The organism is Chloroflexia bacterium SDU3-3, from assembly GCA_009268125.1.
Taxonomy (GTDB): Bacteria; Chloroflexota; Chloroflexia; order Chloroflexales; family Roseiflexaceae; genus SDU3-3.
Genome location: WBOU01000003.1, coordinates 57,672 through 288,357, shown reverse-complemented (window position 1 = coordinate 288,357; position 230,686 = coordinate 57,672). Strand labels below are relative to the sequence as shown.

General features: G+C 66.3%; 180 protein-coding genes, 3 tRNA genes and 3 pseudogenes (2 of these 186 only partly in view). 91 read left to right on the top strand and 95 right to left on the bottom strand.

The window, feature by feature from the left end; all coding sequences use genetic code 11:
* The 11 genes from F8S13_06400 to F8S13_06350 form a co-directional block, all read left to right on the top strand.
* Positions 1 to 1,029 carry the 3' portion of a sulfotransferase gene (locus tag F8S13_06400; GenBank protein KAB8144497.1) on the top strand. The gene continues 108 nt to the left of window position 1, outside the view, so the window shows 1,029 of its 1,137 coding nt (coding positions 109-1,137); its start codon lies beyond the left edge, outside the window; it ends in the stop codon at positions 1,027 to 1,029.
* Between the two features lie 53 nt (positions 1,030 to 1,082).
* A complete protein-coding gene (locus F8S13_06395) occupies positions 1,083 to 2,300 on the top strand; it encodes an MFS transporter (GenBank protein KAB8144682.1) in 1,218 nt (405 codons plus the stop codon).
* A 9-nt stretch (positions 2,301 to 2,309) separates the two neighbouring features.
* Positions 2,310 to 3,488, top strand: a complete 1,179-nt coding sequence (locus tag F8S13_06390) for a glycosyltransferase family 1 protein (protein ID KAB8144496.1) — start codon at positions 2,310 to 2,312, stop codon at positions 3,486 to 3,488.
* A 139-nt stretch (positions 3,489 to 3,627) separates the two neighbouring features.
* Positions 3,628 to 5,304 (top strand): bifunctional sulfate adenylyltransferase/adenylylsulfate kinase, encoded by a 1,677-nt coding sequence (locus tag F8S13_06385; GenBank protein KAB8144681.1) that lies wholly within the window; start codon positions 3,628 to 3,630, stop codon positions 5,302 to 5,304.
* Positions 5,305 to 5,513: 209 nt separating this feature from the next.
* Positions 5,514 to 6,725 carry a hypothetical protein gene (locus F8S13_06380; protein KAB8144495.1) on the top strand — a complete coding sequence of 404 codons (1,212 nt, stop codon included), beginning with the start codon at positions 5,514 to 5,516 and terminating at the stop codon, positions 6,723 to 6,725.
* 30 nt (positions 6,726 to 6,755) lie between these two features.
* Positions 6,756 to 7,043, top strand: a complete 288-nt coding sequence (locus F8S13_06375; protein ID KAB8144494.1) for a hypothetical protein — start codon at positions 6,756 to 6,758, stop codon at positions 7,041 to 7,043.
* Between the two features lie 80 nt (positions 7,044 to 7,123).
* A complete protein-coding gene (locus tag F8S13_06370; protein KAB8144680.1) occupies positions 7,124 to 8,113 on the top strand; it encodes a bifunctional oligoribonuclease/PAP phosphatase NrnA in 990 nt (329 codons plus the stop codon).
* Between the two features lie 11 nt (positions 8,114 to 8,124).
* Positions 8,125 to 9,696: a methylmalonyl-CoA mutase gene (locus F8S13_06365; protein ID KAB8144493.1), complete on the top strand. Its 1,572-nt coding sequence runs from the start codon at positions 8,125 to 8,127 to the stop codon at positions 9,694 to 9,696.
* Positions 9,697 to 9,726: 30 nt separating this feature from the next.
* Entirely contained in the window at positions 9,727 to 10,128 is a 402-nt protein-coding gene (gene mce / locus F8S13_06360; protein ID KAB8144492.1) for a methylmalonyl-CoA epimerase, read from the top strand.
* Positions 10,129 to 10,497: 369 nt separating this feature from the next.
* Positions 10,498 to 10,926: a cobalamin B12-binding domain-containing protein gene (locus tag F8S13_06355; protein KAB8144491.1), complete on the top strand. Its 429-nt coding sequence runs from the start codon at positions 10,498 to 10,500 to the stop codon at positions 10,924 to 10,926.
* 9 nt (positions 10,927 to 10,935) lie between these two features.
* The gene (locus tag F8S13_06350) at positions 10,936 to 11,676 is read left to right on the top strand and encodes a DUF2071 domain-containing protein (GenBank protein KAB8144490.1); all 741 of its coding nucleotides are present in this window, start codon (positions 10,936 to 10,938) and stop codon (positions 11,674 to 11,676) included.
* 572 nt (positions 11,677 to 12,248) lie between these two features.
* Here F8S13_06350 and F8S13_06345 read toward each other — a convergent pair.
* Positions 12,249 to 13,229, bottom strand: a complete 981-nt coding sequence (locus F8S13_06345) for a hypothetical protein (protein KAB8144489.1) — start codon at positions 13,227 to 13,229, stop codon at positions 12,249 to 12,251.
* Between the two features lie 269 nt (positions 13,230 to 13,498).
* Here F8S13_06345 and F8S13_06340 point away from each other — a divergent pair, with 269 nt between their 5' ends.
* A complete protein-coding gene (locus F8S13_06340; protein ID KAB8144488.1) occupies positions 13,499 to 13,819 on the top strand; it encodes a hypothetical protein in 321 nt (106 codons plus the stop codon).
* An 83-nt stretch (positions 13,820 to 13,902) separates the two neighbouring features.
* On the opposite strand, the gene F8S13_06335 is transcribed toward F8S13_06340, so the two are convergent.
* Positions 13,903 to 14,727: a siderophore-interacting protein gene (locus tag F8S13_06335; protein KAB8144487.1), complete on the bottom strand. Its 825-nt coding sequence runs from the start codon at positions 14,725 to 14,727 to the stop codon at positions 13,903 to 13,905.
* Positions 14,728 to 15,539: 812 nt separating this feature from the next.
* Here F8S13_06335 and F8S13_06330 point away from each other — a divergent pair.
* Positions 15,540 to 17,489, top strand: coding sequence for a PAS domain S-box protein (locus F8S13_06330; protein KAB8144486.1), 1,950 nt, complete (start codon positions 15,540 to 15,542; stop codon positions 17,487 to 17,489).
* A 90-nt stretch (positions 17,490 to 17,579) separates the two neighbouring features.
* On the opposite strand, the gene F8S13_06325 is transcribed toward F8S13_06330, so the two are convergent.
* A complete protein-coding gene (locus F8S13_06325) occupies positions 17,580 to 18,119 on the bottom strand; it encodes an META domain-containing protein (protein ID KAB8144485.1) in 540 nt (179 codons plus the stop codon).
* Here F8S13_06325 and F8S13_06320 point away from each other — a divergent pair.
* A complete protein-coding gene (locus F8S13_06320) occupies positions 18,118 to 18,513 on the top strand; it encodes an ADP-ribosylation/crystallin J1 (GenBank protein ID KAB8144484.1) in 396 nt (131 codons plus the stop codon). The two genes, F8S13_06325 and F8S13_06320, sit on opposite strands and share 2 nt — an antisense overlap.
* A 12-nt stretch (positions 18,514 to 18,525) precedes the next feature.
* Positions 18,526 to 18,936, top strand: a complete 411-nt coding sequence (locus F8S13_06315; protein ID KAB8144483.1) for a GNAT family acetyltransferase — start codon at positions 18,526 to 18,528, stop codon at positions 18,934 to 18,936.
* An 89-nt stretch (positions 18,937 to 19,025) separates the two neighbouring features.
* Here F8S13_06315 and F8S13_06310 read toward each other — a convergent pair whose 3' ends face one another.
* Complete coding sequence (locus F8S13_06310) at positions 19,026 to 21,386, bottom strand: family 43 glycosylhydrolase (GenBank protein KAB8144482.1); 2,361 nt, start codon at positions 21,384 to 21,386, stop codon at positions 19,026 to 19,028.
* Between the two features lie 307 nt (positions 21,387 to 21,693).
* On the bottom strand, positions 21,694 to 22,578 hold the full coding sequence (locus F8S13_06305; GenBank protein ID KAB8144481.1) for an SDR family oxidoreductase: 885 nt from the start codon (positions 22,576 to 22,578) through the stop codon (positions 21,694 to 21,696).
* A gap of 163 nt (positions 22,579 to 22,741) precedes the next feature.
* On the opposite strand from F8S13_06305, the gene F8S13_06300 reads away from it, so the two are divergent.
* Positions 22,742 to 23,605 (top strand): helix-turn-helix domain-containing protein, encoded by an 864-nt coding sequence (locus F8S13_06300; GenBank protein KAB8144480.1) that lies wholly within the window; start codon positions 22,742 to 22,744, stop codon positions 23,603 to 23,605.
* 209 nt (positions 23,606 to 23,814) lie between these two features.
* Positions 23,815 to 24,297 carry a hypothetical protein gene (locus F8S13_06295; GenBank protein KAB8144479.1) on the top strand — a complete coding sequence of 161 codons (483 nt, stop codon included), beginning with the start codon at positions 23,815 to 23,817 and terminating at the stop codon, positions 24,295 to 24,297.
* A 3-nt stretch (positions 24,298 to 24,300) separates the two neighbouring features.
* On the opposite strand, the gene F8S13_06290 is transcribed toward F8S13_06295, so the two are convergent.
* From F8S13_06290 to F8S13_06280, 3 genes are all read right to left on the bottom strand, one after another.
* Positions 24,301 to 25,674, bottom strand: a complete 1,374-nt coding sequence (locus tag F8S13_06290; protein ID KAB8144478.1) for an MATE family efflux transporter — start codon at positions 25,672 to 25,674, stop codon at positions 24,301 to 24,303.
* A gap of 157 nt (positions 25,675 to 25,831) precedes the next feature.
* Positions 25,832 to 26,269 (bottom strand): winged helix DNA-binding protein, encoded by a 438-nt coding sequence (locus tag F8S13_06285; protein ID KAB8144477.1) that lies wholly within the window; start codon positions 26,267 to 26,269, stop codon positions 25,832 to 25,834.
* A 74-nt stretch (positions 26,270 to 26,343) separates the two neighbouring features.
* Positions 26,344 to 26,829 (bottom strand): hypothetical protein, encoded by a 486-nt coding sequence (locus F8S13_06280; GenBank protein ID KAB8144476.1) that lies wholly within the window; start codon positions 26,827 to 26,829, stop codon positions 26,344 to 26,346.
* A 126-nt stretch (positions 26,830 to 26,955) separates the two neighbouring features.
* Here F8S13_06280 and F8S13_06275 point away from each other — a divergent pair, with 126 nt between their 5' ends.
* Together F8S13_06275 and F8S13_06270 are read left to right on the top strand one after the other, a co-directional pair.
* Positions 26,956 to 27,756, top strand: coding sequence for an STAS domain-containing protein (locus tag F8S13_06275; protein ID KAB8144475.1), 801 nt, complete (start codon positions 26,956 to 26,958; stop codon positions 27,754 to 27,756).
* A gap of 140 nt (positions 27,757 to 27,896) precedes the next feature.
* The gene (locus F8S13_06270) at positions 27,897 to 28,715 is read left to right on the top strand and encodes an STAS domain-containing protein (GenBank protein ID KAB8144474.1); all 819 of its coding nucleotides are present in this window, start codon (positions 27,897 to 27,899) and stop codon (positions 28,713 to 28,715) included.
* A gap of 66 nt (positions 28,716 to 28,781) precedes the next feature.
* Here F8S13_06270 and F8S13_06265 read toward each other — a convergent pair whose 3' ends face one another.
* The gene (locus F8S13_06265) at positions 28,782 to 29,717 is read right to left on the bottom strand and encodes a TIGR01777 family protein (GenBank protein ID KAB8144473.1); all 936 of its coding nucleotides are present in this window, start codon (positions 29,715 to 29,717) and stop codon (positions 28,782 to 28,784) included.
* 125 nt (positions 29,718 to 29,842) lie between these two features.
* Here F8S13_06265 and F8S13_06260 point away from each other — a divergent pair, with 125 nt between their 5' ends.
* The 3 genes from F8S13_06260 (at position 29,843) to F8S13_06250 (ending at position 32,269) form a co-directional block, all read left to right on the top strand.
* Positions 29,843 to 30,541, top strand: a complete 699-nt coding sequence (locus F8S13_06260) for an HAD family hydrolase (GenBank protein KAB8144472.1) — start codon at positions 29,843 to 29,845, stop codon at positions 30,539 to 30,541.
* A 139-nt stretch (positions 30,542 to 30,680) separates the two neighbouring features.
* Complete coding sequence (locus F8S13_06255; GenBank protein ID KAB8144471.1) at positions 30,681 to 31,589, top strand: intradiol ring-cleavage dioxygenase; 909 nt, start codon at positions 30,681 to 30,683, stop codon at positions 31,587 to 31,589.
* Positions 31,590 to 31,864: 275 nt separating this feature from the next.
* Positions 31,865 to 32,269, top strand: coding sequence for a hypothetical protein (locus F8S13_06250; protein KAB8144470.1), 405 nt, complete (start codon positions 31,865 to 31,867; stop codon positions 32,267 to 32,269).
* 210 nt (positions 32,270 to 32,479) lie between these two features.
* Here F8S13_06250 and F8S13_06245 read toward each other — a convergent pair.
* The 8 genes and pseudogenes from F8S13_06245 to F8S13_06210 form a co-directional block, all read right to left on the bottom strand.
* Positions 32,480 to 32,554, bottom strand: a tRNA-Lys gene (locus tag F8S13_06245).
* A 176-nt stretch (positions 32,555 to 32,730) separates the two neighbouring features.
* Positions 32,731 to 36,999, bottom strand: coding sequence for a hypothetical protein (locus F8S13_06240; protein KAB8144469.1), 4,269 nt, complete (start codon positions 36,997 to 36,999; stop codon positions 32,731 to 32,733).
* A gap of 531 nt (positions 37,000 to 37,530) precedes the next feature.
* Positions 37,531 to 37,902, bottom strand: a complete 372-nt coding sequence (locus tag F8S13_06235) for a hypothetical protein (protein ID KAB8144468.1) — start codon at positions 37,900 to 37,902, stop codon at positions 37,531 to 37,533.
* Between the two features lie 315 nt (positions 37,903 to 38,217).
* Positions 38,218 to 38,439 (bottom strand): annotated as a pseudogene (locus F8S13_06230) (hypothetical protein).
* Between the two features lie 104 nt (positions 38,440 to 38,543).
* Positions 38,544 to 39,563, bottom strand: a complete 1,020-nt coding sequence (locus F8S13_06225; protein ID KAB8144467.1) for an STAS domain-containing protein — start codon at positions 39,561 to 39,563, stop codon at positions 38,544 to 38,546.
* A 109-nt stretch (positions 39,564 to 39,672) separates the two neighbouring features.
* Positions 39,673 to 40,692 carry an STAS domain-containing protein gene (locus F8S13_06220; GenBank protein KAB8144466.1) on the bottom strand — a complete coding sequence of 340 codons (1,020 nt, stop codon included), beginning with the start codon at positions 40,690 to 40,692 and terminating at the stop codon, positions 39,673 to 39,675.
* A 258-nt stretch (positions 40,693 to 40,950) separates the two neighbouring features.
* The gene (locus F8S13_06215; GenBank protein ID KAB8144465.1) at positions 40,951 to 42,003 is read right to left on the bottom strand and encodes a hypothetical protein; all 1,053 of its coding nucleotides are present in this window, start codon (positions 42,001 to 42,003) and stop codon (positions 40,951 to 40,953) included.
* Between the two features lie 15 nt (positions 42,004 to 42,018).
* On the bottom strand, positions 42,019 to 43,077 hold the full coding sequence (locus F8S13_06210; GenBank protein ID KAB8144464.1) for an STAS domain-containing protein: 1,059 nt from the start codon (positions 43,075 to 43,077) through the stop codon (positions 42,019 to 42,021).
* A gap of 422 nt (positions 43,078 to 43,499) precedes the next feature.
* Between F8S13_06210 and F8S13_06205 the strand changes: the two genes are divergently transcribed.
* The gene (locus tag F8S13_06205; GenBank protein KAB8144463.1) at positions 43,500 to 43,841 is read left to right on the top strand and encodes a hypothetical protein; all 342 of its coding nucleotides are present in this window, start codon (positions 43,500 to 43,502) and stop codon (positions 43,839 to 43,841) included.
* On the opposite strand, the gene F8S13_06200 is transcribed toward F8S13_06205, so the two are convergent.
* Positions 43,838 to 44,401 carry an MgtC/SapB family protein gene (locus F8S13_06200; GenBank protein ID KAB8144462.1) on the bottom strand — a complete coding sequence of 188 codons (564 nt, stop codon included), beginning with the start codon at positions 44,399 to 44,401 and terminating at the stop codon, positions 43,838 to 43,840. The genes F8S13_06205 and F8S13_06200 overlap by 4 nt on opposite strands.
* A gap of 90 nt (positions 44,402 to 44,491) precedes the next feature.
* Here F8S13_06200 and F8S13_06195 point away from each other — a divergent pair, with 90 nt between their 5' ends.
* Positions 44,492 to 44,965: a YbhB/YbcL family Raf kinase inhibitor-like protein gene (locus F8S13_06195; GenBank protein KAB8144461.1), complete on the top strand. Its 474-nt coding sequence runs from the start codon at positions 44,492 to 44,494 to the stop codon at positions 44,963 to 44,965.
* Positions 44,966 to 45,046: 81 nt separating this feature from the next.
* On the opposite strand, the gene F8S13_06190 is transcribed toward F8S13_06195, so the two are convergent.
* On the bottom strand, positions 45,047 to 45,310 hold the full coding sequence (locus tag F8S13_06190) for a hypothetical protein (GenBank protein ID KAB8144460.1): 264 nt from the start codon (positions 45,308 to 45,310) through the stop codon (positions 45,047 to 45,049).
* A gap of 748 nt (positions 45,311 to 46,058) precedes the next feature.
* On the opposite strand from F8S13_06190, the gene aspS reads away from it, so the two are divergent.
* Positions 46,059 to 47,882 (top strand): aspartate--tRNA ligase, encoded by a 1,824-nt coding sequence (aspS, locus tag F8S13_06185; protein ID KAB8144459.1) that lies wholly within the window; start codon positions 46,059 to 46,061, stop codon positions 47,880 to 47,882.
* 74 nt (positions 47,883 to 47,956) lie between these two features.
* Here the strand turns inward: aspS and F8S13_06180 are convergent, their stop codons facing one another.
* A complete protein-coding gene (locus tag F8S13_06180; GenBank protein ID KAB8144458.1) occupies positions 47,957 to 49,234 on the bottom strand; it encodes a hypothetical protein in 1,278 nt (425 codons plus the stop codon).
* Positions 49,235 to 49,517: 283 nt separating this feature from the next.
* The gene (locus F8S13_06175) at positions 49,518 to 50,498 is read right to left on the bottom strand and encodes a pectin esterase (GenBank protein KAB8144457.1); all 981 of its coding nucleotides are present in this window, start codon (positions 50,496 to 50,498) and stop codon (positions 49,518 to 49,520) included.
* A 639-nt stretch (positions 50,499 to 51,137) separates the two neighbouring features.
* Between F8S13_06175 and F8S13_06170 the strand changes: the two genes are divergently transcribed.
* Positions 51,138 to 51,776 carry a LamG domain-containing protein gene (locus F8S13_06170; protein ID KAB8144456.1) on the top strand — a complete coding sequence of 213 codons (639 nt, stop codon included), beginning with the start codon at positions 51,138 to 51,140 and terminating at the stop codon, positions 51,774 to 51,776.
* A gap of 166 nt (positions 51,777 to 51,942) precedes the next feature.
* Here F8S13_06170 and F8S13_06165 read toward each other — a convergent pair whose 3' ends face one another.
* From F8S13_06165 to F8S13_06150, 4 genes are read right to left on the bottom strand one after another with little or no spacing between them, the layout of a single operon-like run.
* Complete coding sequence (locus tag F8S13_06165; protein ID KAB8144455.1) at positions 51,943 to 52,686, bottom strand: DUF4279 domain-containing protein; 744 nt, start codon at positions 52,684 to 52,686, stop codon at positions 51,943 to 51,945.
* 15 nt (positions 52,687 to 52,701) lie between these two features.
* Positions 52,702 to 53,496, bottom strand: coding sequence for a zinc dependent phospholipase C family protein (locus tag F8S13_06160; GenBank protein ID KAB8144454.1), 795 nt, complete (start codon positions 53,494 to 53,496; stop codon positions 52,702 to 52,704).
* A 51-nt stretch (positions 53,497 to 53,547) separates the two neighbouring features.
* Positions 53,548 to 53,946 (bottom strand): GNAT family N-acetyltransferase, encoded by a 399-nt coding sequence (locus tag F8S13_06155; GenBank protein KAB8144453.1) that lies wholly within the window; start codon positions 53,944 to 53,946, stop codon positions 53,548 to 53,550.
* A gap of 10 nt (positions 53,947 to 53,956) precedes the next feature.
* Entirely contained in the window at positions 53,957 to 54,802 is an 846-nt protein-coding gene (locus F8S13_06150; GenBank protein ID KAB8144452.1) for a GNAT family N-acetyltransferase, read from the bottom strand.
* 40 nt (positions 54,803 to 54,842) lie between these two features.
* Between F8S13_06150 and serC the strand changes: the two genes are divergently transcribed.
* Positions 54,843 to 55,928, top strand: coding sequence for a 3-phosphoserine/phosphohydroxythreonine transaminase (gene serC / locus F8S13_06145; GenBank protein ID KAB8144451.1), 1,086 nt, complete (start codon positions 54,843 to 54,845; stop codon positions 55,926 to 55,928).
* A gap of 64 nt (positions 55,929 to 55,992) precedes the next feature.
* Here serC and F8S13_06140 read toward each other — a convergent pair whose 3' ends face one another.
* Together F8S13_06140 and F8S13_06135 are read right to left on the bottom strand one after the other, a co-directional pair.
* Positions 55,993 to 56,643 carry a GNAT family N-acetyltransferase gene (locus F8S13_06140; GenBank protein ID KAB8144450.1) on the bottom strand — a complete coding sequence of 217 codons (651 nt, stop codon included), beginning with the start codon at positions 56,641 to 56,643 and terminating at the stop codon, positions 55,993 to 55,995.
* A 425-nt stretch (positions 56,644 to 57,068) separates the two neighbouring features.
* Positions 57,069 to 57,323 carry a YkgJ family cysteine cluster protein gene (locus F8S13_06135; GenBank protein KAB8144449.1) on the bottom strand — a complete coding sequence of 85 codons (255 nt, stop codon included), beginning with the start codon at positions 57,321 to 57,323 and terminating at the stop codon, positions 57,069 to 57,071.
* Positions 57,324 to 58,077: 754 nt separating this feature from the next.
* On the opposite strand from F8S13_06135, the gene F8S13_06130 reads away from it, so the two are divergent.
* Positions 58,078 to 59,151, top strand: a complete 1,074-nt coding sequence (locus F8S13_06130) for an NADH:flavin oxidoreductase/NADH oxidase (protein KAB8144448.1) — start codon at positions 58,078 to 58,080, stop codon at positions 59,149 to 59,151.
* Between the two features lie 73 nt (positions 59,152 to 59,224).
* Here F8S13_06130 and F8S13_06125 read toward each other — a convergent pair whose 3' ends face one another.
* The 6 genes from F8S13_06125 to F8S13_06100 all read right to left on the bottom strand — a co-directional run bounded on the left by F8S13_06125 (position 59,225) and on the right by F8S13_06100 (position 68,360).
* Positions 59,225 to 60,619: a sodium-dependent transporter gene (locus F8S13_06125; GenBank protein KAB8144447.1), complete on the bottom strand. Its 1,395-nt coding sequence runs from the start codon at positions 60,617 to 60,619 to the stop codon at positions 59,225 to 59,227.
* Between the two features lie 193 nt (positions 60,620 to 60,812).
* Positions 60,813 to 61,814 (bottom strand): dihydroorotase, encoded by a 1,002-nt coding sequence (gene pyrC / locus F8S13_06120; GenBank protein ID KAB8144446.1) that lies wholly within the window; start codon positions 61,812 to 61,814, stop codon positions 60,813 to 60,815.
* A 24-nt stretch (positions 61,815 to 61,838) separates the two neighbouring features.
* Positions 61,839 to 64,763: a GAF domain-containing protein gene (locus F8S13_06115; GenBank protein ID KAB8144445.1), complete on the bottom strand. Its 2,925-nt coding sequence runs from the start codon at positions 64,761 to 64,763 to the stop codon at positions 61,839 to 61,841.
* 45 nt (positions 64,764 to 64,808) lie between these two features.
* On the bottom strand, positions 64,809 to 66,341 hold the full coding sequence (locus F8S13_06110; protein KAB8144444.1) for a hypothetical protein: 1,533 nt from the start codon (positions 66,339 to 66,341) through the stop codon (positions 64,809 to 64,811).
* Positions 66,342 to 66,656: 315 nt separating this feature from the next.
* Positions 66,657 to 67,409 (bottom strand): ABC transporter, encoded by a 753-nt coding sequence (locus F8S13_06105; GenBank protein KAB8144443.1) that lies wholly within the window; start codon positions 67,407 to 67,409, stop codon positions 66,657 to 66,659.
* 15 nt (positions 67,410 to 67,424) lie between these two features.
* On the bottom strand, positions 67,425 to 68,360 hold the full coding sequence (locus tag F8S13_06100) for an ATP-binding cassette domain-containing protein (protein KAB8144442.1): 936 nt from the start codon (positions 68,358 to 68,360) through the stop codon (positions 67,425 to 67,427).
* Between the two features lie 519 nt (positions 68,361 to 68,879).
* On the opposite strand from F8S13_06100, the gene F8S13_06095 reads away from it, so the two are divergent.
* On the top strand, positions 68,880 to 71,939 hold the full coding sequence (locus tag F8S13_06095) for an excinuclease ABC subunit UvrA (GenBank protein ID KAB8144441.1): 3,060 nt from the start codon (positions 68,880 to 68,882) through the stop codon (positions 71,937 to 71,939).
* Positions 71,940 to 72,329: 390 nt separating this feature from the next.
* Here F8S13_06095 and F8S13_06090 read toward each other — a convergent pair whose 3' ends face one another.
* Positions 72,330 to 72,515 carry a hypothetical protein gene (locus tag F8S13_06090; GenBank protein ID KAB8144440.1) on the bottom strand — a complete coding sequence of 62 codons (186 nt, stop codon included), beginning with the start codon at positions 72,513 to 72,515 and terminating at the stop codon, positions 72,330 to 72,332.
* A gap of 65 nt (positions 72,516 to 72,580) precedes the next feature.
* Positions 72,581 to 73,636, bottom strand: a complete 1,056-nt coding sequence (locus F8S13_06085) for a phosphodiester glycosidase family protein (protein KAB8144439.1) — start codon at positions 73,634 to 73,636, stop codon at positions 72,581 to 72,583.
* Positions 73,637 to 74,290: 654 nt separating this feature from the next.
* Here F8S13_06085 and F8S13_06080 point away from each other — a divergent pair.
* On the top strand, positions 74,291 to 75,778 hold the full coding sequence (locus F8S13_06080; GenBank protein KAB8144438.1) for an aldehyde dehydrogenase family protein: 1,488 nt from the start codon (positions 74,291 to 74,293) through the stop codon (positions 75,776 to 75,778).
* Between the two features lie 36 nt (positions 75,779 to 75,814).
* A complete protein-coding gene (locus F8S13_06075) occupies positions 75,815 to 76,516 on the top strand; it encodes a GntR family transcriptional regulator (protein ID KAB8144437.1) in 702 nt (233 codons plus the stop codon).
* Positions 76,517 to 76,616: 100 nt separating this feature from the next.
* Here F8S13_06075 and F8S13_06070 read toward each other — a convergent pair whose 3' ends face one another.
* Complete coding sequence (locus tag F8S13_06070; GenBank protein ID KAB8144436.1) at positions 76,617 to 77,573, bottom strand: YafY family transcriptional regulator; 957 nt, start codon at positions 77,571 to 77,573, stop codon at positions 76,617 to 76,619.
* Between the two features lie 107 nt (positions 77,574 to 77,680).
* On the opposite strand from F8S13_06070, the gene F8S13_06065 reads away from it, so the two are divergent.
* From F8S13_06065 to F8S13_06055, 3 genes and pseudogenes are all read left to right on the top strand, one after another.
* A complete protein-coding gene (locus F8S13_06065) occupies positions 77,681 to 78,142 on the top strand; it encodes a VOC family protein (GenBank protein KAB8144435.1) in 462 nt (153 codons plus the stop codon).
* Positions 78,143 to 78,561: 419 nt separating this feature from the next.
* Positions 78,562 to 80,400: a protein kinase gene (locus F8S13_06060; protein KAB8144434.1), complete on the top strand. Its 1,839-nt coding sequence runs from the start codon at positions 78,562 to 78,564 to the stop codon at positions 80,398 to 80,400.
* Positions 80,401 to 81,553: 1,153 nt separating this feature from the next.
* Positions 81,554 to 81,673: pseudogene (locus F8S13_06055) on the top strand (chemotaxis response regulator protein-glutamate methylesterase).
* 1,040 nt (positions 81,674 to 82,713) lie between these two features.
* Here the strand turns inward: F8S13_06055 and F8S13_06050 are convergent.
* From F8S13_06050 to F8S13_06025, 6 genes are all read right to left on the bottom strand, one after another.
* A complete protein-coding gene (locus F8S13_06050; GenBank protein ID KAB8144433.1) occupies positions 82,714 to 83,115 on the bottom strand; it encodes a FixH family protein in 402 nt (133 codons plus the stop codon).
* Between the two features lie 27 nt (positions 83,116 to 83,142).
* Positions 83,143 to 84,117, bottom strand: coding sequence for a flippase-like domain-containing protein (locus F8S13_06045; protein KAB8144432.1), 975 nt, complete (start codon positions 84,115 to 84,117; stop codon positions 83,143 to 83,145).
* Positions 84,118 to 84,357: 240 nt separating this feature from the next.
* On the bottom strand, positions 84,358 to 85,305 hold the full coding sequence (locus F8S13_06040) for a glycosyltransferase family 2 protein (GenBank protein ID KAB8144431.1): 948 nt from the start codon (positions 85,303 to 85,305) through the stop codon (positions 84,358 to 84,360).
* A gap of 32 nt (positions 85,306 to 85,337) precedes the next feature.
* Positions 85,338 to 85,958, bottom strand: coding sequence for a bifunctional phosphoserine phosphatase/homoserine phosphotransferase ThrH (thrH, locus tag F8S13_06035; protein ID KAB8144430.1), 621 nt, complete (start codon positions 85,956 to 85,958; stop codon positions 85,338 to 85,340).
* Between the two features lie 20 nt (positions 85,959 to 85,978).
* Positions 85,979 to 88,123: a glycosyltransferase family 39 protein gene (locus tag F8S13_06030; protein KAB8144429.1), complete on the bottom strand. Its 2,145-nt coding sequence runs from the start codon at positions 88,121 to 88,123 to the stop codon at positions 85,979 to 85,981.
* On the bottom strand, positions 88,120 to 90,405 hold the full coding sequence (locus tag F8S13_06025) for a hypothetical protein (GenBank protein ID KAB8144428.1): 2,286 nt from the start codon (positions 90,403 to 90,405) through the stop codon (positions 88,120 to 88,122). The genes F8S13_06030 and F8S13_06025 overlap by 4 nt, the downstream gene beginning before the upstream one ends.
* A 706-nt stretch (positions 90,406 to 91,111) precedes the next feature.
* On the opposite strand from F8S13_06025, the gene F8S13_06020 reads away from it, so the two are divergent.
* From F8S13_06020 to F8S13_06000, 5 genes are all read left to right on the top strand, one after another.
* Entirely contained in the window at positions 91,112 to 92,176 is a 1,065-nt protein-coding gene (locus tag F8S13_06020) for a 6-phosphofructokinase (protein ID KAB8144427.1), read from the top strand.
* A 67-nt stretch (positions 92,177 to 92,243) separates the two neighbouring features.
* Positions 92,244 to 92,471: a hypothetical protein gene (locus F8S13_06015; GenBank protein KAB8144426.1), complete on the top strand. Its 228-nt coding sequence runs from the start codon at positions 92,244 to 92,246 to the stop codon at positions 92,469 to 92,471.
* A gap of 160 nt (positions 92,472 to 92,631) precedes the next feature.
* Positions 92,632 to 93,066: an anti-sigma regulatory factor gene (locus F8S13_06010; protein ID KAB8144425.1), complete on the top strand. Its 435-nt coding sequence runs from the start codon at positions 92,632 to 92,634 to the stop codon at positions 93,064 to 93,066.
* Positions 93,063 to 93,644 carry a SpoIIE family protein phosphatase gene (locus tag F8S13_06005; GenBank protein ID KAB8144424.1) on the top strand — a complete coding sequence of 194 codons (582 nt, stop codon included), beginning with the start codon at positions 93,063 to 93,065 and terminating at the stop codon, positions 93,642 to 93,644. The genes F8S13_06010 and F8S13_06005 overlap by 4 nt, the downstream gene beginning before the upstream one ends.
* 143 nt (positions 93,645 to 93,787) lie before the next feature.
* Complete coding sequence (locus F8S13_06000) at positions 93,788 to 96,490, top strand: GAF domain-containing protein (protein KAB8144423.1); 2,703 nt, start codon at positions 93,788 to 93,790, stop codon at positions 96,488 to 96,490.
* A gap of 78 nt (positions 96,491 to 96,568) precedes the next feature.
* Here F8S13_06000 and F8S13_05995 read toward each other — a convergent pair whose 3' ends face one another.
* The gene (locus F8S13_05995) at positions 96,569 to 97,771 is read right to left on the bottom strand and encodes a glycosyltransferase family 4 protein (GenBank protein ID KAB8144422.1); all 1,203 of its coding nucleotides are present in this window, start codon (positions 97,769 to 97,771) and stop codon (positions 96,569 to 96,571) included.
* A 380-nt stretch (positions 97,772 to 98,151) separates the two neighbouring features.
* Between F8S13_05995 and F8S13_05990 the strand changes: the two genes are divergently transcribed.
* Entirely contained in the window at positions 98,152 to 99,042 is an 891-nt protein-coding gene (locus F8S13_05990; GenBank protein ID KAB8144421.1) for a PhzF family phenazine biosynthesis protein, read from the top strand.
* A gap of 48 nt (positions 99,043 to 99,090) precedes the next feature.
* Here the strand turns inward: F8S13_05990 and F8S13_05985 are convergent, their stop codons facing one another.
* The 11 genes and pseudogenes from F8S13_05985 to F8S13_05935 form a co-directional block, all read right to left on the bottom strand.
* Entirely contained in the window at positions 99,091 to 99,828 is a 738-nt protein-coding gene (locus tag F8S13_05985; protein KAB8144420.1) for a polysaccharide deacetylase family protein, read from the bottom strand.
* A gap of 18 nt (positions 99,829 to 99,846) precedes the next feature.
* The gene (locus F8S13_05980) at positions 99,847 to 100,971 is read right to left on the bottom strand and encodes a glycosyltransferase family 4 protein (GenBank protein KAB8144419.1); all 1,125 of its coding nucleotides are present in this window, start codon (positions 100,969 to 100,971) and stop codon (positions 99,847 to 99,849) included.
* 3 nt (positions 100,972 to 100,974) lie between these two features.
* The gene (locus F8S13_05975; protein ID KAB8144418.1) at positions 100,975 to 102,171 is read right to left on the bottom strand and encodes a glycosyltransferase family 4 protein; all 1,197 of its coding nucleotides are present in this window, start codon (positions 102,169 to 102,171) and stop codon (positions 100,975 to 100,977) included.
* A gap of 21 nt (positions 102,172 to 102,192) precedes the next feature.
* Entirely contained in the window at positions 102,193 to 103,353 is a 1,161-nt protein-coding gene (locus F8S13_05970) for a DegT/DnrJ/EryC1/StrS family aminotransferase (protein ID KAB8144417.1), read from the bottom strand.
* Positions 103,350 to 104,336: an NAD-dependent epimerase/dehydratase family protein gene (locus F8S13_05965; GenBank protein ID KAB8144416.1), complete on the bottom strand. Its 987-nt coding sequence runs from the start codon at positions 104,334 to 104,336 to the stop codon at positions 103,350 to 103,352. Before F8S13_05965 ends, F8S13_05970 begins: the two co-directional genes overlap by 4 nt.
* 1 nt (position 104,337) lies before the next feature.
* The gene (locus F8S13_05960) at positions 104,338 to 105,483 is read right to left on the bottom strand and encodes a DegT/DnrJ/EryC1/StrS family aminotransferase (protein ID KAB8144415.1); all 1,146 of its coding nucleotides are present in this window, start codon (positions 105,481 to 105,483) and stop codon (positions 104,338 to 104,340) included.
* 12 nt (positions 105,484 to 105,495) lie between these two features.
* Positions 105,496 to 106,503 (bottom strand): Gfo/Idh/MocA family oxidoreductase, encoded by a 1,008-nt coding sequence (locus F8S13_05955; GenBank protein KAB8144414.1) that lies wholly within the window; start codon positions 106,501 to 106,503, stop codon positions 105,496 to 105,498.
* Between the two features lie 283 nt (positions 106,504 to 106,786).
* Positions 106,787 to 107,341, bottom strand: coding sequence for an N-acetyltransferase (locus tag F8S13_05950; GenBank protein ID KAB8144413.1), 555 nt, complete (start codon positions 107,339 to 107,341; stop codon positions 106,787 to 106,789).
* Between the two features lie 11 nt (positions 107,342 to 107,352).
* Positions 107,353 to 108,246, bottom strand: a pseudogene (locus F8S13_05945) (hypothetical protein).
* Positions 108,247 to 108,338: 92 nt separating this feature from the next.
* A complete protein-coding gene (locus F8S13_05940; protein KAB8144412.1) occupies positions 108,339 to 110,318 on the bottom strand; it encodes a vanomycin resistance protein VanB in 1,980 nt (659 codons plus the stop codon).
* A gap of 226 nt (positions 110,319 to 110,544) precedes the next feature.
* A complete protein-coding gene (locus tag F8S13_05935; protein ID KAB8144411.1) occupies positions 110,545 to 111,876 on the bottom strand; it encodes a glycosyltransferase in 1,332 nt (443 codons plus the stop codon).
* 501 nt (positions 111,877 to 112,377) lie between these two features.
* Between F8S13_05935 and F8S13_05930 the strand changes: the two genes are divergently transcribed.
* A complete protein-coding gene (locus F8S13_05930; protein KAB8144410.1) occupies positions 112,378 to 115,821 on the top strand; it encodes a transcriptional regulator in 3,444 nt (1,147 codons plus the stop codon).
* A gap of 108 nt (positions 115,822 to 115,929) precedes the next feature.
* Here the strand turns inward: F8S13_05930 and F8S13_05925 are convergent, their stop codons facing one another.
* The 5 genes from F8S13_05925 to F8S13_05905 all read right to left on the bottom strand — a co-directional run bounded on the left by F8S13_05925 (position 115,930) and on the right by F8S13_05905 (position 119,809).
* A complete protein-coding gene (locus tag F8S13_05925; protein KAB8144409.1) occupies positions 115,930 to 116,148 on the bottom strand; it encodes a hypothetical protein in 219 nt (72 codons plus the stop codon).
* Between the two features lie 146 nt (positions 116,149 to 116,294).
* Positions 116,295 to 116,924: a DUF4352 domain-containing protein gene (locus F8S13_05920; GenBank protein ID KAB8144408.1), complete on the bottom strand. Its 630-nt coding sequence runs from the start codon at positions 116,922 to 116,924 to the stop codon at positions 116,295 to 116,297.
* Between the two features lie 43 nt (positions 116,925 to 116,967).
* Positions 116,968 to 118,203 (bottom strand): threonine ammonia-lyase, encoded by a 1,236-nt coding sequence (locus F8S13_05915; GenBank protein KAB8144407.1) that lies wholly within the window; start codon positions 118,201 to 118,203, stop codon positions 116,968 to 116,970.
* 81 nt (positions 118,204 to 118,284) lie between these two features.
* Positions 118,285 to 118,506, bottom strand: coding sequence for a hypothetical protein (locus tag F8S13_05910; protein KAB8144406.1), 222 nt, complete (start codon positions 118,504 to 118,506; stop codon positions 118,285 to 118,287).
* 211 nt (positions 118,507 to 118,717) lie between these two features.
* On the bottom strand, positions 118,718 to 119,809 hold the full coding sequence (locus tag F8S13_05905) for a substrate-binding domain-containing protein (GenBank protein ID KAB8144405.1): 1,092 nt from the start codon (positions 119,807 to 119,809) through the stop codon (positions 118,718 to 118,720).
* Positions 119,810 to 119,903: 94 nt separating this feature from the next.
* On the opposite strand from F8S13_05905, the gene F8S13_05900 reads away from it, so the two are divergent.
* Positions 119,904 to 121,094: an MFS transporter gene (locus F8S13_05900; GenBank protein KAB8144404.1), complete on the top strand. Its 1,191-nt coding sequence runs from the start codon at positions 119,904 to 119,906 to the stop codon at positions 121,092 to 121,094.
* Positions 121,095 to 122,429: 1,335 nt separating this feature from the next.
* Here the strand turns inward: F8S13_05900 and F8S13_05895 are convergent.
* Positions 122,430 to 123,497, bottom strand: coding sequence for a SidA/IucD/PvdA family monooxygenase (locus F8S13_05895; GenBank protein KAB8144403.1), 1,068 nt, complete (start codon positions 123,495 to 123,497; stop codon positions 122,430 to 122,432).
* Positions 123,498 to 124,027: 530 nt separating this feature from the next.
* On the opposite strand from F8S13_05895, the gene F8S13_05890 reads away from it, so the two are divergent.
* The 13 genes from F8S13_05890 to F8S13_05830 all read left to right on the top strand — a co-directional run bounded on the left by F8S13_05890 (position 124,028) and on the right by F8S13_05830 (position 137,743).
* On the top strand, positions 124,028 to 124,690 hold the full coding sequence (locus F8S13_05890; protein ID KAB8144402.1) for a uridine kinase: 663 nt from the start codon (positions 124,028 to 124,030) through the stop codon (positions 124,688 to 124,690).
* Between the two features lie 4 nt (positions 124,691 to 124,694).
* Entirely contained in the window at positions 124,695 to 125,852 is a 1,158-nt protein-coding gene (locus F8S13_05885) for a glycosyltransferase family 4 protein (protein KAB8144401.1), read from the top strand.
* A complete protein-coding gene (locus F8S13_05880) occupies positions 125,849 to 126,757 on the top strand; it encodes a glycosyltransferase family 2 protein (protein KAB8144400.1) in 909 nt (302 codons plus the stop codon). The genes F8S13_05885 and F8S13_05880 overlap by 4 nt, the downstream gene beginning before the upstream one ends.
* Entirely contained in the window at positions 126,754 to 127,887 is a 1,134-nt protein-coding gene (locus F8S13_05875) for a glycosyltransferase family 4 protein (GenBank protein KAB8144399.1), read from the top strand. Before F8S13_05880 ends, F8S13_05875 begins: the two co-directional genes overlap by 4 nt.
* Positions 127,888 to 127,962: 75 nt before the next feature.
* Positions 127,963 to 128,808, top strand: a complete 846-nt coding sequence (locus F8S13_05870; GenBank protein KAB8144679.1) for an ABC transporter permease — start codon at positions 127,963 to 127,965, stop codon at positions 128,806 to 128,808.
* A 235-nt stretch (positions 128,809 to 129,043) separates the two neighbouring features.
* The gene (locus tag F8S13_05865; GenBank protein KAB8144398.1) at positions 129,044 to 130,276 is read left to right on the top strand and encodes an ABC transporter ATP-binding protein; all 1,233 of its coding nucleotides are present in this window, start codon (positions 129,044 to 129,046) and stop codon (positions 130,274 to 130,276) included.
* The gene (locus F8S13_05860; GenBank protein ID KAB8144397.1) at positions 130,266 to 131,225 is read left to right on the top strand and encodes a glycosyltransferase family 9 protein; all 960 of its coding nucleotides are present in this window, start codon (positions 130,266 to 130,268) and stop codon (positions 131,223 to 131,225) included. The genes F8S13_05865 and F8S13_05860 overlap by 11 nt, the downstream gene beginning before the upstream one ends.
* Positions 131,226 to 131,245: 20 nt before the next feature.
* Entirely contained in the window at positions 131,246 to 132,511 is a 1,266-nt protein-coding gene (locus F8S13_05855; protein KAB8144396.1) for a glycosyltransferase family 4 protein, read from the top strand.
* 4 nt (positions 132,512 to 132,515) lie between these two features.
* Positions 132,516 to 133,241: a class I SAM-dependent methyltransferase gene (locus tag F8S13_05850; protein ID KAB8144395.1), complete on the top strand. Its 726-nt coding sequence runs from the start codon at positions 132,516 to 132,518 to the stop codon at positions 133,239 to 133,241.
* A gap of 22 nt (positions 133,242 to 133,263) precedes the next feature.
* Positions 133,264 to 133,740: a hypothetical protein gene (locus F8S13_05845; protein ID KAB8144394.1), complete on the top strand. Its 477-nt coding sequence runs from the start codon at positions 133,264 to 133,266 to the stop codon at positions 133,738 to 133,740.
* 16 nt (positions 133,741 to 133,756) lie between these two features.
* Complete coding sequence (locus tag F8S13_05840; protein KAB8144393.1) at positions 133,757 to 134,314, top strand: HAD family hydrolase; 558 nt, start codon at positions 133,757 to 133,759, stop codon at positions 134,312 to 134,314.
* Positions 134,315 to 135,122: 808 nt separating this feature from the next.
* Positions 135,123 to 135,755, top strand: coding sequence for a class I SAM-dependent methyltransferase (locus F8S13_05835; GenBank protein KAB8144678.1), 633 nt, complete (start codon positions 135,123 to 135,125; stop codon positions 135,753 to 135,755).
* Positions 135,752 to 137,743, top strand: a complete 1,992-nt coding sequence (locus F8S13_05830) for a hypothetical protein (protein KAB8144392.1) — start codon at positions 135,752 to 135,754, stop codon at positions 137,741 to 137,743. Before F8S13_05835 ends, F8S13_05830 begins: the two co-directional genes overlap by 4 nt.
* A gap of 92 nt (positions 137,744 to 137,835) precedes the next feature.
* On the opposite strand, the gene F8S13_05825 is transcribed toward F8S13_05830, so the two are convergent.
* Entirely contained in the window at positions 137,836 to 138,906 is a 1,071-nt protein-coding gene (locus tag F8S13_05825; GenBank protein KAB8144391.1) for an acyltransferase, read from the bottom strand.
* A 96-nt stretch (positions 138,907 to 139,002) separates the two neighbouring features.
* On the bottom strand, positions 139,003 to 140,127 hold the full coding sequence (gene tsaD / locus F8S13_05820) for a tRNA (adenosine(37)-N6)-threonylcarbamoyltransferase complex transferase subunit TsaD (protein KAB8144390.1): 1,125 nt from the start codon (positions 140,125 to 140,127) through the stop codon (positions 139,003 to 139,005).
* Positions 140,128 to 140,367: 240 nt separating this feature from the next.
* Here tsaD and F8S13_05815 point away from each other — a divergent pair, with 240 nt between their 5' ends.
* The 10 genes from F8S13_05815 to F8S13_05770 all read left to right on the top strand — a co-directional run bounded on the left by F8S13_05815 (position 140,368) and on the right by F8S13_05770 (position 151,877).
* Complete coding sequence (locus F8S13_05815) at positions 140,368 to 143,325, top strand: N-acetylmuramoyl-L-alanine amidase (GenBank protein ID KAB8144389.1); 2,958 nt, start codon at positions 140,368 to 140,370, stop codon at positions 143,323 to 143,325.
* Between the two features lie 192 nt (positions 143,326 to 143,517).
* Positions 143,518 to 144,531, top strand: a complete 1,014-nt coding sequence (gene rfbB, locus F8S13_05810; protein KAB8144388.1) for a dTDP-glucose 4,6-dehydratase — start codon at positions 143,518 to 143,520, stop codon at positions 144,529 to 144,531.
* Positions 144,532 to 144,641: 110 nt separating this feature from the next.
* Positions 144,642 to 145,214 (top strand): hypothetical protein, encoded by a 573-nt coding sequence (locus F8S13_05805; protein ID KAB8144387.1) that lies wholly within the window; start codon positions 144,642 to 144,644, stop codon positions 145,212 to 145,214.
* 324 nt (positions 145,215 to 145,538) lie between these two features.
* The gene (locus tag F8S13_05800; protein KAB8144386.1) at positions 145,539 to 146,036 is read left to right on the top strand and encodes a HEAT repeat domain-containing protein; all 498 of its coding nucleotides are present in this window, start codon (positions 145,539 to 145,541) and stop codon (positions 146,034 to 146,036) included.
* A gap of 196 nt (positions 146,037 to 146,232) precedes the next feature.
* On the top strand, positions 146,233 to 147,051 hold the full coding sequence (locus F8S13_05795) for an RHS repeat-associated core domain-containing protein (protein ID KAB8144677.1): 819 nt from the start codon (positions 146,233 to 146,235) through the stop codon (positions 147,049 to 147,051).
* 124 nt (positions 147,052 to 147,175) lie between these two features.
* A complete protein-coding gene (locus F8S13_05790; protein KAB8144385.1) occupies positions 147,176 to 147,652 on the top strand; it encodes a hypothetical protein in 477 nt (158 codons plus the stop codon).
* Between the two features lie 335 nt (positions 147,653 to 147,987).
* The gene (locus F8S13_05785; protein KAB8144384.1) at positions 147,988 to 148,971 is read left to right on the top strand and encodes an RHS repeat-associated core domain-containing protein; all 984 of its coding nucleotides are present in this window, start codon (positions 147,988 to 147,990) and stop codon (positions 148,969 to 148,971) included.
* Positions 148,972 to 150,010: 1,039 nt separating this feature from the next.
* Positions 150,011 to 150,931, top strand: a complete 921-nt coding sequence (locus tag F8S13_05780; GenBank protein KAB8144383.1) for an RHS repeat-associated core domain-containing protein — start codon at positions 150,011 to 150,013, stop codon at positions 150,929 to 150,931.
* A 148-nt stretch (positions 150,932 to 151,079) separates the two neighbouring features.
* Positions 151,080 to 151,571 (top strand): hypothetical protein, encoded by a 492-nt coding sequence (locus F8S13_05775; GenBank protein ID KAB8144382.1) that lies wholly within the window; start codon positions 151,080 to 151,082, stop codon positions 151,569 to 151,571.
* Positions 151,572 to 151,673: 102 nt separating this feature from the next.
* Positions 151,674 to 151,877 carry a transposase gene (locus F8S13_05770; protein ID KAB8144381.1) on the top strand — a complete coding sequence of 68 codons (204 nt, stop codon included), beginning with the start codon at positions 151,674 to 151,676 and terminating at the stop codon, positions 151,875 to 151,877.
* 295 nt (positions 151,878 to 152,172) lie between these two features.
* Here F8S13_05770 and F8S13_05765 read toward each other — a convergent pair whose 3' ends face one another.
* From F8S13_05765 to F8S13_05730, 8 genes are all read right to left on the bottom strand, one after another.
* Positions 152,173 to 153,483, bottom strand: coding sequence for a DUF58 domain-containing protein (locus tag F8S13_05765; protein ID KAB8144380.1), 1,311 nt, complete (start codon positions 153,481 to 153,483; stop codon positions 152,173 to 152,175).
* Between the two features lie 28 nt (positions 153,484 to 153,511).
* Positions 153,512 to 154,459 carry a MoxR family ATPase gene (locus F8S13_05760; GenBank protein KAB8144379.1) on the bottom strand — a complete coding sequence of 316 codons (948 nt, stop codon included), beginning with the start codon at positions 154,457 to 154,459 and terminating at the stop codon, positions 153,512 to 153,514.
* Between the two features lie 2 nt (positions 154,460 to 154,461).
* Complete coding sequence (locus tag F8S13_05755) at positions 154,462 to 155,424, bottom strand: hypothetical protein (GenBank protein KAB8144378.1); 963 nt, start codon at positions 155,422 to 155,424, stop codon at positions 154,462 to 154,464.
* 12 nt (positions 155,425 to 155,436) lie between these two features.
* Complete coding sequence (locus F8S13_05750) at positions 155,437 to 156,597, bottom strand: DUF4350 domain-containing protein (GenBank protein KAB8144377.1); 1,161 nt, start codon at positions 156,595 to 156,597, stop codon at positions 155,437 to 155,439.
* A 3-nt stretch (positions 156,598 to 156,600) separates the two neighbouring features.
* Entirely contained in the window at positions 156,601 to 157,560 is a 960-nt protein-coding gene (locus F8S13_05745) for a DUF4129 domain-containing protein (protein ID KAB8144376.1), read from the bottom strand.
* Positions 157,557 to 158,540: a hypothetical protein gene (locus tag F8S13_05740; protein KAB8144375.1), complete on the bottom strand. Its 984-nt coding sequence runs from the start codon at positions 158,538 to 158,540 to the stop codon at positions 157,557 to 157,559. Before F8S13_05740 ends, F8S13_05745 begins: the two co-directional genes overlap by 4 nt.
* Positions 158,541 to 158,735: 195 nt before the next feature.
* Complete coding sequence (locus F8S13_05735) at positions 158,736 to 159,038, bottom strand: cysteine methyltransferase (GenBank protein ID KAB8144374.1); 303 nt, start codon at positions 159,036 to 159,038, stop codon at positions 158,736 to 158,738.
* 6 nt (positions 159,039 to 159,044) lie between these two features.
* Entirely contained in the window at positions 159,045 to 161,030 is a 1,986-nt protein-coding gene (locus F8S13_05730) for a serine/threonine protein kinase (GenBank protein KAB8144373.1), read from the bottom strand.
* A gap of 351 nt (positions 161,031 to 161,381) precedes the next feature.
* Between F8S13_05730 and F8S13_05725 the strand changes: the two genes are divergently transcribed.
* The 4 genes from F8S13_05725 (at position 161,382) to F8S13_05710 (ending at position 168,006) form a co-directional block, all read left to right on the top strand.
* A complete protein-coding gene (locus tag F8S13_05725; GenBank protein KAB8144676.1) occupies positions 161,382 to 164,498 on the top strand; it encodes a glycosyl transferase in 3,117 nt (1,038 codons plus the stop codon).
* Positions 164,499 to 164,575: 77 nt separating this feature from the next.
* The gene (locus F8S13_05720; protein ID KAB8144372.1) at positions 164,576 to 164,872 is read left to right on the top strand and encodes a hypothetical protein; all 297 of its coding nucleotides are present in this window, start codon (positions 164,576 to 164,578) and stop codon (positions 164,870 to 164,872) included.
* A gap of 730 nt (positions 164,873 to 165,602) precedes the next feature.
* Positions 165,603 to 167,486, top strand: coding sequence for an ABC-F family ATP-binding cassette domain-containing protein (locus F8S13_05715; protein ID KAB8144371.1), 1,884 nt, complete (start codon positions 165,603 to 165,605; stop codon positions 167,484 to 167,486).
* Positions 167,487 to 167,562: 76 nt separating this feature from the next.
* Positions 167,563 to 168,006: a hypothetical protein gene (locus F8S13_05710; GenBank protein KAB8144370.1), complete on the top strand. Its 444-nt coding sequence runs from the start codon at positions 167,563 to 167,565 to the stop codon at positions 168,004 to 168,006.
* Here F8S13_05710 and F8S13_05705 read toward each other — a convergent pair whose 3' ends face one another.
* The 3 genes from F8S13_05705 to F8S13_05695 all read right to left on the bottom strand — a co-directional run bounded on the left by F8S13_05705 (position 168,007) and on the right by F8S13_05695 (position 171,500).
* The gene (locus tag F8S13_05705) at positions 168,007 to 169,164 is read right to left on the bottom strand and encodes a glycosyltransferase family 9 protein (GenBank protein ID KAB8144369.1); all 1,158 of its coding nucleotides are present in this window, start codon (positions 169,162 to 169,164) and stop codon (positions 168,007 to 168,009) included.
* Between the two features lie 71 nt (positions 169,165 to 169,235).
* Positions 169,236 to 170,561 (bottom strand): hypothetical protein, encoded by a 1,326-nt coding sequence (locus F8S13_05700; protein ID KAB8144368.1) that lies wholly within the window; start codon positions 170,559 to 170,561, stop codon positions 169,236 to 169,238.
* A 270-nt stretch (positions 170,562 to 170,831) separates the two neighbouring features.
* The gene (locus F8S13_05695; protein KAB8144367.1) at positions 170,832 to 171,500 is read right to left on the bottom strand and encodes a hypothetical protein; all 669 of its coding nucleotides are present in this window, start codon (positions 171,498 to 171,500) and stop codon (positions 170,832 to 170,834) included.
* A gap of 779 nt (positions 171,501 to 172,279) precedes the next feature.
* On the opposite strand from F8S13_05695, the gene F8S13_05690 reads away from it, so the two are divergent.
* The 4 genes from F8S13_05690 (at position 172,280) to F8S13_05675 (ending at position 174,273) form a co-directional block, all read left to right on the top strand.
* A complete protein-coding gene (locus F8S13_05690; GenBank protein KAB8144366.1) occupies positions 172,280 to 173,548 on the top strand; it encodes a glycosyltransferase family 4 protein in 1,269 nt (422 codons plus the stop codon).
* Positions 173,549 to 173,771: 223 nt separating this feature from the next.
* Positions 173,772 to 173,936: a 50S ribosomal protein L33 gene (gene rpmG, locus F8S13_05685; GenBank protein KAB8144365.1), complete on the top strand. Its 165-nt coding sequence runs from the start codon at positions 173,772 to 173,774 to the stop codon at positions 173,934 to 173,936.
* Positions 173,937 to 174,056: 120 nt separating this feature from the next.
* Positions 174,057 to 174,133, top strand: a tRNA-Val gene (locus tag F8S13_05680).
* 63 nt (positions 174,134 to 174,196) lie between these two features.
* A tRNA-Val gene (locus F8S13_05675) sits at positions 174,197 to 174,273 on the top strand.
* 152 nt (positions 174,274 to 174,425) lie between these two features.
* Here the strand turns inward: F8S13_05675 and F8S13_05670 are convergent.
* Both F8S13_05670 and F8S13_05665 read right to left on the bottom strand, forming a co-directional pair.
* Positions 174,426 to 175,061 (bottom strand): response regulator transcription factor, encoded by a 636-nt coding sequence (locus F8S13_05670; GenBank protein KAB8144364.1) that lies wholly within the window; start codon positions 175,059 to 175,061, stop codon positions 174,426 to 174,428.
* Positions 175,062 to 175,121: 60 nt separating this feature from the next.
* Entirely contained in the window at positions 175,122 to 176,969 is a 1,848-nt protein-coding gene (locus F8S13_05665) for a sensor histidine kinase (protein ID KAB8144363.1), read from the bottom strand.
* Between the two features lie 181 nt (positions 176,970 to 177,150).
* Between F8S13_05665 and F8S13_05660 the strand changes: the two genes are divergently transcribed.
* The gene (locus F8S13_05660; protein KAB8144362.1) at positions 177,151 to 179,343 is read left to right on the top strand and encodes a DUF2029 domain-containing protein; all 2,193 of its coding nucleotides are present in this window, start codon (positions 177,151 to 177,153) and stop codon (positions 179,341 to 179,343) included.
* A 69-nt stretch (positions 179,344 to 179,412) separates the two neighbouring features.
* Here F8S13_05660 and F8S13_05655 read toward each other — a convergent pair whose 3' ends face one another.
* The gene (locus F8S13_05655) at positions 179,413 to 180,414 is read right to left on the bottom strand and encodes a glycosyltransferase family 2 protein (GenBank protein KAB8144361.1); all 1,002 of its coding nucleotides are present in this window, start codon (positions 180,412 to 180,414) and stop codon (positions 179,413 to 179,415) included.
* A 660-nt stretch (positions 180,415 to 181,074) separates the two neighbouring features.
* Here F8S13_05655 and F8S13_05650 point away from each other — a divergent pair.
* From F8S13_05650 to F8S13_05625, 6 genes are all read left to right on the top strand, one after another.
* Positions 181,075 to 183,165, top strand: a complete 2,091-nt coding sequence (locus F8S13_05650; protein KAB8144360.1) for a glycosyl transferase — start codon at positions 181,075 to 181,077, stop codon at positions 183,163 to 183,165.
* Positions 183,166 to 185,010: 1,845 nt separating this feature from the next.
* Positions 185,011 to 186,165: a flippase-like domain-containing protein gene (locus tag F8S13_05645; protein KAB8144359.1), complete on the top strand. Its 1,155-nt coding sequence runs from the start codon at positions 185,011 to 185,013 to the stop codon at positions 186,163 to 186,165.
* A gap of 272 nt (positions 186,166 to 186,437) precedes the next feature.
* Positions 186,438 to 187,229, top strand: a complete 792-nt coding sequence (locus F8S13_05640; GenBank protein ID KAB8144358.1) for a hypothetical protein — start codon at positions 186,438 to 186,440, stop codon at positions 187,227 to 187,229.
* A gap of 412 nt (positions 187,230 to 187,641) precedes the next feature.
* Positions 187,642 to 190,788 (top strand): efflux RND transporter permease subunit, encoded by a 3,147-nt coding sequence (locus tag F8S13_05635; GenBank protein KAB8144357.1) that lies wholly within the window; start codon positions 187,642 to 187,644, stop codon positions 190,786 to 190,788.
* A gap of 132 nt (positions 190,789 to 190,920) precedes the next feature.
* On the top strand, positions 190,921 to 192,372 hold the full coding sequence (locus F8S13_05630; GenBank protein KAB8144356.1) for an HlyD family efflux transporter periplasmic adaptor subunit: 1,452 nt from the start codon (positions 190,921 to 190,923) through the stop codon (positions 192,370 to 192,372).
* A 301-nt stretch (positions 192,373 to 192,673) separates the two neighbouring features.
* The gene (locus F8S13_05625) at positions 192,674 to 193,624 is read left to right on the top strand and encodes an NADP-dependent oxidoreductase (protein ID KAB8144675.1); all 951 of its coding nucleotides are present in this window, start codon (positions 192,674 to 192,676) and stop codon (positions 193,622 to 193,624) included.
* A gap of 38 nt (positions 193,625 to 193,662) precedes the next feature.
* Here the strand turns inward: F8S13_05625 and F8S13_05620 are convergent, their stop codons facing one another.
* Both F8S13_05620 and F8S13_05615 read right to left on the bottom strand, forming a co-directional pair.
* Positions 193,663 to 195,045 carry a 3' terminal RNA ribose 2'-O-methyltransferase Hen1 gene (locus F8S13_05620; protein KAB8144355.1) on the bottom strand — a complete coding sequence of 461 codons (1,383 nt, stop codon included), beginning with the start codon at positions 195,043 to 195,045 and terminating at the stop codon, positions 193,663 to 193,665.
* Positions 195,046 to 195,253: 208 nt separating this feature from the next.
* Positions 195,254 to 197,800: a polynucleotide kinase-phosphatase gene (locus F8S13_05615; GenBank protein ID KAB8144354.1), complete on the bottom strand. Its 2,547-nt coding sequence runs from the start codon at positions 197,798 to 197,800 to the stop codon at positions 195,254 to 195,256.
* Positions 197,801 to 197,968: 168 nt separating this feature from the next.
* Here F8S13_05615 and F8S13_05610 point away from each other — a divergent pair, with 168 nt between their 5' ends.
* Complete coding sequence (locus tag F8S13_05610) at positions 197,969 to 201,097, top strand: hypothetical protein (GenBank protein ID KAB8144353.1); 3,129 nt, start codon at positions 197,969 to 197,971, stop codon at positions 201,095 to 201,097.
* Between the two features lie 219 nt (positions 201,098 to 201,316).
* Positions 201,317 to 202,588, top strand: coding sequence for an MFS transporter (locus F8S13_05605; GenBank protein ID KAB8144352.1), 1,272 nt, complete (start codon positions 201,317 to 201,319; stop codon positions 202,586 to 202,588).
* A gap of 60 nt (positions 202,589 to 202,648) precedes the next feature.
* Here F8S13_05605 and F8S13_05600 read toward each other — a convergent pair whose 3' ends face one another.
* The 7 genes from F8S13_05600 to F8S13_05570 all read right to left on the bottom strand — a co-directional run bounded on the left by F8S13_05600 (position 202,649) and on the right by F8S13_05570 (position 211,505).
* On the bottom strand, positions 202,649 to 203,479 hold the full coding sequence (locus tag F8S13_05600; GenBank protein KAB8144351.1) for an ABC transporter permease: 831 nt from the start codon (positions 203,477 to 203,479) through the stop codon (positions 202,649 to 202,651).
* 1 nt (position 203,480) lies between these two features.
* Positions 203,481 to 204,422 carry an ABC transporter permease gene (locus tag F8S13_05595; GenBank protein ID KAB8144350.1) on the bottom strand — a complete coding sequence of 314 codons (942 nt, stop codon included), beginning with the start codon at positions 204,420 to 204,422 and terminating at the stop codon, positions 203,481 to 203,483.
* Positions 204,419 to 206,038, bottom strand: a complete 1,620-nt coding sequence (locus F8S13_05590; protein KAB8144349.1) for an ABC transporter substrate-binding protein — start codon at positions 206,036 to 206,038, stop codon at positions 204,419 to 204,421. Before F8S13_05590 ends, F8S13_05595 begins: the two co-directional genes overlap by 4 nt.
* A gap of 123 nt (positions 206,039 to 206,161) precedes the next feature.
* Complete coding sequence (gene gabT / locus F8S13_05585; protein KAB8144348.1) at positions 206,162 to 207,454, bottom strand: 4-aminobutyrate--2-oxoglutarate transaminase; 1,293 nt, start codon at positions 207,452 to 207,454, stop codon at positions 206,162 to 206,164.
* 283 nt (positions 207,455 to 207,737) lie between these two features.
* Positions 207,738 to 208,013, bottom strand: a complete 276-nt coding sequence (locus tag F8S13_05580; GenBank protein KAB8144347.1) for a hypothetical protein — start codon at positions 208,011 to 208,013, stop codon at positions 207,738 to 207,740.
* Between the two features lie 123 nt (positions 208,014 to 208,136).
* Positions 208,137 to 209,735 (bottom strand): PucR family transcriptional regulator, encoded by a 1,599-nt coding sequence (locus F8S13_05575; GenBank protein ID KAB8144346.1) that lies wholly within the window; start codon positions 209,733 to 209,735, stop codon positions 208,137 to 208,139.
* Between the two features lie 135 nt (positions 209,736 to 209,870).
* Positions 209,871 to 211,505, bottom strand: a complete 1,635-nt coding sequence (locus F8S13_05570; protein ID KAB8144345.1) for a GAF domain-containing sensor histidine kinase — start codon at positions 211,503 to 211,505, stop codon at positions 209,871 to 209,873.
* Between the two features lie 399 nt (positions 211,506 to 211,904).
* On the opposite strand from F8S13_05570, the gene F8S13_05565 reads away from it, so the two are divergent.
* Entirely contained in the window at positions 211,905 to 213,311 is a 1,407-nt protein-coding gene (locus F8S13_05565) for an NAD(P)/FAD-dependent oxidoreductase (protein ID KAB8144674.1), read from the top strand.
* Between the two features lie 361 nt (positions 213,312 to 213,672).
* Positions 213,673 to 214,014 carry an ATP-dependent Clp protease adaptor ClpS gene (locus F8S13_05560; GenBank protein KAB8144344.1) on the top strand — a complete coding sequence of 114 codons (342 nt, stop codon included), beginning with the start codon at positions 213,673 to 213,675 and terminating at the stop codon, positions 214,012 to 214,014.
* Here the strand turns inward: F8S13_05560 and F8S13_05555 are convergent.
* From F8S13_05555 to F8S13_05535, 5 genes are all read right to left on the bottom strand, one after another.
* Positions 214,011 to 215,240 (bottom strand): VWA domain-containing protein, encoded by a 1,230-nt coding sequence (locus F8S13_05555; protein KAB8144343.1) that lies wholly within the window; start codon positions 215,238 to 215,240, stop codon positions 214,011 to 214,013. The genes F8S13_05560 and F8S13_05555 overlap by 4 nt on opposite strands.
* A 34-nt stretch (positions 215,241 to 215,274) precedes the next feature.
* On the bottom strand, positions 215,275 to 215,919 hold the full coding sequence (locus F8S13_05550) for a MerR family transcriptional regulator (GenBank protein KAB8144342.1): 645 nt from the start codon (positions 215,917 to 215,919) through the stop codon (positions 215,275 to 215,277).
* 130 nt (positions 215,920 to 216,049) lie between these two features.
* The gene (gene pepF / locus F8S13_05545) at positions 216,050 to 217,855 is read right to left on the bottom strand and encodes an oligoendopeptidase F (GenBank protein ID KAB8144341.1); all 1,806 of its coding nucleotides are present in this window, start codon (positions 217,853 to 217,855) and stop codon (positions 216,050 to 216,052) included.
* Positions 217,856 to 218,009: 154 nt separating this feature from the next.
* A complete protein-coding gene (locus F8S13_05540; GenBank protein ID KAB8144340.1) occupies positions 218,010 to 218,624 on the bottom strand; it encodes an XTP/dITP diphosphatase in 615 nt (204 codons plus the stop codon).
* A 24-nt stretch (positions 218,625 to 218,648) separates the two neighbouring features.
* Positions 218,649 to 219,329 carry a VTT domain-containing protein gene (locus F8S13_05535; protein KAB8144339.1) on the bottom strand — a complete coding sequence of 227 codons (681 nt, stop codon included), beginning with the start codon at positions 219,327 to 219,329 and terminating at the stop codon, positions 218,649 to 218,651.
* Between the two features lie 63 nt (positions 219,330 to 219,392).
* Here F8S13_05535 and F8S13_05530 point away from each other — a divergent pair, with 63 nt between their 5' ends.
* The gene (locus F8S13_05530; protein KAB8144338.1) at positions 219,393 to 220,391 is read left to right on the top strand and encodes a decaprenyl-phosphate phosphoribosyltransferase; all 999 of its coding nucleotides are present in this window, start codon (positions 219,393 to 219,395) and stop codon (positions 220,389 to 220,391) included.
* Between the two features lie 12 nt (positions 220,392 to 220,403).
* Positions 220,404 to 221,210, top strand: a complete 807-nt coding sequence (locus F8S13_05525) for an isopentenyl phosphate kinase family protein (protein ID KAB8144337.1) — start codon at positions 220,404 to 220,406, stop codon at positions 221,208 to 221,210.
* On the opposite strand, the gene F8S13_05520 is transcribed toward F8S13_05525, so the two are convergent.
* Positions 221,207 to 221,878: a hypothetical protein gene (locus F8S13_05520; GenBank protein ID KAB8144336.1), complete on the bottom strand. Its 672-nt coding sequence runs from the start codon at positions 221,876 to 221,878 to the stop codon at positions 221,207 to 221,209. The genes F8S13_05525 and F8S13_05520 overlap by 4 nt on opposite strands.
* Before the next feature lie 164 nt (positions 221,879 to 222,042).
* Between F8S13_05520 and F8S13_05515 the strand changes: the two genes are divergently transcribed.
* A complete protein-coding gene (locus F8S13_05515) occupies positions 222,043 to 222,285 on the top strand; it encodes a DUF2630 family protein (GenBank protein KAB8144335.1) in 243 nt (80 codons plus the stop codon).
* Between the two features lie 60 nt (positions 222,286 to 222,345).
* Here the strand turns inward: F8S13_05515 and F8S13_05510 are convergent, their stop codons facing one another.
* Positions 222,346 to 223,302: a nuclear transport factor 2 family protein gene (locus F8S13_05510; GenBank protein KAB8144334.1), complete on the bottom strand. Its 957-nt coding sequence runs from the start codon at positions 223,300 to 223,302 to the stop codon at positions 222,346 to 222,348.
* Positions 223,303 to 223,474: 172 nt separating this feature from the next.
* Here F8S13_05510 and F8S13_05505 point away from each other — a divergent pair, with 172 nt between their 5' ends.
* The 4 genes from F8S13_05505 to F8S13_05490 all read left to right on the top strand — a co-directional run bounded on the left by F8S13_05505 (position 223,475) and on the right by F8S13_05490 (position 227,261).
* Entirely contained in the window at positions 223,475 to 224,116 is a 642-nt protein-coding gene (locus F8S13_05505) for a GNAT family N-acetyltransferase (protein KAB8144333.1), read from the top strand.
* Positions 224,117 to 224,239: 123 nt separating this feature from the next.
* Positions 224,240 to 224,827: a peptide deformylase gene (gene def, locus F8S13_05500; GenBank protein ID KAB8144332.1), complete on the top strand. Its 588-nt coding sequence runs from the start codon at positions 224,240 to 224,242 to the stop codon at positions 224,825 to 224,827.
* 152 nt (positions 224,828 to 224,979) lie between these two features.
* Positions 224,980 to 226,056 carry a Gfo/Idh/MocA family oxidoreductase gene (locus F8S13_05495; protein KAB8144331.1) on the top strand — a complete coding sequence of 359 codons (1,077 nt, stop codon included), beginning with the start codon at positions 224,980 to 224,982 and terminating at the stop codon, positions 226,054 to 226,056.
* A 182-nt stretch (positions 226,057 to 226,238) separates the two neighbouring features.
* On the top strand, positions 226,239 to 227,261 hold the full coding sequence (locus F8S13_05490; GenBank protein KAB8144330.1) for a TIGR03617 family F420-dependent LLM class oxidoreductase: 1,023 nt from the start codon (positions 226,239 to 226,241) through the stop codon (positions 227,259 to 227,261).
* Between the two features lie 529 nt (positions 227,262 to 227,790).
* Here F8S13_05490 and F8S13_05485 read toward each other — a convergent pair.
* The 3 genes in view from F8S13_05485 to F8S13_05475 are tightly spaced (at most 39 nt apart) and all read right to left on the bottom strand, a layout consistent with a single transcriptional unit that may run on beyond the window.
* On the bottom strand, positions 227,791 to 228,915 hold the full coding sequence (locus tag F8S13_05485; protein ID KAB8144329.1) for a hypothetical protein: 1,125 nt from the start codon (positions 228,913 to 228,915) through the stop codon (positions 227,791 to 227,793).
* A 39-nt stretch (positions 228,916 to 228,954) separates the two neighbouring features.
* Entirely contained in the window at positions 228,955 to 229,926 is a 972-nt protein-coding gene (locus F8S13_05480) for an NAD(P)H-quinone oxidoreductase (GenBank protein KAB8144328.1), read from the bottom strand.
* A 28-nt stretch (positions 229,927 to 229,954) separates the two neighbouring features.
* On the bottom strand, positions 229,955 to 230,686 hold the 3' portion of the coding sequence (locus F8S13_05475; GenBank protein KAB8144327.1) for an rRNA methyltransferase. The gene runs 261 nt beyond the window's last position; only the last 732 of its 993 coding nucleotides appear in the window; its start codon lies off the right edge, out of view — the gene reads right to left on this strand; the stop codon is at positions 229,955 to 229,957.

Sequence of the window (230,686 nt, the reverse complement as noted above, 5' to 3'; positions counted from 1 at the left end):
GCGGTCGACCTGGCCTACATCCCGCGCATGGGCCTGATGCTGCTGGGCGGCGTGCTCACCTCGCTGTTCGCGCGCTACGAGGCGCTGCGCTACGGGCGGCAGATCGCCCAGACCACGGTGGAGGCCCCGATCTTCATCCTGGGCCACTGGCGCAGCGGCACCACCTTCCTGCACAATCTGATGGTGGTGGACGAGCAGTTTGCCTCGCCCAACCTGTGGCAGGTGCTGAATCCGCACACCTTCCTGACCACCGAGCGCTTTGCGGGGATCGTCAAGCACGTGTCGCCCAAGGACCGCATGATGGACAGCGTGGACCTGAGCGTGGACGCGCCGTTCGAGGATGAGTTTGCCACCTGCGGCACGCTCTGCTCGCCCTTCCTCAGCTGGGTGTTCCCGCGCGACGCCAAGCAGTACGACAAATATCTTACCTTCGCCGAGGCCACGCCCGAGGAGCTGTCGCGCTGGAAAGGCTCGCTGCTGCGCTTCTTCCAGAAGGTGACGTGGAAGTACGACCGCACGCTGCTGCTGAAGTCGCCGCCGCACACCTGCCGGATCAAGATCCTGCTGGATCTGTTCCCCGACGCGCGGTTCATCCATATCTACCGCGACCCGTTCGACGTCTTCCGCTCATCCAAACGCCAGATCGAGGTCAGCTTCCTGACCAACACGCTGCAGCAGGCCCGCCCCGAAGATCTGGACAGCTGGATCATCACGCGCTACCGCATGATGTACGATGCCTATTTCGCCGAGCGCGACCTCATCCCGCCCGGGCAATTTTGCGAGGTGCGCTTCGAAGATCTGGAGATCGACCCGGTGGGCGAGGTGGCCAAGATCTATGCGGGCCTGGGCCTGCCCGACTTCGCGCAGATGCAGCCCGCGCTGGAGGGCTATGTCGCGTCGCTGGGCGAGTATCGCAAGAACGCCCACCGCCCGCTGCCCACACCGCTGCGCAGCACCATCCTGAGCGCCTGGGCGCGCTGCTTTGAGGCGTGGGGCTACGGCCAAAGCCTGACGATGAAGGAACAATAACCATGGATAAGGCGCTCGCCCAAGAGATGCAGTCGCCCAAAAAAGGCTCGCCGATGCGGCGCTTCAAGCACGCGCTGGCCGCCTTCGAGCACCCGAACTACCGACTGTGGTTCTTCGGGCAGCTGATCTCGTTCATCGGCAACGGCATCCAGACCACGGCGCAGGGCTACCTGATGTTCGAGCTGACCCAGTCGTCGGCTGGGCTGGGCATGGTGGGTTTTGCGGCCGGCATCCCGATCTGGCTGTTCACGCTCTACGGCGGCGTGCTGGCCGACAGGCTCTCGCGCCGGAACATCCTGGCGGTGACGCAGAGCATCCGCATGGCGCTGGTGTTTATCCTCGCCGCGCTGGTGTTTACCGGGCTCATCCAGCCCTGGCACGTGATCGCGCTGGCCTTCGCGCAGGGCGTCACCATCGCGTTCAACGGCCCGGCGCGCCAGGCCTTCATCCCCGAGATCGTGGGCGAGAAGGACATCGCCAACGCCATCGCGCTGAACGCCACCCTGAACAACCTGATGACCATGATCGGCCCGGCGATCGCAGGCCTGGTGTACGTGTGGGTCGGGCCGGGCTGGTGCTTTGCGCTGAACGGACTCTCGTTTGTGGTGATGGTGGCGGCGCTGATGCTGATGAAGATCACGCCGCAGCCCGCGCCGCAGAAGCGCTCGTCCACCTGGGATGAGCTGAAAGAGGGCCTAAGCTACATCGCCCACGAGCCAGCGGTGCGCGCGCTGAACATGCTCACCGCCGCCCACGGGATGCTGGGCATGTCGATCATTGTGATCTTCCCAGCCTGGGCGGTGCGCGAGCTGCACGGCGATGTCTCGACCAATGGCCTGATGCTGTCGGCGCGCAGCCTGGGGGCGCTGGTGGGCGTGGTGTTTTTAGCCTTTGTCAGCCGCTCGGGCCAGAAGGGCCAGCTGCTCTCGATCGCAACTTTTGCCTTCCCCATCCTGCTGCTGATCTTTACATTTGTGGGCTGGCTGCCGCTGGCGCTGCTGCTGCTGGTGGGCACGGGCATGATGGCCATGTGGGTGCAGAACCTGACCAACACGCTGGTGCAGCTGCACGTGCCCGAGGATCTGCGCGGGCGGGTGATGAGCGCCTATGTGCTGATCTCGCTGGGCTTCGCGCCGCTGGGCGCGCTGTGGATCGGCCTGGTGGGCGAGCAGTTTGGCGATCCTGTGGTGCTGATGCTGAACAGCGGCATTCTGCTGGCGGTGGCGTTGGGCACGTACCTGTTCGTGCCGCAGGTTCGCGAGCTGAAGTAGGGAGGCCGTATGTCCAAGCCGATCCAGATCTTACACGCGGTCCCCGGCATCGGGCGTGGCGGCGGGGTGAAATCGTGGCTGATGCACGTGCTGCGCCACATCGACCGCGAGCGCTTCCAGTTCACCTTTCTGGTGCACCAGGCCCGCACCAGCGACCCGCACGACTACGAGGATGAGATGCGCGCGCTGGGTGCGCGGGTGCTGCATCTGCAGCTGCCGCTGCCCAACCCTCCCGGCTACATCCGCGCCACCGAGCGGATCATCCGCGAGGGCGGCCCGTTCGACATCGTGCACGCGCATGGCTTCCTGATCCTGGGCGTGCCGCTGCGGGCGGCGGCGCGGGCGGGTGTGCCGCTGCGGGTGGCGCACTCGCACAACGCGCCCGCCGGTGTGGCCTGGGCGGCGCAGGGCGCGCTGCTCAGCAGCATCTCCACGCGCTGGGTGCGCCGCTATATGACCCACGGGCTGGGCTGCTCGCAGGCGGCGTGCGCCGCGCTGTTCGGGCGCGAGTGGCGGCAGCTCAGCCAGGTGCTCCACATCGGTGTGGAGTGGGGCGCGTTCCAGCAGCCTGTCGACAGCGCCGCCGTGCGGGCCGAGCTGGGCATACCGCCGCAGGCCCGTGTGTTCGGCCATGTGGGTCGCTTCGACCCGCAGAAGAACCACGCCTTTTGGGTGGAGGTGGCCAGCCGGATCGCCGAGCAGGATGCGGACGCCCGCTTCCTGCTGGTGGGCGACGGCCCGCTCCGCCCGAAGATTGAGCAGGCTCTGAGGCAGCGTGGCCTCGCGCAGCGCTGCGTGTTCACCGGCGTGCGCCCGGATGTGCCGCGCCTGATGCAGGCCATGGACTGTTTCCTGTTCCCCAGCGCGTACGAGGGCCTGCCCATCACGCTGCTGGAGGCCCAGGCGGTGGGCCTTCCCTGCCTGGCCAGCGACCGGATCACTGCCGAGTCGACGGTGGTGCCCCAGCTGGTGCGCTATATGTCGCTGCGCACGCCGCCCGCCCAGTGGGCGCAGGCCGCGCTGGCCATGGCCAGCCAGCACCCGCGCGCCGCCGAGCACGCCGCCGCCTGGCGGGCGGTGGCCGACAGCACGTTCTCGATCGCCCGCAGCGTCGAGGCGCTCTCGACCTTCTACCGAGATATCGCCGCCCAGGGGGCGCTGGCCCAGCGCAGCCTGGCGGCTGCCTAGCAATCATTACCGCGTTTCATTTTGGAAGGAGAAACCCGTGACCACCACCGAGCGTATTGACACCTACACCGAGTCCACGACGACCGCTGTTGCCGATGTCCAGCTCATCCCGCCCTACGGCGGCCAGCTGGTCGACCTGATGGTGCCCGCCGACCAGCTGGAGGCCTGGAAGGCCTACGCCAGCACGCTGCCCTCCATCCAGCTCTCCGAGCGGGCGCTGTGCGACCTGGAGCTGCTGGCCACCGGCGCGTTCTCGCCGCTCGACCGCTTCATGGGCAAAGAGGACTACCAGCACGTGCTGGACGACATGCGGCTGAGCAACGGCTACATCTTCCCCATCCCGATCACGCTGCCGGTCGAGCCGGGGCCGGACATCGAGGTGGGCAAGAGCATCGCCCTGCGCAATGCGAAAAATAACCTACTAGCCGTGATGACCATTGATGAGGTATACTCGTGGGACCGCGAGGAGGCGGCGCAGAAAGTGTTTGGCTCGACCGACACAGCCCACCCCCTGGTCGCCGAGATGCGTAGCTGGGGCTCGCTCTTCATCTCTGGCCCGCTGCAGGTGGGCGAGCTGCCGCTGCACTACGACTTCGAGGACATCCGCCTAACCCCGGCGCAGACCCGCGAGCGCCTCCAGGGCTACGGCAACCCCAACGTGGTGGCCTTCCAGACTCGCAACCCCCTGCACCGCGCCCACGAGGAGCTGACCAAGCGCGCCGCCGCCGCCGTGGATGGCGTGCTGCTGCTGCACCCCTCGGTGGGCATGACCAAGCCGGGCGATGTGGACCACTACACCCGCGTGCGCGCCTACAAGGCCCTGGCCAACAACTACTACGAGCCTGGCTCCATCCTGCTGTCGCTGCTGCCGCTGGCCATGCGCATGGCCGGCCCGCGCGAGGCGCTCTGGCACGCGATCATCCGCCGCAACCACGGCGCGAACTACTTCATCGTCGGGCGCGACCACGCCGGCCCCGGCAAGGACTCCACCGGCAAGCCCTTCTACGGCCCCTACGACGCGCAGACCCTGGTGCAGCAGCACGCCGAGGAGCTGGGCGTGGGCGTGCTGACCTTCAACGAGATGGTCTACCTGCCCGACGAGGACCGCTACGAGGAGAACACCAAGCTCCCGGCGGGCGCGAAGACCGCCTCGATCTCGGGCACCCAGGTGCGCGAGGACTACCTGAACAAGGGCGTGCTGCTGCCGGGCTGGTTCACCCGCCCAGCCGTGGCACAGATTCTGGCGGATACATACCCACCGCGCCATCGCCAGGGCGCGTGCATCTGGTTCACGGGCCTCAGCGGCGCGGGTAAATCCACCACCGCCGAGATCCTGACCATGCTGCTCTGGGAGTGCGGGCGGCAGATCACCATGCTGGATGGCGACGTGGTGCGCACCCACCTCTCCAAGGGGCTGGGCTTCAGCAAGGCCGACCGCGACGTGAACATCCTGCGCATCGGCTACGTGGCCTCGGAGATCGTGCACCACGGCGGGATCGCGATGTGCGCCGCCGTCAGCCCCTACCGCTCCACCCGCGACGCGGTGCGCGCGATGGTCGGCCCCGATCGCTTCATCGAGGTGTTCGTGGACACGCCGCTGGAGGTGTGCGAGCAGCGCGATGTGAAGGGCATGTACGCCAAGGCGCGGCGCGGCGAGATCAAGGACTTCACCGGCATCGACGACCCCTACGAGGCACCGCTGAACCCCGAGATCACGCTGGACGCCGCAGGCAGCACGCCGGCGGAGAACGCGCACAAGATCCTGGATTACCTTGCCAAGCAGGGCCTGGTGCTGCTGGCGGAGAAGACCGCCTAGCGCTGCAAGGATGCCTCGACAGACAAGGACGTGGGTCGAGCGACACCGCCTGTAGCACCTTGGCGCAGCGGGGGAGAGCGTGTTGCAACCTCTTCCCCGCCGATTCGGTACAAGCATTACCTACATGTGGGGCTTCGGGAGTGGAAATCCGAAGGAAGAGGAATGGGGGGAAGGGCGATGTGCCTGACCCATATGGTGAATTGTGGGTAATGTGCGGCCTACTGGGCAAGGATGCTAGCATACCGCACACAACATGGAAAGGAATGACCATGTCTCAGGAAACACCGGTAACTCCAAAGGCGGAAAGACTCGGGATCGTCCAGCAGGCTCAATCAGGCATCTCACTTCCATCCAGCGCGCCCACCTGGTACAGCCTTGTGCTCAAAGGTCTGCTGAAGGCGCTGATGGCGCTGGCTGGCCTGTTCTTCTTCATCCTGGCGCTGCAGTTCCTGCGCGAGGGCGCGGGGCTCTACAGCAGCCAGATCCAGACCATGCTGATCACCAGCAACACCAGCGCGCTCGGGTTCGGCTGGCTGCTGGCCTACACCTTCCTCAGCGGCTCGCCGGTGGCGGCGATCGCCGTGACGCTGTTCGCCTCGCACAGCATCAACAGCATGCAGACCCTGCTGATGATCACCGGGTCGCGGCTGGGCGCGTCGTTCGTGGTGCTGGGCATCGGCTTCATCTACAGCCTGCGCGGCCACGAGCGCGGCAAGAGCGTCTCGATCGGCATCCTCTCGCTGCTCACCACGGCGGCGATCTACCTGCCCGCCCTGGCCGTGGGTCTGGGCATGATGCAGACCAACCTGCTGGGCGTGTGGCAGCCGGGTGATATCGCCGAGGTGCCATCCTTCATCAAGATCATCTACGGCCCGATCATGGATCGGCTAGACATGCTGCAGATGCCGGGCTGGCTGATCTTCATCGTGGGCGTGGGCACTATGCTCATGGCCTTCAAGCTGCTCGACAGCGTGCTGCCCGAGATGACATCCGACACAGGTGCCTTCGCCAACCTGCAGCGCTACCTGGCCCACCCGCTGGCCATGTTCGCGCTGGGCGCGCTGGTCACATCCATCACTATGTCGGTCTCGGTCTCGCTCTCCATCCTGGTGCCGCTGCACGCCAAGGGCTTTGTGCGCCGCGAGCACGCCGTGCCCTACATCATGGGCGCGAACATCACCACCTTTATCGACACGCTGATCGCCGCGCTGAGCGTGGGCGGCCCCGCCGCCTTCATGATCGTGCTGATCGAGATGGTGAGCGTCACGCTGGTCTCGCTGGTGGTGCTGCTCACCTGCTACGGCCCGTTCAAAAACGGCATCCTGTGGCTGCAGGAGAAGATCGCGGCCAGCAAGCTCTCACTGGCGGCGTTTGTCGGCGTGATCATGGTTATCCCGCTGGGCCTGATGTTTATTCGCTAGGCTCGGCGGCACGCGGAAGGAGAGAAGGAGATGGCCAAGTTTATTCAGATCGACGAGCTGCTGATCAACCTTGATCTGGTGACGTTTGTCCACTGGAACCCCGAGGTGACGCGCCTGGCGCTGCACTTCAGCGATGCCGAGCACGCCCAGCCGCGCGCCTGCACGCTCGATGGCGACGCGGGGCGGTATCTCTTCGACTGGCTTGCCCGCCACGCCCCCGGCATCCTCCACGCGCGCAGGCCGCAGCGCCCAGGTCTGGATGACGGCAGCCGCCAGACCTCGGTGCTGGCCAACCCGCACTCGTTCTACACCGACTAGACCCGCTCAGAAAAGGAGCTGTCGCAATGACCTCTCTCGCCCCCATCTTGGTTCGCGAGCCAGCCCAGGCGGCCCCGCTGATGCTCCAGCGCATCAGCGAGGCCCAGCACATCCTGCTGCTCACCCACGTCAACCCAGATGGCGACGCCATTGGCTCGATGCTGAGCATGTGGCACGCCCTCACGGCCATGGGCAAGCGCGCCACGCCGCTGGCCTCCTCGGTGCTGCCGAAGATGGCCGCCTGGCTGCCCGGCGTGCCCGCCATCCAGGTCTACACCCCCGGCCAGAGCCTGCCCGATGCCGACCTGATCATTATGACCGACACCGCCAGCTTTGCCCGTACCGGCGATGTGTTCGCCGAGCACGAGCTGGCCCTGCGCGACCTGCCGGTGCTGGTGGTGGACCACCACGAGACCAACACCGGCATGGGCGAGGTGAGCCTGGTGCAGCCCGAGGCCGCCTCGGCCTGCGAGATCCTGCTGCGCCTGTTCCAGGCCATGGGCGTGGATGTGACGCCCGAGCTGGCCACCTGCCTGATGTTCGGCGTGCTGACCGACACCCAGTGCTTCCAGACCGACTCGACCACGCCCGAGACCATGCGGATCGGGGCCGAGCTGCTGGCGCTGGGGGCCGACCAGGCCAGCGCGGTGAAGGAGATGTTCTACGCCCGCCCGCTGAGCACCGCCGTGCTGATCGGCATGGCCCTTGCCAACCTTCAGACCGATGGCGTGATCGCGTGGGCCACCGTGACTCAGGCCATGCTGCACGGCAGCGGCGCGGAGGATGGCGCGGTGGATGAGCTGGTGCTTGAGATGCAGCGCATCGAGGGCCTGCCCGCCCTGGTGATGTTCAAAGAGCTGCCCACCGGCGCCACCAAGATCAGCCTGCGCTCGCAGCCGCCGATCAACGTGGCCACGCTGGCCAAGCGCTGGAAGGGCGGCGGACACGCCCAGGCCGCCGGGGCCGTGCTGCCAATGCCGCCCGCCCAGGCCGCCGAGGAGGTGCTGCCCGCCCTCCGTGATCTGGTGGCCGAGCACGGCCAGCGGGTCATTCTCTCGGTCGCGCTCTAAGGAGGTACGCAATGAGCGAGCAGCAGACCGCCGAGCAGGCCATCGAGGTGAAGCCCGTCTACCGCGCCGAGGATGTCGCGGTGGCCCACGCCGATCCCGGCCAGTACCCCTTCACGCGCGGCATCTACCCCACGATGTACAAGGGCCGCCTGTGGACCATGCGCCAGTACGCCGGGTTCGCCTCGGCCCGCGAGAGCAACCAGCGCTACCGCTACCTGCTGACCCAGGGCCAGACCGGCCTCTCGGTGGCCTTCGACCTGCCCACCCAGCTGGGCCTCGACTCGGATGACCCGCGCGCCGAGGGCGAGATCGGCAAGGTCGGCGTGGCGATCGACAGCCTGGAGGACATGAAGATCCTCTTCGACGGTATCCCGCTGGATAAAGTCACCACCTCGATGACGATCAACGCCCCGGCCTCGGTGCTGCTCATGCTCTACGATCTGGTGGCCGAGCAGCAGGGCGTCTCATCCGACAAGCTGGGCGGCACCATCCAGAACGACATTCTGAAGGAGTATGTGGCGCGCGGCACATACATCTTCCCGCCGCGCCCATCCATGCGCCTGATCACCGACACTTTCTCGTACTGCCAGGCCCACATCCCGCGCTGGAACACTATCTCGATCTCGGGCTACCACATCCGCGAGGCGGGCAGCACGGCGGCGCAGGAGATCGCCTTCACGCTGGCCGACGGCATCGCCTATGTCGAGGCCGCCATCCGCGCCGGGCTGGATGTGGATGAGTTCGCGCCGCGCCTGTCGTTCTTCTTCAACGCCCACAACGGCTTTCTGCACGAGGTGGCCAAGTTCCGCGCCGCCCGCCAGCTCTGGGCCACGATCATGAAGGAGCGCTTCGGGGCCAAGAAGCCGCAGTCGCAGATGCTGCGCTTCCACACCCAGACGGCGGGGTCGAGCCTGACGGCCCAGCAGCCGCTGAACAATGTGGTGCGCACCACGCTTCAGGCGCTGTCGGCGGTGCTGGGCGGCACGCAGTCGCTGCACACCAATAGCTTCGACGAGGCCCTGGGCCTGCCCACCACCGAGAGCGCCACCCTGGCGCTGCGCACCCAGCAGATCATTGCCCACGAGAGCGGGGTAGCCGAGACCGCCGACCCCTTCGCCGGGTCGTACGCTGTCGAGTCGCTCACCGCCGCCCTGATGGCCGAGGCCAGCGCCCTGATCGCCCAGATCGACGACATGGGCGGCGCGGTCAGCGTGATCGAGCAGGGCTGGATGCAGGAGCAGATCGCCGATGCGGCCTACGCCTACCAGCAGCGCGTCGAGTCGGTCGAGCAGGTGGTAGTGGGCATGAACCGCTTCACCAGCGCCGAGGAGGTGACGCCGCCGATCTTCACGCCCAACAACGAGGTGGCGCACGAGCAGGCCACATCCCTGGCGCGGCTGCGCGCTGGCCGCGACAACGCCGCCGTGCAGAAGGCCCTGGCCGAGCTTGACCAGGCGGCGCGCGGCAGCGACAATGTGCTCTACCCCATGCGCGAGGCGCTGAAGTGCTACGCGACGGTGGGCGAGGTCTGCGGCGTGCTGCGCACGATCTGGGGCGAGTACCGGCCCGAGGTGCGCCTCTAGGGCGCGGCAAGTGAAAGAAAGAGATAGGCTATGTTCACCGACGTTGATCATATCGGCATCGTGGTGCAGGATCTGGAGGCCGGGGTGGCCTTCTACCAGCGGGCCTTCGGCGTGAAGGAGTGGGAGGTGCTGGAGCTGCCCGAGCGCCACATGCGCGTGGCGGTGGCCGAGGTGGGCGATGTGCTGATCGAGATGATCACGCCCACATCCGAGGAGGCCAGCTTCGCCAAGTTCCTGCGCGAGCGCGGCCAGGGCTTCCACCACATTGCCTACCGCGTGGATGACATCCGCGCCGCCCTCGACCAGCTGCGCGCCGAGGGGGTGCAGCTGATCGATCAGGAGCCGCGCCCCGGCATCCACAGCACCCTGGTGGCCTTCGTGCACCCCAAGGCCGCCATGGGCATGCTTGTCGAGCTGGTCCAGCACGTGTAGGGGCCGATTAACCACGAAGACGCGAAGGCACGAAGGGCGTGAGGGAATAGAGCGCAGGGAATTCGTGGTCTCTATTCCCTATTCCCAATGACGAAGGCAGGTGAGCGCTCGACGAAGGCCAATCTCCGCATGATGAAGGCAGGTGAGCGCTCGACGAAGGTCGATCCCACCACCACACCGTCAGGCTAATGCCTTCTGCCCTCCTGTTCTCATCGTTCGCTTTTGTACGCTTCGCGCCTGCGCATCTTCGTGGTTGATCATTCCCTTTTGTTCCTTGGAGTCTTGGTGGTAAACGAATCCACCGTCCCGCCACCGCACATCCCCGGTAGCCAAACCCCAGCAGATTGCACTATACTGAGGAGGACGCCAGTGCCGCACACAATTCGCGTTCTTGTCGCCAAGCCAGGGCTAGACGGCCACGACCGAGGAGCCAAGATCATCGCCCGCGCCTTGCGCGACGCCGGGATGGAGGTTATCTACACCGGACTTCAGCAGACGCCGAGCATGATCGTTGAGGCCGCCATTCAGGAGGATGTCGACGTGATCGGCCTCTCCATCCTCTCCGGCGCGCACCTCACGCTGCTGCCGCACGTCACGCGGCTGCTGGCCCAGGAGCGCGCCGAGGACATCCTGGTGATTGCTGGCGGCATCATTCCGCCTGCGGATGCCCAGCTCCTCAAGGAGCAGCACGGCATCGCCGAGGTCTTCACGCCCGGCTCGCCCATGAGCGAGATCGTGCGCTACATCGAGGAGCACGTGCGCAGTGCAAAAGATTTGGAGCTGCCCGCCACAGCCTAGGGAGTGCCTATGCCCCTAGGCGATACCGCCCACCGCCCCTGGCCCGCGCCTGCCACCCCCTGGGTGCTGGCTATGCAGTGGCATAGCCTGCTGTTCGCCCACTGGCCCGTGCCCGCCGCGTCGCTGCGCGCCCTGCTGCCGCCCGGGCTAGAGCTAGAGACCTACGGCGGCGAGGCCTGGCTGGGCGTGGTGCCCTTCCAGATGCGCGGGACGCGCCCGCGCTATGGCCCCGCCGTCCCTGGTGTGTCGGCCTTCCCCGAGCTGAACGTGCGCACCTATGTGACGGCGGGCGGCAAGCCGGGGGTGTGGTTCTTCAGCCTGGATGCGGCCAGCCCGCTGGCGGTGGAGGGCGCCAGGGCCGTGTTCCACCTGCCCTACTTCCACGCCCGCATGGCCTGCGACGACCTGGGCGGCACCATCCTCTACCGCAGCAGGCGCGCGCACCCCGGCGCGGCTCCCGCCGAGCTGCACGCCCACTACCGCCCAGCAGGCCCAGTCTACCGCTCTACGCCGGGCAGCCTGGAGCACTGGCTCACCGAGCGCTACTGCCTCTATGCCGCCGACCGGCGCGGCCACCTCTGGCGCGGCGAGATCCACCACGAGCCATGGCCGCTGCAGCCCGCCACCGCCGAGCTTGCGCTCAACCGCATGGCCGACCAGATCGGCGTGACGCTGCCGCCCCAGCCGCCGCTGCTGCACTTCGTGCGCCGCCTTGATGTGGTGGGCTGGGCACCCGAGCGGCTGCGGTGAGCTGCGCAGACCTCAGCAGGAGCCACTTTTGTGGGGAGGGTACTGGGATGCGGGAGATGGGCCAGACTTGCTAAGCTATGCACTGTACATGGTTGCATGCGGGTCATGCTGAACATGAGCACTGCTTTTATGTTGCCTGCGAACGATGATCGCTACTCCACTTTACCCACCCGGCCCATGCGGCGAAGGTGCCGCTCAGGTGTTGATGGTCATATGCATGAACACCAGCCGCCATCATTCGGCATAGGAATGTCTCAAATTGGCGTCCAGGGGCCACTCCCCTGGCGGGGGTTCAGGGGCGCGGAGTCCCTGACGCCGCCCGCGCAGGGCATTCACCCAGCATACAAGAGGAACCGCTATCGTGAATGGTACCTTGGCGTCGGGTCGTCCGGGCAACGCTGCAAGTATTGCCTACGGACGACCCGACGCAGAAACAGCATCAAAAGTGAGACCATGTGAGACCACTACCCTCATCGGGGCCGCAGTCGGTCAGCCCGACCGGGCAACGCTGCAAGCATTGCCTACGGTCGGGCTGACGCAGAACCACTTTTAGGATAAATAGCTTACAGCGCCTACGCCGCGCCGCGCGCCACCGCGATAGCCGCGCGGATGTTGGCCTCGGCCACGGGGATGGGCGTCACACAGCCTGCCGCCAGCACGTAGCCGCGCCCGCCCATCTGCGCGATGCCCTCGCGGGCCTGCTGCGCCACCTGCGCGGGCGAGCCATCCAGCAGCGTGCTCCACTGGGCCAGGCCGCCCGCCACCGCCTTGCCCGCGAAGATCTTCGCGCCCTCGGCCAGCGTGGGGCCAGACCGCTTGTCGTCCCAGTTCACGATCTGGAAGGGGTAGTCGGCCACCACATCCAGCATCAGCTCCTCGCCGTGCACATGCAGCAGGTTCAGCCAGCCCGCCTTGCTCGGCTCGGCCACCGCCAGATCCGAGGTGCGGCCCCAGCGGCGGTACTCCTCCTCGGACATGGTGCGGTAGCTGGCGTCGGCGGTGGAGAAGAAGATGCCCGCCGCGCCGGTCTTCATCACCGCCGCCACAAAGCCGCCCCAGGTCTCGATGATCGCGTCGAAGCCGCGCTTGAACGCGTCGGGGTAGCGCCGCCGCCAGATCGCCGCGTTGGGGCCGGCCAGGCAGTTGGCCACCGTCAGCGGGTTGAAGATCGTCTGCAGGAAGGGCGTGTCGCCCGCCTCGGCGGCGATCAGCTCCAGGCAGCGGATCTGCCGGGCCAGCGCGCCGGTGGTCACAGGCTGCGGCGCGATCGCCTCCCACTGCTCGATGGTGCGGATGGGCCGCTCGCCCTGCACCAGGTCGCCCTCGGGGTTGCCGTCGTAGTGGCCGCGCAGCCCCAGATCCTCGCCCACAAACGTCTGCGAGGGCGTCACCTTGATCAGGTCGAAGTCGAACCGGCGCTGGAAGTCGATGGTGGCCTTGGCCAGCAGATCTGCCGACTGATCCTCCACCGGCCAGTGCCGCCAGAGCGCCACCGGCGTGCGCGGGGTGGGCTTGTGGGCGATCGTGGCCAGCAGCAGGTCGTGTTTATCCATGGTGGTCTCCTTCTTCCCAGGCGCGGAACATGCCTCGGGGCGCGTGTCGCAGCGCCGCCATCCCGCTGTGGTGCGGCATAGGCTCAGTATACGGTCGCGCGGCGGTGGGGAAAGTTAAGGGGTTGTCGTTTCTAGGCGTAGTTGCGCAACAATATCAGCAATCTCTCGAAATCTCCCAAACCGCATCGAAAGCCCGTTCTTAATCGGTATCTGTAGCGTACTATTTCCCACATCGCGGTCAGGACGCAGATCAAGCTTGAGGAGCACGTATGGAGAAACCCGGCTTCTACCGTGGCAGGCACTATAGCGATTATACGGACAATATTCGCATGCTGGTGGGCGAGGGGAAGTTCGATGTACTTGAGCGTCTGCTGCTGCGGCTGGTCAGCACCGCCGAGCAGGAGAATATCGCCACGCGCAGCGGGGTGGCCGCCTGGCCCTACGACCTGCTGGGTGCGCTCTACCACGACGAGCACGCCTATGTGAAGGAGGCCGCGATCTACGAGCGCTTCTCGCGGCAGTCCCACACCCCCGATCGCTTCCTCTTCGTCAATCGGCTCGCGCGGGCTAGAGGCATGCTCTTGGCCTAGCTTTCTTCATCATCGTTGCCTATAGCAAGGCCCCAAGCTATCAAGCTTGGGGCCTTGCTGTGCCATGTTTACGCCGCCAGCGCCTAGCCATCCATCACGGTGTGGCGCTCGTCGTGGTAGGCCTCCTCGGCGGTGCCGCGCTTCCAGTAGGGCACGGCGCGCAGCTGGCTGCGGTCCAGCCCGTGTGCTTGGCGCAGCTCGTCGCGGATCTGGATGACCGCGCTGTTCTCGCCTGCCAGCCAGGTGAAGGTCTGCGCTGCGGTGGGCCAGGCCAGGGCGCGCACCGCCGCCACCAGCGGGCTGGGCTGGCCTGGTGTGGGCTGGTCGAGCCATGCGAGCGTCACGCCGGGCGGCACGGCCAGCTGCTGCCGGTCCTCGGGCGAGGCTAGCTCGACCAGGGCGTGGCCGCGCGCGGTGGCGGGCATGTTCTCCAGCAGCGCGCCGATGGCGGGCAGCGCCGAGAGATCGCCGACCAGCAGGTGCCACTCGGCGGGCGGCAGCACCGGGCCGCCTGCGCCGGGGCCGCCCACGCCCAGTGTGTCGCCGGGCTTGGCGCTGGCCGCCCATGCCGAGGCGGGGCCAGCGTGATCGTGCAGCACAAAGTCGATGTCGATCTCGCCTGCGTCGGCGCGGTAGCTGCGCAGGGTGTAGGTGCGCACGATGGCGCGGGGTGCGTCGGCGGGCCATGTGATGCCGCCCTGGCCGAAGCTGGGCAGGGTGGGCGCGGCCTGCCCAGGCTGGGGCAGGAAGATCTTGATGTTTGCGCCCTCGCGGCCCGTGGGGAAGCCTGCCAGGGCCTCGCCGCCCAGGGTGACGCGCTGCATGTGGGGCGTGATGTGCTGTGAGCGCCGCACCGTGAGCAGCCGTGGCCCAGGGCGGGTGGCTGGGGTTTGTGTTGGTATTGTCATAGTGTTAGATTATGCTAATATAGACTATTTGTCAATGAAAATACTATTTAATTGGAAGGGGATAGAAGCCCTGTGCGCACGGCACCAAGCGCTTCGCACCGTGGATCCTGCAGGGTGCAGCCTTGGGAGACTGTGCTATTGCCCCGTACTGTCTTGGAGCCTTGGTGGAAAGCCTTGTCCGCCGTGCACGAGCGCAAAGGCCCTGACGCGCTATTGCTTGACACCGCATCGCTTGTCCGCTACCATAGCCCCACTCGTACTCCGCGCAGCGACGCACCCGAGGCCGGTGCACCTCTCCGATGTTGGGGGGCCTTTCTTCCTACTATTGTTAATACTATATGGCCTGGCGAGCAGCTGGTCTGCTGCTGGTCGTTCGAGTGCCACGCGGCACCAAGTAGGGCTTGTATGCGGTCGCCCGTCGGCCTTCGGCCTTTTGCCGGGCTGCCGTGCCCCCTGGTCGATCTGCCCGGGCTGTCTAGGCTTGCGTCACTATGCCCTATAATAGGGCCACCGTGGTGAAGCAGCCCTGCCTCTCCGCCGATGCGATAGATCGGGTTGGATCCGGGTGGTGCTGCGGTATGTGGCGCTGGCCAAGAATGAGCCAGCGCCAGATCGATCACCTGTGGCGCAGTCGCTCTGGGATGTGATGCTATCGCGCTACAAGGCGGTGGGCACGCCCGTGAGACTGTGCCCGATTTTGTTCCAGCGCCATAGCGCTGAGCGCCCCCATGGTGGCCCTGACCTGCCGCCACCGGGCACGCATTAGATCGCATGGCATACGGCTTTCGCTCCTACATCAAGATCGTCAACCCATGAAAACATTTTTCAACCCAGCCGTGCTCTTGCTCAGCCGTCTGCGCTACCCGCAGAAGTTTGCTCTGATCAGTATCCTGTTTGCCATACCGCTCGCCTTCGCCCTCGGCAGTTCGATCATCCGCCTTCACCACGATATCGCCTTTACCAAGAAGGAGCAGGCGGGCCTTTCCTACCTACGCTCGCTGAACCTGCTGCTGGAGCACGCGCTGCTGGAGCAGCGCCTGGCCGCGATGTTTGCCAGCGGTCAGAGTGCGGTGAAAAACGATCTGGTGAATAACCAGCAGATGATCCAGCAAGATTTTCGCACGCTGCAAGATCTTGACGCGCGCCATGGCGAGGCGCTTGGCACCACCACCGATCTTGCGGTGCTCTCCTCCAGCTGGGATGCACTGCGCCCGCGTACCTTCGACATGCTCGGTAAGCAGAGCGACGATATCCACGCCAGCTTTGTCGGCGACATCCAGGATCTGATCGCGAAAGTTGGCGATAGCTCGAATCTGATCATCGACCCCGACCTCGATAGCACCTACATGATCGAGAATGTGCTGCGCTATCTGCCCGGCATCCACGAGGAGGTGTCGCAGGTTGCGGCGTTTGGCCAGCGCCTTATCGAGCAGCAGAGCGTCTCGGACACCGATAAGTCGCAGTTCACCATGCTCAGCGGCCAGGTGCGGCTGAGCATCGATTCGACCAAGCATGGCATGGATGCGGTGTTTGCCCGCAATCCCCCGATTAAGATCGCGCTGTCGGGCGACTACCAGAAGTTTGTCGAGCTGACCGATGGCTTTGTGACGGCCACCAATCAAGATCTGATCTACGCCGCGCAGATCCCGATTGACTCGGCCAGCTACAACGCCCAGGCCAAGCAGGCGCTGGAGGCCAATCTGGCGCTCTGGGAAAGCTCGTCGGAGGTGCTGGATGGCCTGCTAGAGGCGCGGCTGGCCGAGCTTGGGGGGCAGTACGCCATGCTGGTCGGCCTGAGCGCGCTGATGCTGCTGGCCGTAACCTACCTGTGGGTCGGCTTCTACTTCTCGGTGATGGATACGGTTGGCGCGCTGGGCGCGGCGGCGCGCCGCATGCTTGAGGGCTCGACTAGCGAGGTGGTGCTCTACGAGAGCCGCGATGAGTTCAGCCAGGTGATCAGCTCATTCAACGACCTGATGCACGCCCTGGCCACTGCCAGCGCCGAGCGCCAGGCGATCGTGGACAATACCTATGCGGGTATCCTAACCGTAAACCACCACGGCTACATCCAGTCGGCCAACCCCGCGATCGCCACCCTGTTCGGCTACAATGTAGTGGATGTGATCGGCAGGCCGGTCGCCGATCTGCTGCCGGTGCCCTACGCCCAGGAGTACCGCCACGTCGGCCCCGCGCGCGAGGTGGTGGGGCAGCACATGGATGGCTCGCCGCTGGCGCTGGAGCTGGCGGTGGGCGAGATGATGCTGGATGAGAAGCGGCTGTTTGTGGCCCTGCTCACCGACCTGAGCGAGCGCAAGCGCACCGAGCTTGAGCGCGCCCAGATGCAGGAGCAGATCATCGCGGGGCAGAAGCTGGCGCTGGCCGAGCTGTCGACCCCGCTCATCCCGATCAGCGACGATGTGCTGGTGATGCCGCTGATCGGCACGATTGACTCGCAGCGCGCCCAGCAGATCATCCAGTCGCTGCTGGAGGGGGTCGAGCACAACCATACCAGGGTGGCTATTCTCGACATAACCGGCGTGCCGGTGGTGGACACCCAGGTGGCCAAGAGCCTGATTGTGGCCGCCGAGGGTGTGGAGCTGCTGGGGGCGCAGGTGGTGCTCACCGGCATCCGCCCCGAGGTGGCGCAGACCCTGGTGGGCCTGGGCATCGATTTGAGCGCGATCACCACCTATAGCTCGCTCCAGATCGGCGTGGCCATGGTCTCGCAGCTGCGGCGCACGCGGGCGCGGCGGCTGGCCTAATGCGGCTGTGCGCCGCCTGCTGATGGAGAGGCAAGCCCCCGCCTGGCTGATGCTGGGCGGGGGCTTGTTGTCTGTATGCGCTGATCGGGGCTATGGCTGCGCCGCGCCCTGCTGGAACACCAGCAGCGTGCCGCCCGCGCCGTCGCGCAGGGTCAGCGTGCCCGATGCCTGCTGGTAGCTGGCGCTCTGCTGCAGCAGCTTCAGAAAGCGCTGCTCTTGATCGTTCAGGCTGTTGTCGGCGCAGGCCATCAGCGTCGATACGATCTCGCCAAACTGAATCTTCTCGCCGCTGGTCTGATATGTCCCCCCATACTGGTTACACCCACCGCTGCCGCCGACATTCCCATCTTTAAACGCGATCCCAACGTTCGACCCGGCCACCGGCGCTGTGCCGCCGATGCTGGCGAGCGTCCATGTGGTGCCATCCAGCGGGCTTCTACCGCCGCAGCTGGCGAGCAGCAGGCCGGCGAGCAGCAAACAGGCAAGGGCGATTCGCATATGGTTAGACCTCCTTTTGGGTGACGCTGTGTCTTGTACAGACGAGCGCGGCCCACCCCTGGTTCCCTTTTGACCACGGTCCAAGTCTATGGCACCATGGCCGCATTTCCGCAACGAGGGGATATTGACCATGCAGCTTTTTCGCCCGGTGGGCCTGCGCGAGCTGGCCCTGATCGCGGCCAGCGGCTACCGCGCCTTCCCGCCTCGCCTGCCCGAGCAGCCGATCTTCTACCCGGTGCTCAACGCCGACTATGCCGGGCAGATCGCCCGCGACTGGAACACCAAAGACCGCGCCTCGGGCTTCGCTGGTTTCGTGATGCGCTTTGAGCTGGCCGAGCCGTACGCGCAGCGCTTCCCGGTGCAGCTGGTTGGCGGCCTTGCCCATCAGGAGCTGTGGGTGCCTGCCGAGGAGCTGGCCGAGTTTAACGCCCACATCGTTGGGCCGATCGCGGTGGCTGCGGCCTTCTATGGCGCGGCCTTCGCGGGCCAGATCGACGCGACGACGAATATGCCGATAGATCTCTAGAAGAGGACAGCAATGCAGTTTCGCACCTTCCAGATGTCCGACTACGATGCAGTGATGGCCCTGTGGCGAGCGGTGGGGATCAGCCTGGGCGTCTCGGATGCGCCCGAGGGCATCCTGCACAAGCAGGAGCGCGACGCCGACCTGTTTGTGGTGTGCGTGGCCGACGATGGTGCGATCATTGGCGCGGTGATGGGCAGCTACGACGGGCGGCGCGGCTGGATCAACCACCTGGCTATCGACCCCCAGCGCCAGAGCCAGGGCCTGGGCGCGGCGCTGCTGGCCCAGCTTGAGCAGCGGCTGCGCGCCGTGGGCTGCGTCAAGGTTAATTTGCTGATCGAGATGCACAACGCCCGCGTCCAGCAGTTCTACGAGCGGCTCGACTACCAGCGCGACGAGCTGATCTTCATGGAGAAATGGCTCTAGCGGCGCGATAGTGCGCCGTGTCTCAGCGCACAAAAGGGCCAGGGTGCGTTCTGCACGCCCTGGCCCTTTGCTCTGCGCCTACGCCGTGGCTACTTGGCCGCCAGGGCCGCGATCTGCTCGGGCGTCAGCACGCTGTCGTACAGCCACAGGTCATCGATCTGGCCTTTGTAGGCCGCATCCCACCAGTTCACGCCCAGCGCGAAGGTCGCGTCGGTGCTGGTGAACACATCGGGGAAGTTCGCGCCGCTGTACTTCTGCACGCCATCCACATAGATGGTGAGCGTACCTTCGTTGACCGTGAAGGCCACGTGGCTCCACGCATTCGTCGGGATCTGCACGCCAGTGTCCGAGTCGTACCACGGCACCGAGCCGGACCATACCATGGTGCGCCCGCCCACGCCGCTGTGCCCCATGGGCAGCAGGCTGACCCAGTGGTTGGCGTCGCGCGCGCCGAAGAACGTGGTGGTGTAGGCCGTCAGCTGCGCGGGCTTCAGCCACAGCGCCACCGAGTAGCTGTTGCCCTGGAACATGCCGCTGGGCAGCTTCACACCCGATGCGCCGTCGAATACCGCCGCCTGGCCCTTCACGCCCGTGTCGTAGCCGATGCTGCCGCCCGCCTGGTCGATTCGCGCGCCCGTCACGCTGCCGTCGCCCTGTAGGCCTGCGCTATCGGCCAGGCTGCCGTCGAAGGCGTAGTGCGCTATCAGCCCGCCCAGCTTCTTGGCCTTCACCACCACCGTGAAGCTCTTGGTGGCGGTCGCCTTGCCCTTTGTGATGGTCGCCGTCAGCGTCACGGTCGCGTCGCCCACATCGGGCGTCGGGCGCGTCACCACGCCCGTGGCCGAGACCACGGCGGGGTTGGAGGACTGCCACGCGATCGTGCTGTGCTGGGTGCCCTCGGTGGGCAGCGACAGGTTGGCGATCACCGCGCTGGTGTCGCCCAGGCTCAGGTCGCTCACCACGGCGGCCACCGCCTGCTTGTCGCTCAGCACCTGGTACTTGCGGCCCCAGATCGCCACGCCCTGCTTCGACAGCGCGGTGAAGACCAGCGCGTACTTGGCCTCGTCGGGGTTCCACTCGCGGGCAAACACGCCGCTGTAGCGCTCGCCGCCGATCTTGATCGATACGCTGTTCGGGCCAGTCTTCAGCCACGTGCCGCTCACCGCGCCGCTGATCCTGCCCGTGGGCAGCAGAGTGATGTCTTGCGCCAGCGTGATGCTGGTGGTGATCGCCTTGTTGTGGTTGATGTACTTGTACGACCCGGCCATCTCGTCCCAGCGCACGGTGTCGGCGGTCTCGCCGGTGTAGCGGTAGGGCGCGACCACCGGCCAGCCGTCCTGGTTCATGAACATCTGGTGCACGCGCACCTGGTGGGTCTCGCCCTGCTGCGGGAAGCGGGCGTGGAAGAACAGGAAGTACTTGCCGCTCTTGGCGTCGTAGTAGGCCGAGTTGTGGCCGGGCGAGACATAGCCCACGCCGATGCCGCTGCCCGGGTCGCCCACCTTGCGGTCAAACAGGAAGTTGCCCATCAGCTTCACGCCGTACGGCTCGATCGAGGCGTCGTCGAACAGCGGCAGGTCGGGGTTGGCCTTGACATTGATCATGTCGGTGCCCTGGGCATCGTAGTAGGGGCCATCGGGGTTGCGCGAGCGAGCCACGCGGATGTTGTAGCCGCCATCTGCCGCCAGCCCGCCGAACGACATGAACAGGTAGTAGTAGCGCGTGTCGGGGCTGTAGAGGATGTAGCTGCCCTCGATCCGGCTGTGGTTGCCGCCCAGCAGCTTCTTGCCGTAGCCCTGCCCGGCCACGGGCTTGCCAGTGTGCTCATCCATCTTCATGATGAAGATGCCGCCCGAGTACGAGCCGTACACCATCCACAGCTGGCCCTTGTGGTCGTAGAACACGTTGGGGTCTACCACATTGGGGTGCACGCGCGCATCGTAGATCGTGCCGTCCTCGCTGGTCTGATCCCACATGCCCGACTTCAGGAAGATGCCCAGGTCTTTGTAGGGGCCTTCCACCTTGTCGGCCACGGCCACGCCCATGGCCGAGCGGGGCGAGTCGCCCTTGCAGGCGTTGTAGTACATGTAGAAGCGGCCATCCTTCAGTCGCACCACATCTGGCGCCCACAGCGTGTCCGACTGCGCCCAGTCGAAGGTCTCCTTCAGCTCGGTCAGCACATCGTCAAACAGCGGGTTGTCGGCGCTCACGCTCGACGAGATCTGCGTCCACTGCATCAGATCCTTGGTCTTGGCCGAGGCGAGGTGCGATCCGAATACGTAGTAGGTGTCGTCAACCTTGATCACCGAGGGGTCGTGGACCGAGACATCCGTAAACGTCGGGGGATTGGCCGGTGGGGGCTGCTTGCCTTTGGCCCCAACAAAGCTGGGGGCCAGCACGCCTACGATCAGCGCTGCGGCCAGCGTGGTGCGAAACATCGCTCTCGCCATGAGATTTTCTCCCTTCCTTGGAAGCAGTGCACGATGTACTAGGGCAACAAAAAAGGTGCGCGCGAGATTCTAGCCGGGTTGTTCTGCGGTATGTTCCGATCCTATCATGTAGATGTTCTTGTGTCAATACATGAACAAATTACTAGAAATATAAGAACAAAAGATAGTATCGCTATTGTTTTGCCTGCTCAATGGTTGGGTGAACCTAAGAGCGATCAGCACAATGCTCTGCTTGCGCCATCATGTCAACCACGCCAAAAAGCGCCCCCTCGGCATCCCGAGGGGGCGCTTGTGGCTTTGGCTGGCGCTAGCGGTCGAAGTAGTGTCCCTGCTCCAGATCCTCGATCAGGCCTAGTCCCTGCGCCTTCCAGCCGAAGCGCTGCTCGGTGATCGTGCTGCTGCCGGGTATATCTATTGCGAAGAACGCCCCGATCCAGCCGAAGTGCTCGGCGGCCCGTTCGGCGGGGATGGAGACCACCGGCACGCCCAGGTGCCGCCCGATGACCTCGGCGATCACGCGGGCGGGCACGCCCTCGTCGCCGATGGCGTGCAGCCGTGTGCCCGCTTCGCCCTTCTCCAGTGCTAGGCGGTAGAGCCGCGCCGCGTCGGGGCGGTGCACCGAGGCCCAGCGGTTCTCGCCCGCGCCCACGTAGGCCGACACGCCGCGCTCGCGGGCCACGCTGATCAGCTGCGGCACAAAGCCGTGGTCGCCCTTGCCGTGCACCGAGGGCGGCAGCCGCATGGCCATGGCCCGCACGCCCCGCTCCACGAACGATAGCCCGACCTTCTCCGAGACGCGCGGGAACGATTCATCTGGCACATCGTCCTCGGTGGCGGCGCGGCCTACGGCCAGCCCGGCCATGCCCGATGTGACGATCAGCGGTCGCCCCGAGCCTTCCAGCGCCGCCCCCAGCGCCTCGATCGCCCTGCGGTCGGCCACGACCGAGGTGGCGAAGTCGTTGAAGTTGTGGATGAAGGCGGTGTGAATCACACCATCCGCTGCAGCGGCGGTGCTGCCCAGGATGTCGAGATCCTCCAGCGTGCCGCGCTGCACCGCTGCGCCCGCGCTGGCCAGGGCCGCCACCCCCGCATCCGATCGCGCCAGCCCTACCACACTATGCCCTGCATCCAGCAGCTCGCGCACCACGGCGCTGCCCACAAAGCCCGTCGCACCAGTGACAAAGATATGCATGGTATCCCTCTCCAATCATCTTGATCAGGATCTGCGCCGGGCAATTTCGGCGCTGTCCTGAATCTCTCACCGGCAAAAGGGTATAATATCGCTGCCGCTTTGACGAGAGAAGCGCTTATCCTAGAACTCACGCTTCCTGTTTGGGTTCTGTGGGAGAACAAGCATGGCTATTCAATCGCTCGATCTTGAGCGCCAGCACGAGCTGGCCACCTTCCTGCGCAGCCGCCGCGCCCGCGTCGCGCCCGAGCAGGCGGGCTTCGCGCGCGGCCTGCGTCGCCGCACCCCTGGCCTTCGCCGCGAGGAGGTGGCCCTGCTGGTGGGCGTCAGCACCGAGTGGTACACCTGGCTTGAGCAGGGCCGCGACATCAATGTCTCGGTGCAGGTGCTGGAGCGGCTGGCCAGCGTGCTGCGCCTCGATGCCAGCGAGCGCGACCACCTGTTCCTGCTGGCGCTACGGCAGCCTGCGCCGGTCGAGACCTTTGCGCCCCCCACCGTCAGCCCGATGGTGCAGCAGTTCCTCGATCATCTGGGCGCGGCCCCTGCGGGTGCGGTGGATGCACGCATGAACGTTGTGGCCTGCAATGATGCCTATCGTCTTACCTTTGTTGTGAGGGATGCTACGAATGAGCGCGAGCGCAACCTGATCTGGCGGCTGTTTAGCGAGCACGGCCAGCGCAACAACCTGGAGTGGGCCGAGCTTGCCCGCGTGTACCTGGCCCAGTTCCGCGTGGGCTACGGGCGCTTTATCGGCGACCCGTGGTGGGCCGAGATGATCGCCGACCTGAGCGAGATCAGCCCGATGTTCCGCGAGCTGTGGCCGCGCCACGAGGTAGGGGATGTCTCCGAGGGCCGCAAGACGATGCGCAACGCCCAGGTGGGCGTGCTGCACTTCGACTTCCTCTGGCTGCAGGCGGTTGGCTCTAGCGACCTGCGGCTGCTCATCCACACGCCGCGCCCCGGCACCGGCACCGCCGAGAAGATCGAGCAGCTGCTGGCTGCCGCGCGGGAGCCAGCGGCTCGGCGTTAGGAGCTACTGACCTCGTTGGGAGCGTGTATGCCCTTTCTTGCACCAGTACGCTGTTTTTTGTTGCCGAAAACGGCGATCTATTCTACAATAGGGCCGACAAAATGATACCCTGATGGTGTGTGATAGCGCCCTGATCGCTATGCTGCCATCAGCGCAGAACCACAGCGTACACGACACCCCGATATCAATACATGCTGCGAGGTATGCCCATGTCTACGCCCGAGATGCTTTCTGAACGTACAGCCATCCAGGCGCAGCTCACCTTCGAGAATCGCCTGCGTGGCGGATCTGCCGGTTTCTTTGCGATCGCTGGCCTCTCCCTCCTGAACTCAATTATCATGCTGTTCGGCGCGAATTTCGATTTTGCCATCGGCCTAGCCATCACCCAGGTGGTCGAGGGTGCCGCGATGGGCTTTTCCGACCATCTGAGCGGCTCTGCTCTGGCGCTGCTGAAGATCGTAGAGGTGCTGCTCAACCTCGGTATCGTGGCCATGTTTGCGGCCTTCGGCTGGCTGGTCCGCCGCGACCACGCCTGGGCCTTTATCGTGGGCATGGGCATCTATGCGGTGGACACCCTGATCTTCGTGCTGGCGGGGTTCTGGCTGGGCGTGGCGCTGCATGTGTTTGTTCTGTTTGTCCTGTTTCAGGGCCTGCAGGCGCTCTACGCCCTACGCGACATCCCCACCGCCTAGCGGCTATGCGCCCGTCGCCAGCGGGGCGCTATCGCTGGCGGCGGGGCGCTGCAGCCCCTTGCGGATGGCCAGGTAGATCGCCAGCCCCAGCACCGCCGTGCCCGCCTCGGAGACCGGCAGCGCGGCGGCCACACCCCACACTCCCAGCCACATGTTGCCCAGCACCACCGCAGGGATGAACAGCGCGCCCTGGGCTGTCGACATAACAAATGTCGGCACTGCCTTCCCAACCGCCTGGAAGATGCTGTTGAACAGATAGATCCCACCGTACGTAATCTGCGCCAGCATCGCGATCTGGAACCACGCCGTGCCCTGCGCCACCGCCGCCGGATCGTGGATGAACAGCCCCAGCACCTGGCCGCTCACCACGAACAGCGCGCTCGACAGCACCACGCCCAGCCCCAGCGAGATCCACCCCGCCAGCCGGATGATCTGATGCATGCGCTGGCCGTTGCCTGCGGCGAAGTTGTAGCCGATCAGCGGCTGCACGCCCTCGCACAGCCCGCTGATCAGGAACTGCGGCAGATTGTTCACCTGGATGGCAATCCCCAATACGGCCACCACAATCTCGCCATGCAGCGCCGCGAAGTTGTTCAGGCTCAGCGACGAGGCCACCATCAGCAGCCCGGTCAGGAACACCGGCACGCCGATCGAGAGCGACTCCTTCAGGATGGTGGCGCTGCAGCGGAAGTCGCCCAGCCGGATCGAGAGCTGCTGGCTTCTCCGCGTCAGATACCACATATAGTACAGCGTCATCAGCGCATTCGAGAGCATGTTGGCCCATGCTGCCCCGGCCACCCCTAGGTGCAGCCCGAAGATGAATAGCGGGTCAAGGATGAGGTTGATCACGATCCCCGCGACCATGCCGATCATCGCCTCGCTGGCGGCCCCCTCGGCCCGCACGATCTGGCCCATCGCGAAGCTGAGCATGATCGGCACGCCGCCAATGAAGAACACGCTCACGAAATTCCGCGTGTCGGCGCGTAGCTGCTCGGTCGCACCCAGCATGTCCACGATCGGGTCGAGGAACAGTAGCCCGAGCACGCTGACTACCACGCCCGCCGCGCAGGTGGCCCAGAACGCGAACGACGAGACCGCGCGCACCTCGCCGGGCTTCTGCTCGCCCAGCAGCCGCGAGATATAGCTGCCGCAGCCCACCCCGAAGATGTTGGCGATGCCCATCAGCAGCGCCAGCACGGGCAGGGCCATCACGGCGGTGGCCACCTTCTCGGCGTCGCCGAGCATGCCGATGAAGATGTTGTCCACTAGGCCAAAGATCACGCCGACAAACATGGAGAGGATGAGCGGGAGCGCCATGTGCAGCATGGCCTTGGGAACGGGCGCTTCTTCAAAATAGTAGGTTGCTGAGTGTGCCATGACTGGCCTCCTAGAAAAATAGTTCGATTGCGGAAGGTTTCAATTCAAGCTAATTGGTCGCAGAAACGCCATGAAGCCTCCCCTTACGTTCCTGGGGTGAGCGGAGCAGTGCTGCCGGGAAGAAAGTTAGAATTCGAGCTATATGCGCAAACGTGGCCTAGCCGATGTTGTTGGCCACGCGCTGCAGCAGGCCCACCAGCATGCGGCGCTCGTCGCCAGTCAGCCCCTTTACCAGCAGATCCTCGACCTGCTGGAAAATGCCGACAAAATCGGCGATCAGCGCGCGGCCCTTGTCGGTGATGAACAGCTCTTTCACCCGCGCGTCGCTGGCGCTGCTGCGCCGCACGATGAACTGCTTGCGCTCCAGCCCCTGCAGCAGGCTAGTGACCGACGAGCTGGTGATGTCGAGCACGTCCTCTATGTCGCGCTGGCACACGGTCTGGCCCTCTTGCTCCTGCTTGTCGAGGAAGCGCAGGATCCAGCCCTGCTGGTTGGTGAGATCGTACTGCTGCAGGTGCTGGTTGACAAAGGTCATGGTGTTCAGCCCGATCAGCCGCAGCAGGTATTGGATCTCGTACTCTTGCTCTCTGCTCATAGCGCTTCTGCCATTTAATTAGTTTGAATTGAAATCATTTTAATTCGAACTGTGGACAATGTCAAGACCCAATACTAGCGAGCTTCCCAGCGCAGCCGCTCTACGCCCTCCAGCTTGCTATCGATCTCGCCCGAGGCCGCGATCGCGTGCGCGTGCTGGCTGCGCAGCCCGATCAGCTCGATCGGCTGGGTGCGGCGCACGCCCCGCAGCGCCCGCTCGATCTGCTGGGCCACGCGGTCGAGCCGGGTCTCCCACTTGGCCAGCACCAGGTGGGTATCGCGGTAGTGGCGGCACAGATGCTCTAGCTTTTCGGCCCCCACTGCGCCGCATTCGCCCCAGAACACTGGCTGGCCCGCCGCATCTAGCTGCACCAGGTCGGGGCGGTAGCGCACGCCCACTGGCACATCGATACGGATGTCGGGGTAGCTCGGCAGGTACATGGCCCACAGCAGCGCCATCATCACACGGTGCTCGGGCTTTTCCTGCTCGCGCTTGTGCAGCACCAGCGCCCTGCCGTGGGCGCGCACGGTGAACTTGCGCTCAAGGTATCGCTCGCTCATCGGCTGGCTCATCCTTGCATAGTGCCATCAACTAATACGGCAGTATATGGGGATGGTTTTAGTTCGGTAATGAAGAACGTGTACACTCATCCCACTGCTCTTATTATATCGTTGGCATAACTCAGTATGATACCTAACTCAACCTATCCAATCGACATCCTTCAGACTGATATTCTCGATACCGCACCGCTTAATATTGTCGTCTATCGGCAAGAGGGCGAGCAGATCTACCGTGTAGTGTGGGCCAACCGGCTGGTGCACGAGCAGACTCAGCTGCCCGAGCTTGCGGGCAAGCTGGTGAATGAGCTGGTGCCGCCGAGCGAGGTTGGGCGCGCGATGCAGCGCCTGCGCGACTGCTGCGCCACTGGCCAGCCTGTGGTGGTCGAGGAGAGCTTCACCCTGCCTATCGGCCAGGTGTGGTTCCGCGCTATCTACAAGCTGCTGCCCCAGCGGTCCGGCCTGCCCAAGCACATCCTGGTGACGACCGAGGACATCACGCTGGTGCGGCAGCGCGAGCAAGAGGAGCGCGAGCAGCAGGAGATCATGATTGCCCAGCAGCAGGCCACGCTGGCCGAGCTTTCTACCCCGCTGCTGGCGATCACTGATGAGACGGTGGTGATGCCAGTGATTGGCACGGTCGACTCGCGCCGCGTCCAGCAGATCATGATCGCGCTGCTGGAGGGCGTGGCCGAGATGCGCGCCCGCACCGTGATTTTGGACATCACCGGCGTGCCGATCGTGGACACCCAGGTGGCCAATGCGCTGCTCCACGCCTCGCAGGCGGTGAAGCTGCTGGGCGCGCAGGTGGTGCTCACCGGCATCCGCCCCGAGGTGGCGCAGACCCTGGTGGGCCTAGGCGTCGATCTGGCTGGCATCATCACGCTCAGCTCCCTGCAGAGCGGCATCGCCTTCGCGCTCAAGCGCTGAGCGCATCCATCCCATCTCATCCCGCTCATACCGCTCCGCCCGATCAATCGAGTCGGCGGGGCGGTATTTTGTTAGGAATGTGTGAGAAGGTAATACGATGGTATGCCCTATCTCGTACAGTTTCTCTATTCGTTTGTGCTATGATTGCTAGAGGAACACCCATGTCGTTGTCACCTGGCTTTATTTCGCTTGAGTTTCTTCAGGACATGATCGATGCCATGCCGATGCTCACCATGGTCTACGAGCAGGTGGCCGAGCGCGATTTCCAGCTTGCCCTGATCTCATCGAACATGCCTGATACTTTTTCCATGCCCAAGCCGGGCACGCTGCTCTCCCAGATCACCCACCCCGAGCAGCACGATGATCTGATCAATCGCTTCTTGTTGGCGATCGCAACTGGCCAGCCCCAGATCTATGAGGATGAGATCCCCAACCCCCATGGCTTTCTCTGGGTGCACTCGACCTACACCCACTTGCCCCAGCGCCCCGGCACGCCGCGCTATGTGATGCAGAGCGTGCTCAATATTACCGAGCAGAAGGAGCGCGAGCTGCGCGACCGCGAGCAGCAGGAGCTGATCATCGCGCAGCAGCAGGCCGCGCTGGCCGAGCTATCCACCCCGCTGCTGGCGATCAGCGACACCATTGTGGTGATGCCGCTGATCGGCACGGTCGACTCGCGCCGCGTGCAGCAGCTCATGGGCTCGCTGTTGGAGGGCGTCTCCGAGAAAGGCGCGCGGATCGTTATCTTGGACATCACCGGCGTGCCGATCGTGGACACCCAGGTGGCGAATGTGTTCATCCACGCCTCGCAGGCGGTGAAGCTGCTGGGCGCGAAGGTGGTGCTCACTGGCATCCGCCCCGAGGTAGCCCAGACCCTGGTGGGGCTGGGGGTTGATCTGGCTGGGATTATCACGCTTAGCTCACTGCAGAGCGGCATCGCCTTCGCGCTGCGGCAGTAGGCCCGCGCCACACGTGCACTTATTGCCCCACATGGTTTTGCCATGTGGGGCTTTGTGTTGCCCGCACTAGCCAAGCGCGGCGCGCGGCGCGGCTGGGGCGAAGATAGCGTCGAGCGCTGGCCGTAGCTCGGGGTAGTCGAAGGTGAAGCTCTCGCGCAGGAGCCTGGCGGGGATGCAGCGACGCCCCTTCAGCACAAGGTCGGCCTCGGTGCGCATGGCCCACGCGCCGATCCGTACCGCCGCCGAAGGGATGGGCGGGCTCCAAGGGCGGTGCAGGCTGCGGCGCAGCGCGGCCATGAACGCCTGGTTGGTGGCGGGGCTGGGTCCGGTAACATTGTAGGTGCCGCTGGCGGTCTGCTGGCTGAGGCACCACATGATGATGCGGTGGAAATCGTGGATGTGCAGCCAGCTGATGTATTGCTGCCCGCTGCCTGCCGCGCCGCCCAGCCCCAGCCGTGCGAGCTTGGCCAGCGGCTCTAGCGCGCCGCCCTCGGCATCCAGCACAAAGCCGATCCGCAGCAGCACCTTGCGCTGATCGTACGAGGCCTGGGCGAATGCCTGCTCCCAGGCGATGCATGTCTCGACGGGGAACCCCTCGCCGTAGGGCGCATCCTCGGCACAGGTTTGGGTGGTGTCGCCGTAGATCGCCAGCGACCCGGCCTGCACCCACAGGGGCGGGGGCTGCTGGCAGCGGCGCATGGCCTGGTCAATAGCCCGCACCGAGCGCACCCGCGACTCGATGATCTCGCGGCGGTTGGCGGGGGTGTAGCGCGTATTGACGCTCTTGCCCGCGAGGTTGATCACGGCTGCCGCGCCATCCAGCGCGTGCGCCCAAGGGCCGACGCTCTGGGCATCCCAGGGGATGTAGGTGGCGTGCGCGCTGGTGCGGGCTGGCCCACGGGTGAGGATGCTGATGCGGTAGCCACGCTGGCTGAGGTGGCGTGCCATGGCCTGGCCGAGAAACCCGCTGCCCCCGGCGATGACCAGCGATGGATTGTCCATAGACGGCCTCGGTTTTATAATGTGATTTATTTCACAATAGAGATTACCATGATCTAGTAGTGAGTGTCAAGCACGGGGATATGCTACGATAGGCGATCATCGATTCTAGACGAGGCTCAGCTATCATGATCTCCCACATCCTGTTCGATTTCTTCGGCACCCTGGTCGGCTATACCCACGGCCACTTCCGCGCCGACTCGCATGCGCGCACCTTCCAGCTGCTGCGCGAGCGCCAGATCCCCATCAGCTACGAGCAGTTCTCGCAGCAGTTCTCGACCCACTTCCAGGACTGCGAGGCCGAGTCGCGGCGCACGCTGGACGAGTTTCATATCGATGTGGTGAGCGGTCGCTTTTTTCAGACGCTGGGCGTCGCGGTCGAGCCGGAGTTCCTGCGGCAGTTCTCGGCCAGCTACATCGCCGACTGGAATCAGGGCACGGTGTATCTGCCCGAGATAGAGCCGTTCATTCGCCGCATGGCCAGCACATACCGCCTCGGCGTGATCTCCAACACGCACGATGCCAACCTGGTGCATGGCAACCTGGCCGCCATGGGTGTGGCCGACTTCTTTGAGATCGTGGTGACATCCGATGTGCATGGGCGGCGCAAGCCTGCCAGCGGCATTTTCCTCGACACGCTGGCGCGGCTGGGCGTGCCGCCCGCGCAGGCGGCGTATGTGGGCGACACCTACGCCGACGACTACGAGGGCGCGCGGGCCTGCGGGGTTCGCGGCATCCTGATCGACGCCGCAGGGGCCTATGTGGGCAAGCTGGAAGATCGCATCGACTCGCTGTTTGATCTGCCCGATCTGCTGGGGATGCGCTAGCCTTTGCTGTTCGATGCTGCTGTTCGATCTATAGAACTTCTTTATCGGATCTGCATATCGAATCTATCTTGCTTCGGTATAGTTGTGCATATAGACGAGCGCTGCGGGCTGATCCGCAGCGTATGCAAGGAGAGAAGAGATGGCAGAGCAGCACGATGAGCGCGACATCTATGATCTAGGGCTTCAGGCCGACCTGAATATGATGACCCGCCCAGACCTTGAGCGCAGGCGCATCCTGAGGATGGGTGCGATCGGCATTGGCATGCTGCTCGCGGGCTGCGGGCCTGCCAGCGCCACCCGTCCGCCAGCTGCGACGGAGGTCGCTGCGATCCCCACGGCGACTAGCGCACCCACACCAACCAGCGTACCCACGGCGACCAGCGCGGCCACGGCCAGCGCCGAGGTGTGCGTGGATGAGATCCCGACTGAGACAGCAGGCCCCTACCCCGCCGATGGCTCGAACGCCTCAAGCCAGACGCTGAACGTGCTGACGCGCTCGGGGATCGTGCGCAGCGATATCCGCACCAGCACCACCAGCGGCACCACTGCGGCGGGCATCCCCCTGCAGGTGGTGCTCACTATCGTGAATGCGGCGGGCGACTGCGCGCCACTGGCGGGCCACGCGGTGTATCTGTGGCACTGCAATCGCGAGGGCAGCTACTCGCTCTACAGCAGCGGGGTGACGGGCGAGGACTACCTGCGCGGCGTGCAGGAGACCGATGGCGCGGGCCAGGTGACGTTCACCTCAATCTACCCCGGCTGCTACGCGGGGCGCTGGCCGCACATCCATTTCGAGATCTACCCCTCGCTGGCCTCGGCCACGTCGTCGAGCAGCGCCATCCACACCTCGCAGCTGGCCTTCCCCGAGGATGTGTGCGCTGCGGTCTACGCCACCGCAGGCTACGAGCAGAGCGTCACCAACCTCTCGCGGATCACGCTGGAGAGCGACAATATCTTTGGCGATGGCTACAGCTTGCAGATGGCCACGCTGAGCGGCGATGTGGCCAGCGGCTACACCGCGCGGCTGACCGTGGGTGTAGCCGCGTAGTGGCGCGCCACGCGAGGACATTACCGTTAGCTACAAGCTGTATGTGGCCGTGATGCAGACAGGTGGCCCAGATCGTGTGGTGGCGATCTGGGCCGAATCTTTTTGCTCAGGGAGCAGCGCTGAGCAAGGCTGCCGCTTGTTCGCAACAAACCTGCACTATCATCTCTATGTAGTCTTTACAAGGGTGGCGATCCGATCTATACTGGATAGGAATCGCATACGACGATGTGATTTGTTCCCCTTATCCACCCATCCTACCATCAAGGAGAACCTGCATGAATCCACCTCGTCTACTCGCACGACTGCTGGTCCTCGTCACGTTGCTCCTCGCCACGTCCATCGTCAGCCCCGCACCAACCGCACGGGCGGCCTGGAATGGCCAGCAGATCTACATCAGCTCGGCGGAGGGCGGTGTTACCGCCACCAGCCTTCAGATCGTGGGGCCAAACCAAAATGGCAGTGTGGTCACCTATGGGGCATATTTTGGCTACCCTGGCCCAAGTAACTACTGGGTAGGCGGGTGGTGGTGGAAGGGGAAGGTTCAGGTCACGATCGGGCTGGCTATTGCAAATCCCGGCCTATCCAAAACCGTTACCTGCTATGGCGATGTCCCATCGATACAATCGGGTAGTGATTGGGTTAGGGTGAGCTTTAACCGCTATGGCTGCTGGAAGTCTTAGCCCTTCCCTGCCACTTTTATATCCCTACAAACGAGCCGCCAGCAACAACATGCTGGCGGCTCGTTTTTTTGTCGTTTGGCTACCTAGGTTTTCACGAAGCGTGTGCAGGGCTAGGATGTGTGCGTGCTAGGGCTTCGTGGCGTTTGCGGTGCGCCCAACAAAAACAGCAGCCCCCTTGTGGGAAGCTGCTATTTTAACATTCGGTCGTGCTGGTGGGCCGGGTGGGGGTCGAACCCACGACCATTGGCTTAAAAGGCCACTGCTCTGCCACTGAGCTACCAGCCCGCACAACGCTGATTATTATATCCAATTTTGCCGTTTGTGCAAATGCCATGCTGGCGGTTTGCGGGAGTATGGCGTGTGTACGCCGTATTTTCGATCTGGCGGCGTCTGTATGATGCCGAGCATGGCCAAGGGCCGCAGGCAACACCTGCGGCCCTTGGCGTCTGGTGTGGAGCTTGCTAGGCAGCCTGCCCGCCCGCATAGGCGGCGCGGGCGTGGTTCACGAAGAAGTACAGGCGGTTCTGCACATTCACCTCGCTGGTGCCCGCGTCGGTGTCGAGGAACAGGATGTTCAAGTCGGGGTAGTGCTGCTTCAGGCTCTTCTCAAGGCCGCGCGCGGCCACCTGGTTGGCGATGCAGCCGAACGGCTGGATGCACACGATGTTCGGCACGCCCGACTGGACATAGGTGCCGATCTCGCCGGGGATGAGCCAGCCCTCGCCAAAGTGGTTGGTCAGGTCGATCACCTTGCTGGCGGCCTGCGCGATCTGGTCGATGTCGTGCGCGGGGCGGTGGAAGCGGAAGCCGCGCATCGCCGCGTCGGCCTCGCGCAGGAAGCCCTCCACGTAGCCGCGCGCCAGCTTGATCGTGCCCCACATGAGGCTGCGGCGCTGCAGGCCGGCCTGCACGTCGATGTCGCTGTTGACGAAGGTGGATGTGAAGTACTCCATCAGCGGCGGCAGCTGCACCTCGATGCCCTGGTCGATCAGCCACTGCACCATGTTGTTGTTGCCGAAGCTGTTGAGCTTGAGGAAGATCTCGCCCACGATCGCGGCGCGCGGCAGCTCGCCCGCGCGCACCGGCACGGCGTTGAACTCGGCCACCGCGTCGCGGATGGCCTGCAGCACCGCGCCGCGCCGCAGCGGCAGCTCGCCGCTGTCCAGCCGGGCCATGTGGCGGTCGGCCACGCGCATGGCGTCGCCGTGCTGCAGCTCGCGCGGTGCGACGGCGTGGTACATGGCCGAGATCGCATCCGAGAGCGAGAGCGAGTACATCAGCTTCTGGGCGTAGACGGCGTAGTTGATCGCCATGCCCGGCTGATCGTTGATCGGGGTGAAGTTGGTGGAGAGCGCGATCACTGGCACCTGCTCCAGCCCGTTGGCCACCAGCGCCCGCTTGAGCATGGTCAGGTAGCAGGTGTCGCGGCACTGCCCGCCGGTCTGGCTCAGGCCCACCGCCACCTCGTCCAGCGCGTAGCGCCCCGACTTCAGCACCTTGATCAGGTCGCCCACCAAGATGATCGCAGGGTAGCAGATCTCGTTGTTGACATATTTCAGCCCCAGGTCGACCGAGCGGCGGTCGGCGGTGGGCAGCAGCTCGATGTTGTAGCCCATGTCGCGCAGCGGGCGCACGATCGGCGCGGTGGCGAAGTGCGAGAACTCGGGCACCAGGATGGTGCGGCGACGATCTTCTTTCATGAACGCCTTGGTGGTGCGCCGGGCCACCGGCTGCAGCGGCTCGCCACGCTGGGCGCGCACCGATTCGATCATGGATCGCAGCCGCAGCCGCGCCGATCCCAGGCTTTCGATCTCGTCGATGCGCAGCACGGTGTGGCCCTTGCCGCCCTCGGCCAGCACGGCGCGCACCTCGTCGATGGCCAGCACGTCGGGGCCGCAGCCGAAGGAGTTGAGCTGGACTACCTCGACATCGGGCTGCTGAGTGGCCCAGCGCGCGGCGTAGATGTAGCGGTTGGTATATTCCCACTGCGTGATGGTGTGGCGTGTGCCCAGCGCGGCCTGCTGCTCCATCGGCACGGCATCCTCGGTGATCACATCGACGCCGAAGTCGGAGAGGATGTTGGGCACGCGGTGGTTGATCAGGCCATCCAGATGGTATGGTCGGCATAGCAGCAGGGCCACCATGCGGCCCTCGGCCCGCGCTTGCTCTAGGATCTGGGCGGCGGCATCGCGCACATCGGCCTTGTAGCGCTCCTGCGCCTCTAGCGCTAGGTCGAAGGCGCGGCTGAAGCTGGCCTTATCCACCCCCAGCGTTTCCATGTAGCGCGCGCAGCTCTTGCGCAGCAGCTCGGGGGTTTTGAACGTGACTGGCGGGCGATCCAGCGGGATGTTGGCCCGCGCCTCGGGGTCGATGGTGCTGCGCAGCACCTCGGGGTAGCCGGTGACGATCGGGCAGTTGTAGCTGTTATCCGAGTCGCGGAACTCGACATGCTCGTAGGTGACCATGGGGTAGACGATGCAGTCCACTCCGGCGTCCAGCAGGTTCAGGATGTGGCCGTGGGCCAGCTTGGCCGGGAAGCAGATGTTCTCGGATGCCACCGTGCCAGCGCCCTGCTCGTAGAGCGCGGTCGACGAGTCGTCCGATAGGCGCACCGCGAAGCCGCACTCGACCAGCAGCGTGGCCCAGAACGGAAACTTTTCGTACATGTTCAGCACGCGCGGGATGCCCAGCGTCATGCGCGGGGTGGTGGTGGGCCGCGTGGGCCGGTTGAACAGCATGTCGGCCTTCTGCTCCAGCAGGTTTGCGCCCTTCACGCGCTTCACCCCGCTGTTGCTGTAGATGCGCTCGCAGCGGTTGCCGGTGAAGAAGGTGTTGCCATTGGGGAACTGCAGTTTGGTCACGGTGCAGCGGTTGGTGCAGCCTCGGCAGTTGATGTGTTTGGTCTTGTAGTCGCTGGTGCTCTCCAGCGCGGTCAGCTCGATAAAGCTGCTATCGGTCGCGTCTTCCTGCCATGCATCGCGGGCGGTCAGCGCCGCGCCGTATGCGCCCATCAGCTCGGCGATGTCGGGGCAGATCACGGGCCGCTCGATCAGCAGCTCAAGCGCGCGCTGCACCGCCGGGTTGCGGAAGGTGCCGCCCTGCACCAAGATGTGCTCGCCCAGCACCGCCGGGTCGGTGATCTTCAGCACTTTGTTCAGCGCATTCTTGATCACCGAGTAGGCCAGGCCCGCCGAGATATCGCCCACCTCTGCGCCCTCGCGCTGGGCCTGCTTCACCTTCGAGTTCATAAACACGGTGCAGCGCGTGCCCAGGTCACACGGCTCTTGCGAGTCGCAGGCCAGCTGCGCGAAGCTGGCCACCGGGTAGCCCAGCGACCCGGCGAAGGTCTCCACGAACGAGCCGCAGCCGGATGAGCAGGCCTCGTTGATCTCGATGCTGCGGATCTGGCCGTTGTTGATGAAGATCGCCTTCATGTCCTGCCCGCCGATGTCGAGGATAAAGCTGACCTGCGGGTCGAAGGCTTTGGCCGCCCGCGCGTGGGCGATGGTCTCCACCAGACCTTCGTCGCAGCTGAATGCGCTGCGGATGAGATCCTCGCCGTAGCCGGTGACGGCGCTGCGGGCCACGATCGGCGGCATTTCCATGCCCTGGGTGGCGGCGTAGAGCTTGCCGAGCGCATCGCGCACGGCCCCGATCGCATTGCCGTTGTTCTTGCCGTAGGATGTGAAGGCCACGCGGCCCTCGGCGTCAGTCAGCACCAGCTTGGTGGTGGTCGAGCCGGAGTCGATGCCGATGAAGCAGGGCTGTCCGGCCAGGCTGGCTAGGTCGGCGCGGGGCACGCGGTGGCTCTCGCGCTGCTGCTCCCAGCTGCGGAAGGCCGGGTGGTCGATAAACAGCGGCTCCAGCCGCCGCTTGGCGTGCTGCAGCTGCACGCCCTGGGTGCCCAGCAGCGCGATCAGGTCATCCAGCGTGGTCTCTAGCCGCTGCGAGCCATCGGCCAGGGCCGCGCCCAGCGCGGGCAACAGCTCGGCGTGCTCCACCGGGCTGATGTCGGCGGGGCCGATGCCCAGCACCTTGGCGAAGGCCCCGCGCAGCGCGGGCAGGAAGGTGAGCGGCCCGCCACAGAATAGCACGGCGGGCTGCGGGTTGGCCCCGCGCGCCAGCGTGACCAGGGTCTGCAGCGCCACAGCGTGGAAGATCGAGGCGGCGATATTCTCGCGCCCGATCTCGCGGCTGATCAGGTTCTGCACATCGGTCTTGGCGAACACGCCGCAGCGCGATGCGATCGGGTAGATGGTGGTGTGCTGCGCCGCCAGCCCATCCAGCTCGCTGGGGGTGACGTTCAGCAGTAGCGCCATCTGATCGATAAACGCGCCGGTGCCGCCGGCGCACGATCCGTTCATTCGGATGTCGGGCATGCCGTTGGCCTGGAACAGGATGAGCTTGGCGTCCTCGCCGCCCACATCCACCAGGGTGCGCACGCCAGGGTAGCGCTGGCGCACCACCTCGGCGGCGGCCACCACCTCTTGGATGAAGGGCAGCGCGTAGCGCTCGGTGATGCCCATGCCCGATGATCCGGTGACGAGCAGCGATATGGGGCGGTTGCCCAGCTGCTCGCGGGCCTGGCCTAGCGCATCGCGCAGCGCCGCCTGGGCTGCGGCGTTGTGGCGGCGGTAGTCGGAGTAGCAGGTGGTTCCTGTGCTGTCGAGCAGGACGATCTTTGCGGTGGTGGAGCCGATGTCGATGCCGAGCCGTAGTGTTTCTGCCATGGATGTCACCCTCACCTCTGAGCTTTTCGCTTGGTTGCCACACCAATTGTCAAGGCACGTGCAGGCAGAGCAGGGGTACCACGGTGAAGGCTGCGGGGTGCGGCTGCCTGGTCGCTTCACGTTGGGGTAGGTGCCTTGTCGTCTGTGGCTCTAGTATAAAACACCCATCCTGCCTAAAAGATAGCTTTAAAAAACCTAGTAGAGATAAAAATTTACCTACCTGCACGGTCCTTATTGGTTCCTGCTGGTTCATTTCATTGTGTAAGGCAACACGAACTACAGAATTTCACCCCTATTATTGGTGAAAAGCGTTACTGTTCGTTGCGAAAGGCTAACCGCTGCAAAGGTATGGGGCGGCTGCTCACATAGTTGGCGCTGGGGAAGCAGCATAGCAGCGCGCCCAGGTGATGACGACCTGGGCGCGCTGCTATGCTGTGGGTGTGTACAGCCTTGCTGTGGATGTTAGGGGATTGTGCCGCCTGGCAGGTTTTGGTTTTGGCTCGGCAGCGTGCTGGGCGCTTGGCAAGATCGCTAGGGGGCGTTGTTGGTCTTGGGCTTGCGGCTGCGCGACTTGTATTCCGATTTTTTCTTCAGCCCCAGCGATTGGATGGCGTCCGAGTCTGGCCCGTACTGGCTCAGGACAGCGGCTTTTACGCTGAGCATGGCCTCGTGCAGATCCCACTGGGCATCCATATGGGCGCTCTGGGCGGCGACCTTGGCATTGTCGGCAAGCACATCCTTATCGGAGGCCTCGCGCAGCTTGGCGTACAGCAGGTTCAGCTTCTCGATGCTGATGCTGGGGTTGTTGGGCGCGTAGTCGTCCAGCGCCCGCAGGGCCACAAGCGCAGCAAGGTCGGCCTCAAGCACATCGCTTGCCAGAAAGCGTGTTGGTCGTTTTGCCATGGGTTGACGCTCCTTTTTGGTAGTGGATGGTTTTGGGGTGCCGCAGACACGTGTCGGTACGATGCCGGTGTCAGTTGCGAGCATCATAAAAGGTTTTATAAGAGGAGTCTAGTAGGCATTTGTCATAATGAATGGCTCGCAAAGGTTGGATTGGAAAATAAGACGCAAGTACTAGTTTGCCGCGTATCTTTTCTCAAAGGCGTTTATGCAGCGTGATTCCTTTGTGCGTGGAATAGGGCTGTGGCGACAATGGCTCTGCTGCCAGCACGGCATAGGTGGCGTGGTGATTTGGCACCAATCGCCACATGCATAGGTTCTTGCAGGGGCGGCACAGGCTCTTGCAGAGGCGGCACAGGCTCTTGCAGGGGCGGCATAGGCTCTTGCAGGGGCGGCATAGGCTCTTGCAGGGGCGGCATAGGCTCTTGCAGGGGCGGCATAGGCTCTTGCAGGGGCGGCACAGGCTCTTGCAGGGGCGGCACAGGCTCTTGCAGGGGCGGCATAGGCTCTTGCAGGGGCGGCATAGGCTCTTGCAGGGGTGCGCCAAGGGGGAGTGCATCCTGCTGTTAATCAGCACATGGATATATAGACCACGATCAAAAATGTGGTGTCATATATCCATGTGCTGAGCATCTGGCGAGCAGCTAGGGTGCCGAGTGCTCGATGACATAGTGGATAGCATCGGCCAGATTGCCCGACGTCCAGATCCCATCAAGCCGGATGTCTTTTTCCACCAGAGCCATCGCCATGGTGCTGCTGATGCCGGTGAGCATCACATGCGCGCCCAGTAGTGCGATGGTGTGGATGATCTTCAGCAGCTGATCGCTCACCTCGGGGGCGATCTCGGTTGCGCCAGTGAGGTCAATGATTACATGGTTTGCGCGCTGCTGATAGACGCTGCCTAGGATGTTGGCCTGGATCTTCTCGGCGCGCGGCATGTCGATGTGGCCAACCAGCGGCACAATCACCGCGCTGTGGCCGATTGGGATGATCGGCATCTCGAGCTGCTGCACCAGGGCCAGTGCGCGCTCTAGCTCGGCATTCTTGAGCTGCATGTCATCATTGTTATGCTGCAGCTCCTGCTCGCGTTCGGCCAGCAGTGCCTGGCGCTGCTGCGCTGCCGCCGACTGTTTGCGAGCTTCGTCGCGCCCGCGCTCTAGGGTGTAGATCAGCAGCCAGATAAATAGCAACGTGGCGACCAGGTAGACCACCGCCAGATTAGTGCCGCGCACCGATGGGACATAACCGCTGGACATCAGCGCCACGGCCAGCACCACCGTGCTGGCGGCAAAGATCGCCGCTGCCCGCGAGTGGATGGTGATGCCTACGATGAGCGTGGGGATGAGCAGCAGCATCGTGCTGGGCTTTTCTAGCACCTCGGTGCGCGGCACGGCGAAGAAGATCACCAGCAGCAGCGGGATGGCCAGCAGCAGTGACCCCGTGTGGATTTTGCCATAGTGCGCCAGTGCGAAGACGATGGGCAGGCAAGCCAGCATCGCGAAGATGCCAGCGTTTATGCTCTGGCGCATCGGCGAGTTTGGGTCGACCATGATGAAAATGGTGATCAGGCCGATGGCGCTGATCAGCACCATGCTCTTGAGCAGGATGCCGCGCACGAAACGATCGGCGTCGGTAGTGCGGATAGTGAAGATAGCTGCAAGCATAGTGTTTGTGACGTGTTGCGGAAAGCCGCATTGACCATATATCTGATTGGCGTAGGCCCCGTTTTATTGTAGCGCAAAATGATCGGGTGCTGGCGGGGCGCTGGGCAAGCTAGACAGTGGCATTTTGCAGCACATAGCGTATTGCACTGGAGAGGTTGCCCGAGGTCCAGATATGGTCAAAGCTGATCTCGTTATCGATCAAGCTGGCAGCGATCTCGGCGCTGATGCCGGTGAGCAGCGCCTCGGCTCCCAGTAGCGAGATGCCCTGCACTAGCCGCTGGAACTGGCGGATGATCTCGCTGTCGAACTGGGCTAGGCCAGTGAGGTCGATCAGCACAAACCGGGCGTTGTGGGTGTGGATGCTGTAGAGCACGTTGCGCTGGATGGCGTCGAGGCGTCGATTATCGAGGTAGCCGACAATTGGAACCACCACCGCGCCAGCGATCAGCGGGATGACCGGCACCTCTAGCTGCTGCACGAGGTTCAGCGCGTGTTCGAGCTGATCATTTTTCTGCTGCATCTGCTGGTTGGTGGCCTGCAGGTCGCGCTCGCTGGCCTGCAGCAGATCTTTGCTCTGCTGGATGGTGGCGGCCTGGGCGCGCGCGCTGTCGCGGCCACGCTCCATGGTGAAGATGATCAGCCAGATGAAGATCATGGTCATCACCAGCAGCACGAGGGCGATGATGCTGAACGAGGTGAAGGGGATATTACCGGCGATCAGCAGCGCGGCGGTGATCAGCAGCGTGATGCCCGAGAAGATCGCGGCGGCTCTGGCGTGCACGGTCAGGCCGATGATCATCATGGGGAAGAACAGCGTCACCATGGTGGGGCGTTCGAGCAGCTGATTGTGCGGCAGGGTGATAAAGATGCTGAGCATCAGTGGGATGGCGAGCGCCATTGCGCCCAAGCTCACGCGCCCCACGTGGGCCAGCACAAACACCGCCACCGAGATCAGCAGCATGGCAATGTCGCCGATTAGGATCTTTTGGGCGATCTGCTGGCCGAGGATGGTGATCGTGAATGAGCTGAGGATGGCTAGCCCAAAGATGATCGTGATACATTTGAGCAGAAGGCCACGGGACCGCTGATCGGGATCGCTGGATCGGATGCCGAAGATGGTGCTGAGCATGGTACCTTCCCTTTGCTATCTTCAAAGCTGGCACTGTGGGGTGCGCCTGTGCGATTCTCTCTTCATTTTAGCGCAAAAGGAGGTGAATTTATAGGGATGTGGGCGCATGCTGCTGGATGTGCCTGCATTGCGCATCCCATCGATAGGGCGGTGTTTCTGCCGTTGCCCAGCCTGTGCTTGCGCAACGCCACCGCCCGCGCAGAAGCTTGCGCGGGCGGTGGCGTTGTGTATGCGATCAGCAGTAGTGCGGTTGTGTCGCTAGACTGTGCGCACGTGCAGCTGCGGGATACGTGCGGCGAAGGTGAGCACGAACTCCTCGATGATCGTGCGCAGCGGCCCCTCGGGCGTGTTCTCGATGCAGATGGCGCAGTCTTCCTCGATGTGGCGGATGGTGGCCGGGATGCCATACTCGTGGAAGCACTCGTAGATATGGTCGCTGGCTTGCTGCTGGGCGGCGATCACGCCGGGCAGCTCGGCGAGGAACTGGGCGCGCGGCAGCTTGGCAATAGCGTGGTAGGGCTGCCAGAACTGTGTGATCGCGCGATCCAGCCCTGGCACCGCCTCGCACGCGGCGATCAGCGGGTAGGTGACAATGCCCAGGTCAAGGTCGCGGTTTTCGCCCTCGTTCTCGCGCGCCTCGATGATGTTGATCACATCGTCCACGTCTTGGAAGATGCGGGCAAATGCATCTACGACGGCGGGCGAAAGCTGGGGGCCATCGGCCATGCTGAGCGCCCCGTTGAGGACATATTCGATCGCAGGCGAGACCTGGGCATAGCGGTTGTCGAGCCACTGGTTGAAAAGCGTGTGATGCGGATAGCGGTTGTGCATCTCCCACAGCTCACGCGATCCTAGCTCGCTTACGAGCTGATGAAGGGCTGGCAGCAGCTGCGGCTCGTGCCGCGATGTCTCGTGGGTTGCTATCGATAGCAACGTGACGCTGAAGGGAGTTGCGCTCTCCTCGCCAAATCGCTGGGTAAAGGTTGGTCTGCTGGATCGCATAGGCGTGCGATCCACGGTATCATCCATGATGGCGCAGAGCTCCATCATCAGCATAATATATGGCAGATAGCGGTGGTGACGCTCATTTATTCCTGTATAGGCATCGGCGATGCCCAGATACATGAGCGGAAGGAGCATAAATGAGGGCTGGGGATTCTCTTTTACCGCATAGGCGTAGAATGGCTCGAACGTGTCGGGGATCGAAATATCATTCAGGGTCGCTCGTGCCATTAGCAGTGGCGGTAGATACTGGCTTTTGGTTCTGTGAAAGAATCCCTGGAACTGCTGGGGGAATGTAAGCGTCGTCATTGGAGACCTCCACCATTAGACAGCTACTTGCCGTAGGACATGGCGTACTCCGTCGGAAAGGTTGGCTGATGTCCAGACGTCAGCGAAGTCGATTCCGAGTGTGGTCATAGTGATTGCGGTATCCGCCCGAATGCCAGTCAGAAGTACCTCCGTTCCGAGCAGATGGATACATTTGATGATATGGTTGAGACGGCTGATGACACCAGTGTCAATGATCGCAATGCCGGTCAGGTCGATCAGCACGAAGCGTGCATGGCTCTGATAGACGGTTGCGAGCACCATCTCGCGTATATGTTCGATCCGCCGCGTATCGAGATGCCCGACCAGCGGGACGATCAGGCTTTCGTCGGTGAGCGGGATGATCGGCGTTTCAAGCTGGTTGACCAGCTCTAGCACATGCTCAAGGTCGGCGTTCTTCTTCTGCATCTGCTGGTTGGTGGCCTGGAGATCGTCTTCGCGGGCGAGGATGACATTCTGCGCTGCTTGAAGATCGTGGGCCTGCTTGCGGGCTTGGTTTCGGCCCCGCTCAAGGGTGAAGAGCACGAGCCATAAAAACGTTGTGGTGATAGTAAGCAGCAAGATAGCAAGCAAGCTCCAAGAATTTTGTGGGATATAGCTCACGAGCAGAAGTATCCCAAGCACAATGACCGTGAGGCTACCAAAAAGCGCTGATGCGGTAGCATCTATCGTCAGTCCAACAATCAGAATGGGAAAGAGGAAGATCAGAATAATCGGGCTATAGATCAGGTTCTCATTTGGCACAACGATACAGGTGATGGCCAAGAAGGTGATAGCGAGGATAATGGCCCCTACGTTGATGCGCCCAAGATGCGCCAGCCCAAAGACAATACATGCCGCGATCGAGCCGACCAGCGTGCCCCAAAAGATTGCGCTTTGCGGGTTCTGGATGGCAACCAAGAGCATATCGAGCAGCGAGCCGAGACCAAGAATCAGCGTGATGCCCTTGAGTAGCATGCCGCGAAAGTACTGATCGGGGTCCGATGTGCGTATAGCGAAGAGTGTGCGTAACACGGCAACATCCTTATATTCTAGCTGCCCATGGGGAACGGGCATGAAAAAAGACACGATGAGCTATGGTGTGTGTGAAACCTATCGTGGTTTGGATGTTGGGTTATGGTTTCATTGCTACCCTTTTATTTCTATGATGTTGAACGTACGGCGATAACGATTTCGGTGATGAAATTATTTGGGCACGTGAATCTGCATACGTGAATAAACCGCCATGGTTTACTTCGCATGTCTATTAGTTCGTGGCACATAGAATTGGTAAGGGAGAGTATAACATATTCTGCCCAGACTGAAAATGAGAAATTGTGATGATAGAGCATAATCTTCTTGGCTGATATCCGCAGATTCTTCTGTAATTTGAAGATAATTGTGAATAGAATAACGATTCCATGTCATAACGCCGGTCGGGATGATGGAACAGTGGGCCACCAGACGTAGCCCACCACCACGATGTAGCAGGAGGCGCGATGGAGGATGGTTGTTGGGGGCTTTCGCCAGCATCATGCGGGGTGGCGCATGCCCCGCGCTTGGTGTGGTATGAGGCTAGTGCGCAGGCCAGCTATGCCATCCACGAGGCCGAGCTGGATGCAGGCGGCGCAGTGGTGGGCCACGCGCTTGCGCCGCTGTCGCCGCAGTTTGCCAGCGTGGCCGAGCTGCGCGCTTACCTTGAGTGGCTGCTGCTCACCGGGCTGGACTGCATGGCGCAGGGTGATGATGGGTATATGGTGGGGCGTGATGGGATCCGCAGCTGGCTGGATGCGCTGGATCAGCCGATAATCAGGCTGGCGGAGCCGCCTGGGGCAGGCTAGTCGGCCCCGCGCCCGGGCTGGGTGGGGCTATCGCGCCGCGCAGCGGGCAGCAGCCCGCCCAGCCCGTTGAGGATGACCAGCACGATGGCGGTGCTCGCCACCGCGATCAGGTAGCGGTCGAGCGCCACGGCGATGCCGATGGCCGCCGTGACCCAGATCGAGGCGGCGGTCGTCAGGTTCTTCACCTTGTCGCTCTCGCGCGAGACGAAGATCAGCCCGGCGCAGAGGAAGCTGATGCCGGTGACCACGGCATCGATGGTGGCAAGCGGCTCGATCTGGATGCGGAAGTTGCCCGGCCCGCCTGCGGGGGCCAGCGGCTGCGAGGCCAGGGTGAACAGGCTGTTGAATGAGACGAACATCGCCGCGCCCAGCGCCACCAGCATGTGGGTACGCACCCCGGCGGCCTTGCCGGTCTGCTCACGCTCAAAGCCGATCACGCCGCCCAGCGCCACGGCGCACAGCAGCCGCCCCATGATCCATAGCTCTAGCTCCATGTCCCTGCTCCTTCCTGTGCCGGGTGTCGCACGGCTGTGTGCGCGCCCGCATGCCCTGCGCTGCATGTGGCAAGCCGCGTACCAGCGGCCATAGCTACGGCACGCCACCTGCTAGGAGGGTGGCAGTGGCCTGATCGAGCGAGAGGAGAAAGCACCATGGAGCAGTTTACCCTTACAAGCACCGCATTTGCGGATGGCGACAGCATCCCGAGCGAGCACACCTGCGACGGCATGGATCAGTCGCCGCCGCTGGCGTGGGCAGGAGCGCCGGATGGCACGCAGAGCTTCGTGCTGATCATGGATGACCCCGACGCGCCGAGCGGCAGCTTTACGCACTGGGTGCTGTTCGACATCCCCGCGACGGCGACTGCGCTGGACGGCGCGCAGCCCGCCGTGGGCGTGGCCGCGATCAACAGCTACCAGGAGCCAGGGTATCGCGGCCCGTGCCCGCCGCATGGCGACCACGCGCATGTCTACCAGTTCACGCTCTACGCGCTGGATGTGCCGCTGCTGGCCCTGAGCCAGCGCGCGACCCGCCGCGAGGTGGATGGCGCGATGGATGGGCACATCATCGGGCGGGCGCAGCTGCGCGGGAGCTACGCCCGCCACGAGCGCCAGGCCGAGGCGTAGGGTGCGGTGGCCCCGGCGACTTGCGCACAGCACATAAAAGCGCGGGGCGGGCATAGTGCCCGCCCCGCGCTTTTATGTGGCCTAGATGGCGTCGTCATAGCCGGTGTGCGACTCGTGGATGGCCTTCTGCACGTCGTCGCCGCCGATGCGCTTGGTGACGCCGGTGGCTGGCTCGGGGGTCGCGCCCTGCGTGGCGATGGCCGGGCGGCGGTGCGAGGTCTCCTCGCCGAGCAGGCCGCTCTGCTTGATGTAGCCGCTGATCTTATCGCGGTTCTGCCAGGCCCACAGGCCGCCAGCTGCGGCCAAGGCCCAGAGGGCGCTTGTCTGCTTGGGTACCACTGCCATTGCTTTCCTCCTGCGTGTTATACCTTGCTCTCTACCGCATATGCTATGCAACATGCATGCCATGGCTTGGGGGGTGTGCGCTATGACCACTAGGGTTCGGCAAGAGAGGTTGGGGCGCATGAGCGGTCTATCGCGTGTCCCTCATGCATGATGGCGGTAGGGGCTGTTCAATGGGTGGATGCCCTGTGCGGGCCGCGCGTCGGGGCTAGCCTCTGGAACCCCCGCGAGGGGGCATAACCCCTCAACAGGTGTCACTTTTCCCGTCGGCGCTGGGCATTTTTTCCTTCAGCGATGGCATTGGTCGATGTTTGGTGGGTGGATGCCCTGCGCGGGCAGCGCCTAGGGGCCAGCCCCTAGGAACCCCGCGAGGGGGCGTTGCCCCCTTCGAAACCCCCAATTTGTAGCATTCCTATGCCGAAATCAGGCATCTGGTGTTCGTGCATATGGCCAGTGTGCACGAGCGGCACCTTCGCCGCATGGGCCGGGTGGATGAGATTCTTGACCTCATGCGTGGTGTATGGTCTGGCACGTGGTTTTGCACCGTATGGGCGGGGTGGGATGAAGAGCTTTCCATTCTTGATCGCTCTTCTCTATTCCCCTTGGAGCCGTTGAGTCTTGGTGGTAAAAATGATCAGCCGATTAAGAACGCATAGGCGCTGCCGCAAGACTGGCCGATGGATAGCGCGGGCCGGTGGTGTGGTATGATGTAGCGCAGAGGGATAGATTTACCGATAGCTAGGGAGCTTTCATGTACCGCACGCACACCTGCGGCGAGCTTCGACCAGAGCACGCCGGGCAGGAGACACAGCTGGCGGGCTGGGTCCACCGACGCCGCGACCACGGCCCGCTGATCTTTATCGATCTTCGCGATCGCTACGGCCTCACGCAGGTCGTCTTCGACTCCACCACCGCGCCCGAGGCCCACGCGATCGCCTCGCAGGCCCGGTCGGAGTATGTGCTGCAGATCACGGGGCTGGTGCGCAACCGCCCGGTGGAGGCCCACAACCCCAACCTCGCCACCGGCGAGATCGAGGTGGTGGCCAGCGCCGTGCAGGTGCTGAACGCCGCGAAGACCACCCCTATCTATATTGCCAAGGAGGGCGGCGAGGAAGAGGCCCTGCGGCTGAAGTACCGCTACCTCGACCTGCGGCGCGAGCGGCTGCAGCGCAACATCATCCTGCGCCACCGCGTGGTGAAGTTCGTGCGCGACTTCCTCGACAACGAGGGCTTCGTGGAGATCGAGACGCCGATCTTGATCAAATCCACCCCCGAGGGCGCGCGCGACTACCTGGTGCCCAGCCGCGTGCACCCCGGCGAGTTCTACGCGCTGCCGCAGTCGCCCCAGCAGCTCAAGCAGCTGCTGATGGTGGCGGGCTACGACAAGTACTTTCAGATCGCCCGCTGCTTCCGCGACGAGGATCTGCGCGCCGACCGCCAGCCCGAGTTCACGCAGCTGGATATGGAGATGTCGTTCATCGAGCAGGATGACATCATGGCGCTGATCGAGCGGCTGTTCACCGAGCTGTGCGCGGCGGTGGTTCCCCACAAGCGCGTGCTGGCCTCGCCCTGGCCGCGCCTGACCTACGCCGAGGCCATGGAGAAGTACGGCTCGGACAAGCCCGACATCCGCTACGGCCTGGAGTTTGTGAACCTGACCGATGTGGTGGCGGGCAGCCAGTTTGCGCTGTTCCGCGACGCGGCGGCGGGCGGGCAGCAGGTGAAGGGCATCCGCGTGCCGGGCATCGGCGGGTACTCGCGCAAGCAGATCGACGAGGTGGTGGAGGTGGCCAAGCAGGCTGGCGCGAAGGGCCTGCTGTGGGCCTCGCTGCAGCAGGGCACCGCCCCCGAGCAGGTGCGCTCGTCGTTTGGCAAGCAGGTGACGCCGGAGGAGATGGCGGCGATCATCGCAGCCATGGGCGGCAAGCTGGATGACCTGCTGCTGATCGTGGTGGACACGCCCAAAGCCGTGGCCGCGTCGCTGGACAAGCTGCGCCGCGAGATGGCCGCGCGCCTGGGCTTCGCCGACCAGAACGTGCTGGGCTGGGCCTGGGTCACCGACTTCCCGCTGGTGGAGTGGAACGAAGATGAGCAGCGCTGGGATGCGGTGCACCACCCGTTCACCGCGCCGAAGGATGAGGATCTGCCGCTGATGGACAGCGACCCCGGCAAGGCCCGCGCCAAGGCCTACGACATGATCCTGAACGGCTACGAGGCGGGCGGCGGCTCCATCCGTATCTTCCGCCGCGACGTGCAGCAGAAGCTGTTCGACCTGCTGGGCATCAGCCGCGAGACGGCCTACGAGCAGTTTGGCCACATGCTAGAGGCGTTCGAGTACGGCGCGCCGCCCCACGGCGGCATCGCGCCCGGCATCGACCGCATCGTGATGCTGCTGGCCGACGAGCCGACCATCCGCGAGGTGATCGCCTTCCCCAAAACGCAGCAGGCCACCGACCTGATGACCGCCGCGCCCTCGCCGGTGGACGAGCGGCAGCTGCGCGACCTGCACATCCAGCTGCGCCCCGGGGTGGCGCCGGAGCCGATGCGCACGCTGGAGCCTCCGCAGGAGGCCTAGCGCTCACCGTGCCAAAGCGCGAGGCGGCGGGAGGGGAAACATCCCCTCCCGCCGCCTTGTGTTTTGCCGCCGCGCTAGTTCTGGATGAGCGGCAGCAGCACGATGCTCTGCGCGATGTCGGCGGGCACGTCAAGCGGCGTGATGCCAGTCTCGGTGAGCGGGCGCACGGGGGCGCTGGCCGCGATGGTGAAGCGCGCGCTGGCCGTGGTGATGGTTCGGGCCTGCGCGCCGCTGCTGGCCACGCTGGCCACCAGGGTGTAGCTGCCGGCCTCGGCGCTGTCTGTGGCCAGCACGACGATGGCGTAGCCCTCGGCGTTGGTGACAATGGTGGCGAGCAGCACGCCGTTCAGCGTGATGCGGACGCTGGTGTTGGGCGGGAAGCTGGTGAGGTAGAACACGAAGTAGCTGCCCGGCGCTCCGGTGCTGTAGTTTGCCTCGACGCCCGATGCGCTGGGGTTGGGCGTCGAGGTGGGCGCTGGCGTGGGCCAGCTGCATGGGTCGGTGCGCTGCACCCCAGCGCGGGCGACGAGTGGTGTAGGCGAGCTGGTGGTGGTGCTTGTGGGCGTGGATGTCGGCGTGCTGGTGGCGGTGTTGGTGGGCGTGGATGTCGGCGTGGCGCTAGGCCAGCACGGCGTGGCCGTGGGCGGCTCCGGCGTGGGCGAGGCGCATGGCGCGGCGCTCGTATGTGCCGCGCGGGCGGCTATCTGCATGGGCGTAGATGTTGGCGCGCTGGTGGCGGTGTTGGTGGGCGTGGATGTCGGCGTGCTGGTGGGCATGCTCGTGGCGGTGTTGGTGGGCGTGGATGTCGGCGTGCTAGTGGGCCAGCACGGCGTGGCCGTGGGCAGCTGCGGCGTGGGCGAGGGGCACGGCTCGGCGCGGGTGTTTGCGGCGCGGACAATCTGCGTGGGTGTGAACGTGGGCGTGGGAGTATTCGGCATCGCGGTGAACGTGGGCGTGTTTGTGATCGGCGGCGCGGTGGCCGTGAGCGTGGGCGTGGTTGTCGGCGTGGTTGTTGGCCAGCACGGCGTGGCCGTGGGCGTGGGTGGTGTCGGGCACGGGATGGAGATCGGCGTCGTTGGGATGACCGTGGCCGTGGGCGTCCGTGTCATGGTTGGGGTTTTGGTGAGCGTGGGCGTACCGGGTGTGGGCGAGAGTGTCGGGGTGAAGGTGGGTACGGTGGTGGGGATGGCGGTGAGCGTGGGTGTGACCGTGACCACGCATGGCGTAGGCGTTGCCTCGACCCTCGGGAAGCCGCCTAGGCCGCTGGCCTGGCCCTGCGCTGTGCGCAGCGCCAGGGCGGGCAGCAGAAGCGAGATCAGGATGAGGGATGTCAGCCAGAGCCGGAATTGCATCAGCTGTTCCTTTCTTATGCGCTTAAGAGCGGTATAGGGGAAGGCCACTAGTTGGGTTTGATGGTGTCGGTTGTTTGGCCTTGCATGCGCCTGTGAGGTTATATCATGATCTCTTTTCTGCAAAAAACGTACTAAAGTATGATCCTAGAAACAAATGCTTCAACACAATTTGATGATCGTGTATCGCTGATGCTAAATAGCCCCGCAGGTGTTCTCCTGCGGGGCCGTTTTGGCTTTTCTACATCCGGCTGCGTGCGTGCACCAATCCGATAGCGCTGTGCTCCTAGAACGGGTTCCAGCCATCCGAGCCGGAGAGGTACTTCTGCGGGGTGTAGTTGGCGGCCTGCGCGTCGCTCATCTGCGGGCGGTTGCTATTTTTGGTCGCGCCCGCGCCGGTGTTCTTGTACTCGAAGAAGCGGGCGTTCTTCCACGAGTTGCCCGACATGTCGATCCAGGGCTGGGCGGTGGCGATGGTGGCCGAGAGCGAGGACTCGCGGAAGAGCACCTGGGCGGTTGGGCCCCACGGGCGGCCAAGCTGGGTGGTGTTGTTGGTCGCGCCGGTGATGGTCGACTTGTAGATCAGGAAGCCGTAGGCCTGGCCAGACGGCGTCCTGGCGGCGGTGATCGGGCCGCCGGTGCTGCGCTTCTGGTAGATCTGGCAACCGCTGAACACCGCCGTGCCATCGCCGAAGATGAAGTCGACCGTGCCCTCGATGTAGGAGTTCACCACATAGGCGCGGGTGCCCGCGTTCACCAGCAGGGTGTCCTGGTTGCCCAGGAAGCGCACGTTATTGAAGATCTGGCGATCGGCCTTGAGGTGGGCGGCCACGGCCTGACTGCCCACGCCATAGTCGTTGGAGATCGTCAGGTTGGTGACGGTGGTGTTGGGCGCGTAGCTGAAAAGGGTGGCGCTGTTGAAGGTGCCGTAGTCGACCGCGCTGTGGTTGTTGACGATCACGGTCTGGCTGGCCGAGCTGCCCAGGCCCCTCAGGGTGATGTAGGGCTTGTTGGCGGGGATGGTGACGATCTCGCGGTAGGTTCCGGCCTTGATCGTGATGACCACCGCCGAGCTGTTGTTGGCGGGCACCGCGTTGATGGCGGCCTGCACGGTGCGGTAGGTGGCGCTGCCGTCGGCGGCTACGGTGAGCGTGGTGGCGGCGCTGGGTGCGGCGCGGCCCTGGGCCTGCGCTGGCGTTAGCCCTAGGCATGCCGCCAGCGCTGCCAGCGTGGCTAGGCGCGCCGCCCATGGTGCTGTGATGAACATGGCGTTGTCCTCTCTTTTTCCTGTTGCTGATAGCTCAGGGTGCGCTGATACGTCTTCTGCAGAGTGGTGAGATGTAGGGGTGAGTTTAGTGATCGTATCGAATGAATAGTATTAAATAGGGTGATATAGCGTATCTGTTTACTAAATATGCTCTATTTTATGTATGTTGCAATAGTAGTCAAGAAACGTCACGAGAACGTCACGAGGATAAGGATAAAAACGACATGTCGTATGCTAGAAAGTATTATTGAGTAAATAGGCCATATTATTATTCTGATAGGAGTTGTTTTTTATGGGAAATGTTCAACGATGGTGACGCGCATGCAGGCATTGCAGGCTCAGGGTAGGCAGATACACTTGCGCATCTCTAAGCGCACGAGGTGTTGAGGGTAAGCCTGAGGTTTAGACGGGATAGATATATTAAACAGTTTTTGTTCATTTATCAGCATGATAATATATTTTCTAGTGAATATAATATTGTGTAAAAACATGATGTGTGTAGTAATGTTTATGATGCAAAATAAAATATTTTAAGCGGTGTAATTTATTGATGTCATAATGAAAATGGATCTTGAAATATATTTGAATCGATGTATAATTATACATGGGTGTTAGATTAAATGTGCCACTTTAGTGCTAATGGCGTACTATATGGCAAAAAGGAGTGGATCAATGTCGAAATCTCTCAATGACACCCTTGTGCTGCACATTGCAACCTTGGCATTGCCGCGCGGTGCCTACCTGGCCACACCAAAGCTGGACCTGCATGCTACTGATTTCACGATTGCTGCACAGGTTCGTCTGGACAGCATCGCGAATCGCAACATCCTGCTGGGCAACTGGAGCAGTAACCAGAATGCCTGGCAGATGCTACTTGCAGTCAACAGCGGCGGCAAGCCTGCCCTGAATCTGCGCAAGGATTTCCCGACGACTGGCTCTATTCCCGATCAGGATCTTGTGGGCCTAGTCGGGACTCGCGAGGTACGTGCGCAGGAGTGGCATCATGTAGCTGCGACCTTTACCTGGGGCGATGACCGCAAGACCCCGGTTGCCATGCTCTATCTAGATGGCGAGTCGATGGGCAGGGCTACTCCTACCATTGACCGCAACGACCAGCGACTCGACAACCGCTATACGCTGAAGTCTAGTCCCAACGCCTACCTGATTGGGCGCAAGGAGGATACTAGCGATAACGACTCGTGGTTTGCAGGGCAGATCAATAATCTACGCATCTATACCTCGGCGTTGACAGGAGAGGATCTGCGCCAACTGCTGTAGGGGTATAAGGGTTCCTAGCCTTATCAGGTTATCCACAACACATCGCCGCGACCCATTTGTAACATGGGTCGCGGCGATGTGTTGTGGGTTGTGGCCGTAGATGAATGGTTGCCTTTGTATGCTTTGGAAGAAGTCTCGATACGACTTCGCGCTACTGCACTGCCGCTCAAAAGTTTGCCATGCTACACGAAATCATCGGGCCACAGGCGGATGTCGACACGGTCGCACCGCGCGGCCAGCGCGGCCAGCGTGGGGCCGGGCAGCGATGCCGCGCTGGCCGCGCTGGCCGCGCCACCACGTCGAGCTGGATGATCCGCTCGGTGCCTGCGGGCAGCGTGGCCATGCGCTCGGCGGGTAGCGCGGCGAGCAGCCACGCGATGTGGCGCTGGGCGTCGTTCGAGGCCACGTGGGCCGCGCTGGAAAGCTCCCACCAGCTGGTGTGGCTGGGCCTCACGGGCACATCTGTGCTTCGCAGGCTGTGTGGGCGCTCGAACGGCTGGCCCTGGTGGCACGTGTAGCTTGGCCCCACCCCCAGCAGCGCCGTGATCGCATCTGGCTCTAGCGCCGCGCTGGAGATGATCAGGGCGGCGTGGGTGGGCATGCCGCCGTGGTGGTAGATCTTCTCGCGTATGGGCTGGTAGATCGTGGTCTGGCCATCGCGGGTGCACTCGACGTAGGGCGTGCCGAGCCGCCGCTTGAGGCGGCGGTAGCGCTCGGCTAGCGCTGGGCGGTCGAGCGTGGCCATATACCAGCCGTCGGGCAGCGCCGCGTTGACGATGCGCTCGATGATGCGCTCGTGGGCGGGTGTGATCGGGCCATCGGTAGCGAGGCCCGCCTCATCCAGGGCGCGGGCCAGGGCCTGCTGAAGGGTGCTGTCCGCGAAGCGAAATGCCGGACCGTTATGTGGCATAGAGTAGTATCCTAACTATTCGCCCAGCTCATCGTAGGCGCGCACCCGCTCGGCGGGCAGCAGCGCCAGCGCGGTGTCCGCGCCCTCGGCCTGCGCGCCCTGGGCCAGCAGCGCGAGGATGTGTGCGATGTCCTCGGCGCTCTCGGCGACGAACCGATCCATGGTGCGCTGGCTGAGGTAGGGGTAGCGCCTGTCGAGCGGGCGCTGCGGGTCGGGGTGCTGGTAGAACTGGCGGATGAAGTCGAGCTGCCGATGCAGCGCCGCCGAGGGCACCAGCGGCACGTACATGGGCGGGTTGGGCGCGGGCACGATCACGCGCCAGAAGGCACACTGCGGGTGGTCGCGCACGTAGCGCTGGTCGAGGTCGTACCAGTCGCCCTTGAGTGCGCCCCAGGCGGCTGCACCGCCCTGCTGGAACAGGGCGGCGTTGGCCAGCTTGCTGGGCCGCGCGATCCGCCGCGACCACAGGCCGTCGCACAGCAGGTGGCAGAAGTAGCCTAGCAGGAAGCTGGCCTCGGCCCCCGCGCCGCGCCGCACATAGGCGCGGTAGAAGCGCATGTCGCGGATGGAGGCCTCGTCCTCGCCGCTGTGGGTTAGGAAGTGCGTCACCTCCTTGGGCGGGTCGTAGGCGCTGCCGTCGGCGCTGGGCACACCCGAGTCGGGGGCGAGGTTGCCGAAGCAGAAGGCGGCGGCGTCGATCTCGGGCAGGGCGGGCAGCAGCGCCTCGGCGATGCGCAGGTGGCAGATCCAGGTGCCCATGGCATTCCTCTCTAGCGTCAGGCAGATGCGGATACCATAGTACCGCGCCATCGAGCAGAGAATGAGCGTAGCCTGATGCGGCGGTTATGTGCGCATGGCTTGCTACAGCCGGATCAGCCCGGCCAGCGTAGGGGCGAAGCCGCACGAGCGGTAGAATCCATCCAGGTGCGGCTCGTAGTCCACGTGCAGCCAGTGCGCGCCGCGCTCGCGGGCGGCGTGGGCGGCGCGCAGCACCAGCGCGCGCCCCAGGCCGCGCCGCCGCCAGCTGGGCTGCACGGTGGGGTCCAGCAGGAAGGCGTGGACCCCGCCATCCCAGGCTATGTTGACGAAGCCGACCAGATCGGCTTGGGCGTAGGCGCAGATGTAGGCCAGGCTCCTGCGCAGGATGGGCTGGAAGTCGCGCTCGGCGTGATCGGGCCAGGATGCCGCGAACAGCGCGTTCAGCGCGGCGCTTTCCAGCGGTGGGCTGTTGCGGTAGTCGATCTCATCTGCGCCGAGCATGCTCCCCTCCCTAGTAGTTCAGCCGCACGTCGATCTCGCTGAAGCCGACCTTCTGGTACACCGCCTGCGCCGCCGTATCCGCCGCCGAGAGCCAGATCAGGTCGCCGCCGTGGGCGAAGTGGTGCCCGATCAGGAAGCTGCTGAGCGCCGCCGCCACGCCGCGCCGTCGCATCGCCGGGTGGGTGGCCACGCCCGCAAGCTCGGCGGTGCCGTCGATTGGCGAGATCGAGCCGACGCCCGCAGGCTCGCCGCCCAGCGCGGCCAGCGCCGACACGTTGCTGGCGCTGCGCAGCCGGTCGCGCAGGGCGATCACGTCCTCGGGGCTGACAGGCTTGTCGTCGTCGAAGCCCAGCCGGATGATCGTCAGGTAGGCGCGCAGGTCGGCCTCGGGCGAATCTTCGCCCAGGATGCGCACAGCTACCTCAGGCGTGTCGAAGGCCCGCCAGGTCTCGGCGGTGCAGACCATCACGGGGTGGCGGTAGACCACCTCCAGCCCCTCGCGGGCCAGCAGCTCGGGCAGCCCCGGCCATGGCAGCGCGTTGAACTCGAAGCGCAGCGTGCGCTGGCGTGCTACGAAGGCCTCGCGCAGCTGGGCCAGCGCGGCGGCGGTCTCCTCATCGGTGCCAAACGGGCCGATCGGCACGGCGTAGTTCAGCCAGATCATGGGGTCGCTGCGGTTGAGCAGGGCGCGGAAGGGGCCGATGTCGAAGACCTCGCGGCTGCGCTCGGCGTCGCGGCGGGCGTGCTCATCGCACTGGCGGGAAAGCTCGGTGGGGGAGAGGGTCACGGGTGTTCCTTGTCTCGGTGCTAGGGGGCGGATTATCCCAGCCGCCGCTGTCGGGCGGGCGGGCCACATCTGCTATACTACGGGCGAACGCCAGAAAGGATTGCGAGCGATGTCCAACGTCTACAACTTTAACGCCGGGCCGGCTATTCTGCCGCGCGCGGTGCTGGAGCAGGTCCAGGCCGAGCTGCTTGACTACCACGGGCGCGGCATGTCCATCGTTGAGATGAGCCACCGCGCGAAGGAATACGAGGCGATCAACGCCGAGGCCGAGTCGCGCCTGAAGGCGCTGCTGGGCGTGGGCGAGGGCTACCGCGTGCTGTTCATCCAGGGCGGCGCGAGCAGCCAGTTCGCGCTCATCCCGCTGAACTTCCTGCCCGCCGGAAAGACCGCCGACTACCTGGTGACCGGCACCTGGTCGGAGAAGGCCTACGAGGAGGCCAAGAAGGTCGGCGGGGCGCACGTGGCCGCCACCACCGCCGAGGGTGGCTTCCGCCGCATCCCCAGCGCGGGCGAGATCACTCTGAGCGACGACAGCGCCTATGTCCACTACACCACCAACGAGACCATCCACGGCGTGCAGTTCCCCAGCATCCCGGATGTGGGCGGGCGGCGGCTGGTGGCCGACATGTCCAGCGACATCCTCTCGGCCCCGCTTGATGCCAGCAAGTTCTCGCTGATCTACGCTGGCGCGCAGAAGAACCTCGGCCCGGCGGGCGTGACGGTGGTGGTGGTGCGCGAGGACTGGCTGGAGGAGGCCCCCAAGAGCCTGCCGACCATGTTCCGCTACGCGACCTTCGCCAAGAACGACTCGCTCTACAACACGCCGCCGGTGTTCGCGGTGTACGTGCTGAATCTGGTGCTGGGCTGGATCGCCGACCTGGGCGGCCTGGAGGCCGTGCGCCAGCGCAACGCCGCCAAGGCCCAGGCGGTGTACGACGCGATCGACAGCACGGGCGGGTTCTACCGCGGCCACGCCGAGAAGGCGTTCCGCTCGCCCATGAACATCGCGTTCCGCCTGCCCACGCCCGAGCTGGAGAAGGAGTTCCTGGCGGCGTCGGTGGCGGCGGGCATGGTGGGCCTGGCTGGGCATCGCTCGGTGGGCGGCATCCGCGCATCGCTCTACAACGCCATGGAGCTAGAGGGCGCGCAGGCTCTGGCCGCCCTAATGCTCGATTTCGCCGACAAGCACGGCTAGGCACCGCTGGCCACGCGCGGCCCCTGCGGCAGACGCCGCAGGGGCCGCGCTGCGTTTCCCCGCGCTACAGATCCTCCACCAGCTTGCGCATAAACACCCAGGCCCAGCGGCGCAGCACCAGCCCCGCCATCATGGAGCGGCGCACGCGCACCTGCTCGTAGCCCACGCGGCGGTAGAGCTGGATGGCCCCCTGGTTGGACGCGCTCACATACAGCGTCACGCTGCGCTTGCGCCGCAGCCGGGCCTCGTCCTCGGCGCGGGCCAGCAGCTGCTGGGCCACGCCGTGCCGCCGGTGCGTGCTCAGCACGGCCACATCGGTGATGTAGCCCTCGTCGCGGGCGATCTGGTGGTCGAGCAGCGAGAGCGTGAGGATGGAGCGGAATGCGCCCCACGGCCCCAGCACGCGGTGGAAGGCCATCTCGGCGGCGGTGGTGTCGTCGCCGCCCATCTCCCAGGTGCGCAGGGTGGTGGTGCCGATCACCTGGCCCTCGGCCACGGCCACCAGCATGCCGCGCAGCGCCCCGTGGCCCTGCCGCCGCCAGGCCTCGGCCAGCGCCTCGACACCGCGGTCGTGGCCGTGGCTGCCAAACGCTGCCCCGAATTTGTCGGCGAAGGCCTCGCGGTGGAGCTGGAGGATGGGGTAGATATCGGACATGTGGGCCGGGCGGATCTCGACGGTGAGCGGCGCGGGTGGTTGCGACTGCGTAAAAGCCATAGGCTAGGGGCGCTTTCTATTCGGCTGGCAGGCCAGCCCATATGGCCGCCATTCTACCTGACAGCTTGGGGGGCGTCAATCTCCTCGCTCGGCGGCTGTGGGGCCTATGCGTTCTTGTTCGGCAGAACGTTTTACCACCAAGACGCCAAGACACCAAGGAACACAAGATTCCATTTACCACGAAGACGCGATGGCACGAAGGCGAAGAGAAAGTGACGAGCGGTGGTGCGGCCAGCCTCATCCGATCGGTCGGATGGGCTGGCGATGATCACGCATTGCCGACATGGCCCCCGACCTGATGGCCGCAATGCCCCGCCCCTACGCCAATGATGACATTGCTGGCGTGGCATTGCCTATGTTGCCACCCGGCCCATGTCGCGAAGGCGCTACTTGTGCAAACTGGCCATATGCACGAACATCGGCCGCTACGGGGCGGTCGCGCGCTCCATCAGGGTCAGCGTGGCCAGCGCCTCGGCGTCGGTCGCGCCGCATGTCTCGGGGGACGGGCGGAAGCTGCCGCACACCGCCGGGCGCTCGGGCCGCCCGAACAGGCGGCAGCGGTTGTCCTCGCTCAGCTGGATGCAGCGCACCCCGGCTGGCTTGCCGTCCGGCATCCCTGGGATGGGCGAGGAGATCGAGGGCGCGATGCAGCACGCGCCACAGCCGATACGACATTCCATAGCGCTCTCCATGCGTGGCGCAGCCGATCACACGCCTGTGATCGGCGATCCTGCCCCAAAAGAAATAGTAGTTGGATGATAACAGAACGTGGCGGCTTTTTTCACATTGTTTCGGCTGGAAATTGGCATAATGTACGTGTGAGAACTTTCACGAATAGCGGAAGGTTCCACTCGTCAAGTGGCTGTGATGCGGGAGGTACAAGCAATGCCACGCAGGAAACGTGTCCATCCAATGTTGCGAATTGCGCGCGCATTCACCCAAGAGCAGCGCCCCGATCTTATCAGTGCCTCTATGCGGCTGCGGCAGCTGGATGGCCCCGCTGGCGGCCCGCGCTACGCTGTGAATATTGAGGGGTGCCTGGCGAAGGAGTGCCCTTTTGGCGTGTCGGCAGAGATGTCGGCCTCGGGGCGCTGCAGCGTGCGCTGCGAGCTGCGCAACACCTGCCGACTGCTGCTCACCCGCAGCGGCGAGATCGTGAGCGCCACCAACAGCAGCGAGCATTATTCCTAGGCGCGGCAGGCCAGCAACGGGCGTTGGGCGTAGGGCTTGCCAGGGCGCTCTGCGCTCTTTGCCCATGCGCTCGCCCATGGTGGCGCGGCAAAACCTCATCCTCTGGCCGCTCGACAACGGCTGAGCTTCTGCGGTACAATACCCAGTACTAGATAAATCTGACCAACGAAGTCCAGAATCTATGCCAGCGGCGGGCACCCCCGTTGGCCTCTTTGTCATGGAGCGATAGAGGATAGAGAGCATATGACACACCTTTTCACCCCGCTCACCCTTCGCGGCATCACGCTGCGCAACCGCGTGGGCGTCGCGCCGATGTGCCAGTACAGCGCGCAGGATGGCTTTGCGAACGACTGGCACCTGGCGCACCTCGGCTCGTACGCGGCGGGCGGCGCGGGCCTGATCATCTCCGAGGCCACGGCGGTCGAGGCGCACGGGCGGATCTCGCCCAGCGACCTGGGCCTATGGGACGACGCGCAGATCGAGCCGCTGGCCCGCATCACGGCCTTCCTGCGCTCGCAGGGGGCCACGCCGGGCATCCAGCTGGCCCATGCTGGCCGCAAGGCGGGCACCGCCCGCCCCTGGGATGGCGGCAAGCCCTTGAGCGACGAGCAGGGCGGCTGGCCGGTGGTCAGCGCCAGCGCCATCCCGTTTGCGGATGGCTACCGCACGCCCCACGCGCTGAGCGTGGAGGAGATCGGCCAGCTGGTGGCCGCGTTCCGCGCCGCCGCCGCCCGCTCGCTGGCGGCGGGCTTCCAGGTGGTCGAGATCCACGCCGCCCACGGCTACCTGCTGCACAACTTCCTCTCGCCTATCTCCAACCAGCGCAGCGACGCCTACGGCGGCAGCCTGGAGAATCGCGGGCGGATCGTGGTCGAGGTGGCGCGGGCCATCCGCCAGGTCTGGCCGGAGGAGCTGCCGCTGCTGGTGCGCTTCTCGGGCACCGACTGGGTGGAGGGCGGCTGGAATGTGGAGGAGACGGCGGCGCTGTCGCGGCGGCTGGCCGACGAGGGCGTGGATCTGATCGACGTCAGCTCGGGCGGGAACGTGGCGCGGGCCGCCATCCCGGTTGGCCCCGGCTACCAGGTGCCGCTGGCCGCGCAGGTGCGCCGCGAGTCGGGGCTGCCCACCGCCGCCGTGGGCCTGATCACCGCGCCCGAACAGGCCGACGCCATCGTGCGCGAGGGCCAGGCCGATATGGTGCTGCTGGCCCGCGAGCTGCTGCGCGACCCGCACTGGCCGCTGCGGGCGGCGGTGGCGCTGGGCCAGCCGGTGCCGGTGCCGCCGCAGTACGAGCGCGCCTACCCGCCCAAGGCCTAGCGCCCGGCGCGATGCGGTAGAGCAAAAGCGGCCTGGGAGCATTTCCCAGGCCGCTTTTGCCATGGGGTGGAAGTTAGGCTGGTATCAGCCCGTTGATCAGCACGATCACCAGCAGGATGGGCGAGACAAACCGCAGCAGCACAAACAGCGCCTTGGTGAGCGCGCTCGGCTGCCCGGGCGGGTTGCCCAGCGCGGCGGCGAACTGGTCGAGGCCCCAGAACCAGCCCACGAACACGCAGATCAGCAGGCCGCCCAGCGGCAGCAGCAGGTTCGAGGTGAGGAAGTCGTAGAGGTCGAAGGGCGTCTTGCCAAACAGCTTGGCGTTGGCCAGCACGCTGTTGGAGAGCGCCGCCGGTGCGCCGAACAGCACCAGCCCCACCAGCGTGGCCACGGTGGCGCGGCGGCGATCCCAGCCCAGCATACCCATCAGCGAGGTGATCGGCACCTCGATCATCGAGAGCATCGCGCCCACGGCGGCGATCGCGGCCAGCACGAAGAACAGCACCAGCAGCACCTGGCCGAAGGGGATGGCCGCGAACACGGCGGGCAGCGTGATGAACAGCAGCGCTGGCCCGGCCTGCGGCTCGAACCCGAAGCTGAACACCGCCGGGAAGATCGCCACGCCCGCCAGCAGCGAGACCAGCAGATCGGCCAGCATCACGCGGGTGGCGGTGCCGGGGATGTTCTGATCGTTGCGGAAATAGCTGCCGTAGGTCATCATCGCGCCCATGCCCAGCGAGAGCTTGAAGAAGGCCAGTCCCAGCGCCGCCAGGATGACGGCGGGCGTCACCTTGCTGAAGTCGGGCACGAACAGGAAGGCCAGCCCCTGCCCAGCGCCGGGCAGCATCAGGCTGCGGATGCCGATCAGCACCAGCAGGCCAAACAGGATGGGCAGCAGCCGCTTGGTGGTGGCCTCGATGCCCTTGGTGACGCCAAACGCGATGATGCCGCTGACGATCGCCAGCACCACCCACTGCCAGAGGATGGACTGCGCGGGGTCGCCGATCTGTTGGGCGAAGTGCGCGCCCAGTGTCTCCGGGCTGGTCGTCTGCAGCTGGCCGGTGGCGGCGGCCACGATGAAGGCCAGCACCCAGCCCACCACCTCGGTGTAGAAGGCCATGATCAGGAACGACGAGACGATGCCCATCGCGCCGATCACCCACCACACCTGCCTGGGGGCCAGCCTGCGCAGCCCAGTGATGGGGTCGGCGCGGATGGTGCGCCCGATGCTGATCTCGGCGATCATCACGGGCAGGCCCACCAGCAGCGTGGCGAACAGGTAGGTGATCAGGAAGGCCGCGCCGCCGTTGGTGCCGGTGAGCGAGGGGAACTTCCAGATGTTGCCGAGGCCAATGGCCGATCCGAGGGTGGCGGCGATTACGCCCAGGTGCGAGGTGAAGGTGGCGCGGGACTCTGGGGCGGTGGTGCTGGCGCGAACATCCGCGCTAGCGCTGGTGCGAGTTGTCATACGTGTGCTGGCTCCGGTCTGTATCGTCATCGATCCGACGAGGCGAGATGTTTCACCGTCTCGCCCCGTCTATCCTACCAGAGCCAGCCGCCTTACAGTGTTATTGAGTGATAACTGCGCGCCGCAGTTTCTTTCTACTGCTGCTGCCAGCTTACAGTGTTATTGAGTGATAACTGCGCGCCGCAGTTTCTTTCTACTGCTGCTGCCAGCCGAGCTGCTGCCCGGCGCAGTAGGGCACCACCGCGCCATAGCGGGCAGGCACCTGCCAGTGCTGGCGGGCGAAGCGCACCAGCTTCTGCGGCGGGTTGATGCCGTAGATCCGCCGCGCGTTGTCGGAGACGAAGGCCTGCAGCCGGGCGAGCGCGCCGTGCTGCGCGAACAGCTCGATCAGCATGGGCAGCGCCACCGGTGCGCTGAACACGCCCGCCGCGCAGCCCGCGCACTCCTTGGCCTCGGTGGGGTGGGGAGCCGAGTCGCTGCCGAACATGAGCTTGGGGTGGGCCTGCAGCGCCAGCTCCAGCAGGGCCTCGCGGTCCTCGGGGCGCTTGGCGATCGGCTTGCAGAACAGGTGCGGGTTGAGCAGCCCGCCCGCCATGTCGTTCAGCGTGATCTGCAGGTGGTGCAGCGTGACGGTGGCGTAGACGTTGGGGTGCTCGGCCAGGAAATCGGCGGCCTGCCGCGTGGTGATGTGCTCCATGATGATCGTGAGGCGGGGGAAATCGCGGGCTAGCCGGTCGTAGATCGGCAGGAACTCGACCTCGCGGTCGAGCACGAAGCCGTGGGTCTCGCCGTGCACCAGCAGGGGGATGCCCAGCCGCTCCATGGCCGCCAGCGTGTCGCGCGCCGCGTCGATGTTGGCCACGCCGCCCGCGCTGTTGGTGGTCACGCCTGCCGGGTAGAGCTTGATGCCGATGATGTGCGGCTTGGCCTCGGCCAGCTCGTGCTCGGTGTAGCTGCGGAAGAACAGCGCCATCAGCGGGGTGAACTGGTGTGCGCCGATGGCCCGCGCGATCTCGCCACGGTACCACTGGAGCCGCGCGAGCGAGTCGACCGGCGGCACCAGGTTGGGCATGATCACCGCACCGGCGAAGGGTGCGGCGCTCAGCGGGGCCACGGTCTCCAGCATCGTGCCCTCGCGCAGGTGCAGGTGCATGTCCAGCGGCGTGTCGAGCGTAACCTCAGTTGGGTGAGACATAGATCGTGCTGTATACTTTCGCTTTCAGATCTGCTTTTCCTCATACTCGATCTCGTAGATCTGGTGCGGATCCTGCTTGCCCTTCAGCGGGATGCGGCCAAGCTCGCGCATGCCAAAGGGCAGCTCGGTGTGCTCGGGCAAGGCATCGATCAGCTGGTGCGAGACCACGATCTGGCCCGCCAGCGCCAGCCCCGAGAGCCTGCTGGCCGTATTCACCACATCGCCCACCAGCGTGAAGTCGGTGCGCTGGGCCGAGCCGATGTTGCCCACCACCGCGTGGCCGTAGCCTAGGCCGATACCCATGCCGATGTCGAGGTGCAGCTGCTGCCACCACTCGGCGCGCAGGCGGTTGAAGGCGCGCTGCAGATCGACCGAGGCCCGCAGCGCGCGCTCCAGGTCGTCGGGGTGGGCGATCGGTGTGCCGAACACGCCGATGATCCCATCGCCCAGGAACTTGTCGATCGTGCCCTCGTAGTGGTAGAGCACCTCGGTCATGGCGGTGAAGTAGCGGTTGAGCACCTGCTCCACCAGCACGCGGGCGGGGATGCCCTCGGTGAGCGCGGTGTAGCCGCGCAGGTCGGCGAATAGCACCACCACATTGTGGTCCATCGGCGTGCCGAAGTCGTTGCCGCCCGCCAGCATCTGCTCGACCACCTGGGGCGACACATAGCGCCGCAGCGCGCCGCGCAGCCGCTCCTGCTCGCGGCGCTCCAGCTCTTTTATCGCAGTGATATCCTGCAGCACGGCCACGCGTCCCAGCACGCTGTTCTGGCCATTCTGCACCTGGGCCACGCTGATCGAGAAAGTGATCGCCTCATCCAGCGTCACCTCGTGGGGGCCGTGGCCGTTGGTGGGGCCGCTCAGGGCGTGCAGCAGATCTGGCTCCTGGATGAGCGAGGCGATCGGCGTGCCGTTGGCGTTGCTGATGCCCAGCTGGTGGGCCGCCGCGCGGTTGGAGAGCAGCAGGCGGTCGTGCGGACCGATCAGCAGGATGGGGTCGGCTGCGCCATCGAGCACGGCGTTGAGCGTGCGGCGCTCGTCCTCCACCTCGCGGTAGAGCCGGTCGTTTTCCACCACCTGGCCGATCAGGCTGGCCACCGTGGCCAGCAGGGTCAGCTCGGCCTGGCCGAACTGCTCGACCCGGCTGCTGATGTCGAGCGTCACCACGCCGATCGCGCTGCCCTGGCTCATCAGCGGGGCGATCGCCAGCGCCTCGATCTTCTCGGTCTGCAGCAGGGGCAGGTAGCGCTGCATCAGCGGGTTCTCGGCGACGCTGGTGGTGATCACGGGGCTGGTGATGTGGATCTTCATGCCCTCGGGCGGGAAGAGGATCTGGTTTACCGAGGCGATCGTGCTGGCGGGGCTGCTGCCGCCAGTGGCCCAGAAGCCCTGGCGCAGATCCTTGTCGTACATAATGATCGCGCTGCGCTCGATGCCAAAGATGGTGAGCAGCGCATCGGCGGCGATCTGCAGGTTGTGCGTCCTGTCCAGCTGGGCGGTGATCGCCACCGAGAGGTCGCTCACCTGGGCCAGCTGGCGCACGCGCCGCTTCTCATTCTCGAACAGGCGCGCGTTATCCAGCGCGATGCCGATCTGGGTGGCCAGGGTATCGAGCAGCTGCTCGTCGTTTGGCGTGAAAGCGCCCTGTGCGGTGCTGGCGATCTCGAGCACGCCGTAGAACTCGCGCCCGGCGAAGATCGGGGCTGCCAGCTCGGACACGATTGCGCCGCCCTGACCGAGCGCGGCGTAGCGCGGGTCGGATGGGGCGTGGTCGATGCGCAGCACCTTCTGGTTCTGCACCACCCAGCCGGGCACGCCGTAGTCGGCGGGCAGCGTCGAGCCGAGCAGCCGGTCATCCAGCAGGCCGCCGGCGATCGCACGCACGCGCAGGCTGCCGCCCTCGCGCAGGTAGATGACCACCTGGGGGTAGCGGAAGGTGTGGTGCATCAGGTGGGCCACCAGCCGCAGCAGCAGCTCGGGCTGCATCAGCTCGCTCAGGTGGCGGCTGATCTCGTTGAGACGCTGCAGATCCTCGGTGCGCCGCTCCAGCAGATCTTTCTGGCTGCGGGTCAGGTGGTAGAGCTCGGCGTTCTCCAGCGCGAAGGCGCTCTGCTGCGCCACCAGGGTGAGCAGGGCCAGGTGCTCGTCGGTGAAGTGGTTGGGCGTGTGGTGGACGGCGGTCATCACGCCCAGCGCGCGGTTGTCGCGCATGATCGGGGCGGCGGCCACGCTGCGCACCGCCGAGCTGTAGTTTCCCGACGCGATCCAGCGCTCATCCTCGCTGCAGTCGGCGATCAGCAGCGGCTGCTTTTCGCGCAGCACCCAGCCAGCCACCCCGCGCGAGAGCACATCCTGCATGCTGAGCACGGCCTGGTGGCGGCTGGATGAGTAGAAGCGCGGCGGGTCTTCGCTGATCAGGATGGCGCTGGCGCGGACGGCCCCGATCGCGTCGCCCAGCTTCTCGAGGAAGTGGGTGAGCAGCGCGTCGAGGTCGAGCGATATGCCCAGCTCGCTGGTCAGGTTCAGCAGTAGCTCGGTTTTGCGCTGCTCGGCCTGCAGCGAGCGCTGGGCGCGCTGCAGCCGCAGCAGGGCGCGCACGCGGGCCAGCAGCTCGGCGAACTCGATCGGCTTGGTCAGAAAGTCGTCGGCCCCGGCGTCAAGCCCGCTCACCTTGGTGCGCGAGTCGCTGCGGGCGGTGATCAGGATGATCGGGATGAAGGGCCAGGTGGGGTGGGCCTTGATCTGGCGGGCCACATCGTTGCCGCTCAGGCCCGGCAGCATCAGGTCGAGCAAGATCAGGTCGGGGGTCACCAGCTCCAGGTAGGCGAGCGCCTCCTCGCCGCTGTCGGCGGTAGAGACGCGGTAGCCCGCGTCGTGCAGCAGCAGCTGCAGCATCCGCCGGATGCCGATGTCGTCATCGACGATCAGGATGTGGGCTGGTTCTATCATAGTGTTGTTGCCTGCGCGGCATATGGCTGCGCTCGGTAGGCTGCATCAGCTGGTGCAGCGCTGAAAGATCTGGGCGTCGCGGTCGGCGTAGCGCTGGCACCAGCCCGGATCGGATGAGATGCGCGCGAGCAGCTTGGTGTCGCGGCGGCGGTCGAGCAGCAGCGTGGTGATCTGCCAGCGGTCGATCAGCGCCATGCCCTCATCTTTCGCCCCCGCGATGGCGAAGCTCTGCTCCCATGTGTCGGTCGGGAACAGCTCGACGCGCAGATCGGTGAACTGCGGGATGTCGGGCGTGCGCCACTCAAGGTAGCTGGCGTAGGTGATGTTGGTCCACATCCGCCCGCTGGATGGTGGGTTCTGGGCGAGCCACTCGCCCGCGCCGATCGGGGTGGTGTCGGCCATCAGGGTGCGGTAGCTGCCCTGGCTTGCGAACAGGGTCGACCCGCCCGCGCCGATCAGCGTGTTGATCTGCAGCCAGGGCAGGCCGATGATGCCCACTAGCGCGATGGCTGCCAGCGCGGCGGGGTGAAGCGGCCGTGGGCGATCGGGCGTCAGGTGCGGGGCGATCTGCTGGGCGATCAGCGGCATGATCAGCAGCGCGAACCACATGATGTAGCGCACCCCGCCGAAGGCCAGCCAGGCCAGCGCGCAGTACCACAGCACGGCGGTGACGCTAGGGCGCTTTGGCCCCAGCGCCATCAGCGCGGTGATCAGCAGCACGATCAGGAAGAACCAGCAGCTGGTGTCGAGCAGGTTGAGCGATGGCTTGGGCGACTGCCACTCGACAAACCATTTCTGCAGCGGGGCGTTGCCCAGCATGCTGCGCACGTAGGCGAAGATGCCGATGCCCAGCGGGTTGAGCAGCGCCGCGCCCGCCGTGAGCGCGCTGGCCGCGCCCAGGGTGCGCAGCGAGGCGCTCGCGCCGCCCTGGGCGCGCTGGGCGGCGGCCCCCGCCAGCGCCAGCACCACCAGTGCGATGCCCAGCACAAACGACCCGTGCAGGTTCACCCACAGCGCCATCAGCAGCGGCAGCGCCACCAGCAGCGCGCGGGGCGCGAGCCTGCCATCCAAGAACTCGCCCAGCGCCACAGCGAAGGCGGCCCCGGCCAGCAGCGCGAAGGTCTGCGGTCGCAGCGTCCAGTTGCTCCACCCCGCCAGGATGGCCAGCAGCAGCGCCGCCGCCGCTGCCTTGCCGCTGCCGGTGTGGCGGGCCGCGTGCCAGGCCACCAGCCCGTAGCTGGCGGTGATCAGCAGCATGCGGGCAAGCGACAGCATGGGCACATCGCCCACCCGCCACAGCAGGTACATGGCGATCTCGCTCAGCCAGCTCTGGTAGATATAGGGGGCGTCGGCGGGCAGCGCGTACGACCAGCGGTTCTGGGTCAGCAGCGCGCCCTCGTGCAGCATGGTGCGGCCAGCCGCCATGTGCCACCACAGATCATTCGGGGGCAGCGGGGTGATGCTGAGAAAAAACCAGCTGAGGCAGAGCAGCGCGGCTACCGCAGGGGCGATCTGGGGCCATAGGCGTGACCCAAGCTGGGTGCGGATGGCCTTGGGTTGTTCGTGGTAGTTTTGCACGTTGCTATACCCTGCTGGTTGGTGCAGCTAGGCTGCGCGGTGGGTATCGGTTGCAGCGTCGATGGTGTGGCGTGTTGGTAGTATACGCCAAGAACATCGCATGCGGCAGGGCTACCCTGGGATGTTTTCAGTTCTGATTCACCATCTTACCATTTTTTACACTTTTGTGTGCTGCCCGCCGCCTGCCCCGCTGCTGCCACAAGGGCAGATTCCCGCAGAGCGAAACCGCGCCCCATGTGCCCAGAGCGGCACATGGGGCGAAAATGCCGCAGCGATAGGCGCTGCGGCATGGGGGTGCGGGCTGCGCGGCGGTATCTACCGGATGGTGCTGCGGAACGAGGCCAGCGCCAGCCACATGCCGCCGACTGCAAGCACCAGCAGGACGGCGAACGAGACGCCCAGCGGGATGGTGGCTGCGCCGTTGAATGCCACCGCGCGCGCCGCATCGATCAGGTAGGTGGTGGGGTTGAGCATGGCCACCACGTTGATCCAGGCGGGCAGCTGCTTCAGCGGGTAGAGCGCGTTGGAGGCGAACAGCAGCGGCAGGTTGAACAGGAACAGCATGCCGTGGTAGCCCATGATGCTGCGCGACTTGCTGGCCACCGCCAGCGCCAGCCCGGCGAAGCCTACCGAGAACAGCGTGATCAGCACGAACAGCCCCAGCCAGCCCAGCGGGTTGGCGGTGAGCTGCCCGCCCAGCAGCAGCCCCAGCACTAGGATGATCACCACCTGGAACAGGGCCTTGGTGGTGGTGCTGGCCACGCTGCCCATCAGGATGCTGAGCCGGGGGATGGGGGCCACCAGGTACTCTTTCATGATGCCGCGTATCCGCTCATCCAGCAGGATGATGCCGCCGCCCGCCGCGCCGCCCAGCGCGGTGAGCGCCAGGATGCCCGGCAGCAGGAACGACATATAGTTGGGGTTGCCCGCGCTGCTGAGAATAGACCCCATACCCACGCCGAACAGCGCGACCCACAGCATGGGCTGGATGAGCAGGCCGCCAAGCTCCTCGCGGCTGCGGAAGAACTTCCGCATGTGCTTGGCCCAGATCGTAATGGTTGCGTTCATAGGCTCTCTTATGCTCTAGTCGCGCAGCGCGCGCCCGGTGTACTTCAGAAACACATCGCCGAGCGAGGGCCGGGCGATCATCACATCGTCGATGCGGTAGCCGTTGCCGCCCGCCTGCGCGATGATCTCGGCCAGCCGCTGGCTGCCGCTGTCCACCCCGATCTGGATGACGCGGTCCTCGGGGCTGTAGCTCACGGCGTCGATATACGGCAGCGCGTTCAGGTTTTCCAGGAAGTGCGAGCTGTCGCCCCGCCCCACGATCCGCACCACATCCGACCCCATGCCTGCCACTAGCTCAGCCGGGCTGCCCTCGGCGGCCATCTTGCCGTGGTCGATGATGCCCACGCGGCCCGCCAGGGCCTCGGCCTCATCCATGTAGTGGGTGGTGAGCAGCAGGGTCAGGCCCTCCTGCTGGTTGAGGGTGCGGATGTGATCCCAGATCGCCACGCGGTTCTGCGGGTCGAGGCCCTGGGTCGGCTCGTCGAGGAACAGCAGGCTGGGCTTGGTCATCAGGCCGCGCGCCAGCTCCAGCCGCCGCTTCATGCCGCCCGAGTAGGTCTTGACCATGCGGCCCAGCGCGTCGGAGAGCTGCACCAGCTCGGCCAGCTCGGCGATGCGCGCGCGGCGCTGGGCGGCGGGGATCTGGTAGAGCTGGCCGTGCACATCCAGCACCTCGCGCCCGGTCAGATCGGGGTCGAGCACGATGTCCTGAAACGTCACGCCGATCATCTGGCGCACCTTGTTCGGCGCGCGCAGGATGTCGTGGCCGCCGATGGTGGCGCTGCCGCCGCTGGGCTGGATGAGGGTGGTGAGGATGCTGAGGGTGGTGGTTTTGCCTGCGCCGTTGGGGCCAAGCAGGGCGTAGATCTGGCCGGTGCCGACAGAGATATCCACGCCGTCCAGCGCTACAACCGTATCATAGCGCTTGCTGAGGGCTTTCGCCTCGATCATGTAGTCCGCCACGAGGGGGCCTCGGGTATCAGTGATATGGGGCTGCGGCGCGCTTGCCATCGCCCGTAAGAAAGGTCGTGCTGAGAATTGTAGCATATTTCACGATCACGCCTGCGGCGCGGTATCTATAGGTATGGTGAGAGTTTGATCACCCGTTCTGCTCGTAGGGTGTATGCGTTCTGCCGCATGCCCTGTCGCATCTTGGCTTTTCGGTGATGAATCGCTGTTTTCCTTCAAGCTCTGCATCTTTGTGGTTATTTGTTCCCGTTTTCCTTGGTGTCTTGGAGTCTTGGTGGTAAAAATCTGCGGTCTGCCAAGAACGCATAGGCCCTGCCCCGCGTATGATCAGCCATCCGCAATCCGCCATTTTTCGTATATCTGTTCGTTGACGCTCGGCCATCGCAGATGGTACAATGCCCGCACGTACGTTCGATTACCCCATGTGAATGCAGCGCCGCCAGAACGAAGGACCGCAGTCTCTGGCGGTGTTTTTGCTGCTTGGAAGAGGATAAACGCGCTATGGCGAAGGATACGATCGTTATCAAGGGCGCGCGCGAGCACAACCTGCGCGGCGTGGACCTGGACATCCCCCGCGACAAGCTGGTGGTGCTCACCGGTGTCTCGGGGTCGGGCAAGTCGTCGCTGGCGTTCGACACGCTGTACGCCGAGGGCCAGCGCCGCTACGTCGAGTCGCTCTCGGCCTACGCCCGCCAGTTCCTGGGCCAGATGGAGAAGCCCAAGGTCGACTACATCGGCGGCCTGTCGCCCGCGATCGCGATCGAGCAGAAGAGCGCATCCAAGAACCCCCGCTCCACCGTCGGCACCGTGACCGAGGTCTACGACTACCTGCGCCTGCTGTTCGCCCGCGTGGGCACCCAGCACTGCCACCAGTGCGGCCGCCCGGTGGCCTCGCAGAGCGCCGAGCAGATGGTGAACCGCGTGCTGACGCTGCCCGCCGGGTCGCGCTTTATGGTGCTGGCCCCGCTGGTCTCGCGCCGCAAGGGCGAGTACAAGGATGTGTTCGCCGAGGCCAAGGCCGATGGCTTCTCGCGCGTGCGCGTCGACGGCGAGATCATGGGCCTCGACCAGGAGATCAAGCTCAACAAGAAGGTCAAGCACTCGATCGAGGTAGTGGTCGACCGCCTGGCCATGCCCGACCGCGCCACGGCCAGCGCCGCGCCCGCCCAGGCCAGCGGTCCGGTGGGCAAGGCCCAGGAGGCCGCGCAGGATGACTGGGGCGCGTTTGTGACCCGCCTGACCGACGCAGTCGAGCAGTCGCTGCGCCTGGGCGAGAGCCAGTGCGTGATCGCCTTCCAGGAGGGCCAGGATGGCCAGAAGCCCGAGGAGTGGCTGATGACCGAGGCGAACACCTGCACCCACTGCGGTATCTCCTTCCCCGAGCTGGCCCCCCAGATGTTCTCGTTCAACAACCCGCAGGGCGCGTGCCCCACATGCTCGGGCCTGGGCACCCGGCTGGAGCTGGACCCCGCGCTGCTGGTGCCCAACCCCGCGCTCTCGCTGCACGATGGCGCGGTGCCCTACTGGGGCGAGCTGCGCAAGAAGACCGACTCGTGGGCCTACCGCTGCCTGCTGGCCATCGGCCAGCACTACGGCTTCAGCCTCGATACGCCCTGGGAGCAGCTGCGCCAGATGGACCGCGACATCATCATCTACGGCAGCGGCAAGGAGCGCATCCGCTTCGCCTGGCACGACGACCTGCGCGGCTCGCACGGCGAGGTGCAGCGCCCCTGGGAGGGCCTGGCCAAGGAGATCAACCGCCGCTTCGTGCAGACCGGCAGCGACAACGCCCGCGAGTACTACCTGCAGTACATGAGCGAGCAGCCCTGCCCCGACTGCAAGGGCGCGCGCCTGCGCCCCGAGACGCTGGCGGTGAAGATCGACGGGCGCTCGGTCTACGACGTCTGCGAGATGAACATCCAGCAGTCGCACGACTGGGCTATGGCGCTCTCCGGCGGCGCGGGCAGCCAGCCCATCCTTTCGGCCTACCAGCTGGAGATCGTGGCCGATGTGCTGAAGGAGATCCGCGACCGCCTGGGCTTCCTGCTGAACGTGGGCCTGCACTACCTGTCGATGCACCGCGCCGCCCCTACGCTCTCCGGCGGCGAGGCCCAGCGCATCCGTCTGGCCTCGCAGATCGGCTCGGGCCTGGTGGGCGTGATGTACATCCTCGACGAGCCATCCATCGGCCTGCACCAGCGCGACAACCGCAAGCTGCTCGACACGCTGCTGAAGCTGCGCGACCTGGGCAACACCGTGATCGTGGTCGAGCACGACCTGGAGACGATGCAGGCCGCCGACTGGCTGGTGGACTTCGGCCCCGGCGCGGGCGTGAAGGGCGGCGAGGTGGTGGCGGCGGGCACGCCCGACCACGTGGGCCGCACCGGCTCGCTCACCGGCCAGTACCTCTCGGGCCGGCTTGAGATCGCGGTGCCCCAGCAGCGCCGCCTGATCGTGAGCGACGAGCGCACCAAGGACATGCGCAAGCGCTACAGCTACGCTCCCGGCACCAAGATCGCCAAGGCCACCAAGGCCGAGGGCATCCACTGGATGGAGCTTGAGGGCGCATCCATGAATAACCTGCGCGATGTGACCGCCCGCTTCCCGCTGGGCACCTTCGTGGCCGTCACGGGCGTCTCTGGCTCGGGCAAGTCCTCGCTGATCACCGAGACGCTCTTCCCCGCGCTGGCCAACCGCCTGAACAAGGCCCAGCACAAGCCCGGGCCGTTCCGCCTGCTCGACGGCCTGGAGCACCTGGACAAGGTAATCGATATCGACCAGCAGCCGATCGGGCGCACGCCGCGATCCAACCCGGCCACCTACGTGAAGCTGTTCGACCTCATCCGCGAGCTGTTCTCCCAGACCAACGAGGCCAAGATCCGTGGCTACGAGTCGGGCCGCTTCTCCTTCAATCTGAAGGGCGGGCGCTGCGAGGCCTGCGAGGGCAATGGCGAGAAGCGCATCGACATGCAGTTCCTGGCCGATGTCTGGGTGCGCTGCGATGTGTGCAAGGGCAAGCGCTACAACCGCGAGACGCTGCAGGTGAAGTACAAGGGCAAGTCGATCTCCGACGTGCTGGAGATGGACGTGCAGACCGCGCTGGAGTTCTTCGACGCCCAGCCGCGCATCCGCCGCATCCTGCAGACCCTGCACGACGTGGGCCTGGACTACATCGCGCTTGGGCAGGCGGCCACCACGCTCTCCGGCGGCGAGGCCCAGCGCGTGAAGCTGGCCAAGGAGCTGGCCCGCGTGGCCACAGGTCGCACTATCTACATCTTGGATGAGCCGACCACCGGCCTGCACTTCGCCGATGTGCAGCGCCTGCTGAGCGTGCTGCACCGCCTGGTGGAGGCGGGCAACACCGTGCTGGTGATCGAGCACAACCTAGACGTGATCAAGACCGCCGACTGGGTGATCGACATGGGGCCGGAGGGCGGCGCGGGCGGCGGCCAGATGATCGCCTGCGGCACCCCCGAGGAGGTGGCGCTGGTCGACAGATCGCACACCGGCTCGTTCCTGCGCGAGCTGCTGCCGCAGTTTGTCTCGCAGGCGGCGGACTAAGAACGAATACCACGAAGACGCGAAGGCGCGAGGTGGGGCCGTTTTACCATCAAGGCTCCAAGGTTGTGAAGAAAGGAGGTCGCACACGATTTGTGCGGCCTCTTTTTGCATATTGCGTCATGTATCGTATGCGTGGCGACGAAAGCCATGCCGTACAAAGCTGTAGGGGCGTGTGTCCGCCCGCGATGCGGTGGTCGTGTTGCGCCGTGGGCATTGGGTGCATCGCGTGGGATGTTCGATGATCGCAATGTGGGCGGCGGTCTTCGATGCGGGCGGGCACACAACCTGCCCCTACGTCAATGAACGCGATGTATTTCATCGCCATCATTGGGCGAAGAATGCCTGTGATGCGGTCATCGCACCGGATTGCCAATGTGCTGGGAAATATATCTAGAGCGAAGAACAGACAAGAGAATCGGACATCATCATCGCCGGAAGCTTAATCATCATCGCCGGAAGCTTAATCACCATCGCCGGAAGCTTAATCACCATCGCCGGAAGCTTAATCACCATCGCCGGAAGCTTAATCATCATCGCCGGAAGCTTAATCACCATCGCCGGAAGCTTAATCACCATGAATCAGCGCATAGGCGCTTTTTCTATGAGAAGAAGCAACATTCGCCAGCGGCGCGAGGGCGGCGCTACTGGCGGATATACACCGCGATAGCATCCGGCACCGGGCGGATGGTCTTCTCGCGCACCAGCTGACCGCGCCAGACCAGCTGGGTGGAGGTGTCGTCGTCGCCGCCCAGCGCCGCGTAGCAGCCCATGTCGCGCAGCTGGCGGGCCAGATCTACCCCCACCATGTTGAACGAGGTGGCCAGCACCAAGAACGACTCGCCGCTGTCCAGCAGGCCCACGCAGGCCGCCGTCTTCGGGAAGCTGCCGGTGTAGATATGCCTGCGCCAGTCGAGCAGCACAAAATCCTCGCCCAGCGGGTTGAAGGGCACCAGCTCGCCCTGCACGCTGCCCACATCCGTGCTGGCGACCCGCCCCTCCCACAGGATCACCGGCCCGCCGCCGATGGCCTGCTGGCAGCCCTCTAGCGCCTTGGTGGAGAGCATGCCGATGCTGGCGTGGCCCTGGCCGCCAATGCACAGCGTGGCCCTGCCGGGGTTCGAGCGCAGCACCTGGCCGTCGATCACCACGCTGCCCTCATCCGAGGTGCGCACGTCGCCGTGGAAGCCGAAGGCCATGGCCCCCAGCAGCTCGTGGCCCGCGCGGGCGGCGTAGGGCGCGGTGGCCATCTCCTGCACGGTGCGCAGGTGGCGCTGGCCGTCGGCCCACATGGTGTCGCCGCCCGCGTCGCTGGCGGGCGTGGCCCCGTCGGCGTTCACCACTGCCACCTGCGCGGCCCCGCCTAGCCGCACCACGATAAAGTCGAGCGCGCCGCCCGCCACCTCGCGCTGGAACATGCGCACCTGGCCGCCGCCCACATCCTCGCGCAGGGCGCTGGCCTGGGCGTAGCTTTCCAGCATGGCCTGGCCGCTGCCGAACGGCTGGGCCACGCCGCCCAGCGGCGCGGGCGCGGCCTCGGCCCGCGCCTCGCCGCCGATGGTCTGGCCACCGGCGCTGGCCGCGCCCCAGCGCGACATGATCGGCTTGGGCGGCTGGAGGGCCATGAAGATCGCCGCCGCGCCCACGGCGATGATCAGCGCGAGGACCGAGTAGGGGATGGAGAGGGGAGAGCGGGACACGTCGGCTCCGTTCCGTATGGAAAATGCTGCGCACCATGGTAGCATCCCGCGCTGGCTTTGCGCAAATGGGCCTTGCGTTTTTGATACGCCGGGGATGCTTTACCACAAAGACACGAAGTTTTTTTGCCACTTCTCCCTTCGCGTCTTCGCGTCTTCGTGGTGAAACGTCCTCTTTGTCGCCTTGGAGGTTGGAGCAACCAGCTGCGGCCTCGATGATGATGGTTCCTCTTTGGCGCTAGGTGTGTGCCCTGCGCGGGCGGCGTCTGGGGGCCAGCCCCCAGAACCCCGCGATGGGGCGATGCCCCCTTCGAACCCCCAATTTTGAGTGTTCCTATGCTGTTCTCTGGCGACTGGTGTTCGTGCATATGGCTATCAAGACTTAGTAGCACCTTCGCCGCATGGGCCGGGTGGGTAAGGCTGGGCGGTGCCTATTTTGAGGCCCGGTTTTCCTTTCTTTTTGCGCGCTCCCTTCGTGCCTTCGTGGTGAAACGTCCTTTTTGCCCCCTTCGTGTCTTGGAGTCTTGGTGGTAAATTGTCCCCTTCACGTCTTCGTGTCTTCGTGGTACATGAATCTGCCGAGCATGTATAGGCCTTGACAGTGCCGTGACACTTCGTATAATGCTTCGACAAGATTTTCCCAATGGGATGCCGCCTATGTCGACACCGGCCCGAACTGGGATGCTTCTCCCCACACCCACCGCCGCCGAGCTGCAGCGGCTGTTCCAGGCCCAGCGCCAGCACCGCTGGGCTATGGCCCAGACCAGCCCGCGCGAGCGCGCCGAGCGGCTGCAGGCCCTGCGCCGCGCGATCGTGGCGCACCGCGCCGCCCTGCACAGCGCCTTCCAGGCCGACTTCCACAAGCACAAGCTGGAGGTGGACCTGCTGGAGATCCAGCCGGTGCTGGCCGAGATCGACCACGCCGTGGCCGAGCTGGGCCGCTGGGTGCGCCCGCGCCGCGCCCGCACGCCGCTGCTGCTGGCCCAGGCCACCAGCGAGGTGCGCTACGAGCCAAAGGGCGTGGTGCTCATCCTCGGCCCATGGAACTACCCGGTGCTGCTGCTGCTCGCGCCGCTGGTGGCGGCGGTGGCGGCGGGCAACTGCGCCATCCTGCGGCCATCCGAGAAGGTGCCGCGCGTGGCGCTGGTGCTCTCGCGGATCATCGCCGAGGCCTTCTCGCAGCGCGAGGTGGCCCTGGTGGGCGGCGATGTGAGCGCCGCCGACGCCCTGCTGCGCCTGCCCTTCGACCACTTCTTCTTCACCGGCAGCACGGCGGTGGGCAAGAAGGTGATGCAGGCCGCCGCCCAGCACATGGCCTCGGTCACGCTGGAGCTGGGCGGCAAGTCGCCCGCGATCATCGACCAGACCGCCGACCTGCAGCTGGCCGCCGAGCGCGTGGTGTGGGGCAAGCTGATCAACGCCGGGCAGACCTGCGTGGCCCCCGACTACGCGCTGGTGCACGAGTCGCGCTACGCCGCGTTTCTGGATGTGGCCCGCGCCACGGTGGCGCGCTTCTACGGGCGCAGCGCCCAGGCCCGCATGCAGACCGCCGAGCTGCCCCAGATCATCGACGAGCGCGCCTTCGAGCGGCTGGTGCGCATGCTGCGCGCATCCTGCGAGCGCGGGGCCAGGGTGGTGCTGGGCGGCGGGCACGATGCGGCCACCCGGATCATCGAGCCGACCCTGCTGGCCGATGTGGCCCCCGACAGCCCGATCATGGCCGAGGAGATCTTCGGCCCCATCCTGCCGGTGCTGCCCTACCGCAGCCTGGATGACGCGCTGGCGCTGGTGAACGCCCGCGAGAAGCCGCTGGCGCTCTACATCTTCAGCCAGAGCGAGCGGGCGGTGGAGCAGGTGCTGCGCCGCACCACGGCGGGCGGCACGGTGGTGAACGGCACGGTGGTGCACCTAGCCAACCCGCACCTGCCCTTCGGCGGCGTGGGCGCGAGCGGCCTGGGCAGCTACCACGGCGAGCACGGCTTCCGCGCCTTCTCGCACGAGCGCGCGGTGCTGCGCCAGTCGCGCCGCAGCTTCCTGCCCATGTTCTACCCGCCCTACACCGCCCGCAAGATCTTCCGGCTGCGGCTGGCCGAGCTGTTCTTGTACCGTATCAAGCCCGCGCTGCGCCGCACCCTGCACTGGTGAGCGCGGCCTAGCCCTTTCCCCGATGGAGCGCTGTCTATGTCGTCACTCGCCCTCGCCCCCACCCACCGCCAGCTTCGCCACGTCGTCGCCGAGCGCCTGCGCGCCGCCATCCTGGAGGGCCGCCTGCACGCGGGCGAGTGGCTGCGCCAGGAGCGGCTGGCCCAGGAGTACGGCGTGAGCCAGATGCCCGTGCGCGAGGCCCTGAAGGAGCTGGCCGCCGAGGGCCTGGTCGAGCACGTGCCCTACCGTGGCGTGCGCGTGGTGGCCTTCTCGCCCGAGGATGTCGAGGATCTCTACGCCCACCGCGCCTTCCTAGAGGGCCGCGCCGCCCGCGCCGCCGCCGAGGCCATCACCGCCGCCGAGCTGGCCGAGCTGCGCCGCCTCTACGACGCCATGATGGAGCGCACCGCCCCCGAGCTGGTGGCCGAGTACCGCGTGCTCAACCGCACCTTCCACCAGTTGATCGCCGCCGCCAGCCGCCGCCCCTACCTCATCCGCTCGCTCGCGCAGATCTGGTCCTCCTTCCCCAGCATGCTGTGGGGCAACTTCTCCACCACCGCCGCCCGCTCGCTGCCCGAGCGCGACGCCAGCGACCCCCAGGAGCACGCCGCCATCCTGGCCGCCCTGGAGCACCGCGACCCCGATGGGGCCGAGTACGCTGCCCGCTCCCACGTGGAGATCTCGGGCCGCCAGCTGGCCTCCGCCCTCGCCCGCGAGGTCGCCGAGTCGGTGGAGTGACCAATTTACCACCAAGACACCAAGGGGGGCGATTCACCACGAAGACGCGAAGGCGCGAAGGGGACGAATAGCGCGAAGGCGCGAAGATTAAGGCCCCTGCCTAGCGCTGGCGGTCGGCTATGCGAAGCGCTTTTGCCGCCAGCCCGCGCATGATCTCGCTCAGCTCCGGGGGCTGGAGGATTGTGACCGAGAGTTCGAGCGACAGAAGCAGCTGCGCGGTCCTAGTCAGCTCGTTGGTCTCGCGTCGCCAGATGACCCCATCTGCTGTCTCTTCCAGCGCTCCAGCCTCTGGCGGCAGCACCTGCCGCACCTGCTCGATGCTCCCCCGTAGCAAGATCGCCACCGAATACGCCCCTGGCATCGTCGCAAATGCGCTGATGACGTGCTGCAGCGCATCAAAACCTACTGGGCGCACAAACGGCTCATCAAGCAGGTCGAGCGTCGCAATACGGTCAATGCGAAAGATGCGCAGCGCGCTGCGCATGTGGCAGTAGCCGGGCGTGTACCAGTTCCCCTCGTGGCAAACAATCCCATATGGGTCAAATGCGCGCGAGGAGAGATTGCCGCTGAGATCGGCGTAGCGAAGAAACACACGCCTGCCCTGCCGCGCCGCCACGCCCAGCTGCGCAACGAAGCGAACCCGCAGCTGCGAGGGGCGCGGCGCACCATAAGAGTACATGGCCCCTTGCACCCCGCGCACCTGCTCAAGCACCTGCTCCGGTACGACCCGCTCGATCTTGGCGAGCGCCCCCTCGATGGCGGCAACCTCGCTCGGCATCTCAACCGTGCGGATCATCCGTAGGCCGAGGGTTAGCGCAACCGCTTCGGCGTCGCTAAACATGAGCGGCGGCAGCTTGTAGCCGCGCCGCAGATAGTAGGCCCCCGCAGAGCCCCGCACCGCCTCGATGGGAATGCCCATATCCTGCAGCATCACGATGTAGCGGCGCACGGTGCGCGCGCTCACCTCAAGCCGCCGCGCGATCTCAGCGCCGCTCATCTGATGGTGCGATTGCAGCAGCTCCAGAATGGTGAGCAATCGGGTGGTGGGGCTATACATGATTTTCGCCGATCTATCAGGACTGAATCTGACCTAATGATACGCGATACTCAGAGCAGGTAGCAACGAATCTGGCTGTGCTATCGTTCAAACAAAGGAGAGAGATAATGTCAGTCAACGCCGTCACACATCTGAACTTCCACGGCGAGGCCCGCGAGGCCCTCACGTTCTACCACGCCGTATTTGGGGGCGACCTGGCCATCGCCACCTACGCCGACTTCGGCGCTCCGAGGGAGATGCCGGGCGCAGGGAATGTCGTGTGGGGCCAGGTTGCCGCCGCGAGCGGCTTCCGCATCATGGCCTACGATGTGCCTGCTGCTGCGCCGACCGCGCCCGCCGCGCCGACCACCCGTCGCGAGCATGGAATGACGCTGACCCAAGATCGCTTCTTCATCTCGCTGCGCGGCGAGAACGCGGATGAGATCGCGGCGCTGTGGGCCGGGCTGGCGGAGGGTGCGACGATCATCGAGCCGATTGCCCCGGCGCAGTGGGCGCGGCTGTTCGGGATTCTCACCGATCGCTTCGGCGTGACGTGGATCCTTGATGTCGCGGTGGCCCAAACGAACTAAGGTTGGCTGCCATCGGCGGCTCGGTTCTGGTGCGCTTGCGAAGCCTGTGTGGGCTATCCACATAGGCTTCGCAAGCGCCGCGCTGTGAGGGCATCGCCCCTGGCGGGGTTCCCAGAGTGAGGCCACTCGGCGCCACCCGCGCAGGGCATCCGCCCGGGAACTAACCACCACCGCCATAAACGAAGGCGCACCAGCGTCGAGGCGACATAAGAAGTGCCCCATGCGACGGACACTTCCCATTGCCGTCATCGCCCCCGCCCCGATACCACAATGCTCCGCCCCTACGGTGCTGATCGGGTCGCTCAAGTCCCAAGAAAAGGCCAGATCGAACGAACACCCCGCCCCGCCCCGCTCGCGCCGCTGGTACACTGTGTGCTATAGTTCCACGCACCGAATAGCACAACAGAAGAACAGCATCTATGATCATCTGCCTCGACCAGCGCACCGGCGGCGGCTGCGGCGCGAAAAATAGCGACACCGACACCACCTGCCATACCTGCGGGCGGCCCCTGCGCTACGCCCTCATGCTCATGGACCCCGACACCGTGGTGGGGGCCTACCGCGTGCTGGAGCTGATCGGCTACGGCGGCGGCGGCGCGGTCTACACCGCGCTCGACATGCGCGATGCCAAGCTCGTCGCCCTCAAGGAGACCTTCGACCCCAGCGGCACCCAGAGCTTCCGCGACGAGTTCCGCGCCCTGCGGCGGCAGCAGCACCCCGGCCTGCCGCGCTACTACGAGCTGTTCGAGTTCAACGGCAACGGCTACATGACCATGGAGTACATCCCCGGCCAGAGCCTGCACGAGCTGGCCGAGGCCCGCAAAGGCCCGCTGCCCGAGGAGGAGGTGCTGGCCTACGCCCGCCAGCTCTGCGCCGTGCTGATCTACCTGCACAACCAAGACCCGCCCCTGCTGCACCGCGACATCAAGCCCGCCAACGTGCGCGTGATGGAGAGCGGCCAGATCAAGCTGGTTGACTTCGGCCTGCTGAAGCTGGGCCACCAGCGCACCCGCAAGACCATCCAGGGCATGGGCACGCCCGCCTACGCCCCGATCGAGCAGTACTCGCCCACCGGCCAGCACACCGACCAGCGCAGCGAGGTCTACAGCCTGGGGGCCACGCTCTACCGCCTGCTCACCGGCATTGTGCCGCCGCCCGCCACCGAGCGCGTGGCCGTCACCCCCGACCCGCTGGTGCCTATCCGTCTGGCCAGCCCGGCGGTCTCGCCCGGCGTGGCCGCCGTGGTCGAGCAGGCCATGGCGATCGCCCAGCGCGATCGGTTCGCCAGCGTGGCCCTGTTCGCCAAGGTGCTGCTGGGCATGGGCCGCCCCGCCGACTCGCCCCTGCCGCCGCCCGCCCCGCCCGAGATCAGCATGGCCCTGGCCGAGCGCCAGTCGATCGCCGCCCATGCCGAGGGCATCCTGGCCCTGGCCATCCACCGCGAGCGCGGCCTGCTGGCCAGCGGCAGCGCCGACGACACCGCCGCCGTCTGGCGGCTGGCCGACGGCTCCGGCGTCGCCCAGCTGCGCGGCCATAGCCGGGGCGTGAACGGCCTGGCCTTCACGGCGGACGGCGACTACCTGGCCACCGGCAGCGTGGACACCACCGTCAAGATCTGGCACCTGCCCGAGTCGCGCGATGTGCTCACGCTGGAGAAGCACGCCGACTGGGTGCTGGCGCTCGCCGCCTCGCCCGACGGCGAGACCCTGGCCAGCGGCAGCGCCGACGGCATGCTCTGGCTGTGGCGCTTCTACGACGGTCGTCCGATCGGCAGCGTGCAGTCGGGCAGCGGGGTGTGGAGCCTGGCCTGGAGCCTGGATGGCGACCAGTTCGCCACCGGCCACGAGGATGGCAAGGTGCAGGTGCGCCGCCGCCACGACGGCCTGCTGCTGCGCAAGTTCGAGGCCCACAGCAACATTGTCACCGGCGTGGCCTGGCAGCCACATGGCAGCCTGCTGGCCACCGTGGGCAACGACAACATCGGCATGCTATGGAACCCGCGCACCGGCCAGCCCCTGCGCTCGCTGGATGGCCACGGCGGCAACGTGGCCTGCGTGGCCTTCTCGCCCGATGGCGCGCTGCTGGCCACCGGCTGCATCGACGGCGCGATCCGCCTGTTCCGCACATCCGACGCGGCCCTGGTGGCCGAGCACCCCGCCCACCCGCGCGGCGTCAACGCCCTGATCTGGGCCGAGCACGGTCTGATCTCGGCGGGCATGGATGGCGCGCTGCGTGTGTGGGATGTGGCCAAGGTCTAGCCGCCCCACATGTGCCTCGCTCGTGGGGCATTGGGGTGCGGCGAAGGGTACAAAACCAGCGCGCCGTGCCATGCGTTACGCATTGCTGAACGCGGGTCAGGCGGAAAACGAGTACTGCGCCTATGTCGCACATGAGCTATGATCGTCGCTCCACCCTACCCACCCGGCCCATGCGGCGAAGGTGCCGCTCGCACAAACTGGCCATATGCACGAACACTCGCCGCCAGTTCTTCAGCACGGGAACGCTCAAAATTGGAGGTTCCAAGGGGGCATCGCCCCATGGCGGGGTTCACAGGGGCTGGCCCCTGTGCGCCGCCCGCGCAGGGCATGCACCCACCAATCAAGCGGAACCCTCATCATCGAGGCCGCAGCCAATCGGCCCAACTAGGCGCTGCCCGCGCAGGGCATGCCCCCACCAACCAAGCGGAACCCTCATCATCGAGGCCGCAGCCAATCGGCCCGACCGGGCAACGCCTACGGTCGGGCCGACCCCAAAACGACGCGGAAATGTCCCCAAAAGTGACCCCATGCGAGGCCTAGCTGGGCAGCGCCGCCCGCAGCGGGTGGTCCTCTAGCCTAGGCGGGCGGTCGGCCACCGGCGGCAGCGCGGCCAGCGCGCGGATGGCGTCGCGGTTCTCGGGGTTGATCGCGATCGCCCGCCGCAGGCAGTAGGCCTGCTCGGCGCTGTCGCCCAGCGCGGCGGCCAGCCACATCCAGCCCAGCTCGTAGGATGGGTCGGCCTGCAGGCAGGCGCGCGCGAAGTAGGCCGCCGCCTGGGCCGTGTCGCCCTGGCCGAAGCACTGCGCCCCCTGCTGCACCAGCCGCGCCGCGCGGGCGCGCGAGCTGGGCCGCTTCTCGGCGGCCCACGGCGGCAGCGGGATGCTGTCGTGGCGCAGCTGGAAGGCGATGGCCAGCCCCTCGGGCCGCACATCCAGCGCGGCCAGCTGCAGCGCGGTCTCGTCGGTGCCCTGGGCCTGGCTGCCGCCCAGATCCATCTGGATGGGCAGCGCCAGCAGCGGTCGCTGCCGCAGCGATGCGGTCAGGCTGTTGACCATGCTCTTCAGGAACACCCCCAGCTTCTCGAACTTCTCCAGCTGGATGCTGCTCTCATCCAGCGCCAGGAACAGCCGCCCATCCCGCACGGTGAACGACACCCCCACCGCCGCCCGCACCGCGTGTGGCTCGGTCTTCAGCCCCATCCACTCGCCCATCGAGAACAGGAAGTTCCAGTCCAGCGCCAGCGCGATCGCCGCCTGCTGCTGCCCCAGCTCAAGCCGCATGCTTTTGCCGGTGGCCACTAGCCCCAGCTTGGGCTGCTCGAACAGCCGCCCGACAAAGTGCTCGTCGGCGTAGGCATCTAGCGCAAACTGCAAGACCGGGCGCGAGAGCGTGAGCGTGACATCGGCGGGCGTGGCCTCGCCGTCGGCAGGGGTGGCGGCTGGCAATTTCATGCGCTGCTCCTTGTGTGGTGGTGCGCCGCTGGGTCGCGCGAAAGAGGAAAAAGCAAGGCTGGATCGCTGCGCGTATCCTCTCGCTACGGGGTGGATTATGGCCCGCCATCATCATACAGCACCTTCGCCGGATGGGCGAGGCCGCGCGTTTTTTGGCGGTACGATCTTGGCATAGTGCAAGGCCAAGCAGCCATGGTGCAAGGCCATATCGCCAACATACCATGGATTACTGCCCACCCTACCCACCCGGCCCATGCGGCGAAGGTGCTACGCGTGCAAGCTGGCCATATGCACAAACATCAGCTGCCAGCGAACAGCATAGGAACGCTCAAAATTGGGGTTCCAAGGGGGCATCGCCCCATGGCGGGGTTCACAGGGGCTGGCCCCTGTGCGCCGCCCGCGCAGGGCACACACCCAGCAGCCGCGAGGAACCCTCATCATCGAAGCCGCAATCGGTCCGGTTGACTGGGCAACGCTGCAAGCATTGCCTACGGTCGACCGGACGCAGAACCAGCCTGAACAATCTGCCCACAGCCCCTGCCCGCCCGAGCAACGCGCCTATTGTGCCTCACCGCATGCATCGCTCACATCGCGTGTGGCCTCGATGCGGGCGATGCATGCGGTGATTGCAATGCGGGCGGACACCAGATCCGGCCCTATACCGATGGCTATCCATCGCCATCATCATGCGGAAGCTCGATGATGGCGGCGATTCGGCATCGCCTAAGCAACGACGGAACATCGCCGGAGTCTTGGAAAACCTCGGGCCTTCGTGGTAAAACGGTCTTTTCGCCCCCTTGGAGCCTTGGAGCCTTGGTGGTAAAACGCTCCCCTTCGCACTGTCGCGTTTTCGTGGTAAAAACTACTGCGGCACCACCACCTGGTCAAAGACCACCGTCGAGCGATCACCATTGGCCCTCGCATCCACCGTGATCACCCAGTCGCCCTCCATGCTGAAGGCCGTGGTCACCTTGTAGCGCCCGCTGCCCGCCGGTTCAGCCACAGGGCGGTTCACCCCCATGGGCATCGAGGGCATGTCCAGGGTCAGCACTACATCCGCTCCGTCGATGGGCTTACCCGCGCTGTCCTTGAGCGTCACAAACAGGTCATAGTTCTTCAGCAGCTCGGCCTTGGCTGGGTGCTCAAAGTCCACCGTCCTGCCGGCCACTACCTGCTGGTGGGTGACGTAGCCGGTCTGCCCGCAGCTGGCCAAAAATACCAGCGTCAGAACCGCCAGCGTCAGGGTCGAAAGGTGTCGTCTCATTGCCATGGTCAGAAGAAGCCCCCGTGTCTATGGTGCCTTGGGCGCGGCCTGCTCGGCGGCGGCCTGCTGATCCAGCGGGTAGCGCAGCGAGATCAGGAAGCCCACGATCAGGTGCTCGATGTTCAGCACCAGGAACAGCGCCGAGAGCGCGATCGCCACCGAGGGGTCGCTGTAGCCGTAGGCCGCCAGCACCGCCAGCAGCACCGCGTCGCGCACCCCCACCCCCGAGAAGCTGATCGGCAGCGTCTGCAGCAGCGCGATCAGCGCGGTGGAGCCGATGATCGCCAGCAGATCCACATTGTAGAGCCGCATGGCCATGTACAGCGCCCAGATGCGCGCCATGGTCGAGGCCGCCGAGCACACGCTGGCCACCAGCAGGTTCACCATCAGCCCTGGCCGCAGCGTCAGCACATCCAGCTGTCCGCGCCACTTCTCCAGCATGGCGCGCAGCTTGCCCGGCAGCAGCGGCTGGATGAGGTTCATGCCCCAGTTGCGCACCCCGCGCGCCATCATCAGCGGTGTGGCCAGGATGAAGACCACCGCCCCCACCACTGCCACCGGCACCGCCGATGCCGGCACGATGCCCTGGAACGCCACCAGCGTGAGCAGGGCCAGCGGAGCCATGATCATAAAGTCGAACAGCCGGTCGATCAGGATGGAGAACAGCACCGGCGCGGCAGGCCCGCGATCGCGCAGATAGACGGCCTTGAGGAAGTCGCCCGACTGACCGGGCGTGGCGCTGCCGTAGAACAGGCCGATGCAGTACAGCGCCGCCGAGTACCACAGGCTGGGCGGCGTGATGCCTAGCTCGCGCATCAGCATGTTCCAGCGCCACGATTTCACCAGCACAAATACCGGCATCAGCGCCAGCGAGAGCAGCAGCGGCCAGATGTCGATCTGGCTCAGCGCAGCGCCGATGCTGGCCAGATCGGTGCGGGAGAGGATGAAGATCAGCAGCAGCGGCCCGATCAGGCGCATGCCCCAGCGTAGGTACTTGTTCACGCGATACCCCCTGCGGGTTCTTGTCTACCAGAAGAACCGTTTACCACGAAGACATGAAGGCACGAAGGGAACAAAAAGACCGTTTACCACGAAGGTTTTTACCACCAAGACCCCAAGACACCAAAAGATGTTTTTATGAAATGCAGGTTCGCCTCATTCCATTCATCAAGATCCTCGCGTCTTCGCGCTTTCGTGGTGAAAATCAAACCCTCGCGCCTTCGCGCCTTTGTGGTGAAAAGCCTAGCGCTCCGGCCCCTTGAAGCGCAGCGCCGCGATCGACTCGGCCTGGAGGCCGTAGAGGAACACCACGATCGCGCCGATGAACAGCATGATCGCCGAGTTCGGGATGTACAGCCCGCGCTGGGGGGCCAGCACAAACATATTCAGCAGCCACGAGATCATGCCCAGCGCGAACATGGCCAGGCCCACCGGCGTGTAGAGCCGCAGCGGCGCGAACAGCGATACCATGCGCAGGATGATCACGCCGAACTTCATGCCGTTCTTCATCAGCTTCTGGGTGCTCTGGCCGCCCTGGCGCTTCTGCATAGTCATCGGCTCGAAGCGCACGGTGTAGCCCGCCTTGGCGAAGGCCATGGCGCTGGTCATGGCCCACGAGAAGCCATTGGGCAGCAGGTGGATGAAGTCCATCATTACATCGCGGCGCATGGCGCGCAGGCCGGATGTGAGATCCTTCATCTCCATCTCGATCAGGTAGCTGCCCAGCTTGTTCAGCAGCAGGTTGCCCAGGTAGCGGCGCATGTTCTCGTGGCTGCCGCGCCCAGGGCGGGCCGCGATCACCATGTCGTACTCGCCCATGAACGCCAGCAGCCGGGGGATGTCGTTCGGGTCGTGCTGGCCGTCGCAGTCGATGATCACCACCACATCGCCGCTGGCCGAGCGGATGCCGCGCTTGATCGGCGCGCCCGGCCCGCCGTTGTTGTGGGGGCGGCGGATGACGGTGGCCCCGGCACGGCGGGCCTCGTCGCCGGTGCCGTCGCGCGAGGCGTCATCCACCACGATGATCTCGGCCTCGGGCACGGCGGCGCGCACGCCCGCCACGGTGGCGGCCACGCGCGGGGCCTCGTTGTAGGCCGGGATGACGACGGTGACGCTAAAGTCGTAGCGCCCGCCCGTGGCCGGGGCGACTGCCTCGGCCACGGGGCGCTCTGGTGCAATATCAACGCTCATTGTGGGTACCCATCGGTCGCATCGTGGCGACGCTAGTGTGCTGCCAGAAACTGCTCGATCTCGCCGCGCAGCGAGTCGTACTCGTTGATCACGGCGAACTGCGGGAACTGCGCGATCACGTTGTCGGGCGCGCGGAACAGGATGCCCCGCTCGGCCACGCCCAGCATGCCGGTGTCGTTGTAGCTGTCGCCCATGGCCAGCACGCGGAAGCCGATCTGGCTGAAGGCGCGCACGGCCTCGGTCTTGCTGTCGGGCAGCCGCAGCGTATACCCGCTGATCATACCACGCTCGTCGGTGGCGAGCGAATGGCAGAACAGCGTGGGCTGATTCAGCTTGGCCATCAGCGGCATGGCGAACTCGTAGAAGGTGTCGGACAGGATGACGAGCTGGGTGGTGCCGCGCAGCCATGCCAGGAACTCGGCGGCGCCGGGCATGGGGTCGAGCGTGGCGATCACATCCTGGATGTCACGCAGGGTCAGGCCGTGCTCGCGCAGCAGCGCCATGCGGCCCTGCATCAGCACGCTGTAGTCGGGCACGTCGCGGGTGGTCAGGCGCAGCTGCTCGATGCCGGTCTTCTCGGCCACGGCGATCCAGATCTCGGGGACGAACACGCCCTCAAGGTCGCTGGCGATCAGGGCTGGTTTGGGGGGCATAGGTGGCTCCTTGATGCTGTCTAGCGCGCCGAGATGTCGCTCACCATCACGCTGATCTGGCGCAGGTCGTTGCTCGCTGGGTTGTTTACCCACGGGATGAATGGCGTGGCCCGCAGCTCGATGGCCAGGGTCTGCTGGCCTTCCAGCGCGGGGGGGATGGGCAGGGTGTAGGTGCGCCACTGCCCGCCCGCCACGGTGATGGTCTGGGCGCTGCCGCCGAAGTCCACGGTCAGCGGGGTGTCGCTGGGCGCGGCCAGCCGCAGCACCAGCCGCGAGCCTGCGGCCAGCGGCTGCGGTAGCGGGATGCGCACGGTGCCGCGCCCGGTCATCCAGCGGTAGCTGCCGCGCTGGTCGCTCTCCGAGGGCGCGAACCCGGCGATATAGCCCATGTCGCGGCCATCGCCCAGGTGCACGCTGGCGGCGGGGGCGGGCTTGGTCCAGCGCATCACCCAGCGCTGCACGTCTAGCCCGGTCGAGTCCTCGGCGTAGGTCAGGCGCTCCAGGTTCTCTGGCCCGCCGCCCCTGGCCACCAGGCCGGTGAGCCATGCGGTGCGCCGCTCGATGTTCTCCACGGTGGCGGCGGCCTCCTGGCGCTTGCCCTGGGCCATCTGGGCGAGGGCGCGCTGGATGCCCGCATCCTGGAAGCTGGGCTGGGCGGCCTGGGCCTGGGCGTAGGCCTGCTCGGCCTGGGCGTAGTCGCCGCGCGCGAAGGCGCTATCGCCCGCCCGCATGCCGCGCTCGCGGGCCTCGCCCCCGCCGATGATCGTCGGGTAGTCGCGGTAGGTCACCAGCAGCGCGGCGTAGGCCACCAGCAGCGCGGCCTGAAGCGCCAGCACGCCATCCAGCCGGGGCCGCGTGGGCCGCTTGCCCAGCAGCGCCGCCAGCTGGCCGCCGCCGTATAGCGCGATCAGCGTCCAGAACGGCAGCAGGTAGCGCGGCTCGACATGGAAGACCACCACGGTGAACAGCGAGTAGCCGATCCAGGCCAGCGTGAACAGCCGCGTGTGCCAGCCCTCGCGCGGCCTGGCGGCCAGCCCGGCCAGCCCCGCGCCCACGAATACCAGCCACATCAGATCGCCCGCCAGCCCCAGCGGGGCGGCCTGGCGCAGCGGGCGGTCGTAGAAGCTCTCGCGCAGGTAGTAGTCCTCGACAAACTGGGCCTTCCACACGTGGCGGAAGGTCGGCCAGAAGTTGCGCAGCGGGCGCAGCGGATCCTCGGCCAAAATCTCGCGGGCCTTGGCCATGGCGTAGCCCGCCCGCTCGGCCTGGGGCATGCCGCGCAGCTCCTCGATATGCGGGTTGCGCTGGTCCACTGTGTCTAGGTCAAGCCAGAGGTTCACCTGCCCCAGCGTGTCCACCGGGATGAAGTGGCGGTACTCGATGTAGTTGCGCACCGTCCATGGCAGCACCACCGCCAGGCAGCAGCCCACCACCAGCGCGGCCTGGCGCAGCGTGGTCGCCGTAGGTAGCAGCCGCATCAGCCAGCCCCGCGCCGCGCTGGGCTGGCGCACCCACTGGCGCACCAGCAGCCACATGGCCACGAAGGCCACGCTGTACAGCGCGGGCGAGCGGGTGAGCGCCGCTAGCCCCAGGAAGATACCCGAGAGCACCAGGTCGCGCTTGCGCTCGCCCTCGTCGAAGCGCAGCAGCAGCCAGAAATGGGCCAGAAACAGCGTGCTGTAGAGCAGCTCGCTGAACAGCAGCGAGGGCTGCTCGACGAAGGGGTACCACAGCGCCAGGAAGGCCGCAAACAGCACCCCGGCCCAAGGCGCGCGGAAGATCCGCCGCGCCACGCCGTAGCCCAGCGCGATCTGGGCCACGCCCGCCGCCGCCTCGGCCAGCTTCACCAGCAGCACGCCCAGGCGGTAGTCGCCCGCCAGCACGCCGATGCGCATCCAGGCCGCGAAAAAGAAGATGTGCCCGGGCGGGCGGATGAGCCAGCTGTCGTCCAGGTACTGGCCGGTGATCGCCAGGCGGATGGCCCGCCGGTAGTAGTCGCCGTCGTCGGCGCTGGATGAGCTGGGGTCGATCGGGTTGATCGCGATCAGCCAGAGCCGCAGCCCCAGCCCCACCAGCAGCAGCAGGAAGAGCGCCCGCCGCGCCGTGATCTGCCCGCGCACCCGATCCCAGAGGGTCGCGCCCGTGGCCAAAGGTGTGTTGTTCATGGATCTATCGTATACAGCGCGAAGTCACCCGCGCTGTCCACTAGCTGCTCATTCGGCTGCGCTGCGGTGCTTTTGGGCTGAAGCAGGAAACTGGCCTGCTCGTCGCCCCTCGCCACCAGATGTGCTATCGCCGAGTAGCTGTCGAAGAGCGCGCGGGCGTCGGCCTCGACCCGCACGCGCTGGCCCGCGCCCACGTGGCGCTGGATGAGCGACACTGCCGCAAGCTCGCCATCGGGCTGGCCGCCCAGCACCAGCCCCGCGCCAGCGGCGAACCCGCCCCACATCAGCGCGGCCAGCGCCAGGCCCAGCGCCGCAGTGGCCCGCGCCGTGGTGAGCCAGCCCATGCGCGGCGCAGCCCATGCGCCGATGCGTTGGCCTAGCCACAGCGCGGCGGCGGCGGCGGCGGCGGCGTACACCGGGGCCAGCGGCAGCGCGAAGCGCACCAGCGCCAGCCCCACCGAGACAAACGTGGCGCTCATGGCCACCCAGGCCAGCGCCAGCCGCCGCTCGCGGCTGGCCCCGCGCCCCAGCAGCCACGCGCCCAGCGCGCCCACGGCCAGCCAGTTGGCCGGGAAGGCCAGCAGCCGCAGCTGGTCGGCCCGCCCGAACTCGCTCACATCCTCGCCGCCAGCGCCCAAAAAACTTCTGATATTTGTGATCCAGTTGCCCAGGAACCGCGCTGGATCATTCAGGGCCACCTCGGCCATGCCGATACTGTTTGGCACCTCGTACCAGCGGCCCCAGTCGCCCCCGGCGTAGGCGGCCAGCCAGATGTTTTTGGCCTGCTGGCTGTACAGCGGGCTGCCGGTGTCGCGCAGGTTGATCGCCACCTGTGGCGCTGACGCCAGCGCGAAGGCCCCCGCGAACAGCAGCAGCGCCAGCCGCGCCGCGCGCCAGTCGCGCCAGCACGCCAGCGTGATGGCCAGCATGCCCAGCGGCAGCAGCAGCACCCCGGGGTGGCGCACGCTGAAGGCCAGCCCGCCCAGCAGGCCCGCGCCCGCCCAGGCCCAGCCGCGCCGCCCAGGCCCAGCCGCGTGCAGCAGGGCCAGCGCCAGCGCGCAGGTGGCCGCGAACACCATGTCGGTGCCCACATACAGGCCATACTCCACCACCAGCGGGCTGAGCGCCGCCGCCAGTGTGGCCAGCAGCCCGCCGCCGCGCCCAGCCAGGCTGCGCCCCAGCCACCATGTGGCCAGCAGCAGCGCCGCCCCCGCCGCCAGCGAGAGATACCGCGCTGCCAGGAAGGCGTTGCCGTGGGCCAGCGGTCGCGCCAGCCACAGCAGCAGGGGGTAGCCGATGTTGTAGAAGCCGTCGGCCCGCAGCACGCCGTCGGTGCTGGCGTCGTAGATGCCGCCCGGCTGAAAACTGCCCGCCAGCCGCGCCGAGCGGTTGGCGAACACGCTGAAATCACTCTCGACCCCAGGGCGGGAGAGCACCACATGGCCCTGCGCCGCCAGCCCTACCGCCGCGACCCACGCCGCCACGGTGGCCAGCGCGGCCACATCCGGCAGCGCGTGGAAACGGCCAGCCAGCGCGGGCGTGTAGCGCACCAGCGCCGCCGCGCCCAGGCCCAGCGCCACCCAGGCCAGCAGCGGGCGCAGCGGGTATCCCCACAGCGGCTGGGCGCGGCAGCACAGCACGAACAGCAGCGGCAGCGCTACCGCGCCCGCCAGCATCGCCCGCTTTTGCCAGCGCCAGCCCCGCGCCAGCAGCCACAGCAGCCCGGCATCCAGCGCGCCCAGCGCCACCTGCCCAGGGTAGGGCAGGATGGGCCAGCCCACGGTGCGCAGCGCGGCGCGGTCCAGCAGCACCCCCACCGCGCGCGGATCGCGCTCGCCCGCCGCCGAGGTCGCGCTCGCCCGCAGCTCGATCAGCACATCGGTGGGCTTGGTCAGCCCCCCACGTATGGGGAAGCGGTACTCGGCCCATTCCTGCGTCGGCACGACGGTGCCCAGCGGCGTACCGCCCAGCAGCACATCCAGCGTCGCGCTGGGCGCAGCCTGGGGGGCCGCCCGCAGCCGCAGCGTCAGCTCGGCGGGCAGGCCGACCTGGGGGAACAGCAGAAACGAGCGATCTTTCGACCAGCGCGCCCGCCCATCCGACCCTGCCAGGTACTCGGGGCTGGGCTGGGCGTCGGCGCGGCTGGGGTCGTAGAAGCCCTGCACATAGGCCCCATCGGCACCACCCACATCCACGGCGTGCGCCGCAGGTAGCTGGTACGCCAATACCACCAGCGCAGCGCCCGCCAGCAGCGTCGCCAGCAGCGCCAGCGCCTGCCTCACCCAGCCATGGGCCGCCTCTCTGGTTGTCGCTTCCTGCCGCATCAGATCCGCGTATAAGCCTTCTGGAATGGAAAACGTGCGCAGTCTAACACAGAACCGGCCCAGCGGCAAAGCGCGGAGGAATGCCCATAGGGCTTAGGACTTCTCAAGACAATTCACCACGAAGATGCGAAAGGGCGACGGTCTCAACAGGGAGCTCTTTTCTGTGCGGGGTGTTCCGATGCGGCTGCACACGTGCTCCTACGTGCCGAGGCATGCCCAGTGGGGCCACCGACAGCGATTGAGCATGCGCGATGGAATCAGTGACGTCGGGGCGGGCCGCGTGCCAAGCCATGCACGGGAACCGGGCAGAGCAAACCTTTCCCACACGGCCCATGCGGCGAAGGTGTCGCTCGTGTCTTGATGGCCATATGCACGAACGCCAGCCGCCAGGAAACAGCACGGGAAAGCCATAAACATAAGGTGCATCTGCCCTTGAGCAATCCCGTAGCATAGCGCACGTGGTGTTCCGAGCGTGTGCTGTGTGCACTATGCTGCGTATTGCTAAGATTATGCGTTTGGTTGAGCAAATCCTATGCGAAGAGGCAGATGCTCTGGTGTATAATGGAAACGGTTTCCCCGCCTGTCCTTTTGGTACAGGATCGTGCCCTGCCGCCACCAGCGGCACGCAGGCGAGGAATGAGTACCCGACAATATGGAGGCAACGATGGCGAAACATACACCCCGGCGCATTGGCGTCCTGACCAGCGGCGGTGATGCACCCGGGTTGAACGCGGTGATCCGTGCGGCAGTGAAGACAGGCATCGGCCTGGGCTACGAGGTCCTGGGCATCGAAGATGGCTACGAGGGTCTGCTCGGCGACATGACCTACCGCGTGCTGACGCACCAGGATGTCCGTGGCCTGCTCCCCATGGGCGGCACTATCCTCGGCACCACCAACAAGGGCCACTTTGGCGGCAAGCGTGTGGTGGGGGCCGAGCACGACCCATACCTTGAGGCCGCGCAGAACATCGAGCGCATGGGCATCCAGGGCCTGATCACCATTGGTGGCGAGGGCACGCAGGCGATCGCGCTTGAGTTTGCCAAGATGGGTGTGCCGATCATCGGCGTCCCCAAGACCATCGACAACGACCTGCCCGGCACCGACCGCACCTTTGGCTTCGACACCGCGCTCCAGGTCGCCACCGACGCAATCGATCGGCTGCACACCACCGCAGCCAGCCACGACCGCGTGATGGTGATCGAGGTCATGGGCCGCCACGTCGGCTGGATCGCCCTGCACTCCGGTATCGCCGGCGGTGCCGATGCCATTCTCATCCCCGAGATCCCCTTCGACTCCCAGATCGTGGCCGACAAGATCCTTGAGCGCGAGCGCAACGGCAGCGCCTTCAGCATCGTGGTCATCTCCGAGGGCGCCTACCCCAAGGGTAGCCAGCCGATCTACGCCAACGCGGGCCGCCTGGGCGGTGTTGGCTTCATGCTCACCGAGCAGCTCGGCCAGCTCACCGGCAAAGACTGCCGCTGCGTCGTGCTCGGCCACGTCCAGCGCGGCGGCCCGCCCACCCCCTACGATCGCCTGCTCTCCACCCGCTACGGCGCGGCGGCGGTTGCGGCCATCCACAATGGCCTTAGCGGCGAGATGGTCGCCCTGCGCGCACAGGAGATCGTCACGGTGCCGCTTGAGGAGGCCACCGGCCACCTGAAGACCGTTCGCCCGCACAACGATCTCATCCGCACCGCCCGCAGCCTTGGTATCACCTTTGGCGACTAGCGCCAACATGCGCACAGAAGTATAAAGCGCCATGCTTTATACTTCTTCTCGGCGCGTATGCGAAGCTATGGACATGCTCTGGCTCGGCTATGATGGCCTCTCGACACCCTATGCGCATATCTCGGCGGTGCTGATCTACCGCGCCGAGCTTGCCGAACGCGTCATAATGGCCTATGGGCGGGTGCCTGCCAACACGCTCGCGGTGGTGGTGACCGATGCGGGCGCATACCTTCCATCCAGCTGGTCGGCGCAGCACCTGCGCGCACAGCTTGCCCGCTGGCGGGCGGCGCTCTAGCGGATAAATTGCCGAAAGTGCAATAAACCTGCTACTACAAAGTTTGTTGCGCTCGTCTATAATAGGGCTAGTAACGTTTTACATCCAAGGGCAGCCAATCCTATTTAGCAAACTGTAATCCGTTCACATTGGCTGTTATTGCTACTTGGGGGTACACTACATGCAGGCGGTCACATGCACAATCCGCCGCGAGGTCGATGTCTATGTGGCAATCGGTCGCGGGCGCGAGATCTCATCGTCGCTCGGTTTTGATGACATCGACCGCACCCGTATCGAAATCGTTATCCTTGAGCTTGCCCGCAATCTTATTGTTCACGCCTCAGGTGGCACGCTTCTGCTTGAGAAGATCGAGCACGATGGTCGGCAGGGCATCGCCGTCGAGGCCCGCGACACCGGGCCTGGCATCCCCGACATCGCCCTGGCGATGCGCGATGGCTATAGCACCGCGCAGACACTCGGCGCTGGCCTCCCCGGGGTGCAGCGCCTGATGGATGATTTTCATATAGAGTCAACAGTTGGGGTAGGAACCGTCGTACGCGCAGTAAAATGGATGTCGAAGCGTGCGAGCCGTAGTGTGGAAGGACGGCGACCGTGACATATACTTGGGGGGCCGTCTGTCGTGCAAAACAGGGACAGAGCGTCTCCGGCGATCTTTATATTGTGCAAGAGCTGGCCGAAGGTCGGCTGCTTGCGGTGGTCGTGGATGGCCTTGGCGGCGGTGAAGAAGCCGCTCGCGCTGCCCGCGCCGCCGAGGCCGTGATCAGCGCCAACCCCGAGTGGCCGCTGCCGCATATGATCCAGCAGAGCCACACGGCCCTGCACAGCACGCGCGGCGCAGTGATCGGTGTGCTGAAGCTCGACCCCGATGGCCATAAGATAAACTACATGGGCGTGGGAAACATCGGTATTCACGTCTACAGCCGCCAGCCCATCAAACCAATATCAAAAAATGGTATACTGGGTTTTAGGCTGCCTGCGCTGCTCGAGCTGCGCTATACCTACGATCCAGGCGATACCTTCGTTCTTTTTAGCGACGGTATCTCGTCGCGTTTTGGCCAGGAAAATAACGTCGACCTTCGCCAGACCCCGCAGCAGATCAGCGAGAGCATCCTGAAGCAGTACGGCAAGGCCATTGACGACGCGACTGTCGTCACCATCAAGACAAGCGGCTGATCTGGTGTATCTTGCCCGCTTTTGCATAGCGTGCCTACACAATTTCGCTTCATTTTTTGGCACTCTGGTACTTTCGGTTTAGGCTACTGTCCCAGGTTCTGTGCAGCAGTAGCCTAAAACAACGGATAACGGACAACATACCGATGCCCATGATCGCGCAATGGCTAGCCCAACATCGAACGACACTGCTCCCACGCTGGATCGCGCGCCTAGAGGCGGTCACTACGCCGCAGCTTGTTGGCGTGAGTGCGAGCGAGGCCGATCCGGCCTCGGGTGTTGTGTCGCATCCCAATGAACGCGATGTCCTCGTCGCCTCTATCTACGATGGTCTGGTAGAGGCCGCCGGGGGGAACTACGAGCTGCTGGATGAGTGCCTCAAGCTGCTTCGCGCCCTGCGCACATCCGAGGGTGAGGACGAGCTCTGCGATCGACTGGAGCTGACCTTCCACCTTCGCCGCGTGATCTGGGATCAGATCTTTGAAGACCCCCTCCCCGAGGGCGACCGCCGCATCCTTCTGGATGACGCCGAGCGCCTGATCGAGTACACCACCCTCTCACTTGCCGAGCACTGGACCACAGCCGCCGCCGCTATTCGCCAGCAGCTCCAGCACAGCGAGCTGTTCGCCCAGAGCCTGGCCGAATCTGCCGAGCAGGCTGATCAGATCGCGCTTCAGCTGCACAACCTCAACACCCTGGCCAGCGAGCTTGCTGCCAGCCTTGACCCCGATGCCCTCGTGAACACCGCAGGCAGCAAGCTGGTCGAGGTGCTTGGCGCAGCCCATGTGTCGGTCTGGCTTGCCAAGGGTGAGCACGGGCTGAGCGTGGCGCAGCAGTGGGGCGAGAGCATCGAGGGCAGCTTCACGGTCGACCCGGCAAAAGAGCACGATATTATCCTGCAATCGTATCGCACGCATCAGATTGTCTTTGCTTCCGCGCCCGAGGCCCAGGCCCAGGGCGCTTGGTACCAGCCCTCGTGCGGGGTGCTGGCGGTGCCGCTGATCACCCAAGATGTGGTGACTGGCATCATCGTGGTGCAAGATCCCGAGCCGGATGAGAAGCTGACCCGCACCCAGCAAGATTTTGTGGTGTCGGTGGCCAACCAGTCGGCTATTGCGCTGCAGAATGCCGGCCTGTACGCCGAGGTGCGCGAGTTCAACTCGGTGCTGGAGCAGCGCATCGCCGATCGCACCAAAGAGCTGCAGATCGAGCGCGATATGCTTAGCACGCTCAACCAGATCTCGCTGGAGATCAGCAGCACGCTCGACCTCGACATGCTGCTGGAGAGCAGCCTGCACGCTCTGGCCGATCTGATCGGTGCCGACCATGGCTCGATCATGCTGATCGAGAACGACACCGAGCACTTGGTCGACCGCGCGGTGCTTGGGCGCTCGCGCGAGACGGTGGGCTTCACGCGCTTCCCGGTGGGCCAGGGTATCGCCGGGTGGGTCGCGCAGTCGCGCCAGCCCGCGCTGGTGCCCGATGTGAACAGCGACGAGCGCTGGGTGAGCCTGCCCAAGAGCGACCTGGGCCGCAAGCAGACTGGCTCGATGGCGCTGGTGCCGCTGATCGTGCAGGGCGAACTGACTGGCGTGATGTCGCTCTCGCATGATGATGTAGGCTACTTTAACGACGACCATATGCGCCTGCTGGGCGCTTCGGCGGGCGCTATCGCCCTTGGTATCAACAATGCCCGCCTGTACGACGAGATCCTGCGCGAGTCGATGCGCAAGGGCGAGATGCTGCAGAACGAGCGCCGCGCCACCACGCAGAGCAATGCCATCCTCCAGAGCCTCTCGGATGGAGTGGTGGTGTGCGATGTGGATGGCCTAGTGCTGACCGCCAACCCCGCCGCAGGCCGCGTGCTGAATATGCCGCTGGAAGATCTGCTGATCATGCCGCTGCCCGATCTGCTGGGCAAGATGCTTGCCCAGCGCGCCAAGGAAGTTCCGGTGGAGAGTGTGCTGCGCGGCAAGAGTGATATGCAGAGCTACGCGACCGACTTCCAGCGCGGTCGGCGGATGATCCGCGTGACGCTTGACCCGGTGGCCACTGACAAGGATGAGGTGATCGGTGCCGTGGCGGTGTTCCGCGACATCACCCGCGAGGTCGAGTCGGATCGCCTGAAGGATGAGTTTATCGGCACCGTCTCACACGAGCTTCGCACGCCGATGACCTCGATCAAGGGGTTCACCCAGCTGCTGGCCATGGGCAGCCTTGGCCCGGTCAACGAGCAGCAGAAGGAGTTCCTGAGCACCATCCACACCAACGCCGAGCGCATGATTTCGATCATCAACGACCTGCTGGATCTGACCAAGATCGAGGCTGGCAGTGTCGATCTGGATCTTCGCCCGCTGCATGTGGCCGAGGCCCTGGGCACCGTGATCGCCGATGTGCAATCTTCTATCCAGCTGCGCCAGCACGAGCTCCAGATTCAGATCCCGCCCGGACTGCCGCTGGTGCGCGCCGATGCGCGGCGCTTTGACCAGATCTTGACCCACCTGATCACAAATGCGGTGAAGTATACCCCGGTGGGCGGGAAGCTTAAGGTGGCAGCACACGAGGTTGACTCGACCGCGCTGCCTGAGGAGATCGCCGAGAAGCTGACGCGCGGGCGCTATGTGCAGGTTGATATAACCGATACCGGTGTGGGCATTCTCCCAGAAGAGCAAGACCTGATCTTCAACCGCTTCTACCGCACCGAGAATCGTCTGAAGGTAGAGGCTGGTGGCACCGGTCTTGGCCTCTCGCTGGTTCGTCCCCTGATGAAGCTGTTTGGCGGTAATATCTGGCTCCAGAGCGTGCCCGATGAGGGCAGCACCTTCAGCATTGTGCTGCCAGCGGTATAGCTGCTCGGTAGATGTGCCTAAAAGCAATGGCCCAGGATCAGCACGATCCTGGGCCATTCTTTCTCTCGGGCGAGGCGTCTATTTGCCCCAGCTGTTGGTATCCCACTCGGCCTTCACATGATTATAGACGGCCATGGTCTCGCGGGCGATCTTTTCCCAGCTGAAGTTGTCGCGGGCGTCGGCGTAGGCGTTCTCGACCCGGGCCTGGGTCCACGGGGGGTTCTGGAAGGTGTGCAGCAGCCCCCAGGTGAGCGACTGTGGGTTGCCAGGCTGCACGGTGATGCCGGTCTCGTGCGGCTTGACCACCTCGGTGAGGCCGCCGGTGGCGCTGACCACCACGGGGCAGCGGGCTGCCATTGCCTCAAGCGCGACCATGCCAAATGGCTCGTAGAGCGAGGGGAACACGGCGGCGCTAGCGATATGGTAGAGCTTGTCGCGCTCGTCGTCGGTGATGAACCCGCCAAACGTAACGTTGTCGCTGATGCCCAGGGCGCTGGCCTGCTGCCGCAGGTCGGCGAGGAATGGCCCCGACCCAGCGATCAGCAGGCGGGCGCGCGGGTAGATTCGCAGCACACTGGGCCAGCTGTCCAGCAGGATGTGCAGGCCCTTCTCGTAGACGATGCGCCCCACATAGAAGGCGAGCGGCTGCGCGTCCTCGGCGAAGGCGCGGCGGTAGGCGAGCCGGTCGGCCTCGGATGTGAAGGGGCTGGGCTGGATGCACACGCCGTTTGGCACCACGTCGATCTTGTCGGGCGGGGTGCTGAAGTAGCTGTGGACCTGATCGGCCATGAAGTCGGAGCAGGCGATCACCCGCCAGGCCTCGTAGGTGAGCTGCCACTCGATCGCGTTGATCTGCTCGGACTGCGTGCTGAGCAGGCGGCCTTGGCCGCGCCCGCGCTCGGTGGCGTGAATGGTGGCGACCAGCGGGATCTTCCAGGCGTGCTTCACCGCGATGCCCGCCGGGGCGGTGAGCCAGTCGTGGATGTGGATGAGGTCGAAGCCACCGATCTCGTCGGCGAGCTTTAGGGCTGCCTCTTGTAGCAGCAGGTTGACATACTGGTTGAATGCGATGAAGTCGCGATCCATCAGTGGCACATCTGGGCGGTAGATAGCGATGCCGCTCTCGGCGATCTCGCGGCTCGGCCCGCCGTTGAGGCGGGGGGTGAGCACGTGCACTTGGCAGCCCTGGGAGACCAGGGCTGGGGCAAGCTCCATGACATGTTTTCCGAGGCCACCGATCATATTCGGCGCGTATTCCCACGAGATGATTAGAACGCGCATGAGTCCTCCGCCCAGAAGCGTATCGCGGCGGATTATACACGCCGCTGGTGAGTTGGGCAAGCTGTAGCTACGGCCTGCAAACTATTTTTTGAGCACGCGGCATAGCATGGCGCAGCTGCCTGGCATGTGCAGCTTGGCGGCGTAGAACAGGGCCGAGGTTATTGGTCGCTACCCAGTGGTTTTTGGGCCTAGGGCCATTCGGGGCCGTTTCTCGCTACGATGTTGTGCTGTTGTGCCATACATTATAGCAAGAAAGTATATCGGAACTATTGCATGCTGCTGATTGTCTAGTTTTTCCTCAGTCTATTGTTCCTTCCTGCTTCGCGCATAGCTATGCTATAGTCACAGAACGCTTTACACATGGAGGGTGAGCAGGAGCTATGGCCGACTATCCTTTCTACCAGGTGGATGCCTTCACCACCACGGCGCTGGGCGGGAACCCCTGCGCGATCGTGTTCGATGCAGATGATCTGGATGATGCGACGATGCTGGCGATCGCGCGGGAGATGAACCTGTCGGAGACGGCGTTTGTGCGGTGGTCGAGCGTGGCCGATGTGGGCGTGCGCTACTTCACCCCCGCCGAGGAGATCCCGCTGGCGGGCCACCCGACAATTGCGACCACCTTCGCCCTGATTGACTCAGGGCGGGTGCGGCTGGCGGGCGAGCTGACGAGCATCTCGCTTGAGCTGCGGGTGGGGCCGATCCAGGTGCGGATCAAGGCCGATGGCGAGCAGGTGGAGCAGATCACCATGCGGCAGCTGCCGCCGACCTTCCTGCGCAGCTACACCGCCGAGCAGATCGCGCCGCTGTTTGGCCTGCTGCCCGAGGATGTGCTGCCGGGTGCGCCCATCCAGACGGTGAGCACCGGCACGCCCCAGCTGATGGTGGCGCTGCGCGACCATGGGGCGCTGCGCCGCGCGCAGCTGGATGTGGCGGCCTACCAGCAGTTCCGCGCCAGCGCCGATTTTTTTAGCCCGCATCTGTTCTGCCTGGGCGGCGCGACGCCGGAGGGGCACACCTTTGCTCGCCACTTCAGCCCGCCGCCGGATGTGCTGGAAGATCCCTTCACCGGCTCGGCGACGGGCGGGATGGCCTGCTACCTGTGGCGCTATGGGCTGATCGACACGCCCGATTTTGTGGCCGAGCAGGGCCACTGGATGAAGCGCCCTGGCCTGGGCTTTGTACATGTGGAGGGCGCGCGAGATGCGATCGTGTGGGTGGAGGTGGGCGGCGCGGCGGTGGTGGTGCTGCGCGGCACGCTTTCGCTGTAGCGGTGGGCGTGGGCGCGGGCGGGTGTAGGCCTGCCCGCGCCTTTTTTGTTAGGCAGGGGAGAGCGCAGGGCCGTAGGCGGGCACGCCCAGCAGCTCGGCTGCGGTGACAATCTGGTAGCCGTCGGAGCGCAGCATGGGCACCAGATGCTTGATCGCGCGTGCGGTCTCCTTCTTCTCCCACACGCGCACCCCGGCGTTCGCGTCGTGCCAGAGGATGATCGAGCCGGGCTGGACTTTGCTGCGCGCATCCTCGGCCATCATTCTGCCGTCGTTCTCGGGCCACTGCCAGTCGAGGGTATAGACATCCCAGCCCACCACGGTGTAGCCGCGCTGGGTGAGCCGCTGGCCTTCCCAGGGCGTCATCCAGCCCCAGGGCGGGCGGTAGAGCCGGGGCGCGCAGCCGATGGCCTGGCTGATCAGGGCCGCGCCGCGGTCGATGTGGTCGCCGTTGCTGCCCAGGCGCAGCCCTGCCTTACGGCTGTGCTCGTAGGAGTGGTTGGCGATGATATGGCCCTCCTCGTAGGCGCGGCGCACGATCTGGGGGTGCCAGCGCGTGTTGACGCCCACGCAGAAGAAGGTGCCCTTCACATCCAGCTCGCCCATCACATCCAGCAGCTCCTCGGTGCAGGGCATGCTGGGGCCGTCGTCGAAGGTGATGGCGACCTTGCGCTGGTCGCGTGGGCCGTGGTTGTGGAAGTAGCCGAACCCGCCGACGGGCGGGCTGAGCACCAGGGTGCCCAGCTTATCGATGGCCTGGATGGCAAGCTGCTTGGGTTGCAGGCCCATTGGATTGCTCCTCTTTTGTTAGGCGGTGCGTGAAGAGTGATGGCGGGCGTCGGCGATCTGGCGCAGGTAGCCGAAGGTGCGGCTGGCATTTTTCACCAAGTCGAAGCGCTGCTCGGCGAGCTGGCGCGACTGGGTGGCCATGGATGCGCGGCGCGCAGGGTCGCCCAGGATGTGCTCGATGGCCTGGGCCAGCGCGGCCCCGTCGCCCCCCGGCACGATCAGGCCGTTCCGGCCCGGCTCGATGATGTCGGCAGTGCCGCCCACATCGCTGGCGATCACGGGCAGGCCGGCGGCCATGGCCTCGACGGTGGCGATGCCAAAGCATTCGCCCAGGCTGGGTAGCACGAACAGGTCGGCCTGGTGGTAGAGCCGGATGAGCTGTGGGCTGTTCGGCTCGATGTCGCGGTAGATGTACAGCCCAGGCCGCGTGGCCACATCCTCGCGGGTGACGACGTGCAGCTCGACACGGCTGGGGTCTTGTCCCGCGTGCCAGTCGAGCAGCAGCGGCCCGCCCTTGCGCCCGAAGTCGCCACCCACGAACAGCACGCGCAGCGGATGGCCCGCCTGTTCCTCGCGGGGCGGGCCGGGTTGCCAGAGGCTCAGGTCGATCCCTGGAGGGTTGATCACGATCTTCTCGGCGTCGATCTGGTAGTCGTCGATCAGCGAGCTTTTGACCCAGCGCGACCAGACCTGGAGCAGCGCGGCGCTCTGGTAGGCGCTGCGGGTCAGCGTCCACTTGAGCTTGGCCACAGGTGCGGGGTCGGGCTGCGCGCCGTAGGCCTCCATGCGGTCGAGCTGCACGGGCGTCGAGTCGAAGTCGATCAGGGTGGGGATGCGCCGGTAGGTTTTGCTGAAGAACACGAACACCGAGGCGTTGTTGTAGAGCGCGTCGTAGGGGCGGCTGCGCACGGCGCGGCGCATCTCCTGGGTGGCGCGGGCGATGCCGGTGGCGTAGCCGGGGATGAAGGGCAGCGCCTTCCGCAGCCGCTCGATCGCCCCGCCCTCGCGGTAGTAGGCGATCTCGTGCCAGTCGGCGGCGATGTCGGCGTGCTGGCTGGCCACGGCCCGCAGGTTCTTGTAGGTGGTGATATGGCCTGCGATCTGGTCCATCACAAAGCCAAACTGGTAGGTCATCTGCGGCATCCTCTAGCTGCGGCCATGGCGATAGATCTGGCTGAGCTTCTCGGCGACCTGCTGGGATGAGAAGTCGCTCTCGATCCGCTGGCGCGCTGCTGTGCCCAGCCGCATGCGCAGCGCTGGGTCGTTGAGGAGCTGGGTGACGTAGAGCGCGATAGACTCGGCGCTGCGCGGCTCGGCGCAGAATCCATTTTCGCCATGGATGACAGCCTCGCCGGTGCCGCCGAAGGTCATCACCACCGCGCGCTGCATGGCCATGGCCTCAAGCAGCCCGATCGACATCGAGCCGACTGGCACCGGCAGCACGAAGGCATCCATCAGGCCCAGGAAGGGCCGAGGGTCATCCTGGAAGCCGGTAAAGCGGACGTAGTCGCCCATTCCCAGCGCGTCCACCTGGCGCTCAAGCTGGGCGCGCAGCGTGCCGTCGCCCACCATCAGAAAGTAGGCGTCTGGGCAGGTGCTGCGGATGATGGGCATGGCGTCGATCAGGTACTCTAGCCCTTTCTCAGGCTCGAAGCGCACGGCGGTGCCGACCACCTGCGCGTGGGCGGGGATGCGGTAGCGCTTGCGCAGGCTGGCCAGCGTCGCCGGGTCGATCGGCGGAAAATCGCCAAGATCAACCCCGTTATTCACCACCGTGGTGCGCTCGGCGGGGGTGTAGATGTGGGCGGCGCGGGCGGCGAAGTTCTTCTGCGACACGCAGACAATGCCGTCGACCAGCGCGCTGAAGGCGTTGCGGGTCAGCAGTTCGAGCGGGGGCAGCCGCTGCTCGGGGGCGAGGTGCTCGGTGACGTAGATAGCGCGCACCCCGGCCAGCCGTGCGGCCAGCAGCGCGTAGTACTGGCCACGGTAGGTGGTGGAGTGCATATGCATCACCTGGATGCCCCACCTGCGGATCTGCCGGTAGAGCCGGATGCTGTCGCGGTAGAGCTTCAGCAGGCCGTAGCGATGATCGGGGGTGAACATGGCGAAGCGGTCGGCGAGCCTGGCGAGCGATTGGCCGAACGGGGCGGTCTGCGGCCAGTCGGGGCAGATGGCGTAGACCTCGAACTGCTGGCGGTCGAGGTCGCGGGCCAGCAGCTCGACATGCTCCTCCATGCCGCCAACCACAATGCTGTTGGTGAAGAGCAGCACGCGGATGCGCGCATCGCCCGATTCTTGGGCGTGGGCCTGCTGCTGAACAGATGCTTGGTTCATGTGGCTCATACTTTCTTCCCGCAGGGTGCGCTACCCCCGGCAGGCTGCGGCGAGGCACTCGCAGACATAATCCTGATCGGAATCGGTCATCTGTGGATACAGTGGCAGGATCAGGCTGCGATCCTGCGCGCGCTCCGATTCTAGCAGACTTTGGCGCTGCTGGTGCTGGTAGGGCGCCTCGCGGTGCGCGCACATGATCCCGCGCCGCGTGGCGATGCCCTGGTCGAGCATGCGCTGGATGGTGGCGCGCTGGTCGCAGCGGTCGGGCAGGCGCACCGCGTAGCTCTGCCAGTTCGAGCTAGCCCAGGCTGGCTCGTGCGGGGTGCCTAGCCCTGGGATGCTGGCCAGCAGCTGGCTGTAGCGCGCCGCGATGGCCCGCCGCCGCGCCACAATCCCCGGCAGGCGGCGCAGCTGCTCGCGACCCACGGCGGCCTGGATGTCGGTCATGCGGTAGTTGTAGCCCAGCACGCTATGCTCCTCGAAGACCACGGTCTGGGCGCTGTGGCGGGCGCGGTCGTTGACGCTCATGCCGTGCTGGCGTAGCAGGCGGAACTGCGCGTCGTACGCGGGGCTGCGGGTGGTGAGCATGCCGCCGTCGCCAGTGCTGATCACCTTGCGCGGGTGGAACGAGAAGCAGGCGATGTCGCCGTGGGGCCTGCCGACCGGCTCGACCGCGCCGTCGTAGGCGTAGGCGCTGCCGCTGGCGCAGGCGGCGTCCTCGATCACGGGCAGGCCGTGGCGCTGGGCGATGGGCAGGATGGCGCGGATGTCGCAGGGCATGCCCATCTGGTGCACGCACAGGATGGCGCGTGTGCTGGGCGTGATGGCAGGCTCGATCAGCGCCGGGTCGATGTTGTAGGTGCGCGGGTCGATGTCGACAAACACCGGCTCTGCGCCGCAGTAGCGCACGCTGTTGGCGGTGGCGATGTACGAGTGGCTGACGGTGATCACCTCGTCGCCGGGGCCGACGCCCACGGCTAGCAGCGCTAGGTGCAGGGCCGCCGTGCAGTTGGCCACGGCGCAGGCGTGCGGCGCGCCCACCGCCGCCGCGAACTCGCGCTCGAAGGCGGCCACCTCGGGCCCCTGTGTGACCCAGCCAGAGAGGATGGGGCGGCGGGCGGCGTCGGCCTCGGCCTCGCCCATGAGCGGGAGCGCCAGCGGGATGCGGCGCGGTGCGGGTGCGGCTCTCATGCTGCGGCCTCGCTCTTCTGGGCGAGCCACCAGGCCACCAGGCGGCGCAGGCCCTCGTCGAGGTCGACCTTGGCCACAAAGCCCAGCTTCTCGCGGGCGCTGCTGGTGTCGGCCAGCCGCCGCGCCACCGGGTTCACCTTGCGCTCGGGGCCGTACTCGATGCTGAGATCCGAGCCCATCACGCGCAGCAGGGCCTGGGCCAGATCGTTCAGGCTGGTCTCGACGCCGCTGGCCACATTAAACACCTCGTCCGAGATCGGCGCTTTGGCGGCCAGGATGTTGGCGCGGGCGATATCTTCGACAAACACAAAATCCATGGTCTGCGAGCCGTCGCCGAAGATGATCGGCGGCTTGCCCTCGGCGATGCGGTCCATCCAGCGGATGAGCACCTCGGTGTACGCGCCGTAGATATCCATGCGCGGTCCGTAGACATTGAAGTAGCGCAGCGCGACATAATCCAGGTCGTACATGTCGTTAAAGCTGCGCAGCAGGCCCTCGTTGAAGGCCTTGGCTGCGCCGTAGAGCGTGCGGTTGTTGTAGGAATGGTGGCGCTCGCTGGTTGGGAAGCTTTCGGCGAGGCCGTAGACCGAGGCGCTGGATGAGGCGACCACCTTCTTCACCCCGGCCTGCACGGCGGCCTCCAGCACGTTGAAGCTGCCGTCGACCAGCACCTCCAGCGCCAGGCGCGGCTCCTCGGCGCACTGGGTGATGCGGATGGCGGCCAGGTGGAACACCAGGTCGATGCCCCGCATGGCGCTGGCCAGCAGCTCGCGGTCGCGGATGTCGCCGGTGATCAGGCGCACCGGGCCGCGCTCCACCGCGCTGGCGATGTTCTTGTGGGTGCCGCGCACGAAGTTGTCGAGGATGACGATCTCGCTATATGCGCCCTGGGCGGCGTCATCCACCAGCAGGTCGACGATGTGCGACCCGATCAGGCCAGCGCCGCCGGTGACGAGGACGCGCTGGGGAGTGGCTGTGCTCATGCTATCGCTCGCTTTCTGCTACCAGCTGGGCTGCGGCGTAGCCCAGATCGGGGATGCCGACCCATGCGCCCATAGCCGCGATCACGGTGTCCTGCTGCGCCTTGGTCAGCTCGGGGTAGAGCGGCAGCGACAGCACCTGGGCGGCGGCGCGCTCGGCGTGGGGGAAATCGCCCGCGCGGTAGCCCAGGTCGGCGTAGGCGGGCTGCAGGTGCACCGGGATGGGGTAGTGGATGCCGGTGGCGATCTGCGCGCGCTGCAGGTGCTGCTGGAGCGCGTCGCGCTGGGCGTGGCGGATGGCATAGACATGGTAGACATGGCGGCGGCCTGCGGCCTCGGCGGGCGTGCGGAAGCTGTCCGCCAGTGCGCGGGTGTAGTAGGCGGCGTGGGCGCGGCGTGCGGCGGTCCAATCCTCGATGTACCGCAGCTTGACGCCTAGCACTGCGCCCTGGATGCCATCCAGCCGGTAGTTGTAGCCCTTGAGCACGTGGTGGTACTTCTGCTCGGCCCCCCAGTCGCGCAGCATGCGCACGGTGCGCAGCAGCTCGGGGTTGCTGGTGGTCACCGCGCCGCCCTCGCCATAGGCCCCCAGGTTCTTGCCGGGGTAGAAGCTGAAGCAGCCGATGTCGCCGATGCTGCCCACGCGCCGACCCTGGTACTCGGCCCCGTGGGCCTGGGCGGCATCCTCGACCACGGGCAGCCCGTGGCGGCGCGCGATCTGCAAGATCGGGGCCATGTCGGCTGGCTGGCCGTAGAGGTGCACCGGCAGCAGCGCCTTGGTGCGCGGCGTGATGGCGGCCTCGATCTGCGCCGGGTCGATGGTGAAGCTGGCAGGGTCGATATCGACAAACACCGGGGTTGCGCCGGTGTAGAGGATGGCGGCGGCGGTGGCCACGAAGGTGAAGGGCGTGGTGATCACCTCGTCGCCGGGGCCGATGCCCAGGGCCAGCAGCGCGAGGTGCAGGGCGCTGGTGCCCGAGCTGACGCCGACCGCCGCATCGGACTGGCAGTAGGCGGCGAACGCCTGCTCAAACGCGCTCACCTCGCTGCCGAGGATAAACTCAGAGCGGTCGATGACGCCCATGATGGCGGCGTCGATCTCGGCTTTGATCGAGAGATACTGGGCCTTCAGATCGAGGAATGGGATCACGGGATTCTCCTGCTACTTCAGTTCAATTGGTTGGCCGCGCTGCTGCATGGAGCGGTCGGCTGCCTCAAGGATGCGGGTGATCCGCCAGCCCGCCAGCCCATCGGAGAGCGGGCGGGCGCCCTGGGTGACGCACTCGGCAAAGTGCAGCGCCTCGATCTGCAGCGCCTCGGTCAGGTTCACCTGCGGCGCGTGCATGTCGCCCGTGCGATACCCCACCCGCATCTGGTAGATATCCTCGGGCCGATTCTGGAGCGTCACCCCCTTGTCGTAGACCTTGACCTTCTCGCTTGGCTCAAGGTCGTCGTAGACGATCATCTTCTCCGAACCGCTTACCAGCGTGCGGCGCACCTTGAGCGGGGCCAGCCAGTTGACGTGGAAGTGCGCGATCAGGTTCTGCTCGAAGAAACAGGTGAGGTAGGCCATATTCTCGGGCTGCCCGGGGATGTGGGCCACGCCGGTGGCCGCCACCGCCACTGGCTGCTGGCCCAGCACATAGTCCATGATCGAGAGATCGTGCACGGCCAGATCCCAGAGCACGTTGACATCGTGCTGGAAAAGGCCCAGGTTGATCCGTACCGAGTCGTAGTAGTAGAGCTGCCCCAGGCTGCCGCTGTGTACCAGCTGGTGGATCTTCTGCACTGCGCCGGTGTAGAGGAAGGTGTGGTCGACCATCAGCACCAGGCTGCGGCGCTCGGCCTCCTCGATCAGGCGCTCGGCCTGCGCGGCGGTGGCGGTGAAGGGCTTTTCAAGGAAGACGTGCTTGCCTGCCTGCAGGGCCTGGAGGGCCAGATCAAAGTGGCTCGACACCGGCGTGGCGATGGCCACGGCGTCGATGTCGGTGGCCAGTAGCTCGGCCATGGCGGCAGTGGGGATGATGGCGGGGTAGAGCGCGGTGACGGCGGCCCGGCGCTCCGGCCTCGGGTCGCACACGCTCACGACGCGCGCCCCCTGGGTTTGGGCAAAGTTGCGCACGAGGTTTGGCCCCCAGTAGCCATACCCCACAACACCGATGTTGAGCATGTTATACCTCGGCAGAATCTATGATTTGGTGGATTGAATGGCGAGAGCGATAGTTTCGTGCCATGGCTGTATTATATCGAGCGCCAATGGTGGACAGTCCGAATTGTAGTACTTTTGGGTGAGATAGGCATGCATAAAGGCCAGGCTGATGTGACATTTTGTTCAAGATTTGCCGCCTGCCGTGGGGCTGAGAAACGCTGAAGGGTGCCATGCAGCTGCATGGCACCCTTCGCTTTCGTTGGGCATAGCGGTAGCGGCTGCGCTCACATCTTCAATTGTGACCCTAGCTCCGCGATTCGCGCTCGCTCTGGGTTTGGGCCTCGGCCTGCGTGGCGCAGCGCACACCGCCCGCGCTGATGTAGCCCACCACCCGCCCTGGGTTGCCAATAACAAGAGCGTAATCTGGCACATTGCGGGTCACCACACTGCCCGCGCCGACCATGGCCCAGCGGCCAATTGCCAGCCCGGCGATCACGATGCTGCCAGCGCCCAGCGCCGCGCCGTAGCACACGCGGGTGTGGCCCACCACCCAGTCGTCGGCGCTCTTGAGCAGGCCGTCGGGGCGGATGGCGCGCGGGACACGGTCGTTGGTGAAGATGACGTGGGGGCCGATGAACACGCCGTCCTCGACCGTCAGCCCGTGGTAGAGCGAGGCGTTGTTCTGGATTTTTACATTGCTGCCGATGATTACATCATTTTCAATATAGACATTGCGGCCCACAATGCAGTTTGCGCCCAGCTGGGCGCGCTCGCGGATCTGCGCCCCGGCCCAGATGCGGGTGCCCGCACCGATGATCGCGGTGGGCGAGACCTCTGCGGTCGGGTGGATGGTCGGCATCATTGCCCTCGCTAGTCGGCCAGGTTGGGGTCGACGATATACTCCCACCAGTTGTTTGACACGCCACTAGTGCTACCCGCCACGTGGGGGATGTGGCGGAACCACCAGAGGTGGTGGAGGCGCATGTCGCCATTGCCCCACTCGGGCGCGCTGACGCGGCGCGGGATGCCGGGCAGCGCGGGGTAGCTGTACCAGTCGTCGCAGTAGCTCACCACCGTGCGGCGGTTGCCCCAGTCGTAGTCGCGCTCGCTGTTGGGGGCGAAGTGCACATTGCCGCACTGGGCCTGGCCGGGGGCGACCTTGTCGTACTGGGTGAACAGCTGCCACATGTTGCGCCCGTGGCTCAGCCGCTCGTAGACGCGGCTCATGATCGACTCGGCGCGGTGGCCGTAGTTTTCGAGCATGCAGTCCACGCCGCGCTCGTAGTTAAAGGCCATGATCACGAACCGCCGCCGCGCGTGGTCGGTGCCCGGCACGGGCGGCGAGTTGCACCAGAACGCGCCCGGCCCCGCCATGGTGGACTCGTAGTCGCCGCTGTAGGGGTGGGCGAAGAACCAGGCCTCGTCGAAGTCGCCGGCGTTGTAGCGCTCGATCAGGCGGAACTGGCGCACTTGGGCGGGGTAGTCGATGGCGTTTGGCTCGTGCATGCGGCGCGATTGCCAGGCCTGGATGAAGCTCTGGTTGGTGTAGGCGAAGCCGTCAACCTTGGGCGGGTGCCAGTCGGCGTCGATCGTCTCGACGATCTGGTAGTTGACATAGCCGTGGCTGGCCTCGCGCAGGTCGGCGATGTACTGGCGGGCCAGCATATGCGGGTCGTGCCAGCCGAATAGCTCGTTCAGCCGCCTGCCGCCGTGCTCGGCCACTGGCGGGTTGTGCGTGATCATCAGCACGCGCGGCGCGACCGGCGCAGGCAGCGCGCCGGTGTGCGGCGAAGGCTGCTCGACGGGCGTACCGCCGAGCAGCCCCCCCAGGCTACGGAGCCAGCTGAGCATAGCAGTTACCTCTGGGCGGATGTCGACCATGGCCCGGCGATCAGCGGGCGGCCATTTTTGGCAATGTCCGCCGGGTTGAGCGCGTACTTATCAGCCCAGGGCTGGAACACGGTCTTGAACACCTCGGTGGTGGTGTTGCCCTGCGCGTCGGTGATCGTGCGCGTCACCCGGATGGTCATGCCGCCGCGCTTGGTGTCGGTGCGGTGGGATGTGCCGCGCGGCTGGCTCTTGTCGGCGATAAACTGCGGCTTCTCGATCGCAGGCTTCCGATCCGTGACCTCCTGGGTGATGCTGACGGTCTTGCCGGTCTTGGTGCCATACATGCGCACCTCGGCCAGCCCAGTGGTCGGGTTCGAGCTAGACTCGATCAGCATCCAGTGGCCGGTGTTGTTCACGAACTTCAGATCCGGCCCGCCGGTGAAGATCGTGGCGTCCATGCCGGGGCCATCGCCCTGCGGCCCCAGCGCGTACTTGTCGTACCAGCTGATGTAGAAGGTGTGGCCCCAGCGCTCGGTGATCGGCAGGCCGGCCCAGAAGGCGGCGCGGAACATGGTGGTGGAATCTTGGCAGATGCCGCCGCCAAACTCAAGCTGGGTGCGATTCTGGATGATCGCGTAGCCCTCGACAAAGCCGTTTTCGGCATCGATCGAGCCAACATTTTCGTTGAACGAGAACTCCTCGCCGGGGGCCAGCAGGATGCCGTTGAACTTCTGCATGCCCACGCCGATGTTCTGGATGCGGTACTCGGCGGAGCCGGTGAAGTCGCTCTTTCCGGTGGAGATCAGCTCGCGGATGCCTAGCGTGTTGAGGTTTGCCGCGTTCACATCGGGCTGGATGACCGTGACCGGCAGGGCCAGGGTCTTCTCGCTACCATCCCACGCCATGATCTGGCTGCGGGCCTGGGCCTCTTCTAGCCGCAGGCCGGTGCGGCCCTCCTTGGTGATGACCAGATTGCCGCCGTTCCAGGCCACGCGCGGGTTCACGCTGCCGCGCCCGATCGCATCGGTCATCTTGCGCAGCCGCCGGTCGACCTGGATCGGATTGAAGGCGATGCTGATCTGGTCGCTCGCGCTGTCCTTGGGCACGCGGGCGATATCGAGCATCAGGGCCAGCGTCTCGGGCTTCCAGGTGTAGGTTTTCGCATCCACCTTTAAGGTCAGCGGCTCGCTCAGGATGGTGCTCAGGCGCTGCTGGGCAGGCTGCACCGCGCTATCGCGCAGGCGCGGCAGCAGCTCGCGGGTGCGCATGGGCACCGTCTGCGTGCTGAAGCTGCCCAGCGCCTCGGAGATGTCGCGCACCGTCTCGTCGATCTGCACCTGCCGCCCCACCTGCATGGGCGACGTGCGCACCTCGGTGCCATCAAGCCACAGCCGCGCGTCTATCGGCGGCTGCTCGATCTCGGCGCTGGCCGTGCGCACGAACGCCAGGATGGCCTGCTGGTCGATGTTGGCCTTCAGCGGGATGTCCAGCCCATTCTGCCAGATGCCGACGACGGCGCGCAGATCGGCGATCAGGTCGTGGCCGTGGCCCGACTGGTAGGCGCTTTCCACCGCCTGGTCGAACTGGAACGACAGCCCCAGATCCTGCGCGCTGGGCTGCCAGGTGTGCTCGCCGAAGGTCAGCACCACCGGCTTGGCCAGGAAGGCCTCGCGCTGGGCTGCGAGCGCGGCCTTGGCCTCGCCGGGCGTCATCTCGCCCACGGGCACGCCTGCGATGCGGATGTTGGGGTAGATCTTGCCGGTGTAGGTGCGGTCGATCATGTAGATCGTGGCGGCGACGCCGATGAGCGCCAGCGCCAGCAGCGCCAGCACGATCCGCACGATCCAGCGGCCCACGGGCGGCCCCGATCGGGCGCGCTGGGGCGTGCGCTGGCGTGGTGCGGCCACCTCGGGCGAGGGTTGGACAAGTGGTGTGGCGCTGAGACGCTGGGTGGCGTAGGCGTCGTCGGTGCCAGCGTAGGTGTGTAGAGATTTCTGGGCGGACACGTGTAACCCTCCAGAGCGACCGTTGGTGTAGCGTTTCAGTGTAGGCGAGCTTAGGCTTCCCGATGGCTCGGTGCTGCTCACTATACTGTATGCGCAGAAACGCTGTCAATGAGGATATGATGATAAATCTATTGGGGATGGTAGCAAGCAAGCGGTGTGCCGCGAGGGGATAGAGCGCCCCAGGCCGCACCATGCGGGCGCGGCCTGGGGTGGGGCTGCGGCTTGGCTAGGGGTTGTTGCGCCCCCGGCGGCGGTAGGGGAAGGTGCGCACCGAGGAAGCCAGCGCGCGGGCATTGAGGCGCACGTGCAGGCGCTTGCGGGTGAGCCTGACAGGCAGTGGCAGCCGCCGCGAGCGCAGGCCGTTCAGCGAGATAAAGCTGGGCAGCATCAGCAGCCGCCTGCGCGGCGGCGGGGCCAGCTTCAGCTGCTCCACCAGGGTGCTGGCGATATTCACCGCGCCGTTGCGCGGCACCGCGTCGTGCAGGCGGCCGATGGTGGCGGCGTAGACCTCGGGCTGCATCAGCTCGGCCACGGCAGGCCCCACGCGGTCGGGGGTGGGGCAGTAGGCCCCCAGCTCGTGGTTGAGCACAAAGTCGATGTTGCCCTGCTCCTGCGCGCCCACCGCCGCCGTCACGATCACCGGGCGGCGCATCACCAGGGCCTCCATCAGGGTGCCTGGCCCGGCCTTGGTGACGATAATGTCGCTGGCGGACATCAGCTCCTCCATGTTGCTCACAAACCCGAAGATGCGCACCAGCGGCCCCAGCTGCATCTTCTCCAGCTCCTCGCGCAGGGCGGCATTTTTGCCCGTCACCACCAGCAGCTGGTGCTGCGGGTAGCTCTGCACCAGGTTCAGCACCATCTCGCGCAGGTTGCCCGAGCCAACCCCGCCTGCGGTCAGCAGGATGGTGAAGGGCTGGGCATCCAGGCCCAGGCGCTGGCGGCCCTGCTGCGGGGTCAGATCCAGCTGGGTGAATTTGGGGCTGACCGGGAAGCCGGTGAGCTGCAGTTTCTCCTCGGGAACGCCCAGGGCCAGCATGCGCTGGTAGGCCTCTTGGGTGGGCACCATGGTCAGCTCCATGCTCGGGTCGGCCCAGGCTGCGTGCAGCGACACTAGGTCGGTGACCACCGACACGAAGCGGAACGAGAGCTTGTAGGTGCGGCGGGCGTTGCCGATCAGCCGATTGAGCAGCGGGTGGACCGACACCACCAGCGTGGGCCGGGTCTCCTCAAGCACGCGCAGGATGCTGCGGTGCGCGCCGACATAGACCACGTGGGTGAGCACATCCATGCGTTTGGTGCCGTTGGTGAGCGCAAACATGTGGTCGTAGAGCGGGAGCCAGCGGGTGGAGAGCGAATCGTACAGATCGGGCGCGTCGCGCATGATCGGCAGATTGGTGCTGGCCAGAATATCAACAATATGTCGCGTGGTCGTACCATCGCTGATCTGCTGAAGCGCGGTGTCGATGGCCTGTGCCCCAGAGCGATGGCCGCCGCCGGTGTCGGAGATCGCAAAAAGAATGCTTGGTGGCGCGGCGTTCTGCGGATGAAACTCCATAGTGTATGCTCTTCTCTCTCAGAGACTCGCGGACAGTCGACTCTCTCTCTTCTCTCCTATGAAGCATCATATGCTGCTCGTCTATCCTACCATAAATGTGCAAAATACTCTATTATACCCATGGCCGATCTGGGGGGCTGGTGGTGATGCTGGAGCATCGGTGCGGCCTGGGCGGATGCTGGCTGGCACGAAGAATAGTTTACAGGTCGGCGAATCTCAGCATGAGGCAGCGTTTAACAGAGCATAAATCGTTGGTGTGGCACCCCGTGAATGAACTGCTTGATCTGAGTCAAGAATATATGGCTGGGATCGTGTTATCTTTACGGATGTGATGCCATATTGGCATAAATGAATGGATTGCGTTCTGTTAGGTGGTATACTAGAATATGCTTAGCACAGTTCTATTGCAATCCTGCTGATAAATCGCCACGATTCATACGTTACCTGGATGCTATAATCCAGTCCAGTGTCTGACATAACGTAGAGAGCGAGGCCTCTGCGATGGTTGCAGTATCCCATGGCGAGCGCATGCGCACCGCACATGCCCTTCTCCCGCTCAAGTTTACCGCCCCGCCACCACGTGCTGGCGTATTGCTCCGTCAGGATCTCCAGGGCCTGCTGTCCGATGTTCGTGTGAACCCGCTCACACTGATCACGGCACCGGCTGGCTATGGCAAGACCACCCTGCTTTCCCAGTGGAACCAGGAGCTGCATCGCACTGGGGCACCCACCTGCTGGCTATCGCTTGACAGCGGCGATCGCGACACCGCGATGTTCCTGGCCTACCTGATCGGCTCGATCCAGACAGCCTTCCCCATGGTGGGCACCGATGCGTGGCGCATCCTGCACAGCGCGGCGAACCTCGACCGCGACTGGCCGCTGGTGGCCGGATCGCTGTGCAGCGACATCCAGCGCCGCGTGCTGACTGCCGCCTTCCTGATCATCGATGACCTGCATCTGGTGGTCGAGTCCGCCGTCATCACCCAGATCTTGGGCTACCTGGTGCGGGCCGCCCCGCCCACGCTGCATATCATCCTCTCGTCGCGCCGAGCCCCCTCGTTTGCGCCGCTCGGACGGCTGCGCGCCGAGGGCCGCATCGTCGAGGTCACCCAGCGCCAGCTGCACCTGACCACCCGCGAGGTGCAGCAGATCCTCTCGGCGCAGAATGTGGCGCTTAGCCCCGACGGCATGCGCATGCTGCTTGAGCGCACCGAGGGCTGGGCGCTGAGCGTGCAGCTGGCGGCTCGCGCCCTGGCCGCCCAGCCGCCAAACCGCCGCGAGGAGTTTGTGCGCGCCCTGGGCGGCAGCCAAGAGCAGCTGCTCAGCTACCTGGCATCCGAGGTGCTGGCCGACCTGCCGCACGATATCATTGACTTCCTGCGCCTGGCCGCCATCCCCAACTCGTTCGACTCCGATCTGCTGGCCGAGGTGCTGCAGAGCGAGGATGTGAACTACCTGCTGCAGCGCGCCCGTGTGCTGGGCCTGCCCATCCTGCCGCTGGACGAGCAGGGCATCCGCATGCGCTTCCACCCGCTGTGGCGCGAGCTGCTGCTGCGCAGCACGGTGAGCGAGCTGGATGATATCGGCCTGCGCGTGCTGCAGCGCCGCTTCGGGCAGGTGTTCGAGTCGCGCGGCGACCTTGAGTCGGCGATCGAGCACTACGTGGCGGCGCGCGACACCACCGACCTCATCCGGGCGCTGCGCGAGCGGGCCTGGCCGCTGCTGCGCACCCCGCGCCGCGACACCGTGCGCCGCTGGATCGAGCAGCTGCCGCTGAATGTGCGCGAGCGCGAGCCAGATCTGCTGCATATCTACGGGTTGAGCATGGCATCCACCGATGCGATCGCTGCCCAGCAGGTGCTGCGCCGCGCCGTCGACCTGTACGACGAGGCGCGCATGTACGAGCGCGAGATGCGCGCGCTGGGCGATCTGGCCGCCATCCTGTTCTGGCAGACGCGCCCGGGCGAGAACGAGTGGCTGCCCCAGCGCGTGTGCATGCTGGCCAACCGCCTGCGCGACGACTGGTCGATCGGGGCCTCGCGGGTGTGCGTGAGCGCCATGCTCTTTGGGCGCGGGCGCGAGACTGGCGCGCTCAAGGTGGCGCGGCAGGCCGCGACCTTCCCGCTCAACCCGGCGTGGCGCTGGATGCTCTCCATGCTGGTTGCAGGCATCAGCACCAAGCTGGGCCGCCCGGTCGAGGCGATCGCCGCGATCGACGACGCGCTGGGCCTGTCATCGATCGATCTGGATGACCGGCTGCGGCAGAACCTGCTGCGTCTGAAGGGGCTGGCGCTGTACCAGCAGGGCCTGGTGAGCGATGGCATCGGCCTGTCGCTTGAGGCCCAGCAGCACCTCAGCGAGTACGACCAGCATATTATGGTGGCCTATAGCGCCGGGCAGCTGGGCCTGCTGTTCACGCTGCAGGGCCGGATCGACGAGTCGATCACCTACCTGGCCCAGGCCCGCACGCTCTACAGCAGCTTTGGCGAGACGGTGGCGCTGGCCCAGCTGAATGTGGTTGAGCTGTACGCCACCTTCCTGCGCGGCCACCAGCCCATGGATGGCGACCTGAACGGCGCGCTGCGCCGCCTGCAGGATACGGCTGGCAAGTCGCCCGACCTGCGCATGTGGCTGCTGCTGGCCATCCTCTACGGCGAGAGCGGCAACACCCAGCGCGCGCTGACGCTGACGCTTGATATTGTGCGGCAGATGCAGGCCAGCGGCTACCGCCAGTATCTGGCCTGCGCCTGGCTGTACGTGGCCTACCTCGCCGGGCAGGCGGGCGATGCCGCGCTTGAGGAGGAGTCGCTGCGCGCTGGCTGGGGCCTGATGGTGGCCGATGACCACCGCTACCTGCCGATGCTGCCAAATGCCGTGGTGTCCCAGGTGTCGCGCGCGGCCCTGCTGGCCCGGATCGAGGGGCCGACGGTGGGCTACGTGCTGCGGCGGCAGATCCCCGATCAGGCGGCGGCGGTGCTGCAGGAGCTGCTGACCGATACCCAGCCCGGCGTGCGGGCCAGCGCGGCGCGGCTGCTGGGCGACATGAGCGCCACCAACGCCTACGCGGCGCTGCGCGCCCTGCTGAAGGACCGCGACGCCACCGTGCGCCAGGCCGCCGAGGACTCGCTGGGGCGGCTGGTGTACCGGCCATCGTACACGCTGCGGGTGCGCACGCTTGGCTCGTTCGCGCTCTGGCGCGGCGACCAAGAGGTGAAGGACCGCGACTGGCGCAGCAGCAAGGCGCGGCAGCTGTTCCAGATCCTGATCACCGAGCGCGGGAAGACCATGCCGCGCGAGTGGCTGCTGGAGACGCTGTGGCCCGAGATGGACGCTGAGGCGGCGGCCAACAACCTGCGTGTGACGATCAACCGCATGAGCAAGGCGATCGAGCCAGATCGGCCCGACGGTGCGCCCTCGTCGTACCTGGTGCAGCAGGCCGATACCTACACCTTCAACCTGGCCGCCGACTATGAGCTGGACTCGATGGCCTTTGTGACGGCGGCGGAGGAGGGTCGCGAGGCCGATCTGAACGGGCACCGGCAGAATGCGGTGATCTCCTATCGGCGGGCGATCGGCCTGTATGGCGGGCCGTACCTGCCCGATAACATGTATGAGGACTGGACGGTGGTGGAGCGCGAGCGCCTGCTGCTGCTGTTCAACGAGACGGCCATCCGCCTGGGGAACCTGCTGCTTGAGGAGGGCCTGGCCCACGAGGCTATTGGCCTCGGCTGGCGCGTGCTGGAGCACGACCAGGCTCAGGAGGATGCCTACCGGCTGCTGATGAACGCCCACCTGTATCTAGGCGAGCGTAGCACGGCGCTGCGGCTGTACAACCGCTGTGTGGCAGTGCTGGCCCAGGATCTGGGCGTCGAGCCGCTGCCCGAGACCTCGGCGCTGTTTCAGGCCATCCGCGAGGCCAGCGAGGGCCGTATGCCGCGCGAGTAGCGAGCGCCGCCATGGTGCAAAAAGCCGACGGTCGGGGTGGAAGGACAGCGCCACCACCGACCGTCGGCTTTTGTATGCGGTATGACCAAGCCAGGGCGCAGGAATCGACTAGATGTTTGATGTGGTCAGCGACTTCGGCATCGGCTGCGGCAGGGCCGTCTCGTCGAAGATGGCCTGGCTCTGGAGGAAGCGGAGCAGGTCGGCCATCGACTCGAAGTGCTCCTCGATCCCCGTGCTGACGTGCTGGACACGACCACGCCACTCATTATTGGGGCGGTCTTCGATCACAATGCGCAATAAAAATGATTCGATTCGGCGCTGGCCCATGTCCTTGTCTCCTTGGCTGCTTGTGTGTAGGGCTAAGTATAGGAAGGCTGTGTTACCAGTAAGTTACGTTTATTGCGGGCCGCAATAAATGCGCCGCCCCGGCGGCTGCCAGGGCGGCGAAACGGCGCTGCTGCGTACGATCGGCGCTAGGGTAGCCTGACCACCGCTGGGGTGGCGCTCTGGGTCTGCGTCACCCAGTAGAGCCCGCTGGCATCCAGTGGCACCTCGTAGTCGAGCGTGATGCTGGTGGTGCTGTGCGCCGCGATATGCTGGAAGACGGCGGCGCTCTGCACGCCCGCCGAGGCCAGGGCGAACGGGCTGAGCTTGTAGATTGCGCCTTTGGCATCTTGGATGTAGGTATCGTAGCCGTTGAAGAAGACGTCCTCGCCCGAGGTATTGCTGATCTCGGCCTGGATGCTGTAGTAGGTGCTGCCTTCCTCGGGCGGAAGCTCGGCGTCGGCGCTGGCGGCGGGCGCGGCGCTCTTCACCACCAGCGTGAGGCTGCCGCTGGACACCGGCGCGCCGAGCGCCTGGGCGCTGGCTGTGTCGACGGCCTGCTGGGTGGGCTGGGCGCTCTCCGCTGTGCCACCCAGCTGCTTAAATGGGTTGATGTTGCCCACCTCCGAGCCGAGCGCGTTCATGACAAACACGCCGACCACGCCGGCGACGACGCACAGGACGATCAGTCCGCTGAAGATGGCGATCATGGCCAGCGCCCAGCCGGGCAGGGCTTTTTTCTGGGGGCCGGGTGGCAGCGGCGATCCTGGTTGGCTCAACGGGTGCTCCTTCTGCTGGGATGTGCTGAGGGCGGCGGGACGGCTAGTAGCCAGGCCAGACCTGGGTGCCGCCGCGCTCGGCCTGGTAGCCTGCTTCGGTGATGTGCTGGAGCACCTGTTGCCCGTGGGCCTCGTCGCGCACTTCTAGGATCATCTCAATGCCCACGCGGTCGACGGGGCCGAGCCACACGGCGCGGCGGTGGACGATGTCGACCACGTTGGCCCCGGCCTCGGCCACCCGGCTGATCAGCGGGGCCAGGTTGCCGGGGCGATCCTCGATAGTGGTGCGCAGCAGGATGTAGCGGCCTTGCTTGAGCAGCGCCTGCTCGATCACGCGGGCCAGCAGGTTGCCGTCGATGTTGCCGCCACACAGGATGGGGCAGACCGACTCGCCCTGGCGCAGGCTGATCTTGCCGCCCAGCAGCGCGGCTAGGCCAGCGGCCCCCGCGCCCTCCACTACCAGGCGCACGTTCTGGGCGCAGTAGGCGATGGCGCGGCAGATCTCGTCGTCGGTGACAGTGACGACCTCGTCCACCAGCTCGGCGATCAGCGGGAGGGTCTTGTCGCCGGGGCGCTTGACGGCGATGCCGTCGGCGATGGTGTTGGCGGTGGGCCATGTGACGGGCTGGCCTTGGGCCAGCGATGCCTGCACGGGCGCGCAGCCTGCGGCCTGCACCCCCACGATCCGCACGCCGGGTATGAGCGCCTTGAGCGCGATGGCGATGCCGCTGATCAGGCCGCCGCCGCCGATCGGCACCACCATGGTGGAGAGGTCGGGCAGGGCCTCGGCGATCTCCAGCCCGATGGTGCCCTGCCCGGCGATCACGTGCTCGTCGTTGAAGGCGTGCACGAAGGTGAGGCCGCGCTCCTTCTGGATGGCGTAGGCCGTGGCCCCGGCATCGTCGAAGCTGGCCCCGGACAGCACGACCTCGGCACCGTAGCGCTTGGTGGACATCACCTTGGTGAGCGGGGCACGCTCGGGCATGACGATGGTGGCCGGGATGCCCAGAGCCTGGGCGGCCAGCGCCACGCCCTGGGCGTGGTTGCCCGCCGAGTGCGCCACCACACCGCGCGCCCGCTCCTCGGGCGGCAGCTGGGCGATCTTGTTGTACGCGCCGCGCACTTTGAACGACCCGCTGCGCTGGGTGTTCTCGGCCTTGTAGTAGACGTGGACGCCTAGCTCTTGGCCCAGGCGCTCATCCGGCAGGATGGGGGTGGGGTAGATGATCTCGCGCAGGGTGGCGCGCGCGGTCTGGATGTCGGCAAGTGAGATGGTCATGGCTCTATTCTGTTGAGCGCTGCTCGGCGCAGAGGATTCCCGCCCCAAGCTATGCCGCGCGCGTTGGATGATGGCCCGCGCCTAGCGCGATTTCTGCTCGCCGAGCTGCTCGTTGAAGTTGGCGGCCTGGGCCGCGAGCACCTGGAAGCGCCGCGCGGTGTCTTTGTCGCCTGCGGCCTGGGCTGCGGCCAGCAAGAACCCGCAGGCGCGCTGGGTGTTGGCCAGGCCCGCGCGGTTGGCGGAGAGCCGGTCTTCGGCGATCACGCGCTCGGTGTAGGCGAGAATATCATCAACCGTGAACATAGCTGTCTCCTCTGACATATATGGCGGTTCGGGTCTGTATTGTAGCATACCGCCATGGGGCGTATGGCGGATGTATGGTGCAAGAGCTGTACCGCGCTGGTTTTCCTGCCGCTCTGCCCATCCGGCGAAGGTGCCGCAGGGTGGCGGCTGGCCATGATCCAGCCCGCAGCGCGAGGGCCTGGGCCGCGCTGCCGCGCTGGTTTTTCCTGCCCTATGCGGGGCTGCGGGGCGCTGGCCCGCTGGAGCCGCGCTCGACGAGCTGGACCGGCAGGTTGGTGTGGGCTACCTGGCCCTGGTGGCGCAGCAGGGCCAGCAGGGCCTGCCCGGCCAGCCTGCCTTTCTCGCGGTGGGCCTGGCGGATGGTGGTGAGCGGCGGGGTGCAGGTGGCGGTTTCGGGGATGTCGTCGAAGCCGACGATCGAGATGTCGCGCGGCACGTGCAGCCCGGCCTGCTGGGCGGCGCGCATGGCCCCCAGGGCCAGCCTGTCGGTGAGGCAGAGCACGGCGGTGGGCGGGTCGCCCAGCAGGGCGCGCATGGCCGAAGCGCCGTCGGCCTCGCTGTTGTCGTCGCGCTCGACGATCTGCACGTCGGGCCAGGCGATGCCCGCCTGCTCGATGGCGGCGCGGTAGCCCCGGAAGCGCATCTGGGTCACGAAGAAGGTCTGCTCGGCCTGCTGGTGCAGCGAGAGCGGTGGAGGCTCGCCCGCCGTCGGCTCGGTGAGGCGGTCGGTGATGATGGCGAGGCGGCGGTGGCCGTGGCGCAGCAGGTGTTCGGCGGCCTGCCGAGCGCCGTCGGCGTCGTCGATGGTGATGGAGGGCACCCCGGCGCGCGGCGGCTGGTCGAGCAGCACGGTGGGGATGCGGCGGGCCAGCGCGGCGGTGACGATCGGGTCGGTCTCCAGGATGGAGTAGACGATGAAGCCATCGACCAGGGCGCGCTCGACGGTGGTGGTGCTGTCGGATCTGCCGGGCACCAGCAGCAGGCCGAGGCGGGCCTCCTCTAGCGCGCTGGCGATGCCGGCCAGCACCTGGGCGGACGCCGGGTCGTCGAAGGCGTAGGAGAGGCGCTCGGCGAAGATCACGCCCACCGCGTCGGCGCGCTGCTGGCGCAGGCTGCGGGCCACGGCGCTGGGGCCGGGGTAGCCCAGCTGGGCGGCGGTGGCCAGCACGCGCTCGCGCAGCTCGGCGGAGAGCTGGTCGGGGCGGTTGTAGGCGTTGGAGACGGTGGAGACGGCGACGCCCAGCGCCGCCGCGACGTCGCTGATGCGCACCCGCGCGCGCGCTGCTGGTTGCTGCTTGGGCATGCAAGATCCTTCTTTCGGCAGATAGACGGAGTATACCATGTCTGCTACAATTCTGAAACGTTACAGAAGAATGGCTTAGAAAGGGTGCGACCTCGTGACTTCCTCCTTCCCTGCGGCCCGCAAGCACCATGTGCTGCTCGTGGCGCTCGCCTACATCGCCTTTATCAGCCTGGGCCTACCGGATGGCCTGAACAGCGTGGCCTGGCCCTCCATCCGCGCCGAGTTCGGGCTGCCGCTGGATGCGCTGGGCGCGCTGATCACCATGTCCACCATCGGCTACCTGGCGTCGAGCTTCAGCAGCGGGCGCATCCTGGCGCGCACCGGCGTGGGCTGGCTGCTGGCCGCCAGCTGTCTGGTAACGGCGGTGAGCCTGCTGGGCTACGGCATGTCGCCTGCCTGGGCGGTGATGGTGGGCCTGGGCCTGCTGGCCGGGCTGGGCGCTGGCGCGATCGACTCGGGCCTGAACACCTATGCCGCCGATGAGTTCAGCCCGAGCATGATGAACTGGCTGCACGCCTTCTACGGCTTGGGCGCGGCCACCGGCCCCATCCTGATGAGCAGCATCATCGCGGCGGGCTGGGGCTGGCGGCCCGGCTATATGATCGTGGGCGCGGCCCAGGTGGTGCTGGCGCTGTGCTTCATCGCCACCCGCACCATGTGGCAGATCCACCACGAGGATGGCACACCCGCCGGGCCTGCCGCGCCCAGTGCGACCATGCTGGCCACACTGTCGCTGCCGAAGACCTGGCTGAGCATCCTGATGTTCTTTCTCTACACCGGGCTGGAGGTGTGCGCCGGGCAGTGGACCTACACGCTGCTGACCGAGTCGCGCGGGATCGCGCCGAGCGTGGCGGGGGCCTGGGTGAGCGGCTACTGGGGCTGCCTGACGGTGGGCCGCCTGCTCTCGGGGGCTGTGGTGACGCGGCTCTCGGTGCAGACGATGCTGCGCGGCTGTATGGCGCTCTCGCTTCTGAGCGCGGCGCTGATCTGGCTGAACCTTGCGCCCTGGGTGACGATGGTGGCGATAGGGCTGCTGGGCCTGGCGCTGGCCCCGATGTTCCCCTCGCTGATCGCGCTGACGCCCGCGCGCATGGGGCCGGAGCACTCGGCCAACACGGTGGGCTTCCAGATCGCGGCTGCGGCGGCGGGCGGGGCGCTGCTGGCCAGCAGCTTCGGCTTTCTGGCGCGGAACTTCGGGCTGGAGCTGCTGGGGCCGTTCCTGCTGGTGGTGGGGGTGGTGATGACGGTGGTGTTTCTGACGCTGGAGCGCGGGCGGCGGGGGTAGGGGGTAGGAAATAGGAAATAGGGATCGGGGGAAGCCTCGGTCCCTTTTTGTTTGCGGGACTTTTTGATGTATGCGGTTTGCGGGAAAGTATTTTTGCCTCTTAAAAACGGTGATTAAGCTTCGGGCGATGGTGATTAAGCTTCGGGCGATGGTGATGTTCGAATTGCACGCATGATATGTTGATTTTTATATGATATGCCGGATACATGATTTATTTGGTGAGAATAGGCGTGTATTTTTCAGTAGGTATCACTTTCTACGGCATTTCTGCGTCGGGCTGATCGCTTGTCGTTTCGATGATGATTCCTCGTGGTTGGTGGGTGGATGCCCTGCGCGGGCGGCGGCTAGGGGCCTGCCCCTAGCAACCCCGCGAGGGGGCGATGCCCCCTTCGATCCCCCAATTTTGAGCGTTCCTATGCCGTTCCCTGGCGGCTGGTGTTCGTGCATATGGCCAGCAAAACGCTAGCGGCACCTTCGCCGCATGGGCCGGGTGGGTAAGGTTTCCCAATGTGGCGTGCCGTGCATGGCTTGGCACGCCATCTTTTGTTATTTGCCGCATCCGAATGCCCTGTGCAAGAAAGTGACACCTGTTGAGGGGCCAGCCACCTTGAACCTTCAATTTTGAGTGTTCCAATGCTCTTCCCTGGCGGCTGGTGTTCGTGCATATGGCCAGCAAAACGCTAGCGGCACCTTCGCCGCATGGGCCGGGTGGGTAAGGTTTCCCAATGTGGTGTGCCGTGCATGGCTTGGCACGCCATCTTTTGTTATTTGCCGCATCCGAATGCCCTGTGCAAGAAAGTGACACCTGTTGAGGGGCCAGCTACCTTGAACCTCCAATTTTGAGTGTTCCAATGCTCTTCCCTGGCGGCTGGTGTTCGTGCATATGGCCAGCAAAACGCTAGCGGCACCTTCGCCGCATGGGCCGGGTGGGTAAGGTTTCCCAATGTGGCGTGCCGTGCATGGCTTGGCACGCCATCTTTTGTTATTTGCCGCATCCGAATGCCCTGTGCAAGAAAGTGACACCTGTTGAGGGGCCAGCTACCTTGAACCTCCAATTTTTGAGTGTTCCAATGCTCTTCCCTGGCGGCTGGTGTTCGTGCATATGGCCAGCAAAACGCTAGCGGCACCTTCGCCGCATGGGCCGGGTGGGTTGGGCTGGCTTGTGCGTAGGTTGTATGGCTTTTTGCCTCCTTGGTGTCTTGGTGTTTTGGTGGTGAATCGGTTCCCTTCGCGCCTTCGCGCCTTCGTGGTATTGGTTTTCTCTTTTGTCTCCTTGAGCCTTGGCGTCTTGGTGGTGAATCGGTTCCCTTCGCGCCTTCGTGGTATTGGTTTTCCTTAGTTGGCCTCGATCTGCTCGAAGCCGAGCTGGTAGTTGCGGCCCGGCACATTGCCTAGCGCCTCGGGCCAGCGCCCGGTGATGGCCTGGGCGATCTTGCCCGCGTGCTCGTGGCTGTTCTCGATAAACAGGGTGTAGCGCTGCTGCACGCCCGCTGCCACGGTGCCCGCCACATACAGCCCGGGCACGTTGGTCTCCATGGTCGCCGGGTTGTAGGTGGGCACGCGGTTCTCGCCCTCCAGGGCCACGCCCGCCATGTGCAGCAGGCCCTGCTCGCCATGGAAGCCGGTGGCCAGCAGCACCGCGTCGGCGGGCTGACGGATGGCGGTGCCGCCGCCTGTGGGCTGGAGCACCACGTGGTCGGGCGCGATCTCCACCGGGCTAGTCTGGGGCAGGAAGCTGATCGTACCGGCCTCGATCTGGGCCATGATGTCGGGCAGCAGCCAGTGCTTGACGCGGCGCTCGTCGAAGCTGGCCCCTCGGTAGCTCAGAGTCACATCCGCCCCGGCCCGCCAGCAGCGCAGCGCGGCCTCCACCGCCGAGTTTCGCCCGCCCACGATCAGCACGCGCCGCCGGAAGTAGTCGTGCGGGTCGCGGAAGTAGTGCGAGACATGGGGCAGATCTTCGCCGGGGATGCCCAGCAGGTTGGGGTAGTGCATGTCGCCGATGGCCAGCACCACGCGGCGGGCGCGGTAGTGGCGCTCGCCCGCCAGCGGCTGGGTGGTGATGGCGAAGCCGCCCTCGGCGGGGGCCAGCGCCGTGACCGGCTCGAAGGTGTTGACACGCAGATCGAGCAGCTCGATCACGCCGCGCAGGTAGGCCAGGTAGTCCTCGCCGGTGATGCGCTGCTGGTGGCTGTTCTGGATGGGCACGCCCGCGATCGCTAGGCGCTCGGTGGTGCTGAAGAAGCTGGTGTCGCGCGGCCACCAGGTGAGGGTGTGGCCGATCTGGCGGGCGTCGAACTGGATGTAGCGCACGCCCGCGCGGCGCAGGCAGGCGGCCAGCTCAAGGCCGATCGGCCCCGCGCCGATGATGGCGACGTCGTAGCTCTCTATTGGTTGGTCCATTGTCTCTCTCCTCGGATAAAGGTGCGGCAAGCTACTCGCCCGCATCCCAATGCAGTGTCCGACAGTATACCCCAGCGCCCGCGATAGATGCGCTAGGCTGCTTTCATCCTTCCCTTTGTGCGCTTGGCGTCTTGGCGGCTGGTGTTCGTGCATATGGCTATCAAAACGCTAGCGGTACCTTCGCCGCATGGGCCGGGTGGGTAAAGCTGGCGATCTCCTCATCCACATTTTTCATCCTTCCCTTTGTGCGCTTGGCGTCTTGGCGGCTGGTGTTCGTGCATATGGCGAGCAAAACGCTAGCGGCACCTTCGCCGCATGGGCCGGGTGGGTAAAGCTGGCGATCTCCTCATCCGCACTTTTCCTCCTTCCCTTTGTGCGCTTGGCGTCTTGGTGGTAGATGTTTCTCGCGTCCTCCTCGTGCCTTCGCGTTTTCGTGGTAGTCATTCCCCTTCCTCCCCCGTGGCCAGGTTGGCGAGATCGGGTACAATGGCTGGTCGGGTAAGAGCGATGGGTGCGCGGCACCCGCAGGTATGGTGATAGAGGCTATGGAGAAAGCACACGGAGCGCCGCTGGTCATTGGGGTCGCGGGCGGCAGCGGCTCGGGGAAGACGACCGTCTCGCAGGCCATCCTGAGCCGCGTCGGGCGGGACCGCATCGCATTTTTGGAGCACGACCTGTACTACCAGGATCTCTCGCATATGCCGCTGGAGCAGCGGCGTCAGGTGAACCTGGATCACCCGGACGCCTTCGACAACGGCCTGTGCATCGAGCATCTGGATGCGCTGATTCGCGGCGAGCCGGTGGATGTGCCGACCTACAACTACACCACCTACACGCGCCAGGCCGAGGTGAGCCTGGTGTTGCCGCAGCCGGTGGTGCTGATCGAGGGCATCCTGATCTTTGCCGACCGCGACCTGCGGAAGCGCATGGACATCAAGCTGTTTGTGGACGCCGAGGGCGACACCCGCTTCATCCGGCGGCTGCAGCGCGACATCCGCGAGCGCGGGCGCACCGTCGAGTCGGTGATCGAGCAGTACATGAAGACGGTGCGGCCCATGCACCTAGAGTTTGTGGAGCCGTCCAAGCGCTACGCCGACATCATCATCCCGCGCGGCGGGCTGAACTCGATCGCGATCGATATGGTGGTGGCGCGGATCGAGGGCCTGCTGCGCGAGCGCGGCGGCGAGGGCTAGACCGATGGAAGGCGCACATGTCGGCGTGGTGGTCCACTCGCTGAGCCACAATAATATCGGGCGGGTCTACCCCTTCCTGCGGGCTATGGAGGGTGTGCCGGGCCTGCGCTGCACGCTGGTGGGCTGGGATGACGGCGGCGGGCTGTTCCCGCTGCTGGATGGCCTGCCCTGGCCGGTGGTGCGGCTGGCTGGCCCCGCTAGCGGCCCCGCCGCCGAGCGGGCCTTGGCCGAGGCGCTGGCCGGGTGCGATCTGGTGCACTGCTTCAAGAACCAGGCCCACTTCGCGGCGGCGGCGGCGGTGGCCAGGGCGCGCGGGATGCCGCTGGTGCTCGACCTGGATGACTGGGAGCTGGGCCTGTTCTTGGAGGGCGTGGCGCGCTGGCCCGCCTGGCGGCGCGCGCTGTGGGGACTGCCGATCACGCGGCGGGTGGCGGCGGCGCTGGAGCTGGAGCAGCTGGCCCGCACCGCGCCCGCCGCGCTGGTGGTGAACTCGCGCGCGCTGCAGGCTCACTTCGGCGGCCAGATCATCTACACCGCCGCCGACGAGCGGGCCTTCGACCCGGCCCACGCCGACGGCGCGGCCTTCCGCGCGCGGGTGGGGCTGGCGGCGGATGCGCCGACGATCGGCTTCCCCGGCACGCCCCACCCCCACAAGGGCATCGACGATCTGCTGGAGGCCTTCGCCTCGGTGCGCGTGGCCATCCCGCAGGCGCGGCTGCTGTTCGTGGGCGTGCCCGCGCACAACCCCTACCGCGCGCAGCTGGCGGCCACGCCGGGGGTGGTCTGCACCGGCTACCTGGCCGCCCACGAGTACCCGGCGGCCTACGCGGCCTGCGACGTGGTGGCCATCCCGCAGCGCGCCGTGACCGAGGGCGTGATGCAGATGCCCGCCAAGCTCATCCTGGCCATGGCCGCCGCCCGCCCGATCGTGGCCACCAGCGTGGGCGACCTGCCGCTGGCGCTGGGCGATGCGGGCCGCTGCGTGCCGCCCCAGCAGCCCAGGGCTATGGCCTGCGCGCTGACCGAGCTGCTGGAGGATGCGGCGCAGCGCGGGCGGCTGGGCGCGGCGGCCCGCGAGCGCTTCCTGGCCTGCTTCTCGCTGGGCCACGTGCGCGAGGCGATGCTGGGGGTCTACGGCCAGCTGCTGGGGGGCGGGCGATGAGCGAGCTGGTGTCGCTGGTGGCGGTGGCCTACAACAGCGCCGATCTGCTGCCATCCTTTTTGGATGCGCTGGCCTCTAGCGGCGACACAGGCTTTGAGCTGGTGGTGGTGGACAACGCCTCGACCGACGGCACGCTGGCCCTGCTGGAATCGGCAGCGGGGCGGCTGCCCTTCGCGCTGCGGGCGGTGGAGGCGGGGGCCAACCTGGGCTTTGGGCGGGCCTGCAACCTGGGCGCGGCCCACGCGGGCGGCGAGCTGCTGGTGTTCATGAACCCCGACGTGCGCGTGCTGCCGGGCTGGCTGGCCGGGCTGCGGGCCAGCTCGGCGCGCTTCCCCGACGCGCTGATCTGCCCCACCACCCTGGCCCCCGAAGAGCAGCGGCAGCCCACCCCCGCGCTCCAGCAGGTGGCGGCCATCCCTGGCGCGGCCATGCTGGTGCGCCGCGCGGTCTGGCGCGAGCTGGGCGGCTTCGATGAGCACTTCTTCATGTACTGGGAGGACACCGAGCTGTGCTGGCGGGCCTGGCTGCTGGGCTTCCAGGTGCTGGCCGATCTGGGCACCTTCGTGCGCCACCAGCGCGGCGGCAGCGCCGGGGGCAGCCGCTGGGATGCCGAGCGGGCCAGGAACAGCCTGCGCACCTACCTGAAGCTGATGCGCTGGCGGCGCGCGCTGCCCTTCGCTCTGCTGCTGGCGGCCAAGACAGCGGTGAAGTTCGCCCGCTGGCGCGACCCGGCCCTGCTGGACGCCTGGCGCTGGAACGCCCGCCACCTGGGCGCGACGCTGGCCGAGCGGCGCGCGCTGGCGAGGCGGCGGCGTGGCGACCCGGCGCTGCTGGAGCGGCGCGCGGCCACGCTGGAGCGGCGGCTGCGCGCCGAGCGCGCCGCCCGCCGGAGGGCCGGGGCATGAGCCTGGATGTGCTGTATGTGACCGACGCCGAGGCCCTGGGCGGGGCCGAGCTGTACCTGGAGACGCTGCTGCGCCACGCCTGCGCCACCGGCATGCGGGTCGGCCTGGCCCTGCCCACGCGCCCCGCGACCGCGCCGCTGGTGGATCGCGCCCGCCAGATGGGTGCGGCGGTGCACCCCCTTGAAGCCGTGCACCGCGACGGTGTGAGCCTGGGCCACCTGCGCCGCTCGCTGGGGCTGCTGGAGCGCGTGCGGCCCAGCGCCGTGCACCTGGTGCTGAATGGCCCGCGCCGCTGCGCCGAGGTGGCGCTGGCCGCGTGGCTGCTGCGCGTGCCCACGCGCCTGGCCACCTTCCAGCTGGTCACGCCCATCCCGCGCTTCGGCGGGGCGGCGGGCTGGGCCAGGGCGGCCAACCGCCGCGCCCAGTTCCGCACCTTCACGGCGGGCGTGGCGGTCTCGCGCGGCAATGCGGCGCTGCTGGTGGGGCAGTACGGCTTCCCCACCCAGCGTCTGCACACCATCCCCAACGGCGTGGACACGGCGGCCTTCGCGGCGCGGACAGGCGGCATGCGCGCCCGCTGGGGCGTGCCCGAGGCCGCGCCGCTGCTGGGCGTGGTCGGGCGGCTGGGCGGGCAGAAGGGCCACGCGCTGCTGCTCGATGCGCTGCCCACCGTGTGGGCCAGCTTCCCCGAGGCCCACGCGGTGTTTGTGGGCCAGGGCGAACTGGAGCCACAGCTGCGCGCCCAGGCCGATCGGCTGGGCGCGGCGGGGCGGGTGCGCTTCGCGGGGGCGGTGGAGCGCGCGCAGGTGCCGCAGGCGCTGGCCGAGCTGGATGTGTTCGCGCTGCCCTCGCTCTACGAGGGCCTGCCCTTCGCCGTGGTGGAGGCCATGGCCGCCGCCCGCGCCATCGTGGCCACCGAGGTGGATGGCACCCGCGAGGCGCTCGACCATGGCCGCACGGGGCTGCTGGTGCCGCCCGGCCAGCCCGCGCCGCTGGCCCAGGCGATAACGCGGCTGCTGGGCGACGCGGCGCTGCGCCAGCGGCTGGGGGCCGCCGCCCAGGCCGAGGCGGCCAGCCGCTTCGACGAGCGCGCCATGCTGGCCGCCACCTTCGCGCTCTACAGGCGCTGACACCCACCGTGGTATAATTCTGCTCTCTGACAAAATATTTAGGTGCAGCCTTTGGAACGACAAGAGCCCCACGCTATGCCCGCGCACCCCGCAGCAGCGGATGAGCCAGAGATTGTGATCGAGCCGCAGCACGGCTGGGCCGCGCTCAACCTGCGCGACCTCTGGCAGTACCGCGAGCTGATGTACTTCTTGGTCTGGCGCGATATCAAGGTGCGCTACAAGCAGACCGTGCTAGGCGCGGCCTGGGCCATCCTGCAGCCGCTCACCACCATGCTGGTGTTCACGCTGTTCCTGGGCCAGGTCTTCAACCGCGATACCGGCGGCGCGCCCTACCCGCTGTGGTCGTTTGCGGCGCTGGTGCCCTGGAGCTTTTTCGCCACCGGCCTGGCGCAGTCGGCGGACAGCCTGATCGGCAGCTCGAACCTGATCAAGAAGGTCTACTTCCCGCGCCTGGCCATCCCGGTGGCCACCGTGCTCTCGGGCGCGGTCGACTTCGCGCTGGCCTTCGCGGTGCTGCTGGTGATGATGCTGGGCTACCGCGTCGCTCCCACGCCCAACGTGGTGTGGCTGCCGCTGCTGCTGCTGCTGGCGCTGGCTACGGCGCTGGGCGTGGGCCTGTGGCTCTCGGCGCTGAACGTGCAGTTCCGCGACGTGCGCTACGTGGTGCCCTTCCTCACCCAGCTGTGGCTGTTCGCCACGCCGGTGGCCTACCCCAGCACCCTGGTGCCCGAGCAGTGGCGCGCGCTGCTGGCCCTGAACCCCATGGTGGGCGTGGTCGAGGGCTTCCGCTGGGCGCTGCTGGGGGCCGACACCCGCCCCGGCCCGATGGTGCTGGTCTCCAGCCTGGCCGCGCTGGCCCTGCTGGTCAGCGGCGCGTTCTACTTCCGCCGCATGGAGCGCACCTTCGCCGATGTGGTGTGAGGGACGTTTAACCACCAAGACACCAAGACACCAAGGGTTCATGGACATAAAGCCGGAAACAGCTAAATCAGCAGAGAATCCATTTTTAAGAAAAACTTGGAGTTCTCGACTCGATAAGGCGATATGTTTCTATAAAAAAGAGAAAGCTCTCTATTTGGCGCAAAACCTCTTTCTCAAGAAACTTGGAGCCTTGGAGTCTTGGTGGTAAAAAAGGCTCTTCGTGGTTAAGGGAACTATGGACACAGTGATCTCAATCGAGGGGCTTGGCAAGCAGTACCGCGTGGGCGGCGCTGGGCCGCGCTACCGCACCCTGCGCGACACCCTGGCCGACATGGTGCGCGCCCCCCTGCGGCGCGGCGGCGAGGAGGGCCAGTTCTGGGCGCTGCGCGACCTGAGCTTCCAGATCGGGCGGGGCGAGGTGGTGGGGATCATCGGGCGGAACGGGGCGGGCAAGTCGACCCTGCTCAAGATCCTCTCGCGCATCACCGGCCCCACGGTGGGGCGCATCCGCCTGCGGGGCCGCGTGGGCACCCTGCTGGAGGTGGGCACTGGCTTCCACCCCGAGCTGAGCGGGCGCGAGAACATCTTCCTGAACGGGGCCATCCTGGGCATGCACCGCAGCGAGATCGCCCGCAAGTTCGATGAGATCGTCGAGTTCGCCGAGGTCGAGCGATTTATCGATACGCCGGTGAAGCACTACTCCAGCGGCATGTACCTGCGCCTGGCCTTTGCGGTGGCCGCGCACCTCGAGCCGGAGATCCTGATCGTGGATGAGGTGCTGGCCGTGGGCGACGCCACCTTCCAGAAGAAGTGCCTGGGCAAGATGGGCGACGTGGCCCGCGCGGGCCGCACTGTGCTGTTTGTCAGCCACAACATGGGCGCGATCCGTGGCCTGTGCCAGCGCGCCATCTGGCTAGACCGGGGCGGCGTGGTGGCCGACGGCCCGGTGTTCGAGGTGGTCGACCGCTACCTGCAGACCTCGTTCGACCCCGCGCTGGTGCGGATCGACCTGCGCGAGACCCCGCGCACCGGCGGCATGGGCCGCCGCATGAAGCTGAGCGGCATCACCTTCAACGACGGCGCGGTCATCCAGCACGGCGAGCCGCTGCGCGCCACCTTCTCGTACACCACCAGCGCCGAGTGCGACAGCGTGGCCCTGGGCTTCGGCTTCTCCACACTGGATGGCGTGCGCATCCTGAGCGTGGACAGCGACGTGGGCGCGGATCGGCGCGATCTGCCCGCCGGGGCCAGCGGCAGCGCCACCGTCGAATTGGCCCGGCTCGACCTGCAGCCCGGCCACTACGCACTGGACGTGGGCGCGCGCTCGGGCGACAATAGCGCGCTGGACTACATGCCCGGCTGCGCGCAGATCGAGGTGCTGCCCGGCCCAAGCACGCCCAGCGCGATCATCCGCGACACCGGCGGGGTGCGCGCGCCGGGCGCGTGGGGCTGGGCCGATGACGCCTAGCCCATGGCGGCGCGCCCAGATCGCCGCCGGGTCGCTCGGCCTGTTCGCCCGCACCGTGGCCCGCAGCGGCCCGCCGCGCGTGGTGCTCTCGTTCGTGGGCGGCGTGGGCGACCAGCTGATGTGCACGGCGGTGCTGCGCGAGCTGCGGCGGCGCGGCGGGCGCGGCCTGTGGATGCTCACCGGCGCGCCCGAGCTGTTTGCGGGCAGCGACGATGTGGACGCCGTGCTGCCAGCCAACTTCCAGCTGGCGCGGCTGGCGCGGGCGGTGGGCGCGCGGGTGGTGGAGCCGCGCTACGCCACCTATGTGCCCGAGGAGGACCGCGACGACATCCCGCCGGGCCACTTCATCGCCACCATGTGCAGGCAGGCCGGGCTGGCGGGCGAGGTGGCGCTGCGGCCCTACCTGCGGCTGGCCGAGGCCGAGCGGGCGGCGGGGCGGCTGGCCCCCGGCCAGATCGTGATGCAGAGCAGCGGGCTGGCCGGGCGCTACCCCATGGCCAACAAGGAGTGGTTGCCCGAGCGCATGCAGGCCGTGGCCGCCGCGCTGGCCCAGCGCCACCCGCTGGTGCAGGTGGGCATGCCCAGCGACACGCCGCTGCCGGGCGCGATCGACATGCGCGGCAAGACCAGCGCGCGCCAGATGGCCGCGCTGCTGAGCCAGGCCCGCCTGTTCATCGGCATCGCGGGCTTCCCCATGCACCTGGCCCGCGCCGTCGAGTGCCGCAGCGTGGTGGTGGTGGGCGGGCGCGAGAACCCCGCGCAGGGCGGCTACGGCTGCAACGAGAACCTGTTCTCGCCCGAGCCGTGCGCGCCGTGCTGGAAGAAAAACGACTGCCCCTACGACCGCCGCTGCATGCGCGCGATCGAGGTGGGGCATGTGCTGGCTGCGGTTGATCGGGCGCTGGCGCGCGCCGGGGAGCCGCTGGAGGTTGGGCACGAGTTCCTCTGAGCTGCGAAGCGAGGTTGTTGATGCGAGCGATTTTCTGCGCCTACGATGGAAGCGGCCATCTCAACGGCCCGAACGTGTGGCTGCGGCGGCTGCTGCCCGCCCTGCGCACGCGCGGGATCGATGCCCAGGCCCTGTTCCTGCTCAGCGGCCCGCCCGAGCAGTGCCCCACCCTGCAGGCGCTTGAGCGGGCCGGGGTGCCATGCCGCGCCGCGCCGCCCATGCGCACCACCGAGGAGCGCGTGCGCTGGCTGGTGCTCTCGCTGATGCAGATGCAGCCCGATGTGCTGGTGCCCAATGTGGTGCTGCCCGCCTATTACGCCGCCCGCTGGGCGCGCGCCGCCGGGGTGCCCACCGTGGGCGTTATCCACTCGGACGACCCCTTCCACCACGCGCTGATCGAGCGGTTCGTGTGCGGCAGGCCCGAAGATCAGCTCAGCGCGCTGGTGTGCGTCTCGCAGTCGCTGGAGGCCCAGGCCCACAAGCAGGCGCTGCTGGTGAGCCGACGACCGCAGATCGTCCGTATTCCCTGCGGGGTGCCGCTGCCGCAGGCCCAGGCCCAGCCTCCCGCCGAGCGCTTCCGCATGATCTACGTGGGGCGGCTGGTCGACGAGCAGAAGCGCGCCAGCGACGTGGCCCGTGCGCTGGTGGCCGCCACCCGCGCCATCCCAGGGGCCGAGGCTGTGATGTATGGCGAGGGCCACGCCCGCCCGGCGATCGAGGCCATGCTGGCCCAGGCCGACGCGCCGGTGCGGCTGGGCGGCGCGCTCGCGCCCGAGGCGGTGCAGGCCGCCATGCTCGACGCCCACGCCCTGGTGCTGCTCTCCGACTACGAGGGCCTGCCGATCGCGCTGATGGAGGCCATGTCCTGCGGCGTGGTGCCGATCTGCTCGCCCATGCGCAGCGGCATCGCCGAGCTGGTGACGGATGATGTGAACGGCATGATCGCGCCCGACCGCGCCGAGGGCTTCGTGGCCAAGGCCAGCCAGCTGCGCCAGGATGTGGCGCTCTGGCAGCGCATGAGCGCCGTGGCCCGCGCCACCATCGCCACCAACTACAGCGATCAGGCCGCCACCATGCGCTGGGCCGCGCTGCTGGGCGAGCTTGGCAGGGCGCGCAGCCCTGGTATAATCAGCCCGCCGGTGCGGCTCGACCTGCCGCACTACCACGACGCCTTCGCCCGCGAGGATCAGCGCGGGCCGTACGCGGTGGCCGAGGCGCTGCGCCGCGCCCGCGTGGCCCTGGGCGAGCTGCGCCGCGAGCTGCCGCACATGAAACTTTCGAGGTAGCCAAGTGCCCAACCCATCCCTGCGACATCGCCTGAAGCCGTGGCTGCCGCCCGCGCTGGTGCGCATCTACCGCAGGCGGCGCGGCGACCCGCGCGCCGACCCGCAGTTTACCCTGCCCGCGCGGTCCCTGGCCGAGCTGTGGCCCACGCCCGCCGCCGCCGAGCTGGCGCTGCCGCTGTCGCTGGCCGCCCGCGCCGACGAGTGGGCCATGCCCGCCGCCGAGCTGCTGGCCATGGCCGCGATCTGCGTGCTGGCCCAGCCCCGCCGCGTGTTCGAGATCGGCACCTACACCGGCGAGACCACCCGCGTGATCGCGCGCAACACCCTGGCCGACGCCAGGGTCGACACGCTCGACCTGGCCCCCGACGAGTTCGCCCGCCGCGTGGGCCGCCCGCCGCACTACGTGGCCGGATCGGCCTTCCACGGCACCCCCGAGGCCCAGAAGATCGCCCAGCACGCGGTGGGCGCGGGCGGCTTCGACTTCGCGCCCTTCGCTGGCCAGTACGACCTGGTGTTTGTGGATGCCGACCACCGCTACCCGGCGGTGAAGGCCGACTCCGAGCAGGCCCTGCGCCTGGCCCGCCCCGGCGGGGCTATCGTGTGGGATGACTACGTGTGGGACGAGCGGCACCCCGAGTGCGCTGGTGTGACGACCTACCTGAACGAGCTTGTGCGAGACCTTCCGATTTATCGCATCGCGGGCACCCGCCTGGCGTGGGCGCGGGTGTAGCGTGGTGTGCCAACCGAGCACTATGGAACGATCAAGCGCGTATCGACAGGCCGCCGATGTATTTGCCGAGGACGCCGTGATGCTGCGCCGCACCGAGCAGCTGCTGCACGGCGCGATCGAGGAGGCCGCAGCCGTGGTGCGCAGCGCCCTGGCCAGCGGCCACCGCGTGACGGTGTGCGGCAATCGGATCAGCGGGGCGGTGGTGGCGGCGGCTGGCCTGGGCTACGATGTCTTCCTGCCGCCCGGGCAGGCGGGCGATGTGCTGCTGGTGATCATGGTGGGCACCCCGCCCGATGATCTGCTGGGCGTCATCCAGGCCGCCCGCGACCGCGGCCTGATCGCTATCGGCCTGCTGACCGACGAGTCGCTGGCCCTGCGCGAGGTGTCCGATATTGTGATGTGTGTGCCTGCGGCGGATGCTGGCGCGGCGCGGCTGGCCATGGTGGCGGTGCTGCGCACCATCAACGTGCTGATCTCGCCGGGCCTGTTTTTAGAGTAGCGAGGTGGTGTTCCCTATGGCTCATAGCTCTGGCGCGCCGCTGCGGCGCGCGGTCTTTCTCGACCGCGACAAGACCCTGAACGAGGATCCTGGCTATATCTCGCACCCCGACAAACTGTTTCTGCTGCCGGGCGTGGGCGAGGGCCTGCGCCAGCTGCACGACGCTGGCTACCTGCTGGTGGTGATCAGCAACCAGTCGGGGGTGGGGCGCGGCTACTACACCGAGGATGACCTGAGCGCGGTGCACGCCCGCCTGCTGGCGCTGCTGGCCGCCCAGGGCGTGCTGCTGGATGGCGCGTACTACTGCATGCACACGCCCGCCGACCACTGCGCCTGCCGCAAGCCCGAGCCGGGCATGATCCTGCAGGCCGCCCGCGAGCTGGGCATCGACCTGGCGCAGTCGGTGATGGTGGGCGACAAGGTCTCGGATGTGGAGGCGGGGCGGCGCGCTGGCTGCGCCACGGTGCTGATCGCGCCCGAGCCGCCCGCCGCGCCGGTGCCTGCCGCCGATGTGGCGCTGCCTGACCTGCCCGCTGTGGCGGCCTGGCTGCTGGGCAAGCCGGTCGAGGTGTAGTTTCTCAGCTGGCGGCGTTTTCTGGCCCCAGGGCGCATGCTCTGGGGCCTTGTCTTTTGCCTATGATGCTTTTTTTGGTGGGTTTTTGAGTTTTTGATTTTAAAATGATGGGTACGCTCTGATCTGACACTTTCTGCTGCAGGATAAAAGCTACCGGGCCGGACGTGGGTGTCACCGGCTGCGGCCTTATCCATCCGGCGAAGGTGCTGCGCTTGCATGCTGGCCATAATCCTCACCGCAGCGGCGTGGCCTTTCCCCCAGCGGCGGCCTTTTTTTCTTGGTGCTTTGGAGCCTTGGTGGTAAAGAATCTTCTCGTTTTTTTCGTGCCCTTGTGTCTTCGTGGTGAAAGTAGTCCCTTCCATCTGGTGGGTGGATGCCCTGCGCGGGCGGCGCATAGGGGCCAGCCCCTATGAACCCCGCGAGGGGGCGCGGCCCCCTTCGATCCCCCAATTTGAGGCGTTCCGATGCGCTCGGCTGGCGGCTGGTGTTCGTGCATATGGCCAGTTTGTACGAGCGGCACCTTCGCCGCATGGGCCGGGTGGGTGGGGCTGGTTGTCTCTAAATCCTTCCCCTTTTGTCCCGTTCGTGTCTTCGCGCCTTCGTGGTGAAAGGTGCTCTTGGAGTCTTGGAGTCTTGGTGGTAAAAGGTTTCCCTTTTGTCCCGTTCGTGTCTTCGCGCCTTCGTAGTGAATCGGTTCTCCCCTCGCGCCTTCGTGGTATTCGCGCTCCCGCTGCCCGTGCTTGCACGCCAGATCTGCTTCTGGTACACTAGCCCGCCGGATACACACGACAAGAGAAGCGGTATGGCTATGTTAGAGGCGACCCTAGACCGGCTCTCGGAGAACCCCAGCGCCTGGAACGTGCTGCGCAGCGCGGTGGAGGCAGGGTTCCGTGGCGAGCGAGCCGTGATCGATAATGAGCTCCACCCCTGGGATGGCGATCCCGACCGACGATTTCTCGACTTTGGCTGCGGCACGGGCGAGTTCGCGCCCAGCTTCCCCGCCGAGCGCTACACCGGCGTGGATCTGGGGCTGCACTATGTGCGCTGGGCGGCCAGCAACCGCTCGGGCAGCTTCGCGGTGGGCAACGGCGCGGCGCTGCCGCTGCAGGATGCCAGCTTCGACGCCGCGCTGGTGGTGGGCGTGTTCCACCACCTGCCCGACGCGGTGGTGCGCGGCGCGGTGGCCGAGCTGCACCGTGTGCTGAAGCCGGGCGGCATTCTGCTGGCCATGGAGGACATCGCGCCGCGCGACGCCTGGAATCTGGCGGGCCACGCCATGCACTGGCTGGACCGGGGCGGCTACATCCGCAGCGACGCCGACTACCGCGCGCTGATGGGGCCGCATTTCGCCACCCGCCGCGAGTACGCCATCCGCTCGGGCATCTGCGACTACGCGGTGTATGTGATGGACCGCTGCGGCGCGGTGGAACTGCACCCGTGAGCCGCGCGCGCACCGCGCTGGCCGAGCCGCTGGCGCTGGCCCGCACGCTGGGCGAGCGCGCGCTGTGGCTGGTGCTGCTGGCCGCGCTGCTGCTGTGGGCGCTGGCCTACCAGGTGCCCTACCAGCACACCATCCTGTTCGGCGGCGACGCCGAGCAGCTGCGCCGCCGCGACGACGAGCCGTTTCTGCGCGGCTGGAACGATGCCCCCGAGCCGGTGGATGCGGTGTGGCTGTCGGATGCGTGGCGGGCCAGCGGCCAGCAGGGCTACCGCTGGGCTATGGACGAGGCCGACCTGGTGCTGCCCGGCCTGGGCGGCGGGCGCTGGCTGGTGGCTATCTCGGTGGCGGGCCAGCCCAAGGATACGCCCACGCCCAGCGTGTGGGGCGATGGCACCACCACCAGCACGCTGCAGCTGAGCCGCGCCCCGCAGCGCTATGCCCAGCTGTTCGCCACCGACGTGTGGGGCGACCTGGCGCTACACTTCTCGACGCCGCGCCTCGATTCGCCGGGCGACCCGCGCCCGCTGGGCTTCGCGGGCTACCGCGCCAGCGTGCGCAGCGTGGGCTGGCAGCTGCCGCCCGCCGCCGTGCTGGGCTGGCTGGCGCTGGCGGTGGGTGGGGCCTACGCGCTGGCGCGCAGGCTGGGCGCGGCCCAGCGCTGGGCCGCGCTGGGCGGGCTGCTGGCGGCGCTGCTGCTGGCCGTGGCGCTGGCGCTGTGGCGGCTGGCGATTACCGGCTGGGCGGCCCCGCTGGGGCTGGTGGCGCTGGGCTGCTACCCGCTGGCGCTGCTGGTGCTGCGCGTGCCGCCGCTGCAGGCCGTGCCCTGCGCCCCCTGGCAGCGCCAGGCCATGGCCGGGCTGGTGGCGCTGGCCTTCGCCATCCGGCTGGGCGGCATGCTGCACCCGCAGATCCTCTTCAGCGATGTCGAGATGAATGCCAACAAGCTGCGCGCGTTCGCCGAGGGCGCGGTGTACCAGAGCGCGGCGCTGCCGTCGGAGACGGGCGGCGGTCTTGCGCCCTACCCGGTGGGGCAGTACATCGTGGCCGCGCCCGCCCAGGTGCTGTTCGCGCCGCCCCAGGGCGCCGAGTCGGTGAAGCAGGCCTACAAGCTGGTGCTGATGGTGTCCGACGCGCTGCTGGACAGCGCAGTGGTGGCCATGATCTGGTACATGCTGGCCATGGGCGGCTATGGGCAGGCCGCCGCGCTGCTGGGCGCGGCGCTGTACCTCGCGCCCAGCGCCACGCTGCGCTCGTTCAACGTGGGCGAGCTGGCCAACATCGCGGGGCAGGCCATGGCGGTGCCGCTGCTGGCCCTGCTGGCCGCGCACGGCGGGCGGCTGCGCGAGCCGCGTGTGGCCGCGCTGGCCCTGGCGCTGCTGCTGATGGCCATGCTGGGCCACTCGGGCGTGACGATCTCGATGGGGCTGACCCTGGCCTGCCTCGCGGCGCTGTGGCTGGCCTCGGCGCGCTCGCTGCGGGCCGTGCTGCCACTGCTGGCGGTGGGCGCGGCGGCGGCGGCGCTGCTGGGGCTGCTCTACTACTCGGCGCAGCTGCACCTGCTGCTCACCGTGGGCGGCAGCGCGCCCATGTCCACCCGCAGCGTGCCCACGCGGCTGGCGGATGAGCTGCGGCGGGTCTTCGCGGGCACCGACACCACCATCACGCCCCCGCTGATGCTGCTGGCCGCCGCAGGCGCGGCCTGGCTGCTGTGGGCGCGGCGCGGCCTGCTGTGGGCGCGGCTGGTGCTGGCGGCCTGGTGGGCCAGCGCGCTGCTCTCGCTGGCCGCCCTGGCCGCGCGCGACCAGACGCTGCGCTGGGATCTGTTCCTCTACCCGGCGCTGTGCCTCTCGGCGGGGCCTGCGCTGGCCTGGCTGTACGGGCGGGGCCGCTGGGGCCGCGCGGCTGCGCTGGGCCTAGCCGCGCTGCTGGTGGGGCTGGGGCTGGCTGGCTGGGGCCTGGGGATCGCGAATAGGTACCACGTGATCTAGGCGCGCGATAGGCCCGTGGCGCGGCGAGACTCGGCAACTGCCCATGGGCGGTCGCCGAGTCTCGCCGTTTTATGTGCCGGAGCCGAGCTATCTTATGGTGTGGCTGGGAGCGGTAGCGTGTACTTCTTCCTGAATTTGAGAAAAGGCTGCTCGATACAGCGATACGAGAGGTAGCCAAGCGGCAGCATCAGGATCAGCCCAAAGAACGCGGCGAGGCAGGCGATATAGAAATTATCCAGCTGTACGATATGATCGTTGATGAACTTCGCTAGCTTGAAGACAAAGAAGTAGTGGATGAGATAGATCGAGTAGGAAAGCTCGCCCACCTTCCCAATGACCTTTGATAGCCCTGTGTTGCTCAGCTGGAATGATGTATCGTACCACGCGATGAAGATAGCGTAGGCGACGCCCTCTATTGTCGGCATAAAGATCCAGATTGATTGGCTTTGATAGTAGCCGCCGTAGCGATCAAAAAACCAGTAGAAGAGCATAAAAAGCAGCGATGATGCCATAAAGAGCAGGTGCTTTTTCTTAAACAAACCTCTGGCGTAGTAGCCAATGATCCCCAGGGTGAACTGATCGATTCTTCCGATAATAGTCCAGTAGGAAAGGTACTGTATCTCCCCAAGCACCCTATACAGCAGCAATCGCACAATAACTGCCGCAACGATGATGCCAGTGAGCCTTGCCTTTGATGATCGAGCGAGCTTGAGTATGAACGGCAGGATGATGTAGAAATGCAGCTCGGCAGTGATCGACCACCCGCCATTTGGCCATACTGGGGAGATAAGGCCTGAGATCATCGAGAAGATGTAGGCCACCGGATCTTTGCGGGCCGCAAGTGATATGCAGCCATTCACGATGATGATAATGATCAGCAGCGGAAAGAGCCGCAGCGCCCGGTTGCGCAGGAACAGGCGGTAGTCGATGTTCTTGCCGTCGAGCAGCTTGGTGAAGAGATACCCGCTGAGCGTCATAAACAGCGCGACGCCGGTGTGGCCCTCATCCAGCAGCGCGAGGGGGAAGACAGCGGGGGTGTAGCTATGCGGTATGGGGTAGCCGCTTTGGCCAAAGTGGAGGAAATGCCAGCAGAAGACCATAAACAGCGCGATTGCCCTGATATGATCGAGTGCGACATAGTGCGCCCCCGAAGATGATTTCATGCGCTGTACCTTAGCTCGCAGGGATACAGGGTTGCCAGGGAAAGAACATGGTGGCAATGAGCCTCCCAACGGCGCTGTTGGGAGGCGTGCCTATGCCTAGCCTGGCAGGGCCAGCGGCAGGTTGGGGTTGACATCCAGATCCCAGCCGCTCTGCACGCCCGCCTCGAAGCGGTAGAAGCCCGCCGCGCCGACCATGGCGGCGTTGTCGGTGCACAGATCCACGGCGGGGAAGCGCACGGGGATGCTGGCGCGGCGCTGCATCTCGCCGCGCAGCCGCGCGTTGGCGGCCACCCCGCCCGCCAGCACGATCTCGGTCGCGCCGAAGGCCCTGGCCGCATCCACCGCCTTGGTCACCAGCACATCCACCACCGACTCCTGGAAGGCGTAGGCGATCTGCGCCGTGAACTTATCTACCCCGGCCTGCTCGGCGGGGGCCGCGCTGGGCGCTGGGGCGGCCTGCCCGGCGCGCGGCAGGCTCTTGCTGGCCACGCCGCCCACCTTGGCCTCGCGGCTGTCGCGGGCCTGGATCTGGTGCAGCACCGCCGTCTTCAGGCCGCTGAACGAAAAGTCGTAGCTGTCGCGCAGCCAGGCGCGGGGCAGCACCACGCCGCCCTGGGCGCTGGCGGCGGCGCGCTGGATGGCCGGGCCGCCGGGGAAGCCCAGGCCCATGATCCGCGCCGACTTGTCGAAGGCCTCGCCCGCCGCGTCGTCGCGGGTCTGGCCCAGCAGGCGGTAGCGCCCGTGGCCCTCGATCAGGGCCAGCAGCGTGTGTCCGCCCGAGACCACCAGGGCCACCAGCGGGAACTGCGGCGCGGTCTCGGGCGTGGTGCCCAGCCAGCTGGCGTAGATGTGGGCCTCGATGTGGTTGACGCCCACGAAGGGCAGCTCGCGGGCGAAGGCGATGCCCTTGGCCGCATTCAGGCCGGTGAGCAGCGCGCCCGAGAGCCCTGGGCCGTGGGTGGCCGCCACCGCGTCGATGGCCTGCCAGCCGCCGGGCACGCCGCGCACAGCCTCGCCGATCACCGATTCGAGCGCTAGGATGTGCTGCCGCGACGCGACCTCGGGCACCACGCCGCCGTAGCGGCGGTGCTCGTCGATCTGCGAGGCGACGATATTGGAGAGCACCTCGCGCCCGCCGCGCACCACGGCGGCGGCGGTCTCGTCGCATGAGCTTTCGATCGCGAGGATGGTGAGGTTCTCTGGGGGTGTCTGGTGTGTCATAGCTACATGATCATTTCATTACAGAGCGCTGCGCTCAGATTTCGCGTCAGTATCGTTTATTTTACCATGAGGCGTACGATGGCGATCTGTTTTATCATTCGTCTGTCAGGCCGCTGTCAGGAAAGCCCTTGTGGCCCCATGTAGTATAGGAAGCGAAGCAGCGATTGGCGACCGCCGAGGCGAGGCGCGAGGCTCTGTGAAGCCATCGCGCGCCCCGACGGATTCTTTCGGAGCACACCCATGCGTTCTCGAATCTCTCTTTTTGTGTTCACCTGCTGCCTGCTGGGCGGCCTGATCGCGCAGCCCGCAGCCGCCGCCGACAGCAAGCCCTTCGATGGCCAGCCGGAGCAGATCCAGCTGCGGGTGCAGCCCACGCCCGACGCAGCGCCCGCCGAGCCGGACTACGTGTCCGGCATCACCCGCACCGGCGAGCCGTTCACCCACCTGCTGCTGCGGCGCGAGGCCAGCGTGCCCAGCGGCGGCGCGCTCAGCCTGCAGATCCGTGTCTCCGCCGATGGCGAAAGCTGGACCGACTGGGGCCAGGCCCCCGATAACGACGAGCTGTGGGTGCCCTCGGATGGCCCGAACGTGGCCTGGAGCGACACCATCTCGGTGGGCGCGGTGGCCCAGTTCTGGCAGGTGCGGGCCTTCTACACCAGCGCGCCCGACGGCACCGCCCCCGCGCTCAGCAAGATCGACGTGAACACGGTCGACACCCGGCTCTCGAACCAGCAGAGCGCGGTGCAGGCCGAGGCCTTCGCCCGCGCGGGCCAGCCCCGCGCCAGCGGTATCAGCAAGCCCGCCGTGGTCTCGCGCACCGCCTGGGGCAGCCCCGACGGCCAGAGCAGCCGCGCCACGCCCGCCTACTACGCCGTCAACCACATGGTGGTGCACCACACCGCCGATGCCAGCACGCTCACCGGCAAGGAGCAGAGCTGGGCCGACCGCGTGCGCGCCGAGTGGACCTTCCACACCATCACGCGCGGCTGGGGCGACGTGGGCTACAACTACCTGATCGACCCCAACGGCGTGATCTACGAGGGCCGCGCGGGCGGCGATGACGCGGTGGGCTTCCACGACACCGCCAACTACGGCTCGATGGGCGTGTCGGTGATCGGCACCTACACCAGCAGCGCCCCCTCCGCCGCCGCCCAGCAGAGCCTGGTGAGCCTGCTGGCCTGGAAGGCTAGCCAGAAGAAGATCGACCCGCTCGGCTCCTCGTTCTACTACGGCTGCTCGATCTCGACCTACTGCAAGCCGAAAACCGGCACATCGGTGATCGCCAACATCGCCGGGCACCGCCAGGTGACGCCGGGCCACACCACCTGCCCGGGCGATGCCTTCATGGCCATTTTGCCCAGCATCCGCCAGCAGGTGCAGAACCGGCTCAGCGGCCAGGGCGATACGGCCACCGACAACGGCGATCTGCAGGTCGACGAGGTGGAGAGCAGCTTCACCTCGGTGGGCGACTGGCACACCGCCGCCTGCGGCGAGGGCGGCAGCACCCAGTGGACCTACGCCACCGACGCGGTGGCCGAGTCGACCAACATGGCCACCTGGAAGCCCAACATCCCCACGGCGGGCACCTACCGCGTGTACGTTTCCATCCCGCAGGGCTGCGGCCTCGCTAGCCCGCCCTACGCCACCGGCAAGGCCAGCTACACCATCCACGTGAAGTCCGGCGAGGAGTACACCAGGGTGGTCGACCACAATACCTCCGACCAGTGGGTCGACCTAGGCGCGTACACCTTCGGCGCTGGCACGGGCGGCTGGGTGGTGCTGAGCGACATGGCCGAGCCGTTCGCGCAGCAGAAGGTGATCTTCTTCGACTCGGTGAAGTGGGTGGCCGAGGATACGGCCAACACCAACCCCAGCCTGGTGAGCGTCTCGCTCACCGGGCCGGACGCCAGCAAGCCCAGCCAGGTGCCTAGCGGCGGCCTGCTGAAGGTCAGCTTCACGATCAAGAACAGCGGCTCGACCACGCTGGCCACCCAGGAGCCGCAGGCCACGCTCTCGCCCGATGGGGCGCGCTACAACGACGCCAGCAGTGGCACCGACGACTCGTATGTGTATGACGAGGGCGAGTGCTTCATTGGCGACAGCACTGGGTCATACGGCGCATTCCCCAAGGAGTCGAGCAGCTTTCGCCTGACGCTGGGGCCGAAGAACCTGGCCGATGTGTCGCTGAGCTGCGCCGGGGCGGTGGGCAGCGACGCCACGGGCTACTACCCGTGGCGCTGGGGGCTGAATGGCCCCCTCGCCCCCGGCGAGACCCGCACGGTCACGGGCTACATCCGCATGCGCAACCCCGGCACCACCAGCCGCACCATCACGCTGCAGGCCGGGCTGGTGCAGGAGTACGTGAAGTACTACGCCACCAGCGTGGCCCAGACCACTATCACCGTGACGCCCGAGCAGAGCGCCCCGGCCCTGGCCGAGCTGGGCGGCGACGGCGCGGCGCGCGCCCAGGTCTATCGCCTGGCCAACATCCCCGCCAACTTCCTGGCCCGCACATCCAACCCGCTCTCGATCGCCACCGGCGAGCAGCTGGGCAGCTTCGCCTGGAACGGCGCGCCGACCGACTGGGGCACCGGCGGCCCGGTCGGCGGCGCGACCGACAGCTTTGTGGTGCAGCAGACCCGCGCCTTCAGCGTGCCCACGGCGGGCGAGTACACCTTCCGCACCGCCAGTGACGACGGCTCGTGGCTGTGGGTAGATGGCCAGCTGGTGGTGAACAACTACGGCCTGCACGACAGCGAGAATATCGTGGATGGCACGATCACGCTGAGCGCGGGCGTGCACACCCTGGGCTTCAAGTACTTCGAGCGCAGCGGCGGCGCGGCGGCGGGCTACACCATGGCGCGGCCTGGCTTCGAGGTATTTGAGGTTATCCCCGACGCCACCGCAGGCGGCGCGCTGGCCCTGGGTGGCACCTTCGTTCAGACGCCGAGCATCGCGCTGGCCGCCGAAGACCTGGGCGGCCTGGGCGTGGCCAAGCTGAGCTATAGCCTGAACGGCGGCCCGTGGGTCGATTCGATCGACCGGCTGGCGAAGCTGGGCAGCCTGGCCAACGGCAGCTACACCCTGCGCTACGCCGCCACCGACGCGGCTGGCAACAGCGCCGAGCGCTCGGCCAGCTTCGTGGTGGACAACACCAAGCCCTACTACCGCACCTACGTCCCGGCGGTTACGCGGTAGGCCCTCCTAACAGCGCTGCTTCTCTGGCCCGCTGGCGCTGCCTGCGGGCTATGCGCTTTTTCTCACCCGCGCTCCAGGCCCTGCTCATTTGACGCGTGTCGCAACTATGGTACACTCTCGGACGGCCCGACGCTTACAAACGCCATACGGCGGCGCGTCAATTGAACAATAGAAGGAAGCTGGAGCAACTCAATGCGCAATCTTCTCGTGACCGGCGGTGCCGGTTTCATCGGCTCGAACTTTGTCCACTATATGCTGGAGAAGTACAGCGACTATAAGATCGTTGTCTACGATAAGCTGACCTACGCCGGTCGGCTGGAGAACCTGGAGCGCGTGAAGGGCAACCCGCACTTCGCCTTCGTGCAGGGCGACATCTGCGACCTGGCTGCGGTGCGCGGCGCGGTGAAGGAGCACGGCATCGACACGATCGTGAACTTCGCCGCTGAGACCCACGTCGACCGGTCGATCATGGACCCCGACGCCGTGGTGCGCGCCAACGTCAATGGCACCTGGGCGCTGCTCGAGGTGGCCCGCGAGCTGAAGCTTGAGCGCTTCCACCAGATCAGCACCGACGAGGTGTACGGCGCGATCCCCGAGCCGAACCGCTCGAAGGAGGGCGACCCGTTCGAGCCGCGCAGCCCCTACTCGGCATCCAAGGCCGGGGCCGAGCACCTGGTGTACTCGTACTTCATCACCTACGGCGTGCCCACCACCACCACCCGCGGCTCCAACAACATCGGCCCCTACCACTTCCCCGAGAAGGCGCTGCCGCTGTTTATCACCAACGCCATCGACGACATCCCGCTGCCGCTGTACGGCGACGGCCGCCAGCAGCGCGACTACCAGTTTGTGCTCGACCACTGCGAGGGCATCGACCTGGTGCTGCACAAGGGCGAGCTGGGCGAGGCCTACAACGTGGGCACCGGCGTCGAGACGCGCAACATCGACATGGCCAAGAAGGTGCTGGCCCTGCTGGGCAAGCCCGAGAGCCTGATCACCTACGTGACCGACCGCGCCGGGCACGACCGCCGCTACGCGCTGGACACCACCAAGCTGCGCGCGCTGGGCTGGGAGAGCCGCCACAGCTTCGACCAGGCGGTCGAGGCCACAGTGCGCTGGTATGTGGAGAACGAGGCCTGGTGGCGGCCCATCAAGTCGGGCGCGTACAAGGAGTACTACGACAAGCAGTACGTGCAGCGCGGCTAGGTCGGTCGTGCGGCATTGAGGGCGGATGGGGCGCAGGAATACTTCCTACGCCCCTTGTCGTTTGGGGCGGTGTTTTTGGGGCAGACCACCAGAGATTCGCGTGAGGGCATATGAATACAGAACATCCGGCGGCGCTTGTTTCCCACATGCAGAAGCTAGCCGCCGCATATGGGAATCGTGCTGAGGAATACCGCCAGCTTGCAGAGGAGTTCTATAATGTAGCGAAGGAATCTCCTCTCGCACATGATCAGTGGATTGGATTAATACAAGACTACATTCGACATAATCAAGATATCTATCTTGTGTTAACGCTTTTCGACTATATGACACAAGATGAGCTATGCCAGATTTTTGATGAACTGGTCTATCTCGCAGTATTTTGGATACCTTCGGTTGATTTTGTACGAGAAACTATTCTTAGCCTGCCCCATGATTGGGTAGTGGCTCGCATAGAAGCGTCTGCCGAAGCATTCCTTGATGAGCCACATGATCCCGACCCATCTATTGCCTACTCGCTCCTGGTTGGGCTGTATGAGCGGCTGGATGTGGGTATCACGATGCGTCTGGCCGAGCGTGCTATGCGGCATACCAACGAGGAGATCCGAGAGCTAGGCGAGCTGGTGTTCTCAGAGCAGCGAGAGGCATATCATGCACTGCTGCACAAAGATGGAGCGCGCGATTAGCGAGGGGTAAGTTATTGGATATATCAAGCTACCAGCGCCGTTGGGGAGACTGTGATGCTGAAACATATCTTCGAACAATTCCTCCTACGAATACCACTCTGGCTGGTTATTCTATTCTTCGATATACTAGGCGGTCTAGCCATAGGGTTAGCAGGATTTGCTGTTCTCTTATTAACAGGTCGCAGTTTATTACCAGGTGGTGGTTCATTATGGATATGCATGGGGGTTGGTCTATTTCTAGGGTTAGTTAATGTGATATGGGGATTGATAGAAAAGAAATAAGGTGCGGAATATAGGCGGTGCGACAATTATATCGAACAGCAGTTGCTTCCTGATTTCGGTGGTGGAATCGCGGAATGGGAACGGCTTAATGAATTACTGGAAGGCCATGAGGAATCACGCGGTGATGTGATGAAATGGATCTTCGAGTATCTTAAAGGGTATGTGTATACGCGTGAGCTGGCAGGAGAAGAGGTCTTTCAAAAGAATAGAGATGAGGGGATTGATATAATCCATCGATTACTTGCAAGTTCCGATGAAGATAATCGGGAGACGGCAATACTTTCGTTGGAAGGGATATACGATAAGGGTGAAATAAGAGATGCGGACATATTAGAGCTACTTAGGCCTCTCCTTAATGATCCATCAATATGGTTGCAGCTTGAAGTAGCTGAAGCACTCAAGACTATTTCTCCTAATGATGTTTCTGCTAAATTGAAGCAATTAGAAACACATGAATCTTCGCATATAGTGGATAGAGCAAAAAAGCTTTTGGAAGAGATGCAATCGCCCCGCGCCCCTTCAGCTCTAGGTACTTGTTGATCAGCGCGATGCTCAGCTTGTCGGCGGGCACGTCCAGGGTTAGCACCCCGTGGCAGTTCCGCGTGTCCAGCACCACCGGTAGCTCGTCCCGCAGCAGCTCGGCCACGGCGCGCTGCTGCGGGCCACCAGCCTGACCTACCTGCACAACGACTACCTCGGCTCGGTAAGCGTGGCCACCGACGCGAACGGCGCGCTGCTGCACAAGCAGGAGTTCGACCCGTGGGGCAGCGTGCGCGCGGGCGACGTGCCCGAGACCACGCTGGACTATACCGGCCAGCGGCGTGACACCACCGGCCTGCGGTACTATAATGCCCGCTACGACGACCCGGTGAGCGGCCACTTTCTCAGCGCGGACACGATTGTCCCCGGCGCGGGCGCGCTGACCATGGCCCCCAACGACAGCACCGCGCGGGGCCTGTGGGGCAAGGGCGGCAATGGCCCAGCCAACCCGCAGGAGCTGAATCGCTACTCGTATGTGAACAACAACCCAGTGCGCTGGAATGATCCGAGCGGGCATTTTGCTCAACTGCTCATGCTACCATTACTGGTTGTATCTGCTCCTGCATGGATAGTCCCGGCACTCATTGTTACAGGAGTGGTTATTGTTGCTGCTGGGGTTGCGTATGTGGCAGCAGATACATTAAAGTCTTATAATGAGGCTAAGCAGAGACAGAATGCATCAAATAAGGGGAAATTAGCAGATAAACCTGCAGATAAGCCTGCCGAGACAGCAGTGCCTGATGTTGGTCAAAAGCTCCCTGGGAGTAAGACTTTATATCAGGATGACAAAGGTGTACGTGTTGATGTTGAAAACCCTGCCGGTAGGCAAGGTGAAGTGCACATACATGCTGGATCTAATAAACCGGAGGATAAGTATCGCTACAATCCAGAAACTGGTAAGTTCGTTGGTAAAGATGGTAAGGATGCCCCTAAGAGTGTGCAAGATCTGCTAAAGATTGAGAAAATTGCTAAGGCTATAAAGAGAGGAGTAGAGGACTATTTAGGCATCAAATAGTAGAAGCCTTAATATAGTCTGAATAGGCAGTTAATATAGGATATAGAGGTATTAATCGTCATATATTCAAGCTAATCATATAGCCTCAAATTTATATGATTAGCTTGAATGCGAGGAGCCTATAATGCAAGACCCTGCTGAGTTGCTTAGGAATAGTATGGAATCGCTATCTATGCTGTTTTCTATGAAGTTTAAGCAAATAGGCGGTGTTGTTGTTGTAACAAATAACCTCAATATGAAGTTTTTTGCAGAGAAGATGATAAGCGATCCTGTCGGATATGAAGCTAGTGAAAATCATTTTCATTTAGATTATATGATCTCTCGAGATCTTAGTAGGAAGGTGCTCATGGATATTGGGAAAGGTATCATTTTTGTTTGGAATGAGAGAATCCACACTATGATAGATGATAATGTGATATTTTATTTAGGTGGAGATGACAGCATTATCTTGAGATTCCACTTGGAGAGAGGAGATGACTACTGGTTGCCACCTCATAATACAGGACTCTTGAAACGTGAGAAAATGGCTGTTTTAAGGGGTACATCGACAGGAATAGAAACGCTATTTGCTCCTAAAATTAGCCGTAGTAAGCAGCCGTAGCAAGATTTTTGTATAGCGTAGGTAAACCTGTTTTATTCACGTTGAGCTGAATTTTTGGGCGTTGTGGCTGCCCCCCAGCAGCTCTAACGCCCCCGCCCCACACGCGGCGGGCGGGCGAGTGGCCCGCCCGCCGCGCCCGCCTTCTCCCCTCCGCTAGATCGCCCCGCGCCCCTTCAGCCCCAGGTACTTGTTGATCCGCGCGATGCTCAGCTTGTCGGCGGGCACGTCCAGGGTTAGCACCCCGTGGCTATTGAGCGTGTCCAGCACCACCTGGCGCTCGTCCCGCAGCCGCTCGGCCACCGCGCGCTGCTGCGGACAGCGCCGCCCTCGGCTCGGTGAGCGTGACGACCAACGAGCAGGGCCTGAAGGCCAGCGGGCAGGAGTTCGACCCGTGGGGCAACGTGCGCGCGGGCGCCGTGCCCGAGACCACGCTGGACTACACCGGCCAGCGGCGTGACAGCACCGGCCTGCTGTACTATAATGCCCGCTACTACGACCCGGTGAGCGGCCACTTTATCAGCGCGGATACCGTGGTGCCAGATCCGACAAACCCACAGCAGTTTAATCGTTACTCGTATGCCCTAAATAATCCTGTACATAATACAGATCCAGATGGTCACTGTACAGAAACTGGCAAAGGTGATGATTATTGTCATCCATCGTATGGTAATGGCGGTGGCGGCGGTGGCTCAGTGGAGAGTTGGACAGATGATATTTTGTCAATAGACGATGGTGTTGGCGATGTTTATTATCGTTCGTACGAGGTGGAAATTGCAGGATCGAAATATTCGCAAAACGAGTATTTTGATCTTATGAGGAATCACTTCGGTGCATTTGCAAATGGGGATACATCTGTATTCAAAACAAACGGGACTGCATTGAATCGAGGTGACCGTATAGATATTACAGGTATGGGCTTACCAGTTGGAGTATATGTTGGAGATATATCTAATAACTCCTTCACACTATACACTGCTAAGGGACATGTTGAAGCTGGTGCCATTCGCTTCAGCGTTAATACGAATAGTGCTGGTAACCTAGTTGTGAGAATTGACTCTGAAGCCCGTGCAGCTAACGGTGCTGCACATAATATATATGACTGGTCCTTTGTATCTGGTCCAGGCAGAGCTGCACAAACAGGGGTTTGGACTAATTTTCTAAGCAATGCAGTAAGACTTTCAGGTGGACGATATGCGAATATATCCGCTGAAGGAAAAGCTGTTGGCCCACTTGCAGCTAAAATTACTACATCAACGGCAAGAACACCATCATATCGCATTGCTCCATCCAAGCAAATGTTGAATGCTCTATCGAAATAAATACACTTTTATGAGTCTCAGGGCACTTACTGCCTTGAGACTCATAAAAGTGTATAAAAGTAATATATTATGGAGAAGATAATGAAGTTTAACTCAATAAACATAGTGATTTACACCGTCTCACTTTTAACTGCAATATTTTTGAGTACAGTTCTATCCAATCAATCTATAGAACTGTTTATAAAGCTAATATCTATTATTGTTAGTGTACCGACATCACTTTTTATGAGTAATATCATATTAAGTAGAATATATAATGGTGGATCGAGTTTGTATTATCATGAATTTAATATTAAACGCAGCATACTCAGTAATTTATTGTTGTTAATTAATGGAACATGTTTAGAGTTTATAGCCTATCAATTAATGTATATTATATTTTTAAGAGAAAATATAAAATTTATTTATATGTATATAATAGGTTTTCCTTATGTTGTTATATACATGTTTATACCGTGTTTGTTCACTTTAATACCAATGACTCTTTTGCAGATACTAATCTCTCGACGTTTCCCACCAACACATTAATGTCTGGACGAAACGCATATTATATCTTATTGCATGACATCCTTCCCATGCTTTACCATAGCTCGACCATACTTGCGTCACAGGGCAACTGGAAGCTAGGAAAGGAACGTTGGTAGTCGAGCACGCGCGGTGCATGGGCGGGCCAATTACAGGCATGCGTTGTTACTTGCGTGCGGTTTATCGGCTACCTCATCTGCTACGTTTGGGGAGCAGTTTGCAACGGCTCTGCCGCTCATAGCTGCACCCCAGTAGCCACAAGACCCCACCGCCCCACACCCCAAAGCGGGCGGGCCACTTGCCCGCCCGCCTCGCCCGTCCCCGCGCCCCCGCTAGATCGCCCCGCGCCCCTTCAGCCCCAGGTACTTGTTGATCCGCGCGATGCTCAGCTTGTCGGCGGGCACGTCCAGGGTTAGCACCCCGTGGCTATTGAGCGTGTCTAGCACCACCTGGCGCTCGTCCCGCAGCAGCTCGGCCACGGCGCGCTGCTGCGGACAGCGCCGCCCTCGGCTCGGTGAGCGTGACGACCGACGCGAACGGCGCGCTGCTGCACAAGCAGGAGTTCGACCCGTGGGGCAATGTGCGCGCGGGCGACGTGCCCGAGACCACGCTGGACTACACCGGCCAGCGGCGTGACACCACCGGCCTGCTGTACTATAATGCCCGCTACTACGACCCGGTGAGCGGCCACTTTCTCAGCGCGGATACCGTGGTGCCGGGGAACGCCTCCGGCGGCATGGATGGCGTGGCGCTGAAGCCGCTGACCGTGAGCTTTGCGGAGCCGGGCCTGCTGAGTAGCCTCAATTCAGAGGAGTCTCATGCCGATAAGTTGTATTGGGGTGGACCAGCCAACCCGCAGAGCCTCAACCGCTATAGCTATGTACAAAATAATCCTATAATATATAGAGACCCAACAGGACATGAGCCTCGAGGTCCTAAGGGAGATCCTGTAGGTAAGGGATGGTCTTATCGTATTGACGCGTTTAATAACGGAGACGGCTTTGAAATCCATGTCTTTAATCCAAGAGGGCAGGAAGTAGGTATCGTTGCTGGTCGGGATGGATGGATAAATAAGCATAATAAACCAGGTGAAATCCCATCAGGCATGCCCGAAGAGGTGATAAATAACATCAATGGTGTTAATGTATCTCAGCTTCGCAGAAGAGGACTTATCCCAGAAAAAGGCGTTGCTCCATCTATTAAGAATGGAAGCTACTTACTTGAGGGGCGTACTATAATGGGGGTAACTGGGTTAGTACTATCCTTAATTCCAGGGGTTATAGATGATATTGATAGATTCAACCGGGCATCAAAAAATGGAATAAGTTTTGATGCTCAGTTGGAAAAAGATGTCAGAGATATGGGAAACCCTCAGTATATAGATACACCTTTAGGGCCATTTCCTAATCCTTGGTATAACACTGGGGTAGCCTGATAATCTATTTAATACTAGATGATTATCATATGATATCTATAAAATATTATATGATAATCATCTAGTATTAACGTAATTTATAGTACATTAAACATGTACTATCGGCATATGCTCTAATTTAAGCAATTTATCAATGGAGGTTAAATATATGTTTATACTAGATATCCCTGAAACAAAAGATATAGATATGATTAAAAGTAAGTTTAATAATTACATCCAGTACATCAATTCTATTCAGGAAAATCTACCGCAAGAAACTTTTGAGTTTGCCATTGCATCATGGCACTATGATGGCCGAGACCCAAAATGCCCTAATGATGCGTGGCTTGAAAACATGAATATATCTGAACATTATAGAAATGAATCACAATGTCGGTATGTTGACATTAATATAAGGTTACTAGGCGCATATCATGATGGATATATAAATCTTCATTATAAAGACGTTAAATTTTATACATTAGGATTTATCAAAGAATCGAAAGAAGGTGATTTCAATGAATTAGGTCATGGTGACTGGTTAATAGATGAGATTTTTCTCGGAGATAATGGAAATGTTGTTCATAAAATTCGATTTTCAGAAGGAAGTCAATGGGAAATTCAATGCAATAACATCATATACACATGGAATCCATCATAAGTTTCCTTTAAATAAGACAAGACATGTCATTAGGCTGTTTCTGACAATCCGGTCTCGGATATGGTATAATTATAGGTTGACCATAATCGAGATGGAGGAATCATGGGACGGTACGAGTTGACTGATGAACAGTATGCCCTGATCGAGCCAGAATTGCCCCGCAACGGCGAAAAGGCAGGCCATCCATGGAACGAGCATCGCCCGATCATTAACGGTATTTTCTGGAGGCTCCATACCGGTGCCCCCTGGCCTGATATTCCTGAGCGGTACGGCAAATGGAAAACCATTTATGACCTTATTGCATGACATCCCCTCATAGCTTTACCATAATTCGACCATGCTTGCGTCATAGGGAAGGCAGAAGCCAGGAAAAGAGCCTTGGTCGTCGACCACGCGTGGCACCATGGGCGGGCCAATTATGGGCATGCGGCGCTGCTTGTGGGCGGTTTGGCGGTTACCCCAGCCGCTGTGGTTGGAGCGTAGCTTGCGACGGCTGAGTCGCTCATAGCTGCTCCAGCAGCCACAACGCCCTCGCCACACCTTCCCACACCAAGGCGGGCGGGCCACGCGCCCGCCCGCCGCGCCCGCCTTCTCCCCCCCGCTAGATCGCCCCGCGCCCCTTCAGCTCTAGGTACTTGTTGATCAGCGCGATGCTCAGCTTGTCGGCGGGCACGTCCAGGGTTAGCACCCCGTGGCTATTCAGCGTGTCCAGCACCACCTGGCGCTCGTCCAGCAGCAGCTCGGCCACGGCGCGCTGGTAGATCTGGGTCGAGCTATCGGCGGGCTGCCCGGCCATGGCGCTGATGTGCGGGTCGGAGAGCACCACGCACAGCGGCAGGTGGCGCTGGGCCAGCCGCGCCATGTGCGTGATCAGCGGCTTGGCCGCGTCCAGCGTCACAATGTCGGTGAACAGGATGATCAGCGAGCGGCGCTTCTGCTTCAGCGACAGGTAGGCCAGCGCCTGGGCGTAGTCGGCCTCCACCGGCTCGAACTGCACGTTGTAGAGCGTCTCCAGCATGCGCTGGAACTGGGCCTTGCCGCGCTTGGGCGCGAGGTAGTCGCGCACGTCGTCGGCGAAGGTCAGCAGGCCGGTGTGGTCGCCCTTCAGCCCGGCCACGTAGGAGAGCAGCAGCGCCGCGTTGATCGCGTAGTCCAGCTTGGCCAGGTCGCCGATGGGCGAGCGCATGAGCCGCCCCGAGTCGATCACGCTCATCACATACTGGCTGCGCTCGGTCTCGTACTCGGCGGCGATGGGCTTGCCGCGCCGCGCCGTGGCCCGCCAGTTGATGCGGCGGAACTCGTCGTCGCTGGTGTACTCGCGCAGGCGCTCGAACTCGGTGCCGCTGCCGTAGACCCGCGCGTTGCGCAGCCCCAGCTCGAACAGCATGCCCTTGCGGGCCAGCAGGTCGTAGGTGCGCACATCCAGCACGTTGGGGTAGACCTTCACAGGCGCGGCGGTGGCGTAGCGGTGCTGCCGCACGAAGGTGCCCAGCAGGCTGGGGTAGCGGATGTTGGTGTCGCCGAAGCTATAGTCGCCGCGCTGGTCGGGGGTGAGCCGGTAGCGCAGCTCGCAGACCTCGAACGGGCGCACCTCGCCGCGCAGGATCAGCGCGTCGCTGGCGAACTGGTGCGGGTACTCGTCGCGCAGCTGGAAGCGGACGCTGCGCTGGGCGCGGCTGGAGACCAGCAGCGTGATGCCATTCTCGGCCCCGATCGACAGCTTGGTGTCGTTGATCCGCTCGATCTCCAGATCCTGCGGCTTGGTCGACACGACATAATCCACCACCACAAAGGCCGCGATCAGCAGCACGTAGAGGATGGCCAGCCAGACCAGGGCGGGCACCATGGCCGACCCGGCCACCAGCACCGAGCCGATCAGCAGCAGCAGCAGCAGGCGCAGCGTGGGGATCATGGGCGCGCCCCCCGCGCGGCGGGCGCGCTCATCGCGGCACCTCGACCCTGGCCAGCACGCGGGCCATGGCGGTGTCGGCGTTCAGGCCCTCGATCTCGGCCTCGGGCTTGAGGATCACGCGGTGGCGGTAGACCGGGCGCACCAGGAACTTCACGTCGTCGGGCACCACGAAGGCGCGGCCCTGCATGGCGGCCCAGGCCTTGGCGGCCAGCAGCAGGCTGATCGAGGCGCGCGGCGAGCCACCCAGCAGCAGGTCGAGGCTCTTGCGGCTGGCCTGGGCGATGTCGGTGATATACTTGAGGATGCCCTCATCCACCTGCACGGCGGCGATCTCGCGCTGGGCCTCGGCCAGGCCCTCGGGCGTCACCACGGGCTGCAGCGCGGCGCGCTCGATGTGGCGGGCGTCGAAGCCGTGGTGGTAGCGGCGCAGCACTTCGATCTCCACATCCTGCGGGGCGTAGTCGATCAGCACCTTGAACAGGAAGCGGTCGAGCTGGGCCTCGGGCAGCGGGTAGGTGCCCTCGTACTCCACCGGGTTCTGGGTGGCCAGCACGAAGAACGGCGCGGGCAGCGGCATGCGCTGGCCCTCGATCGTCACCTGGCGCTCCTCCATAGCCTCCAGCAGGGCGCTCTGGGTCTTGGCCGGGGCGCGGTTAATCTCGTCGCCCAGCAGCACCTGGGTGAAGATCGGCCCCTTGCGCAGGCGGAACTCGGCGCTGCCGATCTCGAAGACCTGGGTGCCGATCACATCGGAGGGCATCAGGTCGGGGGTGAACTGCACGCGCTTGAACTCGGCCTGGATGAGCGAGGCCAGCGTCTTGGCCATCAGCGTCTTGGCGGTGCCGGGCACGCCCTCCAGCAGCACGTGGCCGCCGCTCAGCAGCGCGATCAGCAGCTGGGTGAACACATCCTCTTGCCCCACCAGCACCTTGGCGGCCTCGGCGCGGATGGCGTTGGTCATATCCTGAACAGTCATGGTTATCCTTCCAGTGGCTGGGCGGTGGTCTGGATCTGCCGCCACCACGTATCGACTCGGCCCTGAAGATCTGCGCCCTCGCGCAGGGTAAGGTTGCTGCGGTAGAGCAGCGCCATCCAGATCGGCATGGGCGGCAGCACCAGCAGCGAGCCCATCAGCCAGGTGGCGGCGACCAGCGAGTTGGTGAGGATGCTATCCTCGCCCAGCAGCATCGCCACGGGGATGGGCAGCACGATCGTGAGCAGGGTGGTTATCGCCGTGCCCGCGCCCAGCATCACGATCGCCGCGCAGCCCCAGATCCCCACATTCTTGATGAAGCGATAGGCGATCATGTTGATGCCGTTCTGGATGGCCATGCCCAGCGAGCGGTAGCCGTAGGCCCAGGCCTGCAGGCCGTAGATCATGCCGCCTAGCGAAGCCCCGCTCATGAAGATGCCGACCATGTACAGCGCCGCCACCAGCACGACCATAAGCACGCCGAACACCATCCCGCCGGTCGCGCCCAGGCCCGAGGATGAGTTGAAGGAGCTGCCGAAGACCGCCGCCACCAGCAGGAAGATCATGTACAGCGGGCAGGCCAGCAGCGTGCTGAAGATGCTCATGGCGATCTGCGACAGGATCGTGTAGATCATGCTGAAGATCGCCATGCCCAGCAGGTGCAGCGGCGGGATGCGGAACACCTCGCGCAGACGGATGGGCTGGTCATCCAGCGCCAGGTTGGCTGCCCGCGAGAGCACTCCCATCAGGTAGATCAGCAGCACCAGCAGCAGCAGCACGCCGAGGATGATCAGCCCGAACATGGGCAGCACCTCGACCCTAGTGATCAGCGCCACGCCTAGGCCCACCAGGATGGCCGTGGGCACGAACCACACGGCGGCCACCAGCAGGAAGCTGGTGAAGTGGCGGCGGTAGAGCGCCAGCCCCTGGTCGAGCAGGGCGAGGGTTGGGCGAAGCCGTTCGTGCATGCGGGTGTTCCTCTAGCGGCGCTCGGCCTCGTCGGCCTGGCGCAGGGCGTGGATGAGCGCGTCGTCGGTCTTGGCGGCGCGCAGGCTGCCCAGCAGCCCGGCCAGCGCGGCCTCGTCGGTGGACTGGGCCTGGGCGATCTCGCGGGCCAGCGCGGCGTCGTCCTGGTTGGGGTTCAGCCCGAAGCGGCGGGCCAGCCTGCGCCGCGCCCTGGTGTGGAAGTGCGCCGCGATATACTCGCGCTTCTGGCCGCGCTGCAGCAGGTCGGCGATGCTGTGCACATACTCGGCGCTGGTGCGGCGGGCCAGCTCGGCCTTGGTGGGCACGGGCCGCCCGAAGCGCCGCCCGCCCAGGATGAGGTAGAGCGCGGTGGCCAGGATGGCGTAGGCCATGGCGATGCCCAGCGGGCTGCCGATGGTCAGCGCGGCGGGCGAGGGCGGCTCGAAGTAGCCCAGGTGGTACTCGTCGAACAGCACGCTGCCGCCCGCAGGCACACGGCGCAGCATGTTCAGCACCAGCTCGCCGTTGCCGGGCGAGCGCAGGCCCTCGTTGGTGAAGGGGTAGGTGGCCGCGCTCAGGTAGATGTAGCCGCGCTCGTACTTCAGCCCAACGATCAGCGGCGCATCATCGGTGCCCAGCAGCGTCACGGCGTCGGCGCGGTCGGGGGCCACCACCATGCGCGATGTGTTGGCGTTGGCCTGCGGGAAGGCGGGCTGCACCAGGGCGGGCTGGCGCGGCTGGGCCTGGGTGATGGATGTGCTGAGCGCGTTGGTGCTGGTGTAGACCTCGAAGCTCACATCCAGCTGCTCCAGCAGGGCGTTCTGCGGCCCGAAGCTGCTGGCCGTGTCGTCGGCCAGCACCAGCGTGCCGCCGCGCTCGACCCAGGCCAGCGCGGTGTCGGCCTCGTCCTCGCTGATCGGCTCGCTGGGGTTGAGGATGATCAGCGCGTCGTCCTCGCTGGCCAGGCTGAAGGCGCGGTACTCCAGCCGCTGCGGCGCGTAGCCCATGTCGCCCAGCCAGCGGTAGAGCGCCTGCGCGCCCTCGGCCTCGGTCGAGCGGGTGGTCGGCACCGAGGGGTCGACCTCGGGCGGCAGCAGCCGAGGGCTGAGCGCCAGAAAGATGATCAGGATGACGAACAGCCCGACCAGAATAAAGATGTCGCGTCGATTCTTCATGTGTTAGGAAAGCTCGGAGCGCAGCGCTTCGATCTGCTGCTTATAGGCGGCGAAATCGCTATCATCCAGCGGCGTGTGCCCATACCACACCATGTCGAAGGTCTCGACGATCGGCGCGAGCCGCCCGCGCAGGGCCGGGTTGGCGCTGGCGCGGTCGAGATACTCGCGGTTGGTGAGCGCGCGGTCGTAGCGCAGCAGGCCGCGCTCATCCAGCCACAGCAGCGCCGAGAGGTAGAGGTAGCGCATGGCGGTGCGGTGGTCGCCGCCGCGCGCCATGCTGCTGGCCTGATCCATGGCGGTGCGCGCCGTCAGGTTCGACTCGGGGTCGGCATCCTTGGCGGCGGTCTCGCGCACGATCTGGCGGCGCAGGTAGAGCAGCAGGTAGATGACCACCGCCACCAGGATGATCACGCCGATGGCCACGATCACGCGCCCCGCCATGTCGCCGCCAGCGGTGACGCTGCCGCCGCCGCTGCGCAGCAGCCGGTCGAGCAGCTGCCCCAGCCAGTCGAGCAGCTGCTCGAACCAGCTGCGGCCACGCTGGGCCTCGGAGAAGGGCGGCTTTTCCAAGATCGCGCGCAGCCGCGCCATGGCATCGGCGGGGGCGGCGCTCTGCGGCAGGGTGATGGCGTTGATGATCGCGCCCACCTGCTCGGCGATGGTGTCGAAGTCGGGGTCGGCTGGCTGGATGGCCTGCGACAGCCAGCGGTTGTCGGCCCTGGCCAGCGTGCCATCGGGCAGGCGCACCTGGCCGGTGGCATCCAGCTGGGCGGCGATCTCCTCTAGCGCCAGCCGATCGCTGCGCTGCGCCGCCGCCGAGGCCTGCCGCAGCAGGGCCAGGTACTGGTCGAGCGTGGGCGGCTCCTGCTGGGCGCGCGCGCCCAGCGGCAGCGCCAGCGCCACCAGCAGCGCCAGCAGCGCGGCCCACAGGGTTCGGCGTGGCAGATGCTGGCCCGGCGTCATAGCGCGGCCTGCTGAATCTTCAGCTCAAGGTCGAAGGCCTCTTTGCGCACGCGCTGATCGTAGTAGAGCAGCGTGTAGGTGGCGAACTGCAGCGGCATGGCGATGATCAGGCCGAGCTGGTTCAGCACCGAGCCGAGCGTGCTCCACATGATGACCGTCTCGGGGTCGCGGATGGCCAGCTGGATGGCCATGTTCAAGGCCGCGCCGGGGATGCCTGCGACGAAGTAGATGATAATGCCCATGATCGTCACCAGCCCAACGGCGCGCCAGAAACCGCCCTTGGTGAGATTCCAGCTGCGGCGGAGCGCAACGATCGGCCCCGCGTCCTCTAGCATCACCGCCTGGGTGGAAAGCATGAAGCGGATGTAGACGATGATCGAGACGACGAAGGCCGCGATCATGAACAGGCCCGCAAGCACCACCCCAAGGATGATCAGGCCGATCGAGGTGTTGCTGCTGTTGTTCCCCATCACCCCCAGCATGATGATCAGCCCCAGGACGCCGCCGACCAGCATCAGCAGGATAAAGCTGATGGTCGAGGGCAGTATCGATGCCGCGATCAGCGAGAAGAAGCGCTTCCAGCCGATGCGATAGGCCTCTAAGATGCCCATCGGCTCGCCGATGTAGCTGCTGGCGATGGCGCGCGCCAGGGCCCCGCTGATCAGGTTGTGGATGATCAGGCCCTGGAGCAGGCCGAGCAGCAGACCAAAGCCGAGCATAGTGAAATACGACACCGTTGGGAAGAAACTCAGCGGGTTCGTGCCGGGCGCGATAGTCGGAGTCTTGGTCGTGAACGACATCAGATCTGTCATCGCGCCCTTGTAGATGGTGAGCATAAACACGCTATACAGGATGATCATCGGTACCTGTAGCAGCGCAGCGATGCCAATAAAGGTGAGGACGTGCTTGCGGTAGATGCGGAATGCGCCGTCGAGGATCTCGGTGATGGTCATCGGGCGCAGCGTTGGTGTTGTGGTCATGGGTGCTCCAGCTGGGCAGGTGTGCGGCCATTATAGCAGCCACACCATGGGGTCGGCAAGGCCTGCGTCGCGCTACAGGGCCTCTGCGTTCGGTCTGATGCCCTTTTGCGCCTTCGTGGTATATAGGGTCTTGTGTTCCTTGGCGTCTTGGTGGTAAAACGTTCTGCCGAACGAGGACGCATAGACCCTAGCGCGCTATGGCTCCCAGAGAAAGGTGGCGAGGTCGATCGTACCGCTGGGCGAGACCCGTACGCCCTCGCTCTCCAGCAGGGCGCGCTGGGCGTCGGCGTGGGCCAGGTTGCTGATCTGGCCTGCGGCGTTGACCACGCGCCACCACGGGATGGCGAGGGCCTGCTCGGGGCCGAGCGCCGCGAGCGCGCTGCCCACGCCCCTGGCCCCGCGCGGGGCGGCGCTGGCGGCGGCGATCCGCCCATAGGTGCATACTCGTCCCGTTGGGATGCTGCACACGATAGTATAGATGACGTCGTATCGGCTCATGGTATGTTATTTCGTCGGGTCGGCCAGCCGCTCGTATTTCCCATTGTCGTACAGCACGTAGATCGATGGCCCCTTGCCCAGCCCTTTTTCCGAGTAGAGCATGCTGCCGTGCTCGAAGCCCTGGAATGCGGCGTCGGTGTTGTACTCGGCCTTGGTTCCCCACCCCAGCTGATCGCGGATCTCGGCGTGGGTGTCCCAGATTTTGCCAAAGGTGCTGACTGGGCGCACCTTGCCCTCAGGCGTGAGGTCGGTCGGCGCCTCGTCGGGGCCGGTCACCTCGGTATCGATAAACCCGATCCAGCGACCGTCATCCAGGAACACATACGCCACAAAGCGATCTTTGACCTTATCTCCTGTCCAGATCATGCTGCCGTGCTCGAAGGGCTGCTCGGCCCCCAGGTTGCCGGTCTCCGGCGCTTGCGCTGCGCCCAGCCGCTTCTGGATGCGCTCGTCGGCGTAGATCGCGCCGAAGCCGTTGATCACCGGCACCGCTGTGGTGCTAGGCGTGGGCGTGGCGCTGGGCGCTGGTGTGGCGCTGGGCGTGGGCGGCGTGGCTGTGGCGGGCGGCGTCACCGCGGTGGGCAGCAGCTGGGTGGGCGTGGGCGGCGCGGGCGTGGCGGGCAGCTTGGTTGCGGCGGGCCTTCTGGTGGGCGTGGCAGGCACCTCGGTGGGGGCCACCGTGGGCGCTGCCGCCACCTCGGGCGTGGCGCTGGGCGCGGCAGCGGTGGCCACCAGCACTGGGGCCACGCTGGGCGCGCTGGTGGGCAGATTCGTGGGCGTGGCGGCGCTGGCGGCGCTGGCCGCTGTGGGCGGCTGTGCCACCGATGCCTGCGAGGTATTACCCTTGCCCAGGATGTTGGCGGCCATATAGCCGCCGCCGGTGGCCATGGCCAGCAGCGCCACGGCCCCCACCGCCCACAGTGGGCTGCGGCGCTGGGGCGGTGGGGGCGGCGCCTCTCGCCGCGCGCCGGTGATCGGCATGGGCTGCATGTGCGTGGCCAGCGCGCCGCGCTCGAATGCGGCGGGCGGCGCGGTGCGCGTGGTGCTCTGGTGGGTGCGCTGGGGCTGCGCGGCGGGCGGCGGGCGCACTAGGCCCACCGCCGTGGGGATGTCGGCGGGCGCGGCATGCTGGGCGGCCTGGGCCATGGCCACGCCCAGCGCGGGCGGCAGCTGCGCGGCAGCCCGCAGGTCGGCGGCCAGATCGCCCGCGTGCTGGTAGCGCTGCTCGGGCCTGCGCGCCGTGGCCATGCGGATGACATGATCGATCTCCGGCGGCAGCTCGGGCACGTAGCTGCGCACAGGCGGGATGCTGCCGTTCAGGTGGCCCAGCAGCACCTCGTCGGTGCCTCCCTCGAAGGGGCGGTGGCCGGTGAGCGCGCGGAAGATCATGATGCCCATGGCGTAGATGTCGGCGCGGCCATCGATCGGCTGGGTGCCGATCTGCTCGGGGGCCATATAGTCGGGCGTGCCCACCATCACGCTGGTGCGGGTCATGCCCGGCGTGTCCAGCAGCTTGGCGATGCCGAAGTCGGTCAGCACCGCCCGCCCGTGCTCGTCGATCAGGATGTTGGCGGGCTTGATGTCGCGGTGGATGATGCCGCGCGCGTGCGCGTAGCCCAGCGCCGAGGCGATCTGGTCGATGATCGGGGCCAGCTCGCCGGGCGGCATCCTGCCGCGCTCGCGCAGCACATCCGAGAAGGCCCGCCCGGCCAGCCGCTGCATGGCGATAAACACAGAGCCCTGGTCTTCGCCGATGTCATAGATCTGCACGATGTTGGGGTGGTCCAGCCCCGCCGCCACCACGGCCTCGCGCTTGAATCGGGCGATCTGGTCCTCGTCGTTTAGGTACTGCGGGTAGAGCACCTTCAGCGCGATCTCACGCTGGAGGATGCTGTCGGTCGCGCTGTAGACCGAGGCCATGCCGCCTCGCCCCAGCACGCCGGTGATCTGGTACCGCCCGATCTGTCGGCCTTGAAGGTCATCTGCTCTCATAATATGGCAAGCTCTCGGCAATGCTGGCGGGCGCGGCGGCCACAGCTGCGCCAGGTGGGCTGCGGCTGGTCGGCGGCCCGGTTGTTGCTCCAGGGGCAGGATGGTCGGTATCGGCGCATATGTGGTATCAACGGCGTTTGTTATATCACATTCCCATCAGGTGGGCAACACCAAGCCCACGGCGGGGCATGGTACAATGCGCGCGCAGCTACCTGCTCTTCAGACGCGGCCAGCTGCCCTGTGGTTCCGATACTAGATGTGATATTAAACGACACTATGGCGCGTTATTCTTCTCGTGATAGACAGTTCCGCCGCACGCTGGTGCAGCGCAGGCGCAAGCTGGTGCCCAGCATGATCGGCGCGGCACCGGTGCGGCGCAGCGGCATCCTGGCCATCATCGGCAGGGTGCTCATGGCCTTTGTGGTGCTGGCGGTGGCGCTGGCCGTGGTTGGCACGGTGTTCGCCTATAGCAGCTACGCCTCGCTGGCCAGCTCGCTGAAGCCCCGGCTGGCCGCGCTGAGCACCCGCGACACCTTCGAGACCTCGCGCATCTATGATCGCAACGGCACCCTGCTCTACGAGTTCCTCGGCGCGGGCAAGCGCACCCACGTGTCGCTCCCCGAGATCTCGCCCCTGCTGATCAACGCCACGATCGCGATCGAGGACAAGACGTTCTACAAGAACGCTGGCTTCGATGTGCGCGGCATCCTCTACGCCTTCTACAAAAATATGACCTCGGGCGAGATCGCGGGCGGCGGCTCGTCGATCACCCAGCAGCTGGTCAAGCGCGCCGTGCTGACCGATGTGGAGCGCAACGAGGAGAACCAGTACTGGCGCAAGGTGAAAGAGGTGATCCTCGCCCAGGAGCTGACCAAGCAGTACAGCAAAGACGAGATCATGGAGCTGTACCTGAACGAGATCTACTACGGCAACCTCTCCTACGGTATCGAGGCCGCATCCGAGAGCTACTTCGGCGTGCATGCCAAGGATCTCTCGCTGGCCCAGGCCTCGCTGCTGGCTGGCCTAGGCCAGCTGCCCAGCGCCTACGACCCGGTGACCAACGGCTTCTTGGAAAATGGCGACACCCTGCCCGGCGTAACGCTGGGGGCCAACTGGTACGAGGATGACTACGCGCTGCCCGGCGGCCTGACCCCGCCCAAGCGCCGCCAGATCGCTGTGCTTAGCCAGATGGTGGATGAGGGCTATGTGACCAAAGAGGTGGGCCGCGCCGCAATCGCCGACGACCTGCGGTTCACCAAGCAGGAGACGCCGCTCAACGCGCCGCACTTCGTGTTCTGGGTGCGCAAGCTGCTGGAGGAGAAGTACGGCCAGCAGTTCGCCAACGAGGGCCTGTCGATCTACACCTCGCTCGATCTGAACATGCAGCACATGGTGCAGGAGAAGGCCAAGGACCGCATCCAGGAGCTGGCCGAGCGCAACATCCACAACGCCGCCGTGGTGGTGATGCAGCCCAACACCGGGCAGGTGCTGGCCATGGTCGGCAGCATCGACTATAACGCCACCAAGGCTTCCACCACCCGGGGCCAGACCGGCAATGTGCTGGATGGCCAGGTGAACGTGGCCACCCGCGAGCGCCAGCCCGGCTCGGCCCTCAAGCCCTTCACCTATCTCTCGGCCATGGAGAAGGGCGCGACCCCAGCCACAGTGTGGTGGGATGTGCCCACCGAGTTTCTGGGCGGGCTAGATGCCTACGCCCCCGAGAACTACAACGGGCGCTGGAACGGCCCGCTGCGCACCCGCACCGCCCTGGCCAACTCGCTGAACATGCCCGCCGTCAAGGCGCTCAAGTTCGCAGGGCTGGATCATACCCTCGATCTGCTGCACCGCGCGGGCATCACCGGCCTGCAGCGCGGCGAGGGCTTCTACGGCCTCTCGCTCACCCTGGGCGGCGGCGAGGTGACGCCGCTCGACCTGACCACGGCCTACAACACCCTGGCCTCGCAGGGCCACTACTACCCGCCGGTGGCCGTGCTCAAGGTGGTCAACTCGCGCGGCGAGGTGCTAGAGCAGTTCACGCCCACGGCGGCCCAGAGCGTGGAGAGCTTCGACCCCGAGAAGGTGGCCACGCCGCCCACCGCTGGCGAGCAGGTGCTGAACCCCGACCACGTGGCGATCATCACCGACATGCTGGCCGACAACGCCGCGCGCGCCCCGGTATTCACCACCCAGAGCAAGCTCAGGCTCTCGCGCCCCGCCGCCGTGAAGACCGGCACCACCAACGATTGGCGCGACGCCTGGGCCGTGGGCTTCACGCCCTATGTCACTGTGGGCGTGTGGACGGGCAACAACAACAACGAGCCGACCGCCAAGGTCGAGAGCGTGACCAGCGGCGGCGCGATCTGGCACGATGTGATGGAGGCGATCTTCGCCGATGCCCGCTTCCAGCAGGAGCTGGCCGCACCCTATGGCGGCAAGCTGCCCACCAGCTTTACGCTGCCCAGCGACATCGTGCGCAAGCAGATCTGCAAGCTGCCCGGCCCGTTCAACTACTACGGCGAGGAGCTGTTCTCGCCCGATATGCTCAAGAAGCGCACCAGCGCCGCCGCCACCGCCACTGCAGGCGACGGCATGTTCTTCGGCACGCCCGCCACCACCGCCACCTCCTCGCCCGAGGACGATATCCTGGCGGATCAGTTCGGCTGCAACTCCTTCGCCAAGATGACGGTCGCTAAGCTGGGCCAGACCACCACCCAGGTGGTGAATGATGCCGGTGAGACCGAGGAGAAATCTAGCGCCAACTACTGCCGCGTGGTCGATGGTGTGAACGTGCCCGGCGACATGATCACCACGATCACGGTCTGGAAGACCCCCAAGCCCAGCAAGGACGAGAAGGTCCAGTATGTCTGGCAGGGCGGCAGCGCGGGCGGCGCGGTGGGCGCTGGCTCCATCCCCGACTGCACATCCGATATGATCTACTCGGTCGCGCCGCCTGGCTCGGTGCGCATGCCCGACCTGCGCGGGTTCGGCGAGAATCAGGCCAAGGAGAAGCTGGCCGCGCTGGGCTTCAACACCGGCATGATCTTCGTGCAGTACCAGGATCGCAGCCAGATCCCCGACGACTACGACAAGTTCCCGGCCTACGCGGTGGTCAGCTCGATGCCCGCCGCCAACACCTGGGTGCAGCCCGACGAGTTCATCATCCTGGGCGTGCGTGCGCCGGATGATGCGGCCCCGGCAGGCCCGACCGAGACGCCCGTGGGCGCTGGCCCGCCCGGCTCGGTGACATCCACGCCGCTGCCCGCCGATGGCGGCCAGCCCGCGCCCACGCCTGCGCCTGCCGACGGTGGCCAGCCCACACCTGCTCCCGTCGAGGGCGGCCAGCCCGCGCCCACGCCCGCCCCCGCCGACGGCGGCGCGCTGCCGCAGCTTCCCGTCGAGGGCGGCCCGCAGCCCCCCGCCGACGGCGGCGCGCCCCAGCCCGAGGTGCCAGGGCCGCCGCAGCCCTAGCGCACTCTACCCCGACGCCCAAGGGCCGCATGGTCCTTGGGCGTTTTTTGCGTGCGGCAGCAGGGCGCGAAGGGGTGATGGAAGGCGGCGAAGGGATGGCGGCAGGCCGCGAAGGAGTGACGGAAGGCGGCGAAGGGATGGCGGCAGGGCGCGAAGGGGTGACGGAAGGGCAGGAAGGGATGGCAGCAGGGCGCGAAGGGGTGACGGAAGAGCGCGAAGGAGTGACGGAAGAGCGCGAAGGGATGGCAGCAGGCCGCGAAGGGGTGATGGAAGGCGGCGAAGGGATGGCGGCAGGCCGCGAAGGGGTGACGGAAGGGCAGGAAGAGAGCAGAAAGAGGTCGAAGAACAAGAGAATGGCCGCGAAGAATACATAGCCAGCAGAAACAAAAGACATACTCACGAATGTTCGCCCTTGGTGCTTTCGTGCGGTGCACACACGAGCTTGATCGGTTGGCGCTGCTGGCGACGGGAGGTTCGCCTGCGACGGCATCGCCCCATGCGGGGTATTGCGGCTATCGGGCCGGGGGCGATGACCGCGATGCGAGATCATCGGCAGCCGATCATGCTTGGTTTCCAAAAAGACCTGGGAACGCCTGTGAAAAGTGCCCCATGTGAGGGCTTTGCTCCTCACATGGGTTCTCACGCAGGGCGGATGTGGCAAATAATAAGCGATGGCGTGCCAAGCCGTGCACGGCACGCAGAATTGCCAACCTTACCCACCCGACCCATGTGGCGAAGGTGCCGATTGTGTTTTGATGGCCATATGCACGAATACTAGCTACCAGGAAAACAGGATCGGAACGCCTTACATTGGGGTGGTCAAGGGGCTGGCCCCTCGGCGCCGCCCGTGCAGGGCATCCATCCACCGAACACGCGCCACCGCCATCGCTCCAGGGGAATAGCCCAGCGCTGAGGTACAAAGACCCCTGTTGAGGGATAGGGTCTCTCTGGAACCCCTGTGTTCCCTTGGTGTGTTGGTGGTTAAACAGCCCAGCCCGGCCCTTCGTGCTTTCGGGTCTTCGTGGTATGCGTTCTCGCTATCCGCCGATTGACGCAGGTGGCAGCCTGTGTACAATGGCGGTACAATAGCCAAGAAAGAAAGCCATGACCATCCTTACACTCGAAGCCATAACCAAACAGTTTGACGAGCGACCGCTGCTGCGCGGCATCGACCTGGGCGTCGCGCAGGGCGAGCGCGTGGGCCTGGTGGGCGTCAACGGCAGCGGCAAGACCACACTGCTGCGCATCGCGGCCCGCGTCGAGCAGCCCGACACGGGCCGCGTGAGCGTGGCCCGCGACATGCGGGTGGCCTACCTGCCCCAGAACCCCGTGATGGACCCCGAGCGCACCGCGCTGGAGCAGATCTTCCAGGGCGATAGCGAGGCCATGCAGGTGCTGCGCGCCTACGAGCAGGCCAGCGCCGCCCTGGCCGCCAGCCCCGCCGACGCCGCGCTGCAGCAGCGCGTGGCCGACCTGGTGGGCCGCATGGATGCGGCGGGCGCGTGGCAGATCGAGCAGGACGCCCGCACCATCCTCTCCAAGCTGGGCATCGCCGACCTGAGCGCGCCGGTGGGCACGCTCTCCGGCGGGCAGCGCCGCCGCGTGGCCATGGCCCAGACCCTGATCTCGCCCGCCGACCTGCTCATCCTCGATGAGCCGACCAACCATATCGACACCGAGACCATCGCCTGGCTGGAGGGCTTCCTCTCCCGCGCCACCTTCGCGCTGCTGCTGGTCACCCACGACCGCTACTTTCTGGAGCGCGTGGTCAACCGGATCGTCGAGGTGGACATGGGCAAGCTCTATAGCTACCCCGGCAACTACGCCCGCTTCCTTGAGATGAAGGAGGCCCGCGCTGTGGCCCAGGCCTCCGAGGAGGCCCGCCGCCAGACCATCCTGCGCAAGGAGATCGCCTGGCTGCGGCAGGGCGCGCAGGCCCGCACCACCAAGCAGCAGGCCCGCATCGACCGCATCGCCGACATGCAGGCGGTGGAGCGCGACCCCCAGCGTGGCGAGCTAGAGATCTCGGTCGAGTCGCGGCGGCTGGGCAAGCGCGTGATCGAGGTGAAGCAGATCAGCAAGGCCATGGGCGGGCGCGCGCTCATCCGCGACCTCAGCCTGAGCGTGGGGCGGCGCGACCGCATCGGCATTGTCGGGCCGAACGGCCAGGGCAAGACCACCCTGCTGAACATGATCGCGGGGCGGCTGGAGCCGGACGCGGGCGCGGTGGAGGTGGGCGAGACCGTGCACATGGTCTACTACGACCAGGAGAGCGCCGGGCTGGACCCCAGCCAGCGCGTGATCGACTATGTGAAGGAGGGGGCCGAGCTGCAGCGCACCGGCGAGGGCGCGCTGATCACCGCCTCGCAGATGCTCCAGCGCTTCCTGTTCCCGCCCAACACGCACTACTCGCTGATCGGTAAGCTTTCCGGCGGCGAGCGGCGGCGGCTCTACCTGCTGCGCAAGCTGATCGAGGCCCCCAACGTGCTGCTGCTCGACGAGCCGACGAACGACCTCGACATCCAGACCCTCTCGGTGCTAGAGGACTACCTGGATGAGTTTGCGGGCGCGCTGATCACCGTCTCGCACGACCGCTACTTCCTCGACCGCACCGCGGAGCGGCTGCTGGTCTTCGAGCAGGGCGCGGTGAACGAGTACCCGGGCGGCTACAGCGCCTACGAGGCCCGCCGCGCCGCCCGCGAGGCCGAGGCCGCGCAGGCCAAGCCCACGCCTAAGCCTGCCCAGGCCGCCCAGGCCCCCGCCGCCAAGTCGCGCCGCCTGAGCTTCAAGGAGCAGCGCGAGCTGAAGGAGCTGGAGGAGCGCATCCCGCAGCTAGAGGCTGAGCAGGAGCAGATCCAGGCCGCGCTGGCCGCCGCGCCCGGCCACGCCGAGCTGACCAGGCTCTCTTCCGAGCTAGAGCGCAGCGCCCACGAGCTAGAGGCCGCCTTCGAGCGCTGGGCCGCGCTGGCCGAGCGCGCCGAGGGCTAGCGTAAGGCAGCGCTACCTTTTTGTGGAATATATGCTATGCTACAAAGAAGTTTGAACATGGGTAGGATGTGCACGTATGCCTGTTACTGATCGTATGCTCATTGGTGCTATCGCCGGGAACCCTGGGGTGTTTGATGGGGCGGGCGAGTACCGATACTGCCGCACATGCGGCCTGATCTTTATGACATCGGCCAAGAACCACGATGCCACACACGACGATCACGAGTGGTTTGCCCTGCCCTCGCTGAACCCGGATGGCTCGAATGTGCTGATGCGCGCATTCCAGCGCTTTATCACGCGCTGGTCGCCCGAGCGCCAGGATGGGCTTGAGCGCTTCGCCCTGAAGCGCGGCTGGGATATGGCCATGGAGCTGAAGTATGGCGGCGGCGCGCTGGAGGACAGCGAGGCCGCCGAGTGGCAGGAGATCGTCAACGCACGCCTGGAGCAGCTGATGAAGCAGGCGCGGCAGCAGATCGATAACCCCGACGCCGCCCCGCCCGCCCCCATGGAGGGCACCTAGCTACCGCGTCTCCCGCGCGAGGCTGCTGGCGGCTGCCGCCAGCAGCTGCCGCGCGGGCACCTTGGCCATGCACTCGGGCGTGGCCAGACCGCGCGGGCAGGCGTCCAGCACGCCGCAGGGCCTGCACCACAGCTCGGCGCGCAGCACGGTGTGGCGGCCAGGGTGCCCCCACGGGCCAAAGCGCCGCTCGTTGCCGGGGCCGTAGATCTGCACCGTGGGCGCGCCCGCCGCCGCCGCCAGGTGCAGCGGCCCGCTGTCCACCCCCAGCACCAGCGCGGCCCGCGCCATCAGCGCCGCCAGTTGGCCCAGGCTGGTCTTCCCCACCAGGTCCAGCGGCATCTGCCGCATCGCCCCCATGATCCGCCCGGCCCGCTCCTCCTCGCCGGGGCCACCCGCCATCACCAGCAGCAGCCCGTCATCCTCCGCAAGCGCATCGCCCACCTCGGCCCAGCGCTCATCGAGCCAGTGCTTAGCCGCGCCGCCCGTGCCGGGCTGGATGATCACCAGCCGCCGCTGGCCTAGGCGCGCGGCCAGCCACGCGTCGGCCCAGGCTATGTCCTGCGGGGCGGGGCGAAACAGCGTGCGCATCAGCATCTCGCCGGGGGCGGGCGGGCGCAGGTGGCCCACCAGCGCTAGGGCCTGCCGCGTCACGTGCTCGGCGGGGTTCCAGGGCAGCGCGTCGGTGAGCAGCGGGGCGCACTCGGGGGTGGCGAAGCCCACGCGCCGCGGCACGCCCGCCAGCAGCGCCAGCGCCGCGCCCCACCAGTGGTCGTCGCGCGCCACGATCGCGATGTCGTAGCGGGCGGCGCGCAGCAGCGCGGCCTGGCGCAGCAGCACGGCATAGGGCCACAGCAGCCGCGCCAGCGGCCCGCGCTGCGCCCGCTCGCGCTCGAACCCGGGGAAGGGGCATGTCTGCAACGTGTCGATGTGGGGGCTGCGCTCCAGCATGGGCCGCGACCAGGGGCCGACCAGGGCCGTGATCCGCGCGTCGGGGTAGCGCGCGCGCAGCGCGGCCAGCGCCGGGGTGGCCAGCAGCACGTCGCCGAGGTGGTCGGGCTTGATGAAGAGGATGTGGGCGGGATCGTCGGACGGGCGGCGGGCGAGGCGTCGCGCCACCAGCGCGAGCGCGTGCAGCAGCATCAGGCGGAGAAAGCGCATGTGGGTGTCTGTGTGGGTGCGGGCGCTGGGCGCGGCACGTGGCCGCGCCCAGCGCAGGGCTTCTACAGCGGCTAGAACAGCATGGCCCCGGCCTCGCGGGCCAGCTGGCGCAGCCGCGCGCCGACCTCGGGCTGGCCGCCCTTCTCAAGCTCGTCGGCCATCTCGTTCATGCGGCGCACCAGCGGCGTGTTGATCATGGCCAGATTGGACCGCAGCAGCTTGGTGGCGTCCTGCGGCGTCTCGGCGTTGAGCAGCTGGTTGATGAAGCGCTCCTCGGGCGGCAGCGACTCTTCCAGGATGGCCAGCGCCTGGTTGCGGATGGTGTTCAGCTGCTCGGCGATCGCGGCCTCGCCCGCGCGGGCGGCGGCGGCCTGGTTGGCCTCCAGCACCAGCAAGAAGGCATCGTTGATCTTGCTGGCGTTCTCGCGCAGTGTGGCCTCGCTGTCGGGCGAGGCCATGGTCTCGCGCAGCAGCTGCGCGCCCGCGTCGAACAGCTCGCGGGCCTCGCGGTCCATGCGCTCGACGGTGGCCAGGATGGTGTCGCGCCGCACGGTCAGGCGCGCAGCCTCGTCGGCCTCGCCCGCCTGGGCGGCGGCGTCGATCCGCTCGGTCAGCAGCTCAAAGAACTCGTAGTCGATGGCCGGGCGCAGCTCGACGATCGCCTGCTCCAGCTCCTCATCCTCCACGGACACCATGCGGTCGACCACAGCGGCCATGTCCACGTCGTCCTCGGCCCCCTCCTCGCCCGCAGGCCCCTCGTAGCCCACCAGATCGGCCAGGCGGTCGCGCAGGCCGGTGAGCATAGCGATCGACTCCTCGCGCCCGCTCTGCCGCGCCGAGGCCACGAAGGCATCCAGCATGGTGAAGATCGCATCGTCGATATCGGCCTTGCGCGACTCGACCAGCGCGTCGAAGCCCTCGGGGTTCTGGTCGTAGCTCTCGGCCAGCTGGCTGATCAGGTCGATCTGGCTGCGCTGGCGGTCGATCATCTCCTTGGTGATGCCGTCGGCCTCAAGCACGGCCTCGATCAGCGAGTTGAGCGTGAGGAAGCGCTTGGGTGAGAGGATGTAGCCCTTGGGCAGGTCGGCGGGCAGGCTGCGCATCAGGAACGAGGTGGCCTCGCCGATGAAGCGCTCCTGCTCCTCGGGGCGGGCGTTGACCTGCTGCGGGAAGAACACGAGGAACAGCTGCTTCTCGGCGTCGTGGTAGATTAGCGGGGCGGCGATCATGGCCACGTTGCCGCAGGTGGCGCAGGGCGCGGCGTTCATCTGCCCCGAGAGCAGGTAGCTCTTGAGCTGCGGCTGCTGGGTGGCGTCGACGAACGTGATGATCTGGGCGCGCAGGGGCGAGCCGCAGTTGGGGCAGGTGAGCTGGACCACCTGTGCGGGAGCGGTCATCGGGGAGCGTCCTTTCTATAGCGAACAAAACGCGCCGTCAGTTGGCGCGTAGATGATGCGGGTGCGATGGGCTGCATTATAGCACACGCGGCCCGGCTGGCTATGCCTGCCGCTAGGCACGCAGGCGTTGCGCGTTCTGGGCAGCCAGCAGTTTTTTACCACGAAGATGCGAAGATACCAGGGGCAGAAAGACGAAGGCTTCCCAATCGTTCGCTTCGTGCCTTCGTGGTAAACGGTTTTTTTGCCCTCTTAGAAAATTGGTTTCCCCAGCTAGGCGCGCCAGCCGCTGCTTAGCTGAAGCGCGCGCAGCCAGATATCGCGCTCCTCGTCCATCGACTCGTCGTTGAAGCGGTAGTCGTGCTTGCGGATGAACTCATCCAGCGCGGCCTCGGCGCGCCGCCACTGCTGGGCGGCCACCTGGGCCAGGGCGCTGGCCTGGGCGGGGCTGGCCATGCGCAGGGCCTGGGCCAGGTGGCTGCGGCACATCCCGTCGCCCTGCGCGAAGGCCTGGTGGAAGCTGGGGTCGTCGAGGTTCTGCAGCAGCCCCAGCAGCAGCGGCTCCTCGATCTGCGGGCGGAGGGTGCACATAGGGCAGTCCGCGTGCGGCCCCACGCGCCCGGCCAGCGCCGCGCCGCCACGCTGCCATGGCCAGCCACCCGCCGCCCCCGCCTCTAGCTCGGCGGTCATGGCCCGCAGGATGTCGCGGCTGACGATGGCGATGCCCAGCGCGCTGCGGCCCTGGGAGAGCATGGCGGTGTGGTGCAGGCAGTAGCCCCGGCTGGCGCGCAGCTGGTCGCGCAGGCGGATGTCGTTCACCTGATCGTAGAGGAAGTGGTCGATGGCCTTGCGCTCGGCGCGCTCCACAAGGGCGCAGATCGGGCAGCCGCGCTCAGGCAGCGCCTCGATCAGCTCATCGCGGGTTCGTGGGTCGGTTGGCATTGGTGTGTACCTGGTGCTGTGCGGATGCGGGCATTATACCCGCTTCGCCCGCGCGCTGCGGCGCAGAGCCTATGTGTTCTTGATTCACCGGAGATTTTTTACCACCAAGGCGCGAAGACTTTAGCAGGTGTCACGTTTGTGGGAAGGGTATCGGAATGCGGTAAAGCGCTCCATCAAGCCTGCATGGCCATGCACGGCACGCGAGATCGGGGATCTCATCCACCTTGCCCATGCGGCGAAGGTGCTGCTGGTGTTTTGATGGCCATATGCATGAACATCAGCCGCCAGCGTTCAGCATCGGAACGCCTCACATTGGGGGTTCCAAGGGGGCGATGCCCCCTGGCGGGGTTCCTAGGGGCAGGCCCCTCGGCGCTGCCCGCGCAGGGCACGCACCCACCGAACACGTACCACTGCCATCGCTGATGGGAAACACTTCAAAACAGTGACACCATATGAGGCGTGAAGACTCTACCCCGTTTTTCGCATTTTCGAGCCTTCGTGGGTAGTGGCTCCCTTTGTTCCTTGGTCTTGGTGGTAAAAGCATTGGCGCGCTGTCGAGACCGCATAGACCCTATGCTGCGGTGGGCCGCTCGCTGCCCCGAGGCTGTGCGATGATATGTGCCAGAGAATTGGGGCTAGCCGCCGACCAAGCGCCGCCATAATGCGTGTAGAATAGCGTCAGCGCAGTATCAGCAGAAACGAAGCCCGGCGTGATTGCGGTGCGCACCGCCACGCGGTACAATCGGGCCATCCAGACAGCTCTAACAAAGAAGGTCGCCGTGGTGCACACCATTCTCATGATCGCCCCAACCAGCTTCTTCGCCGACTACGGGAACCATATACGGATCTGGCAGGAGGCGCAGGCGCTGCAGAAGCGTGGGCACAGGGTGGTGCTGACAACCTACCATAACGGCGACGATATGCCGGGGCTGGAGATCCACCGCTCGTGGGATGTGCCCTGGATCAAGCGCGCCATGGTCGGCTCGTCGCGCCACAAGATCTACCTCGACATGGCGCTCTCGTACCGCGCGCTGGATGTGGCGCTGCGCGTGCGGCCCACCATCATTCACGCCCACATCCACGAGGGCGCGCTGATCGGCGCTGCGCTGCGGCGGATCACCGGCCTGCCTATGGTCTTCGACTTCCAGGGCAGCCTCACATCCGAGATGCTCGACCACGGCTTTCTGAAGAGCAAGCGCGGCATGGCCTACCAGCCGCTCTGGCACCTGGAGCGCTGGATCAACCGCCAGGCCGACGCCCTGATCACATCCAGCCACAACGCCGCCGAGCTGCTGCGCCGCGACTTCGGCTTCCCCGAGGAGCGGCTCTACACCGTGATCGACGGCATCAACACCGACCGCTTCCGCCCGTCCGACGGCAGCGCGGCCTGGGACAGCGAGCGGCGCTACCTGCGGGCCGTGCTGGGCATCCCCGAGGGCCGCAAGGTGGTGGTCTACCTGGGCGTGCTGGCCCCCTACCAGGGCATCGATGCGCTGATGGAGGCGGCCCAGCAGATCATCCAGCGCCAGCCCGACACGCACTTCCTGATCATGGGCTACCCAGGGGTGGATCGCTACCGCGCGCTGGCCGAGTCGCTGGGGCTGGCCGACCACGTGACGCTGCCGGGGCGCATCCTGTACCGCGATGCCCACGCCTACCTGTCGCTGGGCGATGTGGCCGTGGCCCCCAAGATGAGCGAGACCGAGGGCAGCGGCAAGATCCCTAACTACATGGCCATGGGACTGCCGGTCGTCACCTTCGACACGCCGGTGAGCCGCGAGTACCTGGGCGATCTGGGCATCTACGCCCGCTTCGGCAGCGTGGATGATCTGGCCGACAAGATCGCGCAGGCCCTGGCCGACCCCGAGCGGGCCGGGCGGCTGGGCGCGCTGGGCCGCCAGAAAGCGGTGCACGACCTCTCCAGCGACCGCGCCGGCCCCGAGATCGAGGCGGTGTATGAGGCGGCGATCGCCAACCGCGCGCGCGCCAGCCGCCGCAGCCACAAGGCAGCCGCAGGCGAGCCAGGGCGGGCGGTCGAGCGGCACTAGGGTCTATGCGATGCTTTTACCACCAGGACACCAAGGAACAAACGGAAATGAATACCACGAAGACACAAAGAGAAGCGCAACCTTCGCGTCTTCGTGGTAAAAAATCTGCGGTGAATCAAGAACGCATGGGCCACTGAGGCTACTTGCCAGAAGCGCCATTCCCTGCTACAATAAGCGGCAGTGCTAATTTTCTTGACTGAAAAATGATTGAGTAGAGGACACCATGGCGAGCAAGAAGGGCAACCGCATCGTTATCAAGCTCCGCAGCTCGGAGAGCGGTCATATGTACACCAGCATGAAGAACCGCAAGAATGATCCGAACCGCCTTGAGCTGAAGCGCTACGATCCGCTGGTTCGGCGGCACGTGCTGTACCGCGAGTCGAAGTAACGTTTGGCGGTAGGGTGCGCCTGAGCGCTGCCCAAGCGCACCCCGCCGCGCCGGTTTGACAAGATCTGCGACCTGTGCTAAAATCGCCAGCGTCGTGAGGGCAGGAAAACTGAAAAGCGCGGGCGATTAGCTCAGTTGGCTAGAGCGCATCCTTCACACGGATGAGGTCACTGGTTCGAGTCCAGTATCGCCCACCACAGCTGGGGGAGAGTAGTTCCCTACTCTCCCCCGCCGCTTGCCTCAACAACATCCACATACGCGGGCGATTAGCTCAGTTGGCTAGAGCGCATCCTTCACACGGATGAGGTCACTGGTTCGAGTCCAGTATCGCCCACCACGCACATAGGGGGAGGTAGAGCAATCTGCCTCCCTTTTTTGCGCACCTGAAAAGCCTGCTGGCTGCGCCCCTCGTCTTGGCGCAGCGTCGTGCCCCCGCCCCGGCACTTGGTCTCGCTCTGGCGACCAAGTGCTTTTTTGCGCCCCGCGCCGCTAGGCCTGGTCCACCGGCACCAGCCCGCGCCGCAGCGCGATCGCCACCGCCTCGCCCCGGCTCTGGGCGTTGAGCTTTTGCAGGATGTGGCTCACGTGCGAGCGCACTGTGTTCTCCGAGAGCATCAGGCGCACCGCGATCGCCTTGTTGCTTGCCCCCGACACCAGCAGCCGCAGCACATCCAGCTCGCGCGCCGAGAGGCTCTCCTCCTCGTGCGGCTGGGTCACGCGCTCCAGCAGCCGCGCGGCGATGCTCGACTCAAGGGCGGCCCCGCCGCGCACCAGCGAGCGGATGGCCTGCAGCAGCTCGTCCGGCTCCGAGTCCTTCAGCAGGTAGCCCTGCGCGCCCGCGCTGATCGCGGGGCCGATGTACTCGTCGGAGTCGTAGGTGGTGAGCACGAGGAAGCGGGCGGTGCTGCCGTGCTCGCGGGCGTGGCGCATCACATCCACCCCGCTCATGATCGGCATGCGCAGGTCGAGCAGCACCACGTCGGGCTGGGCGGCCAGGATGACCTGCACCGCCTCGGCCCCATCGGCGGCCTCGCCGACCAGATCGATATCGGGCTTTTGCTCAAGCAGCGAGACGAGGCCATGGCGGACGATCGGGTGGTCATCGACAACTACAACGCGAATCACACAGTCACCTGCTATTTCTGATAGGGCGCGGCTGCGCCTGCGGTATGGTGCGAAGGAAAATCATACATGATCTGAGAAGGCCAACTGCAGCGCTGGCGCGGCGGGCTGCAGCATCGGCTCGATCAGGCTGGGGCGGGCCTGGCGGGGCAGCCACGCGCGCACCTGGGTGCCCTGCTGGCTGGTCACATCCAGCCTGCCGCCCAGCGCCTCCAGCCGCTCGCGCATGCCGATGATGCCAAACCCGCCGCTGATGCTGGGCACGGGCCGCGCGCGGTGCCGTAGGGTGTCGATGCCCACGCCGTCGTCGCTGATGCAGAGCGAGAGGCCATCGTCGCGGTAGTCGAGCGTGATCTGGGCGGCGCTGGCCTGGGCGTGCTTGGCCACGTTGGCCAGGGACTCCTGGGCCACGCGCAGCAGCGCCGACTCGGCGCTGTAGGGGATGCTCCACGGCTGGCCGCGCTGCTCGAAGGTGATGCGTGTGGCCTCGCCGCTGGACTGGCTGGCCAGGGCGGCCAGGGCCTCGGCCAGCGTGGCGCGCTCAAGCGTGGGTGTGCGCAGGTTCCACACCGAGCGGCGGGCCTCGGCCAGGGCCTCGCGGGCCATCTTGCGGGCCAGCTCAAGGTGCGGCCCGGCCTTGGCTGGCTCGCTCTCGTAGATGCCCTTGGCCGCGCTCAGCTGCACCACGATGCCGGTCAGCTCCTGGGCGATGGTGTCGTGGATCTCGCGGGCCAGCCGGGTGCGCTCCTCCAGCGTGGCGTTCTCGCGCAGCTGGGTGATCAGCTGGGCGTTGGTGATGGCGATCACGGCCTGGTCGGCCAGCCCCTCGGCCAGGGCTAGGTCGTCGGGGCTGCGCTCGGCGCTGCCGTCGGCGGCGATCAGCGCCAGGTAGCCCTGGCTGCCGTCGGGGGAGTGCATGGGCAGGATGAGCGCGGCGGTCTCCTTGATCGGGATGACGAAGGGCTGGCTGTGGCAGACCGCGATCATGTCGCTGCGCTTGATATCGATGATCGTGCCCAGCTGGGTGGGCGCGTTGTACGAGCCGATGATCGAGAGCTGCAGCTCCTCCTCATCCACCATCAGGATGAGCGCCATATCGAAGCGCAGCAGCTTGGCGGCCCGCCGCGCAATCAGGTCGAGCGTCTTGGCCAGATCGAGGGTGGTGGCCAGCGCGCGGCTGACCTCGTAGAGCACCTCGGCGCGCTCGGCGCGGCGGGCCAGCTCGGCGGTCTGGGCGGCCACGCGCTCCTCTAGCTCGCTGCTCAGGCGGCGCAGCTCCTCGGCCTTCTCGCGGCTCTGGGCCAGGGCGTGGCGGAAGCCCCTGGCCAGCATGCCGGTCAGCCCGGCGATCACCCAGAAGATCGCCACCCAGAAGCTGGCGGCGAAGATCGGGCGCATGCGGTCGGGCATGGGCGGGTAGATCATGCTGTGCAGCGGCGCGCCGTGCAGCTCCATGCCGGCGAAGCAGACCACCAGGAAGGATGCCAGCAGCGCCAGGAAGGTGCTGGCTAGGCCATCCAGCAAAATACCGGCGGCGCAGATCGGCAGCAGCATCATGGCGGGCCAGAACGACGAGATACCGTTCTCGATGGTCAGGATGGTCGTCACCAGAGTCCACGCGCCGATGAAGATGGTGGCCGAGACCGTGGGCCTGCCTAGGCGCACCAGCATCACCTGCGAGCAGGCCAGGATGATCACGACGGCCAGCACGCTCAGCAGGTTGATCTCAAGCCGCGCGGGGTTGGCGATGGCGTCGCTGTCGATCGGCGTGAGCCGCATGCGGATAAACAGCGCGATGGCAATGCAGAGGATGGTGGGTATGAGCGAGAGCGGCAGGGTGCGTAGGAGCAGGGCGCTGCGGCGGTCGCGCTCTTCATCAATGTTGGCGAGGTGCATCATGGCTTCTTTCATGGCATGCGTCGGTAGCCTGCATGCTATATGCGCCCGATGCGATGAGAAGCCCCGTGCGGGGGAGCTTTGATCATCACATTGGTGGATCGCATATCATCTCCTTGGATGTTGTTTCTCTCATCCTTTTGATTGTACTATCTATGGTACGTATATGCTTATGCCGATAAACTCCCTACCGTATATGAGAACACTTTCTACCCTTGCCGTGGCGGTGGCCGCGCTGCTGCTGCTGGCCGCCTGGTTCACCGCGCCGATCGCGGTGGATGTGGGCGAGCGCGACCTGCGCTTCACCGCCGATTTCCACGACCCCGAGACCTTCGCTACGAGCCTCGCTCGTTGGACGAGCGACCGCTCGCTGTTGTTGCTGCCGCGCTCGGCGCGGGTGGCCCAGCAGGTGCTGACGCTACGGCTGATCAACGCCCGCCCCCAGGGCGCGGCGCTGCCCGATGTGCGCGTGGCGGTGGATGGCCGCGATCTGGGCAGCCTGCCGATCGGCCCGAGCGAGGCGCGCCGCTATATGCTGCTGCTGCCCGCTAGCGCCGCGCCGGGCTGGGCGCAGCAGGTGCAGATCAGCGCCACCCCGCTGATCTCGCCCAGCGACCCACGCCCGCTGGGGGTGGTGGTGGACTGGGCCAGCGCCGCGCCGCTGGGCGGCGGCCTGCCCAGCCCATGGGCGCTGGGCCTGATCGCGCTGCTGGCCGCGCTGGCCTACGCGCTGCCGCGCCGCGCTGGCCTGGGCCACGGGCTGGCGGGCGGCGTGGCGGCGGCGGCGCTGCTGGCGCTGGCCGCCGCCGCGTGGCAAAGGCCCAACGAGGTGCTGCCCTTCCTGCCCCGCGTGGCGGCGCTGCTGGGCATTGGGGTGCTGGGGGTGAGCCTGGCCCGCGCCCTGGCCCCGCCCGAGCGCGCCGGGCGCGGCTGGTCGGTCGCCGGGCGCGACCTGCCGCTGTACCTGGCGGTTGCGCCGTGGATGGGGCCGCTGTTCCAGTGGTTTGAGACCTGGGACGGGGCCGAGGGCGTGACGCCGCCGCCCGCCACCGCCGTGGTGCTGGCCGGGGTGGCCCTGGCCTTCGCTGGGGTGGGCGTGTGGGCCTTTGCCACGCGGCCCGCTGGCCAGCGCCTAGCCCTGGTGCGGCGCTGGGCGCTGCCGATCTTCGCGGTGGCCGGGCTGTGCCACCTGGGCACCATGCTGCAGTTCTCGCTGACCCGCAGCGGCCCCGACTTCTGGATCTTGTTCAAGGGCGCGCGCGACTGGGCCAGGGGCGGCTCGCTCTACAACCTGCAGGATGTGGTGACCAACCACTTCGGCAGCGTGTTCAAGGTGCCGCCGTTCTACGGCATGCTGTTCGTGCCCTTCGTGTTCCAGGATGGCACGCTGGTGCTGCTGGGCCACCGCATCCTCAACATCGTGATCCTGGCCGCCACCATGGTGGTGTGGTATCGCATCTGGGGCATCCGCGTGGCTAGCGTGCTGGGTGGGGCCATGCTGGTGCTGTTCAACTTCCGCCCGCTGGCCGACACCGTGGCCTTTGGCCAGATCGACTTGGTGCTGCTGCTGACGCTCACGATGGCGCTGTGGGCGCTGCGCGGCGAGCGCGACCTGCTGGCCGGGGTGCTGGTGGCGCTGGGCACCCTGTTCAAGATCTACCCGGTGCTGCTGCTGGCCTTCTTTGTGGTGAAGCGCAGCTGGAAGGGCCTGCTGGGCTTCGCGCTGGGCATGCTGCTGTTCAACGGCCTGGCCGTGGCGGTGATGGGCTGGGAGATGCACCGGATCTACCTGTTCGAGGTCTTCCCCAAGATCGGCGGCACCACATCCTGGGTGGAAAATCAGACCGTCAGCGGCATGGTGGCCCGGCTGGTCGAGCCGCCCAACAAGTCGCTGATCTTCCACCAGCCGCTGTTCTCGCTGGCGGCCACGCTGATCTCGGGCCTGATCGGGCTGGTCGCCTGCCTGCTGTCGCTGCCCCACGCCGAGCGCCGCTCGCCCGAGTTTGCGCTGCAGTACGGCCAGTTCCTGCTGGCGATGGTGCTGGTGGTGCCCGCCGCCTGGATGCACTACGAGACGCTGCTGGTCATCCCCTTCGCCACGCTGGTGATCTACTTCCTGCCGCGCCGCCTGCCGCTGCCCCAGGCCGCGCTGCTGGCGCTGAGCTTCGGGCTGATCAGCTATGGCAACCAGTGGAGCTACTACACCGGCAAGGTGATGGGCGTGCTGACGGTGGCGGGGGTGTCGTACAAGGGCTACGGCATGCTGCTGCTGGGCGCGCTGCTGGCCAGCGTGCTCGCGCCGCGCGCCCTGGCGCTGCTGCGCGCGTGGCGGGCTGGCCGCGCCGGGCTGGCCGCGCCGCCCCGGCACACGCTGGCCGCCGATCGCTAGCGGCGATCGGAAGCATGCGAACGGGGCGGTGGCATACCCACCGCCCCGCTTTTTACGCCCCGCGCGGCCCTAGCCAGCGGTGTTGAGCTTCTCGCGCACCACGTAGATCGGCTTGTTCTGCGCCTCGTAGTAGCTGCGGATCACCAGCTCGCCGATCAGGCCCAGGCTGATGAACTGCACGCCGATCACAATCAGCAGCACGGCCAGCAGCAGCAGCGGTCGGTCGCCGATCGACTGCTGGGTGAAGATCTTGACCAGAGTCAGGTAGGCGGCGATCACGAAGCCGACCACGCCGGATGTGATGCCGAACAGGCCGAAGATCTGCATGGGCCGAGTGCCGAACTGCAGCAGGAAACGCACGGTGATTAGGTCAAGGATGACGCGGATCGTGCGGTCGATGCCGTACTTCGACTTGCCGAACTGGCGGGCCGAGTGGTTGACCGGGATCTCGGTGACGGAGACGCCCTGCCAGCTGGCGATGGCCGGGATGAAGCGGTGCAGCTCGCCGTAGAGATGGATGTCGCGCACGATCTCGGCGCGGTAGGCCTTGAGCGAGCAGCCGAAGTCGTGCAGATGCACGCCGGTGACGCGCGAGATCAGCCAGTTGGCGATGCGCGAGGGCAGCGTGCGGTTGATGAAGGCATCCTGGCGGTTGGCACGCCAGCCGCTCACCACGTCGTAGCCCTCATCCACCTTCTCCATCAGCAGCCCGATGTCCTTGGGGTCGTTCTGCAGGTCGGCATCGATGGTGATCACCACCTCGCCGCTGGCGTGGTCGAACCCGGCGGAGAAGGCGGGCGTCTGGCCGAAGTTGCGGCGGAAGCGGATGACCTTGAGCCGCTCGTCTTTGGCGGCCAGCTCGGCCAGCAGCTGGTAGCTGCGGTCGCGGCTGCCGTCATCCACGGCCACGATCTCGTAGGGCCTGCCAAGCTCGGTGAGGGCCTCGGTGAGCCGCGTGTAGAGCGAGGGGATGGACTCCTCCTCGTTGTAGATCGGCACCACCACCGAGATGGCGGGCCTGGGGGTGGCGGCGATCAGCGCTTGCTCGGAATGGTTCAGTTCTGCAATCATGTGTGTGGGCGCTATCGCAGGCGGTAGCGCGGTTGTCGCCTCCTGGCGGCCATGGCACGCAGCTGCTGGGCTGCAGGGGCGCACTCTTGCGGTTATCTCGATACGGTACTGCCGCGTATTCTAACACAGTCTGGCTGGCGGTCGTGCTAGGCCGTCCTAGGGCGGCAAAGCGATATGCGCTCGCATTCGGCAGACCATGTTTACCACCAAGACTCCAAGACTCCAAGGAATACAAGAAACGAATACCACGAAGGCGCGAAGGGGAGAAAGCGAGGGTGTGGGATGTGGTGTCAGGATGCCTTTTTACCGCCATGATTTGCGAGGCACGTATGAATCACCTTGAACATCAGGCATCCGGCCTGGGATGGAAACATCCGGCCTGAGATGAACACATCTGACCTGAGATTAGCGCATCCGGCCTGGGATTCGTAGAGTATCGCATGCTATCGAAATTGCCCTGAGCCGCTGCCTCTTTTTCTTCTTTGGTGTCTTGGAGTCTTGGTGGTAAGAACGGTTCGGCCATCGGGAACGCATAGACCTTGACCGCTGGGGCGAGAGCGCATAGGCCCTGCTGGAGTATGGTATTATCTTTCCCCGAACGCCGAGATCTCCTGAAGCCGCACACAGGCTGCCGCAGAGCAGCTGATAAAGTACCATTCCATGAATCAACCTTTGACCTCTTCTCGCGGGGCCACGTTTCGCCCATCCCAGGTCTGGCTGTGGTGCGCCCTGCTGCTGGTCGCGGCCCTGCTGCCGCGCTGCTGGGGCCTGGCCGACTACTTTACGATCGACGAGGGCTACCACTGGATCCAGCGGGTGCGCCTGTTCAGCGAGGCGCTGGCCGACCAAAAGTGGAGCGCGACCTACCTGACCGGCCACCCCGGTGTGACGACCACGTGGCTGGGTAGCCTGGGCCGCGCGCTGGCCGCCGCCTGGGGTGTGCCCGACGACCGCGCCGCCGGTGCCACCACGGCCTACCTGGCCATGCTGCGGCTGCCGCTGGCGGTGCTCAACGGGCTGGTGGTGGTGCCGGGCTACCTGCTGCTGCGCAGGCTGCTGGCCGAGCCGGTGGCGCTGCTGGCCGCCTTCCTGTGGGCGCTGGCCCCGTTCATCGTGGGCTTCGACCGCCTGCTGCACGTGGATGGGCTGACCACCTCGTTTGCCAGCCTGAGCATACTGCTGCTGCTGGTGGCGCTGTTGCCGGGGGCCGCGCGCACGGGCCGGGGGCGCTGGCTGGCGCTGATCGGATCGGGCTGCTGCGCCGGGCTGGCGGTGCTCAGCAAGTCGTCGGGGCTGGTGCTGCTGCCCTGGGCTGGCCTGGCCATGGCCGCCTTCGTGCTGGCCGAGCGGCGCGGCTGGCTGGCCTGGGTGCGCGATGTGGCCGCCATGTATCTGGCCTGGCTGGCGGCGGCGGCGCTGACCTTCTGGGCCTGCTGGCCGGCCATGTGGGTCGCGCCGTGGGCCAGCTTCATGGGCGTGATCGACGAGGCGATCAACAACGGCGGCCAGCCGCACGCCTCGGGCAACTTCTTCCTGGGCGTGCCGGTGCCCGACCCCGGCGGGCTGTTCTATATCGCCGTGGTGCTGTGGCGCAGCGACCCGATCACGCTGCTGGGGCTGCTGGGCTTCGCGGGCGTGCTGGTATGGCGGCTGCTGGCCTGGCGGCGGCGCGCGCCCGCGCCCGCGTGGTGGCTGCGCGACCGCTGGGTGCTGGGGGCGCTGTGCGGCGCCATCCTGCTGTTCGGCCTGGCGCTGAGCATCGCGGCCAAGAAGTTCGACCGCTACTCGCTGCCCGCGTGGCCCGCGCTAGAGGTGCTGGCGGCCTACGGGCTGGTGGCGATCTGGCGCTGGCTGGCCGGGCTGCTCGGCCCGCGCGTGGCGGCGCTGCGCGGGCGGGCGGCGGCCTGGGCGGCGGGCGCGCTGGCCGTGCTCAGCGTGGCGCTGGGCGATCTCTCGCACCAGCCCTACTATATGTCCTACTACAACCCCGCGCTGGGCGGCGGCGCGGTGGCCCAGCACGTGCTGCTGATCGGCTGGGGCGAGGGTATGGAGCATATCGGCGCGTGGCTGCAGCAGCGCCCCGACTTCGAGCGCGGCGCGGTGCTCTCGTGGATCCCGCCCACGCTCGCGCCCTTCCTGCCGCGCGGCTTCCCGCTGTACGACATCCGCACCACCACCATCCACCAGCCCGACCCTATGCCAAACTACGCGGTGCTCTACGAGCGGGCCGCCATGCGCGAGGAGACGCCCGAGCCAGAGGCGTACGTGCGCCAGACGCCGCCGCTGTATACGCTGGAGATGTTCGGCATCCCCTACGCCACCATCCACCAGCTGCCGCGCCCCTATGAGACGCCGCTGGCCGCCACATTCGACGGCGGCGCGCTGGCCCTGCGCGGCTACACGCTCAAGCGCGACGGCGCGACGCTGTCGGTCTGGCCGTCGTGGGATGTGCGCCGCGACCAGCCGGGTGGCGTGATGTTGTTTCTGCACGTGCTGAACGAGCGGGGCGAGCGGGTGGGCCAGATCGACGCGGCGGTGGACGAGGGCATGTTCCCCACGTGGCAGCGCGGCCAGCAGTTTGGCATCACGCTGCCGATCGGCCTGCCCGCCGACCTGCCTGCGGGCGAGTACCGCGTGGTGATGGGCCTCTACCGCGAGAGCGGGCGGCTGGCGGTGGATGCGGGCGCGCTGCCCGAGGCGGTGGATGGGCCAAACGCTATCCAGCTTGCAACCTTCACGGTCGGCCAATGATCCGCGTGCTCTCCGCCGCCCGCCGCGCGCGGGCCGATCTGCTGGTGGCGCTGGCCCTGGCCCTGGCCGCCGCGCTGCTGGCCAGCGCCGCCTATCGCACGGGCCGCGCCACCACGCTGGCCGTGGACGCCGAGTCGGTGATGCTGCCGCTGAAGGGCGTGTATGACGTGGAGCAGTACGCCGACCAGGCCGGATCGTTCCGCTGGACATCCGGCGAGGCCCAGGTGCGGCTGCCCAACCCCGGCGGGCCGAGCGTGGCCACGCTGATGCTGGCGGGCGGCGCGCGCGGCGCGGTGCCGCTGCGGGTGGATGTGGGGGCCTACTCGGCCAGCTTCGAGGTGCGCCCCGAGCCGCGCCGCTACCAGGTGTACCTGCCCGCCCAGCCCGGCGAGAGCCTGAAGCTGCGGCTGACCGCCCCCGCCGAGGAGATCCGCAGCCGCGAGCTGGGCGTGGTGCTGGGCGGCGCTGGCGCGGATGGCGGCGGCGCGGCCCCGCGCGATGTGGCGCTGGCGCTGGCCTTCGCCGCGCTGGGCGGCTACGCCCTGATGCGGCGGGGCGGCCTGGGCCGCTGGTGGGCCGCAGGCGCGGCGCTGGCGCTGGAGGCGGCGCTGGCGCTGTGGCAGGGCCAGGCGGGCGGCTGGCGCTTCATGATCTTCGGGCAGGGCATGCTGGCGGTGGGTGCGGCAGGGCTGGCCGGGGCGGCGCTGGATGCGCTGCTGCCGCGCCCGACCGTGCGCGGCCAGCCCGCCGCGCCGCTGGCCCGCGCCGACTGGCTGCTGATCGCGGGGCTGCTGGCGCTGGCGCTGTGCGTGCGCATCCCGCTGCTGTTCGCGCCCGACCCGGTGGGCGACCTGGAGCTGTCGGGGCGGCGCATGGCAGCGCTGCACGATCTGGGCTTCGCGGGGGCCTTCACCGGCGGCGGCGACTATATGCCGGTGCGGCTCTACTGGCTGCGCGCGTTTGCCGAGATCGCGGCGGCGGGCGGCGCGGGCTTTCTCGACCCGCTGCCGCCGCTCACCATGGTGCTGATCAAGCTGCCCGGCCTGCTGGCCGACCTGGCGGTGATTGGCATGATCTACGCCTGGGCTCGGCGCAGCTACGGGCGGCTGGCCTCGGTCGGGTTTGCCGCGCTGTACGCCTTCGCGCCGCCGGTGTGGATCAACGTGGCATGGTGGGGACAGGTGGACGCTATCCTGATCCTGCCGCTGATCGCCATGCTGCTGGTGCTCGACCGGGCCGACGGCGTGTGGGCCTGGCTGTGCTGGGCGCTGGCGCTGCTGATCAAGCCCCAGGCGATCATCTTCGCGCCGGTGCTGTACGCGGCCACCGCCCGCCAGCATGGGGCGCGCGGCCTGCTGCGCGGCGGGGCCGCCGGGGCGGGCCTGCTGGTGGCTGGCTGCGCCCCGCTGGCCCTGATCGGCCAGGGCGCGGGCATGCTGCAGGCCTACGTCGGCTCGGTCGGGCGCTTCCCCTACGTCACCAACCGCGCCTACAACCTGTGGTACCTGCTGCTGGAGCCGGACGGCGGGCCGGACACGGTGCTGCTGTTTGGCCTGCTGAGCTACCGCACCATCGGCATGCTGCTGATCGGCGCGGTGGCCGCGCTGGCCTGCGCCGCGCTGCTGGCCCGCGCCGACACGGCCATGCGCCTGGAGGCGGGCGCGCTGATCGCGCTGGGCTTCTTCCTGCTGCCTACCCAGATCCACGAGCGCTACCTCTTTTTGGCGCTGGCGCTGCTGGTGCTCAGCGCGGTGCGCGCGCCGCGCCTGCTGCTGCCGCTGGCCATCTATGTGATGATCAGCGCGACCCTGAACATCCTTGGCACGCTCTCCGGCTTCTGGGAGGATGCCAACACGGCTATCGCATCCTCGCCGCTGCCGAAGCTGCTGTCTGCGACCAACCTGGTGGCGCTGGGCATCCTGCTGGCGCATATGCTCACCCTGGGCTGGCGGGCGTGGCGGCGCGGGCCTGTACAACCTCAAGAGGAAACCCATGCAACAACCTGAACCGCAGGCCGCCCGGCCAACCCTGCGCAAGCAGCTCACCGTGATCGCCCGGGTGGTGGTGAGCCTGGCCCTGGTGGGCGTGCTGATCTGGCGGATCGACTTTGCCAAGATGGCCGAGTTCTGGCAGCGGGCCGACCGCGCGCTGCTGCTGGCCGCGCTGCTGCTGCAGCTGGGCGGCGTGGCGATCAGCGCCTGGAAGTGGTGGCAGCTCATCCGCATCCAGGACCCCACGCTGCCCTACCGCTGGTCGCTGCGCACCTACTTCCTGGGCAGCTTCGCCAGCAACTTCCTGCCCACCATGGTGGGCGGCGACGCCGTGCGTGTGCTGAGCCTGACCCAGCGCACCAAGCGCCCTGGCCCGGCCATCGCCTCGGTGCTGGTCGAGCGTGTCTCGGGCTTTGTGGTGCTCACTGTGATCGGCTGGGTGGGCCTGCTCAGCTCGTGGGCGCTGTTCGACCCCGCGCCCGAGCTGCGCCTGAGCGCGCTGCTGGCGCTGGCCGTGGCCACCAGTGGCATCGCCGCCGCGATCTCTAGCCCGTGGACGCTGGGCTGGCTGGAGAAGCTGCCCATCCCCGATGTGCTGCGCTGGCGCTCGCGGCTTGGCTCGTTCAGCCGCTCGCTGCGCGAGGCCGCCGCCGACACGCGCACGCTGCTGGTGCTGCTGGGCATCTCGGTGCTCTACCAGTGCTCGTGGGTGATGGTGAACATCCTGGTGTGCAGCGCGCTGGGGCTGCCCATCCCCTGGCTGGTGGTGGGCATGATCGTGCCGCTGAGCGACATCTTCGGCCTGGTGCCGATCTTCTGGAACAGCCTGGGCGCGCGCGAGGGCGTGTATATCGCGCTGCTGGGCGTGCTGGGCATCCCATCCGAGGCGGCCATGGCCTTCTCGCTGATGATCTTCATCATCCGCCTGATCGCCAGCTTGCCCGGCGGCCTGCTGATGGCGCGCGGCTCGCGCGGGGATCAGACTGTGGCCGAGCAGCCCCAGCCCTAGCCCGCTGGGATGCGCGATCTTGCCGCTCGCAGGGCCGCCCGAGCATCGCTCGGGCGGCCTCTTTTTTGCCAGCGGGCTGGCCAAGCGGATGATGCGCGCTCGTCTTCCTGGATGACCTGGCGCTCGGCGTTTGGGGTGAGCGGGCATCACCGCTTCTTCGTGGTGCGAATGCTCGGTTCCGCTGATGTGGGCTTGGCCCGCGCTTGGTATAGTAATCCCATCAGCACGGCGCACCTGTAAGCGCCGGATATCAATAGATGGAAGGAACTACCATGAGCATCTCATTTGGGCGACACATCGCGCAGGTCGGCGCGAGCAGCCTTCTGGCAATAACCCTCGGCGTCGGCATGGCTGCTGGCACCGCCTCGGCGGCGGAGAAGAAGGTCACGCCGAACGTGGCGGTATCGGTGGCGGCCACGCCCAGCGCCGACGGCACGGTGGCCTACGACATCACCGCCCGCAACTACGGCAACGGCCAGGCCAAGTATACCAACGTGGTCATCCCGATCGACAGCTCGGCCCTGGCGGTGGAGAGCACCACGCTGAGCGGCACGCCCTCGTGGCTGGCCACCAGCACATCCAGCCTGATCGAGTTCCGCGTCGAGAAGCTGGATGAGGATCAGACCGCCACGCTGCACCTGGTGCTGCAGAAGCTGCACGATAACGCCAGCCTGAGCGCCCCGCTGAGCTTCACCTGGAACGGCGGCAGCGGCGTCAGCAACACCCCGCTGCCCTACGCGCCCACCTACAGCCTGACCACCGGCGGCAACGGCGCGATGAGCGTGTTCGAGTCGGACATCTTCTCGGCGGGCGAGCCGGTGACGCTGTGGTACAATACGCCGTCGGGCGCGGTGGTGCCGGTCGAGGTGGTGCAGAACCAGAACGTGGTGACCCCGGCCACCGGCGATGACCTGAGCGAGGACGCCGTGCCGTACGTGATCGCCAGCGATGGCTCGATCCGCGTGCAGTTCTCCACGGTCGACCTGGCCGCTGGCACCTACACGATGGTGGCGCGCGGCAACTGGAGCGGCCTGACCGCAGTTGGCACCTTCCAGGCACACTAGCGAACAACGGCGTTAGCTAGATTGCGACGCGGGGCAATGATGCCCCGCGTTTTTTTGTGGTATTGTATGGTCGGGCCTGCAACATTCTGCGACGGGCGGTCGTTCTAGCTGTGGGCACTTTTCACACCTAACACGCATGGCGGTATCTGGCAGCAGCGGCGTCGCGGGCCATCGGCTTGGCGATGCTGCTGCTTTGTGTTTGCGGGGCTTTGGCGCGCGGCAGCGGCGCGGGCGGGGCATGGTCTTTCGGGCCTAGAAGCTATCACCTATTTGGGTGATTGGGCACTCACCCGATCTTCATCTTGGCAATCACCACATCCCCCGTCGCTATGCGGAATGTTCCCCGCTACACTGATGCTAGATTTTCGTATCTGTATGGCCACATGTTGCGAGCAATGAAGGAGGAGGACGCATGAGCACCCCACGCAGCGGCGATACCCTGCATGGGATGGCGATTTCTGATACCGCGATCCGCCAGCCGGTTTTCATCTCGATGATGATGCTGCTGGCGGTGGTGGTGGGCCTGCTGTCCTACAGCGCCCTGCCGGTCAACTACTTCCCCGAGATCTCGGTGCCGGTGGTGGCGGTGGTGGTGAGCTACTCGGGCGCAGGCCCCGAGAGCGTGGCCGAGCAGGTCACCGACCCAATCGAGCAGTCGGTGAACACGATCAGCGGTGTCAAGAAGATCACATCCACATCCAGCGAAGGCACGTCGCAGGTCCTCATCCAGTTCGAGGACTCTGTCGACACCGACCGAGCGCTAGAAGATGTGCGTGAGAAGGTCAATGGCGTCCTTCCCAGCCTTTCCGACGATGTCGGAACCCCGACCTATTTCAAATTCGACCCGAACTCGCTGCCGGTGCTGCAGCTGGCCGTGGCCGGCGACGGTACGATGACCCCGCTGGAGCTGCGCAACCTGATCGACGACACCTTCGTGCCGGCGCTTCAGCGCGTGTCGGGCGTCGGCTCGGTGGATGTGAGCGGCGGCGCAGAGCGGCAGATCAACGTCCAGCTAGACCTGGATCGGCTGCAGGCCTACGCGCTGACGCCCGCCCAGGTGAGCGCCGCAATCAGCGACGCCAACACCAACCAGGGCCTGGGCAGCATCGACTCCGACGGCAAGAGCTACAACCTACGCGTGCCCACCAACCTGCAGACCGCCGAGGACATCGCGGCGGTGCCGATCAGCGGCACCTCGTACGCGGTGGGCGATGTGGCCACGGTGACGGATGCCACCAAAGAGGCCACCAGCTACGCGCGGCTCGACGGCAAGGATGCGGTCACGCTCAGCATCGTGAAGCAGACCAACACCAACACGGTGTCGGTGGCCGAAGGCTCGCTGAAGGTGCTTGAGCAGCTGTTCACCCAGTACCCCCAGCTCAGCCACGTGATCACCAGCGACCAGTCCGAGCAGGTGAACGAGTCGGTCTCGTCATCGATTGAGGAGATCATCCTCTCGGTGCTGGCGGCCTTCCTGGTGGTGCTGCTGTTCTTCCGCGATCTGCGCAACACCATCGTGACCATGGCCGGCCTGCCGATCATCCTGATCTTCACCTTCACCGGCCTGCGCCTGTTCGGCATCACCATCAACGTGATCTCGCTGCTGGCGCTGTCGCTCTCGGTCGGTCTGGTGATCGACGACGCGATCGTGGTGCGTGAAAATATCTTCCGCTACCTTGAGCGCGGCTACTCGCCCGCCCAGGCCGCCAGCCGCGCCACCGCCGAGGTTTCGCTCTCGGTGCTGGCCATGACGCTGACGATCATCGCGGTGTTCCTGCCGGTGGCCATGGTCAGCGGCATCACGGGTATGATCTTCAAGTCGTTCGGCCTCACGGTGGCAATCGCCATGGCCATCTCGCTGGTCGAGGCGTTTACCTTCGCGCCGATGCTCTCGGCCCACCTGTTCAAGGACAGGCACCAGCCCCCGCCCGCCGAGGAGGCCGCCGAGGCTCCGCAGGAGCACAGCGCCATCGACGAGCACGAGGAGATGGGCGCGCTCTCGCGCTGGTACGAGCGTATCCTGCACTGGGGCCTGGTGCACCGCTTCGCCGTGGTGGGCATCGCCGTGGCCTTCCTGGTGTTCAGCATTTTTGTGGCCGCTGGCATGACGCTGAACTTCCTGCCCTCGCAGGCTAGCGACACCATCTCGGTGGCCTACACCATGGAACCCGGCACCGCCCTTGAGGAGACCGACAAGCTGGCCCGCCAGGGCGAGCAGATCATCATGGGCACCGCCGACGTGACCGCCGTGCAGAGCCAGGTGAACGCCGACTCGGGCTCGTTCACGGTGCGCGTGAAGGATGAGCACGCCACCGACGCTGTGCGCGAGCAGCTGCGCCAGAGCCTGGCCTTCCTGCCCGATCTGACCCTGGGCGCGCAGAGCTACGAGGGCGGCGGCGGCACCGGCGTCACATCTCGCAACATCCAGATCCAGGTGCGCAGCAGCGCCGATCTGGAGTCCCTGGCTCCGATCGCGGCCCAGATCGAAGAGGTCGTCAAGCAGGTGCCCGGCACCGCCGACGTCGGCTCGTCGTTCACCAACGGCCAGCCCGAGATCCAGTTCGATGTGGACAAGACCCGCGTGCGTGACCTGGGCATCAACACGGCCAGCATCGCATCCACGGTGCGCGCCCTGATCAACGGCAACACGGCCACCTCGCTGCGCCAGAATGGCGACGATATCTCGGTGGTGGTGCAGCTGCCCAAGGATCAGCGCGCCAGCCTCGACTCCATCCGCGACATCAGCATCCCCGCTGCCAGCGGGTCGGTGCCGCTGGAGACGGTGGCCACGGTGCGCTACGCCAACAGCCCGACCAGCATTAGCCGCTCGGCGCTGCAGAACCAGATCACCATCGGCGCGAACGTGGCCGAGGGCGGCGTGGCCACCAAGGTCCAGCAGGACATCCAGGCGGCGATCGCCAAGGTGCAGATACCCTCGAACGTCACCGTGACCTACGGCGGCGACCAGGAGGACCTGGCCGAGGGCTTCAGCGGCCTGTTTATCGCCATGGGCCTGGCCGTGCTGTTCGTCTACATGGTGCTGGCCTCGCAGTTCGGCTCGTTCTCGCAGCCGCTGATCATCATGCTCGCCATGCCGTTCAGCTTCCTGGGTGCGTTCATCGGCCTGCGCCTGTTCGGCCAGCCGCTCGACATCACCGGCATGATCGGCCTGATCATGCTTTTGGGCCTGGTGACGAAGAACTCCATCCTGCTGGTGGACTTCACCAACCACCTGCGCCAGAGCGGCTACGCCAAGCACGAGGCGATCGCCCGCGCTGGTGCGGTCCGGCTCCGCCCCATCCTGATGACCTCGCTGGCCATCGTGGCGGGCGCGCTGCCCACCGCGCTGGGCATCCACTTCTTCAGCGGCGGCTCCGGCTCGGAGTTCCGGCGCGGCCTGGCGGTGGTGCTGATCGGCGGTATGGTCACCTCTACGCTGCTGACGCTGCTGGTGGTGCCGATCGCCTACAGCCTGCTCGACTCCATCCAGGTGCGCATGGGTCGGCTGTTTAGCCGCCGCGCGCGCGCCGCAGCGGCAGCGCCGCAGGCCGCCGACTAGGCCGCCGCCCTCCCAGGCCGCTGGGGCGACCCCGGCCTGGGCGATGATCCGACGCAGAGCGTTGATTGAAATAGATGTTACCGAGCGCGCCGCGCCGAGCTGGCCCGCGCTCACCATGGAGAAGATCCCGTGATGAAACGAATGCTTACCGCAGGCGCGGGGCTGACCCTGGCCGCGGTCATCCTCTCTGGCTGCGGCTCCGCCCCCAGCGCGGGCGCGGCCCGCACCGATGCCACCGCCGCCGCCTCGGCGGTGGCCCAGGCCGCCACGCCCACCCCGCTGGCCACCGCCGCCCCCACCGCAGCGGCGGTCGAGCTGTCCGATAACACGGTCTCGGCCATCGGCGAGATCAAGGCCGAGCAGACCGCCGACCTGTCCTTCACCGTCAACGGCACGGTGCAGCGCGTGCTGGTGGAGGAGGGCGATGTGGTGACGGCCACCCAGGAGCTGGCCCAGCTCGATATGCGCCGCTTCACCCAGTCGCTGAACTCGGCCCAGGCCAGCCTGGCCAGCGCCGAGGCCGCCCAGGCCGCGCTCACCGAGGCCCCCGATAAGAGCCGCGTGGCCCAGGCCAAGGCCCAGGTGCGCCAGGCCCAGATCACCCTGGAGCAGACCAAAAATGCCCAGGCCCAGAACACCACGGCGGTGAACTCGCAGCTGACTGCGGCCCAGACCAGCCTAGAGTCGACCCGCAACCAGCTCTCGGCGGCCAAGACCCAGGCCGAGCAGTCGCTGACCCAGGCCACCAACGGCCTCACCCAGGCGCAGACCAGCTACGCCACGGCCAAGAAGAACTGGGACTATGTGCAGGAGACCGGCAACGACCCGACGAACCCGACCACGGTGAACTCCAGCGGCAAGAAGGTTGATAACAAGCTGAAGGACACCCAGCGCCAGGCCTACTACGACGCGTTTGTGAAGGCCGAGGCCGCGCTCAGCAGCGCTCAGTCGCAGGTGCAGGTGGCCCAGGTGGCCTACGACAACGCCCGCCAGGCCGAGGTCACGGGCGTGAAGCAGGCTGAGGAGCAGCTGACCCAGGTGCAGACCACGGTGAACAAGCAGAATCTGCCCACCGGCGTGGACTCGGTGGCGCTGGCCCAGGCCCAGGTGGATGCCGCCGTGGCTGGCCTCGCCCAGCTGAACCCCAACCCCACCAAGTCGCAGAAGGCCCAGACCGCCGCGTCGGTGGCCCAGGCCCAGGCCGCCCTGGAGTCGGCCCAGATCGACTTCGACTCGGCCACGCTGCGCGCGCCGTTTGACGGCGTGGTCTCGGCGGTCAACATCGACCCCGGCGACTCCAGCAGCGCCGGTGGCCAAGCCGCTGTCACTGTGGTGGATGTGAGCAAGCTGCACGTGGATGTGAACATCAGCGATGTCGATATCGCCAAGGTCAAGAAGGATCAGTCGGTGAAGGTGGTGGTCGAGGGCGCCGAGAAGGATGAGTACACCGGCAAGGTGACCTATATCGCGCCCACGGCCACGGTCAGCGGCAACGTGCGCACCTACGTGGTGCGTGTGGCCCTCGATAGCATCGATGGCCTGCGCCCCGGCATGCGCGCCCGCACCATCATCTCGGTGAAGTAGCGCCCGCCCGCACTGCGGCGCGCTGGATCAGATCCAGCGCGCCGCTTTTTTGCGCCACGCGCAGGCCGCTGGGCAGAAGATCCCCGGTGTTGTGACGCTACCTGTCCCACTAGGCTGCTAGCATGTTTCGGCATCTGTGCCGTTGATGAGCACGTCGCACCCCACCACTCTACTCCACACCAAAATTTCTTGCTCGTATCGCCTGCTCTGGTGTGCTTATTGATATGGCACATGCTGGGAAAAGTTTCCATAAGACGAAGCGAGAACGAGGAGGCCAACGATGGGACACCTGACAGAGACCATGCGCGCGATCGCGCTTGACCGCTTCGGCGGCATTGAGGCTATGCGGCTCCAAAACCTTCCGGTGCCAGCGATTGCCCCCAACGAGGTGCTTGTGCGGGTGGATGTCGCGGGCGTGGGCGAGTGGGATGCCTTCGAGCGCGAGGGCGGCTATGCCGAGATGCTGGGGTTCACGCCGCCGTTTCCCTATGTGCTTGGCTCCGAGGGTGCGGGGACTGTGGCTGCCCTCGGCGCGGATGTGTCGCATCTGCGCGTGGGCGACTCCGTCTACGCGCTCGGCTTTCTGAACCCCAAGGGCGGCTTCTACGCCGAGTATGCCGCAGTGGATGCGGCCTGCGTCTCGCCTGTACCCAGCGGCCTGAGCACCGCGCAGGCCGCCGCCGTGGGCGGGGTGGGCGTGACCGCGCTGCGCGGGCTGGAGGATACGCTGGGGCTGGGCCAGGGCGAGTCTGTGATGATCTTTGGGGCCAGCGGCGGCGTGGGCCATGTGGCCGTGCAGCTGGCCAAGCGGCTTGGCGCACGCGTGCTGGCCGTCGCATCGGGGGCGGATGGCGTGGCGCTGGCGCGGCGGCTGGGTGCCGACGCGGCCCTCGATGGCCGCCGCGATGATGTGCTTGCCGCCGCTCGCCAATTTGCCCCGCAGGGGCTGGATGCCGCCCTGTTCGCCGCAGGCGGCGAGGCAGCGCAGCGAGCGCTCGGCGCGCTGCGCGAGGGCGGTCGCGTCGCCTATCCCAGCGGCGTGCCTATCGAGGCCCATGCGCACCCTAGCCTGCGGGTGAGCAGCTACAATGGCGAGCCGGATGCCGACATCATCCAGCGGCTGAACCGCCTGATCGAGGTGGAGCCGTTCGATTTGCATGTCGCCCAGACCTTCCCGCTGGCCCAGGCCGCCGAGGCGCACCGCGCCCTGGCCAGCCACTACCTAGGCAAGCTGGTCCTCCAGGTCGCCTAGGTAGTGGCGCGCTGGATCTGATCCAGCGCGCCGCTTTTTTATGCGCGGGTGAACACGGCCATCTGGCTGGGCGCGCCCACCTCGGCGTCTTCTGGCCCCACCGGCAGGATGCTGACGCTGTAGCCGTGGCGCTCGGCCACGCCCGCCGCCCACGCGGCCAGCTGCGCCCGCGTCCACTCGAAGCGGTGGTCGCGGTGGCGAAACCGCCCCTGCTCCAGCGTCTCGAAGCGGATGTTGTACTCGGCGTTGGGCGTGGTGATCGCCACCGTGCCCGGCCTGGCCCGCTCGAACAGCACGCGCTCGAATGCGCCCAGCCGCCCCTCGTCCATGTGCTCGATTACCTCCACCACCGCCGCTGCGTCGTAGCCTGCCAGCCGCGCGTCGGCGTAGGTCAGCGATCCTTGGAACAGCCGCACGCGCTGGCGCTGCGCGGCGGCCAGCCGCTCCACGCGCCGCTGCGCCACTTCCAGGCTGCGGTAGGCCACATCCATCCCCACGATCTCGCGGAACTGCGGCTCCTTGGCCAGCAGCACGGTCAGCTTGCCCTCGCCGCAGCCCAGGTCGAGCACGCGCGCGGCCCCGCAGCCCTTCAGCACGGCCAGCGCCGCGCCCAGCCGCAGCTCGTGCAGGCTCTCGCGGCGCTCGCGCCTAGCTCTGTCTGCGCTCTCGTCCTCATCATCCTCGCCCTCGTCCCCCGGCTCGACCAGCTGGGCCAGGGCGCTGCGGATGAGCTGGCGGCGCTTCAGGTAGCGCAGCGTGATCAGGTTCTTCTCGGGGTGGCTGGCCAGCCAGCCCTCACCGCGCCGCAGCAGCTTCTCCACCTCGTCGGGGCCGAAGTAGTAGTGCTTGTCGGCATCCAGCACGGGGATGAGCACATACAGGTGCGCCAGCAGGTCGGCCACAGTGCAGGTGGCGGCCAGCCGCAGCCGGTAGAGGTCGCTCGCGCCCCAGTCGGGGAAGCGCTCGTCGAGCGGCAGGCGCTCCACCTCCACCGCGTAGCCCAGCGGCTCGAACAGCCGCCGCAGCAGCGGCTCGCCGCCGCGCGCGGGCAGGGCCGATATGCTGGCCTCCATCGGTAGCGCCAGGCCCGCCAGCTCGGGGCGGTCGCGCGACTTGCCGTTCAGCGCGCTGCCGAACACCTGGGCCAGCGCCACGCTCAGGAACGACGAGGCCACATAGGGCCGGTCGTTGACATATTGATCGAGCGGGCCGTCGGCCCCTGGGCTGCGCCCACGCACCAGCCCCACCGGGTCGATGTCGAGCAGCAGCGCGGCGGTGCAGCGCTCCTCGCTGGCCTCGGGGTAGAGCACGTGGGCCTTGCCGAAGCTCAGCTCGAAGCTCTGCGCCCGCACGGGGTTCTTCACCAGCAGGAACCCCAGGTCGGTGGCTGGCCGATGGGTGGTGCTTATGGTCAGAAGCATGGTTCTAATCCTCAATTCGGGTACTTTGCGCTAGATAGCTGCGTTTCCAAGAAAAATGACCGGAGGTGTTGAACGCCAAGTGACGGTGCGTTACGATGCTCCCCACGCCGCGTGCATTACCGATGCCTACGGCGCGGGCGGACACAAGATCCGCCACTACGGCGATGATTCCATGGCTGGCGCACCACCCGCATGAGCCAGCGACGCCCTACAGCCGAGGGTCCACCGGCTCGCTCTCCAGCGCCAGCACCCCGAACACGCACTCGTGCACCCGCTGCAGCGGCTCGCCCCGCGTGAAGCGCTCCAGCGCCTCGACGCCCAGCGCGAACTCGCGCAGCGCCAGGGCGCGCTTGGCCCCCACCCCGCGCGAGCGTAGCCGCCCCAGGTTGTGCGGCGCGGTGTACTCCGGCCCGTAGATGATCCGCAGGTACTCGCGGCCCCGGCACTTCACGGCGGGCTGGGTGATGCCGCGCGGCCCGCGCGCGACGAACGGCAGCGGCTTCACCACCATGCCCTCGCCGCCCTGCTCGGTCAGCTCCTCCCACCAGCGGCAGCCGGCGGCCACGCTCTCGGCGTCGGCCACGTCCACCTCTAGGGTGGGCGTGGCCAGCAGCACGCCGGTGCGGTCGGCCTGGGCCAGGCGGGCCAGGGTGGCCATGTGCCAGCGGTGGTCGTCGCGGGTGTGGGTCGCGCCCTCGCTGGCCAGCAGGTGGAAGGGCGCGAGCCGCAGGCTGGCCAGCGTCTCCACCGGCCAGCAGTAGTGGCCGTAGGCCCGCACGTAGTCCTGGGCCATCGCCTCGCGCTCGGCGAACCACGGGCCGACCTCGGCCACATCCACGCCGCGCGCCTGGGCGGCCCCGATCGCCGCTCGCGCCGCGCCCAGGCTGGCCATAGCCGCCGCGCCCACCGGCGCATACTGGCGGCGCAGCAGCTCCTGGGCCTTGGCCGACCACGGCATTAGCTCGCAGTCGAGGCACACCCAGTCGGTGCGCAGCTCGTCCCATAGCCCCGCCCGATCCATCGCGGCGCGTACGACGCCCAGCAGCCCTTCCTCCAGCACGCGGTCGTCGAAGAAGCGGCGGCCCGTGCGGGTGTAGATGATCCCCGCGCCCTCGCCCACCACGCCAAAGCGCCGCCGCGCCACATCCTCGTCGCGGCAGACGATGGCGACCGCGCGCGAGCCCATGTGCTTCACCTCGCACACCACCGTGGGCACGCCCTGCGAGCGGTAGTAGGCGAAGGCCTCCGCCGGGTGCTCCAGCAGCCCGGGCTGCTGCGTGGTCTCGGATGGCGACATGGTGGGCGGCAGGTAGATCAGCCACTTCGGGTTGGCGGCGAAGCGGCTCATCACCTCCAGCGCGGCGATGGCGTTCTCCTCGCGGATGATCACCTGCCCGCCTAGCGCGGTGCGGATGATCTTCTTGCCCAGCAGCTCGCCCACGTCCAGCAGGTCGTCGTGCTGCTGCTGGGCGGTGAGCAGCGGCGCAGGCTCGGCCAGGAACGGTCGCGCAGGCTCGGCGTAGGTCTGGCGGGCGGCCACGCTCACCAGCTCGCGCTCGGGGTAGCGCAGCGCCGTGAGCCTGCCGCCGAACACGCAGCCGGTGTCGATGTTCAGCGTGCCGTTCAGCCACTCGGCCTCGGGTGTGGGCGTGTGGCCGTAGACCACGGCGGCCCGGCCACGGTACTCGGATGCCCAGTTGTAGCGCACCGGCAGGCCGAACTCGTCGGTCTCGCCGGTGGTCTCGCCGTACAGCGCGAACTCGCGCACGCTGGCCGAGCTGCGGCCCTGCAGCTTCTGCTTCAGGCCTGCGTGGGCCACCACCAGCTTTCCATCATCCAGCACATAGTGGCTCACTAGCCCGTGGATGAACTCGGCCACCTGGGCGCGGAATGCAGCAGGCTCGCGATCGAGCTGGGCCAAGGTCTCGGCCAGGCCATGGGTGATCTGCACGTCGCGCCCGCGCAGCTTCTTATCCAGCCGCGTGTCGTGGTTGCCGGGCACGCACAGCGCCGCGCCTGCGGCCACCATGCCCATGGCCAGCCGCAGCACGCCGGGCGAGTCCGGCCCGCGGTCTACCAGATCGCCTAGGAACACGGCCTTGCGGCCCTGCGGGTGCGCCCACACGCCGCCCGCGTCGGGCGCGTAGCCCAGCGCGCCCAGCAGCTCGCGCAGCTCGTCGGCGCAGCCGTGCACATCGCCGATGATGTCGAAGGGGCCGTGGTCGCCCTTGCGGTTGTTCCACAGCGGCTCGCGGGCCACGCTGGCCGCACCCACCTCATCCGCGCTGCGGAAGGTGAACACGTGGCGGAAGCCCTCGCGCCCAAGGCCGCGCAGCGAGCGGCGCAGCTGGCCCTGCTGCCGCCGGATGACCTGCGGCCCGAAGCTGCGGTCGGGTCGGGCGGCGTTGCGCTCCTGGCAGATGCGCTCGGGCAGGTCGAACACGATGGCCACGGCCAGCACGTGCTGCTCGCGGGCCAGCGCCAGCAGCGGCTTGCGGGCCTCGGGCTGCACGTTGGTGGCATCCACCACGCATATGCGCCCGGCGGCCAGCCGCTTGCGGGCGATGTAGTGCAGCACGTCGAAGGCGTCGGTGGTGGCGCTCTGGTCGTTCTCGTCGTCGGCCACCAGGGCGCGGCAGGCGTCCGAGGAGAGCACCTCGGTGGGCAGGAAGTGCTGGCGCGCGAAGGTCGACTTGCCCGCGCCCGACGGGCCGACCAGCACCACCAGCGCAAGCTCGGGTATGGTTATCTTCACGGTGTTGCTCGATTTCTGCGCGCGGTAGCCTCGGCTGCCGCTGCGCTCGCTATGGCTCAGTGAGTATACTATGTGGTTCTTGGTGGGTCAATAGGGTTCAAAAGGAATTGTGCTCTGGCATAGGCCGTGCTATACTCTGCGCGGACCGTCTATCTGCGAGGGGATTGCATGAAGCTGAACACACTGCTGGCCGAGCTAGAGCGCCTGCCCCACGACGGGCGGATGCGGCGCATGTCCGAGCTGGGGCAGGCCGCCCGCGCCGATGCGGGTGCGGCGCAGCTCGTCGACGAGCTGGCCGCGAGCGAGTCGATGTACGAGCGCATGCTGGCGCTCCAGTCGTGCCAGGGCAGCGGCGATGGCGCGCTGGCGCTGCGCATGCTGGAGGATGCGTCGGCCACCATCCGCAGGCGGGCCAGGCGGCTGGTGCTCAAGCTGGGCACCCACGAGCAGCTGCTGGCCGCTCGCGCCATCCTGATGCGCGGCAAGCCGGGCGTGCTCGACCGCCTGGCTGGCCAGGCCCTGGGCGACGCCGAGCTGGTGGCGCTGGTGGCCGCCGGGCAGGCCCAGATGGCCCCCGAGGAGTGGGCCAGGCTGGCCCGGCTCCAGCCGCAGTTCGCCGCCGATGCCCTGCTGGCCCAGGTGCAGGCCGCCCCGCAGCCCGACGCGCACCTAGCCCGCTGCATGGCGGCGGCGCTGCATCCGCTGGGGCGGCTCGCGCCCGATGTGGGGCTGGCCCTGGCCCACGGTGCGCTGGCCGCTGGCTACACCGATCTGCCGCTGGCCGTGCTGGCGCAGGCCCGCCCCAACCAGGTGGCCGAGCTGATCGCGGCGCGGGGCAGCGCGTTTGGCCTAGACATTGTGGATCTGGCCCTGCAGGTGGATGGTGAGCGCCTGGCCGCCCTGCTGCGCCAGAGCTCCCTGCCCTATCAGCGCCACCTGCCCCACCTGTTCGCGCGGCTCGCGCCCGCCCAGCGCCGCATCGCCTACGAGGCGGCCTCCCTGCTCTGGCGGGGTGACGATGGCAGCCTGCCCGCCACGGTGGTGGGCGGCCTGCCCGCCGACCTGCGCGAGCCGGAGGCGCGGCGCAACATGGCCCTGCCCGCGCTGCTGCCCAAGCCGCTGGAGCGGCTGGCCTATGCGGCCTTCCTGCCCTGGCCCGAGGCCCAGGCCGCGCTCGCGCCGCACCTCGGCAGCCCCGAGCCGGATGTGCGCACCGCCGCGCTCACCGCACTGGTGGGCGTGACGCGCTACTACCCCGATCACCTGGCCGATCTGCTGCAGGTGGCCAACGCCCGCCGCAACGAGCAGGATCCCGTGCGCGTGGCCATGATCCAGGCGCTGGCCGCGCTGCCGCCCTCGCGCTGGCGCGTCGAGCATCTGGAGGCGCTGGGGCAGGTCATCCGCGCCGCGCTGGATGCCCGCGACTGCTCGCCGGGCACGGCCAACTGGGCGGCGCGGCTGGTGCTGCGGCTGCTGCCCTTCCACCCCGGCTGGGCCGCTCCCTGGCTGGCTACGCTCAGCCGCGAGCGCGGCGTGGTGCTGGGCGGTGGCCTGCGCGGGCTGCTCGCGCCCGCCGAGGTGCGGGCCATTGCCCCCGCGCTGCTGCCCGTGCTGCTGGCCTGGGAGCCGCGCGAGCGCGAGCAGGCGATCTTCCAGGCCGCCCGGATGTTCAAGCAGCGGCTGGAGCTGTTCCCCGAGCTGGTAGCGCTGCTGGAGCGGCTGGTGGGCGACAAGCGCGGCTGGGTCGCCGCCCAGGCCCTCGGCATCATCGCCCAGTACCTGCCCAAGCGCCTGCCGCAGCTGGTGCCCGAGCTGCTGGTCAGCGACCCCAGCTGGGTGACACAGCCCGTGGTCTACCAGTTCCTGCACCGCCGCCGCCAAGATCTGCTCGCGCCCTTCCTGGGGCAGCAGGCCTACAAGGGCCGCTTCGCCACCGGCAAGACGCGCTTCGTGCTACCGCTGATGGATGGCTTTTTTCGCTGGACGCCCGGCCAGCAGCGGGAGTTTGCCAAGGTGCTGACCGAGCTGATCGACGACAAGCAGCGCGACACGCCCGCGCTGTTCATGGCGGCGCACCAGCTGGCCGCCCTGCCCATGGTGCCGCCCGATGCGCTGATCGCCCTGGCCTCGCTAGCGAACCCCCGCCAGGCCCTCCGCGACACCGCGCTGCTGGCGCTAGCTCGCCGCGACACCGGCGACGGCACCCCGGCCCTGCTGGATGCGATGGGCGATGAGCGGGCCAGGGTGGCGATCTATGCGCTACGCCCCGCCATGCTGGCGCTGCCACCGCCGCGCGCGCTGCCGCTGCTGCTCGGCGTGCCGCTGGCCAAGGTGACGGTGGCGAAAGAGGTGGTGCGCCTGATCGGCGAGCTGCCCACCGACGAGGCCTTTGCCGCGCTGCTGGCCTTCGACCGGCGCGAGGGCCTGCACCGCGACGTGCGGGTGGCGCTGCTGCGCGCCCTCTGGGACCACCTAGGGCGCGAGGAGGCCTGGCAGGTGCTGGAGCGCGCGGCTACCGCCGAGCCAGCCCTGGCCGCCAGCCTGGCCGACATCCCCGACCTGCGGCTCGCGCCCGAGGGGCGGCGGCGGCTCGCGGCGCTGCTGGCCGCATTGCTGGCCCACCCCGATGCCCAGGTGCGCGCCGCAGCGCTGGGGCGGTGCGCGCACATGCCGGTGAGCGACCCCGAGCAGGCGCTGTTTGCGCCGCTGCTGGCGCTCGCGGCCTCGCCCATCCCCAGCGAGTGGCGAGCCGCTGTGCCCGCCGCGCTGGCCACCTACGCGCAGCACCAGCCCGATCTGGCTGGGAAGCTGGCGCGGCATGTGCTGCCCCATCGCCAGGCGCTGGTGCTGCTGGTCGATTGGTTCGCCTGCAAAGGCTCGTTCGAGCCGACCAAGGCCGCCGCCAGCGCGGTGCTGGCCGCGCTGGCCGAGGATCCGCTGGCGGTGCAGCAGCAGGTCATCCTGTCCGCCGCTGTGCTGAACCGCAATGAGTTCGTGCAGCACGTGCGCCGCCTGGCCGCCACCGGCCAGCTTCACGCCGACGCCCTGGTGGCCTGCGCCAATGCCCTGGTGGGCTATGCCCACGCTTGGAAGCCCACGCGCTTCGCCGCCATCGAGGCGGCGCTGGCCGAGGAGCCGGATGCCGCGCTGCGCCGCGTGGCGCTGGCCGCGCTGGTGGCCCACGCCGCCTGCGCGGGCTGGTCGGCCCCGCTGCGCGAGCGCCTAGCGGTCTACCGCGCCGACCCCGCGCCGCTGGTGGCCGCCGCCGCCCAGTTCGTCTTCCCGCCGGATGCTTAGCGTAGCCTTAGCGAAGATCGGGCCTTTGGCCCTGGGGGCGGCGGCGCAAAAGCGGCTATAATACGGCTATAGAAATACGAGCTACTCAGGGGCGAGTACATCACCGTTTCCTTCTGAGCGGACAAAGCGCGACCCTGTGCAAGACTGGCCTGCTATGCTCACATAGGCAGGCCAGTCTTTGTTATCGCCTTTGCTCGCCCCGCTATGCTGGAGCACCACATGAGCGCTGCCGATTCGCCCTCTTCACCCCCCGCCGCCCGGCCCGACGCCTACCAGGCCCTGCGGTTCCGCGACTTCCGCCTGCTGTTCTTCAGCACGCTGTTCTCGGTGATCGCCGAGCAGATGCTGGGGGCCGCCATCGCCTGGGAGCTGTACGCCCGCACCAAGAATCCCTTCGACCTGGGCCTGGTTGGCCTGGTCCAGATCATCCCCGTGCTGCTGCTGGCCCTGCCTGCGGGCCACATCGCCGATACCGCCGACCGCAAGCGCGTGGTGGTGCTGGCCATGTCGGGTCTGGCGCTATGTAGTTTGGCCCTGGCGGCCCTGTCGTGGGTGCAGGGGCCGATTGTGCTGATCTATCTGTGCATCTTGGGTATGGGCATCGGGCGGGCCTTCCAAAGCCCGGCTTTCTCGGCGCTTCAGGCCCAGGTGGTGCCCGTCGAGGCCTACGCCAACGCGGCCACCTGGCAGAGCACCGCCTGGCAGCTGTCAGCCATCCTCGGCCCGGCGCTGGGCGGGCTGCTGCTGGCCCTACCCACTGGCGCGACGCTGGTCTACATCCTCTCCAGCGTGACCCTGCTGGGCGTCGCACTGGCGCTTTCCACCATTCGTGCGCAGACGGCGGCCCAGCACGCTGGCGAGCCGATGACCATGTCGTCGATGCTGGTGGGCCTGCGCTTCGTGTGGCAGAACAAGATCATCCTGGCCTCGATCTCGCTCGACATGTTTGCGGTGCTGTTCGGCGGGGCGGTGGCGCTGCTGCCAGTCTACGCCAGCGATGTGCTGCACGTGGGCGAGCTGGGCTACGGCGTGATGCGCGCCGCGCCTTCGATCGGCGCGGTGGCGATGGCCTTCCTGATCGCGCATATGCCGCCTATGAAGCATGCGGGCCGCGCCCTGCTGTATGCGGTGGCCGGGTTCGGTGTGGCGACGCTGGTGTTTGGCGTCTCCACGTTCTTCCCGCTCTCGCTGGCTATGCTGGTGGTGCTGGGCGCGCTCGACAACATCAGCGTGGTCATCCGCAGCACGCTGCTGCTCACCCGCACGCCGGATGAGATGCGCGGGCGCGTGAATGCGGTGCACTACGTGTTTGTGGGCATCTCCAACGAGCTTGGCTCCTTCGAGTCGGGCACGGTGGCGGCGCTGCTTGGCTCGTCGGTGGCGTCGGTGGTGTTTGGCGGCTTTGGCACGCTGGCCGTGGTGGTGCTGATCGCCCTGGCCTTCCCCGAGCTGCGCAGGCTGGGGCGGCTGGTAGCCGCGCCTGCGGCCTAGGGTTGGCCTCGTGCAGTGGCTGGAGGCGGCGTGGGGTGGACCGCGCCGCCTTTGGCGTGCCTAGGGGCGGCGCTGGGGGTCGAGCATGTCGCGCAGGCCGTCGCCCAGCAGGTTGCAGCCCAGCGCGGTGCCGAACAGGGCGGCGGCGGGCCACAGCACCAGCTGCGGGTCGGTCTGGATGTAGGGCTGGGCGTCGTTCAGCAGCGCGCCCCACTCGGGGCTGGGCGGCTGGGTGCCCAGGCCCAGGAAGTTCAGACCCGCGATGGCGAGGATGATCTGGCCGCAGTCGACGGCGGTCAGCACTACCAGCGGCCCGGCGATGTTCGGCAGGATGTGGCGCAGCAGGATGCGCGGCGGCGCGAAGCCCAGCGCCCGCGCAGCCTGGATATACTCTTGCCTGCGAGCCACCTGCACCCCGGCGCGGATCACGCGGGCGTAGCGGGTCCAGCCCGTGATGGCGAGCGCCAGCACCACGCTGGCTAGGCCACCGCCCAGGGTGCCCGCCACCGCCACCGCGAGGATGAAGCCGGGGATGGCCATCAGCAGGTCGCACAGCCGCATTAGCAGGGCGTCGGCCCAGCCGCCCAGGTAGCCCGCCGCCAGCCCGGCCATGGTGGCCAGGGCCAGCGTGGCGACCATAGTGGCGGCGGCGGTGGCCAGCGTGGCCCGCCCGCCATAGGCTAGGCGGGCCAGCATGTCGCGCCCCAGGTGGTCGGTGCCCAGCGGGTGGGCGGCGCTCGGCCCGCCGAAGGCATCGAGCAGGTGCTGCTCGGCAGGGTCGGCCAGGCCGAGCATGGGCGCCCCCAGCGTGAGGGCGACCACTAGGGCCAGCAGGCCTGCCCCGGCCAGCATGTCGGGCGGGTGGCTATGGCGTCGTCGCGCGTGGGCCATGCTAGGCCTGCCTATCGGTGATGCGCGGGTCGAGCCAGCCGCAGAGCAGGTCGGCCAGCAGGTTCACCAGCGCGAAGATCGCGGCCATGTAGACCATCACACCCTGGATCACCGGGTAGTCGCGGGCGCTGATCGCATCCACCGCGTAGCGGCCCACCCCCGGCCACGCGAAGATCCGCTCCACCACCACCGCGCCGCTCAGCAGCCTGCCCGCGCTCATGGCCAGCGCGGTGATGATCGGCGCGGCGGCGTTGCGCAGCACGTGCCCGCCAACCACGCGCCACTCGGCCAGGCCCTTGGCGCGGGCCAGCCGCACGTAGTCCTGCCTCAGGGCCTCCAGCATGCTGGCGCGCACCAGCCGCAACACCGTGGTGGCCACCCCGGCGGCCAGGGCTACGCTGGGCAGCACCATGTGGCGCGGCGTGCCATAGCCAAAGGCGGGCAGCCAGCCCAGCGCCGCCGCGAACAGCAGCACCAGCAGCAGCGCCAGCAGGTAGCTGGGCATGCTGGCCCCCAGGGTTGCCAGCGCCAGCCCCGCGCGGTCGATCACGCCGCCGCGCTGGATGGCCGCGAGCACGCCCAGCGGCACCCCGACCAGCGCCGCCAGCGCCATGCTGCTGGCGGCCAGCGCCAGGGTGGCGGGCAGCCGCGCCGCGATCTCGGCGGCCACCGGCCTGCCGCTGCGGTAGGATGTGCCGAGGTCGCCCTGGGCCGTGCGGGCCAGCCAGCGCGTGTAGCGCAGCGGGGCGGGCTGGCTCAGGCCTAGCTCGTGCCGGAACGATTCGATGGCCGCTTTGCTGGGGGTGCTGCCTTCCATCCGCATCACCAGCAGGATCTCGGCGGGGTCGCCGGGGGCCAGCGCCGAGAGGCCGAAAGCCAGCGCCGAGATGCCCAGCAGCACCCCCGCTGTGGCCAGCAGCCGCCGAAAAAGATAGCCGATCATGCGATGCTGAAGCCCCCGTTCAGGAAGTAGAGGAAGAAGGGGTGCGCCGTGTCGAAGCCGCCGACCTGCCTGGAGACGCCGTAGGAGTAGTTGGGGTAGGCCAGCGGGATGGTGGCGGCCTCATCCAGCAGCTGCTGCTGGATGGCGCAGGCCTGGGCGGTGCGGGCGGCGCGGTCGCTCACTGGCTGGAGCGCATCGAGCTGCTGGTCGATGCTCACGCTGCTGTAGCCGCCACGGTTGGCCGCGCCGCCCGTGCGGAAGAACGCATCCAGCGAGCCATAGGCGTCGCCGGTGGCGGCCATGTTGTTGAAGTACATCGCGCCATCCCAACCGCCAGCGCTCAGGGTGCTGTTGATCTGCTCGGTGCTCTGGATCTCCATGGCGATGCCCGCCTGCTTGAGGCTGGCCTGGATGATCTCGGCCATCGGGGTAAGCGCCGGGCGCTGCGGGTAGCTGACCACCAGCAGTTTCAGCGGCGCGCCGCCCGTTTCCACCACGCCGTCGCCGTCGCTGTCGGCGTAGCCAGCCTCGGCCAGCAGCTGCTTGGCCTTCTCTAGGTCGTAGGCCGGAGCCTGGGCGTTTTGGCAGGCCAGGATGCTGGGCGGGATCTGCCCGGCGGCGGGCAGGCCTTGGCCGCGCAGCACCGCGCTCACCAGCACGTCGCGCTGGGGGATGGCGTGGGCGATGGCCTGGCGCACCCGCAGATCGGCCAGCGCGGGCCGCTGCTCATTGAGATACATGAAGATCGTCGAGATTGGCTGCGCGTGCACCACCTTCAGCTCGGGGCTGGCGCTGGCCACATCCACGCTCTCGGGCCGCAGGTCTACGGCGATGTCAAGCTCGCCGCTCTGCAGCCCCAGGATGCGCGCGCTGGCCTCGGCCAGCACCGTGACCTCCACGCGGCTGGTCTTGGCCACGCCGCCCCAGTAGCGCGGGTTGGCCTGCAGCACCAGGCGCTGATCGACCGCGAACTCGGCCACCTGGTAGACGCCGGTCATCACTGGCTTGAGCGCGAAGGCGTCGCCCTGCTGCTGGGCGGCATCGGCATTGACAATGATAAAGGCCGGGTCGGTCAGGATGTTGGGCAGCAGCGGGCTAGCGCGGCTGGTGGTGATCTGCACGGTGCGCTCGTCGCTGGCCACGATCTGGGCGGCACCCAGCAAGGCCTTGGCCCCGGCCACACCTTCCACCGCGCGCTCAAGCGAGCGCTTGACGGCCTCGGCGGTGACTGGTGCGCCATCCTGGAACAGCGCGCCCTGGCGCAGCGTGATCGCCCAGGTGGTCTCGTCGCGCTGCGCGATCGCCTCGGCCAGCCAGGGCACCGCCGCAAACTGGTCATCCAGCCGCGTCAGGGTCTCGCCCACGCCAAACTGGATGGCGTGGAACCCGCCGCCGCTCAGCGGGTCGAGTGGCGCGCTGAGGAAGGGCGTGCCGATGCGCAGGGGTCTATTGCTGGGCGCGGCGCTGGCGGCTTGACCAGAGGCAGCGCTGGGCATGCTGGGGCTGGCCGGGGTGCCGCCGCAGGCTGAAAGCACCGCCGCCACAGCGGCGGCGCGGGCTGCGAAGAACAGGGGGCGTCGCATGGGTCTGGGTTCTCCTTCTGTATCAAAGCGCATCCCAGGCGTGCCGCAGCTGCTGGCGTGCCTGGGATGAAGATAGTTTGATTGTAGAAGGAGTGCGGCGAGCGTGCGGTGCGCTATCGCACCCGTGCGGCGGTGCGAATTCGCACATGGGCGGGGCTAGGCGCGTGCGGCCTCGCGGATCGCTTCTTCCAGGATGTCCATGCCGCGCTCAAGCACGGCATCCTCGGTGGTGAGCGGCGCGTGGATGCGGATGACGTTGCCGTGCAGCCCCGCGCTTAGCAGGATGAGGCCGCGCTCGCGGGCGCTCACGATGATGCGCTTGACGATCTCGGGGTCTTCGGCCCGGCTCTGGCGGTCGCGCACAAACTCGATCGCCCGCATGGCCCCCAGTCCGCGCGCCTCGCCCACCTGGGGGAACATGTCGTAGAAGGCGGCAAGCCGGGACTCCAGCTTGCCGCCTAGCCTTTCGGCCTGATCAAGCAGGCCGTGCTCGAACAGATCCAGCACCGCCAGGGCGGCGGCGCAGGCCAGCGGGTTACCGGCGTAGGTGCCACCCAGCCCGCCAGGGTTGGGCGCGTCCATCAGGTCGGCCCTGCCGATCACCGCCGAGAGCGGCAGGCCGCCCGCCAGGCTCTTGGCCACCGTGATCAGGTCGGGCACCACGCCGCTGTGCTCGATGGCAAACAGCTTGGATGTGCGCCCGAAGCCGCTCTGCACCTCGTCGGCGATCAGCAGGATGCCGTGGCGCGTGGCGATCTCGCGCAGGGTTTGCAGAAAGGCGGCGGGCGCTGGCACAAAGCCACCCTCGCCCATCACTGGCTCGATCAGGATGGCTGCCACCCGCTCGGGGGCGACCTGGGTGGCGAACAGCTCTTCTAGCGCTTCGATGGCCCGCTCGCTGGTCCAGCCCCGGTACTCCATGGGGTAGGGCGTGTGAAACACATCCGGCGCGAAGGGGCCAAAGTTTTGCTGGTAGGGCGTGGTCTTGCCGTTCAGCGTCATCCCCAGCAGGGTGCGCCCGTGGAAGCTGCGGTTGAAGCTGATGATGGCGCTGCGCCCGGTGGCGCTGCGGGCAATTTTTACCGCATTCTCCACCGCCTCGGCCCCGGTGGAAAGCAGGATAACCTTCTTGGCCTCCTCGCCGGGGGCCAGGGCGGCCAGGCGCTCGGCCAGGCGCAGGTATGGCTCGTACATGGCCACCTGGAAGCAGGTGTGCACCACCCGCTCAAGCTGGGCCTTCACCGCCTGCACCACCTGGGGGTGGTTGTGGCCCACGTTCAGCACGCCGATCCCGCCCGCAAAGTCGATGTACTCGCGTCCGTCCACATCCCACACCCGCGAACCCTCGGCCCGAGCAACGATGATCGGGTGGGCGGTCGATAGCCCGCGCGGCAGCACCGCCTCGCGCAGGGATTGGAGGCTATCGGTGCGTGTTTCTGCGACAACCATGTGTGCTGCTCCTTTTGGCCCGGCGTGGCGCTGGAACATGTGGCCCCTGGCCGCTTGCCTGCGCCGCTTGGGCCATTAATGCTCGCTGTCTTTTTGCCGAGGTCTGCGCTGAGTGTAGCGGGTTCGCTAGGCGATTACTATTCCCCTTAGGGATAAGACTGCCATGCGAACATATCGCCGTGCGGATAAAGCGGCGGCGCTCGTGCTATGCGGGTGAGCGGCGATGTCGTGCAGCTGAGGGGCGATGATTGGGCAAAAAGTGCTCATACAGCCTAAAAAGTGCTCATGCAGCGCAAAAAGTGATCGAGGGGTGCGGGTGAGTGATCGAGGGGTGCGGGTGAGTGATCGAGGGGTGCGGGTGAGTGATCGAGGAGTGCGGGTGAGTGATCGAGGGGTGCGGGTGAGTGATCGAGGGGTGCGGGTGAGTGATCGAGGAGTGCGGGTGAGTGATCGAGGAGTGCGGGTGAGTGATCGAGGAGTGCGGGTGAGTGATCGAGGGGTGCGGGTGAGTGATCGAGGAGTGCGGGTGAGTGATCGAGGGGTGCGGGTGAGTGATCATGCAGCGCAAAAAATAATCATGCAGTGCAAAAAATGACAATGCAGTGCCAGTAATCGATCATGGCGTGCAAAACGTGTCTTTAGCGGGGATGTGGAGGGCCGTGCTGCAGGGGTGCCCCCAGACCTAGTGTGGTCGCAGGCGCAGCAGCTGGGCGGCGAGCTGGATGCGGAAGCGGGTATCCGAGTCATTCAGGTCGAGGTGGCTGATCTCGGCGATGCGCTCAAGGCGGTAGCGCAGGGTCTTGGGGTGGATGAACAGGGCCTGGGCCGCCTGGGCCAGGTGGAAGCCATGGTTGGCAAACTCCACCAGCGTGGCGATCAGGGTCTGGCCGCTGCGGGCCTGCTCCAGCGGGCCGAGCAGCTCGTCGAGGAAATCGGCCTGGGCGGCCTGGTCGCCGCCCAGCACGCGGGGCAGCAGCAGCCGCTCGGCGGGCACAAAGCTGCCCGCGCCGATCAGCGGGATGAGCGACTGGATGTCGCGGTAGCTCTGCTGGATGCCCGCGACGCCCTGGCGCACGCGGCTGATGGTGAGCGACACATCATCGGCGGCCAGCTCGGCCCAGATCTGCTCGCCGGGCGCGCCCTGAGGCAGCAGGAAGGGGATCTGGTCGCCGTTGAGCGAGAGCAGGGCCGGGCCGCCCACGCGGGCGAGCCGCTGGCGCAGGCGGGTGGCCAGGCGCTCGCGGCGCTGGAAGGCCTCGGCGGAGAGCGGCAGCTCGACGTGCAGCTGGAACAGGCCCACGTGGTAGCTGGCGCTGGGGTCGAAGCCCAGCAGGCGGGCGCGCTCGAAGGTCTGGGGGGTATGGGCGAACGTCCCATCGAGCAGCGAGTCGAGGAAGGCGTAGCCCACGCGGGCCTCGCGGGTCTCCAGCTCGCGCTGGTGCAGGATGTGGAGCGCGGCGATGAAGGCGGCCTGCTCGGCGGCGCGCAGATCCAGCTCGCTGAGCGGGCGCGCGCCCTCGATGATCCAGATGCGGCCTACCGTCTCGTGCTTCAGGCGGATGGGGCAGATCACGCGGCCCGTCGCGCCCATATCGGGGGCGGAAGGGATGCGCACGGGGCCATAGGCGGCGGCCAGCTGCCCGGCGTAGCCGCCCAGCTCCAGAAAATGCTCGTAGTCCGAGGGCGTGCGGCCATCCTCTAGGGTGCGCAGGCGCACGGTGTCCTCGATCTGCGGGGCGCGGTGGGCGGCCAGCAGGCTGCCCTCCATGTCCTCGATCGTCACCGCGCGGTCGATCAGCCGCCCCAGCGCGTCGGCGATGTCCTGCAGGCTCTCGGCCTCCACCGCCGCGCTGGTGAGGGCGCGGTGGATGACCTCGGACTGCTGGATCTGATGGTACTGCTGCACCACCAGTGCCTGGAGCAGCTCCTCGGCGATCTGGGCGAAGGGGATCTCCCACGGGATCTCGATCAGCGGCAGGCCGATGCGGTCGGCCTCCTCGCGCATGCAGGTGGGGAAGTGCGTGAAGAACTGGGGCACAGCCAGGGCGATGGCGGCGATGCCACGGGCCTCCAGGGCGCGCAGCAGGGCCACCAGGTCAGCCTCCTCGCGGGGCCAGGCGTAGCCGGTGCTCAGCAGCAGCATGCCGGGGCGCACCCACGCGGCGGGGTCGGGGGTGTCGATCACGTGGACCCAGCGCACCTCGCGCTGGATGGCGGGCGCGCCAGCGACGATGCTGGCTTTGCGCAGCGAGTCGAACGTTAAGGCTTCTGTCAGTTGCACAGGCTCTGCCGCGATCTTGCGCCGAAAACGGCTGGGGCGTCTTTTGGATGGGGCTATCTTACCAGAAAACCAGCGCGGTCGGGTGAAAGACTACCCGATCGCGCTGGTTTTCGGCGCGGCGTATGGTGCGGCGGGCTAGGCCAGCGGCACGCGCAGCTCGATGGTGGTGCCCTCGCCCTCGACCGAGCGGATGCGGCACTCGCCGCCGATCAGGGCGGCGCGCTCGCGCATGTTCAGCAGGCCCAGCGACCCGCGCGAGGTGTAGGTGGCCTCCACCTGGGCCACGTTGAAGCCCTTGCCACGGTCGCGCACGCTGGCCACCAGGTTGTCCTCCTCCTGGTAGAGGTAGATCACCACCTCGGGCGATTTGGCGTGCTTGCGGGCGTTGTTCACGGCCTCCTGCACGATGATGAAGATCGCGCCCTCGATCTCGATCGGCAGGCGAGGGATGTTGGCGGGGGCCTCTAGGCGCACCTGCATACCGTTGGGGTCGCGGAAGCGGGCGGCGTACTGCTGGAGCGTGGCCAGCAGGCCCTGGGTCTCCAGGCCCAGCGGGCGCAGCTCGAACAGCAGGGTGCGGATGTCGTTGGCGGTTTTCTGCACCAGCTCCGAGAGGATGTCGAGCTCCTGGGGCACGCGCTCGGGCATGGCGCGCAGCAGCCGTTTGATGAACTCGATGTTCATGGCGATGGCGGCGACGCTCTGGGTGGGGCCATCGTGCAGGTCGCGGGCGATGGCGGTGCGCACCTCGGCCTCTTTGCTCAGCAGCCGGTCGCGCTCCTCTTTCAGGCTGCGCACCAACTGGGCGTTTTCCACCGCCACGGCGGCCTGGCTGGCCAGGGTGTTCATCAGGCGCAGGTCTTGGTCGGTGAAGGGGCCGCCGGAGCGCTTGTTGAGGATCTGGATGACGCCCACCACGCGCTCGCCGCGCTTCATGGGCACGCAGAGCATGGATTTGGTGATGTAGTCGGTGGCCAGCGAGATGCCATCGAACCAGCGGGGATCCTGCTCGACATCGTTGACGATCTGGCCGATGCCGTTGGTGGCAACCCACCCGGCGATGCCCTTATCGAGGGGGATGCGGAAGTCGCGGGTCTCGTTCGGCCCCAGGTCGCTGGCCTCCAGCACCAGCTCGTGCTGCTGCTCATCCACGAGCATGATCGAGATGCGCTCAGCCCCGATCACCTCGGGCGCGCGGCGCTTGATCTCCTCCATCAGGCTGGGCAGATCGAGGTTGGCGGCCAGCGACTGGCTGACATCGTAGAGCAGGTGCAGCTCGCGCAGGTCTTGCTCGGCGCGGTGCAGCATGGCCAGCTTGTCGGCCTCGCCGCCCAGGGCGCGCACCACCAGCACCACCATATCTTCCTCGGCGTGGGCGGCGGCGGTGTTCTCTGGCTCGCCCTCGCGCACCACCAGGTGCAGCAGGCCGACCATCTGGTTGTTGCTGCGGATAGTCAGCTCGACGAGCTGGCGGTCGTCGTCGAGGGCGTAGTAGCCGATGGCTGGCTCGGTATTTTCGGTGCGGCGCGAGAACGAGTCGCGGGCCTCGGCGATGGTGTTGGCCACCTCGGCGTCGAGATTGCCGTACTCGAAGGCCAGCAGTTCGCCGTGGGGGGCTTGATAGATTAGCGCCCCAGCCTGAGCGGGCCAGAAGGTGATCAGGCGCTCAAGGGAGGCGCGGAGAAGGCTGGGCACATCCGGGTAGCCACCTGCGGAAATGAGCTGCCCAAGGGTTTGGATCTGACGCTGGTCGATAATCGACGGAGACATAACTCAACCTCGCGAATGTTGTAGGGCCGCAGTGCGGTGCTGCCACAGCGGAGTGTGGATAATAACTGTACTGCATGGCCATAGCGATGTCAACGCTTTTGCTACTTGAAATTGTGATATAATTCACGTATACTTGTTACAAAAAGCACAATCAGAAATGGATCACCCTAGCAGGCGATGCAGCAAAGATGCCACGATCCTTTTAGAACGCTGCATGCTGTGGTCTGATTGTTGCACCATAGAGCGGCAACGCTGCCACGGCCATACTCCAGGGCCTATGCGCCCCGGTAGTACAGGGCTGAAAACGAACAGCTGTCGTAACCAGCGAGCAAATGTGCGGCGACGAAGCCCACGTGACTCAATTCGACTGAGTGCGCGAAGGGAGCTTGACATATGGATATGGTACAGAATACGCAGGGCAATCCGACCGACGGCGTGGCGCAGGCTCCGATCTCCCACCGCGTGGGCGGCACCCGCCCGCGCGTGGTGGTGGTTGGCGCTGGCTTCGGCGGCCTGAATGTGGCCAAGGCGCTGGGCGGCCAGCCGGTGGATGTGCTGATCCTCGATCGCAACAACTACCACGGCTTCTGGCCGCTGCTCTACCAGGTGGCCACCGCCGGCCTTGAGCCGGAGTCGATCGCCTCGGCGGTGCGCGGCATCATCCGCCGCCACAGCAACATCGACTTCCTGATGACCGAGGTGAGCGGGGTCGACTTCGCCCAGAAGCGCGTGATCACCGAGGCTGGGCGGGTGCCCTACGACTACCTGGTGCTGGCCGCAGGCAGCGCCAATAACTACTTTGGCAACGATGAGCTGGCGAAATACACCTTTGGCCTGAAAGATATCGACGAGGCCGAGCTGCTGCGCAACCAGGTGCTCGGCTCGTTCGAGCGGGCCATGTGCGAGCGCGACCCCGAGCGCCGCAGGGCCATGATGACCTTTGTGGTGATCGGCGGCGGTCCGACCGGCGTGGAGCTGGTGGGCGCGTTCGAGGAGCTGATCCGCCACGTGCTAAAGAAGGACTATCCGGCGCTGGATGTGCGTGAGGCCAAGGTGGTGCTGCTAGAGGCCGCCGATAAGCTGCTGGCCCCGTTCCCCGCCTCGCTGCAGCGCAAGGCGCTCAAGCGGCTCACCCGCATGGGCGTGGAGGTGCGGCTGCAGGCCGCCGTGGCCGAGGCGCGGCAGGGCGAGGTGGCGCTGAAGGATGGCACGGTCATCCGCTCGGATACGGTGGTGTGGGCCGCAGGCGTGCGCGCCGCCAAGGTAGCCGATGCGCTGGGGGTGGAGCAGGCCCGCGGCGCGCGCGTGAAGATCACGCCGACCCTGACCCTGCCCGACAAGCCCGAGGTGTTCGTGATCGGCGACATGGCCTACCTGGAGGGCTACAAGCCCGGCGTGGCCTACCCCATGGTTGCGCCGGTGGCGGTGCAGATGGGCAAGCTGGCCGCCGAGAACATCCTGCGCAGCGAGCAGGGCGAGCCGCAGCATGCCTTCCACTACTTCGACAAGGGCCAGATGGCCACGATCGGGCGCAGCTCGGCGGTGTTCGACTCGTTTGGCATCCGCATGAGCGGCTTCGTGGCCTGGGTCGGCTGGCTGTTCGTGCACCTGCTCTACCTGATCGGCTTCCGCAACCGCCTGATCGTGATGACCAACTGGGCCTACAACTACTTTACCTACGACCGAGGCGTGCGCCTGATCAGCGGCCTGAAGCGCCAGCCCGCCGAGGCGGCGCGGCCTGCGGTGGATGCGTTTGCGGTGGATGCGGTGGCCGTGGCCCCCGAGGCCGTGGCCGAGCACAGCTGATGCTGGCAAATAGCATGCGCGCGGGCGAGGCATTGCTGCCTCGCCCGTGTTTTTTACCGGCGCTGCGCTGGTCGGCCAAGGGCAGATGGCGGCACCCCCGGCGGCCCATACCGCACTAGTAATGTAATTATTGCCATATGGACTGGGTGTGGACTTCCGGCTTTTCCCCTTGGTGGTAAACCGGCTTTTGCGCGCGCTCGCGTCCTCGTGGTAAACCGGCTCTTGGGTCGTTTTGGTGGTGAATTGGTGCTTTTGTACGCGGGCAGCGGCGAATGATCTGGCCAGATGTACTATAATTTGTGCATCAGATCGGCTGAATAGCATTGTTGCCCATCGGGGCAAGTGAGGAATAACCGCGCCTATGCCGCTTGACGCACCCCCGCCCTCGCCACAGGTCGAGACGAAGCCCGCCATCGACCTGGAGCTTGTGGTCGCCAGCGATGAGGAGCTTGAGAAGCCCTACCGCGTGATCATCGAGAACGATGATGTGACGCCGATGGACTTTGTGGTGGCCGTGCTGGTGACGATCTTCGCGCTTGATGTGGATCAGGCGTATCAGGTGATGTTCGAGGCCCACCATCAGGGCCACGCACTCGTGACCGTGCTGCCCTTTCAGGAGGCGCAGGATCGCGTGTACGCGGCCCAGAGCATCGCGCGCGACTCGGGGTACCCGCTGAGCTTCTACCTGGAGCCAGATAGCTAGCTGCGGCTCTGGCGCTTCTTGTAGGCGCTGAAGTGGGCCTGCTTGCGCTCGCTCTCCTCCATGCCCTGCCCAAGCTGCGAGGCTAGATCCTGGTAGGCGGCGGCGGCGGGCGCGGGCATGGCTGGTGCGGCAGCCAGGCTGGCCTGCATCACGGCCTGGGCCTGCTCGCGCTGGCCCTCGCGCTCCAGCCGCAGCGCCTCGCGGGCGGCGGCGGCCAGCTCCACCTCGGCGGCCCGCGCCAGCAGATCCTCGCGCACCCCCACCTGCTGCACGATCGCGTCGGCCTGGTAGCTGAAGGCTACCGAGGTGGCCAGATGCTGGTGCTTCCCGCTCAGATCCGCGTAGCTTAGCTCGCCGCCGATCACCACGCTGGTGCCCACCGTATCGGTCGGCGTCGTGACCCGCGTGTAGATCATGCGGCGCTCGCCCGCGCACATGTCGCCCAGGAACACCCGCAGGCGCTCGGCGCTGCGCTCGTGGGGCAGCCCGCCCATGATCTCGACCGCCACCCCGCGCGGCGCGCCGATGCTGAGCGTGGCCTCGCGCGCGGTGATGGTGAGCAGCTCGCCCAGCTCGCTGCGGAAGACCTCGGGGATCTGCTGGGGGCGCTCGATGAAGTAGAAGTGCCCGCCGCCCTGCTCGGCCAGCAGCTCCAGCAGCTGCTCGTTGAAGTCCAGCCCCACGCCAAAGGTCGAGGTGGCCACCCCGCGCTTGCGCAGCTCGCGGGCGTGCACCGACAGCTCCTCCACATCCACGATCCCGGCATTGGCCAGCCCATCCGTCAGCAGCAGCGCGCGGGTGATATTCTCGGCCTGCAGCTGCTCGGCGATCAGGCGGCAGCCCTCCAGCCAGCCCCCGCTGAGGTTGGTGGAGCCGCCGGGGCGCAGCTGCAGGATGTCGCGCTGCATGGCCTGCTTGGCGCTGGGCGTCACCAGGGTGCTGGGCGCGATAGTGGTGATGGTGTCGTCGTAGGCGATGATCGCGGCGCGGTCGCCTGGCCCCAGCAGGTCGAGCACGTGGCAGGCGGCCTGCTGGACATAGTGGAGCTTCTCGCCGTGCATCGAGCCGCTGCGGTCGATCACCAGGGCGATGTTGAGCGGGGCGCGCGCTGCGGCCTTGGGCTGCTCGGCGGCTTCGACGACCCACTCGATGATACGCTGCGACGAGACCTCGCTGGCGACCAGGCTCTGATCGCTTAGGGCCGTAAGAGTGATCCGTGCTGCCATGGTGGTGCTCCTTTTCCAGCGGCGGGCGCTGGGCCTAGCTACGGAAGATCGAGCGCGCGTGCTCGATCAGCTTTTGGATCTGTTTCTGCGCCTGCTCCTGGATGTCGCTGCGGATGTGCAGTTCGACGCCAGGGGCCAGCGGGATGCGCTGCCAGTGCTCGTGCGCCGCCTCTTCGACGCTGGGCTTGGGGGCGATCAGCCGCCGTAGGAAGCCCTCGGCCTGCTTGGGCGCGGCTGGGGGCGGCGCACTGGGCGCTGGTGCCCCAGCGGGCGCCGGTGGCGGTGCCATTGGCGCTGGCGGCGCTGGGCGCGGCAGCTGGCTGCTGCGCTTCTGCTGCTCAAGGATGCCGGTGATATAGTCGCTGGCGCTCTCGGGCGCGGGCGCGGCGGCTGGCTGCATTTCGCCGAGCTCGCGCAGCATGGCCTCGACCCCTTCGGTATCGAGTGCGGCGATGCGGTCGCGGATCTCGTTCAGCGGCAGGTAGGCGGCCTTGAGCCGCGCGATCAGGCGCAGCCGCTGCACATAGTCGGCGGTGTAGCGCGTGTACTTGCCCTGCACATGCGGCGGCGGTAGCAGCCCCTCGCTGGTGTAGTAGCGGATGGTGCGCGGGGTCACATCCGCCTGGCTGGCTAGCTCGCCGATGGTGAGCATGTCGGTTGTGGTGTCGGTATCGCTCATCGTGTGTCCTTGTTGCAGGGATTATAACAGTATTACGTTATACTGTCAATAGGCAGATAACCTAGGATAGACGACAGCGCCCCATTCCACGCTTTTCTTGTGGAATGGGGCGCTGTGATGCGGAGAATCTCTACCCCAGCAGCTGCTCAAGACGATCGACATAATGCGAAAGGACGCTGAACGCATCGTTGACCGGCTCGGGCGAGAGCATGTCCACCCCGGCGCGCTTCAGCACATCGATCGGGTAAAGCGAGCTGCCCGAGCGCAGGAAGGTGAGGTAGCGATCCACCGCGCCCGGCTCGCCATCCAGCACGTGGCGAGCCAGCGTGTGGGCCGCCGAGATACCGGTGGCGTACTGGTAGACATAGAAGTTGGCATAGAGGTGGGTGGAGAACTGGCACCAGGTGCTGCCGATCCGGTCGGCGTCGATCACCACCTCGTCGCCGTAGCCCTCGCGGAACAGATCGGCCATCAGCTGGATCATGCTCTGCGCCGTGAGGCCCTCGCCGCGCTCGGCTCGCTGGTGGATCTCCAGCTCGAAGCGGGCCAGGGTGGGCATGACAAAGAAGTAGCGGTGGAAGTTACTCATCGCCTCTTCGATCAGGCTGATCTGGAAGTCGCGGTCGGGGTTGGTGCGCAGCAGGTGGTCGCGCACCAGCGCCTGGTTAAAGTTGGACGCGACCTCGGCCACAAAGATGCCGTAGTTGGCGTAGATATAGGGCTGGCTGCCCCAGGTGAGGTACGAGTGCATCGAGTGCCCCAGCTCGTGGGCCAGCGTGCTCATGCTAAAAATGTCGTCGTTGTAGTTCATCAGGATGAATGGGCGTGCACCCACCGTGCCAGTGGAAAATGCGCCCATGCGCTTGCCTTTGTTGGGGTAGATGTCAACCCAACGGTCGGTGGTCATCCCGCGCCGCATGATCGCGCTGTACTCCGGCCCCAGCGGCTTGAGCCCCTCAACTATCCACTCGATCGACTGCTCGTAGGGCACCACGATCTGCTTTTTGGCCAGCGGCGCTTTGATGTCGTACACGTGCAGCTGATCGTAGCCGTGGGTCTTGCGCAGCAGCCGCCAGTAGCGATGCCAGGTAGGCAGGTTGGCCTGGAAGGTTTTGATCAGCTGGTGGAAGACCTCGCTGGGGATGTGGGTCTCGGCCAGGGCCGCATCGAGCGCCGAGGGGTAGCGGCGGGCCTGGGCGGTGAAGATGTTCTGCTTGACCCCGGTGGAGAGGCAGGTGGCCATAGTGTTTTTGACGGCCAGGTGGGCGTCGGCGTAGCCCTGCCATGCGGTGCGGCGGGTCTCGCGGTCGGGGGATGCCAGCAGGGCGTTGATGTTGCCCTGGGCGATGGGAATCTGGGTGCCGTCGGCGGCGGTGGCGTGGCCAAACTGCAGGTCGGCATCGGCCAGGATGGCGTGGATGGATGCGGCGTTGGCGAACGGCTCGCTCACTGCGCTGAGCAGGGCTTCGACATCGGCAGATCCGATATGCTCTTTGCGCTTGGCCAGGCTCGTGAAGTAGTGGGCCAGTGGCTTCATGCGCTCGTCATGCGCGGTCCACTCGGCCAGCTGCTGCGAGCTGATCGCCAGCAGCTCTGGCTCGGCGAAGGCGGCGGCGGCCTGGGCGCGGGCCACGATACCGACCGCGCGCGCCTGGCGGGCCAGGGCATCTTGGTTGCCGACATCGACGGTGTAGAACATGGTGGCGTAGAGGACGATCTTTTCCACGCTGCCCATGGTCTGCTCCAGCGCGCTGAACCAGGTGGCAATAGTGGCGGGGCCTTCGTGCAGCCGCCCGCGGAAGGCCGCCAGCGCGGGGAGCTGGGACTCGACAAGCGCTATCTCGCGCTCCCACTCGGCATCGGATGGAAAGACGCTGGCGGTGTCCCAGGTGGATTCGAGCGGGATCTCGGCGCGCGGGCGAACGGCCGTTGTCATAGGGCTACTCCTTTTATTACGAGCGGTGTTGGCCGCTCAAAGAATCATAGTGGTGACGCCTCCAGCACATGAATAGGAATGGAATCGCCCGCAGCCTCCTAACGGGAGCTACGGGCGTCGGGTCGACATACGAGGAACCCCCGACTAATTGGTGTCAGGCGTCGAGCTTGCCCTCGGCCAGCCAGCGCTCGATGATCTCGCGCGCGCCCTTGGATGCGACGGCGCGGTGGCTGATCTGGTTCTTGCGCTCGGGCGGCAGCTCGGCCATGGTCTTGTTCTCATCCAGCACGTAGAACACCGGGTCGTAGCCAAAGCCGAAGCTGCCGCGCGGCTCGTTCTCGATCACGCCCGAGACCGTGCCCTCCACCAGCTCGATGGGGCCGCCCGGCCTGGTGATGGCGATGGCGCACACGAAGCGGGCCAGCCGCTCGTGGAAGGGCACGCTGGCCAGGTTCTTGAGCAGCAGGTTGATGCGGTCGGCGTCGGTCGCGCCGGGGCCAGCATAGCGGGCCGAGCGCACGCCTGGGTCGCCGCCCAGCGCCGCCACCTCTAGCCCCGAGTCGTCGGCCAGGGTGGCCAGGCCGCTGCGCTGGGCGTAGTATTCGGCCTTGAGCTGGGCGTTGGCCGCGAAGGTGGTGCCGGTTTCCTCCACATCGTCGCTGATGCCGACATCGCGCAGCGAGCGCAGCGCGACGGGCAGACCCGCGAAGATCGCGCTGTACTCTTCGAGCTTGTGGAGATTGGTGGTGGCGATAAGCAGCGTCTGCATGGGTTTCTACCTCATTTGCCTTGGTTATTGAACGAACATATGGATCAGATCGGGGGCCAGCCTGCCCAGCCAGGCGATGCCGATGAAGCGCAGCGTCTTGCCGGCCAGACACGCGGCCAGATAGCGCCAGAATGGCATGCGCATGGTGCCTGCGGCGATGCCCGCGAAGTCGAAGAGCGGGCTGGGGATGATCGCCAGCACAAAGATCGTGAGCATGCCCCAGCGGCGGACAAAGCGCTCGATCGTGGTGTAGAACGTGGTTCGTTGGGCGAATGCATTCCCGCCTATACCCGCCATATAGCCGGTGATCTCGCCCAGCGCAGCCGCCACGCCGCTGATAATGCCCACCAGCCATGGGTTCAGCGTGCTGCCCGCCACGAAGCTGAGCCCAATGGCAGGCGATGGCAGCACTAGCGTGGCGCTAGAGAGCAGCGTGAAGACAAACAGGCCGATATAGCCATAGTTGCCCAGGCTTTCAAGAAACCCTTTGGGGATAAAGGCCAGGGCAACAGTAAGCGCGATGGTGCCTGCCACCAGCAGCACCGAGCGCCACGGAAACGCCGCTTTGGGCGCTGTCTTGATCGGCTCGGCGTCGGCGGCGAGCGGGATGGGAGTCGTGTCTTCCACAGGTGTCCTCGCGGTTGTGAATATGACGCCCGGCAGAGTAGCGGTTTTTGCGGGCGCTGTCAACTGTTGACGCGGTATGGGCGCTCAGGTAGAATGGAGCCGATTTCACCGAGCGTCACAATCATAAGGGCACAAATATCTATGGCACACTCAGCAGAGCTTGAATCGAACCGCGCGCAGGGCGCTGCGGTGGCGAAAGAGCTGCTTCTGGCGATGCGCCCGAAAGACTGGATCAAGAACGTCTTCGTTTTCGCGGCGATCGCTTTTTCCTCGGGCCGACTCTGGATGAACCCTGTTGCGGTGGCGATTGTTATCGCCGCATTCTTGCTGTTCTGTATGGTCGCAGGCTCGATCTACCTGATCAACGACCTGGTGGATATCGAGAAGGACCGCGCGCACCCCAAGAAGCGCAACCGCCCGCTGGCCTCGGGGCGGCTCAGCCCCACGGTGGCCAAGGTGGCGGCGGTGGTGTTTCTGTGCGTGGCCATCCCTTCGGCCTTCGCGCTGGATGCCATCTGGGTGAGCTGGCAGGGCGATGCCCAGCCGTGGTGGCACCAGATCGACTTTGGCGTGGTGCTGCTCAGCTACATGGTGATCCAGGGCATTCTCTACTCATACTATCTGAAAAATGTGGTGCTGCTGGATGTGTTTACGATCGCCGCTGGTTTTGTGCTGCGGGCGATCGCGGGCGCGATGGTGCTCGACATCCAGATCACCGAGTGGCTGCTGGTGTGCATGGGTCTGCTGTCGCTGTTCCTGGCCTTCGCCAAGCGCCGCGCCGAGCTGGTGCTGCTGGAGGGCGGCGCGGGCGAGCACCGCAAGATCCTGCAGGAGTACTCGCTGCCCATGCTCGACCAGATGATGTCGATCGTGACGGCGGCGATCATCGTGGCCTACACCTTCTTCACCACGTCCTCGCCCACACTGCCCAAAACCCACGGCGGCTTCTCGGTGATGCTGTTCACGGTGCCGCTGGTGGTCTACGCGATTTTCCGCTATCTCTACCTGATCTACAAGAAGGGCGGCGGCGGCAACCCGGCGGACATCGTGATCGGCGACCGCCCGTTCACCATCTCGCTGGTGCTGTGGGGCGTGCTGTCGATGGCGCTGCTGGTGCTCGCGCCGCTGTTTTCGCGCTAGGGTGGGGCTGCGATGCGCACATTTGTGAAGTTTGGCGGCTCGGTGATCACCGACAAGACCCAGCCCGAGACGCCGGATCTGCCCATGATCGCCCAGCTGGCCGCCGAGCTGCGCCAGGCGCTGGATGCGGGCGCGGGGCCGCTGGTGCTGGGCCACGGCAGCGGCTCGTATGGCCACGTGTATGCCAAGCGCTACGGCGTGCACACCGGCATCGCCGACGGCGGCGACTGGCTGGGCTACGCGCTGACCTCGGCGGCGGCGCTGCGCCTGAACCGGATCGTGGTGGATGCGCTGCTGGCGGCGGGCGTGCCCGCGCTGTCGCTGCAGCCCTCGGCCACGGCGCAGGCCGAGGCGGGCACCCTCACGCGGTGGGATACCGGCGCGCTCGGGCGGGCGCTGGCCAGGGGGCTGGTGCCGGTGGTGCACGGCGACGTGGCGTTTGACGCCGCGCAAGGCTCGGCGATCATCTCCACCGAGCAGCTGCTGGTGGCGCTGGCCGCCGATACGGCGCTGGCCCCGGCCCGCGTGGTGCTGGTGGGCGAGTCGGGCGTCTACACCGCCGACCCGCGCGCCAACCCCGTCGCCGAGCGCATCCCGCAGATCACCCGCGCCAATATCGGCGAGGTGCTGGCGCTGGCGGGCGGGTCGCACGGCGTGGATGTGACCGGCGGCATGCGCGGCAAGGTGGCCCTGATGTGGCAGCTGATCGAGCAGAACCCGGCGCTGGAGGTGCACCTGATCGGCAGCGCGCCTGGGCTGCTGGCCCGCGCCCTGCTGGGCAGGGCGCAGGGCGAGGGTACGCTGATCCGCGCAGGCTAGATCTCATCCATGGTGGTGACAGTGCCCACGCGGTCGAACATCAGGAAGGCCACGGGCAGGCCGATCACGCTGGCGGCCATGGCCCAGGCCAGCGCCAGCCAGACTAGGCTGGCCCACCAGCCGATCAGCACGAAGTAGATCGCCCGCGCCAGCAGCCCCAGCGTCGAGCCAGCGGGCACGCGGGGCGAGCGCTGCTGCAGCGTCATCACCGTGCCGGTGTGGTTGAGCATCCACAGCCCTAGGGGCATGCCGATAATTGTCAGGTTGAGCAGCCAGCCCGCCACGATCCACAGCGGGCCAAGCCACAGCCCGATGAACAAGAACCAGAGCGCCCGGATGATCAGGGGCTGCTGCGGCGTGATGGCGTTGGTGACATAGATATTGGTATTGTTGACCATGGCGGGCGTGTAGCCATAGCCGGGCGCGGCGGGCGGTATGTGCATCCCGCGCCCGCAGCTCACGCAGAAGCCCGCGCTGGTGGGGTTGGCGGCCCCGCATGTGGGGCATGCCACCGCCGCAGCGGTCTGGCGCTGCGGCTCGGCGGCGGCCTGCTGCGGCTCGGTGGCGGCGTAGGCGCTGCCGCAGACCACGCAGAACTGCGCGCCGTTGGGCAGGCGGGTGTCGCAGCGGCGGCAGTGGCGGGCGGTTGGCTGATCGAGTGCGATCATGGGGGCTGTCCTTTGCTCTTGCTCGTTTTGCTGTCGGTACGACGGCTGGGCGCGGGCCAAGGTTGCACGGCGGGGATCTGTGGCCCGGTTCTGGCTGTAGCGGTGCGGGGGCTGCCGCGCGGGCGTGCGCCGATGACCGCTGAGGAAAGGATACGAGGAAGGCGATGAGCGATTTTGATAGCGCGATTGCGCAGGTGGTGGCCCAGATCATCGAGCTGGAGCGCGAGCGGCTGCAGATCTACGAGGATGACCAGGTGACCGAGGAGGAGCACCCGCGCCTGGCGGCGATCAAGGCCGAGATCGAGCGGCTGTGGGATCTGCGCCGCCGAATCGAGGCTGCCAAGGCGGCGGGACTCTCGGAGGTGCCGGTGATGCCGCCCGCCGACCCGGGCAGCATGATCGGCTAGGGCGCGGCGGCCATGTGCCCCGCGCGCGGCGCACGTGCCGCGCGCGGGGCTTTGCTGTGCCTAGCTGCCGCACCCATTGGCCAGCACCTGGCTGGCGCTGGCCGCCAGGGCCGCGGGGCCGATCTGGGCCTTGTCGATGCTCCAGCCCAGCAGCTGGAACGGCTCGACGTTCACCCGGCGCAGCTGGTAGCTGCCGCAGAACGCGGTGGTGCTGCCATCCCGCTGGTGCGCCACGATCCCCACAGGCAGGCTGGCGTAGGCCGATCCCGCCGCCACATCCTGCTGGGCTTGGCCGAAGGCCAGATTGACCTGGGCGGTGGTGGCAAAGCCCTGGGCGAAGGCGGCGAAGCCCTGGCCGCTGGCCGCGCCGCTGCCCGACCAGTAGGTGTAGGCCCGGCCATACTGCTGGGCGTTGATCGCGCTGTAGTAGGCCTGGATGAGCGCCTGCGGGTCGCCGCGCTCGGCGGGCGGCTGGGGGTTGGTGGCGCTCTGCTGGATGCTGGCCGAGGTGATCTTCCAGCCGCCCGCATCCTGCCGCAGCGTGTAGGCCCCGCTGTACTGTCGCACCTCCTGCGCGCCGCCGCTCAGATTTTCCACCGAGGTGATGGTGACGGGCACGCTGGCCTCCTGCCCCTGCGCGCTGGCCTCGCCGAGCGCGAGCTGCACCCCTGCGGTCTGCGCGAAGCCCTGGGCGAACTGCTCGGCGCTCTGGCCGCTGGCCGCGCCGCCCTCGGCCCACAGCGGGTAGGCCTGGGCGTACTGCCGCTGGCCGATGGCCTGGTAGTAGCGGGCGATGATCTCGGCGGCCTGCTGGGCGCTGCTGGCTGCGGCTGCGGTGGGCTGGGCCTGGGTGGCTGCGGGGGCCAGCGTGGCGCTGGGCTGGGTAGCCATGGCGGCTGCGGTGGGCGGGGCCAGCGTGGCGCTGGGCCTGGGGGCCATGGCCGAGCTCTGCTGGCAGCCGACGAGCGCCCCCGCCAGCGCTATGCTCCCGATCACCGTATATGCGATGTGATGCATGATCCTGTTCTTTCCGCTTCGTCTTGTACGGCAATTATCCTAGCAGGCCCACGAGATCGCTGGGTGATGCCGCGCTGAGCCGCGCCTGATGCGCTGCTGATCGGCCTAGCGTGTGGTGGGCCGCACGGTGGTACAATAGCCCAACCCAAAGCCTCTAGTGTTAGGATCGCCCATGACCGAGCCACACGCGCCGCTCACCTTCCGCCCCGCCCAGCCCGAGGACATCCCGGCCCTCGCAGGCCTGCTGGTGCAGCTCTACAACGCCGAGCTTCCCGGAGCGCTGCACGGCCCGCCCGAAGGGCAGCGCCGCCTGATGCGCTACACCCTGGAGCAGGGCGAGGGCGCGCTGTTCCGCCGCTACGTGGCCGTCGCGTCCGACGGCCAGCTGGTGGGCACCGGCAGCTACCGCCTGGCCCGTGACAAGGTGTTCTCGCCCGCACCCCCCGGCACGGTGCGCCGCAGCGTGAGCGAGCTGGGATTGGGCAACACCGCATTCCTGTTCATGATGCTGCTGCGGGCCGGGCTGGTGGCCGAGTCGCAGCTGGGCAACGATGGGGCCTACATCCATAGCCTGGTGGTGGATGAGCGCGCGCGCGGATCGGGCGTGGGCGCGTGGATGCTGGGCCAGATCGAGCGGCTGGCCGCCGCCGATGGCGCCAGCGCCGCGCACCTGCGGGTGATTGTGGCCAACGCCCGCGCGCTCCCGTTCTACCAGCGCCTGGGCTACCGCGCCACCGCCCGCACCTCGCCGCTGATCGGCTGGGCCACCTACCCCTGCGACTACATGACCAAGGCGCTTTCCCCGGCCCCGTGATATAATGCAGCCACATCGGGTGGCGCTTGCAGGGCATGTCCGCCGCCTGGCCATGCGGCCAGGCGACGCTCTCCATAGGCTGCGTGCCTGCTACCTACGGTCATACGTTTGAGGAGCATGATAATGGCGATCCGCCGCATTCTAAACATTGAAGATCCGGATGATAAGAAGATCCTAAAGGCCAAGGCTCGCCCGGTGCAGCTGCCCAACCCCAAGCTGAAGGCGCTGATCGCCGACATGTTCGAGACCATGCACGCCGCCAACGGCGTGGGCCTGGCCGCGCCCCAGATCGGCATCTCGCAGCGGCTGGCCGTGATCTACATCCCGCCCGAGGTCGAGGAGCGCGAGGACGGCAGCCAGGTCGAGGTGGCCCCCGCCGAGGAGTACGCGCTGATCAACCCCCAGATCATCAAGCGCAGCGAGCAGGAGGAGACCGACCACGAGGGCTGCCTGAGCATGCCCGGCTGGTACGGCGAGGTTCCCCGGCCCGCCTGGGTCACGGTCGAGTTCTCGGGGCTGGATGGCAAGCGCTACCGCCTGCGCAAGGCCGACGGCCTGCTGGGCCGCGCCCTGCAGCACGAGATCGACCACTTGGATGGCGTGATGTTCACCGAGCGCATGCGCGATCTCTCCACGCTGAAGGACTACAGCAAGGACAAGGCCGACGCGCCCTCGCACCGCCCGCAGGAGGCCGAGCCGACCGAGGCGTAGCGCGCCGCACGCCAGGCACCAGGGGCCACCCCTGGTGCCTTTTTGTTTGCCCCGCCCTTCAGCCGATGCCCGCCCCGCACCGCCGCTGTATGATGGTGCTGGCCCGCCACGCTTGCGGGCCGCTGTTCTCTTCCAACTACAACGGAGTACCCATGAGCACCCAGAAGCTGCGGGTTGGTGTGATCGGCGCGGGAATCGGCGCGCTGCACCTGGCCGCCTACAACCAGATCCCCGATGCCGAGGTGGTGGCGCTGGCCGGACTCGACGACGACCGCGTGCGCCGCGTGGCCGCCGAGCACCACGTGCCCCAGACCTACCGCGAGTACGAGCAGATGCTGGCCGCACCCAACGTGGATGCGGTGAGCGTCTGCCTTCCTAATGCCCTGCACGCCCCCGTGGCCCTGGCCGCGCTGCAGGCTGGCAAGCATGTGCTGGTCGAGAAGCCGCTGGCCCGCAACGCCCAGGAGGCCCGCGCCATCCTGGATGCGGCCCAGGCCCAGAGCAAGGTGCTGATGGTCAGCTTCGACAAGCGCCACCGCGCCGATGTGCAGTGGATCAAGCGCTACATCGACTCGGGCGCGCTTGGCCAGATCTACTACGCCAAGGCCCACTGGATGCGCCGCGCGGGCATCCCGCGCCTGGGCAGCTGGTTCGTGAGCAAGGAGCAGGCGGGCGGCGGCCCGCTGGTGGACCTGGGCGTGCACGTGCTGGATATCGCCATGTACCTGATGGGCGAGCCTGCGCCGCTGGCGGTGAGCGCCAGCGCCTACGCCGAGTTCGGGCCGCGCGGCCTGAAGGGCTGGCAGGGCCGCGAGCAGTTCAGCGACGAGCGCCTGCCCTACGAGGTGGAGGATCTGGCCACGGCCTTCGTGCGCCTGGGCGGCGGCGCGACCCTGCTGCTGGAGGCCAGCTGGGCCACCCACAGCTCGGCGGGCGACGACTTCGGTGTGACGCTCTACGGCACCGAGGGCGGCGTGGAGCTGATGGTGCGTAACTACACCACGGTGGACACGGTGCGCGTGTTCACCGATATCGGCGGGGTGGCCACCGACATGGCCCCCAAGATCCCCAAGAGCGACGGTCACCTGGAGGTGATCAGCCGCTTTGTTTCGGCGGTGGTGCATGGCACCCCGGCCATCCCCAGCGCCGACGACGGCCTGCGCCGCAACCTGGTGCTCGACGCCGCCTACCAGTCCGCCGCCGAGGGCCGCGAGATCACTATCTCGTAGCCGTTTTTTACCACCAAGACACCAAGGCACCAAGGTTTCTATTTCTTGGTGCCTTGGTGTCTTTTTTTGTCGATGCCCTATCATGCGACAACCTGGGGTCTTGATGGTACAACATACCCTACAGGAAAAAACTTGGAGCCTTGGAGTCTTGGTGGTAGATCCCTAGCAGAAAGGATCGTGCGATGCGGCTCGATACGACGCTGGCGATGGAGACGGCCCGCCTGGGCGATGTGGCGGCCACGGCGCGCGCCGCCGAGGCGCTGGGGCTGGATGGGGTGTGGGCCTCGGAGACGCAGCATAGCCCGTTTCTAGCCCTGGGCCTGGCGGCGCAGGCCACCGGGCGCATCCAGCTGGGCACCTCGGTGGCCATCGCGTTTGCCCGCAGCCCCATGGTGGTGGCGCAGGAGGCCTGGGATCTGCAGGCGCTCTCGGGCGGGCGCTTCGCGCTGGGCTTGGGCACCCAGGTGAAGGCGCACATCGAGCGGCGCTTTGGGATGCCCTGGGGCCGACCGGTGGCGCGCCTGCGCGAGTACATCCTGGCGCTGCGGGCGATCTGGGCCAACTGGCAGGATGGCAGTCCGCTGCGCTTCGCGGGCGAGTTCTACAACCACACGCTGATGACGCCGTTCTTTAGCCCCGGCCCGATCGCGCACCCGCGTATCCCGATCGCTATCGCGGGCGTGAACGAGGGCCTGGCCCAGCTGGCGGGCGAGCTGTGCGATGGCTTCCACGCACACCCCTTCCACACCCGCGCCTACCTCGACCAGGTGATCCGCCCGCAGATCGCGGCGGGCGCGGCGCGGGCCGGGCGCGCGCCCGCCGCGATAGAGCTGATGAGCGCGGCGTTTGTGGTGACGGGTGCGGATGACGCGGCGATGGAGGCTGCGGCGCAGCAGGTGCGCGAGCAGATCGCGTTCTACGCATCCACGCCCAGCTACCAGCCGGTGCTGGCGCTGCACGGCTGGGAGGATGTGGGCGAGCGGCTGGGGCGACTGGCCTCGGCCCGCCAGTGGGGCGAGATGGGCGGCCTGATCGGCGATGCGATGCTGGATGAGCTGGCGGTGGTCGCGCCGCTGGGCCAGGTGGGGGCGGCGCTGCGCGAGCGCTACGCGGGGGTGCTGGATCGGGTGACGCCCTACATCCCCTACGCGCCCGGCGCGGGCGATGCCCTGTGGCGCGAGCTGCTGGCGGCGCTGCGCAGCTAGGCGGGGGCACTTTCGCCGTATCAGTGGGGGTGGGAATGAGCGTTGCTGTCGGGTCGGCCAGGGTGCGCCTTCGTTGATGGCGGTGGTGTTTGGGTGGTGGGTGGATGCCCTGCGCGGGCGGCGCCTAGGGGCCAGCCCCTAGGAACCCCGCGAGGGGGTGTCACCCCCTTCGAAACCCCCAATTTTGGGTGTTCCCGTGCCGTTTCCTGGCGGCTGATGTTTGTGCATATGGCCAGTTTGCACGAGCGGCACCTTCGCCGCATGGGCCGGGTGAGTTGGGGGAAGCTCTGTGTAGGTTGGGGGAAGCTCTGTGTGGGTTGGGGGAAGCTCTGTGTAGGTTGGGGGAAGCTCTGTGTAGGTTGGGGGAAGCTCTGTGTAGGTTGGGGGAAGCTCTATGTAGGTTGGGGGAAGCTCTGTGTAGGTTGGGGGAAGCTCTGTGTAGGTTGGGGGAGCTGTGATTATGCTTCCCCCTGCGGAGCGAACAGCACGGCCCGACATCCAACGAAGGGTGGATGTCGGGCCGTTTTTTCTACGAACCGCTGGCGCGGTAGGTGAAGGTGGCGCTCATGGTGGCGCGGGGCGCTCCTGCGGCGAAGTCGGCCCGGTCGATCAGGATGAGGGTGATGCTGCTGCCTTCGGCGGGCGCGCGGTAGGCCAGCTGGGCGCTGAAGGTGCTGCTGCTCTCTAGCAGCTGCGGGTTGAAAGTGCCCGAGCCAAGCTCCTGCTCCTGCGCGTCGAGGATACGGAAGTGCAGGTTGCCGTCGAGCGGGATGGCGCTAGTAGAGCCGCTGATGGCCAGCGGCGATCCCACGCTCGCGCCGCTGCTGGGCGCATCGAGCGTGATGATCTGGATGGCGCTGGGGTCGGTGCGGCGCGGCGCTGGGTAGGCGCTGGTGCCCTGGGGCGCTGGGTAGGCGCTGGTGCTCTGGGGCGCTGGGTAGGCGCTGGGTACGGCGCTGGGCATAGCGGTCGGTACGGCGCTGGGCGCTGCTGTTGGTGCTGCGGGCGCTGTGGTCGGCACGGCGCTGGGCGCTGCGGGTGCTGCAGTGGGCACAGCGCTGGGCACAATGCTCGGCGCTGCACTTGGGATGGCGCTTGGTGCGGCGGGCGGCACGAGGTTCTGCACGCCGCCCACGATCGCGCCTGCGGTGGGCGGTGTGGTGATGTTCGGGGAGATCTGCACCACCTGCGAGGCCAGCGCCACGGCGGGCCCCGCCAGATCGTTGCGCTGCACCACCTGGAGCACGCCCGGCCCGCCCTCTAGTGCGGTGTAGACCACCTGGGCCTCGAAGGTGCCGGGCTGGCCCACCTGGCCGCTGGCCTGCACGGTGCCGGTGGCCAGCAGGATGCTCTCGGCGTCGTAGAGGCGGTAGATCAGGCCGCCCTGCGGCGGCACCTGGGCTAGCTGGCCGCTCAGCGGCTGCGGGCTGGTGATCGCCGCGCCCTGCTGGGGCTGGCTGATGCTGATCGGGCCTGGCGCGGCGTCGGGCGCGGCGGCGCTGCGCTGCTGGGCGGCGGGGGCGGGGGCGGTCGGCGCGGCGGTCGGCGCGGCGGCCTGCTGCGCGCCCTGGGCCGAGCATGCGGCGAGGGCTGGCAGCAGCAGGGCTGGCAGCGCCCAGCGGGCGAGGATGTGGCTCTGGGATGGTAGGTTCATGACCGGTAGCTCCGCTCTGGTTGGCGAATCCGTGGCGCACTAGGCGATCGTCAGCACCACCTTGCCGATGTTCTGGTTGCGCTCGACGTAGGCGTGGGCCTCGGCTGCCGACTGGATGGGCAGCTCGCGGTCGATCACGGGGCGCAGCTCGCCGCTGGCGAACCTGCCCAGCGCGAACGTGCTGAAGTCGCGCACCAGGGCGGCCTTCTGCGGCATGGGCGTGCGGCGCAGGGTGGTGCCCGTCACGGTCAGGCTTTTGGCAAGAATAGCGCCAAGGTCGATCTGGCCGCGCGAGCCGCCCAGGAAGCCGATCAGGGCCATGCGCCCGCCCTGGGCGGCGGCGGCCATGTTGGCCCCCCAGTAGGGCGCGCCCACGAAGTCGAGGATGACATCGGCCCCGCGCCCGCTGGTGGCCTCCAGCACGCGCGCGCCGAAGTCCTCGTCGCGGTAGTTGATGGCGATGTCTGCGCCGAGCTGGCGGGTGGCGGCCAGCTTTTCGGCGGAGCCAGCGGTGGTGATGACGGTGGCCCCGGCGGCGCGGGCCAGCTGGATGGCGGCAGAGCCGACGCCGCTGGCACCGGCGTGGATGAGCGCGACCTCGCCCGCCCTGAGGCCGCAGAGCGTGAACAGGTTCAGGTGGGCGGTCAGGAAGGCCTCGGGGATGGCGGCGGCCTGGGCGTAGGAGAGCTCGGCGGGGATGGGCATGGCGGCGGTGGCGGGCACGGTGGCCAGCTCGGCGTAGCCGCCGCCGGTCACCAGGGCCATCACGCGGTCGCCCACGGCGAAGTCGCCTGCGGCCTGCACCACCTCGCCCGCTAGCTCCAGCCCCAGGATGGGCGAGGCCCCGGCGGGCGGCGGGTAGCTGCCGCGGCGCTGCAGCAGGTCGGCGCGGTTGATGGCGGTGGCGTGGACGCGCACCAGCAGCTCGCCGGGGGCGGGCGTGGGGTCGGGGGCGCGGCCCCAGCCTAGCACCTCGGGGCCGCCGGGCGAAAGGATGTGGATGGCGTGCATGGATCTCCTCCTCTGTTGCTGGCCGCCGCTAGTCCTCGGTATGCGGCGGCTCGTCAAGCGCCTGGCCCCAGCCCAGCTCCTTGGTCTGCTTGAACGCGGCCCTGTGGCGCTTGAGCGCTCGATGCGCAATGATACCATCTCTGCTGGAGATCGTGGTCTCGGCGTAGGCCTTATTCCACGCGACCTCGCGGATGACGCGGCCCCAGATCGCGCCCTCGGCGGGGAAACGGGCCATGGCGGCGTAGCTGAACTTGCTGTCCTCCCAGGGCGAGGGCGCGCCGCGCGCCCGGCGCTGGAACTCGGGGCGGGCGATGCGCTGCGGGAAGTGGCACCAGTCGTCCGCCAGCGGGCAGGGCATGTCGTGGGCGCAGGGGGCCAGGGTGTGCGCGCCCTGGCCCAGCAGGGCGTCGCGGGCGGCGCGCACCACCGGGAAGGCCGCCGAGGTGCCCGGCTCGACGATCAGCAGCAGGCCGGCTGTCATGGTCCATGCGGCGGCCACGGTGGCGGCCTGGGCCTCGGGCGTCAGCTCGTTCAGCACATGGCCAAGGATGACGAGGTCGTAGCTGCCCTGGGCCTGGGCGCTGCGCAGATCGCGCTGGTGCCAGGCGGCGCTCTGCAGGGCGGGGGCTGCGGCCTGCGAGGCCAGCTGGCGGCCCGCGCGGATGAACGCGCCCTCGCGCTCCCAGGCCTCCAGCCGGGCCAGCGAGGGCCACTGGGCGGTGGCGGCCCACAGCGCGGTGCCCGGCCCGCTGCCCAGGTC

Excerpts from the sequence above, each read along its gene's own strand:
- F8S13_06395 (KAB8144682.1), top strand. The coding sequence starts at position 1,083 with ATGCGGCGCTTCAAGCACGCGCTGGCCGCCTTCGAGCACCCGAACTAC.
- F8S13_06390 (KAB8144496.1), top strand. The coding sequence starts at position 2,310 with ATGTCCAAGCCGATCCAGATCTTACACGCGGTCCCCGGCATCGGGCGT.
- F8S13_06385 (KAB8144681.1), top strand. The coding sequence starts at position 3,628 with ATGGTGCCCGCCGACCAGCTGGAGGCCTGGAAGGCCTACGCCAGCACG.
- F8S13_06380 (KAB8144495.1), top strand. The coding sequence starts at position 5,514 with ATGTGCGGCCTACTGGGCAAGGATGCTAGCATACCGCACACAACATGG.
- F8S13_06375 (KAB8144494.1), top strand. The coding sequence starts at position 6,756 with ATGGCCAAGTTTATTCAGATCGACGAGCTGCTGATCAACCTTGATCTG.
- F8S13_06370 (KAB8144680.1), top strand. The coding sequence starts at position 7,124 with ATGCTCCAGCGCATCAGCGAGGCCCAGCACATCCTGCTGCTCACCCAC.
- F8S13_06365 (KAB8144493.1), top strand. The coding sequence starts at position 8,125 with ATGAGCGAGCAGCAGACCGCCGAGCAGGCCATCGAGGTGAAGCCCGTC.
- mce (KAB8144492.1), top strand. The coding sequence starts at position 9,727 with ATGTTCACCGACGTTGATCATATCGGCATCGTGGTGCAGGATCTGGAG.
- F8S13_06350 (KAB8144490.1), top strand. The coding sequence starts at position 10,936 with ATGCCCCTAGGCGATACCGCCCACCGCCCCTGGCCCGCGCCTGCCACC.
- F8S13_06345 (KAB8144489.1), bottom strand. The coding sequence starts at position 13,229 with ATGGATAAACACGACCTGCTGCTGGCCACGATCGCCCACAAGCCCACC.
- F8S13_06340 (KAB8144488.1), top strand. The coding sequence starts at position 13,499 with ATGGAGAAACCCGGCTTCTACCGTGGCAGGCACTATAGCGATTATACG.
- F8S13_06335 (KAB8144487.1), bottom strand. The coding sequence starts at position 14,727 with ATGACAATACCAACACAAACCCCAGCCACCCGCCCTGGGCCACGGCTG.
- F8S13_06330 (KAB8144486.1), top strand. The coding sequence starts at position 15,540 with ATGAAAACATTTTTCAACCCAGCCGTGCTCTTGCTCAGCCGTCTGCGC.
- F8S13_06320 (KAB8144484.1), top strand. The coding sequence starts at position 18,118 with ATGCAGCTTTTTCGCCCGGTGGGCCTGCGCGAGCTGGCCCTGATCGCG.
- F8S13_06325 (KAB8144485.1), bottom strand. The coding sequence starts at position 18,119 with ATGGTCAATATCCCCTCGTTGCGGAAATGCGGCCATGGTGCCATAGAC.
- F8S13_06315 (KAB8144483.1), top strand. The coding sequence starts at position 18,526 with ATGCAGTTTCGCACCTTCCAGATGTCCGACTACGATGCAGTGATGGCC.
- F8S13_06310 (KAB8144482.1), bottom strand. The coding sequence starts at position 21,386 with ATGGCGAGAGCGATGTTTCGCACCACGCTGGCCGCAGCGCTGATCGTA.
- F8S13_06305 (KAB8144481.1), bottom strand. The coding sequence starts at position 22,578 with ATGCATATCTTTGTCACTGGTGCGACGGGCTTTGTGGGCAGCGCCGTG.
- F8S13_06300 (KAB8144480.1), top strand. The coding sequence starts at position 22,742 with ATGGCTATTCAATCGCTCGATCTTGAGCGCCAGCACGAGCTGGCCACC.
- F8S13_06295 (KAB8144479.1), top strand. The coding sequence starts at position 23,815 with ATGTCTACGCCCGAGATGCTTTCTGAACGTACAGCCATCCAGGCGCAG.
- F8S13_06290 (KAB8144478.1), bottom strand. The coding sequence starts at position 25,674 with ATGGCACACTCAGCAACCTACTATTTTGAAGAAGCGCCCGTTCCCAAG.
- F8S13_06285 (KAB8144477.1), bottom strand. The coding sequence starts at position 26,269 with ATGAGCAGAGAGCAAGAGTACGAGATCCAATACCTGCTGCGGCTGATC.
- F8S13_06280 (KAB8144476.1), bottom strand. The coding sequence starts at position 26,829 with ATGAGCGAGCGATACCTTGAGCGCAAGTTCACCGTGCGCGCCCACGGC.
- F8S13_06275 (KAB8144475.1), top strand. The coding sequence starts at position 26,956 with ATGATACCTAACTCAACCTATCCAATCGACATCCTTCAGACTGATATT.
- F8S13_06270 (KAB8144474.1), top strand. The coding sequence starts at position 27,897 with ATGATTGCTAGAGGAACACCCATGTCGTTGTCACCTGGCTTTATTTCG.
- F8S13_06265 (KAB8144473.1), bottom strand. The coding sequence starts at position 29,717 with ATGGACAATCCATCGCTGGTCATCGCCGGGGGCAGCGGGTTTCTCGGC.
- F8S13_06260 (KAB8144472.1), top strand. The coding sequence starts at position 29,843 with ATGATCTCCCACATCCTGTTCGATTTCTTCGGCACCCTGGTCGGCTAT.
- F8S13_06255 (KAB8144471.1), top strand. The coding sequence starts at position 30,681 with ATGGCAGAGCAGCACGATGAGCGCGACATCTATGATCTAGGGCTTCAG.
- F8S13_06250 (KAB8144470.1), top strand. The coding sequence starts at position 31,865 with ATGAATCCACCTCGTCTACTCGCACGACTGCTGGTCCTCGTCACGTTG.
- F8S13_06240 (KAB8144469.1), bottom strand. The coding sequence starts at position 36,999 with ATGGCAGAAACACTACGGCTCGGCATCGACATCGGCTCCACCACCGCA.
- F8S13_06235 (KAB8144468.1), bottom strand. The coding sequence starts at position 37,902 with ATGGCAAAACGACCAACACGCTTTCTGGCAAGCGATGTGCTTGAGGCC.
- F8S13_06225 (KAB8144467.1), bottom strand. The coding sequence starts at position 39,563 with ATGCTTGCAGCTATCTTCACTATCCGCACTACCGACGCCGATCGTTTC.
- F8S13_06220 (KAB8144466.1), bottom strand. The coding sequence starts at position 40,692 with ATGCTCAGCACCATCTTCGGCATCCGATCCAGCGATCCCGATCAGCGG.
- F8S13_06215 (KAB8144465.1), bottom strand. The coding sequence starts at position 42,003 with ATGACGACGCTTACATTCCCCCAGCAGTTCCAGGGATTCTTTCACAGA.
- F8S13_06210 (KAB8144464.1), bottom strand. The coding sequence starts at position 43,077 with ATGCCCGTTCCCCATGGGCAGCTAGAATATAAGGATGTTGCCGTGTTA.
- F8S13_06205 (KAB8144463.1), top strand. The coding sequence starts at position 43,500 with ATGGAGGATGGTTGTTGGGGGCTTTCGCCAGCATCATGCGGGGTGGCG.
- F8S13_06200 (KAB8144462.1), bottom strand. The coding sequence starts at position 44,401 with ATGCAGCGCAGGGCATGCGGGCGCGCACACAGCCGTGCGACACCCGGC.
- F8S13_06195 (KAB8144461.1), top strand. The coding sequence starts at position 44,492 with ATGGAGCAGTTTACCCTTACAAGCACCGCATTTGCGGATGGCGACAGC.
- F8S13_06190 (KAB8144460.1), bottom strand. The coding sequence starts at position 45,310 with ATGGCAGTGGTACCCAAGCAGACAAGCGCCCTCTGGGCCTTGGCCGCA.
- aspS (KAB8144459.1), top strand. The coding sequence starts at position 46,059 with ATGTACCGCACGCACACCTGCGGCGAGCTTCGACCAGAGCACGCCGGG.
- F8S13_06180 (KAB8144458.1), bottom strand. The coding sequence starts at position 49,234 with ATGCAATTCCGGCTCTGGCTGACATCCCTCATCCTGATCTCGCTTCTG.
- F8S13_06175 (KAB8144457.1), bottom strand. The coding sequence starts at position 50,498 with ATGTTCATCACAGCACCATGGGCGGCGCGCCTAGCCACGCTGGCAGCG.
- F8S13_06170 (KAB8144456.1), top strand. The coding sequence starts at position 51,138 with ATGGCGTACTATATGGCAAAAAGGAGTGGATCAATGTCGAAATCTCTC.
- F8S13_06165 (KAB8144455.1), bottom strand. The coding sequence starts at position 52,686 with ATGCCACATAACGGTCCGGCATTTCGCTTCGCGGACAGCACCCTTCAG.
- F8S13_06160 (KAB8144454.1), bottom strand. The coding sequence starts at position 53,496 with ATGGCGCGGTACTATGGTATCCGCATCTGCCTGACGCTAGAGAGGAAT.
- F8S13_06155 (KAB8144453.1), bottom strand. The coding sequence starts at position 53,946 with ATGCTCGGCGCAGATGAGATCGACTACCGCAACAGCCCACCGCTGGAA.
- F8S13_06150 (KAB8144452.1), bottom strand. The coding sequence starts at position 54,802 with ATGTGGCCCGCCCGCCCGACAGCGGCGGCTGGGATAATCCGCCCCCTA.
- serC (KAB8144451.1), top strand. The coding sequence starts at position 54,843 with ATGTCCAACGTCTACAACTTTAACGCCGGGCCGGCTATTCTGCCGCGC.
- F8S13_06140 (KAB8144450.1), bottom strand. The coding sequence starts at position 56,643 with ATGGCTTTTACGCAGTCGCAACCACCCGCGCCGCTCACCGTCGAGATC.
- F8S13_06135 (KAB8144449.1), bottom strand. The coding sequence starts at position 57,323 with ATGGAATGTCGTATCGGCTGTGGCGCGTGCTGCATCGCGCCCTCGATC.
- F8S13_06130 (KAB8144448.1), top strand. The coding sequence starts at position 58,078 with ATGACACACCTTTTCACCCCGCTCACCCTTCGCGGCATCACGCTGCGC.
- F8S13_06125 (KAB8144447.1), bottom strand. The coding sequence starts at position 60,619 with ATGACAACTCGCACCAGCGCTAGCGCGGATGTTCGCGCCAGCACCACC.
- pyrC (KAB8144446.1), bottom strand. The coding sequence starts at position 61,814 with ATGTCTCACCCAACTGAGGTTACGCTCGACACGCCGCTGGACATGCAC.
- F8S13_06115 (KAB8144445.1), bottom strand. The coding sequence starts at position 64,763 with ATGATAGAACCAGCCCACATCCTGATCGTCGATGACGACATCGGCATC.
- F8S13_06105 (KAB8144443.1), bottom strand. The coding sequence starts at position 67,409 with ATGAACGCAACCATTACGATCTGGGCCAAGCACATGCGGAAGTTCTTC.
- F8S13_06100 (KAB8144442.1), bottom strand. The coding sequence starts at position 68,360 with ATGATCGAGGCGAAAGCCCTCAGCAAGCGCTATGATACGGTTGTAGCG.
- F8S13_06095 (KAB8144441.1), top strand. The coding sequence starts at position 68,880 with ATGGCGAAGGATACGATCGTTATCAAGGGCGCGCGCGAGCACAACCTG.
- F8S13_06090 (KAB8144440.1), bottom strand. The coding sequence starts at position 72,515 with ATGGTGATTAAGCTTCCGGCGATGGTGATTAAGCTTCCGGCGATGATG.
- F8S13_06080 (KAB8144438.1), top strand. The coding sequence starts at position 74,291 with ATGTCGACACCGGCCCGAACTGGGATGCTTCTCCCCACACCCACCGCC.
- F8S13_06075 (KAB8144437.1), top strand. The coding sequence starts at position 75,815 with ATGTCGTCACTCGCCCTCGCCCCCACCCACCGCCAGCTTCGCCACGTC.
- F8S13_06070 (KAB8144436.1), bottom strand. The coding sequence starts at position 77,573 with ATGTATAGCCCCACCACCCGATTGCTCACCATTCTGGAGCTGCTGCAA.
- F8S13_06065 (KAB8144435.1), top strand. The coding sequence starts at position 77,681 with ATGTCAGTCAACGCCGTCACACATCTGAACTTCCACGGCGAGGCCCGC.
- F8S13_06060 (KAB8144434.1), top strand. The coding sequence starts at position 78,562 with ATGATCATCTGCCTCGACCAGCGCACCGGCGGCGGCTGCGGCGCGAAA.
- F8S13_06050 (KAB8144433.1), bottom strand. The coding sequence starts at position 83,115 with ATGAGACGACACCTTTCGACCCTGACGCTGGCGGTTCTGACGCTGGTA.
- F8S13_06040 (KAB8144431.1), bottom strand. The coding sequence starts at position 85,305 with ATGAGCGTTGATATTGCACCAGAGCGCCCCGTGGCCGAGGCAGTCGCC.
- thrH (KAB8144430.1), bottom strand. The coding sequence starts at position 85,958 with ATGCCCCCCAAACCAGCCCTGATCGCCAGCGACCTTGAGGGCGTGTTC.
- F8S13_06030 (KAB8144429.1), bottom strand. The coding sequence starts at position 88,123 with ATGAACAACACACCTTTGGCCACGGGCGCGACCCTCTGGGATCGGGTG.
- F8S13_06020 (KAB8144427.1), top strand. The coding sequence starts at position 91,112 with ATGGCGAAACATACACCCCGGCGCATTGGCGTCCTGACCAGCGGCGGT.
- F8S13_06015 (KAB8144426.1), top strand. The coding sequence starts at position 92,244 with ATGGACATGCTCTGGCTCGGCTATGATGGCCTCTCGACACCCTATGCG.
- F8S13_06010 (KAB8144425.1), top strand. The coding sequence starts at position 92,632 with ATGCAGGCGGTCACATGCACAATCCGCCGCGAGGTCGATGTCTATGTG.
- F8S13_06000 (KAB8144423.1), top strand. The coding sequence starts at position 93,788 with ATGCCCATGATCGCGCAATGGCTAGCCCAACATCGAACGACACTGCTC.
- F8S13_05995 (KAB8144422.1), bottom strand. The coding sequence starts at position 97,771 with ATGCGCGTTCTAATCATCTCGTGGGAATACGCGCCGAATATGATCGGT.
- F8S13_05990 (KAB8144421.1), top strand. The coding sequence starts at position 98,152 with ATGGCCGACTATCCTTTCTACCAGGTGGATGCCTTCACCACCACGGCG.
- F8S13_05985 (KAB8144420.1), bottom strand. The coding sequence starts at position 99,828 with ATGGGCCTGCAACCCAAGCAGCTTGCCATCCAGGCCATCGATAAGCTG.
- F8S13_05980 (KAB8144419.1), bottom strand. The coding sequence starts at position 100,971 with ATGCCGCAGATGACCTACCAGTTTGGCTTTGTGATGGACCAGATCGCA.
- F8S13_05975 (KAB8144418.1), bottom strand. The coding sequence starts at position 102,171 with ATGAGCCACATGAACCAAGCATCTGTTCAGCAGCAGGCCCACGCCCAA.
- F8S13_05970 (KAB8144417.1), bottom strand. The coding sequence starts at position 103,353 with ATGAGAGCCGCACCCGCACCGCGCCGCATCCCGCTGGCGCTCCCGCTC.
- F8S13_05965 (KAB8144416.1), bottom strand. The coding sequence starts at position 104,336 with ATGAGCACAGCCACTCCCCAGCGCGTCCTCGTCACCGGCGGCGCTGGC.
- F8S13_05955 (KAB8144414.1), bottom strand. The coding sequence starts at position 106,503 with ATGCTCAACATCGGTGTTGTGGGGTATGGCTACTGGGGGCCAAACCTC.
- F8S13_05950 (KAB8144413.1), bottom strand. The coding sequence starts at position 107,341 with ATGCCGACCATCCACCCGACCGCAGAGGTCTCGCCCACCGCGATCATC.
- F8S13_05935 (KAB8144411.1), bottom strand. The coding sequence starts at position 111,876 with ATGGAGTTTCATCCGCAGAACGCCGCGCCACCAAGCATTCTTTTTGCG.
- F8S13_05930 (KAB8144410.1), top strand. The coding sequence starts at position 112,378 with ATGGTTGCAGTATCCCATGGCGAGCGCATGCGCACCGCACATGCCCTT.
- F8S13_05925 (KAB8144409.1), bottom strand. The coding sequence starts at position 116,148 with ATGGGCCAGCGCCGAATCGAATCATTTTTATTGCGCATTGTGATCGAA.
- F8S13_05915 (KAB8144407.1), bottom strand. The coding sequence starts at position 118,203 with ATGACCATCTCACTTGCCGACATCCAGACCGCGCGCGCCACCCTGCGC.
- F8S13_05910 (KAB8144406.1), bottom strand. The coding sequence starts at position 118,506 with ATGTTCACGGTTGATGATATTCTCGCCTACACCGAGCGCGTGATCGCC.
- F8S13_05905 (KAB8144405.1), bottom strand. The coding sequence starts at position 119,809 with ATGCCCAAGCAGCAACCAGCAGCGCGCGCGCGGGTGCGCATCAGCGAC.
- F8S13_05895 (KAB8144403.1), bottom strand. The coding sequence starts at position 123,497 with ATGGACCAACCAATAGAGAGCTACGACGTCGCCATCATCGGCGCGGGG.
- F8S13_05890 (KAB8144402.1), top strand. The coding sequence starts at position 124,028 with ATGGTGATAGAGGCTATGGAGAAAGCACACGGAGCGCCGCTGGTCATT.
- F8S13_05885 (KAB8144401.1), top strand. The coding sequence starts at position 124,695 with ATGGAAGGCGCACATGTCGGCGTGGTGGTCCACTCGCTGAGCCACAAT.
- F8S13_05880 (KAB8144400.1), top strand. The coding sequence starts at position 125,849 with ATGAGCGAGCTGGTGTCGCTGGTGGCGGTGGCCTACAACAGCGCCGAT.
- F8S13_05875 (KAB8144399.1), top strand. The coding sequence starts at position 126,754 with ATGAGCCTGGATGTGCTGTATGTGACCGACGCCGAGGCCCTGGGCGGG.
- F8S13_05870 (KAB8144679.1), top strand. The coding sequence starts at position 127,963 with ATGCCCGCGCACCCCGCAGCAGCGGATGAGCCAGAGATTGTGATCGAG.
- F8S13_05865 (KAB8144398.1), top strand. The coding sequence starts at position 129,044 with ATGGACACAGTGATCTCAATCGAGGGGCTTGGCAAGCAGTACCGCGTG.
- F8S13_05860 (KAB8144397.1), top strand. The coding sequence starts at position 130,266 with ATGACGCCTAGCCCATGGCGGCGCGCCCAGATCGCCGCCGGGTCGCTC.
- F8S13_05855 (KAB8144396.1), top strand. The coding sequence starts at position 131,246 with ATGCGAGCGATTTTCTGCGCCTACGATGGAAGCGGCCATCTCAACGGC.
- F8S13_05845 (KAB8144394.1), top strand. The coding sequence starts at position 133,264 with ATGGAACGATCAAGCGCGTATCGACAGGCCGCCGATGTATTTGCCGAG.
- F8S13_05840 (KAB8144393.1), top strand. The coding sequence starts at position 133,757 with ATGGCTCATAGCTCTGGCGCGCCGCTGCGGCGCGCGGTCTTTCTCGAC.
- F8S13_05835 (KAB8144678.1), top strand. The coding sequence starts at position 135,123 with ATGTTAGAGGCGACCCTAGACCGGCTCTCGGAGAACCCCAGCGCCTGG.
- F8S13_05825 (KAB8144391.1), bottom strand. The coding sequence starts at position 138,906 with ATGAAATCATCTTCGGGGGCGCACTATGTCGCACTCGATCATATCAGG.
- tsaD (KAB8144390.1), bottom strand. The coding sequence starts at position 140,127 with ATGACACACCAGACACCCCCAGAGAACCTCACCATCCTCGCGATCGAA.
- F8S13_05815 (KAB8144389.1), top strand. The coding sequence starts at position 140,368 with ATGCGTTCTCGAATCTCTCTTTTTGTGTTCACCTGCTGCCTGCTGGGC.
- rfbB (KAB8144388.1), top strand. The coding sequence starts at position 143,518 with ATGCGCAATCTTCTCGTGACCGGCGGTGCCGGTTTCATCGGCTCGAAC.
- F8S13_05805 (KAB8144387.1), top strand. The coding sequence starts at position 144,642 with ATGAATACAGAACATCCGGCGGCGCTTGTTTCCCACATGCAGAAGCTA.
- F8S13_05790 (KAB8144385.1), top strand. The coding sequence starts at position 147,176 with ATGCAAGACCCTGCTGAGTTGCTTAGGAATAGTATGGAATCGCTATCT.
- F8S13_05775 (KAB8144382.1), top strand. The coding sequence starts at position 151,080 with ATGTTTATACTAGATATCCCTGAAACAAAAGATATAGATATGATTAAA.
- F8S13_05770 (KAB8144381.1), top strand. The coding sequence starts at position 151,674 with ATGGGACGGTACGAGTTGACTGATGAACAGTATGCCCTGATCGAGCCA.
- F8S13_05765 (KAB8144380.1), bottom strand. The coding sequence starts at position 153,483 with ATGATCCCCACGCTGCGCCTGCTGCTGCTGCTGCTGATCGGCTCGGTG.
- F8S13_05760 (KAB8144379.1), bottom strand. The coding sequence starts at position 154,459 with ATGACTGTTCAGGATATGACCAACGCCATCCGCGCCGAGGCCGCCAAG.
- F8S13_05755 (KAB8144378.1), bottom strand. The coding sequence starts at position 155,424 with ATGCACGAACGGCTTCGCCCAACCCTCGCCCTGCTCGACCAGGGGCTG.
- F8S13_05750 (KAB8144377.1), bottom strand. The coding sequence starts at position 156,597 with ATGAAGAATCGACGCGACATCTTTATTCTGGTCGGGCTGTTCGTCATC.
- F8S13_05745 (KAB8144376.1), bottom strand. The coding sequence starts at position 157,560 with ATGACGCCGGGCCAGCATCTGCCACGCCGAACCCTGTGGGCCGCGCTG.
- F8S13_05740 (KAB8144375.1), bottom strand. The coding sequence starts at position 158,540 with ATGACCACAACACCAACGCTGCGCCCGATGACCATCACCGAGATCCTC.
- F8S13_05735 (KAB8144374.1), bottom strand. The coding sequence starts at position 159,038 with ATGAGCCGATACGACGTCATCTATACTATCGTGTGCAGCATCCCAACG.
- F8S13_05730 (KAB8144373.1), bottom strand. The coding sequence starts at position 161,030 with ATGAGAGCAGATGACCTTCAAGGCCGACAGATCGGGCGGTACCAGATC.
- F8S13_05725 (KAB8144676.1), top strand. The coding sequence starts at position 161,382 with ATGATCGGCGCGGCACCGGTGCGGCGCAGCGGCATCCTGGCCATCATC.
- F8S13_05720 (KAB8144372.1), top strand. The coding sequence starts at position 164,576 with ATGGAAGGCGGCGAAGGGATGGCGGCAGGCCGCGAAGGAGTGACGGAA.
- F8S13_05715 (KAB8144371.1), top strand. The coding sequence starts at position 165,603 with ATGACCATCCTTACACTCGAAGCCATAACCAAACAGTTTGACGAGCGA.
- F8S13_05710 (KAB8144370.1), top strand. The coding sequence starts at position 167,563 with ATGCCTGTTACTGATCGTATGCTCATTGGTGCTATCGCCGGGAACCCT.
- F8S13_05705 (KAB8144369.1), bottom strand. The coding sequence starts at position 169,164 with ATGCGCTTTCTCCGCCTGATGCTGCTGCACGCGCTCGCGCTGGTGGCG.
- F8S13_05700 (KAB8144368.1), bottom strand. The coding sequence starts at position 170,561 with ATGACCGCTCCCGCACAGGTGGTCCAGCTCACCTGCCCCAACTGCGGC.
- F8S13_05695 (KAB8144367.1), bottom strand. The coding sequence starts at position 171,500 with ATGCCAACCGACCCACGAACCCGCGATGAGCTGATCGAGGCGCTGCCT.
- rpmG (KAB8144365.1), top strand. The coding sequence starts at position 173,772 with ATGGCGAGCAAGAAGGGCAACCGCATCGTTATCAAGCTCCGCAGCTCG.
- F8S13_05665 (KAB8144363.1), bottom strand. The coding sequence starts at position 176,969 with ATGAAAGAAGCCATGATGCACCTCGCCAACATTGATGAAGAGCGCGAC.
- F8S13_05660 (KAB8144362.1), top strand. The coding sequence starts at position 177,151 with ATGAGAACACTTTCTACCCTTGCCGTGGCGGTGGCCGCGCTGCTGCTG.
- F8S13_05655 (KAB8144361.1), bottom strand. The coding sequence starts at position 180,414 with ATGATTGCAGAACTGAACCATTCCGAGCAAGCGCTGATCGCCGCCACC.
- F8S13_05650 (KAB8144360.1), top strand. The coding sequence starts at position 181,075 with ATGAATCAACCTTTGACCTCTTCTCGCGGGGCCACGTTTCGCCCATCC.
- F8S13_05645 (KAB8144359.1), top strand. The coding sequence starts at position 185,011 with ATGCCAACACGGCTATCGCATCCTCGCCGCTGCCGAAGCTGCTGTCTG.
- F8S13_05640 (KAB8144358.1), top strand. The coding sequence starts at position 186,438 with ATGAGCATCTCATTTGGGCGACACATCGCGCAGGTCGGCGCGAGCAGC.
- F8S13_05635 (KAB8144357.1), top strand. The coding sequence starts at position 187,642 with ATGAGCACCCCACGCAGCGGCGATACCCTGCATGGGATGGCGATTTCT.
- F8S13_05630 (KAB8144356.1), top strand. The coding sequence starts at position 190,921 with ATGAAACGAATGCTTACCGCAGGCGCGGGGCTGACCCTGGCCGCGGTC.
- F8S13_05625 (KAB8144675.1), top strand. The coding sequence starts at position 192,674 with ATGCGCGCGATCGCGCTTGACCGCTTCGGCGGCATTGAGGCTATGCGG.
- F8S13_05620 (KAB8144355.1), bottom strand. The coding sequence starts at position 195,045 with ATGCTTCTGACCATAAGCACCACCCATCGGCCAGCCACCGACCTGGGG.
- F8S13_05610 (KAB8144353.1), top strand. The coding sequence starts at position 197,969 with ATGAAGCTGAACACACTGCTGGCCGAGCTAGAGCGCCTGCCCCACGAC.
- F8S13_05605 (KAB8144352.1), top strand. The coding sequence starts at position 201,317 with ATGAGCGCTGCCGATTCGCCCTCTTCACCCCCCGCCGCCCGGCCCGAC.
- F8S13_05600 (KAB8144351.1), bottom strand. The coding sequence starts at position 203,479 with ATGGCCCACGCGCGACGACGCCATAGCCACCCGCCCGACATGCTGGCC.
- F8S13_05595 (KAB8144350.1), bottom strand. The coding sequence starts at position 204,422 with ATGATCGGCTATCTTTTTCGGCGGCTGCTGGCCACAGCGGGGGTGCTG.
- F8S13_05590 (KAB8144349.1), bottom strand. The coding sequence starts at position 206,038 with ATGCGCTTTGATACAGAAGGAGAACCCAGACCCATGCGACGCCCCCTG.
- gabT (KAB8144348.1), bottom strand. The coding sequence starts at position 207,454 with ATGGTTGTCGCAGAAACACGCACCGATAGCCTCCAATCCCTGCGCGAG.
- F8S13_05580 (KAB8144347.1), bottom strand. The coding sequence starts at position 208,013 with ATGATCACTCACCCGCACCCCTCGATCACTCACCCGCACTCCTCGATC.
- F8S13_05570 (KAB8144345.1), bottom strand. The coding sequence starts at position 211,505 with ATGTCTCCGTCGATTATCGACCAGCGTCAGATCCAAACCCTTGGGCAG.
- F8S13_05565 (KAB8144674.1), top strand. The coding sequence starts at position 211,905 with ATGGTACAGAATACGCAGGGCAATCCGACCGACGGCGTGGCGCAGGCT.
- F8S13_05560 (KAB8144344.1), top strand. The coding sequence starts at position 213,673 with ATGCCGCTTGACGCACCCCCGCCCTCGCCACAGGTCGAGACGAAGCCC.
- F8S13_05555 (KAB8144343.1), bottom strand. The coding sequence starts at position 215,240 with ATGGCAGCACGGATCACTCTTACGGCCCTAAGCGATCAGAGCCTGGTC.
- F8S13_05550 (KAB8144342.1), bottom strand. The coding sequence starts at position 215,919 with ATGAGCGATACCGACACCACAACCGACATGCTCACCATCGGCGAGCTA.
- pepF (KAB8144341.1), bottom strand. The coding sequence starts at position 217,855 with ATGACAACGGCCGTTCGCCCGCGCGCCGAGATCCCGCTCGAATCCACC.
- F8S13_05540 (KAB8144340.1), bottom strand. The coding sequence starts at position 218,624 with ATGCAGACGCTGCTTATCGCCACCACCAATCTCCACAAGCTCGAAGAG.
- F8S13_05530 (KAB8144338.1), top strand. The coding sequence starts at position 219,393 with ATGGCACACTCAGCAGAGCTTGAATCGAACCGCGCGCAGGGCGCTGCG.
- F8S13_05525 (KAB8144337.1), top strand. The coding sequence starts at position 220,404 with ATGCGCACATTTGTGAAGTTTGGCGGCTCGGTGATCACCGACAAGACC.
- F8S13_05520 (KAB8144336.1), bottom strand. The coding sequence starts at position 221,878 with ATGATCGCACTCGATCAGCCAACCGCCCGCCACTGCCGCCGCTGCGAC.
- F8S13_05515 (KAB8144335.1), top strand. The coding sequence starts at position 222,043 with ATGAGCGATTTTGATAGCGCGATTGCGCAGGTGGTGGCCCAGATCATC.
- F8S13_05510 (KAB8144334.1), bottom strand. The coding sequence starts at position 223,302 with ATGCATCACATCGCATATACGGTGATCGGGAGCATAGCGCTGGCGGGG.
- F8S13_05505 (KAB8144333.1), top strand. The coding sequence starts at position 223,475 with ATGACCGAGCCACACGCGCCGCTCACCTTCCGCCCCGCCCAGCCCGAG.
- def (KAB8144332.1), top strand. The coding sequence starts at position 224,240 with ATGGCGATCCGCCGCATTCTAAACATTGAAGATCCGGATGATAAGAAG.
- F8S13_05495 (KAB8144331.1), top strand. The coding sequence starts at position 224,980 with ATGAGCACCCAGAAGCTGCGGGTTGGTGTGATCGGCGCGGGAATCGGC.
- F8S13_05490 (KAB8144330.1), top strand. The coding sequence starts at position 226,239 with ATGCGGCTCGATACGACGCTGGCGATGGAGACGGCCCGCCTGGGCGAT.
- F8S13_05485 (KAB8144329.1), bottom strand. The coding sequence starts at position 228,915 with ATGAACCTACCATCCCAGAGCCACATCCTCGCCCGCTGGGCGCTGCCA.
- F8S13_05480 (KAB8144328.1), bottom strand. The coding sequence starts at position 229,926 with ATGCACGCCATCCACATCCTTTCGCCCGGCGGCCCCGAGGTGCTAGGC.